General features: G+C 70.3%; 142 protein-coding genes, 1 other RNA gene and 3 pseudogenes. 70 read left to right on the top strand and 76 right to left on the bottom strand.

Annotated features, from left to right (window positions below; translation table 11 throughout):
- Nucleotides 1–505 precede the first annotated feature (505 nt).
- Genes ccmB through E2170_RS07480 form a run of 3 tightly spaced genes read right to left on the bottom strand, consistent with a single transcriptional unit; the run spans nt 506 to nt 2340 of the window.
- Nucleotides 506–1174, bottom strand: a complete 669-nt coding sequence (ccmB, locus tag E2170_RS07490; protein ID WP_133000071.1) for a heme exporter protein CcmB — start codon at nt 1172–1174, stop codon at nt 506–508.
- Nucleotides 1174–1818: a heme ABC exporter ATP-binding protein CcmA gene (gene ccmA / locus E2170_RS07485; RefSeq protein ID WP_132999933.1), complete on the bottom strand. Its 645-nt coding sequence runs from the start codon at nt 1816–1818 to the stop codon at nt 1174–1176. Before ccmA ends, ccmB begins: the two co-directional genes overlap by 1 nt.
- Nucleotides 1819–1854: 36 nt before the next feature.
- A complete protein-coding gene (locus E2170_RS07480) occupies nt 1855–2340 on the bottom strand; it encodes a DUF3293 domain-containing protein (RefSeq protein WP_132999932.1) in 486 nt (161 codons plus the stop codon).
- A gap of 77 nt (nt 2341–2417) precedes the next feature.
- Here E2170_RS07480 and E2170_RS07475 point away from each other — a divergent pair, with 77 nt between their 5' ends.
- Complete coding sequence (locus tag E2170_RS07475; protein ID WP_132999931.1) at nt 2418–3563, top strand: pyridoxal phosphate-dependent aminotransferase; 1146 nt, start codon at nt 2418–2420, stop codon at nt 3561–3563.
- An 87-nt stretch (nt 3564–3650) separates the two neighbouring features.
- The gene (locus tag E2170_RS07470; protein ID WP_132999930.1) at nt 3651–4448 is read left to right on the top strand and encodes an amidohydrolase; all 798 of its coding nucleotides are present in this window, start codon (nt 3651–3653) and stop codon (nt 4446–4448) included.
- A gap of 6 nt (nt 4449–4454) precedes the next feature.
- On the opposite strand, the gene E2170_RS07465 is transcribed toward E2170_RS07470, so the two are convergent.
- The 3 genes and pseudogenes from E2170_RS07465 to E2170_RS07455 all read right to left on the bottom strand — a co-directional run bounded on the left by E2170_RS07465 (nt 4455) and on the right by E2170_RS07455 (nt 7651).
- Nucleotides 4455–5963, bottom strand: coding sequence for a pseudouridine synthase (locus E2170_RS07465; protein WP_132999929.1), 1509 nt, complete (start codon nt 5961–5963; stop codon nt 4455–4457).
- Nucleotides 5964–6043: 80 nt separating this feature from the next.
- A pseudogene (scpB, locus tag E2170_RS07460) lies at nt 6044–6757 on the bottom strand (SMC-Scp complex subunit ScpB); the annotation flags it as partial.
- Between the two features lie 27 nt (nt 6758–6784).
- A complete protein-coding gene (locus tag E2170_RS07455) occupies nt 6785–7651 on the bottom strand; it encodes a segregation and condensation protein A (RefSeq protein ID WP_243708084.1) in 867 nt (288 codons plus the stop codon).
- Nucleotides 7652–8062: 411 nt separating this feature from the next.
- Between E2170_RS07455 and E2170_RS07450 the strand changes: the two genes are divergently transcribed.
- The 9 genes from E2170_RS07450 (at nt 8063) to E2170_RS07410 (ending at nt 21255) form a co-directional block, all read left to right on the top strand.
- Complete coding sequence (locus E2170_RS07450; RefSeq protein ID WP_132999926.1) at nt 8063–8365, top strand: YciI family protein; 303 nt, start codon at nt 8063–8065, stop codon at nt 8363–8365.
- An 85-nt stretch (nt 8366–8450) separates the two neighbouring features.
- On the top strand, nt 8451–9512 hold the full coding sequence (locus tag E2170_RS07445; RefSeq protein ID WP_132999925.1) for a LacI family DNA-binding transcriptional regulator: 1062 nt from the start codon (nt 8451–8453) through the stop codon (nt 9510–9512).
- Nucleotides 9509–12529 carry a TonB-dependent receptor gene (locus E2170_RS07440; RefSeq protein ID WP_132999924.1) on the top strand — a complete coding sequence of 1007 codons (3021 nt, stop codon included), beginning with the start codon at nt 9509–9511 and terminating at the stop codon, nt 12527–12529. The genes E2170_RS07445 and E2170_RS07440 overlap by 4 nt, the downstream gene beginning before the upstream one ends.
- Before the next feature lie 24 nt (nt 12530–12553).
- A complete protein-coding gene (locus E2170_RS07435) occupies nt 12554–14230 on the top strand; it encodes a glucoamylase family protein (protein ID WP_132999923.1) in 1677 nt (558 codons plus the stop codon).
- A gap of 25 nt (nt 14231–14255) precedes the next feature.
- The gene (locus E2170_RS07430) at nt 14256–15536 is read left to right on the top strand and encodes a sugar ABC transporter substrate-binding protein (RefSeq protein WP_425477843.1); all 1281 of its coding nucleotides are present in this window, start codon (nt 14256–14258) and stop codon (nt 15534–15536) included.
- On the top strand, nt 15536–16414 hold the full coding sequence (locus E2170_RS07425; RefSeq protein WP_132999921.1) for a carbohydrate ABC transporter permease: 879 nt from the start codon (nt 15536–15538) through the stop codon (nt 16412–16414). Before E2170_RS07430 ends, E2170_RS07425 begins: the two co-directional genes overlap by 1 nt.
- Complete coding sequence (locus E2170_RS07420; RefSeq protein ID WP_132999920.1) at nt 16411–17247, top strand: carbohydrate ABC transporter permease; 837 nt, start codon at nt 16411–16413, stop codon at nt 17245–17247. Before E2170_RS07425 ends, E2170_RS07420 begins: the two co-directional genes overlap by 4 nt.
- Nucleotides 17248–17378: 131 nt before the next feature.
- Nucleotides 17379–20492 carry a discoidin domain-containing protein gene (locus E2170_RS07415; RefSeq protein ID WP_425477842.1) on the top strand — a complete coding sequence of 1038 codons (3114 nt, stop codon included), beginning with the start codon at nt 17379–17381 and terminating at the stop codon, nt 20490–20492.
- 4 nt (nt 20493–20496) lie between these two features.
- The gene (locus tag E2170_RS07410) at nt 20497–21255 is read left to right on the top strand and encodes a hypothetical protein (protein WP_132999919.1); all 759 of its coding nucleotides are present in this window, start codon (nt 20497–20499) and stop codon (nt 21253–21255) included.
- Here the strand turns inward: E2170_RS07410 and pgl are convergent.
- On the bottom strand, nt 21215–21964 hold the full coding sequence (pgl, locus tag E2170_RS07405; protein ID WP_132999918.1) for a 6-phosphogluconolactonase: 750 nt from the start codon (nt 21962–21964) through the stop codon (nt 21215–21217). The two genes, E2170_RS07410 and pgl, sit on opposite strands and share 41 nt — an antisense overlap.
- 20 nt (nt 21965–21984) lie before the next feature.
- Complete coding sequence (locus E2170_RS07400; protein WP_132999917.1) at nt 21985–23364, bottom strand: GH1 family beta-glucosidase; 1380 nt, start codon at nt 23362–23364, stop codon at nt 21985–21987.
- 112 nt (nt 23365–23476) lie between these two features.
- On the opposite strand from E2170_RS07400, the gene E2170_RS07395 reads away from it, so the two are divergent.
- Nucleotides 23477–24565 carry an ABC transporter ATP-binding protein gene (locus E2170_RS07395; RefSeq protein ID WP_132999916.1) on the top strand — a complete coding sequence of 363 codons (1089 nt, stop codon included), beginning with the start codon at nt 23477–23479 and terminating at the stop codon, nt 24563–24565.
- 41 nt (nt 24566–24606) lie between these two features.
- Here E2170_RS07395 and E2170_RS07390 read toward each other — a convergent pair whose 3' ends face one another.
- Nucleotides 24607–25569: a DNA ligase gene (locus E2170_RS07390; RefSeq protein WP_243708082.1), complete on the bottom strand. Its 963-nt coding sequence runs from the start codon at nt 25567–25569 to the stop codon at nt 24607–24609.
- A 182-nt stretch (nt 25570–25751) separates the two neighbouring features.
- Between E2170_RS07390 and E2170_RS07385 the strand changes: the two genes are divergently transcribed.
- From E2170_RS07385 to mtnA, 7 genes are all read left to right on the top strand, one after another.
- A complete protein-coding gene (locus E2170_RS07385) occupies nt 25752–28058 on the top strand; it encodes a winged helix-turn-helix domain-containing protein (protein WP_165942190.1) in 2307 nt (768 codons plus the stop codon).
- Nucleotides 28059–28162: 104 nt separating this feature from the next.
- Nucleotides 28163–30391 (top strand): LVIVD repeat-containing protein, encoded by a 2229-nt coding sequence (locus E2170_RS07380; protein ID WP_165942189.1) that lies wholly within the window; start codon nt 28163–28165, stop codon nt 30389–30391.
- Between the two features lie 144 nt (nt 30392–30535).
- Nucleotides 30536–34039 carry a chromosome segregation protein SMC gene (smc, locus tag E2170_RS07375; protein ID WP_132999912.1) on the top strand — a complete coding sequence of 1168 codons (3504 nt, stop codon included), beginning with the start codon at nt 30536–30538 and terminating at the stop codon, nt 34037–34039.
- Nucleotides 34040–34070: 31 nt separating this feature from the next.
- Entirely contained in the window at nt 34071–34832 is a 762-nt protein-coding gene (gene zipA / locus E2170_RS07370) for a cell division protein ZipA (RefSeq protein ID WP_132999911.1), read from the top strand.
- 36 nt (nt 34833–34868) lie between these two features.
- Nucleotides 34869–37217 carry an NAD-dependent DNA ligase LigA gene (ligA, locus tag E2170_RS07365; protein WP_132999910.1) on the top strand — a complete coding sequence of 783 codons (2349 nt, stop codon included), beginning with the start codon at nt 34869–34871 and terminating at the stop codon, nt 37215–37217.
- Entirely contained in the window at nt 37214–38215 is a 1002-nt protein-coding gene (gene epmA, locus E2170_RS07360) for an EF-P lysine aminoacylase EpmA (protein ID WP_132999909.1), read from the top strand. The genes ligA and epmA overlap by 4 nt, the downstream gene beginning before the upstream one ends.
- A 64-nt stretch (nt 38216–38279) precedes the next feature.
- Nucleotides 38280–39350: an S-methyl-5-thioribose-1-phosphate isomerase gene (gene mtnA / locus E2170_RS07355; RefSeq protein WP_132999908.1), complete on the top strand. Its 1071-nt coding sequence runs from the start codon at nt 38280–38282 to the stop codon at nt 39348–39350.
- 9 nt (nt 39351–39359) lie between these two features.
- On the opposite strand, the gene E2170_RS07350 is transcribed toward mtnA, so the two are convergent.
- The gene (locus E2170_RS07350; RefSeq protein WP_132999907.1) at nt 39360–40136 is read right to left on the bottom strand and encodes a CPBP family intramembrane glutamic endopeptidase; all 777 of its coding nucleotides are present in this window, start codon (nt 40134–40136) and stop codon (nt 39360–39362) included.
- A gap of 284 nt (nt 40137–40420) precedes the next feature.
- Between E2170_RS07350 and gyrA the strand changes: the two genes are divergently transcribed.
- The 3 genes from gyrA to pbpC all read left to right on the top strand — a co-directional run bounded on the left by gyrA (nt 40421) and on the right by pbpC (nt 50730).
- Nucleotides 40421–43126 carry a DNA gyrase subunit A gene (gene gyrA / locus E2170_RS07345; protein WP_132999906.1) on the top strand — a complete coding sequence of 902 codons (2706 nt, stop codon included), beginning with the start codon at nt 40421–40423 and terminating at the stop codon, nt 43124–43126.
- Between the two features lie 164 nt (nt 43127–43290).
- Nucleotides 43291–48213 carry an alpha-2-macroglobulin family protein gene (locus tag E2170_RS07340; protein ID WP_132999905.1) on the top strand — a complete coding sequence of 1641 codons (4923 nt, stop codon included), beginning with the start codon at nt 43291–43293 and terminating at the stop codon, nt 48211–48213.
- Nucleotides 48214–48309: 96 nt separating this feature from the next.
- Entirely contained in the window at nt 48310–50730 is a 2421-nt protein-coding gene (gene pbpC / locus E2170_RS07335; RefSeq protein WP_132999904.1) for a penicillin-binding protein 1C, read from the top strand.
- Nucleotides 50731–50764: 34 nt separating this feature from the next.
- Here the strand turns inward: pbpC and E2170_RS07330 are convergent, their stop codons facing one another.
- Nucleotides 50765–51241, bottom strand: coding sequence for a peroxiredoxin (locus E2170_RS07330; protein ID WP_132999903.1), 477 nt, complete (start codon nt 51239–51241; stop codon nt 50765–50767).
- A gap of 159 nt (nt 51242–51400) precedes the next feature.
- Here E2170_RS07330 and E2170_RS07325 point away from each other — a divergent pair, with 159 nt between their 5' ends.
- Complete coding sequence (locus E2170_RS07325) at nt 51401–52309, top strand: DnaJ C-terminal domain-containing protein (protein WP_132999902.1); 909 nt, start codon at nt 51401–51403, stop codon at nt 52307–52309.
- Between the two features lie 15 nt (nt 52310–52324).
- On the opposite strand, the gene pilH is transcribed toward E2170_RS07325, so the two are convergent.
- The 9 genes from pilH to purB form a co-directional block, all read right to left on the bottom strand.
- On the bottom strand, nt 52325–52714 hold the full coding sequence (gene pilH / locus E2170_RS07320; RefSeq protein WP_132999901.1) for a twitching motility response regulator PilH: 390 nt from the start codon (nt 52712–52714) through the stop codon (nt 52325–52327).
- A 70-nt stretch (nt 52715–52784) separates the two neighbouring features.
- Nucleotides 52785–53777 carry a YhdH/YhfP family quinone oxidoreductase gene (locus E2170_RS07315; protein ID WP_132999900.1) on the bottom strand — a complete coding sequence of 331 codons (993 nt, stop codon included), beginning with the start codon at nt 53775–53777 and terminating at the stop codon, nt 52785–52787.
- A 62-nt stretch (nt 53778–53839) separates the two neighbouring features.
- Nucleotides 53840–54433, bottom strand: coding sequence for an LOG family protein (locus E2170_RS07310; RefSeq protein WP_132999899.1), 594 nt, complete (start codon nt 54431–54433; stop codon nt 53840–53842).
- A 108-nt stretch (nt 54434–54541) separates the two neighbouring features.
- A complete protein-coding gene (lpdA, locus tag E2170_RS07305) occupies nt 54542–55978 on the bottom strand; it encodes a dihydrolipoyl dehydrogenase (RefSeq protein ID WP_132999898.1) in 1437 nt (478 codons plus the stop codon).
- A 15-nt stretch (nt 55979–55993) separates the two neighbouring features.
- Complete coding sequence (gene sucB / locus E2170_RS07300) at nt 55994–57220, bottom strand: dihydrolipoyllysine-residue succinyltransferase (protein ID WP_132999897.1); 1227 nt, start codon at nt 57218–57220, stop codon at nt 55994–55996.
- Between the two features lie 45 nt (nt 57221–57265).
- Complete coding sequence (locus tag E2170_RS07295) at nt 57266–60136, bottom strand: 2-oxoglutarate dehydrogenase E1 component (protein WP_132999896.1); 2871 nt, start codon at nt 60134–60136, stop codon at nt 57266–57268.
- A gap of 166 nt (nt 60137–60302) precedes the next feature.
- Entirely contained in the window at nt 60303–60803 is a 501-nt protein-coding gene (locus E2170_RS07290; RefSeq protein WP_132999895.1) for a DUF7931 domain-containing protein, read from the bottom strand.
- The gene (locus E2170_RS07285) at nt 60800–62023 is read right to left on the bottom strand and encodes a ribosomal protein uL16 3-hydroxylase (RefSeq protein ID WP_132999894.1); all 1224 of its coding nucleotides are present in this window, start codon (nt 62021–62023) and stop codon (nt 60800–60802) included. The genes E2170_RS07290 and E2170_RS07285 overlap by 4 nt, the downstream gene beginning before the upstream one ends.
- Nucleotides 62024–62049: 26 nt before the next feature.
- Nucleotides 62050–63420: an adenylosuccinate lyase gene (gene purB / locus E2170_RS07280; protein WP_132999893.1), complete on the bottom strand. Its 1371-nt coding sequence runs from the start codon at nt 63418–63420 to the stop codon at nt 62050–62052.
- A gap of 481 nt (nt 63421–63901) precedes the next feature.
- Between purB and E2170_RS07275 the strand changes: the two genes are divergently transcribed.
- A complete protein-coding gene (locus E2170_RS07275; RefSeq protein ID WP_132999892.1) occupies nt 63902–65290 on the top strand; it encodes a class II fumarate hydratase in 1389 nt (462 codons plus the stop codon).
- Between the two features lie 29 nt (nt 65291–65319).
- Here the strand turns inward: E2170_RS07275 and E2170_RS07270 are convergent, their stop codons facing one another.
- The 7 genes from E2170_RS07270 to E2170_RS07240 all read right to left on the bottom strand — a co-directional run bounded on the left by E2170_RS07270 (nt 65320) and on the right by E2170_RS07240 (nt 70500).
- On the bottom strand, nt 65320–66219 hold the full coding sequence (locus tag E2170_RS07270; RefSeq protein ID WP_132999891.1) for a universal stress protein: 900 nt from the start codon (nt 66217–66219) through the stop codon (nt 65320–65322).
- 92 nt (nt 66220–66311) lie between these two features.
- Nucleotides 66312–67160 (bottom strand): GIN domain-containing protein, encoded by an 849-nt coding sequence (locus E2170_RS07265; RefSeq protein WP_165942188.1) that lies wholly within the window; start codon nt 67158–67160, stop codon nt 66312–66314.
- A 57-nt stretch (nt 67161–67217) separates the two neighbouring features.
- Complete coding sequence (locus E2170_RS07260; protein ID WP_132999890.1) at nt 67218–67955, bottom strand: YggN family protein; 738 nt, start codon at nt 67953–67955, stop codon at nt 67218–67220.
- A gap of 29 nt (nt 67956–67984) precedes the next feature.
- The gene (locus E2170_RS07255) at nt 67985–69031 is read right to left on the bottom strand and encodes a hypothetical protein (protein ID WP_243708081.1); all 1047 of its coding nucleotides are present in this window, start codon (nt 69029–69031) and stop codon (nt 67985–67987) included.
- Complete coding sequence (locus tag E2170_RS07250; protein ID WP_132999889.1) at nt 69028–69900, bottom strand: ABC transporter ATP-binding protein; 873 nt, start codon at nt 69898–69900, stop codon at nt 69028–69030. The genes E2170_RS07255 and E2170_RS07250 overlap by 4 nt, the downstream gene beginning before the upstream one ends.
- A complete protein-coding gene (locus tag E2170_RS07245) occupies nt 69897–70259 on the bottom strand; it encodes a GntR family transcriptional regulator (protein ID WP_132999888.1) in 363 nt (120 codons plus the stop codon). The genes E2170_RS07250 and E2170_RS07245 overlap by 4 nt, the downstream gene beginning before the upstream one ends.
- A 4-nt stretch (nt 70260–70263) precedes the next feature.
- The gene (locus E2170_RS07240) at nt 70264–70500 is read right to left on the bottom strand and encodes a hypothetical protein (protein ID WP_132999887.1); all 237 of its coding nucleotides are present in this window, start codon (nt 70498–70500) and stop codon (nt 70264–70266) included.
- 184 nt (nt 70501–70684) lie between these two features.
- Here E2170_RS07240 and E2170_RS07235 point away from each other — a divergent pair, with 184 nt between their 5' ends.
- Genes E2170_RS07235 through E2170_RS07215 form a run of 5 tightly spaced genes read left to right on the top strand, consistent with a single transcriptional unit; the run spans nt 70685 to nt 74650 of the window.
- Nucleotides 70685–71629 carry an FKBP-type peptidyl-prolyl cis-trans isomerase gene (locus tag E2170_RS07235; protein WP_132999886.1) on the top strand — a complete coding sequence of 315 codons (945 nt, stop codon included), beginning with the start codon at nt 70685–70687 and terminating at the stop codon, nt 71627–71629.
- Nucleotides 71630–71664: 35 nt separating this feature from the next.
- Nucleotides 71665–72417: an FKBP-type peptidyl-prolyl cis-trans isomerase N-terminal domain-containing protein gene (locus E2170_RS07230; RefSeq protein WP_132999885.1), complete on the top strand. Its 753-nt coding sequence runs from the start codon at nt 71665–71667 to the stop codon at nt 72415–72417.
- Nucleotides 72418–72422: 5 nt separating this feature from the next.
- On the top strand, nt 72423–73766 hold the full coding sequence (locus E2170_RS07225; protein WP_132999884.1) for a UDP-glucose dehydrogenase family protein: 1344 nt from the start codon (nt 72423–72425) through the stop codon (nt 73764–73766).
- A gap of 2 nt (nt 73767–73768) precedes the next feature.
- A complete protein-coding gene (locus E2170_RS07220; RefSeq protein ID WP_132999883.1) occupies nt 73769–73984 on the top strand; it encodes a SlyX family protein in 216 nt (71 codons plus the stop codon).
- Between the two features lie 6 nt (nt 73985–73990).
- Complete coding sequence (locus E2170_RS07215; protein ID WP_132999882.1) at nt 73991–74650, top strand: DUF2058 domain-containing protein; 660 nt, start codon at nt 73991–73993, stop codon at nt 74648–74650.
- Nucleotides 74651–74820: 170 nt separating this feature from the next.
- Here E2170_RS07215 and E2170_RS07210 read toward each other — a convergent pair whose 3' ends face one another.
- The 4 genes from E2170_RS07210 to E2170_RS07195 all read right to left on the bottom strand — a co-directional run bounded on the left by E2170_RS07210 (nt 74821) and on the right by E2170_RS07195 (nt 81031).
- Nucleotides 74821–76002: an MFS transporter gene (locus E2170_RS07210; RefSeq protein WP_132999881.1), complete on the bottom strand. Its 1182-nt coding sequence runs from the start codon at nt 76000–76002 to the stop codon at nt 74821–74823.
- Nucleotides 76003–76015: 13 nt separating this feature from the next.
- Complete coding sequence (metH, locus tag E2170_RS07205) at nt 76016–78715, bottom strand: methionine synthase (RefSeq protein ID WP_132999880.1); 2700 nt, start codon at nt 78713–78715, stop codon at nt 76016–76018.
- A 316-nt stretch (nt 78716–79031) separates the two neighbouring features.
- Nucleotides 79032–80105, bottom strand: coding sequence for a homocysteine S-methyltransferase family protein (locus E2170_RS07200; RefSeq protein WP_132999879.1), 1074 nt, complete (start codon nt 80103–80105; stop codon nt 79032–79034).
- Complete coding sequence (locus E2170_RS07195; RefSeq protein ID WP_132999878.1) at nt 80102–81031, bottom strand: ArsR/SmtB family transcription factor; 930 nt, start codon at nt 81029–81031, stop codon at nt 80102–80104. Before E2170_RS07195 ends, E2170_RS07200 begins: the two co-directional genes overlap by 4 nt.
- Nucleotides 81032–81230: 199 nt before the next feature.
- Between E2170_RS07195 and E2170_RS07190 the strand changes: the two genes are divergently transcribed.
- The 3 genes from E2170_RS07190 to E2170_RS07180 all read left to right on the top strand — a co-directional run bounded on the left by E2170_RS07190 (nt 81231) and on the right by E2170_RS07180 (nt 88273).
- Nucleotides 81231–82379, top strand: coding sequence for an acyl-CoA dehydrogenase family protein (locus E2170_RS07190; RefSeq protein WP_132999877.1), 1149 nt, complete (start codon nt 81231–81233; stop codon nt 82377–82379).
- A 161-nt stretch (nt 82380–82540) separates the two neighbouring features.
- Nucleotides 82541–87421 (top strand): NAD-glutamate dehydrogenase, encoded by a 4881-nt coding sequence (locus E2170_RS07185; RefSeq protein WP_132999876.1) that lies wholly within the window; start codon nt 82541–82543, stop codon nt 87419–87421.
- 66 nt (nt 87422–87487) lie between these two features.
- Nucleotides 87488–88273 carry an NAD kinase gene (locus E2170_RS07180; RefSeq protein ID WP_132999875.1) on the top strand — a complete coding sequence of 262 codons (786 nt, stop codon included), beginning with the start codon at nt 87488–87490 and terminating at the stop codon, nt 88271–88273.
- Nucleotides 88274–88303: 30 nt separating this feature from the next.
- Here E2170_RS07180 and E2170_RS07175 read toward each other — a convergent pair whose 3' ends face one another.
- Nucleotides 88304–89452, bottom strand: a complete 1149-nt coding sequence (locus E2170_RS07175) for an alpha/beta fold hydrolase (RefSeq protein ID WP_132999874.1) — start codon at nt 89450–89452, stop codon at nt 88304–88306.
- A 125-nt stretch (nt 89453–89577) separates the two neighbouring features.
- On the opposite strand from E2170_RS07175, the gene E2170_RS07170 reads away from it, so the two are divergent.
- Complete coding sequence (locus E2170_RS07170) at nt 89578–90483, top strand: 5'-nucleotidase (protein WP_132999873.1); 906 nt, start codon at nt 89578–89580, stop codon at nt 90481–90483.
- On the opposite strand, the gene E2170_RS07165 is transcribed toward E2170_RS07170, so the two are convergent.
- The 15 genes and pseudogenes from E2170_RS07165 to asnS form a co-directional block, all read right to left on the bottom strand.
- Nucleotides 90480–91031 carry a DUF2939 domain-containing protein gene (locus E2170_RS07165; RefSeq protein WP_132999872.1) on the bottom strand — a complete coding sequence of 184 codons (552 nt, stop codon included), beginning with the start codon at nt 91029–91031 and terminating at the stop codon, nt 90480–90482. The two genes, E2170_RS07170 and E2170_RS07165, sit on opposite strands and share 4 nt — an antisense overlap.
- Before the next feature lie 2 nt (nt 91032–91033).
- Nucleotides 91034–91720, bottom strand: coding sequence for a DUF2461 domain-containing protein (locus E2170_RS07160; RefSeq protein ID WP_132999871.1), 687 nt, complete (start codon nt 91718–91720; stop codon nt 91034–91036).
- A gap of 68 nt (nt 91721–91788) precedes the next feature.
- Nucleotides 91789–93228, bottom strand: a pseudogene (gene sbcB / locus E2170_RS07155) (exodeoxyribonuclease I); the annotation flags it as partial.
- Between the two features lie 91 nt (nt 93229–93319).
- Nucleotides 93320–94729 (bottom strand): FAD-dependent oxidoreductase, encoded by a 1410-nt coding sequence (locus E2170_RS07150; RefSeq protein ID WP_132999869.1) that lies wholly within the window; start codon nt 94727–94729, stop codon nt 93320–93322.
- Nucleotides 94726–96018 (bottom strand): kynureninase, encoded by a 1293-nt coding sequence (gene kynU / locus E2170_RS07145; RefSeq protein ID WP_132999868.1) that lies wholly within the window; start codon nt 96016–96018, stop codon nt 94726–94728. The genes E2170_RS07150 and kynU overlap by 4 nt, the downstream gene beginning before the upstream one ends.
- A gap of 144 nt (nt 96019–96162) precedes the next feature.
- Nucleotides 96163–97188, bottom strand: a complete 1026-nt coding sequence (locus tag E2170_RS07140) for an amidohydrolase family protein (RefSeq protein ID WP_132999867.1) — start codon at nt 97186–97188, stop codon at nt 96163–96165.
- Nucleotides 97189–97201: 13 nt separating this feature from the next.
- Nucleotides 97202–97750, bottom strand: a complete 549-nt coding sequence (locus E2170_RS07135; protein WP_132999866.1) for a 3-hydroxyanthranilate 3,4-dioxygenase — start codon at nt 97748–97750, stop codon at nt 97202–97204.
- Nucleotides 97747–98184 carry a RidA family protein gene (locus E2170_RS07130; protein WP_132999865.1) on the bottom strand — a complete coding sequence of 146 codons (438 nt, stop codon included), beginning with the start codon at nt 98182–98184 and terminating at the stop codon, nt 97747–97749. Before E2170_RS07130 ends, E2170_RS07135 begins: the two co-directional genes overlap by 4 nt.
- Nucleotide 98185: 1 nt before the next feature.
- Complete coding sequence (gene can, locus E2170_RS07125) at nt 98186–98848, bottom strand: carbonate dehydratase (protein WP_132999864.1); 663 nt, start codon at nt 98846–98848, stop codon at nt 98186–98188.
- Nucleotides 98849–98881: 33 nt separating this feature from the next.
- Entirely contained in the window at nt 98882–100306 is a 1425-nt protein-coding gene (locus E2170_RS07120) for an aldehyde dehydrogenase (RefSeq protein ID WP_132999863.1), read from the bottom strand.
- 32 nt (nt 100307–100338) lie between these two features.
- Nucleotides 100339–101157 carry an endonuclease VIII gene (gene nei, locus E2170_RS07115; RefSeq protein WP_132999862.1) on the bottom strand — a complete coding sequence of 273 codons (819 nt, stop codon included), beginning with the start codon at nt 101155–101157 and terminating at the stop codon, nt 100339–100341.
- A 4-nt stretch (nt 101158–101161) separates the two neighbouring features.
- Entirely contained in the window at nt 101162–101947 is a 786-nt protein-coding gene (locus E2170_RS07110; RefSeq protein ID WP_132999861.1) for an SDR family oxidoreductase, read from the bottom strand.
- 25 nt (nt 101948–101972) lie between these two features.
- Nucleotides 101973–102293 carry a hypothetical protein gene (locus tag E2170_RS07105; protein WP_132999860.1) on the bottom strand — a complete coding sequence of 107 codons (321 nt, stop codon included), beginning with the start codon at nt 102291–102293 and terminating at the stop codon, nt 101973–101975.
- Entirely contained in the window at nt 102290–102595 is a 306-nt protein-coding gene (locus tag E2170_RS07100; protein WP_132999859.1) for a hypothetical protein, read from the bottom strand. Before E2170_RS07100 ends, E2170_RS07105 begins: the two co-directional genes overlap by 4 nt.
- Nucleotides 102596–102599: 4 nt before the next feature.
- Nucleotides 102600–104000, bottom strand: coding sequence for an asparagine--tRNA ligase (gene asnS, locus E2170_RS07095; protein ID WP_132999858.1), 1401 nt, complete (start codon nt 103998–104000; stop codon nt 102600–102602).
- 105 nt (nt 104001–104105) lie between these two features.
- Between asnS and E2170_RS07090 the strand changes: the two genes are divergently transcribed.
- The 7 genes from E2170_RS07090 to E2170_RS07060 all read left to right on the top strand — a co-directional run bounded on the left by E2170_RS07090 (nt 104106) and on the right by E2170_RS07060 (nt 109844).
- Nucleotides 104106–104447, top strand: coding sequence for a HesB/IscA family protein (locus E2170_RS07090; protein WP_132999857.1), 342 nt, complete (start codon nt 104106–104108; stop codon nt 104445–104447).
- A 620-nt stretch (nt 104448–105067) separates the two neighbouring features.
- The gene (rpsF, locus tag E2170_RS07085; protein ID WP_132999856.1) at nt 105068–105511 is read left to right on the top strand and encodes a 30S ribosomal protein S6; all 444 of its coding nucleotides are present in this window, start codon (nt 105068–105070) and stop codon (nt 105509–105511) included.
- Between the two features lie 11 nt (nt 105512–105522).
- Nucleotides 105523–105753 (top strand): 30S ribosomal protein S18, encoded by a 231-nt coding sequence (rpsR, locus tag E2170_RS07080; protein ID WP_055247656.1) that lies wholly within the window; start codon nt 105523–105525, stop codon nt 105751–105753.
- Nucleotides 105754–105853: 100 nt separating this feature from the next.
- A complete protein-coding gene (gene rplI / locus E2170_RS07075) occupies nt 105854–106306 on the top strand; it encodes a 50S ribosomal protein L9 (RefSeq protein WP_132999855.1) in 453 nt (150 codons plus the stop codon).
- Between the two features lie 202 nt (nt 106307–106508).
- Complete coding sequence (locus E2170_RS07070) at nt 106509–107924, top strand: replicative DNA helicase (RefSeq protein WP_132999854.1); 1416 nt, start codon at nt 106509–106511, stop codon at nt 107922–107924.
- A 6-nt stretch (nt 107925–107930) separates the two neighbouring features.
- Nucleotides 107931–109070: an alanine racemase gene (gene alr, locus E2170_RS07065; protein WP_132999853.1), complete on the top strand. Its 1140-nt coding sequence runs from the start codon at nt 107931–107933 to the stop codon at nt 109068–109070.
- 96 nt (nt 109071–109166) lie between these two features.
- The gene (locus E2170_RS07060; RefSeq protein WP_132999852.1) at nt 109167–109844 is read left to right on the top strand and encodes a YiaD family glycine zipper/OmpA-like lipoprotein; all 678 of its coding nucleotides are present in this window, start codon (nt 109167–109169) and stop codon (nt 109842–109844) included.
- 311 nt (nt 109845–110155) lie between these two features.
- Here E2170_RS07060 and E2170_RS07055 read toward each other — a convergent pair whose 3' ends face one another.
- The 11 genes and pseudogenes from E2170_RS07055 to E2170_RS07005 all read right to left on the bottom strand — a co-directional run bounded on the left by E2170_RS07055 (nt 110156) and on the right by E2170_RS07005 (nt 125864).
- Nucleotides 110156–111028, bottom strand: a complete 873-nt coding sequence (locus E2170_RS07055; RefSeq protein WP_132999851.1) for a DUF6999 family protein — start codon at nt 111026–111028, stop codon at nt 110156–110158.
- A gap of 7 nt (nt 111029–111035) precedes the next feature.
- Nucleotides 111036–112940: an iron-containing redox enzyme family protein gene (locus E2170_RS07050; RefSeq protein ID WP_132999850.1), complete on the bottom strand. Its 1905-nt coding sequence runs from the start codon at nt 112938–112940 to the stop codon at nt 111036–111038.
- A 27-nt stretch (nt 112941–112967) separates the two neighbouring features.
- On the bottom strand, nt 112968–114851 hold the full coding sequence (locus E2170_RS07045) for a carboxypeptidase regulatory-like domain-containing protein (RefSeq protein ID WP_165942187.1): 1884 nt from the start codon (nt 114849–114851) through the stop codon (nt 112968–112970).
- 2 nt (nt 114852–114853) lie between these two features.
- Nucleotides 114854–117154 carry a hypothetical protein gene (locus E2170_RS07040; protein WP_132999848.1) on the bottom strand — a complete coding sequence of 767 codons (2301 nt, stop codon included), beginning with the start codon at nt 117152–117154 and terminating at the stop codon, nt 114854–114856.
- A gap of 1060 nt (nt 117155–118214) precedes the next feature.
- Nucleotides 118215–118446 (bottom strand): annotated as a pseudogene (locus E2170_RS14230) (BatA domain-containing protein); the annotation flags it as partial.
- Complete coding sequence (locus tag E2170_RS07030; protein ID WP_132999846.1) at nt 118443–119348, bottom strand: DUF58 domain-containing protein; 906 nt, start codon at nt 119346–119348, stop codon at nt 118443–118445. The gene E2170_RS07030 and the pseudogene E2170_RS14230, both read right to left, overlap by 4 nt.
- 13 nt (nt 119349–119361) lie before the next feature.
- On the bottom strand, nt 119362–120360 hold the full coding sequence (locus tag E2170_RS07025) for an AAA family ATPase (protein WP_132999845.1): 999 nt from the start codon (nt 120358–120360) through the stop codon (nt 119362–119364).
- A 34-nt stretch (nt 120361–120394) separates the two neighbouring features.
- A complete protein-coding gene (locus E2170_RS07020) occupies nt 120395–121093 on the bottom strand; it encodes a DUF4159 domain-containing protein (protein WP_132999844.1) in 699 nt (232 codons plus the stop codon).
- Nucleotides 121094–121112: 19 nt separating this feature from the next.
- Entirely contained in the window at nt 121113–122447 is a 1335-nt protein-coding gene (locus E2170_RS07015) for a TldD/PmbA family protein (protein WP_132999843.1), read from the bottom strand.
- 21 nt (nt 122448–122468) lie between these two features.
- A complete protein-coding gene (locus E2170_RS07010; RefSeq protein ID WP_165942185.1) occupies nt 122469–124103 on the bottom strand; it encodes a TldD/PmbA family protein in 1635 nt (544 codons plus the stop codon).
- 132 nt (nt 124104–124235) lie between these two features.
- On the bottom strand, nt 124236–125864 hold the full coding sequence (locus tag E2170_RS07005) for a TldD/PmbA family protein (protein WP_132999842.1): 1629 nt from the start codon (nt 125862–125864) through the stop codon (nt 124236–124238).
- 180 nt (nt 125865–126044) lie between these two features.
- On the opposite strand from E2170_RS07005, the gene E2170_RS07000 reads away from it, so the two are divergent.
- Nucleotides 126045–126770 (top strand): helix-turn-helix domain-containing protein, encoded by a 726-nt coding sequence (locus E2170_RS07000; RefSeq protein ID WP_132999841.1) that lies wholly within the window; start codon nt 126045–126047, stop codon nt 126768–126770.
- A gap of 20 nt (nt 126771–126790) precedes the next feature.
- On the opposite strand, the gene E2170_RS06995 is transcribed toward E2170_RS07000, so the two are convergent.
- Together E2170_RS06995 and E2170_RS06990 are read right to left on the bottom strand one after the other, a co-directional pair.
- Complete coding sequence (locus E2170_RS06995; protein WP_132999840.1) at nt 126791–128791, bottom strand: ATP-binding protein; 2001 nt, start codon at nt 128789–128791, stop codon at nt 126791–126793.
- Entirely contained in the window at nt 128788–129537 is a 750-nt protein-coding gene (locus E2170_RS06990) for a response regulator (RefSeq protein ID WP_243708080.1), read from the bottom strand. The genes E2170_RS06995 and E2170_RS06990 overlap by 4 nt, the downstream gene beginning before the upstream one ends.
- A gap of 95 nt (nt 129538–129632) precedes the next feature.
- Here E2170_RS06990 and fdnG point away from each other — a divergent pair, with 95 nt between their 5' ends.
- From fdnG to fdhE, 4 genes are read left to right on the top strand one after another with little or no spacing between them, the layout of a single operon-like run.
- Nucleotides 129633–132830 carry a formate dehydrogenase-N subunit alpha gene (gene fdnG / locus E2170_RS06980; RefSeq protein ID WP_484496903.1) on the top strand — a complete coding sequence of 1066 codons (3198 nt, stop codon included), beginning with the start codon at nt 129633–129635 and terminating at the stop codon, nt 132828–132830.
- Nucleotides 132827–133828 (top strand): formate dehydrogenase subunit beta, encoded by a 1002-nt coding sequence (fdxH, locus tag E2170_RS06975; RefSeq protein ID WP_132999837.1) that lies wholly within the window; start codon nt 132827–132829, stop codon nt 133826–133828. Before fdnG ends, fdxH begins: the two co-directional genes overlap by 4 nt.
- Nucleotides 133821–134531, top strand: coding sequence for a formate dehydrogenase subunit gamma (locus tag E2170_RS06970; protein WP_132999836.1), 711 nt, complete (start codon nt 133821–133823; stop codon nt 134529–134531). The genes fdxH and E2170_RS06970 overlap by 8 nt, the downstream gene beginning before the upstream one ends.
- Before the next feature lie 3 nt (nt 134532–134534).
- Nucleotides 134535–135461 (top strand): formate dehydrogenase accessory protein FdhE, encoded by a 927-nt coding sequence (gene fdhE / locus E2170_RS06965; RefSeq protein WP_132999835.1) that lies wholly within the window; start codon nt 134535–134537, stop codon nt 135459–135461.
- Here fdhE and E2170_RS06960 read toward each other — a convergent pair.
- The 3 genes from E2170_RS06960 to ssrA all read right to left on the bottom strand — a co-directional run bounded on the left by E2170_RS06960 (nt 135455) and on the right by ssrA (nt 137036).
- Nucleotides 135455–135733 carry a hypothetical protein gene (locus E2170_RS06960; protein ID WP_243708079.1) on the bottom strand — a complete coding sequence of 93 codons (279 nt, stop codon included), beginning with the start codon at nt 135731–135733 and terminating at the stop codon, nt 135455–135457. The genes fdhE and E2170_RS06960 overlap by 7 nt on opposite strands.
- Nucleotides 135730–136557, bottom strand: coding sequence for a formate dehydrogenase accessory sulfurtransferase FdhD (gene fdhD, locus E2170_RS06955; RefSeq protein ID WP_132999834.1), 828 nt, complete (start codon nt 136555–136557; stop codon nt 135730–135732). The genes E2170_RS06960 and fdhD overlap by 4 nt, the downstream gene beginning before the upstream one ends.
- Nucleotides 136558–136683: 126 nt before the next feature.
- Nucleotides 136684–137036: a transfer-messenger RNA gene (gene ssrA / locus E2170_RS06950) on the bottom strand.
- A gap of 169 nt (nt 137037–137205) precedes the next feature.
- On the opposite strand from ssrA, the gene E2170_RS06945 reads away from it, so the two are divergent.
- Nucleotides 137206–139389 (top strand): CHASE domain-containing protein, encoded by a 2184-nt coding sequence (locus E2170_RS06945; protein WP_132999833.1) that lies wholly within the window; start codon nt 137206–137208, stop codon nt 139387–139389.
- A 21-nt stretch (nt 139390–139410) separates the two neighbouring features.
- Here the strand turns inward: E2170_RS06945 and smpB are convergent, their stop codons facing one another.
- Nucleotides 139411–139908: an SsrA-binding protein SmpB gene (gene smpB, locus E2170_RS06940; RefSeq protein WP_132999832.1), complete on the bottom strand. Its 498-nt coding sequence runs from the start codon at nt 139906–139908 to the stop codon at nt 139411–139413.
- A 23-nt stretch (nt 139909–139931) separates the two neighbouring features.
- Here smpB and E2170_RS06935 point away from each other — a divergent pair, with 23 nt between their 5' ends.
- Together E2170_RS06935 and E2170_RS06930 are read left to right on the top strand one after the other, a co-directional pair.
- Nucleotides 139932–140369: a type II toxin-antitoxin system RatA family toxin gene (locus E2170_RS06935; protein WP_132999831.1), complete on the top strand. Its 438-nt coding sequence runs from the start codon at nt 139932–139934 to the stop codon at nt 140367–140369.
- Nucleotides 140326–140631, top strand: a complete 306-nt coding sequence (locus tag E2170_RS06930) for an RnfH family protein (RefSeq protein WP_165942183.1) — start codon at nt 140326–140328, stop codon at nt 140629–140631. The genes E2170_RS06935 and E2170_RS06930 overlap by 44 nt, the downstream gene beginning before the upstream one ends.
- A gap of 8 nt (nt 140632–140639) precedes the next feature.
- On the opposite strand, the gene E2170_RS06925 is transcribed toward E2170_RS06930, so the two are convergent.
- The gene (locus tag E2170_RS06925; protein ID WP_133000064.1) at nt 140640–141035 is read right to left on the bottom strand and encodes an outer membrane protein assembly factor BamE; all 396 of its coding nucleotides are present in this window, start codon (nt 141033–141035) and stop codon (nt 140640–140642) included.
- Between the two features lie 103 nt (nt 141036–141138).
- Here E2170_RS06925 and fur point away from each other — a divergent pair, with 103 nt between their 5' ends.
- Nucleotides 141139–141543 (top strand): ferric iron uptake transcriptional regulator, encoded by a 405-nt coding sequence (fur, locus tag E2170_RS06920; RefSeq protein WP_165942182.1) that lies wholly within the window; start codon nt 141139–141141, stop codon nt 141541–141543.
- Between the two features lie 33 nt (nt 141544–141576).
- Here fur and recN read toward each other — a convergent pair whose 3' ends face one another.
- The gene (gene recN / locus E2170_RS06915) at nt 141577–143256 is read right to left on the bottom strand and encodes a DNA repair protein RecN (RefSeq protein ID WP_132999828.1); all 1680 of its coding nucleotides are present in this window, start codon (nt 143254–143256) and stop codon (nt 141577–141579) included.
- Nucleotides 143257–143346: 90 nt separating this feature from the next.
- Between recN and hrcA the strand changes: the two genes are divergently transcribed.
- The 10 genes from hrcA to recJ all read left to right on the top strand — a co-directional run bounded on the left by hrcA (nt 143347) and on the right by recJ (nt 156740).
- On the top strand, nt 143347–144438 hold the full coding sequence (hrcA, locus tag E2170_RS06910; protein WP_132999827.1) for a heat-inducible transcriptional repressor HrcA: 1092 nt from the start codon (nt 143347–143349) through the stop codon (nt 144436–144438).
- A complete protein-coding gene (gene grpE / locus E2170_RS06905; protein WP_132999826.1) occupies nt 144435–144944 on the top strand; it encodes a nucleotide exchange factor GrpE in 510 nt (169 codons plus the stop codon). The genes hrcA and grpE overlap by 4 nt, the downstream gene beginning before the upstream one ends.
- A 102-nt stretch (nt 144945–145046) precedes the next feature.
- Nucleotides 145047–146975 (top strand): molecular chaperone DnaK, encoded by a 1929-nt coding sequence (gene dnaK, locus E2170_RS06900; RefSeq protein WP_132999825.1) that lies wholly within the window; start codon nt 145047–145049, stop codon nt 146973–146975.
- Nucleotides 146976–147081: 106 nt separating this feature from the next.
- Nucleotides 147082–148212, top strand: coding sequence for a molecular chaperone DnaJ (dnaJ, locus tag E2170_RS06895; protein ID WP_132999824.1), 1131 nt, complete (start codon nt 147082–147084; stop codon nt 148210–148212).
- Between the two features lie 106 nt (nt 148213–148318).
- The gene (gene dapB / locus E2170_RS06890; protein WP_132999823.1) at nt 148319–149029 is read left to right on the top strand and encodes a 4-hydroxy-tetrahydrodipicolinate reductase; all 711 of its coding nucleotides are present in this window, start codon (nt 148319–148321) and stop codon (nt 149027–149029) included.
- A 135-nt stretch (nt 149030–149164) separates the two neighbouring features.
- The gene (carA, locus tag E2170_RS06885; RefSeq protein ID WP_132999822.1) at nt 149165–150289 is read left to right on the top strand and encodes a glutamine-hydrolyzing carbamoyl-phosphate synthase small subunit; all 1125 of its coding nucleotides are present in this window, start codon (nt 149165–149167) and stop codon (nt 150287–150289) included.
- A complete protein-coding gene (gene carB, locus E2170_RS06880; protein WP_132999821.1) occupies nt 150289–153534 on the top strand; it encodes a carbamoyl-phosphate synthase large subunit in 3246 nt (1081 codons plus the stop codon). Before carA ends, carB begins: the two co-directional genes overlap by 1 nt.
- Entirely contained in the window at nt 153531–154004 is a 474-nt protein-coding gene (gene greA / locus E2170_RS06875) for a transcription elongation factor GreA (protein ID WP_132999820.1), read from the top strand. Before carB ends, greA begins: the two co-directional genes overlap by 4 nt.
- A 7-nt stretch (nt 154005–154011) precedes the next feature.
- Nucleotides 154012–154953: a phosphoglycerate mutase gene (locus E2170_RS06870; RefSeq protein WP_243708078.1), complete on the top strand. Its 942-nt coding sequence runs from the start codon at nt 154012–154014 to the stop codon at nt 154951–154953.
- Entirely contained in the window at nt 154950–156740 is a 1791-nt protein-coding gene (recJ, locus tag E2170_RS06865; protein WP_425477830.1) for a single-stranded-DNA-specific exonuclease RecJ, read from the top strand. The genes E2170_RS06870 and recJ overlap by 4 nt, the downstream gene beginning before the upstream one ends.
- Here the strand turns inward: recJ and E2170_RS06860 are convergent.
- A complete protein-coding gene (locus E2170_RS06860; RefSeq protein WP_132999818.1) occupies nt 156737–157726 on the bottom strand; it encodes a phosphatase PAP2 family protein in 990 nt (329 codons plus the stop codon). The genes recJ and E2170_RS06860 overlap by 4 nt on opposite strands.
- A gap of 149 nt (nt 157727–157875) precedes the next feature.
- Between E2170_RS06860 and prfB the strand changes: the two genes are divergently transcribed.
- From prfB to E2170_RS06840, 4 genes are all read left to right on the top strand, one after another.
- A protein-coding gene (gene prfB / locus E2170_RS06855) for a peptide chain release factor 2 (RefSeq protein ID WP_132999817.1) occupies nt 157876–159004 on the top strand; the annotation gives its coding sequence in 2 pieces (ribosomal slippage) (nt 157876–157950 and nt 157952–159004; 1128 coding nt in all).
- 113 nt (nt 159005–159117) lie between these two features.
- On the top strand, nt 159118–160644 hold the full coding sequence (lysS, locus tag E2170_RS06850; RefSeq protein ID WP_132999816.1) for a lysine--tRNA ligase: 1527 nt from the start codon (nt 159118–159120) through the stop codon (nt 160642–160644).
- A gap of 165 nt (nt 160645–160809) precedes the next feature.
- On the top strand, nt 160810–161883 hold the full coding sequence (locus tag E2170_RS06845) for an HD domain-containing phosphohydrolase (RefSeq protein WP_132999815.1): 1074 nt from the start codon (nt 160810–160812) through the stop codon (nt 161881–161883).
- Between the two features lie 7 nt (nt 161884–161890).
- A complete protein-coding gene (locus tag E2170_RS06840; protein ID WP_243708077.1) occupies nt 161891–164026 on the top strand; it encodes an ATP-binding protein in 2136 nt (711 codons plus the stop codon).
- Between the two features lie 9 nt (nt 164027–164035).
- Here E2170_RS06840 and E2170_RS06835 read toward each other — a convergent pair whose 3' ends face one another.
- The gene (locus E2170_RS06835; RefSeq protein ID WP_132999813.1) at nt 164036–164959 is read right to left on the bottom strand and encodes a crotonase/enoyl-CoA hydratase family protein; all 924 of its coding nucleotides are present in this window, start codon (nt 164957–164959) and stop codon (nt 164036–164038) included.
- 180 nt (nt 164960–165139) lie between these two features.
- Nucleotides 165140–166819: a long-chain fatty acid--CoA ligase gene (locus E2170_RS06830; RefSeq protein WP_132999812.1), complete on the bottom strand. Its 1680-nt coding sequence runs from the start codon at nt 166817–166819 to the stop codon at nt 165140–165142.
- Between the two features lie 137 nt (nt 166820–166956).
- On the opposite strand from E2170_RS06830, the gene E2170_RS06825 reads away from it, so the two are divergent.
- On the top strand, nt 166957–167418 hold the full coding sequence (locus E2170_RS06825; RefSeq protein WP_132999811.1) for a nuclear transport factor 2 family protein: 462 nt from the start codon (nt 166957–166959) through the stop codon (nt 167416–167418).
- A gap of 7 nt (nt 167419–167425) precedes the next feature.
- Here the strand turns inward: E2170_RS06825 and acnA are convergent, their stop codons facing one another.
- Nucleotides 167426–170200, bottom strand: a complete 2775-nt coding sequence (gene acnA / locus E2170_RS06820) for an aconitate hydratase AcnA (RefSeq protein ID WP_132999810.1) — start codon at nt 170198–170200, stop codon at nt 167426–167428.
- Nucleotides 170201–170362: 162 nt separating this feature from the next.
- On the opposite strand from acnA, the gene E2170_RS06815 reads away from it, so the two are divergent.
- From E2170_RS06815 to acnB, 3 genes are all read left to right on the top strand, one after another.
- Nucleotides 170363–170656 (top strand): AbrB/MazE/SpoVT family DNA-binding domain-containing protein, encoded by a 294-nt coding sequence (locus E2170_RS06815; protein ID WP_132999809.1) that lies wholly within the window; start codon nt 170363–170365, stop codon nt 170654–170656.
- Nucleotides 170653–171072: a type II toxin-antitoxin system VapC family toxin gene (locus E2170_RS06810; RefSeq protein ID WP_132999808.1), complete on the top strand. Its 420-nt coding sequence runs from the start codon at nt 170653–170655 to the stop codon at nt 171070–171072. Before E2170_RS06815 ends, E2170_RS06810 begins: the two co-directional genes overlap by 4 nt.
- Before the next feature lie 69 nt (nt 171073–171141).
- Nucleotides 171142–173736: a bifunctional aconitate hydratase 2/2-methylisocitrate dehydratase gene (gene acnB / locus E2170_RS06805; RefSeq protein WP_132999807.1), complete on the top strand. Its 2595-nt coding sequence runs from the start codon at nt 171142–171144 to the stop codon at nt 173734–173736.
- 135 nt (nt 173737–173871) lie between these two features.
- Here the strand turns inward: acnB and E2170_RS06800 are convergent, their stop codons facing one another.
- From E2170_RS06800 to E2170_RS06790, 3 genes are read right to left on the bottom strand one after another with little or no spacing between them, the layout of a single operon-like run.
- Nucleotides 173872–174621, bottom strand: coding sequence for a VRR-NUC domain-containing protein (locus E2170_RS06800; RefSeq protein ID WP_132999806.1), 750 nt, complete (start codon nt 174619–174621; stop codon nt 173872–173874).
- A 24-nt stretch (nt 174622–174645) separates the two neighbouring features.
- Entirely contained in the window at nt 174646–175131 is a 486-nt protein-coding gene (locus tag E2170_RS06795) for a DUF4468 domain-containing protein (protein ID WP_132999805.1), read from the bottom strand.
- A 54-nt stretch (nt 175132–175185) separates the two neighbouring features.
- Nucleotides 175186–176103, bottom strand: coding sequence for an AEC family transporter (locus E2170_RS06790; protein ID WP_132999804.1), 918 nt, complete (start codon nt 176101–176103; stop codon nt 175186–175188).
- Nucleotides 176104–176203: 100 nt separating this feature from the next.
- On the opposite strand from E2170_RS06790, the gene E2170_RS06785 reads away from it, so the two are divergent.
- Entirely contained in the window at nt 176204–176551 is a 348-nt protein-coding gene (locus tag E2170_RS06785; RefSeq protein ID WP_207914930.1) for a DUF3817 domain-containing protein, read from the top strand.
- A gap of 102 nt (nt 176552–176653) precedes the next feature.
- Here the strand turns inward: E2170_RS06785 and E2170_RS06780 are convergent, their stop codons facing one another.
- The 3 genes from E2170_RS06780 to E2170_RS06770 are packed head-to-tail and all read right to left on the bottom strand — an operon-like array spanning nt 176654 to nt 178847.
- The gene (locus E2170_RS06780; RefSeq protein ID WP_425477841.1) at nt 176654–177253 is read right to left on the bottom strand and encodes a lysogenization protein HflD; all 600 of its coding nucleotides are present in this window, start codon (nt 177251–177253) and stop codon (nt 176654–176656) included.
- Between the two features lie 5 nt (nt 177254–177258).
- Nucleotides 177259–178368, bottom strand: a complete 1110-nt coding sequence (gene mnmA, locus E2170_RS06775) for a tRNA 2-thiouridine(34) synthase MnmA (protein WP_132999802.1) — start codon at nt 178366–178368, stop codon at nt 177259–177261.
- Nucleotides 178368–178847 (bottom strand): NUDIX hydrolase, encoded by a 480-nt coding sequence (locus tag E2170_RS06770; protein WP_133000061.1) that lies wholly within the window; start codon nt 178845–178847, stop codon nt 178368–178370. Before E2170_RS06770 ends, mnmA begins: the two co-directional genes overlap by 1 nt.
- Before the next feature lie 123 nt (nt 178848–178970).
- On the opposite strand from E2170_RS06770, the gene clpS reads away from it, so the two are divergent.
- Both clpS and clpA read left to right on the top strand, forming a co-directional pair.
- Entirely contained in the window at nt 178971–179291 is a 321-nt protein-coding gene (gene clpS / locus E2170_RS06765; RefSeq protein ID WP_132999801.1) for an ATP-dependent Clp protease adapter ClpS, read from the top strand.
- A gap of 179 nt (nt 179292–179470) precedes the next feature.
- Nucleotides 179471–181753: an ATP-dependent Clp protease ATP-binding subunit ClpA gene (clpA, locus tag E2170_RS06760; protein ID WP_132999800.1), complete on the top strand. Its 2283-nt coding sequence runs from the start codon at nt 179471–179473 to the stop codon at nt 181751–181753.
- The last annotated feature ends 4 nt before the right edge of the window (nt 181754–181757 follow it).

The raw sequence follows: 181757 nt of genomic DNA, 5'->3' as shown, positions 1-181757 counted from the left end.
GGGCTGACGGCTGGCGAAGCGTTTCCTTCGGGAGGTCTGCGCCGCGGGGGGGGGGGGGGGGGGGGGGGGGGGGGGGGCCCCCCCCCCCCCCCCCCCCCCCCCCCCCCCGCGCCCCGCCCCCCCCCCCCCCCCCCCCCCCGCCCCCCCCCCCCCCCCCCCCCCCCCCCCACCACCGTCATGGGCTTCGGGGAGGAGGTCCCGCCCATGTATCTGGCTCAAGTGGCGCGAAAAGACAGCACCTGTCCGGCCGTTGGAAGTGGGTGCGTGGGGCCGCAGGATCGCGAGCCTTTCGAAGCCGAGGCGCCCCAACCCCGCCGGAGCGGGGCGCTGCGGGGTGGGTATGGACAGCGCACAAGGATGTGCGCGGTAGGCGAATCAGCCATGGATGGCTGCTTCGCCGGTCCATACCCACCCCGTAGCGACACGCGTCCCACCCGAAGCCGAGATCCACACCAGGACAAGGCGAGAGCCCAACGCACTGATCAAGTGCACCGGTTCTAGGGATTCAGGACAGCGCGATCCGGATCGCCGCGGCCGCGGCCAGCGGCGCCAGCACCAGCGCAGCCACCAGGCCCGCGGCCAGCAGCAGCAGGCCGCCCACGGCGTCGAAGCCCTGCACCGAGGCGGTCACGGCGCCGGCGCCGAACACCAGCACCGGCACGTACAGCGGCAGCGCCAGCAACGCGACCAGGATCCCGGAGCGGCGCATGCCCACGGTGAGCGCGGCCACCACCGCACCGAGCAGCGCCAGCAGCGGCGTGCCCAGCGCCAGCGAGGCGAACAGCACCGGCCAGTGCGCGCGCGGCAGGGCCATCAGCTCGGCCAGCAGCGGCATCGCCAGCAGCAGGGGCAGGGCGGTGGTCGCCCAGTGCGTGGCCACGCGCACCAGCACCAGCCAGCCCAGCGGCACCGGTGCCAGCAGCCACTGCTCCAGCGAACCGTCCTCGGCGTCGCCGCGGAACAGCGTGTCCAGGGCCAGCAGGCCCGACAGCAGCACCGCCACCCACAGCGCGCCGGGCGCCACCCGCGCGAGCATCGCCGGATCGTTGCCCAGCGCCAGTGCGAACAGCACCAGCACCAGCAGCGCGAACAGCGCCGGCTGCAGCGAATCGCCGCGCCGTCGCCACAGCAGCTGCAGATCGCGGACCACCAATGCGCGCGCGGCCGACCACATCACGATGGCCGCTCCAGCACCAGGAGGCGCGTGCGCACCGGCGGTTCGGCGTAGGCGCCATGCGTGGTGACCATGGCACCGCCGCCTTCGCGCAGGTGCGCCTGGACCATGCGGTTGACCAGTTCGATGCCTTCCAGGTCGAGGTTGGCGTAGGGCTCGTCCATCAGCCACAGCGGTGCCGGCGACAGCCACAGCCGCGCCAGCGACAGGCGCTTGCGCTGGCCGGCCGACATCTGCCGGGTCAGGGCGTCCTCGTAGCCGGCCAGGCCGACGGTGGCCATCGCGCCTTCCAGCGACATGCCTGGACGGCTTCCGTGCAGGCCGCAGAGGAAACGCAGGTTCTCCAGCGCGGTCAGGTCCGCCTTCTGCGCCGGCAGGTGACCGAGGTAGCCGACCACGCGTGCGCGCAGCGCCGGTAGTGCGGCCTGGCCCTGCAGGCGCAGTTCGCCGCCGTCGGCGCGCAGCAGGCCGGCGAGGACTTTCAGGAGGGTGGTCTTGCCGGCGCCGTTGTCGCCCTGGACCAGCAGCGCTTCGCCGGCCGCGACCTCGAAATCGACCGGCCCGAACACGGGCAGGTCGTTGCGCGCGAAGCGCAGGGCCTGTGCGGAAAGCAGCGCGGGAGCGTGACGGTCGGGCTGGGGCATCGTGCGGCACGGGCCGCGACGGCGACCGGACAGCGGCTATTCTAGCCAGTCGACCGGCAGGGGGTGGCGGAACCGCGATGGCTTCGCGGCCTGCATGCGCAGTCGCACCGGCTCGCCGCGCGACCACCACAGGGTGCCCAGCTGGCCGAAACGGCGGCTGAGTTCGTCGAGTTCCCCGGTCCCGATGTCGAAGATCACCCAGCCAGGCTCGCGCCAGCTGCGGTTGGTGGCCGACGAGAACGCCGGAACGCGCGCGAAGCCGCGCTTGTCGAGTTCCGCTTCCAGCGCCTGGTCGGCGACCCGGTTCCCGGCTTCTTCGCGCGGCCGCGAATAGGGATTCCAGGCCGACAGCAGCCCGAAGCTGGCCACTTCGGGGTACAGGAGCTCGAGGGTGGGTGCCGGCTCTCCGATCCGCATGTCATGCCACGCGCCGTCGCAGCCCCAGCGATAGAGCGCCTGCAGGTAGGCGGTGGCCAGGCGCTGGACGTCGGCCTCGGGAATGGCGGGCGGCAGGGACGGCATGCCGGAGATTTAACGCGAAGCGGGCACGCTGCGTAAACTCGGGAACCGCCGGCAGTTGGCCGGCATGGAGGAAACGCATGCCCGGCACCAAGCTTCCCAAGGTCGGTACGACGATCTTCACCGTGATGTCGCAGCTGGCGGCCGAGCACGGCGCGGTCAACCTGGGGCAGGGCTTCCCCGACTTCGACGTGCCCGCGCGCCTGGTGGATGCGCTGGACCGCGCGATGCGCGCCGGCCACAACCAGTACGCGCCGATGACGGGCATCGCCGCGCTGCGCGAGGCGATCGCGGACAAGACCGCCGCGCTGTACGGCCATCGCCCGGACCCGGACGCCGAGGTCACCGTGACCAGCGGTGCCACCGAAGCGATCTTCAACGCCATCCACGCCGTGGTCCGCGCCGGCGACGAGGTGGTGGTGCTGGACCCGGCCTACGACTGCTACGAGCCGGCGATCGACCTGGCCGGCGCGCGCGCGGTGCACGTACCGCTGGATCCCGTGAGCTTCGCCCCCGACTGGGCGCGGGTGCGCGCGGCGATCGGCCCGAAGACGCGCATGCTGATCGTCAACACGCCGCACAACCCTTCGGGCGCGATGCTGTCCGCCGATGACATGGTCGAACTGGCCGCCATCGTCCAGGACACCGGCGTCTGGCTGGTTTCCGACGAGGTCTACGAGCACATCGTCTTCGACGGCGCCCGGCACGAATCCGCGCTGCGTTACCCGGAGCTGCGCGAGCGCGCCTTCGTCGTTTCCAGCTTCGGCAAGACCTACCACTGCACCGGCTGGAAGCTCGGCTATTGCATCGCGCCGCCGGGGCTATCGCTCGAGTTCCGCAAGGTGCACCAGTACAACGTGTTCTGCACCTTCGCGCCGGCGCAGCATGCCTTCGCCGAGATGCTGCGCGAAGAGCCCGGGCACTACCTCGGCCTGGGCGACTTCTACCAGGCCAAGCGCGACGCCTTCCGCGAACAGCTGCTGGGCACCAAGCTGAAGCCGCTGCCTGTGCCGGGCGGGTACTTCCAGCTGGTGGACTACTCGGCGATCAGCGACCTGGTGGACACGGAATTCTGCCGCTGGCTGACCATCGAGCACGGCGTGGCCTCGATCCCGCTGTCGCCGTTCTACGAATCACCGCCGGCCGGCCAGCGCCTGGCGCGGCTGTGCTTCGCCAAGGCGCAGCCGACGCTGGATGCGGCGATCGAGCGGCTGGCGCGGCTCTAACCGCACCCGCGGTGCCGTGGCGGAATCAGTGGCAGCCGCCATGGCGGCGATCGCGGCTGTAGCCGCTCCCACGGGCTAGGATGGGTCATGGACAACCTCCGCATCTCCCTGGTCCAGGGCGACACGCTCTGGCACGACCCCGCCGGCAACCGCGCCTACTACGGCGGACTGATGGCGCCCCTGCACGGCACCACCGACCTGGTGCTGCTGCCCGAAACCTTCACCAGCGGCTTCAGCAACGACGCCATCGACCAGGCCGAAGGCATGGACGGTCCCACCGTGCAGTGGATGCGCGACCAGGCCGCGGCGCTGGGCGCGGTGGTGAGCGGCAGCGTGCAGCTGCGCGATGGCGATGGCATCTACAACCGCATGCTCTGGGCGCGGCCCGACGGCACGCTGGCGCACTACGACAAGCGCCACCTGTTCACCTATGCACGCGAGCAGGAGCGCTACGCCGCCGGCCGCGACCGCCTGGTGGTGGAGCTGAAGGGCTGGCGGGTCAATCCGCTGGTCTGCTATGACCTGCGCTTCCCGGTGTTCGCGCGCAACACGCTCGACTCCGATGGCCGGCCGGCCTTCGACCTGCAGCTGTACGTGGCCAACTGGCCGTCGCCGCGGGCCTATGCCTGGAAGACGCTGTTGCGCGCGCGCGCGATCGAGAACCTGTGCTACGTCGCCGGACTCAACCGCGTGGGACGCGACGGCAACGGCCTGGCGTACTCGGGCGACAGCGCGGTGATCGATTTCCTCGGCGCGCCGCTGAGCGAGTGCGCCGACGAGGAGGTCGTGGTGACCACGACCCTGCTGGCCGCCGAGCTGGCGGCACATCGCGAGCGCTTCCCCGCGCTGCGCGACGGGGATGCGTTCACGATAGACGCGGGCTGAGCGGGCTCAGGCGCCGCGTCGGCCGCCGCCACCGCCGCGCGGGCCTGCGCCCTGCGGGCGACCGCCGCCGGGGCGACCGCCGGGCTTGCCGCCGCCGGGCTTGCCACCACCCGGGCGACCGCCGGGCTTGCCGCCCGGGCGACCCGCGCGCGGGCCCCGCGGCCGGTCATTACCGCCGGGCATGCCGTGGTCGGAGGGGAACACCGGCGCATTGCCGGGGTGCCCGTAAGGATGCGCCGCGCGCGCGGGCTTGCCTGCGCCCGAGCCACCCGGACGCCCCGCGCCGCCCGGCTTGCGGCCGCCGGGCTTGCGCGCGCCGCCGGGGCCGGCGTTGCGGTGGCCGGTCGGGCCGGTGTCCACGCCGTCGGGCACGTACCAGCTGCGAAACGCGGCCGGATTGCCCTCGGGCAGGGCGCGCTTGTCCTTGCGTGCCTTCAGCGGCTTGTGCGACTGGCGCGCGGCGGCTTCGCCGGTGACGGTCAGGCCGCCGGAGGGCTTGCGCTGGCCGCGGCGGCCGCGGTCCTCGCGCACGTGGTCGAAGCGGCGCAGCTCGCGGCCCTCGTCGGCGGTGGTGTGGCCGCCGACGTAGCCGTTGCTGCGGTGCTGGCCGCCCACGTGAACCGTGGATTTCGCGGCGCGGCGCTGGCCGATCACCGGCAGCAGGGTGAGCGCGGCGGGCGCGCCGTCCTCGAGCTGGAGCTGCTTGCGCAGCGCCTGCACCTTGTCGTCGGCCAGCTCCTGCGACTGCCCGCGCAGCAGCGGCTGCGGCAGTTCCACCGAGCCGTAGCGGATGCGCTTGAGGCGGCTCACCTGGCAGCCCTGCGATTCCCACAGGCGGCGCACTTCGCGGTTGCGGCCTTCCTTCAGCAGCACCTGGAACCACTCGTTGGAGTCGGTGCCGCCGATGCGCTTGATCTCGTCGAACTTCGCCGGGCCGTCGTCCAGGGCCACGCCGCGGCGCAGGCGGTCGACGATGTTTTCCGGCACCGTCTCCTCGCCCTCGGGGGCGCGCACGCGGCAGACGTACTCGCGCTCGACCTCGAAGGAGGGGTGCATCATCGCGTTGGCCAGCTCGCCGTCGGTGGTGAGCAGCAGCAGGCCGGTGGTGTTGATGTCGAGGCGGCCGATCGCGATCCAGCGCGCGCCCTTGAGCGCGGGCAGGGCGTCGAAGATGGTCGGCCGGCCCTCGGGATCCTCGCGCGTGGTGACCTCGCCCTCGGGCTTGTTGTACAGCAGCACGCGCGCGGGTTCGGTCAGCGCACTGGCCACGAAGCTGCGGCCGTCGAGCTCGACGCGGTCGCCGCCGCGGATGCTCATGCCGACCTGCGCGACTTCGCCGTTGACCTTCACCAGGCCCTCGGCGATGCGCTGTTCCAGCGCGCGACGCGAACCCAGCCCGGCCTGGGCCAGCACCTTGTGCAGGCGTTCTTCCAGGCGCGGGGCCTCGGTCTCGGTGGTGGCGGCGGGGCCGCGCTTGAGCGACAGCTTGCGGCCGCCAGTCTTGTCTTGCGTCATTCTTCTTCCACTCCGGTGCTGTCGCCTTCGGCGGCGAGGGCATCTTCTTCGTCAATTGCCGCGTGTTGCGGCGGGATGGTTTCGGCGTCCGTGGATTCCACGGTTTCGCCGGTGGTTCCGGCTTCGACTTCGGTTTCGGGGTCGGCGTCGGCATCCGCCGCGATGTCCCCCAGCGGCATCGCGTCCAGGTCGCCCGGATCTGCTTCGGCATCGGCCGCGCCGTCGGCCTTGGCTTCGGGCTCGAACCGCAACTGCGGTTCCAGCTCGCCGAAGTCCTTCAGCTCCGACAGCGGCGGCAGTTCGTCCAGGCGCTTGAGGCCGAAGTAGTCGAGGAAGCCCTTGGTGGTGCCGAGCAGTTCCGGCTTGCCGGGCATGTCGCGGTGGCCGACCACGCGGATCCACTCGCGCTCCTCCAGCGCCTTGATGATGTTGCTGTTGGTGGCCACGCCGCGGACCTGCTCGATCTCGCCGCGGGTGATCGGCTGGCGGTAGGCGATCAGGGCCAGGGTTTCCAGCGTGGCGCGGGTGTACTTCACCTGGCGCTCGGTCCAGAGGCGGGCGACCCAGGCGTGGACGTCGGCCTTGACCTGGTAGCGCCAGCCCGAGGCGACCTCCACCAGCTCCACGCCGCGCTCGGCGCATTCGGCCTGGAGGGCCTCGAGCGCCTGGGCGATGCTGCCTTCGGGCGCGGGTTCGTCCAGCGTGAACAGGCCGTTGAGCTGTACCAGGGTCAGCGGCTGGCTGCTGGCCAGCAGGGCGGCCTCGACGATGCGTTTGATCAGTTGCGGATCCATGCGTGTCCTGTGGCGGGTGGCAGCGCGTCAGCGCGCCGCGTCGTCGTTCGCGGCTTCTTCGATGTCGTCGTCGAACTCGCTGGCGAACTCCAGCGGCGGGCCGTCCTCGCGGGCCACGGCCAGCGACTTGACGTAGATCGGCGCCAGCGGCGCTTCCTGCACGACTTCGAGCAGCTGCTCCTTGGCAAGCTCGAGGATCGACAGGAAGGTCACCACCACGCCCAGCCGGCCCTCGCGGGCCTCGAACAGCTGCTCGAAGCGGTGGAAGGCACCGTCCTCGAGGCGGGCGAGCAGCTCGCCCATGCGCTGGCGCACGCTGAGCGCGTCGCGCTTGATCGCATGCCCGGTGAACAGCTCCGCGCGCTTGAGCACGTCGTGCAGGGCCAGCAGCATCTCGCGCAGATCCACCGGCGGCGGCTCGCGGTGCACGCTGCGCTCGGGCACGAAGGCGGCGGCGGGCGAGGTGTCGCGCTCCATGCGCGGCAGGGCGTCGACGTCCTCGGCGGCCTGCTTGAAGCGCTCGTACTCCTGCAGGCGGCGAACCAGGTCGGCGCGGGGGTCCTCTTCCAGGCCTTCCTCCGACGGCGGCCGCGGCAGCAGCATCCGCGACTTGATCTCGGCCAGGATCGCGGCCATCACCAGGTACTCGGCGGCCAGCTCGAAGCGCAGTTCCTGCATGACGTCGATGTAGGCGACGTACTGGCGGGTGATCTCCGCCACCGGGATGTCGAGGATGTCGAGGTTCTGGCGGCGGATCAGGTACAGCAGCAGGTCGAGCGGACCCTCGAAGGCCTCGAGGATGACTTCGAGTGCGTCCGGCGGGATGTACAGGTCCTGCGGCATCTGCAGCAGGGGCTGGCCGTGCACCGTCGCCAGCGCGATTTCCTGCTGCATCGGATGGCTCCCGGACGCGGATGCGTCGGGCGCGGGAACGGCAGCGGTGTCTGAACCGGCTTGGGTCATCGGTTTCGCGGCCCCCTCCGGGCCACTTCAAGCAAGGAAAGCAGGCGCCGGCCCCGGGCTGGGCGATGGTCGACGCTGTTGCGGCAGGCAGCCGCGGGCATTGCAGCCAGACCACTCCGGCCGGGCGCGACGGCTGCGGCCGTGGCGGCTCGGTGGCAGTGAAGTCGTGGGCGGGCCGGGTGGGACAGGACGGGCGGGCTGCGCCGCCGCTGCGTTCCGGCTCCCGGAACCGTGAATCAGGGTACGGGCAGAGGATGGGCCTTGTCCAGCCTGCCCGCCGCGCGGCTTCATCGCGGGTTGCAGCTAGGATATCGGCCATTGCATCAGGCAGGAGCAGGGTCGATGACGTGGTACGCGATCGAAGGGCGCGACGGCACCGGGGTGCTGGATCGAAGGGCGGCCGCGCGCGGCGAGCACCTCGCGCGCCTGCAGGCGCTGCGCGACGAGGGCCGGCTGCTGGTGGCCGGACCGTGTCCGGCAGTGGATGCGGAGGACCCTGGCCCGGCGGGTTTCAGCGGCAGCATCGTGATCGCCCGCTTCGATTCACTGGAGGACGCCCGTGCCTGGGCGGACGCCGATCCCTATGTCGCGGCCGGCGTCTACGAAAGCGTGGAAGTGCGCCCGTTCCGCAAGGTCCTGCCCTGAAGCCCTGAGCCCACTGCTGCGCTGCAGCGCGCCTGGCGGGATGTAACCGTTTACATTCGACCCGGTCCAGCATTCCGAGGGGTCGATGGCGGTCACCATCAAGGATGTGGCGCGCGAAGCCGGGGTCTCGGTGGCCACCGTCTCGCGGGCGATCAACGGCCAGGGCAGCGTCGCCCCGGCCGTGCGCGAGCGCGTGCTGGACGTGGCCCATCGCCTGGACTACACCCCGCACCAGGCCGCGCGCGCCCTGAGCAGCCGCCGCACCCACACCATCGGCGTGGTCCTGCCCGACCTGCATGGCGAGTTCTTCTCCGAACTGATCCGCGGCATCGGCCAGGTGGCCCGCGGCAGGGGCCTGCACATGCTGCTGTCCAGCGCCCACGGCGACGCCGGCGAGCAGCGCGTGGCGCTGCAGGCCATGCGCGGCCGGGTCGACGGCGTGCTGGTGATGGCCCCGACCGACGAGGGCGCGCGTTCGCTCGCCGGCTGCCTGGCGCCGGCGCTGCCCGCGGTGCTGATCAACACCGTCGATCCGGAAGGCCGCCGGCCCTGGGTGGGCGTGGACGGCTACGGCGGTGCCCGTGCGATGGTGCGACACCTGGTGGCTTCGGGGCATCGCGCGATCGCCTTCGTGTCCGGCCCCGGGGACAACCATGACGCCCGCGAGCGCCTGCGCGGCTACCGCGATGAACTGGCCGCGAGCCTGCCCGGCGTGGCGCCGCGGGTGGAACCAGGCGACTTCGACGAGGATTCCGGGATCCGCGCCGCCACCCGCCTGCTGGACGGCGATGAACCTCCCGACGCGGTCTTCGCCGCGAACGACGCCATGGCCATCGGCTGCCTGCGTGCCTTTGCCGAAGCCGGGCTGGCCGTGCCGGGCGACATCGCCGTGGCCGGTTTCGACGACATTCCCCTGGCCCGGCTCGTCCACCCGGCGCTCACCACGATGCGGGTAGATATCGCGGAGCTCGGGGCATGTGCACTTCGCCTGCTGCTGCAACCCGCCGGAAGCGCCGACGCCGAAGGCGTGGCTCGGACGATCGCGCCGCAGCTGGTGGTGCGCGGAAGCTGCCTTCGAGATCGTTCGCCGCGCCCCCGCGCGGCGCTCCACGCCAGCACGGCGCCCCGGGAGAGAGGCACACCATGAGTACACACCGTCCGCGATCGATCACCGTCCAGCGTTCCCTGCTGGCCGTCGCCCTGGCCACCGGCCTGCTGCTGGGCGCGCCGCCCGCGCTGGCCCAGTCCACCGCCGCCACCCTGCGCGGCCAGGTGATGCAGGATTCGGCGCCGGCCGCGGATGCAGAGGTGACGGCCACCAACCTCGCCACGGGCCTGCGCCGGACGGCGCGCGCCAGCAACGGCAGCTACAGCCTGGCCGGCCTGCCGCCGGGCCGTTATCGCATCGATGTGAGCGCGGGCGGGCAGAGCGATTCGCGGGAAGTGGTGCTTGCGGTGGGCCAGACCGCCACGCTCGACCTCGGCGTGGGCGGCGTGGCCGAGGACGCCACGGCTGGCGAGGCGACCGACATCGATGCGGTGGTCGTCACCGGGCAGTCGATGGTCGAGACCAGGACCTCGGAGATCGCGACCTACGTGACGCAGCGGCAGATCGAGGCCCTGCCGCAGAGTTCGCGCAACTTCCTCGCCTTCGCCGACACCGTTCCGGGCATGCAGTTCATCACTTCGCCCAACGGTTCGGAATCCCAGCTGCGCAGCGGTGCCCAGGGCTCGAACAACATCAACGTGTTCATCGATGGCGTGGGCCAGAAGAACTACGTCACCCCGGGCGGCATCACCGGCCAGGACGACAGCCGCGGCAATCCCTTCCCGCAGTCGGCGATCGGCGAATACAAGGTCATCACCTCGAACTACAAGGCCGAATACGACCAGATCAGCAGCGCCGCGGTGACCGCGGTCACCCGTTCGGGCAGCAACGATTTCGAGGGCAGCTTCTTCTGGGACCGCACCTCCGACGGCTGGCGTTCGAAGACGCCCGCGGAAGAGGAGGGCGGCTACAAGAACGAGGAGGTCACCGAGCAGTACGGCGCGACCTTCGGCGGCCCGATCATCCGCGACATGCTGCACTTCTTCCTGGCGTACGAGGCCAAGGACTACGTCGTGCCGCGCGACGTCAGGCCGCCGGACCAGTTCGATCCCGGCCTGCTGCCGCCCGAGCTGTCCGGTATCTACGGCGGCTACAGCGTGCCGTTCAACCAGGACCTGTACTTCGGCAAGCTCAGCCTGCAGCTTGGCGAGGCCCACCTGGTGGAGCTGTCGCTCCGCTATCGCGAGGAGGATTCGATCTCGCCGGGCAACAACGTGAGCGCGCCGGACTTCTCGACCAACTTCACCAATGACGAGACGCGCGTGGACCTGCGCTACCAGTTCAGCTCGATGGACTGGCTCAACGACGCCCACGTCACCTTCGAGGAGGCGGCCTACAACCCGGTTCCGGTGAACGCGGGGCCGGGCTACCGCTACACCATCATCAACCCCGAGAACCCCAACGAGGACCGCATGGAGGTGCTCAACACCGGCGGCGGCCCGACCTTCCAGGATAAGGGGCAGCGCGGCGTCGGGTTCCAGAACGACCTGACGTACTTCGGCTGGCAGGGCCACACCGTCAAGATGGGCGTGAAGTACAAGCAGGTCGACCTCAACGCCTTCCAGCGCAATCCGCCTTATCCCCAGTACTACTTCGACGTCAACGAGGGCCTGGACCAGCCCTATCGGATCACGTTCACCGCGCCCCTGGAGGGCCGCAATCCCTACGTCGAATCGGAGAACAAGCAGTTCGGCATCTACCTCCAGGACGACTGGGAGGTCAACGACCGCCTGACCCTGAACCTCGGCCTGCGCTGGGACTACGAGGACAACCCGAGCTACACCGACCACGTGCTTGGGCCCGGGGTGGTCGAGGCGCTGCGCAGTTCCCCGAATTTCCAGAACGCCGACTACGACATCGAGGACTACATCAGCAACGGGAGCAACCGCGACAACTTCAAGAGCGCCTGGCAGCCGAGGATCGGCTTCTCCTACGACCTGACCGGCGACGAGCGCCACGTCATCTTCGGCGGCGCCGGGCGCGCGTACGACCGCAACATCTTCGACTACATGGCGCGCGAGTACTACGGCGGTGCCTTCACCAGCTACGAGCTCCGGTTCGACACCCCGCTGCATGGCTGCGACCCCGACGAGGTCTCCAACTGCGTGCCGTTCGATCCGTCGCTGATGACGCCGGAGGGGATCGAGGACTACATCGCCGCCAACCCCATGGGCGGAGGCGAAGTGTACGTGCTGAACAACGACCTCAAGACCCCGTATTCCGACCAGTACAGCATCGGCATCCGCAACCAGTGGCCGGCGTTGGGCCACCAGTGGACGTCCTCGGTGACGCTGTCGCACATCCGCAGCCGCGACGGCATCTACTTCCGCCTCGGCAACCGCTTCGAGGACGGCAGCTTCCGCCGCTTCGAGGGCGTTCCCGACGCGGTATCCGGCGGCGACATGCCCTGGGGTCAGGGCTTCCCCGGCTACAGCAACCTGATCCTTGGCGACAACGGGATCGAGTACAACCTCAATTCGCTGCTGCTCTCCCTGGACAAGGCCTATACCTCGGAGTCGGGCTGGGGCTTCAACGTCGCCTATACCTACAGCGATGCGGAGGAGAACCGCCCCAATGCCTCCAACGGCGAAACCTTCTATTTCGACGGGCCGAACCTGAGTGGCCGCTACTACCTCTCCACCGGCGTGCCCAAGCACCGGCTGGTGATGTCGGGCATCTACGACCTGGGCTGGAACACCACGTTCAGCGGCAAGCTGACGCTCGCCTCGCACACGCCGCGCGATGCGACCAACTGCGTCGCGCAGCCGGCCGAGGGCGACCCCTATTGCTTCTACGATCCCTACGTGCCCAAGGGCACGATCGGCTTCAAGCAGTTCGACATGGCCCTGGAGAAGCGCTGGGACACCGGCAGCAGGTTCGGCCTCAAGGTGCGGGCGGACGTGCTCAACGTGTTCAACTGGCGCAACTGGAACCAGTTCAACGGCCATCGCGGCAACTATGCCGACGGAAGCAATCCTGATTTCAGGAGCCGCAGCGGCAACGAGATCCTGCTGCCGACGCGTACGTTCAAGCTCTCGTTCGGACTCGACTGGTAAGCGGATACAGGGTATGGCGGCCTGATGCGACATCGACAGCTGCGTTCTTCCATTGGCCTGCCGCTGCTGGCCTGCGTGCTCCTGCTCGCCGCCTGCGGGCGGGAGCAGGCGCCCGAGGTGGAACCGCCGCGGCCCGGGCCGATCGAGGAGGTGGTGGTGACCGCGCCGCCGCCGGACGCGGCGACGCACGGGCCGGAGGCGCTGCCGCCGCTGTTTCGGGACATCGAGAAGCGCACCTTCCAGTTCTTCTGGGACACCACCGACGAGCGCAACGGCATGACGCCCGACCGCTTCCCGTCGCGGCCCTTCGCCAGCGTGGCCGCGATCGGCTTCGCGCTGACCGCGTATCCGATCGGGATCGAGAACGGCTGGATCAGCCGGCGCCAGGCGGTGGATCGCACCCTGCTGACCCTTGAGTTCCTGCTGGAATCGCCGCAGGGACCCGCGGAGACGGGCACGATCGGCCATCGCGGCTTCTTCTACCACTTCCTCGACATGCACAGCGGCCACCGCTACGAGCCCTGGGTGGAGCTGTCGAGCGTGGACACCGGGCTGATGATGCTCGGCGTGCTGTTCGCGCAGGCGTACTACGACGGCGACGACCCGCGCGAGCAGCGCATCCGCGAGGTCGCCGACGAGCTCTACCGCCGCATCGAGTGGCCGTGGCTGCAGCAGCGGCCGCCGCTGATCTCGATGGGCTGGTATCCCGAACGCGGCTTCATCGAGCACGACTGGACCGGCTACGACGAGGCCATGCTGGTCTACATCCTGGCCCTGGGCTCGCCCACGCATCCTGTCGAACCCGAGGCCTGGACGGCCTGGACGAAAACCTACGATGACAGCTGGGGCATTTTCCAGGGCCAGGAGTACCTGAGCTTCGCGCCGCACTTCGGGCACCAGTACAGCCACGCCTGGATCGACTTCCGCGGCATCCGCGACGCCTACATGCGCGGGCGCGGCATCGACTATTTCGAGAACTCGCGGCGCGCGACCTACGCCCAGCGCTCCTATGCGATCGAGAACCCGATGGGCTGGAAGGGCTACGACGCCGAGGTCTGGGGCCTGACCGCCAGCGACGGGCCGCAGCGCACCGACCAGGAATACGAAGGCCAGCTGCGCGAGTTCCGCCACTACAGCGCGCGCGGGGCCGGCATCGCGGTGGCCTTCGACGACGGCACCATCGCGCCCACGGCTGCCATCGCATCGCTGCCCTTCGCGCCCGAGCTGGTGATCCCGGCCACGCAGGCGCTGGTGGAGCGGCATGGCGAGTACCTGTATTCCAGCTACGGCTTCCTGGACTCGTTCAACCCGAGCTTCGAGTACGACATCCCGCTCAAGACCGGACGCATCGTGCCCGGCAAGGGCTGGGTGGCCAGCGACTACATCGGCATCGACCAGGGGCCGATCCTGGTCGGCATCGCCAACTACCGCAGCGAATTCGTCTGGAACGTGATGAAGCGCAGCCCCTACATCCGCCGTGGGCTGGAGCGCGCCGGGTTCACGGGCGGCTGGCTGGCGGAGCTGCAGGCGCGTGACCAGGCGGAAGCCGCAGCCGGCGGAGGCGGAGCCGCGGACGCCGCGGATGCAGGCAACACATCCGGCGACGCGGGAGGCGACGCGCCGCCTCGGGGCCCGGCGGGTGGCGACGCTGATGGCACCCCGACGCAGTCGGACGCGGCCGCGCAGCCGCACGGCGACTGAGGGGCTGGTGCCGGTGCCGGGCACCATCCGGGCCGCGCATGCGCTGCTGCTGGCGGGGGTGCTCGTGGCCGGCGTTCTCGTCGCCGCCTGCGCGCGCAAGGCCGACGATGGCACCACCACCATCCGCTTCTGGGCGATGGGCCGCGAGGCGGAAGTGGTCATGGAGCTGCTCCCGGACTTCGAGCGCGAACACCCGGGGCTGCGCGTGGAGGTGCAGGCGATCCCGTGGACGGCCGCGCACGAGAAGCTGCTGACGGCCTATGCCGCCGACGCGATGCCCGACCTGCTCCAGCTCGGCAACACCTGGATCCCCGAGTTCGCCGCCCTTGACGCGCTGCAGCCGCTGCAGCCGCGGATCGACGCCGCGGCCGGCATCGACACCGGCGACTATTTCCCCGGCATCCTGGACACCAACGTCGTCGATGGGCAGCTGCTGGGCCTGCCCTGGTACGTCGACACGCGGCTGCTGTTCTACCGCAAGGACATCCTGCGCGAGGCGGGCGTGGACGCGGTGCCAGGGACCTGGGACGAGTGGGCCGCGGCGATGGCGGCGGTGAAGCGCCACGTCGGCCCGGATCGCTACGCCATCCTGCTGCCGCTCAACGAGTTCGAACCGCAGCTCTCGCTGGCCCTGCAGCAGGACGACGCGCTGCTGCGCGACCGCGACACGCGCGGCAACTTCGACAGCCCCGGTTTCCGCAGCGCGCTCGCGTTCTACGCCCGCATCTTCGAGGAAGACTGGGCGCCGGTGCTGTCGGAAACCCAGGTGTCCAACGTCTGGGACGAGTTCTTCCGCGGCTTCAACGCCTTCTACCTGTCCGGCCCCTGGAACATCCGGGAGTTCCGCCGTCGCGCGCCGGCAGGGCTTGCGGACGAGTGGGGCACGATGCCGCTGCCCGGTCCCGACGGCCCTGGCGCGGGCATCGCCGGCGGCACCAGCCTGGTGCTGCCGCGCGGCGGCGGGCACGCCGATGCCGCCTGGCAACTGGTGGAATACCTGTCGCGCCCGGAGGTGCAGCGGCGCTTCCACGCGCTCAGCGGCAACCTGCCGCCGCGACGCAGCGCCTGGGCGCATCCCGACCTGTCCGGCGACCCGTTGGCGCTGGCTTTCCGCGACCAGCTCGAGCGCGTGCGGCCCACGCCCAAGGTGCTGGAGTGGGAGCGCATCGCGCAGGAGATCCGGCTGGTGAGCGAGCGCGTGGTGCGCGGCGGCCTGTCGCAGGAGCAGGCGGTGCGCGACCTCGATGCCGGCGTCGATGCGATCCTCGCCAAGCGGCGCTGGATCGTCGAAGGGGAAGGCGGGTGATGCGCGCGGGCGTGGCCGGATGGGTGTTCGTGGCGCCGGCGCTGATCGTGCTCGGTCTGTTCTTCGCGCTGCCGGTGGCCTCGGCGCTGCTGCTCAGCCTGACCGACTTCGACCTCTACGCCCTGGCCGATCCCGCGCACCTGCGCTTCGTCGCGCTGGGCAACTACATCGAGCTGCTGCGCACGCCGATCTTCTGGAAGGCGCTGTGGAACACGACGTACTTCGTGGTGGTCGGCGTGCCGCTGTCGATCGCGGTGTCGCTGGGCGCGGCCCTGCTGCTGGACTCGGGGCTGGCGCGGGGCAAGGCCTTCTTCCGCACCGCGCTGTTCGCACCGGTGGTGACCACCCTGGTCGCGGTGGCGGTGATCTGGCGCTACCTCTTCCACACCGGCTACGGCCTGGTGAACTGGGCGCTGGGCCACCTCGGCATTTCGCCGGTCGACTGGCTGGGCGATCCCACCTGGGCGATGCCGACGATCATCGGCTTCGCGGTGTGGAAGAACTTCGGCTACAACATGGTGATCCTGCTCGCCGGCCTGCAGGCGATCCCGCGCGAGCTGTACGAGGCCGCGCGCATCGACGGCGCCTCGACCTGGCGGCAGATCGTCCACATCACCCTGCCGGCGCTGGGGCCGGTGCTGCTGGTGGTGTCGGTGATCACGGTGTCGGGCTATTTCCAGCTCTTCGCCGAACCCTATGTGATGACCCGCGGCGATCCGCTGCAGTCGACGGTGAGCGTGCTGTACTTCATGTTCGAGGAAGGTTTCCGCTGGTGGAACCTGGGGCGCGCCTCGGCGGTGGCCTTCATGCTGTTCCTGGTGATCCTCGGCGCGACCACGCTGCTGCTGCGTGCTGGCCGCCGGAGGGACCTGGTATGAGCCGGCCGGTCGGCGGTTCGCGCCTGGATGCGCTGCTGGTCAATGGCGCGCTGGCGCTGCTGGCCCTGCTGGCGCTGGCGCCGCTGGCGTGGATGGTCTCGGTATCGTTCATGCCGATGGGCGAGGCCAGCCGCTTCCCGCCGCCGCTGCTGCCCGACGCCGTCACCCTGGACAACTACCGTGCGCTGTTCGCGCGCACCGGCATCGGCCGCGCCTTCGCCAACAGCCTGGTGGTGTCGCTGGCGATCACGCTCGGCTCGCTGGTGGTGAACACCGCCGCCGGCTACGCCTTCGCCAAGCTGCGCTTCCGCGGGCGCGACCGCCTGTTCCAGCTGCTGCTGGCGGCGCTGGTGGTGCCGGCCCAGGTGGCGATGCTGCCGCTGTTCCTGCTGATGAAGCAGCTGGGCCTGGTCAACAGCCTGGGCGGGGTGGTGGTGCCGGCGCTGGCCGGTGTGTTCGGCATCTTCCTGGTGCGGCAGTACGCGCGATCGATTCCCGACGCGCTGCTGGAGGCCGCGCGCATCGACGGCGCCGGCGAGCTGCGGATCTTCGTCCAGGTGGTGCTGCCGATGCTGCGCCCGGTGCTGGTGACGCTGGCGATCTTCAGCTTCATGGCGGCGTGGAACGAATTCATGTGGCCGCTGATCGTGCTTGCCGACCAGGGGCAGTACACGCTGCCGGTGGCGCTTGCGGCGCTGTCGCGCGAGCACATCATGGACGTGGAGATGATGATGGCCGGCGCCGTGGTGACGGTGCTGCCGGTGCTGCTGCTGTTCCTGCTGCTGCAGCGCTGGTACATGCAGGGGCTGCTGCTGGGCAGCGTGAAGGGTTGAAGGCGTCGGGAGGAATGCAGGTGCCGGGTTCGATGGCGTGTGGTGGACAGGTACAGGAGCGGGGACCCGCACAAGGGCGCGCGCCGGAGCGCGGCGCCGGGGCGGCGTGGGCGTTCGCGCTGGCGGCGTCGCTGTGCGCGCTGCCCGCGGCCGCGCAGGAGGTGCTGTCCACGCGCCTGCTCGATGATTTTTCGGACCCGAAGCTGTGGCGCGTGGTCGCCTCCGACCAGGTCGACGCGGTGATCCGCGGCATCGAGGGTGCCGAAGGCCGCGCGCTGTGCATGGACTACGACTTCAACGGGGTCTCCGGCCATGCCGGCATCCAGCGCGAGCTGCCGCTGGCCTTTCCAGGCAACTACCGCTTCGACCTGCAGCTGCGCGGTGACGCGCCGGCCAACGACCTGCAGTTCAAGCTCATCGACGCCAGCGGCGACAACGTCTGGTGGGTCAACCGGACCTCGGTCGAGCCGCCGGCGCGCTGGAAGCCGCAGCAGTACAAGGCGCGGCACATCGCCCGGGCCTGGGGCCCGGACCCGGATCCGGCGCTGCGCGCGAGCGCGAAGCTGGAGTTCGTGGTCTACAACCGCGTCGGCGGCCGCGGCTCGGTGTGCTTCGACGAGTTGTCCTTCAGCGAACTGGCGCCGCCCGACGACGGCCCGCTGACCGCGGTGGCGCTGGCCACCGCCGGCGAAGCCGCGGCCGCGGTCGACGGCGACGCCGCCAGCGCCTGGCGTGCGCCCGCGATCGAGGGCGGCCAGCGCCTGGTGCTCGACCTCGGGCGGGTGCGCGAGTTCGGCGGCCTGGTGCTGGACTGGCTGCCGGGCGCACAGGCCTCGCGCTACCGCATCCAGCTGTCGGACGACGGCGTGGCCTGGCGCGATGTGCGAAAGCTGGACGGCGGCGACGGCGGCCGCGACTGGATCGCCTTGCCGGAGTCGGAGGCGCGCTACGTCGCGCTGGACCTGCTGGCAGGGCCGGGCGCGGAGTTCGCGCTGGCCGAAGCCACGGTCAAGCCGCTCGCGTTCAGCGCGCATCCCAACGACTTCGTGCGCGCCGTGGCCGCCGACCAGCCGCGTGGCCACTGGCCGCGCGGCTTCAGCGGCGAACAGCCGTACTGGACGATCGTCGGCCTGGACGGCGGCCTGCAACAGGGGCTGATCGGCGAAGACGGCGCGGTCGAGGTGGCGCGCGGCGGCTTCAGCATCGAGCCCTTCGTGATCGCCGGCGGCCGCCTGGTGTCCTGGGCCGACGTGAATCCCCGGCAGTCGCTGCAGGACGGCTACCTGCCGATCCCGAGCGTGGACTGGCGCCATGACGATTTCTCGCTGCGTGTGACCGCCTTCGCCACCGGGTCGCCGGAGGCTTCGCAGCTGGTGCTGCGCTACCGCCTGGCGAACACCAGCGGGCGCAGGCAGGACCTGAAGCTCGCGCTTGCGGCGCGGCCATTGCAGGTCAATCCGCCGGCGCAGTTCCTCAACACCATCGGCGGCGTCAGCGCGATCAAGGACATCGCCGTTGACGGCGGCATGGTGTCGGTGGCCGGCGTGCCACGGGTGTTCGCCAAGCAGGTGCCCGACGCGTCCTTCGCCTCGGCCTTCGACGCCGGCGACGTGGTCCGGCACCTGGCGTCGGCCAGGCTGCCTGCGACGAGGCGCGTGGCCGGTGATCCGACTGGGCTCGCCTCGGCGGCGCTGGTGTACCGCGCGCGCCTGGCGCCGGGCGAGGTGGAAAGCGTCGAGGTGATGGTGCCGATGACCGGCGGCAGCGCCCCGGCGCGACGCTGGTGGGATGCGGAGGAGCTGCAGCTGCAGGCCGCGGCACAGTGGCGCGGCAAGCTCGACCAGGTCCGCCTGGACCTGCCGCCGCAGGGCCAGGCCCTGGCCGACAGCCTGCGCACCGCGCTCGCGCACATGCTGGTCTCTCGCGTGGGGCCGCGGCTGCAGCCGGGCACGCGTTCCTACTCGCGCAGCTGGATCCGCGATGGCGCCATGATTTCCGAAGGCCTGCTGCGCCTGGGCCGTGCCGACGCGGTGCGCGACTACCTGGACTGGTACGCGCCGTTCCAGTTCGACGACGGCAAGGTGCCGTGCTGCGTCGACGACCGCGGCAGCGATCCGGTGCCGGAGAACGACAGCCACGGCGAGCTGATCTTCAACATCGCCGAGTACTGGCGCCACACCGGTGACGACGCCTTCCTCGAACGCATGTGGCCGCACGTGCTGGCCGCGTACGAGTACATGGAATCGCTGGCGCTGAGCGAGCGCACGGCGGCCAATCGCGCGCTGGATCCGGCGTTCTACGGAATGATGCCGGCCTCGATCAGCCACGAAGGCTATTCGGCCAAGCCGATGCACTCGTACTGGGACAACTTCTGGGCACTGCGTGGCTACAAGGACGCGGTGCAGGTGGCCGAGGCCCTGGGCAGGGTGGAAGACGCCGCGCGCATGGCCGCCTCGCGCGACCGCTTCCGCGCCGACCTGATGGCCTCGCTGGACGCCGCGGCCGCGCGCCACGGCATCGACTACCTGCCCGGCGCCGCCGAGCTTGGGGATTTCGACGCCACCTCGACCACGATCGCGCTGGCGCCGGGCGGAGAGCTCGAGAACCTGCCGCCGGACCGCCTGCGCAACACCTTCGAACGCTACTGGCGCGAGTTCACCGAGCGCCGCGACGGGCTGCGCGAATGGGACGCCTACACGCCCTACGAATGGCGCAACGTCGGCGCCTTCGTGCGCCTGGGTTGGCGCGGGCGCGCCTGGGAGGCGGCGCGCTGGTTCCTCGACGACCGTGCGCCGCCGGCCTGGAACCAGTGGGCCGAGGTGGTGACGCCGACGCCGCGCGTGCCGTTCTTCCTCGGTGACTTGCCGCATGCCTGGGTGGCTTCGGACTTCGTGCGTTCCACCCTGGACATGTTCGCCCACGTGCGCGAGTCCGACGACAGCATCGTGCTGGCGGCCGGCGTGCCGGCGGACTGGATCGGGCAGGGCGTGGGCGTGCGCGGGCTGCGGACGCCGCAGGGCACGCTGTCGTACTCGCTGCGGCAGCGCGAGGGCGCGCTGGTGCTGGAGGTCGAAGAGGGGCTTGAGCTTCCGTCCGGTGGACTGGTCCTGCCCTGGCCCTGGGAGGCCGAAGCCCCCGGCGCGACCACGATCGACGGCGAGCCCGCGGCCTGGGACGACGGCGAACTCCGCATCCGCCAGCGGCCGCCCGTTCGCGTCGAGATCGCGCGCCCCGGCGCGGGGTGACGGCATGGATCGCCAGCGCCGCGACGACGGGCTTCCACTCTGGCCGCTGCCACTGGCCATTGCGCTGCTGCTGGTCGTCGCCGCGCACCTGGCCTGGTGGCTGTCGCTTCGCGCCGGCCACGTGCCGGCCTGCATTCCCTACCTCGAAGGGTGCACCTCGATCAGCCGCGCGGCGCGCCACGGTCTGGGCAACCATCTCTTCCGCCTGATGGTGCTGCCCTGCGCGGCGCTACTGGCGTTGCACTGGTGGACGACGGTGCGCTGGCTGTCGCTGCGCGGCGCGATGCGCGGAGGCGGCTGGCTGCTGGGCCTGGGCATCGCGGCGGCGGTGGCGCTGGCGGTGTACGCAACCTTCCTTGGCACCGAGGGCGTGGCCTATCGCTTCATGCGCCGCTACGGCGTGGTGGTCTATTTCGGCGCCAGCTACCTGGCCCAACTGCTGTTCCTGCGCATGGGCCGGGGCGTCGGCGAGCCACCGACCCGCCTGCGCGCGGCGATGCTGGCGGTGTGCGCGCTGATGCTGGTGCCTGGCCTGGGCAATGTCGCCGCGTCCGCGCTGGTCGCCGACGCGGATGCCCGGGACCGCGTCGAGAACGCCCTGGAGTGGCAGCTCGGCGTGCTGCTGGTGTCGTGGTACCTGCTGCAGGCGCGGCTGTGGTGGCGCGGTGGCTACCGCCTTCGATTCCTGCTGGACGGTCGGGGCGGCGCGCCGTCCGACCGGGTCACGGACACCACAGGATCCGCAGCGTCGCCCCGGGCGTGAGGAAGGCGATCCGCACCGGGAACTCCATCGGATCGTCGCCGGCCAGGACCTGGTCCAGCAGTTCGCGCTTGCGCGCGCCGCGGATCAGCAGCAGCCGGTCTTGCGCCGGCGCCAGGCCCGCGGGCGTCAGGCTGATCCGCCGCGTCCAGGGGCCTGCATCGGCGCAACCGGTGGCATCGACGGCGACATAGGGACGGGGCGAGGCCAGGGCGTCGGCAAGGCCGGTCATGCCCGGGTACAGCGAGCCGACGTGACCGTCCTTGCCCATGCCCAGCACCACGACGCTCGCCGCATGGGCTGCGTGCATGTTGGCGATGGTCACCGCTTCCTCGAAGCTGCGGCCGGGGCAGGTGATGGCTTCGAAGCGTGCGGCGGCGGCGTTCTCGGCCAGCAGGGACTCGCGCACCAGCCGGGCATTGGCGTCCGGATCGTCGGGCAGCAGCCAGCGTTCGTCGACCAGGGCCACGTCGACCCGGTCCCAGTCCAGGGGCGCGCGGGCCAGCGCCGCATAGGCCGGGGCCGGCGTGCGGCCGCCCGACAACAGCAGGCGCACACGCGATTCGGCTTCGAGTGCGCGTCGCAACGCCGCGGACAGGGTGACCGCGGCGGCCCAGGCCCACTGGGTGCTGTCCTGGAAGGCCTGGAATTCGACGCCTTCGCGGAGCGTGATGCCGCCGTGGCTGCCGGTTTGCGACTGGATGTCATGCATGCCGGCGCCGTAGTCCTCTGTCAGTAGGGGAGTGGGTCGGAGAGCGTGCGTCCGTTGCTTGCGATGATCCCGGAGTACCAGCGCGCACTGTCCTTCGGCGTGCGTTCCTGGGTCCCGTAGTCCACGTGCACGATACCAAAGCGCTTCGAATAGCCAAGCGACCATTCAAGATTGTCGAGCAGCGACCAGGCCATGTAGCCGCGCACGTCCACGCCCGCATCGATGGCGTCGCGGATGGCGGTGAGGTGCTTGCGCAGGTAGTCGATGCGCAGCGGGTCGCGCACGCGGCCGCCCTCGGCAACCGGCGGGTCGAAGAAGGCGGCGCCGTTCTCGGTGATGTAGACCGGCAGCGCGCCGTAGGTGTCCTTGAACCAGACCAGGAGATCGGTCAGGCCCTGCGGGAACACTTCCCAGCCGGTCTCGGTGTAGGTGCCCTGCGGCTGGCGCACCACGGCGGTCTTCAGCGGGTAGCTGTCGCCGGCGGCGGTGACGCTGCGGGTGTAATAGTTGATGCCGACGAAATCCAGCGGCTGCCGGATCAGTTCGAAATCTTCCGCCGGCCATTCCGGCCAGGCCTCGCCGAAGATCTCCTTCAGTTCCGGCGGGTAGTGGCCGAGCAGGGCGGGATGCAGGAACTGCTCGTTCATGTAGGCATGCGCGCGGCGCACCGCGGCGGCGTCCTCGGCCGAATCGCTGGCCGGGTACTTGGGCTCGATGTTCACCACCAGGCCGATCTCGTGCCTGCCCTCGGCGCGGTAGGCCTGCACCGCGGCGCCATGCGCGCGCATCAGGTTGTGCGCGGCGATCGGCGCCTCGAAGCGGCTGCGGTGCCCCGGTGCAAGCGCGCCGTGCAGGTAGCCGCCGTCGGTCACCACCCAGGGCTCGTTGATCGTGGCCCACTTCTTCACCCGGCCGTCGAGCGCGCGGTAGAGCGTGCTGCCGTACTCGGCGAACCAGTCGGCGCAGTCGCGGTTGAGCCAACCGCCGCGGTCGTCGAGCGCCGCCGGCAGGTCCCAGTGGTAGAGCGTGGCCAGCGGCTCGATGCCGTTCTCCAGCAGTTCGTCGACCAGGCGCGAATAGAAGTCCAGGCCCGCCTGGTTGACGCGCCCGGTGCCCTCGGGGTGGATGCGCGACCAGGACACGCTGAAGCGGTAGGCGGTCAGCCCCAGCTCGCGCATCAGCGCTACGTCCTGCTTCCAGCGGCGGTAGTGGTCGCAGGCGATGTCGCCGGTGTCGCCGTTGAGCGTCATGCCCGGCGTGTGCGCGAAGCGCGTCCAGATGCTGGGGCCGGCGCCATCGGCCATCGGCGAGCCCTCGATCTGGTGGGCGGCGGTGGCGGCGCCCCAGAGGAAGCCGTCGGGGAAAACGAGGTCCCGCGCGTGAGCGGTGGGATCGGACATGGGCGAGGGGCTCCGGGCTGCGCCGCGCGCAGGAATGCGCTGGAAACGGTTACATTGCGAGGATAACGCACAGCCCCCGCCGGCGCATGACGGGGAAAACCCGGGAGTGGCGATGGCGCAGGTCCGGCTCGAAAACGTCCGCAAGGTCTATCCCGACGGCTTCGTGGCCGTCCACGACGCCAGCTTCGAGGCCGGCGACGGCGAACTGCTGGTGCTGGTCGGGCCCTCGGGCTGCGGCAAGTCCACCCTGCTGCGGATGATCGCCGGCCTGGAGGCCGTGGACGGCGGCAGCCTGTCGATCGGCGGGCGCGTGGTCAACGACGTCGCCCCGCGCGACCGCGACATCGCCATGGTGTTCCAGAACTACGCCCTGTACCCGCACATGACCGTGGCCGGCAACCTGGCCTTCGGCCTGAAGCTGCGCGGCATGGACAAGGCCGCGATCGCCGCGCGCGTGGACGGGGCGGCGAAGACGCTGGGGCTGGAGGACATGCTGCAGCGCAAGCCCGCGGCGCTGTCCGGCGGCCAGCGCCAGCGCGTGGCCCTGGGCCGGGCGCTGGTGCGGCAGCCGCAGGTCTTCCTGCTCGACGAGCCGCTGTCCAACCTCGATGCCCGCCTGCGCGCGGCGATGCGGGTGGAGATCGCGCGCCTGCACCGCAGCCTCGGCACCACCATGGTCTATGTCACCCACGACCAGGTGGAGGCGATGACGCTGGGCCAGCGCATCGTGGTGCTCGACGGCGGCCGCATCCAGCAGATCGATACGCCGATGGCGTTGTACGAGCGCCCGGCGAACCTGTTCGTGGCGACCTTCCTCGGCAGCCCGGCGATGAACGTGCTGCGCGGGCGGCTGGTGTTGGCCGATGGCCCGGCGCTCGTCGGCGAGGGCGGGCTGCGCCTGCCGCTGCCGGGGTTGGGGGTTCCGGATTCGTGGGACGGGCGCGAGCTGGCGCTCGGGCTCAGGCCGGAGCATCTGCTGCGTGCCGACTCCGACCAGGCGGGGGCTTTCGATGCGCCGGTCGAGGTGGTCGAGCCCGTCGGGAGTGAGGTCTTTGTCAACCTGCGCGTGAGCGGATTTCCGCTGGTGGCCCGACTTCCGCCTGGCGACATTCCCCGGGTCGGGGAAGTGTTGATGATGCGCGCTGCGGTGAATCGACTCCATATGTTCGATGTCCAGGACGGACGACGACTGGAATCCTAGGGTGTGGAGTGTTCGTTCAGCCCCGTTGATCGCCCAAGGTTTCATGGACACCTGCTCGCAGTACACGCTTGCTGCGTCGGCTCGCCAAGGCGCACGGCAAGAGGCTGCTGGTCGGACGCGGACTCCCGCAGCCGCAGGTAGCGCGGAAAACGCGGCAACCCGTTCACGGTCAGGCCGTTGTAGCGGTAGGTGACCAGGCTGCCGGGCGGCGGCGGTGCGGCGCGGTCGGCGTCGCTCAGGCCGCTGCCGAGACGGAAGCGGGCGCCATCGTCACGCTCCACCAGCAGGGCGCCGACCTGTCCGGCGTATTTGCCGCGGCCTGGGATGTGCGCGACCACGCGGGCTTCGGCGTCATCGTGGGGCTTCAGTTTGAGCAGTCCGGGGTTGCGGCCGGCGAAGTAGTGCGCGTCGCGGTGGTGGAGCATCAGGCCTTCGCCGCCGACCGCGAACACTGCCGTCAGGCGAGCATGCAGCTGGGCATGGTCGGAGACCCGTGACTGCGCCACGGGCCGGAGCCAGGGCGAGGCATCCGGGCCCGCGAGCGCACGCATGGCTTCCACCCGCTCCCCGAAGCGGCCGCCATGCGCGGGCAGGTCGAAGACCACGAAGCGCATCCCGCGCCAGGCCGCGTCGTCGGCCGGCGGATTGCGCACCATGCTGCTGGTGGCCTCGAAGCGGCCGCGGCCCATCCAGAGTTCGCCGTCCATGGGAAGCGCCGGCCAGCCCGCGGTGAACCAGGCCGGCGCGTCCACAGGCAGGCCGCCTCGCGTCCACAGGCGCCGCCCGTCCCAGCGGCCGCGCACGCCGTCGAGCTTCTCGCTGATCCAGTACTCCTCGATGGGGTGGGGCACGCCGACCGCATCGACGGCCATCGGCGCGGCATGCATCAGCCCCGCCGGCTGCGCGCAGGCGGCTGATGACAGGAATGCCAGCGCGGACGCGCAGGCGCATGCAAGTGTGCTGCGGCGGAGCACGCCTGCCGCGATGGCTGGACGCCTGGTCATGGCTCTCGTCCCACGTTCCGGAAAGACGAGCCAGCCTCGCGCGGCACAGGGATGGCGCGTATCGGGGCCGCGGCCGGTCGGGCGTCGGCATGTTCCGCGTCCGATCGCCGGAACGTGGCGGGAGTTCCGGCGTGATCGCAGCGGATCGGCGATCATCGGCCCGTGCAGATGCGATTGAAGCCATGACCCCCCGCTATCGTTTCGGGCGCTATCAGCTGGACACGGCCACGCGCGAACTGCTGCGCGACGGTGTGCCGGTGGCGCTGCAGGCGCGGGTGTTCGAATGCCTGCTGTGCCTGATCGAGCATCGCGACCGCGCGGTGCCGCGCGACGAGCTGGTCGAGGCGGTGTTCCGTCGTGCCGACGTGTCCGATGCCCAGCTGGGCCAGGTGATGGTGCGCACCCGGCGCGCGGTCGGCGATGACGGCCAGGCCCAGCACACGGTGCGCACGGTGCCGCGCTACGGCTTCCGCTGGGTGGCGCCGGTGGAGGTGGACGAGGATGGTGAAGCCGCGCTGCCGGGCGAGGTCGCCCCTGCGTCGATGCCAATCGGTCCGCCATTGCCGCCAGCCGGGACGCTGTCGCCGGCCGCGCCGCCGTCGCGGCTCGCGGAACCCTGGCCCGATGGCGTACGGCCCTCGTGGCCGGGAAAGCGCGCCGCCATCGCCATCGCGGCCCTGGTGCTCATCCTGCTCGTCGCGGCTGCGGCGTGGTGGAGCGCACGCCAGCATCTGCCGACCGACGCGCCCGATGCCGCGGCGGCCGACGCGGGTGCCGTCGCCGGCCAGGACGCGCTGCTGGTCCTGCCCACCCGCGTGGACGGCGGCGAGGACGTCGCCTGGGTGCGCCTGGGCCTCATGGACTACCTCGGCGACCGCCTGCGGCGCGGCGGGCTGGCGGTCCTGTCCAGCGAGTCGGCCCTGGCCGCGCACGCGCGCGGGGTGGTGGACAGGCCGGAGCTGTTCCGGGGGACCCTGGGGCGCGGCTGGCTGCTGGAAAGCGAGGCCGTGCGCGAGGGCGCTTCCTGGCGCGTGCGCCTGGCGGCGCGCGATGGCGGGGGCGTGGTCCACGCCGCGACCGGCGCGGCCGACGACCTGCTCGAAGCCGCGAGGCTGGCGGCCGACCGGCTTGCGCCCCGCCTGGGCGGGACCGCGCCGGACGGCACCGACGCCCCCGGCCTGGCCGAGCGGCTGCAGCGCGCCCGCGCCGCGATGCTGGCCGATGAGATCGACGCCGCGCGCGCCATCCTGCTGGCTGCGCCGGAGCTGCAGCGTGCGCAGCCGAGGCTGCAGTACCAGCTGGCGCGGGTGGACTTCCGCGCCGGCGACCACGAGCGCGGGCTGGCGCGCCTGGACCGGTTGCTGGACGCGGATGCCGCGTCCGAGCCGGTGTTCCGCGCCCAGGTGCTCAATGCGCGCGGCGCGATGCTGGTCCGGCTGGAGCGGCTGGACGAGGCCGAGGCCACCTACGATGCCGCCGCCGCCGAGGCCGCGGAGCATCCTGCCGAACTGGGGCAAGCACTCAGCGGTCGCGCCGTGGTGCACGCCATGAACGGGCGCTTCGACCCCGCGCTGGCCGACTTCGGCCGTGCCCGGGTGGCGTTGCAGCGCACCGGCGACGCCCTGGCCGTGGCCCGGATCGACGCCAACCTGGGCATCCTGGAGGCCGACCGCGGCCGGCCGGCGCAGGCCCTGCCTTTCCTGGATGAAGCCGAGCAGGCGTTCTCGGCCATGGGGGCGGTGAACGAGCTGGCCACGGTGCTGGTCGCCCGCACCGGCGCGGAACTCCGGCTGCTTCGCGTCGGGCAGGCGCTGGCGGCGGGGGAACGTGCCCTGGCACTGCGCGATCGCGTGGCCGATCCGGCGCAGGCGGCGGCGCTGGTGCAGGCGCGGAGCGGAGCCCTGCGGCTCGCCGGGCGGCTCGAAGAGGCGGCCGCCCTGGCGGAGGTCCGTGGCCCGCCGGGTCCGGGGCTGACACCGCGGCTGGAGGCGGCGGTGGGCGACGCCGCGCTCGCGCTCGCCCGCGACCGGCCGGACGAAGCCCTGGCCGTGGCCGACCGGGCCCTGGCCGAGGTTCCGGCCGGCGTCCAGCCCGAAGCGCGGGCCTGGCTGCTGCTGCGCCGCGAGCAGGCCGCGCTGCGCCTCGACCGGCCGCTGCGCGCGGCGGCGGACGCCGACCTCGGGACCTTCGTGCCCGATCGGCTGCGGCGGGCGCTGCGCCTGCGCCAGGCCGGGCGCCCGGCCGCCGAGGTCGACGCCGCCTTCGCCGATGCGCTGTCGCTGGCCGAGCGCGAAGGCGTTCCGGCGGATATCGCCGAGGTGGTGCTGGCGTATGCCGACTGGTTGCTGCGGGAGGGGCGGCAAGCGGAGGCGGCCGCCCTGGCCGGGCGCGTGGCCGTCTGGTCGCCCGCGGTCCCGGCCCTGGCCGGGCTGCAGGCGCGGGTGGCCGCCGCGGCCGACGGCGATCACGAATCCGACGCAAGTGATTGATTGCAAGCGTGATCGTCATGCAACAGTCATGCATCTGGAGTGTCGCGGGGACAGAGCGGATCCGAAGGTCGGGGAACACACCCCAGCAAGACGAGGATCCGTACGTGAAGTCGAACCTGCTTTTCCGTGGTGCCCTTGCAGCGGCGCTCGCCTGCGGCCTGGGCGCGGGCGCCCAGGCCGCCGAACCACTCACGCTGAACCTGCTGCGGGGCGGCGAAGTGGTCGCCGCGCCCGTGGTCTCCGGCGCGCTCGCCTATGTCCCGACCGGGCGGGTCATCGCCACGTGGGACTACGCCCGGCCCGAACGCCCGCTGCGGCTGGAGACCTCCGACGCCGTCGGCGGCCCCATCAACGGCCTCGTGCGCGTGGGCGACCACCTCTATGCCAGCTGGCGCGCCTACAACGGCCGCAGCGGCATCGCCACCTGGTCGCTGGCCGATCCCAGGGCACCGCGCCTGGTCAGCGACGGGGACTACATCGAAAGCGACCGCACCCTGCGCGCCCTCGGCCTGACCGCGGCCAACGGCCACCTCTACCTGTTCGACGACGGCCATGGCCTGCTGGTGGGCAGCCTCGACGATCCGGAGGCGCCGGCGTTCACCTCCAGCGGCATCGCGAGCCTGCCGGCGCTGTTCAACGACCTGTCGGTCCACGGCGACACCCTCCATGCACGGGGCCGGAACTTCATGGGCAACAGCGTCTACGCCCTTTATGACGTGTCCGAGCCCGGGGCCCCCGCGCTGCTGTCCAGCCGCAGCCTGAACGGCCTCGACACCTTCCGCATCATCAGCGGTCCCGAAACCTCGATCGGCATCGGCAACGACCTGACGGTCTTCGACGTGGCCGCCGGCATGGCCACGCGCGGCGTGATCCAGATTCCGCCGGCGAGTTCCGGCGCCCGCCTGGGCGACCATGTGTACAGCTTCGGCCACGGCGCCGGCATGGGCATCTGGAACGTGGCCGATCCCGATGCGCCCGCGGCGGTGGGGCAGTCGAAGATCGACGGCTTCGGCGGGCGGCACGCGGTGCCGCTGGACGGGCAGGGTCTGCTGCTGCAGACCCGCACCGACCTGATGCACGCGCTCGATGTCAGCCGGCCCGACGATCCGCAGCTGGTCGCGACCGGCTGGCTCCCCGGCGGCACCTACGCCGTGGATGCGGCGATCCACGACGGCATGCCGGTGCTGCTGCAGGCGAACTACGGCCTGACGGTCAACGATCCCGATTCGCTGGCCCCGCTGGCGCGGGTGGAGGCCGACCTGCCGAAGCTGCTGGAGGCCCGCAGCTTCGAAGGCATGGCGCTGTCCGGCGACACCGCCTGGCTGGCGGCCTGGGGCTACGGCCTGGTGGCCGTGGACCTGGCGGCCCAGGGCGGGCCGAAGGAGGTCGGCCAGCTGGAGTACAAGTTCGCCTCGACCATCGCCGTGGACGGCCAGCGCGCCTGGGTGGGCCGCTGGACCAACGGCGGCGGCCTGGCCACGGTGGACATCAGCAACCCCGCGGCCCCGGTCATGGGCGCGCAGATCACGCTTGCCAACCGGCCCTACCGCCTGCATGCCGGCGGCGGCTACCTGTACCTGGCGCACGGCGCCACGACGAATGCCCCGGACCGCGGTGGCATGGTGGTCTACGACGTATCGGGCAACGGCGCGCCGCAGCGGCTGGCCCATGTCGACGACGGCTGCGGTTCGGGCTTCGACCTGGCCGTGGACGACGCCATGGCGCTGGCCTACCTGGCCTGCAAGGACGGCGTGCGCATCATCGACATCGCCGAACCGGGGGCGCCGGAGGTGATCGGCCACTACGCCACCGCGGGCGACGGCGGCGACTACACCCGCGTGGCCCAGTCGGGCGAACTGGCCTGGTTCGCGGATTCCGCGGGCCTGCACGAGCTCGATGTCAGCGATCCCACCAGCCCCGTGCTGCGCAGGCTGACGCCGCTGGGCGGCACCGCGCCGCAGCGCCTGCTGGCCACCGAGGAGCAGCGCCTGCTGGCCCTGGGCGGGACCACCGGCGTGCACGTGCTCGGCCCGGATGCGCGCCTGCTGCGCTCCCGGGAGGCGGTCACCGGCCTGTCCGGCGACGAGGGCGACGCGTTCCTGTTCGCGGTCCGGGTGCCGGCCGGCGTGCGCAACCTGACGGTGCTCACGGCCGGGGGCAGCGGCCAGCTGCGCCTGGAATCGCGGTACCAGGCGGTGCCGGAGGACGGCGTCGCGGACGGCTCGGCGGACGGGCGGGGCCTGCGCATCCAGAGCCCCGAGCCGGGCCTGCACTACATCCGCGCCACCGGCCTGGAAGACTTCAGCGGGGTCAGCCTGCACGCGGTGTTCTAGGGACGCGGAGGGCGGCATCCGGCCCCGCCGGGTGCCGCTATACTGCGGCGATTGCGGCCTCCGGGCCGCATTCCCGCTGCAATCCTCCGTTCACCGACCGCCGCCACGGCCCGCCCGTGCGCCGCCGAGGCCACCGACCGCCGCATGCGCCTGTCCACGATCAAGCTCTCCGGATTCAAGTCCTTCGTCGACCCGACCACCCTGCACCTGCCGACCAACATGACCGGCGTGGTCGGCCCCAACGGCTGCGGCAAGTCGAACATCATCGACGCCGTGCGCTGGGTGATGGGCGAGAGCTCGGCCAGCCGCCTGCGCGGCGATTCGCTGACCGACGTGATCTTCTCCGGCTCGACTGCGCGCAAGCCGGTGTCGCAGGCGACGGTGGAGCTGATCTTCGACAACAGCGACCACACCGTCAGCGGCGAGTTCGCGGCCTTCAACGAGATCTCGGTCAAGCGCCTGGTCTCGCGCGACGGCCAGAGCAGCTACTACCTCAACGGCGCCAAGTGCCGCCGCCGCGACATCACCGACCTGTTCCTGGGCACCGGCCTGGGGCCGCGCAGCTACTCGATCATCGAGCAGGGCATGATCAGCCAGATCATCGAAGCGCGGCCCGAGGAGCTGCGCGTGTACCTGGAGGAGGCCGCCGGCATCTCCAAGTACAAGGAGCGCCGCAAGGAAACCGAGACCCGCATCCGCCACACCCGCGAGAACCTGGACCGCCTCAACGACCTGCGCGAGGAGGTCGGCAAGCAGCTCACCCACCTCGCGCGCCAGGCGCGTCAGGCCGAGCAGTACACCGCCATCCAGGAAGAGCGCCGGGTGCGCGACGCCGAGTGGAAGGCGCTGGAGTACCGCGCACTGGATACGAAGCTGTCGCGGCTGCGCGAGGGGCTTGCGCAGGAAGAAACCCGCCTGCAGCAGCTGATCGCCGAGCAGCGCGAGGCCGAGCGTGCCCTGGAAGAGGGCCGGGTGAAGCGCGAGGAAGCCATGGACGCGCTCAGCCGCGCCCAGGCCGCCGGCTACGAGGTCGGCGGCACCCTGGCCCGCATCGAGCAGCAGATCGCCCACCAGCGCGAGCTCTCGCAGCGCCTGCTGCGTGCCCGCGAGGAGGCCGAGGAGGCCATCGCCGAACTCGCCCGCGACATCGGCAGCGACGAGGAGCGGCTGGCGATCCTGGAGGAGTCGATCGGCGAGGCCGAGCCCGCGCTGGAGGCCCTGCGCGAAAGCGACGAGACCCGCCAGGACGCGCTGCGCGAGGCCGAGGCCGCGCTGGCCGACTGGCAGGAGCGCTGGGACGCGCACAGCCGCGAGGCCGGCGAAGCCGCGCGCGCGGCCGACGTCGAGCGCACCCGCGTGGATTACCTCGACCGCCAGTCGCTGGAAGCCGACCGTCGCCGCGAGGCGCTGGGGGCCGAGCGCTCGGGACTGGACCTGGAGGCGCTGTCCGAGGCCTTCGCCGGCGTCGCCGAGGAGCACGAGACGCAGAAGCTGGCGCTGGACGGGCTCAACGAAGGCCTGGAGGCGCGCAAGCAGGCCGCGCTCGACCTGCAGGACCAGCAGCGCGCCGCGCAGCAGGAGATCTCCGACGTCCGCAAGCAGGCGCAGGAGGCCCGCGGCCGCCTGTCCTCGCTGGAGACGCTGCAGCACGCGGCGCTCGGCCAGGAGCAGGGCGCGGCGATGGCCTGGCTGCGCCAGCGCGGCCTGGATTCGGCGACCCGCGTCGGCGAGGCGCTGGAGGTCGAGGCCGGCTGGGAGAACGCGGTCGAGGGCGCGCTCGGGCAGATGATCGAAGGCGTGCTGGTCGACAGCCCGGAGACGCTGGTGGAGGCGCTGGCCGATCTCGGCGAGGGGCGCATCGCGCTGGTGTCGTCCGAGCGCGGCGAGGCCGGTTTCGCACCGACCTCGCTGGCCGAGCGCGTGCGCGGTCCGCTGGCGATCCGCCGCCTGCTGTCGCGCCTGCACGTGGCCGACTCCCTGGCCGAGGCGCGCGAACTGCAGGCGCGGCTCGCGCCCGGCGATTCCGTCATCACCCGCGACGGCGAGCGCCTGGGCGCCGGCTGGCTGCGGGTGCTGCGCTCCGGTGCCGCGCGCCAGGGCGCGCTGCTGCGCGAGCGCGAGATCCAGGGCCTGCGCGAGTGGATCGAGCAGCTGCAGGCGCGCGAGGGTGAACTGGAAGAAGCGCTGGCCAACGGCCGCGAGCGCCTGCTGGCGGCCGAGCAGGCGCGCGAGGACGCGCAGCGCCAGCTCTACCACGCCCACCGCAGCGTGTCGGAGTTGGCCGGCCGCCTGCAGGGCCAGCAGGGCCGCCTGGATGCCGCCCGCAACCGCATCGAACGCATCGACGCCGAGCTCGCGCAGTTGCGCGAATCCATCACCGGCAGCGGCGAGCAGGCGCGCGAGTCGCGCGGCCGGCTGGAGGAGGCCGTGGCGCGCATGGCCGAGCTGGAGGAGTCGCGCCGGGCGCTGGAAGCCGAGCGCGCGCGCTTCGCCACGGCGCGCGACGAGGCCCGCGCCGCCGCCCGCGAATCGCGCGAGCAGGCGCACGCGCTGGCGCTGCAGCTGGAGACCCAGCGCACCCAGGCCACCGCCCTGCGCCAGGCCCTGCAGCGCATGGGCAGCCAGCGCGGCCAGCTCGACAGCCGCCTGGGCGAGATCAGCACCCAGCTGGCCTCGGGCGACAGCCCGGTGGACGCGCTGGAAGAACAGCGCCAGGCCGCGCTCGCCGAACGCGTGCGCGCCGAACAGGTGCTGGCGCAGGCGCGCAGCGCGCTCGACGGCGTCGACGCCGGCCTGCGCGAGCACGAGCAGGTGCGCCACCAGCGCGACGAGCAGGCGCTGGCCCAGCGCGAGGCCATCGCCCAGCGCCGCCTCGATCAGCAGGCGCTGGCGATCCATGCCGAGCAGCTCACCACGGGCATCACCGAGGCCGGCTTCGTGCTGGACGAGGTCGTCGCCGGCCTGGCGGAGGACGCGAACGCCGAGGCCTGGGGCCGCATGGTCACCGACTTCGACGCCAAGCTGCGCCGGCTGGAGCCGGTCAACCTGGCCGCGATCCAGGAACATGCCGAGGCCGCGCAGCGCAAGGAGTACCTGGACAGCCAGGACGCCGACCTCAACGCCGCGTTGGAGACCCTGGAAGACGCCATCCGCAAGATCGACCGCGAGACCCGCGGCCGCTTCAAGGACACCTTCGACCGGGTCAACTCCGGCGTGCAGGAGATCTATCCGCGCCTGTTCGGCGGCGGCCACGCCTACCTGGAGCTCACCGGCGAGGACCTGCTCGACACCGGCGTCGCGATCATGGCGCGCCCGCCGGGCAAGCGCGTGTCCAACATCTCGCTGCTGTCGGGCGGCGAGAAGGCGATGACCGCGGTGGCGCTGGTGTTCGCGATCTTCCAGCTCAATCCCGCGCCGTTCTGCCTGCTCGACGAGGTCGACGCGCCGCTGGACGAGGCCAACGTCGGCCGCTTCAGCGCGATGGTCACCGAGATGAGCGAGAAGGTGCAGTTCCTGTTCGTCACCCACAACAAGGCGACGATGGAGGCCGCGAAGCAGCTTTCGGGCGTTACCATGCGCGAGCCCGGCGTGAGCCGGCTGGTGTCGGTCGACCTTGCGGAAGCCGCGCGCCTGGCCGGCGCCGCCTGAACCCTGCGAACCCTTTCAGACGGAGAGCACGATGAGCGACACCTGGCTGCTGCGGATCGGAATCCTGGTCGTGGGCGCGCTGCTGTTCGCGGCCATCTGGTATTTCGGCACCCGCCCGCGCAGCCCGCAGGGCCGCCGCGTGCCGGCGAAGTCGGCGTCGCCCGCGCGCGAGGAGCGCATGGAGCCCACCCTGGGCGCGCAGCTCGAGCGCGAACTGGGCGAAGGCGAGGGCGGTGAGTCTGCCGGCGAAGAGGCCGTGCAGGCGGAGATGGAGCTGCTCGACGGCGCCGTGGGCGGCACCGCCGGCGCCACCGTCAGCCAGTACGGGCAGCGCGTCAGCGACGAGTTCGACAAGATCGTGACCCTGTACATCGCCGCGCGCGCCGGCAACGTGCTGCGCGGCCCCGACATCGTGGTCGCCGCCGAGAAGGCCGGCCTGACCTACGGCCACCTCAACGTATTCCACCGCCTGGTCAACGGCCATCCCGAGCGCGGCCCGGTGTTCAGCGTGGCCAACATCCGCAAGCCGGGCAGCTTCGACATGGCCGAAATCCAGTCGCTGGAAACCCCGGCGATCGCCTTCTTCCTGACCCTGCCGGCGCCGGTGCCGGCGCTCGAGGCCTGGGACGCGATGCTGCCCACCGCCGAGCGCATGGCCGACCTGCTCGAGGGCGTGCTGCTCGACGAGCACCGCAATGCGCTCGGCCGCCAGCGCATCGCCCACCTGCGCGAAGAGCTGCGCACCTACGACCGCGAGCGCGACGTACCGATCACCCGCAGCCCGAGCTGGTAAGCCAGCTCCCGCGGGAGCTGGCCCTACAATCCACCGATGCCCCAGACCGCCCCGCAGCGCGCCGCCGAACTGCGCCGCCTGATCGACGACGCCAACCACCGCTACCACGTGCTCGACGAGCCGGCGATCCCGGACGCCGAGTACGACCGGCTGCTGCGCGAGCTCGCGGCGCTGGAAGCCGCCGATCCGTCCCTGTTGACCCCGGATTCGCCGACGCTGCGCGTGGGCGACGCGCCCTCGGGCAAGTTCGCCGCCGTGCAGCACGCGGTGCCGATGCTGTCGCTGGGCAACGCCTTCAGCGACGAAGAGGTCGCCGAGTTCGTCGCCCGCATCGTGCGCGAGACCGGCGAGGACGCGCCGGTGTTCTCGGTCGAGCCCAAGTTCGACGGCCTGGCGATCAGCCTGCGCTACGAGGACGGCCTGTTCGTGCGCGGCGCGACCCGCGGCGACGGCGCCACCGGCGAAGACGTCACCGCCAACCTGCGCACGGTGAAGGCGATCCCGCTGCGCCTGCGCGACCCCGACGGCGCCGGCGTGCCCGCGGTGCTCGAGGTCCGCGGCGAGGTCTACATGCCGCGCGCGGGCTTCGAGGCGTACAACGCCTGGGCGCTGGCGCACGGCGCCAAGCCCATGGCCAACCCGCGCAACGGCGCGGCCGGCTCGCTGCGCCAGCTCGATCCCGCGGTCACCGCGAAGCGGCCGCTGGCCTTCTTCGCCTATTCGCTGGGCGAAGTCGTGGGCGCGCGCCTGCCCGCGACGCATTCCGAGGCGCTGGCCTGGCTGCGCAGCCTGGGCCTGCCGGTGTCGCCGCTGGTGGAATGCGCGACCGGCCTCGACGGCGTGCTCGATTACTACCGCCGCATCGGCGCCGCCCGCGACGCGCTGCCCTACGACATCGACGGCGTGGTCTACAAGCTCGACAGCCACGAGCTGCAGGCCGACCTCGGCTTCGTCTCGCGCGCGCCGCGCTGGGCGATCGCGCACAAGTTCCCGGCGCAGGAAGAGGCCACGGTCGTCGAGTCGATCGAGGTCAACGTCGGCCGCACCGGTGCCGTGACCCCGTGGGTGCTGATGCAGCCGGTGCACGTGGGCGGCGTGACCGTCACCCGCGCCACCCTGCACAACGCCGACCAGGTCGCGCGTCTGGACGTGCGCGTGGGGGACTCGGTCATCGTGCGCCGCGCCGGCGACGTGATCCCGGAGGTGGTGCGGGTGATCCCCGAACGCCGCCCCGAAGGCACCACGCCGTGGCGGATGCCGGAGCGCTGCCCGGCCTGCGGCTCCGAGATCGTGCGCGAGGCCGGCGAGGTGGTGGCGCGCTGCAGCGGCGAACTGGTCTGCCCGGCGCAGCGCGTGCAGGGCCTGTTCCACTTCGCCTCGCGCCGCGCCATGGACATCGAGGGCCTGGGCGAGCGCCTGATCCAGGCCCTGGTCGATTTCGGCCAGGTGCAGAGCATCGCCGACCTGTACCGGCTGGGCGTGGACGACTTCGTCGAGATGAAGCGCCGCGCCGACGAACGCGACGGCACTACGCCGGAAACGGTCAAGGCCGGCAAGGTCGCGACGAAATGGGCGGAGAACCTGGTGGCGGCGATCGAGCGCAGCCGCGAGGCCACGCTCGAGCGCTTCCTGTTCGCGCTCGGCATCGAGCACGTGGGCGAAAGCACGGCCAAGGCGCTGGCGGCGTGGTTCGGCGACCTCGACCGCATCCGTCGCGCGCCCTGGCCGCTGTTCAAGCGCGTGCCCGACATCGGCGACGAGGTGGCGCGGGCGCTGGGCCACTTCCTCGACCAGCCGGGCAACCAGGCGGTGATCGACGCGCTGCTGGCTGCAGGCGTGCGCATCACCGATGCGCATCCGCCGTCGCCGAAGCTCCGGGAAGGACTGACGCTGGCGCAGTTGCTGGCCGACCTCGGCATCCCGAAGCTGACGCCGCTGCGCGCGAAGCAGCTGGCGGACGCCTTTCCCGACGCCGCGACCCTGCTCGACCAGGAGCCCCACAACTTCGTGATCGCGGGGCTGCCGGACGAAGCTGCCGCGTCGATCGCCGGATGGCTGTCGGACGACGCCAACGCGCGCCTGCTGCTGGCCGCTGCGACGATGCAGGCCGAACTGCTGGCCGCGCTGCCCGAAGGCGAGGCCGCCGCGGGGCCGCTCGACGGCGTCACCGTGGTCATCACCGGCACCCTGGAATCGATGGGCCGCGACGAGGCGAAGGCGAAGCTCGAAGCCCTGGGCGCCAAGGTCTCCGGCAGCGTGTCGAAGAAGACCGGCTTCCTGGTCGCAGGTGCCGAGGCCGGCTCCAAGCTCGCGAAGGCCACCGAACTCGGCATCGAAGTCTGGGACGAGGCGCGGCTGCTGGCTTTTCTCGAGGCGCAGTCGTGACCGCCGCGCGCGAAGGCGCGGGACAGGGCGCCAGGGGCCAGGCTGCTGGCCGCTTGGCGGCGCTGCGGCTCCGCGCGCGCCTCAACCGCCTGGTGCGCGACTTCTTCGACGCCCGCGGCGTGCTCGAGGTCGAGACTCCGGTGATGTCGCGCGCCGGCAACACCGAGCCCAACATCGCCTCCTTCACGGTCGAGTTCGGCGGCCGCTGCGAGGGCGCGCCGCGCACGCGCTGGCTGCGCACCTCGGCCGAGTACCCGATGAAGCGCCTGCTCGCCGAAGGCATCGGCGACTGCTATGAACTGGGTCGCGTCTTCCGCGACGGCGAGGCCGGCGGCCGCCACAACCCCGAATTCACCATGCTCGAGTGGTACCGCGTCGATTGGACGCTGGAACCGCTGGTCGACGAGACCGCGGAGCTGGTGCGTGCCGCGCTGGCCATGGTCGGCCGCGACGCGACGCTGCGCAAGGCCAGCTACCGCGAGGTCTACCGCGAGGCCCTGGGCCTCGATCCGCACACCGCGCCCATCGCCGAGCTGCAGGCCGCCTTCGCCGGAGACATCGATCCCGAAGGCCTGACCCGCGACGACTGGCTGGACCTGCTGATGACCCACCGCATCCAGCCGGCCTTCCCGCCGGACCAGCTGCTGGCGATGCGCGACTATCCCGCCACCCAGTGCGCACTGGCGAAGCTGGCGCGCCGCGGCGACATCGACGTGGCCGAGCGCTTCGAGCTCTACCTCGGTCCGCTGGAGCTGGCCAACGGCTACCACGAGCTGACCGATGCCGCCGAGCAGCGCGCTCGCTTCCAGCGCGACCACGCGCTGCGCCGCGGGCGTGCCAGCGTCCTGCCTCCGATCGACGAAGCGCTGCTGGACGCGCTCGCCGCCGGCATGCCGGATTGTGCCGGGGTCGCGCTCGGCATCGACCGCCTGCTGATGGCGATGCTCGGCACCGGCGCGATCGCCGATGTGCTCGCCTACGACTTCGACCGCGCCTGAACCCATCGCAGGCGCCGGCAGCCTCCCGCATGGACCCCCATCCCGCCCTGCCTGGAATCGACGCATGACCGACACCATCGACTACGCCCGCTACGACCGCGTCCGCCCCATCCGCTGGACAGGCGACGCGCTCGAACTGCTGGACCAGCGCAAGCTGCCCTTCGCCACCGAGTACGTCACCTGCAGCGACAGCGACGCCGTCGCCGGGGCGATCCACGCGCTCGCGGTGCGTGGCGCCCCGGCCATCGGCATCGCCGCGGCCTGGGGTGCGGTGCTGGCCGCGCGTGACATCGATGCCGAGGATGCGGCGCAGGCCGCCGGACTGATCGAGCCGGCGCTGCAGCGCCTCAACGCCGCGCGCCCCACCGCCGTGAACCTGGCCTGGGCGCTGGCACGGATGCGTGCGGCGCTGCTGCGTGCGCAGGCGGGCGAGGGCAGCGACTGGCGCGCCGCGCTCGAGGCCGAGGCGCGCGCGATCGAAACCGAGGATCTTGCCGCCAACCACGCCATGGGCGTGCTCGGCGCTTCGCTGATCGAAGCGGGCAGCGGCGTGCTGACCCACTGCAATACCGGCTCGCTGGCCACCGCCGGCTTCGGCACCGCGCTGGGTGTGATCCGCGCGGGCGTGGCGCAGGGCCGCGTCGACCGCGTCTACGCCGGCGAGACCCGGCCCTGGAACCAGGGCGCCCGGCTCACCGTGTGGGAGCTGCAGGAAGACGGCATCGACACCACCCTGATCGCCGACGCTGCCGCCTCGCACCTGATGAAGGGCGGCAAGGTCCAGTGGGTGGTGGTCGGCGCCGACCGCATCTGCGCCAACGGCGACGTGGCCAACAAGATCGGCACCTACCAGCTGGCCATCGCCGCGCGCCACCACGGTGTGAGGTTCATGGTCGTGGCGCCGTCGTCGACGGTCGACATGGGCACCGCCTCGGGCGAGCTGATCGAGATCGAGGAGCGCGATCCCGCCGAGCTGCTGGCCAGTGGCGGCAGCCGCACGGTGGCCGAGGGCGTGCAGGCCTGGAACCCGGTGTTCGATGTCACGCCGGCGGGACTGATCGACGCGATCGTGACCGAGAAGGGCATCGTCGAGCATCCGGATGCCGCGTCGATGCGGGTGCTGTTCGGCGGCTGAGATCGCGGTTCAGGCCAGCGCCGCCCGCTGCCATCTGAAGTCCGGATGCAGCACGCCGAGCATTGCGCCGATCGTGGCCGAGGGCAGCAGCGCGAAGGCCAGGAATTGCAGTGCCTGCAGGCCGTCCACCGCCAGGTGCGCCGACAGCAGCTGGGCCGTCGTCATCCAGGCCGTGTGCACGCCCATGCAGGCCCAGACATTGCCGGTCAGTGCGCGTACGTAGCCCAGGATCAGCCCGAGGCAGGGGATGAACATCCACTGCTGCGCGGAGTCGAGCGCTCCGACGGTCCACGCGAAGCCGGTGAACAGCGCCGCCTGCAGCAGCAGGGCGATCCACTGCGCGGCCCGGCGCGCGACCAGGCCCTGCACATAGCCGCGCAGCGCCAGCTCTTCCGGAAAGGCCTCGAGCAGGAATACCCCGAGCACCAGCGGCGGGATCGCCGTCAGCATCGCGCCGGGCGATGAAAGCAGGCTGATCGAACTCCATCCCAGCAGGACGCAGACCGCGGCACCGGCCAGCGCCGGCAGCAACCAGAGCGTTGCGCCGAGGAGGAAGGCGCGGAGGTTGGCGACGAAGGCGTGGTGCCCGGCGTCGCTCCAGCGCAGCCGGTCGCAGCGGAGCAGCAGTGCGACCACGGCAAGCACCGCGGCGGAGATGAGGGCGCCCTGCAGGAGGTGCGTCGCCGGGTTGTGGGCGGCGCCGAAGAGCAGGAGGGTGCCGCGCCAGATGCCGAAGAGGGCGGCCATGGCGATGGCCAGGCGCAGGGCAAGCGTGCTCCAGGACATGCGGTGGCTCCGTGAGGTCGGGGATGGCTCGATTGTGCTGGAGGCGGCTGCGGATTCGTAGCGGCAGGCGTCATGGATCCGCTGGTGACCGGCCGCTGGCCATGGCTGCGCGTGCTGGCCCCGCGCGGCCCGTTTGTTCGAGGTTCCGACATCGCGCAAACCATTGATTTCCTGCGGAAACGGGCGGGAAATCAACGGCTGTTTGTGATAGAATCCCCGGGTTCTGCCGAGGTGCGCGCGCAGCGTGCCGGAGCAGTGTCCCGAACCACTTCGAAAGGGTCGCAATGGCCGAGCTCGCCAAGGAAATCATCCCGGTCAACCTCGAGGACGAGATGCGCCGCAGCTACCTCGATTACGCCATGAGCGTGATCGTGGGGCGCGCGCTCCCCGACGTCCGCGACGGACTCAAGCCGGTGCACCGTCGCGTCCTGTTCGCGATGAACGAGCTCGGCGCGCACAGCAACAAGCCCTATTACAAGTCGGCGCGCATCGTCGGTGACGTGATCGGTAAGTACCATCCGCACGGCGACCAGTCGGTGTACGACACGCTGGTCCGCATGGCGCAGCCGTTCTCGCTGCGCTACATGCTGGTCGACGGCCAGGGCAACTTCGGCTCCATCGACGGCGACTCCGCGGCGGCCATGCGTTACACCGAGGCGCGCATGTCGCGCCTCAGCCACGAGCTGATGGCCGACATCGACAAGGAAACCGTCGATTTCCAGCCCAATTACGACGAGAAGGAACTGGAGCCGACGGTCATGCCGACCCGGTTCCCGAACCTGCTGGTCAATGGTTCCGCCGGCATCGCGGTCGGCATGGCCACCAACATCCCGCCGCACAACCTGGGCGAGGTGGTCGATGCGCTGATCGCGCTGATCGACAACCCCGACATCGACATCGATGGCCTGATGGAATACATCCCGGGCCCGGATTTCCCCACCGGCGGCATCATCAACGGCGTCGGCGGCATCCACCTCGGCTACCGCACCGGCCGCGGCCGCGTGCGCATGCGCGCGAAGGCCGACATCGAGATCGCGGACAACGGCCGCGAGTCGATCATCGTCACCGAGATCCCCTACCAGGTGAACAAGGCGCGGATGATCGAGAAGATCGCCGAGCTGGTGAAGGAGAAGAAGCTCGAGGGCATCAGCGAGCTGCGCGACGAGTCCGACAAGGACGGCATGCGCATCTACATCGAGGTCAAGCGCGGCGACTCCGCCGAGGTGGTGCTGAACAACCTCTACCAGCAGACCCAGATGGAGTCGGTGTTCGGCATCAACATGGTGGCCCTGGTCGACGGCCGCCCGAAGCTGCTGAACCTCAAGGACTTCCTGGAAGCCTTCGTGCGCCACCGCCGCGAGGTGGTCACGCGCAGGACGATCTTCGAGCTGCGCAAGGCGCGCAACCGCGCCCACATCCTGGAAGGCCTGACGGTCGCTCTCGCCAACATCGACGAGATGATCGAGCTGATCAAGACCTCCGAGAACCCGCAGGAAGCCAAGGAGCGCATGCTCGCGCGCACCTGGCAGCCGGGCCTGGTCGGCGCGCTGCTGGGCGCGGCCGGCGCCGAGGCCTCGCGCCCCGAAGACCTGCCCGCGGGCGTCGGCCTGCTCGCCGACGGCTACCAGCTCACCGAAGTCCAGGCCCAGCAGATCCTGGAAATGCGCCTGCACCGCCTGACTGGCCTGGAGCAGGAGAAGCTGACCGAGGAATACAAGCTGCTGCTGGACACCATCCGCGGCCTGATCGAGATCCTGGAGGATCCCGAAGTGCTGCTGGAGGTGATCCGCACCGAGCTGCGCAACGTAAAGGACGAGTTCGGCGACGCGCGCCGCAGCGAGATCCGGGCCAGCGAGGAAGACCTCGACATCCTCGACCTGATCGAGCCCGAGGACGTGGTGGTGACCGTGTCCCAGGCCGGCTACGCCAAGCGCCAGCCGGTCAGCGCCTACCGCGCGCAGAAGCGCGGCGGCCGCGGGCGTAATGCCGCCGCCACCCGCGACGAGGACTTCATCGCGCACCTGTGGCTGGTCAATACGCACGACACGCTGCTGGCCTTCACCAGTCGTGGCCGCGTGTTCTGGCTGCCGGTGCACCAGTTGCCCGAAGCCGGCGCCAACGCGCGCGGCCGCCCGCTGGTGAACTGGATGCCGCTGGAGGAGGGCGAGAAGGTCCAGGCCGTGCAACCGGTGCGCGAGTACCGCGAGGACCAGTACGTGTTCTTCGCCACCCGCCGCGGCACGGTCAAGAAAACCCCGCTGACCGAATTCGCCTATCGCCTGGCGCGCGGCAAGATCGCGATCAACCTGGAAGAGGGCGATGCCCTGGTCGGCGCCGAGCTGACCGACGGCAGCCGCGACATCATGCTCTTCGCCAGCAACGGCAAGGCCGTGCGCTTCGACGAGTCGGCGGTGCGCGCCATGGGCCGCACGGCGACCGGCGTGCGCGGCATCCGCCTGGCCAGCGGCGAATCGGTGGTCAGCCTGATCGTGGCCGAACCCGCCGCCAGCGCCGAGGAGTTCGAGGGCGACGACGAGGCCATGCCCGCGTCCGCCGAGGGCGTCGAGCAGGGCGAACGCGACGGCGAACCGGACGCCTACGTCCTGACCGCCACCGCCAACGGCTACGGCAAGCGCACGCGCCTGGCGGAGTACCCGCGCAAGGGCCGCGGCACCCAGGGCGTGATCGGCATCCAGACCACCGAGCGCAACGGCGCCCTGGTGGCCGCAGTGCTGCTCAGCCGCGAGGACGAGGTGCTGCTGATCTCCGACGGCGGCACCCTGGTGCGGACCCGCGCCGCCGAGGTCTCGGTGGTGAGCCGCAACACCCAGGGCGTGACCCTGATCCGGCTGGGCGAAGGCGAGCGACTGCAGGCGATCGAGCGCGTCGACGGTTCGATCGGCAACGGTGACGAGGGCGAAGGCCAGGACGATGGCGCGGACTCCGCCGCCAATGGCGACGCCGCTCCGGGCGAAGCCACGACCGACTGAGCCCGGCATGCGGCCGGCGTCCATTGACGCCGGCCGGTTCGCACCCGCAGGCCTGCCACCGCGAAACGGCGCGGCATCCGCCGACCCCGTTCCGCGTCGTCGCGCGTTGTCGTCCAGGCTGCCGGCGCTCCTATACTGCCGGCTACTCCTGAGGGGCACCGGCAATGAAGGGAATCGACCGATCGATCGGGCTGCGGCTGCTTGCCGTGGGCGTCATGCTCGTGGCCGCGCTGCTGGCGGGCTGCAAGCGCAACGAGGGCGGGCAGCTGCCGACGCCCGGGGGCGAGGCCATCGTCGCCGAACGCGCGACCGTGGAAGGCTTCGGCCTGGTCCGCGCCTGGCCCGACCAGAGTGAGGGTTCGCTGTCGGTGGCGGTCGAGTTCTCGCAGCCGCTGGTGGGCACCCAGGACTTCGACCGGCTGCTGACCTTCGCCGAGCCGGTGGGCGAGGACAGCAGCTGGAGCCTGGATGACGAGGGGAAGGTGCTGCGCTTCCCCTTCGCCGAGGCCGACCGCGAGTACACGCTGCGCATTTCCGCCGCGCTCACCGCCGCCGACGGCAGCACCCTGGGCCGCGACATCGAGCAGAAGGTCTACACCGGCGAACTGAAGCCCGCCGCGGGCTTCGCCTCCCAGGGCAGCGTGCTGCCGGCGCGGGAGTCGCGCGGGCTGCCGGTGGTCTCGGTGAACGTGGCCGAAGTCGACGTCGAGTTCCTGCGCGTGCGCGAATCCGATCTGCCGCGCTTCTTCACCGAGTACCAGCGCGGCGGGCGCCGCAGCAGCTGGGAGCTGGACAACGACTATCGCCAGAGCCGCAGCATCACGCGCATGGCCGAACCGGTCTACGTGAACCGCTTCGTGCTCGGCGGCGAGCGCAACGAGCGTGCGGTCACCTACCTGCCGCTGCAGGACATCGCCGAGCTGCAGCAGCCGGGCCTGTACTTCGCCACGATGAAACGCGCCGGCAGCTTCGACGGCATGTACGACACCGCGTTCTTCAGCGTCAGCGACATCGGCCTGCACGTGCGCGCCTATGCCGACCAGCTGTTCGTGCACACGGCCTCGCTGCAGGGCGGCGGGGCGCTGGGCGGGGTCGAACTGAAGGTGCTGGGCAAGGACGGCGCGCCGGTGTTCAAGGCCCAAACCGACGGCAACGGCAATGCCGTGCTCAACCACAGGCTGGACGCTGCGCAGGTGCTGGTCGCCACCCGCGGCAGCGATGTCTCGCTGCTGCCGTTCAACCAGCCCGCGCTGGACCTGTCCGAGTTCGCGGTGGCGGGGCGCAGGCAGGCCTGGTTCGAGGTTTTCGCGTGGTCGGGACGCGACCTGTATCGCCCGGGCGAGACGGTCCGGGTCTCGGCCCTGCTGCGCGACGCCGACGGCAGGCCGGTGCCGGCCGCGGCCGACGGCAAGGCGCAGCCGCTGTTCGCGCGCCTGAAGCAGCCCGACGGCAAGGTGTTCGTGGAATCGCGCCTGGAAGCGGGCGCGCAGGGCTACTACCGCTTCGAGAAGGAGATCCCGGCCGAAGCACCGACCGGCCGCTGGCAGGTCGAGTTCCGCACCGACCCGGCCAGCAAGGACGTGGTCCAGGGCATGGACCTGCGCATCGAGGAGTTCCTGCCCGAGCGCATGAAGCTCGAGCTGGAAAGCCCGCAGGCGCGCCTGGCCAAGGGCGACCAGCTGCGTATGGACGTCACCGGTGCCTACCTCTACGGCGCGCCGGCCGCGGGCAACCGCTTCACCGCGCGCCTGGCGGTGGCGGTGGAGCAGCATCCGCTGGAGTCGCTGCCGGGCTGGTTCTTCGGCGACCCGACGGTGCAGCTGCCGCGCGAAGCGAAGGACGTGGTCGATACCGTGCTGGATGACGCCGGCAAGCTCGCGCAGACGCTGCCGCTGCCCGCCGAAGTGCGCGGCGACACGCCGGTGTCGGTGGTGGTGGCCGGCAGCCTGTACGAAAGCGGCGGCCGCACCGTCAACCGCAGCCTGAAGCGCGTGCTGTGGCCGGCCGATGCCCTGGTCGGCGTGCGCCCGCTGTTCGACGACAAGGAGGGCAGCGACGCGAACGCCCGGGCGGGCTTCGAGATCCTGCGCGTGGATGCGGACGGCAAGCCGCGGCCACTGGCGGGGCTCGAGCTCAAGCTGGTGCGCGAGCGCCGTGACTACCATTGGAATTTCGACGAGGACGGCGGCTGGAGCTACAGCCACACCAGCCGGTTCGAGGTGGTCGAGACCCGCAGCCTGGACGCCGGGGCGTCGGCCGCCCGCGTCGATTTCCCGGTGGAGTGGGGCGGCTACCGGCTGGAGGTGCGCGATCCGGACACCGGCCTGGTCACCCGCTATCCCTTCAATGCCGGCTGGAGCTGGGACGACGACAACCGCGGCCTCGACGCCCGCCCCGACAAGGTCAAGCTGGCGCTCGACCGCACCGGCTACCGCGCCGGCGACACCCTGGAAGTGACGGTCACGCCGCCGCACGCGGGCAAGGGCCTGCTGCTGGTGGAAAGCGACAGGCTGCTCCATGTGCAGGCGATCGACGCGCGCGCCGGCAGCACGTTCAAGGTGCCGGTGACCGAAGACTGGGAGCGCCACGACGTCTACGTGACCGCCCTGGTGTTCCGCGGTGGCAGCGCCACCAGCAAGGTGACCCCGGCGCGCGCGGTCGGCGTGGCCCACGTGCCGATGGCGCGCGGCGACCGCCGCGTGGCGGTCGGCCTGTCGCTGCCGAAGCAGGCGAAGCCCGACGAGACCCTGCGGGTGACGCTTGCCGTGCCGGCGCTGGCCGGGAAGACCGCGCACGCGACCGTGTCCGCGGTGGACGTCGGCATCCTCAACATCACCCGCTATCCGGTGCCCGACGCCAACCGCCACTTCTTCGCGCAGCGGCGCCTGGGCGTGGACGCCTATGACGTCTATGGCCGGGTGATCGAGAGCCTGGATGGCGGCACCGCGCGCCTGCGTTTCGGCGGCGACCAGGGTCTGGAAGCACTGCCGCAGGCGCGGCGCCCGACCGCGCGCGTGCAGACCGTCGACCTGTTCTCGGGCCCGGTGAAGCTCGACGCGAAGGGCAATGCCACGGTCGAGTTCACGCTGCCCGATTTCAACGGCACCCTGCGCGTGTCCGCCCTGGTGTTCGGCGACGAGGCCTATGGCAACCGCGACAGCGAACTGCTGGTGCGCGCGCCGCTGGTGGCCGAGGCCAGCATGCCGCGGGTGATGGCGCCGGGCGACCGCGCCACGGTCACGCTCGACCTGTCCAACTTCACCGGCAAGGCCGGCGACTTCCGCGTGCGCGTGGAGGGCGTCGGGCCGCTGCGGGTGGAGGAGGGCACGCGCGAGGCGAAGCTGGCCGTCGACGGCCGCTCGACCCTGTCCTTCCCGCTGCGCGCGCTGGATGGCCACGACGTCGGCAAGGTGCGCGTGCGCGTCGATGGCCCGGGCGTTGCGGTCGATCGCAGCTACGAGCTGCCGGTGCGCGCACCCTGGCCGCAGGTGCTGCGCTCGCGCAGCCAGGTGCTCGATCCGCTGGCGCCGGTGGTGCTTGATCCGGCGCTGGCCGAGGGCCTGCTGCCGGGATCGGTGAACGCACGCCTGGGCCTGAGCGCGACGCCGCCGATCGCCTTCGCCGCCGCGCTCGAGGGCGCGCTGCGCTATCCCTACGGCTGCGCGGAACAGACCGCCAGCAAGGGCTATGCGGCGCTGGTGCTCGACGCGCCGACTGCAGCGTCCTGGGGCATGACGCCGCTGCCTGGCGACAGCCGCCAGCGGCGCATGGAGGGCGCGCTGGGCAGGCTGGCCGCGCTGCAGGCCAGCTCGGGCCACTTCAGCATGTGGGGCGGCAGCGGCGGCACCGAGCCGACCCTCACCCCGTACATCGCCGAGTTCATGCTCGACGCGCGCGAGGCCGGCTTCGACGTGTCCGAGGCGATGCTGCAGCGGACGCTGTCGCGCCTGTCCGAGGATCTGCTGTCCGACGGCCAGCAGTTCTACGGCCGCGACAATCGCAGCCACCTGCGCGTGGCCTACAAGGCCCATGCCGGCTACGTGCTGGCGCGCGTGAACCGCGCGCCGCTGGGCACCCTGCGCGCGCTGTACGACAACGATCGTGGCGCCGCGCGCAGCGCCATGCCCCTGGCCCACCTTGGGCTTGCGCTGTCGCTGCAGGGCGACGCCACGCGCGGCAACAAGGCCCTGGACGAAGCCTTCGCCTGGAAGGGCGACCGCCCCGGCTGGCTGGGCGACTACGGCACGCCGCTGCGCGACGCCGCGCTGATGCAGGCCCTGGCGCGCAAGCATGACCTGGCCACGCCGCAGCGCACGGCGGGGCTGCGCGGGGTCGGCGCCGAGCTGGACGCCCGTCGCAAGGCGCGCTGGTTCTACCTGAGCACGCAGGAACAGGCAGCGATCGCGCGTCTGGGCCGCGAGCTGGGCGGAACCGCCGGCAAGACCTTCACCGGCAGCCTGACCGAGGCCGGCGTGCAGGAAACGCTGGAGCCGATGCGCCGCTTCTCGCGCAGCTATGGCCACGCGGCGATGGCGGCCGGCGTCCGCCTGGTGCCGCAGGGCGAGGCGCCGCTGTACGCGAGCATGGACGTGGCCGGCATCCCGCGCACGGCGCCCGCGCCCGACGACAGCGTGCTGCGCGTCGAGCGCCGCTGGTACACCACCGACGGCAAGGCCTGGACGCCGCGCCCGCTGCGCGAGGGCGAGGCGCTGGTGGCGCGGGTCACCCTGACCGCCGACCGTGCCATGCCCGACGCCCTGCTCACCGAACTGCTGCCGGCGGGGCTGGAGGTCGAGAACATGAACCTCGGTGATGCCTCGGCCTGGGCCGACGTGGTGGTCGGCGGTATCCGCCTGAGCGACCGCGGCAACGCGGCCGAGCTGCTGCACGAGGAATTCCGCGACGACCGCTACGTCGCCGCGATCAAGCTCGACGCGGGCCGCGCGGCCGACGTGTTCTACCTGGTGCGCGCGGTGACGCCTGGCGAGTACACGGTGCCGCCGCCGCTGGCCGAGGACATGTACCGTCCCGAGCTGCGCGGCGTCGGCCGCGCGGTGCCGGAGCGCCTGACGGTGGTGCAGCCGTGACCATTCCAGCAGGAGCGGCGGTGGCCGCGCTGACGTCCCGGCGGACCGCTGCCGCCGGCCGTCCTCCGCGGCTGGCTTGTGGAGGACACCGCACTGATGGTCCGGGGCGCTCCCGTCGCTGAACCGGCCGGCGCCGCGACCGTACTTCCGGCCGACGGCGCCGCTCGCAACGGGTGGCTGCGTCGGCGTGCTCCGGCGCTCCTGCGCTGGAGCACGGTGGCGCTGCTGCTGTCACTGCTTGCGCTCGACCTGGTGTTCCCGCCGCCCCTGCCGGAAGCCCGCGACCACGCCACCCTGGTCACCGCCCGCGACGGCACCCCGCTGCGCGCCTTCGCCGATGCCGATGGCGTGTGGCGCTATCCGGCGTCCGAGGCCTCGGTCTCACCGCTCTACGTCGAAGCCCTCCTGGCCTACGAAGACCGTTGGTTCCGCCGCCATCCCGGCGTGAACCCCGTGGCCCTGCTGCGCGCCGCGCGGCAGGCGGCCACGAGCGGTCGCATCGTCTCCGGCGGATCGACCCTGACCATGCAGGTCGCGCGCATCCTCGAGCCGCATCCGCGCACCTTGCCGGGGAAGCTGCGCCAGATGCTGCGCGCGATCCAGCTCGAGGCGCACCTGTCCAAGGACGAAATCCTGACGCTCTACCTCGAGCGCGCGCCCTTCGGCGGCACCATCGAGGGCGTCGAGGCGGCGAGCTGGGCCTACCTCGGCAAGCCGGCGGCGCGGCTTTCGCACGCCGAGGCCGCGCTGCTGGCGGTGCTGCCGCAGGCACCGACGCGCCTGCGCCCCGACCGCGAGCCCGAGGCCGCGAGGCGCGCGCGCGACAAGGTGCTCGAACGCATGGTCGCGAGCGGCCGCTGGAGCCGCGCCGACGTCGACGACGCGCTGATCGAGCCCGTGGTCGCGCGCGCCCTGCAGCCGCCGCTGTCGGCCGCGCTCCTCGCCCAACGCCTGCGCGCGCGCGATCCGCACGCCGAGCGCATCGAATCCACCATCGACGCCGCCCTGCAGCGCACCCTTGAAGAGCGCCTGACGGCCTACGTCAGCCAGCTGCCGGAACGCACCTCGGCCGCGCTGCTGGTGGTCGACAACGAGCGCATGGAGGCGCGCGCCTACCTCGGCACCGCGGCCTTCGGCGACGCCGCGCGCCTGGGCCACGTAGACATGGTGCGCGCCTGGCGCTCGCCGGGCTCCACGCTCAAGCCCTTTGTCTACGGCATGGCGCTCGATGATGGCCTGGTGCATTCGCAGAGCCTGCTGCTGGATGCGCCGCAGTCCTTCGGTGGCTACCGCCCGGGCAACTTCGATGCGGCATTCAACGGCCCGGTGTCGGTGGCCGATGCGCTGCGCCTGTCGCTCAACGTGCCCGCGGTCGACCTGCTGGACCGGGTCGGCCCGGCACGCTTCGCGGCGCGCCTGGATCATGCCGGCATCGGCCTGCGCTTCCCGCGCGGCACCCGGCCCAACCTCACTTTGATCCTGGGCGGCACCGGCGCGCGCCTGGAAGACCTGGTCGGCGCCCACGCGGCGCTGTCGCGCGGCGGCATCGCGGGTCGCGTGCGCTACGCGGCGGATGATCCAGTGGTCGACCGCCGCCTGCTGTCGCCGGGTTCGGCCTGGGTCGTGCACGAGATCCTGGCCGCCAATCCGCGCCCGGGCGAGCGCGCCGACACCTTCGACACCGGCCGCCGCCAGCGCGTGGCCTGGAAGACCGGCACCAGCTACGGCTATCGCGACGCCTGGGCGCTGGGCACCACGCGGCGCTACACGGTGGGGGTGTGGGTGGGGCGTCCCGACGGCACGCCGCTGCCGGGCCAGTACGGGGCGGTGACCGCGCTGCCGCTGCTGTTCGAGGTCTTCGACAGCCTGCCGCAGCGCGCCGGTGACGGCGCGCGCCTGCCGCAGCCGGCGAGCGTGTCGGGGCGCACGGTGTGCTGGCCGCTGGGAACGGCGCTGGAAGACCAGCCGGAGGACGCCTGCCGGCGGCGGATGGACGCCTGGGTGCTCGACGGCGCGGTGCCGCCCACGCTGCCCGAGCGCGAGGCCCGCAGCTGGAGCGCGGGCCTGGAGCGGATCGAAGTGGACGCGACCAGCGGCCGCCGGCTTTCCGCCGACTGTTCGGCCGCGCATGAGCGCGAGCCGCGCCACATCGCACGCTGGCCGGCGCTGGCCTCGCCCTGGCTGGGAGCCGCCGACCGTGCCGCCGCGCGCCTGCCGCCGCTGGCGCCGGACTGCGCCGACGACGGCCGCGGCGCCGCCCTGGCCCTGCGCATCGAGGGCGTCAACGATGGCGCGCTGCTGCTGCGCGCACCCGGATCTGCAAAACCGCCGCGGCTGGCCCTGCGCGCGGTCGGCGCCGAGGGCGAGGTGCAGTGGCTGCTCAACGGCCGCCTGGTCGGGCGCACCCGCGGTGGCCAGCCGCTGTGGCGCGAATTTCCCGAGGCTGGCCGCCAGCAGTTGACGGCCCTGGCCGAGGGCGGCGCCTGGGCCAGCCTGGCCTTCGACGTCGCCCCCTGAGTGGCCGGCGGGAGACCCGTCGGCCGGAGAAACCTCAGATCGCGCCGAGCACGTGCTCGGCCGACGACACCTTGAATTCGCCCGGCGCCTCGACGAACAGCTGCTTGACCACGCCGTCCTCGGCGTAGAGCGCGAAGCGCTTGCTGCGCAGGCCCATGCCGAAGGCGGCGGCATCCATCTCCAGGCCGAGCGCGCGGGCGAAATCGCCGTTGCCGTCGGAGAGCATGCGCAGGCCCTCGGGAACGTGCTGGCTCTCGCCCCAGGCCTGCATCACGAAGGGATCGTTGACCGCCATGCAGGCGACTTCGATGCCGCGTTCGCGGAACTCGTCGAAGCGCTCGACGAAGCCGGGCAGGTGGCGCTCGGAACAGGTGGGCGTGAACGCGCCGGGCACCGCGAACAGCACCACGTTCTTGTGCGCGAACAGGGTCGGGGTGTCGATGGTCTGCACGCCGTCGTCGATGTACTTCAGGGTCACTTCGGGAATGGCGTCGCCGGTCTGGATGGGCATGGGGGCTCCGTGTGGTCGGGGGCGGCCGGGATCGACCACCGCAGGCGCATGGTGCCACGCCGCGGTGGTGGGGGCTTGCCTTGCGCCGCATCGCCCCGATATTGCTAACCTGCCGCGGCCGGCGCTCCGCCCCCGCCGCGCGACGCGAGTGGAGAACGCATGCAGTTCAAGGACTACTACGCCATCCTGGGCGTCGAGCCCAGCGCCGGCGACGCCGAGATCAAGACCGCCTACCGGCGACTGGCGCGCAAGTACCATCCCGACGTCAGCAAGGAGTCCGACGCCGAGGACCGTTTCAAGGCCGTGAACGAGGCCTACGAGGCGCTGCGCGACCCCGAGCGCCGCAAGGCCTACGACCAGCTGCGCAACCGGGGCTACCGTCCCGGCGACGACATCCATCCGCCGCCGGGTGGCTTCGGCGGCAACGGTGCCGGCCCGGGCTTCGACTTCGAGGAGGTCTTCGGCGGCGGCAACGGCGGTGGCGGCGGCTTCAGCGACTTCTTCGAAAGCCTGTTCCGGCGCCAGGCGCAGCAGCGCGGTGGCCCGGGCTTCGGCACGCCGCCGCGCGGCGACACCCGCGCGCGCCTGGTGGTGCCGCTGGACACGGTGCACAAAGGCGGCGCCATGCGCATCGCGGTCAGCGGCCGCACGCTGGAGGTGAAGGTGCCGCGCGGGATCCGCCCGGGGCAGGTGATACGTCTGGCGGGGCAGGGCGAAGCCGGCGGCAACCTGCTGCTCGAAGTCGAGTACGCCACCGACGCGCGCTTCGAGGTCGACGGCCGCAACATCCTGTACGCGCTCGAGGTGGCGCCCTGGGAGGCGGCGCTGGGCGCCAGCGTCAGCGTGCCGACGCTGGGCGGCACGGTGGAGCTGAAGGTGCCGGCCGGCTCCGAGGCCGGTCGCCGGCTGCGCCTGCGCGGCCGCGGCCTGCCGGGCAGCGGCGGCCAGGCCGATGGCGACCAGATCGTGGAGCTGGAGGTGCAGGCCCCGGCGCCGCGCGACGACGCGCAGAAGGCCGCCTACGAGGCCCTGCGCGATGCGTTTTCCGGGGAGTGGCGGCGGCGCTGAGGCGCCGCGCAGGGCTCAGGCCGCGGTCGGCGGCGAGGGTTCGCCGGCGATCGCCTTGCTGATCGTTTCCGACAGTTCGACGTCGCTGAACGGCTTGGTGATGTAGGCGCGCGCGCCCTGGCGCATGCCCCAGACCTTGTCGGTCTCCTGGTCCTTGGTGGTCACCAGGATCACCGGGATGTGCTTGGTGCTGGGATCGCGGGTGATCGAGCGCGTGGCCTGGAAGCCGTTGAGGTTCGGCATCACCACGTCCATCAGGATGAGGTCCGGCAGCTCGCGCTTGGCGGCCTCGACGCCGGCGGCGCCGTCTTCGGCGATCAGCGCCTCGTGGCCCAGGCTCTCCACGATGCGGCGGATGCCCATCAGCTGCGACGGCGAATCGTCGACGATCAGGATGCGCGCCATGTTGTCCCCCATTCAAGTCGGGCTGATTGTAACGGGCGTGGACGGCCCTGCAAACGGGCGCCCGACGTCGTCACAGCGTGACCAGCGTACGCCCCAGCGAGCCGCCTGCAAGCATGCTTTCGAAGACCCCTGGCAGCCCTTCCAGGTCGACTTCGCGGGTGCAGATGCGGTCGAGGTGGCGCGGCTTCCAGTCGGTCGCCAGGCGCCGCCAGACCTCGTCGCGGATGTCGCGCGCGGTGCCGGCCGAGGCCACGCCCAGCAGTGACACGCCGCGGATGATGAAGGGCATCACGGTGGCGGGCAGGTCGTGACTGGCCGCCAGCCCGGCGCTGGCGACGTTGCCGTAGGGCGTGGTCTGCGCCAGCAGGCTGGCCAGCATTGCGCCGCCGACGTTGTCGAGGCCGCCGCCGAAGCGCGCGGACTCCATCGGGCGGGTGGTGGCGAGCGCGTCGCGGCCGATGACTTCGCTTGCGCCGATGCCTTTCAGGTAATCGGCCTGTTCGGGCTTGCCGCTGACCGCGTGCACCTCGTAGCCGGCGCTGGAGAAGATGTCGACGGCCAGCGAGCCGACGCCGCCGGTGGCACCGGTGACTGCCAGCGGTCCGAGTCCCGGGTGCTGGCGGTTCTCGACCATGCGCAGCAAAGCGAGCGCCGCGGTGAAGCCGGCGGTGCCGAGGATCATCGACTCGCGCAGCGACAGCCCGGCGGGCAGCTTCACCGCCCACTTCGATTCCACGCGTGCGTATTCGGAATAGCCGCCGTCGCGGGTTTCGCTGAGGCCGGAGCCGGTGACCAGCACTTCGTCGCCTTCCCTGAAGGCAGGGTCGGTCGACGCAACCACGTGACCTGCGACGTCGATGCCGCCGACCAGTGGGAAGCGGCGCAGGATCTTGCCCTTGCCGGTGCCGGCCAGCGCGTCCTTGAAGTTGACCGAGGAGTACGCGGTGCGCAGCACCACTTCGCCCGGTGCCAGGTCGTCGATGCCGAGCTCCTCGAGGCCGGCGCGGTAGCCGGCGTCGTCGCTGTGGATGCGGAATGCGCGGAACGCGTGGGGGATGCTCATGCCGTTTCTCCATTGACCGCCTTGGTCGCGGTCCGCTGATTATCGGTGATACCGATTGCGATTCACCGCAGCTCGCGTCCGCGCTTCTCGTCGAGCCACTTCGAGGCCTGGGCGGGCTCGTAGCCGCGCATCCACTCGAGCATGGCGCCGATGTCCCGGCCCGTCCACAGGTCGTCGCGCTGGCCGGGGTGCAGGAAGCGCTCCTCGACCATGCGGTCCATCATCGCGACCAGCGGCTGGTAATAGCCCTCGACGTCGAGGATGGCGCAGGGCTTGGTGCCGATGCCGAGCTGGCGCCAGGTCAGCATCTCGACGATCTCCTCCAGCGTGCCGAAGCCGCCGGGCAGGGCCACGAAGCCGTCGGCGAGGTCGAACATGCGCGACTTGCGCTCGTGCATCGAGCCGACGACTTCGAGCTCGGTCAGGCCCAGGTGCGCCACTTCCATGTCCACCAGCTGCTTCGGGATCACCCCGGTCACCTCGCCTCCGGCGGCGAGCACGGCGTCGGCCACGGTGCCCATCAGGCCGATGTTGCCGCCGCCGTAGACCAGGCGGATGCCGTCGCGGGCCATGCGCGTGCCCAGGTCGATCGCCTGCGCCGCATAGGCGGGGTTGGCGCCGCTGTTGGAACCGCAGTAGACGCAGAGGCTCTTCATTATCGGGGCACCTCGATCATGGATCCGGAAAGGACGACGCCGGGCAGTGCCCGGCGCCGGTGTCTGTTGCTGGCGGAGTGGGGAGGCAGGGCGAACCCCACGCCGCCCTCAGTTCGCCTTGTGGATCGAGCGCTTGTCGACCGCCATCGCCGCGTCGTGCACGACCTCCGAGAGACTCGGGTGGGCGTGGCAGATGCGGGCGAGGTCGTCGGCGGAGCCCTTGAACTCCATCGTCAGCACGCCCTCGTGCACCAGCTCGGAGACGTTGGCGCCGACCAGGTGCATGCCGAGCACGCGATCGGTTTCCGCATGCGCCAGCACCTTCACGAAGCCCGCCGGCTCGACCATGGCCACCGCGCGGCCGTTGGCGGCGAAGGGGAAGCTGCCGGCCTTGTACGGGATGCCTTCTTCCTTGAGCTGCTGCTCGGTCTTGCCGACCCAGGCCAGCTCCGGCTCGGTGTAGATCACCCACGGGATGGTGTCGAAGTTGACGTGGCCCGGCAGGCCCGCGATCAGCTCGGCCACGGCGATGCCTTCCTCGAAGCCCTTGTGCGCCAGCATCGGGCCTCTGACGCAGTCGCCCACGGCCCAGACGCCGTCGACGCCGGTGTGGCAGTGCTCGTCGACCTCGATCTGGCCGCGCTCGGTGAGCTTCACGCCGCTGCCCTCGGCCAGCAGGCCCTTGGACGCGGCCTTGCGGCCCACGGCGACCAGCAGCTTGTCGACGGTGATCGTCTCCTCGCCCTTCTTGTCGGCGAAGGTGACCTGCACTTCCTTCTTCTTGCCCTTGCCCGTGACCTCGGCCTTCGAGACCTTGGCGCCCAGGCGGATGTCGAGGCCCTGCTTCTTGAACTCGCGTGCGGCGACCTTCGAGACCTCGGCGTCGGCCGCGGCCAGGAAGTCCGGCATCGCCTCGAGGATCACGACCTCGGCGCCGAGGCGCTTCCACACGCTGCCGAGCTCCAGGCCGATCACGCCGGCGCCGATCACGGCCAGGCGCTTGGGCACTTCGGTGAAATCGAGCGCGCCGACGTTGTCGACGATGGTCTCGCCGTCGAATTTCGCGAACGGCAGCTCGATCGAATCCGAGCCCGCGGCGATGATCACGTTGGTGCCGGTGAGCTCGACCTCGCTGCCGTCGTGCTGCTTCACCTTCACCAGGCGGTCGGCGTGCAGGGTGGCGAAGCCGTAGTAGGGCGTGACCTTGTTGGCCTTGAACAGCTGCGCGATGCCGCCGGTGAACTGCTTCACGATGGCGTCCTTGCGGCCGACCATCTTCTCGACGTCGATCTTCGGGTTGCTGGCGGTGATGCCGTGCTCGCCGAAGATGTGCTGCAGGTTGTGGAACTGGCGCGAGGAATCCAGCAGCGCCTTGGACGGGATGCAGCCCACGCGCAGGCAGGTGCCGCCGAGCGCCGGCTTGCCGTCCTTGCCCAGGGCGGCGTCGATGCAGGCGGTCTTCATGCCCAGCTGGGCGGCGCGGATCGCGGCGTGGTAGCCGGCGGGGCCGGCACCGATCACGACAACGTCAAACTGTTCAGCCATTTCGGTTCCTTGTCCTTACATGCCCAGGAGCATGCGGTGGGGGTTCTCGAGCTGGTCCTTGATGTCGACCAGGAACTGCACCGCGTCCTTGCCGTCGATGATGCGGTGGTCGTAGCTGAGCGCGATGTACATCATCGGCGCCGCCACGATCTGGCCGTTCTCGACGATCGGGCGCTCCTTGATGGTGTGCATGCCCAGGATCGCGGACTGCGGCGGGTTCACGATGGGGGTCGACATCAGCGAGCCGAAGGTGCCGCCGTTGGTGATGGTGAAGGTGCCGCCCTGGAGGTCGTCCAGGCCGAGCTTGCCGTCGCGGGCCTTGACCGCGTAGTCGCCGATCGCCTTCTCGACGTCGGCAAAGCCCATGCGCTCGACGTTGCGCAGCACCGGGGTCACCAGGCCGCGGTCGGTGGAGACCGCGATCGAGATGTCGGCATAGCCGTGGTAGATGATGTCGTCGCCGTCGACCGAGGCATTGATCACCGGGAACTTCTGCAGCGAGTTGGCCGCGGCCTTGGCGAAGAAGCTCATGAAGCCGAGCTTGACGCCGTGCTGCTTCTGGAAGGACTCGCCCAGCTCCTTGCGCATGGCCATGACCTTGCCCAGGTTGACCTCGTTGAACGAGGTCAGCATGGCGATCGATTCCTTCGACTGCATCAGGCGCTCGGCGATGCGCTTGCGGATGCGGGTCATCGGCACGCGCTCTTCCGGACGGTGGCCGCCGGAGACGCCGGCGGTCTTGCCGGAGGCGTAGTTGACCAGGTCCTCCTTGGTCACCGCGCCGCGGCGACCGGTGCCTTCGACCTGCGAGGGATCGATGCCCTGGGTGACGGCGGTGAAGCGCGCGCCCGGGGGCAGGTCGGCGGCACCGCCGGACACCGGGGCCGGGCGGGTGGACGACGGCGCCTTGGCTTCGGCCTTGGCGGCCTCGGCCTTCGGCTGCACTTCCTGCGCGCCGGCGGCCGGCTCGGCCTTCGGGGCCTCGGCGGACTTCGCCGGGGCGGCGCCTTCCTCGATGACCGCGAGCACCTGCTGGCTGGTGACGGTGTCGCCCTCGGCGAACTTCAGCTCCTTGATCACGCCCTCGACGGTGGAGGGCACCTCGAGCACCACCTTGTCGGTCTCGAGGTCGACGATGTTCTCGTCGCGCGCGACGGAATCACCGACCTGCTTGTGCCAGGTGGCGATGGTGGCGTCGGAAACGGATTCGGGAAGTACCGGTACCTTGATCTCGGTGGCCATGGTCTTGATGCGTCCTGGGTCGTGGCTGTCAGCAGGTTTCGGGAATCAGTCGGCGTCGAAGACGCTGCCGACCGGGGAGGTGAGGGCATCGGCGACCAGCTTCTGCTGCTCGGCGACATGTTCGGCGAAGTGGCCGACGGCGGGCGAGGGCGAGCGCTGGCGGCCGGCGTAGTGCAGCTCCAGCCCGTCGGGCACGCAGTACTGCAGGTGGTGGCGGATCTGGTACCAGGCACCCTGGTTCAGCGGCTCTTCCTGGCACCAGACGACCGAGGCGGCCTTCGGGTACTTGCCGAGCTCGGCGACCAGCGCCTCGCGAGGGAAGGGATACAGCTGCTCGACGCGCACGATGGCGGCGTCGTCCTGGCCGCGCTTCTCGCGGTCCTCGAGCAGGTCGTAGTAGACCTTGCCCGAGCACAGCACCACGCGCTTGACCTTCTTCGGATCCGCCGACGCGTCCCCGATCAGGTGCTGGAATTCGCCCTTGGCCAGCTCGTCCAGGCTCGACACGGCGAGCTTGTGGCGCAGCAGCGACTTCGGGCTCATCACCACCAGCGGCTTGCGGGTGGTCATGCGCATCTGCCGGCGCAGCATGTGGAAGGCCTGGGCGGGGGTGGACGGCACGCAGACCAGCATGTTGTCCAGCGCGCACAGCTGCAGGAAACGCTCCAGGCGCGCCGAGCTGTGCTCGGGGCCCTGGCCTTCGTAGCCGTGCGGCAGCAGCAGGGTCAGGCCGCTGATGCGGCCCCACTTGGCCTCGCCCGAGGCGATGAACTGGTCGATCACGACCTGGGCGCCGTTGGCGAAGTCGCCGAACTGGCCCTCCCAGATGCACATCGTGTTCGGGTCGGTGGTGGAGAAGCCGTACTCGTAGGCCATCACCGCTTCCTCGCTGAGCAGCGAGTCGATGACCGTCGCGCGCAGGGGATCGTCCACCAGCTGGCGCAGCGGCAGGTAATAGCTGTCGGTCTTCTGGTCGTGGAGGATGGCGTGGCGGTGCGTGAACGTGCCGCGGCCGACGTCCTGGCCCACCAGGCGCAGGCCGAAGCCCTCGTCGAGCAGAGTGGCGTAGGCGAGGTTCTCGGCGAAGCCCCAGTCGGCCGGGATCTCGCCCGCCGCCATCTTCCGGCGGTCGTCGTAGACCTTGGCCACGCGCGAGTGCAGCTTCACGTCCTCTGGGATCGTGGTGATCGCCCTGGCGAGCTCCTTGAGCTTGGCCGGCTTGACCGAGGTGCTGGCCTTGTCGGAGAGCTTGCCGGCGACCAGGCTGCCCCAGTCGACGAACAGGCGGCTTTCCGGCGGCGTCTTCTCGACTTCGGCGAGCTCGGTGGTGACCTCACCCGAGTCGAGCTTGTCGCGGTAGCGGTCGACCAGGGCCTGGCCGCCGCCGGCGTCCAGAACGCCCGCCGACTCGAGCTGCGCGGCGTAGAGCTCGCGGGTGGTCTTGTGCTTGCGGATGACCTGGTACATCACCGGCTGGGTGATCGCCGGCTCGTCGGCCTCGTTGTGGCCGTGGCGGCGGTAGCACACCAGGTCGATCACGACGTCCTTCTTGAATTCCTGGCGGAAGTCGTAGGCCAGGCGCGCGGCGAAGGCGACGGCCTCCGGGTCGTCGGCGTTCACGTGCAGCACCGGGGCGCCGATCATCTTCGCCACGTCGGTGCAGTACAGGGTGGAGCGGGCGTCCTCGCGGGCGCTGGTGGTGAAGCCCACCTGGTTGTTGACCACCACGTGCACGGTGCCGCCGACGGCGAAACCGCGCGCCTGCGACATCTGGAACAGCTCCATCACCACACCCTGGCCGGCGAAGGCGGCGTCGCCGTGGATCAGGATCGGCATCACCTGGCGGCGGGCCTCGTCCTGGCGGCGCTCCTGGCGCGAACGCACCGAACCCACGACCACCGGGTCGACGATTTCCAGGTGCGAGGGGTTGAAGGCCAGGGCCAGGTGCACCGGGCCGCCGTCGGTGGCGACGTCGGCGGAGAAGCCCATGTGGTACTTCACGTCGCCGGCGTGGGCCAGCTCGTGGTGCTCGAACTTGCCCTCGAACTCGTCGAACAGCTTGCGCGGGTTCTTGCCCAGGGTGTTGACCAGCACGTTCAGGCGGCCGCGGTGGGCCATGCCGATCACGATGTCCTTGACGCCGTCCTTGCCGGCGCCCCGGATCACGGTGTCGAGCAGCGGGATCAGGGAGTCGCCGCCTTCCAGCGAGAAGCGCTTCTGGCCGACGTACTTGGTGTGCAGGTAGCGCTCCAGGCCTTCGGCCGCGGTCAGGCGCTCGAGGATCCGGCGCTGCTCGTCGGCGGTCAGGCTGTAGCGGCCGCCGGCCTGCTCCATGCGCTCGTACATCCAGCGGCGCTGCTCGGCCTGCGGGATGTGCATGAACTCGGCGCCGATGGGGCCGGCATAGGTGGCGCGCAGCAGCGCGAGCAGGTCGCGCAGGCGCATGCGCGGGGCGCCGCCGAAGGTGCTGGTGCCGCCGCCCGGGCCGGTGGCGAACTCGGTGTCGAGGTCGGCGTCGGACAGGCCGTGGAAGGGCAGGTCGAGATCGGGGGCGTCGATCTTCCCGGCCATGGCCAGTGGATCGGTGTCCGCCTGCAGGTGGCCGCGCGAGCGGTAGGCGGTGATCAGCTTGAGCACCGAGCCCTGCTTGCGCTGGGCTTCCAGGTCGCCGCCGCCGCTGGCGCCGGATACCACCACCCCGGCCTTGGCCTCGCGGCCGGCGCGGGCGACCGCGTCCATGACCACCGAGTGCGGGATGTCGCCGGCCTCGCGGCCCTTGAACCCGTCGAACCAGGCCTTCCACTTGTCGCCGACGCTGTCGGGGTCCACGAGATACTGCTCGTACAGGTCCTCGATGAAGGCGGCATTGGCGCCGAGCTGGGAGGACTGCGCAAACTGCTTCAGTAGACTGTCCACGTCTGTCTGGTCGGGCTCTTCTAGGGTTGGCGCGCGCCAGTCCCGCAATCCATGAATGCGGCCGCGGCGCGTGGGCGGGGGAAAGCGCAATTATAGCCGGAGGCTTTGCCGCGGCGCATCACGCCGGGTCACGGTCCGTTCCGTTTGCGGGGTGCCGGAGCGCCCCTCAGAGCCCGAGCGCGCGCAGCTCGCTGCACGGACGCGACCGCTCCCACACCGGATCGAAGGCTTCGCAGAGCTGGCGCGCGCGGCCGGCACCGGCCAGCAGGGCCTCGCCGTCGAAGCGGTGGCCGAATTCGCGGTGGTAGCAGCCGCCGGCGTCGGTGGCGAGGAAGGCGTCGGCGCGGGCGCGATCGACCGGGTCGGACAGCTCGCGGAACTGGAACACGCTGGGCAGGCGCTGGGCGAGGCCCAGCAGCGGGGCGTGGGCGCGCTGGATGGCGGTGGCGTCGAGCACGAGCAGCCGCACTTCCGCGTCGGTGGTCGAGGTGGCGAAGCCGCGCAGGGCTTCGAGCACGGCCGGATCGTCGTACAGGCCGGGGTCGAGCACGCGACTGAGAATGCGGATCCGGCGGCGGGCGCCCGCGACCAGGGCGATGGTGGCCTGCACCGCGCTTTCGCGGTCGCCGATGGTGAGGGTGTCGGATCCGGTGCGGGGCGTGCTCATGGCGTGTCCTCGTCGGGGGCCTCCAGCCGGTAGTGGCCTTCGGCCAGCAGGCCTGCCACGCAGTCGCGGCCGGCGTCGGAGAGGGTGTCCCAGGTCTCGGCGTCCAGTCTCGCGGCCAGCGCCAGCTGTTTCGCGTCGGTGACCGGCATGCACAGGGCCAGGCCCGCCACGTACAGCCGCGCGCCCTTCTTCGCCCGGCGCCAGGCCACGCGTGTCCAGGGATGGCGCTGCAGTACCAGGCCACCGCCCAGGGCGCGCGCCAGCTCGTCGGGGGCCAGCGGCTGGCCCTCGCCCAGGCCCGGCCCGGCCGCGGCGCGGTAGACGGTGATGAAGCGGCCGAACCAGTCGCCCAGGGCGTCGGCGTCGGCCATGCGCACGGCGTTGAGCGCCTCGACCACGCGCGCCATCGCGGTGGCGTCGATCTCGTGCGGGTCCTTCGCCGGCTCGAGGTCGGCGTCGGCGTAGCGCAGGGACTCCTCGGCCTCGGCGGCCAGGGTGTCGATGTAATCGCCCATCAGCTCGGCCACCGAAGGCGCGCGCATGCCCAGCGAGAAGGTCAGGCAGGGGTCCTCGGCTACGCCGTGGTGGGGCACCTCGGGCGGCAGGTAGAGCATGTCGCCGGGTTCCAGCACCCAGTCGTGGCTGGGCGTGAACTCGCGCAGCAGCTTGATCTCGGCGTCGTCGCGGAAATCCAGCGGCGGCCTGCCGCGGCCCATCGCGGCCGAGGCGTCGATCTGCCAGCGGCGGCGGCCCATGGCCTGGAGCAGGAAGACGTCGTACTGGTCGACGTGGGCACCGACCGAACCGCCGGTGGCGGCGAAGCTCACCATGACGTCGTCCACCCGCCAGCGCGGCAGGAAATCGAAGGCCGGCAGCAGGGCGGCGATGTCCGGGTCCCACTTGTCCATGTCCTGGACCAGCAGGGTCCAGTCGCGGTCGCCCAGGGCGGGGAAGAGGTCCTCGGGGAAGGGGCCGCTGCGCACGGTCCAGCCGTCGCGGGCGCGGTCGTGCTGGATCAGGCGGGCGAGCACGCCGTCCTCGCAGGCCAGGCCGGCGAGGTCCTCGGGTTCGATGGGCGAGACATAGCCGGGGAAGGCGCCGCGGATCAGTAGCGGGCGCTTCTGCCAGTAGTCGCGCAGGAAGGCGCGCGGCGCCATGCCGAGCGGCTGGCCGACGCGGGCCTGGACCTCGAAGGGAAGGGCGGCGGGGCGCTTGGCCATGTCGGGGTCCTGTGCTCTGGTGCGGGTCAGACGGCGCGGGCCTGGGCTTCGGCCAGTCCGGTGTAGCCGCCGGGGGTGAGTTCGAGCAGGCGCTGGCGCTCGGCCTCGGGCAGGTCCAGGCCGGCGATGAACTCGCGCATCGATCCGGCATTGATGCCCTGTCCGCGGGTCAGGGCCTTGAGCTGCTCGTAGGGGCTGGGCAGGCCGTAGCGGCGCATCACGGTCTGCACGGCCTCGGCCAGGACTTCCCAGGCGGCGTCGAGGTCGGCGGCCAGGCGCTCGGGACTGGCGCTGAGCTTGCCCAGGCCGCGGCCGAGGGCATCGAAGCCGATCAGCGCATGGCCGAAGGCGGTGCCGAGCGCGCGCAGCGCGGTGGAGTCGGTGAGGTCGCGCTGCCAGCGGCTGACCGGGAGCTTGGTGGCGAAGTGTTCGAACAGCGCGACGGCGATGCCGAAGTTGCCCTCGGCGTTCTCGAAGTCGATCGGGTTGACCTTGTGCGGCATGGTCGAGCTGCCGACTTCGCCGGCCTTCACCGCCTGCTTGAAATAGCCCAGCGAGATGTAGCCCCAGACGTCGCGGCAGAGGTCGATGAGGATGGTGGCGATGCGCTTCTGCACGTCGGCGATCTCGGCGACGCAGTCGTGCGGTTCGATCTGGGTGGTGTACGGGTTGAAGTCCAGGCCGAGCGATTCGACGAAGCGCTGCGAGAACGCCGGCCAGTCGACCTCGGGATAGGCGGCGACATGGGCGTTGTAGTTGCCGACGGCGCCGTTGGCCTTGCCGGTCAGCGACACGGCGACGAGCTGGGCGCGCTGGCGCTCCAGGCGTGCGACCACGTTGGCGATCTCCTTGCCGACGGTGGTCGGCGAGGCGGTCTGACCGTGGGTGCGCGAGAGCATCGGCAGGGCGGCCAGTTCGTGGGCCATGCCGCGCAGGGTGGCGGTGACCTTGTCCAGCGCGGGCAGCATGACGTCGCGGCGGGTGGCGTCGAGCATCAGGCCGTAAGAGAGGTTGTTGATGTCTTCGCTGGTGCAGGCGAAGTGGACGAATTCCAGCGCGGGGCCGAGTTCGGCGTCGTCGGCCAGGCGCTCCTTGATGAAGTACTCGACGGCCTTGACGTCGTGGTTGGTGGTGCGTTCGATGTCCTTCACGCGGGCGGCGTCGGCGGGGCTGAAGCCGTCAGCCAGCGCGCGCAGGCGGGCGGTGGCGGCGTCCTTGAAGGGTGCCAGTTCGGGAATCCCGGGCTCGGCGGCCAGGGCCAGCAGCCACTCGATCTCGACGCGCACGCGGGCGTGGATCAGGCCGAACTCGGAGAACACCGGCCGCAGGGCCTCCACCTTGCCGGCGTAGCGGCCGTCGAGCGGGGAGAGGGCGAGCAGCGGGTCGAGGGCGGGCATGGGCGCGATTCTGGCGTTGCGGGCCGGCCATTCTAACCGTTGGAGGGCTTTGGCTTCGTGGCCGTGGGGTCGCTGAGTGGGCTTCGTGGGGGACGCGTGCCACTACGCGGTGGGTATGGACCGGCGAAGCAGCCCGGTCCGCTATGCGGCCCGGTCCGGCCCGGCGCAGCGCGCCGGGCGCTCGCGCGGGCTGCGCGGCAGTGCCGCGCAAGCAGCCCGCGCTCACCCATGGCTGATTCGCCTGCCGCGCACATCCTTGTGCACTGTCCATACCCACCGCGCAGTGTCCCGCTCGCGCGGGCGTGTGGTTTCCCGGCTTCGGGGATGAGGGGGAACCGCCGCTTTTCGCTTGGGTGTGCCAGGAAGGTGGTGCAGGAGGCGGCTGGCGGGGCGGAGCACTCCCCCCGCCAGCCGCCTCCTGCGGCGCGCACCCTCATGAGGGCGAGGCGTATCCTCCCGACGTTACTGACTGGAGGACGACATGGCAGGCAAGGGTTTCCGGATCGAACACGACAGCATGGGCGAGCTGCAGGTGCCAGTCGATGCGCTCTGGGGGGCATCGACCCAGCGCGCAGTGGAGAACTTCCCCGTCAGCGGGCGGCCGATGCCGCGCGGCTTCATTCGCGCACTGGGTTTGATCAAGGCCGCCGCGGCCGAGGCCAATGCCGGGTTCGGGCTGCTGCCGAAGGGAGTGGCAGCATCGATCCGGAAGGCGGCCAACGAGGTCGCGGCCGGTGAGCACGATGCGCACTTCCCGGTGGACGTCTACCAGACCGGCTCCGGCACCTCCTCGAACATGAATGCCAACGAGGTGATCGCGACCCTGGCGTCGCGGGCCGGGAAGAAGGCCGTGCATCCGAACGACCACGTCAACCTCGGCCAGAGCTCCAACGACGTCGTGCCGACCGTGATCCGCGTGTCGGCGCAGCTGGTGGTGGTCGAGGAACTGCTGCCGGCACTGAAGCACCTGCGCAAGAGCATCGACCGCAAGGGCCGATCGCTGCGCAAGGTGGTGAAGACCGGGCGCACGCACCTGATGGATGCGATGCCGCTGAGCTTCGCCCAGGAGTTCGGAGCCTGGTCGTCGCAGCTGGCCTCGGCCGAGGCCCGGCTCGGCGACGCGCTCAAGCGGCTGCGGCGCCTGCCCATCGGCGGCACCGCGATCGGTACCGGCATCAATGCCGATCCGCGCTTCGGCAAGGCGGTGGCGAAGGCGCTGTCGGCGGCCACGGGCACCCGCTTCGAGTCGGCCGAGGACAAGTTCGAAGGCATCGCCTCCCAGGACGACGCGGTGGAGCTGTCGGGCCACCTCAGCGCGCTGGCGGTGGCGCTGACCAAGATCGCCAACGACCTGCGCTGGATGAACTCCGGGCCGCTGGCGGGCCTGGGCGAGGTGGAGCTGCCGGCGCTGCAGCCGGGCAGTTCGATCATGCCCGGCAAGGTCAATCCGGTGATCCCCGAGGCGACGGTGATGGCCTGCGCCCAGGTCATGGGCCACCACGTGGCGATCACCGTGGCCGGGCAGACCGGCAACTTCCAGCTCAACGTGGCGCTGCCGCTGATCGCGAACAACCTGCTGGAGTCGGTGGGGCTGCTGTCGGCGGTGTCGCGGCTGCTCGCGGACAAGGTGATCGACGGCCTGGAGGTGCGGCGCGACGTGGTCGGGGCGGCGCTGGCGCGCAACCCGATCCTGGTCACCGCGCTCAATCCCGTGATCGGCTACGAAAAGGCGGCGGCGATCGCCAAGCAGGCCTACCGTGAGGGCAGGCCGGTGCTGGAGGTCGCGGTCGAGGCCACGGGCATGCCGGAGGCGAAGCTGCGGGCGCTGCTCGATCCGCTGGCGCTGACCCGTGGCGGCATCCAGGGCTGAAAGCCCCCGCATGCGGGCCGTTGCGGGACTCAGCCTGCCGCGGCCTCGCGTGCTCTCGGTTCCGGCACCAGCAAGGTGTCGCAGGGGCTGGCGTCGAGAATCTCGCGCGCCACGCTGCCGATCACCAGATGGAACAGGGCGCTGCGGCCATGAGTGGCCACGGCCACGAGGTCGGCGCCGGTATCGGTGGCGTGTTCGGCCAGTCGCGCGGCGGCGTCGCCATGGGCGGCCACCATCGGCAGGCCTTCATGGCCGCGTTCGCACAGGAAATCGCGCGCGGCCTGCAGGGTGGCCTCGTGGACCTGGCCGATGCTGCCTTCGCGGTCGCCGTCGCGCAGGCCCAGATAGGGCACTTCGAAGGCGCTGAACAGCGTCGCATCCACGTCAGGGAACAGTGCGCGGGCCACGTCCAGCGCCCGCGCCGAGGAGTCGGAGAAGTCGCTCGCCACCAGCATCCGTGCATAGGGCGCATGCACGCGGTTGCGCACGACCAGCAGCGGCAGGCGGCCGTGGCGCGCCAGCCAGGACACGGTCGAGCCCAGCAGGTGACGGCCGAAGAACGCGTCATGGGCGACGCCGGTGACCACCAGGCTGCAGCCGGTGTCGCGGGCGACGGCTTCGATGCAGTCGCCGACCTTGCCCTCGCGCACCAGCAGTTCCAGGGCAAGGCCTTCGGCGGCCGGCCCGACGTCGCGGCGCAGGCGCGCGGCGGCGCGCAGCGCGGCCGGGCTGGCCTGTACCTCGGGCACCTCGCCGATGCGCGGCGGCGGCGCGGGCGGCGGTTCGACCACGGTCAGCACCACCAGCTTCGCCTGCCACTCACGGGCCAGCGCCACTGCACGGTCCAGGGCGCGGTCGCAGCGGCCGTCGAGGTCGGTGGCGAGCAGGATGGCGCGCGGCGCGCCGGGCTTCCAGACGATGTCCTGCATGGGATCCTCGGCATCGATGCCACGCCGCGGATTGCGGCGTGGCTCCTGCCGAGTCTAGCCTCGCCGGGCCGCGCGTGCCCGGTGGCGGGTGCTCAGCGCTTGCGCGGCAGGTCGACGCGCCCGGCGACGCCGCTGTGGTCGACCGAGCCGCTGCCCACTGCGCGCACGCGCAGGTCGCCGCCCACGCCGTCGATGTCGATGTCGCCGGAGCCGACCGAGCCGACTTCGACGCTGCCCTTGATGCGCTCCAGGTCGGCATCGCCCGAACCCACCGAGCCGATGTCGACGTTGCCGCCGACATCGCGCAGCTCCAGGTCGCCGGAGCCGATGCTGCCGATGCGCGCGTTGCCACCCACGCCGCGTGCCTTGAGGTCGCCCGAGCCGATCGAGTCGACGTCCAGGCTGCCGAGGTCGGCCAGCTCGATGTCGCCGGAGCCCACGCGCGCATCGACCTTGCCGTGGATGCGCCGGCCTTCGGCGTCGCCCGAACCCACGGTCAGGCCGAGTTCGGACAGGTCGTTGGCCCAGGCGTCACCGGAGCCCACCGACACCTCGATGCGCATGCCGTCAGGCACGCTGCCGGCGAGGTCGAAATACGCATAGCGGTTGCCGAAGCTCCAGCCGCTGCGCTCTTCGCGCGCCAGGCGGACGACCAGGGTGTCGCCTTCGCGCTTCTGCTCAAGGCGCAGGCGGGCGAGGTCGTCGGCGCTGGAAGCGCAGGCGCGGCCCTGCAGGCTGCCGGCCTTGCCGGGCTTGCCGTCCAGGCGCAGCTTGCTGTTGCCGACGTGGAACTCGATGCTGCGGGCATCGCCGATGTCCAGGGTCAGCGACTGCGGGGCGCTGTGCTTGCAGGCGCGGTCGTCGTCGGCGTGCGCGGCCGGGGCAGCGGCCACGGCGAGCGCCAGCAGGGAAAGGGAAAGGGCGGTGGCATGGATTCGCATGGCGGGTTCTCGTTCCGTTCGGGATGGTGTGGAGTGGCGCGCACAAGTGCGCGCGGATCAGGCCTTGATGGCGTCTTCGGGCGCGCGTGCTTCTTCCGCTTCGATGCCTTCCTTGCAGTCTTCGACGTCCTCGGGCGTCATCGTCGCGTAGGGGGCGAAGTCGGGCAGCAGCGTCGCCAGCGACTGCTGGCTGTCGTAAAGGTCCGGCAGCAGGGCGCAGAGCTTGTAGGCCTCCTGCTTGATTTTTTCCGCTTCGGCCTCGATCCGCGCCTCGTAGGTCCTGCGGCCTTCCTCGCCGCCGAACAGCGCCTGTCCGATGCCGGTCAGCGCCGTCCCGGCGACGTCGGCGCCCTGCGCGCCGATGGTCATGCCGGAAAGGGCCAGGCCTTCCAGGTTGCGGCGGTAGGCGAGCAGGGCTTCGCGCTGCGCGGGCGTGGCAGGCACCGCGTTGCCATCGACCAGCAGCTCGCCGTCGGGCGTGATCTCCGCCTTCGGCAGTCCCTTGTCGGCGGCGCGCGAGCCGTAGCTGCGGCCGTTGATGGTGATCCGGCTTTCCTGGCCGATGCGGATGTTCTCCGTCTTCAGTTCCTGGCCCGCCTTGTCGATCGCGGCGGCGACCTTGCGTCCGATGAAGCTCTGGCCAGCATCGGCGTCCGCGGTGGTGCCGGCGTCGGCCTGCGGGTCCGGGGCCTGGTCGCAGCCGCTGGCGAGGAGGCAGGCCAGGACGACGGGGATGGCGGCGGCGAAGCGCGCTCCAGTGAGGCGTGCTCCAGTGAGGCGTGCTCTGGTCGTCATGTCGAATCCTCCCGGGTGGGTCGCGTGGGTCAGCCTTCGTCGCGCCAGCGGCGCAGGCGGGTGGCCAGCACCAGCATGGCCACGCCGGCGGCGGCGCCGATCCACAGCTCGGGCTGGAGCAGGTTGGAGTACACGCCGGCCGGCTCGATCAGCTGCAGCACGCCGCCGTGTTCGATGTCCACGCCGTCCATGCGCGCGATGTCGTGATGCGTCAGCGGTATCGCGCCGAGCAGCATCCTGGCCACGATGTTGCTCCAGAACCACTCGCCATCGACGTTGAACAGGCGCAACACGCCGAACATGGTCACGAAGCCGCCGCCGAGAACCGGCACCAGCAGCGCCCAGAGGAAGGGCACGCTGCGCGCCCAGGCCGAGCACAGCATCAGCCAGCCCACGGTGGGCAGCGCCCAGATCGCGTAGACCGGGATCGCGGCGAGCGAGTAGGCGGCGATCGCCAGCGGGTTGCCTGGGCCCCAGATCAGCTCCCAGGCGTTGCCGCCATGGATCATCACCATCACGCTCAGCATCACCAGGAACACCAGCATCGTGACGATCGCGACCAGGGTCGCCAACAGGGGCACGACCAGGGACGCGCTGACCGCCTTCGACAGCACCGTCTCGCCGTCGGACACCGGCAGCGACTTCCAGAACAGCACGCTGCGGTCCTTGCGCTCGTCGTACAGCGCGCCCAGGCAATAGAAGAACATCACGAACATCATCACGATGTAGGGCCAGGCCGACGAAAGCAGCATGGTCATGTCGATGCCGCTGGCGAGCTGGGCCTTGTCGGACGCGCTCATCTGGTCGGCGAGGATGCCCAGGTCCAGGCCGTTGATGGACATCCGGGTGCCGTCTTCGAGGACGAAGTCGGCATCCGCGTCGGCGTTGCGCATGCCGACCGCAGCCACCACGAGGAGGATCGCGGTGAGCAGCAGCGAGATCGCGCCCGCGATCGCCGGCGCCCAGAGGAAGCCGCCGCGGTGCTCCCAGTACTCGCGCCTGAGCAGCAGGGCGAAGCGGTGGGTCTTGTGCGCGGGGGCCTTGGCCACCGGCAGGGTTTCGGCTGTGGCGTTCATGCGTAGGTTCCCTTCATGGTGGCGACGAAGAGGTCGGCGAGGCCCGGGGTGCGGGTTTCGCCGAAGGCGGCCAGCGCGCTGCGTTCGACGCCGTCGAACAGCATCACGGTCTTGCCGAAGGGCAGGCTGCGCTCGTCGATCGGCGACAGGGCACGGGCGGCATCGGCCTGGCCGGCATCGACCAGTACTTCGGTGAAGCGCTGCGCCAGGTCTTCCATCGGCGCGTCCAGGACGATCCTGCCATCGCGGATGAACAGCGCATCGGTGAGGATGTGCTCGACCTCCTCGACCTGGTGGGTGGTGATGACGATGGTCTTCTCGTCATCGAAGTAGTCCTCCAGCAGGCGCTGGTAGAACTCCTTGCGGTAAAGCACGTCGAGGCCGAGCGTGGGCTCGTCGAGCACCAGCAGGCGGGCGTCGATCGCCATCACCAGCGCCAGGTGCAGCTGCACGATCATGCCCTTGGACATCTCGCGCACCCGCATCTTGGGGGTCAGCTTGGTGTTGGCCAGGAAGCGCTCGCAGCGGGCGCGATCGAAGCGCGGGTGCACCCCCTCGACGAAGGCGATCGCCTCGCGCACCCGCATCCAGCGCGGCAGCACGGCGACGTCGGCGATGAAGCAGACATCGTTCATCAGATCGTTGCGCTGGCTGCGCGGGTCGCGGCCGAGCACCGAAAGATCGCCCTGGAAGGGGATCAGGCCGAGGACGGCCTTGAGCGCGGTGGTCTTGCCGGCGCCGTTGGGGCCGACCAGGCCGACAATGCGGCCGGGCTCGATGCGGAAGCTGGCGGCGTCCAGCGCCGGCTTGCCCTTGTAGGCCTTGCGGAGGCCGCGGGCGTCGATGACGGCGGTGTCGTGCGTGTTCATGCGGAATCCCCTTCGCGCAGCAGTTCTTCGGGCGTGAGGCCCAGCAGGCGGATGCGTTCGAGCACCTGCGGCCATTCTTCGGTCAGGAAGCGCTCGCGTTCGTTGCCGAGCAGCTTCCTGGACGCTTCTTCAGTGACATACATGCCAAGGCCCCTGCGCTTTTCGACGAGCGCCTCGTCAGCCAGCTCCTGGTAGGCGCGCGACACGGTGATGGGATTGAGCTGGTATTCGGCCGCGACCTGGCGCACCGAAGGCAGTGCGTCGCCGGGCTTGAGCTGGCCATCGAGCATCATCGCGATGACCCGCTCCTTCAGCTGGCGGTAGATGGGAGCGCCATCGCTCCACTGGATGCCGGACATGGCTTCAGCCTCCGATGCGGCGCACGCCGCGGGCGAACGAGAAATAGGGCAGGGCCAGTCCCCGGCGATCCACCCGGGGGCGGTAGGCTTCCTGGTCGTCGGCGTCAACGGCCGTGCCCGCCAGCGGAGCCGCCGTGGGGCGGACATGCTCGACGACGGGGCCGCCGGCCAGGATGGCGGCAACCAGGGCCAGTCCGCTGGCGGACAGGGCGATCAGGCAGTTCTTGAGCTTGCGGTTCATGGCGTCCGTCCTGCTCTGGGTGACTGGTGTTGTATGCAACTATAACACCACCACACGTCGGGTCAAGCGGGGACACACCCAACTGATGGCAGGGATCGCCGGACATTGCCCGGGACGCCGCCGGTCGCGACAATAGGGGTTCGCCGCCGCGCCGGACGCGGCCAGAGTCCAGGAGCCTTCCCTGATGAAATCTTCGCTGCGCGGCCTCGCCGCGCTGTCCCTCGCCGCGGCCCTGTCGCTGGCCCCCGTTGTTGCCCAGGAGAACCCCGTGCCGTCCACCGAGCGCGAGAAGAACAGCTACATGGTCGGCGTCGACGTCGGCCGTTCGATCGAGATGGTCGGCCCGGACCTCGACCGCGAGGCTTTCCTGCGCGCCGTCGGCCATGCCCTCGAAGGCGGGGAACCGCTGATCTCGGAGGCCGAGGCCGCCGAGGTCGGGCCCGCGCTGATGCAGCGCGTGGCCGTGCGTTCCGGCCAGACCATCGCCGGGATGGCTCCCGGCAGCGAGCCGCCGCCGGTCGCGGCCGACAAGGTCGGCCTGCTGGTGGGTGCCGACGTGGGCCGTTCGCTGGCGCCGGTGAAGGACGAGATCGACCTCCCTGTGTTCGCGCGGGGCGTCGCCACCGTGCTCGACGGCAGCCAGCCGCTGCTCGACGATGCCGCCCTCGCTTCGGTCCGGGAGGCCTTCACCGCCCGCATCCAGCAGCGCATGCGCAAGGAAAGCGAAGCCGCGGCCAGCACCAATGCCGCCGCCGGCGCCGAGTTCCTGGCCGGCAACAAGACGGCCAAGGGCGTGGTCACCACCGGCTCCGGCCTGCAGTACATGGTGCTGCGCCAGGGCTCGGGCCCGCGTCCGCCGCATGCCTCGGCACAGGTCCGCGTGCACTACGAGGGCCGCTTGCTCGACGGCACCGTGTTCGACAGCTCGTATGCCCGCAACGACCCTGCCACCTTCGGCCTCAGCCAGGTGATCGCCGGCTGGACCGAGGGCCTGCAGCTGATGCCGGTGGGTGCGAAGTACCGCTTCTGGATCCCGTCGGAGCTGGCCTACGGCCGCAACGGCTCGCCGGGTGGCATCCCCCCGAACGCCACCCTTGTTTTCGACGTCGAGCTGCTGCAGCTGCCCTGAGCGCGACCCCTCTCCAATTCCCCTGAGGTAACCCCATGAACAAGCTCGCCCGAGCCGCCGCGACCAGCGTGCTGGCCGCATCGATCGTCCTCGCCCTGGGCGCCTGCAAGAAGATCGAGCCCGGTGCCGGCAAGGGCACCGCGGGCGCCACGCCGGCCGCGCTCGAGATTGCCGGCCTGCCGACCGAAGAGCAGCAGGCGGGCTACGCCATCGGCCTGCAGATCGGCGGCACGCTTGCCGAGATCAAGGACGATGTCGACGTCGATTCCCTGATCAAGGCGATGCGCACCTCGATGAACGGCGAGGAGCCGCTCATGAACGAGGAACAGGCGCGCCAGGTGTTCGAGGCCTTCGGCCAGCGCATGCAGGCCAAGATGGCCGCGGGCAACCGCGAGGCCGGCGAGGCGTTCCTGGCCGCCAACGCGAAGGAAGAGGGCGTGCAGGTCACCGATTCCGGGCTGCAGTACAAGGTGCTGGAGCAGGGCAGCGGCCCGACGCCTGGTACCGACAGCCGGGTGAGTGTCCACTACCGGGGCTCGCTGGTCGACGGCACCGTGTTCGACAGCTCCTACGAGCGTGGCGAACCGGCGACCTTCACGCTGTCGAGCGTGGTCCCGGGCTGGCAGGAAGGCCTGCAGCTGATGCCGGTGGGCAGCAAGTACATGCTCTGGCTGCCGAGCGAACTGGGCTATGGCGACGTGGGCACCCCCGGTGGTCCGATCGCCCCGGGCAGCGTCCTGGTATTCGAGGTCGAGCTGATCGACATCCTGGACGAAGCAACGGAGTAAAGCCCATGCGCGTCAGTATCTTCGGTACCGGCTACGTGGGACTGGTCACCGGCACCTGCCTGGCCGAGGTCGGTCACGACGTGGTCTGCGTCGATGTCGACGCAGGCAAGGTCGAGCGCCTGCAGCAGGGCGTCATCCCGATCTACGAGCCCGGCCTGGAGCCGATGGTCAAGGCCAACCACGCCGCCGGCCGGCTGGACTTCACCACAGACGCCGCACGTGCGGTCGCGCACGGTGAGGTGGTGTTCATCGCCGTGGGCACGCCGCCCGACGAGGACGGCAGCGCCGACCTGCAGTACGTGCTGGCGGTGGCGCGCACCATCGGCGAGCACCTAGAGCGGCCGGCGATCGTGGTCGACAAGTCCACGGTGCCGGTGGGCACGGCCGACCGCGTGCGCGCGGCCATCGCCGAAGCCCTGGCCGCGCGCGGCGCCGATGTCGCGTTCGACGTGGTGTCCAATCCCGAGTTCCTGAAGGAGGGCGCGGCGGTCGAGGACTGCATGCGCCCGGACCGCATCGTGCTGGGCGTGGACAGTCCGAAGGCTGCGGAGAAGCTCAAGCGCCTGTACGCGCCCTTCAACCGCAACCACGACCGCTTCGTGGTCATGGACGTGCGATCGGCGGAGCTGACCAAGTACGCGGCCAACGCCATGCTCGCGACCAAGATCAGTTTCATGAACGAGATCTCGAACATCGCCGAGAAGGTCGGCGCCGACGTCGAGATGGTGCGCAAAGGCATTGGCTCGGACCCGCGCATCGGCTGGCACTTCATCTATCCCGGCGCTGGCTACGGCGGCTCCTGCTTCCCCAAGGACGTGCAGGCGCTGGCGCGCACCGCGCAGCAGGTGGGCCACCAGCCGCTGCTGCTCGACGCCGTGGAGGCGGTGAACGAGCGCCAGAAGGGTCACCTGCATGAACTGGTGCAGCGCCACTACGGCGATGCCGGCATCAGTGGCAAGACCTTCGCGGTCTGGGGCCTGGCCTTCAAGCCCGACACCGACGATATGCGCGAGGCCTCCAGCCGCCGCCTGCTGGCGCAGCTCTGGGACTCGGGCGCGCGCGTGCGGGCCTACGACCCGGAAGCGACCGACGAGGCGCGCAGGATCTTCGGCGAGCGCGACGACCTGGTGCTCTGTGGTTCCGCCCACGAAGCGCTCGAGGGCGCGGACGCGCTGGTGGTGGTGACCGAGTGGAAGCAGTTCCGCAGCGCCGACCTGGCGCAGATCCGGGCGAAGCTGGCCGACGCGGTGGTCTTCGACGGCCGCAACATCTACCGCCCCGAGGACGCCGAGGAGGCCGGCCTGGCCTACTACGGCATCGGCCGCGGCCGCTCGGTGCAGGCCCCCTGAGCATGTCCACCGGGCTGGAAGCGCGGGTGGACGAGCTGGAGACCCGTCTGGCGTTCCAGGAGCAGGCGCTGGCCGAGCTCAGCGACGCCCTGGCCGATGCCCGCATGGAGCTGTCGCGCAACGACGTCCTGCTGCGGCGCGCGCTCGAGGAGCTGCGCGCCAACCGCCCCGGCATTACCGGCGACCCCGCCGACGAACCGCCCCCGCCGCATTACTGAACGACCATGAGCGATTCGCTGCGAGACCAGCTGCTGGGCCTAGGCTTCAAGCCGGCGCCGGTGGCCGACAAGCCCAAGGGGCCGCGCCGCAAGGACGGCCCGGGCGGCAAGGGTCGGACCGACGCGCGCGGCAAAGGCCCCGGCCCTGCCGATGCGGGATCGCGCCGGGGCGGGCAGGGCGCGAAGGGGCAGGGGCCGAAGGGCGCCCGCGGCCCCGGCGGCCGCGGTCCCCGACCCGACGGCGACATCGATCTCGCCAAGGCCTATGCCATCCGCGCCCAGCGCGAGAAGGACGAGCGCATCCGCGTCGAGCGCGAAAAGCAGGAAGCGGCCCGCCTGCGCCGCGAAGCCCAGGCGAAACTGGCCACCCTGCTGGAAGGCAAGGGCCTGAACGCCGCCGACGCCGAGCACGTGCGCCACTTCGAGTATGGCGGCAAGATCAAGCGCATCCACGTCACCGAAGAGCAGCTGCGCGCGCTCAACGCCGGCGAACTCGGCGTGGTCCAGCGCAACGGCCGCTACCTCCTGGTCACCGCCGCGACCCTGGCCGAAGCCGAAGCCATCTTCCCCGCCGCCGTCGCCCTCAGGGTCGACCCGAACGCCCCGGCCGAAGACGACCCCTACGCCGACCCGAAGTACCAGGTTCCGGATGATCTCGTCTGGTAGGGCGAAGAGCTTTTGCCACGGATTTACGCGGATTACGCGGATCTGGTTGAGGCCAGTGCCTGCATCACGCCCTGCACCTGCTCTTCTTTCAGATGGCTTTCTGACGTCAATCTCGCCTCGGCCAGATCCGCGTAATCCGTGTGAATCCGTGGCAAGAATCTTTTCGCTTTTCAGGCATCTCGCCGCGTCCTCGGCACGACCCAGATCCAGGTGATCACGCAGCCGAGCAGGGCGAAGCAGCCGGCGGCGAGGAAGGCGACGTGGCCGTCGCCCCAGGGCCAGAGCTGGCCGGCGACCAGGGCGCCGAGGACGCCGCCCAGGCCGGAGGAGAAGCCGTAGAACAGGCCCTGGGCATGGCCGTTCAGGGGGCCGGGGAAGTGCTTCGCGAGCAGCTGCATGGCGGCGGCGAAGAAGGCGGCGAAGCTCAGGGCGTGGGTGGCCTGGGCGACCAGCATCACCGGCATGCTTTCCGGCCACAGCGCGGTGGCCCACCAGCGCAGCACCGCGCTGGCCATCGAGCCCAGCAGCAGCCAGCTCGCGTCCCAGCGGCGGAAGAAGCCGGCGATGGTGAAGAACACCGCGACCTCGAACACCACGCCCACGGTCCACATCAGCCCGAGCGTCGAGGTCGCATAGCCCAGGCCGTCCATGTAGACGGAGAAGAAGGTGTAGTAGGGGCCGAAGGAGAGCTGTTCCAGGAACGCGGCGACCAGGAAGGCCGCGACCCGCGGCTGGCGCACGATCTTCCAGAAGCCGGCGCCCGCGGGGCCGCGCGGCCCGACGTGGCCGGCATCGCGGTTGGCGAAGGCGCTCGCCGCCATCAGCACGAACAGCGGCAGCATCGCCCAGGGCAGGATGCCGGCGCCGTGGCGCTCGATCAGCCAGCCGAAGCCGGTGGTCACCAGGATGAAGCCGATCGAACCCCAGACCCGGATCGCGCCGTAGCGGTGGGCGTTGGCGCCGAGGTGGCCGAGCGTGATCGCCTCGAACTGCGGCATCACCGCGTTGTAGAAGAAGCAGAACGCGACCATGGCCGCGAACAGCGTCCACTCGGGCTGTCCGGGCAGGAAGCAGGCGAAGCTTGCCACCGTCAGCACGCAGCCGATGCGCAGCCAGCGGATCGGCTTCGGCGAGGTGGCCGCGAGCGTCGCCCAGGCCGTGGGCGCGACCACGCGGGTGGCGTACCACAGGCTCATCATCACGCTGATCGCGGCGATGCCCATGCCGCGCGACTGCAGGTGCATCGCCCAGTAGGGCGTGAACGCGCCCAGGGCCGCGTAGTAGGTGAAATAGAAGCTCGACAGGCGCACCACCGGTGCCGCCGCCGCTGCGGTGCGCTTGTCCCCGGTCATGGTGTCTGCGCGGCTATTCCGGGTCGTAGTCCAGGTTCGATGCCAGCCAGCGTTCGGCCTGGGCCAGCGGCACGCCGCGGCGCTTCGCGTAGTCGGCGAGCTGGTCCTTGCCCAGCCGCCCGACCACGAAGTACTGGCTCTTCGGGTGGCTGAAATAGTAGCCGGACACCGCTGCGGTGGGCAGCATCGCGAAGCCGTCGGTCAGCTCCATGCCGGCGTTTCCGGTGGCGTCTAGCAGCCGGAACAGCTGGCCCTTGGGGCTGTGGTCGGGGCAGGCCGGATAGCCGGGCGCCGGGCGGATGCCGCGATAGGCCTCGGCGATCAGGGCGTCGTTGTCCAGCGCCTCGCCGGCGGCGTAGCCCCAGAACTCCGTGCGCACGCGGCGATGCAGGTGCTCGGCCAGGGCTTCGGCCAGGCGGTCGGCCAGTGCCTTGAGCAGGATGCCGCGGTAGTCGTCGTGGTCGGCGCGGAAGCGCTCCAGGTGCGGCTCGATGCCGATGCCGGCGGTGACCGCGAACATCCCCATCCAGTCCTCCAGCCCGGTGTCCTTCGGCGCGATGAAGTCGGCCAGGCAGAAGTCGGGGCGTTCGACGGGCTTGTCCACCTGCTGGCGGAGGAAGGGAACCACGAGGGTCTCCGCCGCCCCGTCCGCGGCCGCGACCTGCAGTTCGACGTCATCGCCGACGGCGTTGGCGGGGAACAGTCCGAACACCGCCTTCGCGGTCAGCCACTTCTCCTCGATGATGGTGTCGAGCATCGCGCGCGCATCGCGGTAGAGCTCGCTGGCGGATTCGCCCACGACCTCGTCGGTGAGGATCGCGGGGTAGCGGCCGGCCAGCTCCCAGGCCTGGAAGAAGGGCGTCCAGTCGATGGTCTCGACCAGGTCGGCCAGCGGGTAATCGTCGAAGACGGTGATGCCGGGCTTCGCCGGCCTTGGCGGGACATAGTCGCCCCAGCCGCCGTCGAAGCGCTGGCCGCGCGCCTTCTCCAGCGGCACCAGGCGCTTGGCGTCGCCGCGGTTGCGGTGGCGCTGGCGGATCTCGGCGTAGTCGGATTCGTTGGCGGCGACGAAGGGCGCGCGCAGCTCGGCGGAAACCAGCGACTGCGCCACGCCGACCGCGCGCGAGGCGTCCTTCACCCAGATCGTGGGTGACTTGTAGAAGGGGTCGATCTTCAGCGCCGTGTGCGCGCGCGAGGTGGTGGCACCGCCGATCATCAGCGGGATGGTCAGCCCCTGGCGCTCCATCTCGCGGGCGACGTGGCCCATCTCCTCCAGCGAGGGCGTGATCAGGCCGGAGACGCCGATGATGTCGGCGTTCTCGGCCACCGCGGTGTCGATGATCTTCTGCGCCGGCACCATCACGCCCAGGTCGATGACCTCGAAGTTGTTGCAGGCCAGCACCACGCCGACGATGTTCTTGCCGATGTCGTGGACGTCGCCCTTGACGGTCGCCATCACGATCCGGCCGTTGTTCTTGCCGGCGTCGCCGGTGCGCAGCTTCTCGGCCTCGATGAAGGGCAGCAGGTAGGCGACCGCCTTCTTCATCACCCGCGCCGACTTCACCACCTGCGGCAGGAACATCTTGCCGGCGCCGAACAGGTCGCCGACCACGTTCATGCCGTCCATCAGCGGGCCTTCGATCACGTCCAGCGGCCGCGCGGACAGCAGGCGCGCCTCTTCGGTATCGGACTCGACGTACTGGTCGATGCCATGCACCAGCGCATGGCTCAGGCGCGCCTTCACGTCCTTCCGGCGCCAGCCGAGGTCCTCTTCCTTCTTCTTCCCCTTGCTGCCCTTGTAGCGCTCGGCCAGCGCCAGCAGTCGCTCGGTGGCGTCGGGGCGGCGGTTGAGGATCACGTCCTCGACGTGGTCGCGCAACTCGGCGTCGAGGTCGTCGTAGATCGGCATCGCGCCGGCGTTGACGATGCCCATGTCCATGCCGGCGGCGATGGCGTGGTACAGGAACACCGAATGGATCGCCGCGCGCACGGTCTCGTTGCCGCGGAAGGAGAACGAGACGTTGGAGACGCCACCGGACACATGGCAGTGCGGCAGCGTGGCCTTGATGACCCGGGTGGCCTCGATGAAGTCGACGGCGTAGTTGTCGTGCTCCTCCAGGCCGGTGGCGACGGCGAAGATGTTGGGGTCGAAGATGATGTCCTCGGGCGGGAACCCGACCTCGTCGACCAGGATGCGGTAGGCGCGCGTGCAGATCTCGACCTTGCGCTGCGCGGTATCGGCCTGGCCGTCCTCGTCGAAGGCCATGACCACCGCCGCGGCGCCGTAGCGCAGCACCTTGCGCGCGTGCTCGACGAAGGCGTCCCTGCCTTCCTTGAGCGAGATCGAGTTGACCACGCCCTTGCCCTGCAGGCACTTCAGCCCGGCCTCGATCACCTCCCACTTCGAGGAATCGACCATCACCGGGATGCGCGCGATGTCGGGTTCCGAGGCGATCAGCGTGAGGAAGCGCGTCATCGCCTTCGCCGAATCGATCAGCCCCTCGTCCATGTTGACGTCAAGGACCTGCGCCCCGTTCGCCACCTGCTGCCGCGCGACCTCGACCGCCTCCTCGAAGCGCTCCTCCTTGATGAGCTTCCGGAACTGCGCACTGCCGGTGACATTCGTCCGCTCGCCCACATTGACGAACAACAGCTCCGGCGTGATGACCAGCGGCTCCAGCCCCGACAGCCGCGTGTAGCGTGGCGTGCTCATCGGGGCGCCTCGCCGGTTTTTTGCCACGGATTAGCGCGGATGCGCCGCGGATCTACACGGATGGAGCGGGAGAGGCAGAAAGAGCGAAGAGCTTTTTTTGCCACGGATCTGCGCGGATCACGCGGATCAGGCTGAATCCCTGGAAGTGGGTGCGTACCAATCCGGCAACGACGCGCAGGAGCCATGATCAAGAAGATCTTCGAGTCTTGCCTCGGCCAAATCCGCGTAATCCGCGCAGATCCGTGGCTAGAAAAAGCTTTTGCTCCATCCGTGAAAATCCGCGGCGCATCTGCGCAAATCCGTGGCAAGAACACCCTCACGCCGCAGCCTCCAGCGAAGCCAGCGACCGCGGGGGTAGGCCGCGGACGGCGTCGGCGATGGCGCGGATGTGGGCCGGGGTGGTGCCGCAGCAGCCGCCGACCAGGTTGAGGAGGCCGGAGGTGGCGAATTCGTGGAGCATGCCGGCCATTTCTTCCGGGGTCTCGTCGTATTCGGCGAAGGCATTCGGCAAGCCGGCGTTGGGATGGGCGCTGACGAAGCAGCCGGCGACGCGGGCCAGGGTCTCGACGTGCGGGCGCAGCTCCTTCGCGCCCAGCGCGCAGTTCAGGCCGACCGACAGCGGGCGCGCGTGCGCGACCGAGATCCAGAAGGCCTCGGCGGTCTGGCCCGACAGCGTGCGGCCGGAGGCGTCGGTGATGGTGCCGGAAATCATCACCGGCAGGCGGCCGCCGCGGGCGTCGAAGGCTTCCTCGATGGCGTAGAGCGCGGCCTTGGCGTTGAGGGTGTCGAAGATGGTCTCGACCATCAGGATGTCGGCGCCGCCGTCGATGAGGCCGTCGATGGCCACGCGGTAGTCCTCGCGCAGGGCGTCGAAGCTGGTGTTGCGGAAGCCCGGGTCGTTGACGTCGGGGCTGATCGAAGCGGTGCGGCTGGTCGGGCCGATCACGCCGGCGACGAAGCGCGGGCGGTCGGGCGTGGCCGCCTCGGCGGCGTTGCAGGCGGCACGGGCCAGGCGCGCGCCTTCGAAGTTCAGTTCGCGAACGAGGTGGGGCAGGTGGTAGTCGGCCTGGCTGACCGCGGTGGAATTGAAGGTATTGGTTTCGAGGATGTCGGCGCCGGCCTCGAGGTAGGCGTCGTGGATGGCGGCGATCACCTCGGGGCGGGTCAGGCTCAGCAGGTCGTTGTTGCCCTTGAGGTCATGGCCCGTGCCGACGCCTGGATGCAGGCTGTCGAAGCCCGCGGCGAAGCGCTCGCCCCGGTACTCGGCTTCTTCCAGCCGGTGCTGCTGGATCATCGTGCCCATGGCGCCGTCGATGACCAGGATGCGGGTGGCCAGCGCGGCTTCGAGCCGCGCGACGCGGTCGGGGTCGAGCCAGGCCAGGGCGCTCACGGCCTGCCTGCGATCAGGGAGATGACTTCGAAGTGCGGCGGACGCTTCTCGCGCGTGACCGTCTCGCAGGACTGCAGCGCCAGGCCGGCCTTGTCGACGAAGCGGCGCAGCTCCTTCTCGGTGAAGCCGAGGTTGATGTGGCCGAAGGCTTCGACCGCGCTCTGGTGGCCGTGGCGCGCCAGGCTGACCAGCAGCAGGCGGCCGCCGGGGCGCAGCACGCGGGCGGCCTCGGCCACGGCGGCCGCGGGCTTGCCGGCATAGGTCAGCGCGTGCATCAGCACCACCAGGTCGAAGCTGGCGTCGTCGAAGGGCAGGGCATGCATGTCGGCCTCGCGCACTTCCACGTTGCGGTAGCGCTTCAGGCGCTCCTGGGCGGCGGCGACCACGCGTGGACTGGTATCGATGCAGACGTAGCGCTGTGCATGCGGTGCCAGGAGCTCGGCCAGTACGCCGTCGCCGGACGCGATGTCGAGCACGTCGCCGGTCTCGAGCAGGGGCAGGGCGGAGCGCGCCATCGCTTCCCAGGTGCGGCCGGGGGAGTAATGGCGCTCCATGTCGCCGGCCACCGAATCGGCCCAGTTCTGGTCGGCGGCGCGCATCGCCAGCACGCCGGCCACGCGCTCGGCATCCTGGCGGAGCAGGGGATCGTCGCTGCCCTCGCGCAGCGTCTGCCACAATGCGCGCTGCGCCGGGTCCAGGCGGTCCTCGTCGAAGCGGTAGTAGGCCGAGACGCCGGCGCGGCGGTCGCGCACCAGGCCCGCCTCCTTGAGGCGCGCGAGATGGGTGGAGACGCGGGGTTGGGCGAGGCGGGTGATCGCCGAGAGCTCGGCGACCGTCAGCTCCTCGCCGTCCAGCAGGGCCAGCAGCCGGACCCGGGTGGCATCCGCCAGCACCTTGAGGTGGCTGGACCAGGCTTCGAGATCCATATATATCTTCCTATCGCGATATAGCGATGCATTGTCGAACGGGTTTGGCGTCGGGTCAAGGCCAGCGAAGGATGCGGCGCGGTGCCGCGGCGGGCCGCGTTCCGCCGGGTGGCCTGTCGATACGCGGCGGCCGGCGGGCTAGAATGGCGGTCTTGACCCGAGCAGCCGCGCATGGGCGCGGCGCGACCAGGAGCAGCGCGTGGATTTCAGCTTCACCGAAGAGCAGTTGATGATCCAGGACGTGGCCCGCCGCATCGCGCAGGAGAAGATCGCGCCGAGCGCCGAGCACCACGACCGGACCGGCGAATTCCCCCTCGAGAACATCCGCCTGCTGGGTGAGAACGGCCTGATGGGCATCGAGGTTCCGGCTGAATACGGCGGCGCCGACATGGACCCGGTGGCCTACGTGCTGGCCATGGTCGAAGTCGCCGCGGCCGACGCCGCGCACTCGACCATCATGTCGGTCAACAACTCGCTGTTCTGCAACGGCATCCTGACCCACGGCACCGAGGCGCAGAAGAAGCTCTACGTCGCCGCGATTGCCGAAGGGCGCGAGATCGGCGCCTTCGCGCTGACCGAACCGCAGTCGGGCTCCGACGCCACCGCCATGCGCTGCCGCGCCGTGAAGCAGGCCGACGGCAGCTTCGTGGTCAACGGCAAGAAGAGCTGGATCACCTCGGGCCCGGTGGCGAAGTACATCGTGCTGTTCGCGATGACCGACCCGGACAAGGGCGCCCGCGGCATCACCGCCTTCATCATCGACACCGCCCGCGACGGCTTCGGCCGCGGCAAGACCGAGCCCAAGCTCGGCATCCGCGCCTCGGCCACCTGCGAGATCGAGTTCAACGACTACGTGGTCCAGGCCGACGAGGTGCTGGGCGAGGAAGGCCAGGGCTTCAAGATCGCGATGGGCGTGCTTGACGCGGGCCGCATCGGCATCGCTTCGCAGGCCATCGGCCTCGCGCGCGCGGCCTACGAGGCCACGATCGAGTACGCGAAGGAGCGCAAGGCCTTCGGCGCGCCGATCGGCACCTTCCAGATGACCCAGGCCAAGATCGCCGACATGAAGTGCAAGCTCGACGCGGCGCTGCTGCTGACGCTGCGCGCGGCGTGGCTGAAGGGCCAGGGCCAGCGCTTCAGCAACGAGGCCGCGATCGCCAAGCTCACCGCGTCCGAGGCCGCCATGTGGATCACCCACCAGGCGCTGCAGATCCACGGCGGCATGGGCTATTCCAAGGAAATGCCGATCGAGCGCTATTTCCGCGACGCCAAGATCACCGAGATCTACGAGGGCACCAGCGAGATCCAGAGGCTCGTGATCGCCCGGCATGAGACCGGGCTGCGCTGACGTTCCCACGACCGTGCAGCCCGTGCCGTCCACCTGCCATTGCCCGCGTCCCGCGCCGATCCCGATCCCGGAAGACGGCACGACCGCGGTTCCCTGTTCCTGAAGACAACGACCCCTTGGCCCGTGCCTGTGCGCGGGCCTCATTGCATCCGGAAACCGACATGAGTACTGCTCGCAAGAAGGCGCCTGCCCGCACGACCACCGCCAATACCGCCAAGGAGGTCGCCAAGGCCGGCGAACGCCGCGTCGCCGCGCGCGACAGCAAGCTGCTGGACCCGGTCCTGGCCGCGGTCCGCAAGCGCGTGGGCAAGGCGGGTGGCGACGATGCCACCGCCTTCGCCGCCGCCTTCTACCAGCGCATGGGCGACGACGAGGTCGGCCTGCACGAGGCCGACGGCTGGGCCGCGCTGGCGGCTGACTTCCTGGCCTTCATCGGCAAGCGCAAGCCGGGTTCGGCCAGCGTACGCCTGTTCAATCCGACGCGCGCCAGCCACGGCTGGGAGACCCAGCACACGGTGCTGCAGATCGCCAACGACGACATGCCGTTCCTGGTCGACTCGGTGACGATGGCGCTGGCCGAGCTCGGGGTCGGCGTGCACGTGCTCGGCCATCCGGTGGTGGCACTCGACCGCGACCGCGCGGGCAAGCTGACGGGCGTGGGTAGCGGCAGTCCCGAATCGCTGATGCACCTGGAGATCGACCGCCAGTCGCCGGAAGGCTGCGCGCGGGTCGAGGCGGCCGTGCGCGGCGTGCTCGAGGACGTGCGCGCGATCGTGGAGGACTGGAAGGAGATGCGCACGCGCATGGAGCAGGTGGCCGACGGCCTCGGCAGCGGTCCGCTGCCGGTCTCCGACGACGAGCGTGCCGAAATCCAGGCCTTCCTGCGCTGGGCCGCCGACAACCATTTCACCTTCTTCGGCTACCGCGAATACGAGGTGGTGAAGAAGGGCCGCGACGAAGTCCTGCAGGCCGTCGATGGCAGCGGCCTGGGCCTGCTCCGCGGCCGTGACGTCGGCAAGCCGCGCCTGTTGAGCACGGTGGGCGCGCAGCGCGCCGAGCGTGGCATCGAGCCGCTGATCCTGACCAAGACCAACGCCCGCTCCTCGATCCACCGCCCGGGCTACATGGACTACATCGGCGTGCTCGGCTTCGACCGGGCCGGCGCCAAGGCGATCAGCGAGAAGCGCTTCCTCGGCCTCTACACCTCCGGCGCCTACAACCGCCGCCCCTGGGATATCCCGATCGTGCGCGAGCGCCACGAACAGGTGATGGGCGCTTCGGGCCTGGCCGACACCGGCCACAGTGGCAAGGCGCTCAAGCACATCCTCGAGACCCTGCCGCGCGACGAGCTGTTCCAGGCGTCCAGCAGTGAGCTCCAGCGCGTGGCCAGCGGTATCCTCGGCCTGCAGGAGCGCGTGCGCAGCCGCCTGTTCCTGCGCCCCGACCACTACGGCCGCTTCTATTCGGTGCTGGCCTACGTCCCGCGCGACCGCTACAACACCGAGGTCCGCCTGCGCGTGGAGGCGATGCTCAAGGAGGCGCTGGGCGCCGACCACGTCGACACCAACGTCACCCTGGGCGAATCGCCGCTGGCGCAGCTGCACATGCTGGTGCGTCCGCGCACCGGCGAGGCGGTCGAGGTCGACGAGGGCTCGCTGCAGGCCGAACTCGCCGCCATCGTGCGCAACTGGCAGGACGACCTGCGCGAGGCCCTGATCGCCACCCACGGCGAGGCCCGCGGCCTGGCCCTGGCCTCCGGCTGGGGCCGCGCCCTGCCGGTGCAGTACATCGAACGCGCGACGCCGGCCGTGGCTGCAGGCGATGTCGAGCACCTCGACGCGCTGGCCGGTGCCGACGACCTGCGCCTGAACCTGCAACGCGCCGCGCTCGACCAGCCTGGCGAGGGCGCGCTGCGCCTGAAGCTGTACCGCGTGGACCATGACGTGCCGCTTTCGGACGTGCTGCCGATGATGGAGAACATGGGCCTGCGCGTGATCGCCGAGCATCCGCACCGCCTGGTCGGGCAGGGTGCGTCCGGCTCACGCGTCGCCTACATCCAGGACTTCGAGGTCGAGGTGGGCGGAGGCATCGAGCCCGACGCCGCGAAGTTCGAGGAGGCCTTCGCGCGCATCTGGCACGGCGACGCCGAGAACGACGGCTTCAACCGCCTGGTGGCCGTCGCCGGCCTGGGCTGGCGCCAGGTGGCGATGCTGCGCGGCTACTGTAAGTACCTGCTCCAGGTCGGCGTGCCGTTTTCGCAGAGCTACGTCGAGGAAACCCTGGTTCGCAACCCGGCGCTGGCCGCCAAGCTGGTCGAACTGTTCGAGGCGCGCTTCGACCCTGCCGCCGACAAGGGCAGGGAGGCGGCGATCCGCGCCGCCCACGCCGCGATCAAGGACATGCTGGAAGGCGTCGCCAGCCTCGACGAGGACCGCATCCTGCGCAGCTACGTCGACGTGATGGACGCCACCCTGCGCACCAACTTCTACCAGGTCGACGCCGCGGGCGCGGCCAAGGACTATATCGCCTTCAAGTTCGACTCCGCGGCGGTGCCGGACCTGCCCAAGCCGCGTCCCTATCGCGAGATCTTCGTCTACGGCCCGCGCGTGGAAGGCATCCACCTGCGCTTCGGCCCGGTGGCGCGCGGCGGCCTGCGCTGGTCCGACCGCCGCGAGGACTTCCGCACCGAGGTGCTGGGCCTGGTCAAGGCGCAGATGGTGAAGAACACGGTGATCGTGCCGGTTGGTTCCAAGGGCGGCTTCATCGTCAAGCGCCCGCCGGTGGGCGGCGACCGCGACGCGGTCCAGGCCGAGGGCGTGGCCTGCTACAAGCGCTTCATCAGCGGCCTGCTCGACGTCACCGACAACCTGACGGTGGACGGCAAGGTGCTGCCGCCGGCGAACGTCGTGCGCCACGATGATCCCGATCCCTACATGGTGGTGGCCGCCGACAAAGGCACCGCGACCTTCTCCGACATCGCCAACGGCATCGCCCGCGACTACGGCTACTGGCTCGACGACGCCTTCGCCTCCGGCGGCTCGGTCGGCTACGACCACAAGGGCATGGGCATCACCGCGCGCGGCGCCTGGGAGTCGGTCAAGCGCCACTTCCGCGCGCTCGGCCATGACAGCCAGACGCAGGACTTCACCGCGGTCGGCGTCGGCGACATGTCCGGCGACGTCTTCGGCAACGGCATGCTGCTGTCGAAGCACATCCGCCTGGTCGCGGCCATGGACCACCGCCACATCTTCGTCGACCCGAACCCGGATTCGGCGCGCTCGTACAAGGAGCGCGAGCGCATGTTCAAGCTCCCGCGCTCGAGCTGGGACGACTACGACAAGTCGCTGATCAGCAAGGGTGGCGGCGTGTTCCCGCGCAGCGCGAAGTCGATCCCGGTGTCGCCGGAGATGCGCGAGGCACTGGGCATCGCCGACGGCGTCACCGCGATGAGCCCGAACGAGCTGATGACCGCGGTGCTGAAGGCTCCGGTCGACCTGCTCTGGAACGGCGGCATCGGCACCTACGTCAAGGGCGCGGGCGAAACCCACGCCGACGTCGGCGACCGTGCCAACAACGCCATCCGCATCAACGGCGGCGAACTGCGCTGCCGCGTGGTGGGCGAGGGCGGCAACCTGGGCATGACCCAGCGGGGCCGCATCGAGGCCGCCCAGGCCGGCGTCCTGCTCAACACCGACTTCATCGACAACTCGGCCGGCGTGGACACCTCCGACCACGAGGTGAACATCAAGATCCTGCTCAATTCGCAGGTGCAGGCGGGCAAGCTGAAGCTGGCCGACCGCAACAAGCTGCTCAAGGCGATGACCGACGAGGTCGCAGGCCTGGTGCTCAACGACAACTACCGCCAGAACCAGGCGCTGAGCCTGATGGAGCGGATGAGCGTGCCGCGCCTGGGCTCGAAACAGCACTTCATCCGCACCCTGGAATCGCAGGGCCTGCTCGACCGCCAGATCGAGTTCCTGCCCAGCGACGCGGAGATCGCCGAGCGCAAGTCGCGCAACCAGGGCCTGACCCGGCCCGAGCTGTCGGTGCTGCTGTCGTACTCCAAGCTGGTGGCCTTCGAGCAGCTGCTCAACTCCGACATCCCGGAGGATCCGTACCTCTCGCGCGAGCTGCAGCGCTACTTCCCGCAGCCGCTGCAGGCGAAGTACGCCAAGGCCATGGAGCAGCACCGCCTGAAGCGCGAGATCATCGCCACGGCGGTAACCAATTCGACCATCAACCGCATGGGCGCGACCTTCCTGCTGCGCATGCAGGAAGACAGCGGGCGCACGCCGGCCGAGGTCGCCAAGGCGTTCACGGTGACCCGCGAGACCATCGAGGCGCGTTCGCTGTGGGCGCAGATCGACGCACTCGACGGCAAGGTGGCCGAGTCGGTGCAGATCGACGCCCTGCAGGTGATCTGGGCGCTGCAGCGTTCCTTCACCCGCTGGCTGCTGGCGCGTCCGGGTGCGCTGCCCACCATCACCAGCGCGGTCGAGCGCTACCACGACGGCTTCCAGGCGGTGTACGCGGGCGAGGACATCCTCACCGCGGCGCAGCGCCCGGCCTACGAGCAGTCGCTGGCCGACTGGCGCGCCAAGGGCGTGCCGGCCGGGCTCGCCGGCCAGCTGGCCGCGTTGCCCTACCTGGAGCCCAGCCCCGACATCATCGAGCTGTCGCGCGAGCGCAAGCGCAAGCCGGTCGAGGTGGCGCGCGTGTACTTCCGCCTGGCCGACGCGCTCAACCTGCCGTGGCTGGTCCAGCAGATCGACGCGCTGACCGTCGACGGCCGCTGGCACGCCGTTGCCCACGGCGCGCTGCGCGACGAACTCGCCACCCAGCACCGCGCCCTGGTCGCCCAGGTGCTGTCGATGCCGGGTCGCGACGCAGATGCCAAGGTCGCGCAGTGGATCGGTCGTGACGATCCGGCGCTGAAGTTCACCCTGGGCATGCTGGCGGAACTGGCCGCGCAGAAGACGCTCGACTACCCGACCGCGTCGGTGGCGGTGCGTCGCCTGGCGCAGCTGGCGAGCGCCGGCTGAGGAAAAAGCCCGCGGCCAGTACCGACGCCCGCCCCCCGCAAGGCGGGGGAGGGTATGCTGCGATCCATGACCGGATCGCCGCGCATCGCCTTCCTTGCCAGTCCCGCCGCCGATGCACAGGCGGCGCTGGAGCAGTTCACCGCCCGCCACGGCCAGTGCCCGCCGGACGAGGCGGACATCATCTGCGCGCTCGGCGGCGACGGTTTCATGCTGCAGACCCTGCATCGCCACGGTGCCCTGGGCAAGCCGGTGTACGGCCTGAAGATGGGCACCGTGGGCTTCCTGATGAACCACTACCAGGGCGAGGGCGGCACGCTGCCCGACCTGATGCAGCGCCTGGAGGGGGCCGAACCCGCGGTGCTGCGTCCGCTGGAAATGGTCGCGGCCACCGAATCCGGCGCCAGCGTCGGCTCGCTGGCCTACAACGAGGTCTCGCTGCTGCGCCAGACGCGCCAGGCCGCCCACGTCTCGATCGAGCTCAACGGCCAGGTGCGCCTGGACGAGCTGGTCTGCGACGGCGTGATGCTGGCCACGCCCGCCGGCAGCACCGCCTACAACTACTCCGCCCACGGCCCGATCCTGCCGCTGGGCTCCAGCGTCGTCGCCTTGACCCCGATCGCCGCCTTCCGGCCGCGGCGCTGGCGCGGGGCGCTGCTCAAGGCCGATACGGTGGTGCGCTTCCGCGTGCTCGATCCCTACAAGCGCCCGGTCAGCGCCACCGCCGACTCGCACGAGGTCCGCGACGTGGTCGAGGTCACCATCCAGGAGTCGCGCGACCGCACCGTGACCCTGCTGTTCGACCCCGAGCACAACCTCGAGGAGCGGATCCTCAGCGAGCAGTTCGAGGCCTGATCCCCGCGCGCCGCCGCTCCCGCGGATGCTTCAGCGCGCCGGGGCACCGTCGCCGGCGGCGACCGCGAACGGCCGCACCCGATTGACCAGGGCCATGAGCACGCGGCCGGGCTCCTCCAGCGGCGCGAGATGCGCCGAGTGCTCGAACCACACCGCATCCTTGGCCGGCGCTTCGACCCGGGCCACCCAGTCGGCCGCCTGCTGCGAGGGCGTGGTGTAGTCGTGCCGGCCCATGAACATCACCACCGGCGCGCCGACCTCGTGCACGCCGCGGAAGTCGACGATGTTCCATTCGGCCAGGATCCGGTCGAGGGTCAGCAGGCTGCCTTCGTGGATCGCCTGGCGGTCGGCCTCGCTGTAGTCAGGCGACAGGCGCTGCGAGGCGAAGTACTGGTTGGCGTTGTCGCGGTAGCTGCTGAGGCCGCCGAAGTGGATGCTCCATTTCCGCTGCGTACCGATGCGGTCGCGGTGCAGCGCTTCGGGGCCGGGGTAGGGCGCCAGCGCCTCGAGCTCGGCGATCGCCTCGCGGTGGCCTTCGGCCCGCGCGCGGCGCAGGGCGTACTCGTAGCCGAGGGTTTCGTTCTCCTCGACACTGATGACCTGCCCCAGGCCGACGTAGGCGTGCAGCCACTCGGGCCGCTGCAGCAGTACTTCCATGCCGACGATCGTGCCCCAGCTGTGGCCGAGCACCACGACCTTGTCCTTGCCGAAGCGCTCGCGCAGCAGGGCGATGAGTTCGAGCGCATCGTCGACATAGCGTTCGATCCTGATCGTGTCCGCGACTTCGACGGGATCGGACGCCCGATAGGTCTTGCCGCTCGCGCGCTGATCCCACTGCACCACGGTGAAGTAGTCCTCCCAGGCGCGCTGGAAGGTCCAGCTCGCCGGCATCATCGGCTGCGCCGGCCCGCCGTGCAGGTAGAGCAGCACCGGGTTGTCGCGATCCGCACCGCGGATCGATATCCACTGTTCGATGCCGCCCAGGCGCACCTTTTCCAGTGACTGCACGCCGTTCGGAGTGACCACCCGCTGGAGGTCGCCGAGGATGCGTTTGGTTTCGGCGTGGGGTTCACCGGTGTCGGCCGGCGTTGCGCCGGATGCGGTCGCGAGCATGGGCATGGCGAGCAGGGCGGCAAGCAGGATGGCGGCGCGCGACAGTTTTCGGGTGCGGGATTCCATGGTCGAACTTCGTTGTGGCCGGTGCAGACAGCGTCCCGGACGTGATCCGCGTGCGGCAGTGCCTGCAGTCACGTCTCCGGCAGGGCATCTCGCGTCCTGCGACCGCCATCACGCATACTTGCGCCATGCCGTCCGATGTCCTGCCGCCGCTGATCGTCGCGATCTCCTCTCGGGCCCTGTTCGACCTCGAGGACAGCCATTCGCTGTTCGAGAGCGCCGGCATCGAGGCCTATGCCGAGCACCAGCGGGCCAAGGAGGACGAGGTGTTGGAGCCCGGTATCGCCTTCCCGCTGGTGCGCAAGCTGCTCGCGCTCAACGAAGGCGCCGCGGCTGACGCCCCGCGCGTGGAGGTGATCCTGCTGTCGCGCAACTCCGCCGACACCGGGCTGCGCATCTTCAACTCCATCCAGCACCACGGCCTTTCGATCGCGCGCGCGACCTTCACCTCGGGCGAGCCGACCTGGCCCTACATCCGGCCCTTCGGCGCCCAGCTGTTCCTGTCGGCCAATCCCGATTCCGTGCGCGCTGCGCTGGAGAACGGCGTGGCCGCGGCCACCATCCTGCCGGCCAAGGCGCCGGCGCACCGCCATGACCAGCTGCGCATCGCCTTCGACGGCGATGCGGTGATCTTCGGCGACGAGGGCGAGCGGGTGTCGCGGGAAGCCGGGATCGAGGCCTTCCATCGCCACGAGATCGAGCGTGCGCGCGAGCCGCTGTCGGGCGGGCCGTTCCGCGGCTTCCTCGACGCGCTGCACCACCTGCAGGCGGCGTATCCGCCGGGCGACGCCTCGCCGATCCGCACTGCCCTGGTCACCGCGCGTTCGGCGCCCGCGCATGAGCGCGTGATCCGCACCCTGCGCGAGTGGGGCGTGCGCCTGGACGAGGCCCTGTTCCTGGGCGGCCGGCCGAAGGGGCCGTTCCTGGACGTGTTCGGCGCCGACATCTTCTTCGACGACTCGCAGCACAACATCGACTCCGCCCGCGAACACGTGGCCACCGGCCACGTGCCGCACGGCATCTCGAACTCCTAGTCCGGCAGCCGGATTTCGGCCAGGCGCCAGCGCGTGCCGTTGCGGGTCAGCACCAGCACCAGTTCGCTGCCATCGTCCATCGTGACCGTGGCCGACGCGCGCGAGAAGGATTCGAAGCGCAGCCGTGGCTCGGGGATCGGCTCCGGCTGTGCGCTGGTATCGCTGCGCGTCGGCGGCGGGACCCCGCCCACCCGGTTCCAGACCTTGCGTCCCTCCATCATCGCGCCGAGGCCGACGGGGGTGACCATCGCATCCACCAGGCCACCCGCAAGCCCCGCGGCCACGGTCACGCCGAAGGCGCTGAAGGGCCCGGAGTGCGCGTCCACGCCGGCGGCGCGGATGACGCGGTCCTGTACCTGCGGCCTCAGGCTGGCGCGCAGCGCCGGGAAATCGACGTGACGCGAGAGCGCACGCGCGTCCTCGGTCTTCACTGCCTGGCGGATGCCTTCGATCGCGCGCCAAGGACCGCTCGCGGTCCAGGCCAGCAGGGCGACCAGCACCACGGCGGCGATCCAGGCCAGGCGGCGCAGCTTGCGGGCATCGACCATGCTCAGAACTCCAGGTCCAGCGCGGCGCAGAGGTAGTCGACGAAGGGCGCGAGCTCGCGCAGGTCCTTCGCCAGCACCTGGCGCAGCTTCGGGCCGGTGACGGTGGCGTCGTCGAGCGCGCGCCAGGCCACGAAGCTGCGGTGGCGCAGGTCGTCGATGAAGGCGAAGTCGGCGGGAAAGCCACGCGGCGGGCGCACCAGTATGTCCTCGTCATCGAGTGCGTAGCGGCGGCGGAAGGCGGGCGCGTGCGCGGCGGCCTTCCAGCCGGCGGGATTGTCGACGATGAACTGGCGGATCCGGCGCAGCGTCGGCGATTCGGGACGCCAGATGCCGGCGCCGACGAAACAGCCGCCGGGCTCGATGTGCAGGTAGTACAGCGGTGAGGCCAGCTCCCTGCGCCGGGCGTGGAACAAGCGCGCGCCCTGCCAGGTCTTGTAGGGTCGCTTGTCGTTGGCGAAGCGGGTGTCGCGCTGGATGCGGTACAGCGAGCCGCCGACTGTGCGCGGGTCGGCGCGGAAGTGCAGGCTTACTTCGGCGAGGTCGGGCTGCAGGTCCGTGACCAGCCGCTGCAGCGGGTCGCGCACGTGCGCTTCGTAGTCGTGCTTGTGGGCGTGGAACCAGACGCGCTCGTTGTGGCGCGCGAGCGCGCGCAGGAAGCGGAAGGTCTTCTCGCTGAAGTAGGTGCTCATGGGTCTGCAGGCAGGCTGTCGGATGCCCTGGTGGGGCCACCGGAGGCGGTGGACGCGCCGGCCGGAGCGAGCCCGGCGGCAAGTTCGCGGCCCCATGCGTCCAGGCGGTCGAGGAGGTCGAGGCGGTCACCGCTGTCGGCATGCTCGCCGCGCAGGCGCGCGATGTCGGCGAAGTAGGCGTCGAAGCCCAGTTCGGAGAGGCCGCTGTCGCCTGCCAGACGGTGCTGGCGGTACGCGTCCCAGCGCGCGCGCTCGGCGCCGTCGAGGGTTTCGGGCCAGTTGCGTGCGCGGTAGCGGAACAGCAGCTCGGGCAGGCGCGGATCCTGGAAGCCGAAGTCGTGCGCGCCCAACTGTGCAGGCGGCGTCGCCCGCACGCGGGCCAGCCGGGCCTTGTCGCCGGCCTCGATGAATCCGTCGTAGAGCGCGGCGTCGACGTCGGCGGGTCCGTGTTCGTCGCGCTCGCGGGCGAAGACGCGGCGGACCTTTTCCGCGATCGCGGGACCGTGCTCGCGGATGCGCGCCGCGCGCGCCTCGACCTGTGCCGGGTCGATGCCCAGGCGCTCGAAGTCCGCCGGGCGCAGGTGGCTCCACTGCACCAGGGCCGGGCTGCGGTTGGTGTGCACTTCCTTCAGCGGGACGCGCGAAAGCCCCTCGGGCAGATCGTCCCTGCGCACGAAGACGCGGCCGGCGATCTCTTCGGCGGACAGCGCCAGCAGATCGTCGGGCTCGGTGTCGAGGTCGCAGACGATGACCCGGTTGCCGATCTGCGGGTGTGTCGCCACCGGCACCACGGCCGCGGCGCACAGGCGCGAGGCCGGATAGCGCTGCGAGACGTGCAGCACCGGCTGCATCGCGATCGGGTCGAGCAGGCCGGCGACGTGGCGCTTGTCGCGCAGCGCGAGCGCGTACTGCCACAGCCGCGGCTGCGCCTCGCGGAACAGGCGCGCCAGGCCGATAAGCGCGCGTACGTCCGACAGCGCCTCGTGGGCATCGCCGGTGCGCACGCCGTTGGCTTCGGCCAGGTGTTCGAGCTTGAAGGACGTCGCGCCGTCCTCGCGCCGTGGCCAGGCGATGCCCTCGGGCCGCAGCGCATGCGCCAGGCGCATCACGTCGAGCAGGTCCCAGCGGCTGTTGCCGTTGCGCCACTCGCGCTCGTAGGGATCGTGGAAGTTGCGGAACAGGCCGTGGCGGACGAATTCGTCGTCGAAGCGCAGCGAGTTGTAGCCGAGCGTGCAGGTACCCGGTTGCGACATCTCGTCGGCGATGCGGGCGAAGGCCTCGGCCTCTATCACGCCGTCGCGCTGGGCGTCCTGCGGCGCCAGCCCGGTGACCATCGACGCGCCCGGCGAGGGCAGCAGGTCGTCGGCGGGGCGGACCATGAACTCGATGGGATCACCAAGCTCGCGCAGCTCCGCGTCGGTGCGGATGGCGGCGAACTGCGCGATCCGAGTGCGCCTCGGGTCGGTGCCCCAGGTTTCGAGGTCGTAGAACAGGAAGCTGTTGCTCACGCCACCACCAGGCCTGCGGCGGCACTCGCGCTCCCGCGTTGCTCATCGCGTCCGCTGCCACGGAAAGGGCCTGTGGCGGATGCGCGGGCGCTCATGGGCTGTCCTCCAGCGGCGGCAGGGCGGCTTCGATCACGGGATCGAGCGCGTCGATGTCGACCTCGTCCAGCGACGACAGGCCGCGAGTGGCGTCTTCCAGGATCACCCGCTGCACCTCGCTGCGCTCCAGCGCCAGCGAATAGGGGATGCGCATGAAGGTGACCATGGCGTAGTGCGGGATGAAACGGGTGGGGTGGCGCGCCTGCAGCGCCAGCTCCAGCTCGCGTTGCAGCAGGAAGCCGGGATCGTCGACCAGGTCGCGCATCTCGATGTAGTTGTCGAGCGCCATCTTCTGGATCGCGGCGGCGTCAGGCCGGCGTTGCGCCGCAAACGCGGCATAGGCCGTGGCAAGGTCGTCGTTCGCGTCCAGGTGCTTCGCAAGAGCGACGCAGTCCTCGAAGGCGCAGTTCATGCCCTGGCCGTGGAAGGGCACCATCGCGTGCGCGGCGTCGCCGATCAGCACCGCGTCGCCATCCAGGTGCCAGCGGTCTAGGTAGAGCGTGCCGAGCGTGCCGACCGGGTTGGCCTCGAAGTCGTGGTCGAGCTCCGGGATCAGCGGCAGCGCGTCCGGGAAGTCACGCTCGAACAGCGCGCGTGCCGCCCTGGCGTCGGGCACGGTCTCGAAGCTGGGATCACCGTGGCCTTCGTCCTCCATCGCCATGAACAGGGTGACGGTGAAGGTGCGTTCGTCGTTGGGCAGGGCGATGCACATGTAGCGGCCGCGCGGCCAGATGTGCAGGGCATTGGGCTCGATGCGGAAGTCGCCATCGGCGGCGGGCGGGATCTCCAGCTCCTTATAGCCATGTTCGAGCCACTCGGTGCGCTCGCCGAGGTCGCCGTGCTGCTGCATCTGCGCACGCAGGGTGGAGCCGGCGCCGTCGCAGCCGATCAGGGTGCGGAAGCCGACACGGTGGAGTTCGCCGCCGCCGCGGTAGAACGCGCGCCGCGCGGTGAAATCCACGGATTCCAGGCGGCGGTCGAAGTGGAGCCTGGCGCCCGCGGCCTCGGCGGCATCGATCAGGGTGATGTTGAGTTCACCGCGGCTGACCGACCAGATCACCTCGCTGTCGTCGCGGCCGTAGCGCTGCAGCTGCGGTGCGCCTTCAAGAGGGTGGACCATGCGCCCGCGCATCATCACCGCTTGCGCCAGCACATCGCGGTCGGCGTCGGCGGCGCGCAGCGCGTGCAGGCCACGTTCGGCCAGGGCGAGGTTGATCGAGCGTCCGCCGGCGAAGCCGTGCAGACGCGGATCGCCGCGGCTCTCGTAGACCTCGACCTTCCAGCCGCGCTGGGCGAGCAGGGTGGCCATCAGCGCGCCGGCAAGTCCGGCGCCGACGATGGTGACCTCGCGCGGCGTTGCGCCGCGGGCTCCGGCGGCGCCGGTGGCGGCGGACGCCGCGCTCATGCGCGGCCCTCGCGCCAGGCCTCGGTGGCGCGCACGAAGCGCAGCACGTCGGCGTGGCTGTTGTACATCGGCGCGGGCGAAATCCGGATCACGTCGGGCTCGCGCCAGTCGCCGAGCACGCCCTGCGCACCCAGCGATTCGAACAGCGAACGCCCGGCCTCGCGCCCGCGCAGGCCGCGGCCTTCCAGCACCCGCAGCGAAAGCTGGGCGCCGCGCTGCGCCGGGTCGCGGGGCGTGGCGATGCGCAGGGTGTCGGACAGGCGCTGGTCGATCAGTGTTTCCAGGTAGCCGGTGAGCGAGCGCGACTTCGCGCGCAGCGCCTCCATGCCGACGCGGTCGAACAGCTCGAGCGAACCGCGCAGCGGCGCCAGGCCCAGGATCGGCGGATTGCTGAGCTGCCAGCCCTCGGCGCCCGGCGTCGGGTCGAAATCGGGGCCCATGCGGAAGCGCGTGGCCTCGTCGTGGCCCCACCAGCCGGCGAAGCGCGGGCGGTCGGTACGCGCGTGGCGCGCATGCACGAAGCAGCCGGCCACCGCGCCCGGCCCGGAGTTCAGGTACTTGTAGTGGCACCAGACCGCGAAGTCGGGGCCGTCGTCATGCAGCCTCAGCGCCAGGTTGCCGGCGGCGTGGGCGAGGTCGAAGCCGACCACCGCGCCCGCGGCGTGCCCCAGGCGCGTGATCTCCGCGACGTCGAAGGCCTGGCCGCTGCGGTACTGCACGCCGGGCCAGAGCACCAGCGCCAGCCGCGGGCCGTGTTCTTCGATGGCGCGCGCGATGGCCTCCATCGAAAACGTGCCTTCGGGCAGGTCCGGTTCCAGCTCGATCAGGTCGGTTGCCGGGTCGAAGCCATGGAAGCGGACCTGCGACTCCAGCGCATAGCGGTCGGAAGGAAACGCCCCGGCCTCCATCAGGATCGCCGGCCGCTCGCGCGTAGGCCGGTAGAAACTGACCATCATGAAGTGCAGGTTGGCGGTGAGCGAGTTCATCGCCACCACCTCCCCGGGCTCGGCGCCCACCACCCGCGCCAGCGGCTCGCGCAGCAGCGCGTGGTAGGGCATCCACTGCGTGGTGCCCGTGAAATGCGCTTCCACCGCCTCGGCGGCCCACTTGTCGAGCACGTCCTCCACATGCGCCCGCGCCGACTTCGGCTGCAGCCCCAGCGAATTGCCCACGAAATAGGCCTGCTCGCCATCCCCGTGCCGCGGCACGTGGTACTCGCCGCGCAGGCTGCGGAGGGGATCGGCCTCGTCGAGGGCTGCGGCGTACTGGTCGGTGTATGGCTCGGTCATTTCAGAAGCCTTTTTGCCACGGATTACGCGGATAAGAGCAGATTGAAAAGTATGTGCCGGCGGCAGCGCGCATTTCCATGCCAATGGAGGATTGATCCGCGTGAATCCGCGTTATCCGCGAGATCCGTGGCAAAGAAGGCTTTCTCACACGAACCTGGACACCGGCAGCCCCAGCCATTCCAGGGCGGTGCCGTGGTAGAGGCGGGCCTGCCCGGCGGGATCCAGGGCGAGGGCGTCGATGCCCGCGCCGGGCTGCTGTTCGCCCAGTGGGAAGGGGTAGTCGGTGCCCAGCATCACGCGGTCGATGCCGCAGGTGTCGAGCAGGTAGCGCAGGGCACGGTCGTCGGCGACCCAGGAATCGAAATAGAGCTTCGACAGGTACTCGCGCGGGTTGCGCGGGTTGTCGGTGGCGACCAGGTCCGGGCGCATGTTGAAGCCGTGCTCGATGCGGCCGATGGTGTAGGGGAAGCTGCCGCCGCCGTGGGCCATGCAGACCTTCAGCTTCGGCAGCCGCTCCAGCACCCCGCCGAACACCAGCGAACAGGCCGCGCGCGACTGCTCGGCCGGCATGCCCACCAGCCAGGGCAACCAGTACTTGGGCATGGTGTCGGTGCCCATCATGTCCCAGGGGTGGACCAGGATCGCCGCGCCCAGGTCGGCCGCGGCCTCGAAGAACGGGAACAGCTCCGGCGCGTCGAGGTTCCAGTGGGTGCCGTCGGCCAGCTGGATGTGCGAGCCGATCTGCACGCCCTGCAGGCCAAGCTGGTCCATGCAGCGCTCCAGCTCCTGCACCGCCAGCCGCGGCGACTGCAGCGGCACCGTGCCGATGCCGGCGTAGTGGCGCGGATGCGCGCGGCAGGTTTCGGCCATGTGGTCGTTGAGCGCCTGGTGCAGCTCCAGCGCCTGGTTGGGCTTCGCCCAGTAGCTGAACATCACCGGCACGGTGCTGATCACCTGCACCTGCACGCCGAAGCGGGCATAGTCGTCGATGCGCTCCTGCGCGTCCCAGGTCTTGGACCAGATCTCGCGGAAGAAGCGCCCGTCCTTGTAGATGCGGTGGCGGCCGTCCTCGGTGTGGTGGATGACCGGGAACCGTTCGTCGCCGTATTTGCGCGCCAGGTCGGGCCAGTCGCGGGGCAGGTAGTGGGCGTGGATGTCGATTTTCAGCATCGTGTGCGCAGCCTCAGGTGATGTCCGCCTGCGAATCCGCCTGCATCTCGTATCTTGTCGGCCGCGGGTTGAGATGGCCGCAGGCCTTGCAGGTGCGCAGTTCGTCGCTGCGATAGAAGGTCTCGAACACGCGGAAGAAGTCCTGCTCGATGTCCTCGAGGTGGAAGAACTCCTCGTAGACCTTCTCGTTGCAGTTCTCGCAGAACCACATCAGGCCGTCGTCCTCGTGCGGCAGGCGCCTGCGCTCGATCACCAGCCCGATCGAACCCTCGGCGCGCTGCGGCGAATGCGGCACGCGCGAGGGCAGCAGGAAGGTCTCGCCGGCACGGATCGGCACGTCGCGGACCTTCCCGTCCTCCTGGATGCGCAGCACCATCTCGCCTTCGAGCTGGTAGAACCACTCCGGGCCTTCCTCGAAGTGGTAGTCGGTGCGCGCGTTCGGGCCGCCGACCACCATCACGATGAAATCGCCGTCGTAGATGCACTTGTTGCCCACCGGGGGCTTGAGCAGGTGGCGGTTGTCCTCGATCCACTTCTGGAAGTTCAGCGGCGGCGGAATCATGGCGTGTCTCCCTGGATGGCGGCGACGCACTTGAGTTCGATCGCGATCGGCGTCGGCAGCGCGGTGATGCCCAGCGTGGTGCGGCAGGGCGCGGTGGCGGGATCGGGGAAGTGCTCGGCCCAGACCGCGTTGTAGGCCTTGAAGTCACGCGCCATGTCGGTGAGGTAGACGGTCACGTCGACCAGGTCTTCCCAGCGCGCGCCGCTGGCTTCGAGCACGGCGCGGACGTTGGCGAACACGGCGCGGGTTTGCGCCGCGATGTCGTAGGCGCGCACGCGCCCATCGGCGAAGTAGTCGTTGCCGGGGATCGAGTCGCTGGCAGGGTCGCGCGGGCCGATGCCCGACAGGAACAGCAGGTCGCCGACGCGCCGCGCGTGCGGATAGGCGCCGACCGGCTTGGGCGCGGTGCTGGCCTGGACCACGGTGCCGGTCATCTCAGCGGTCCTCGCGGTCTTCGCTGATGCGCTGCAGCGCCGGCCCGTACTGCTCGGGCAGGGCTGTCGGCGAATCGATCGACAGGCCGAGGTCATGTACGCGGCCGTCGCGCAGCGAGTACACCCAGGCGTGCACCGCGAGCGTCTGCCCGCGCGCCCAGGCTTCGCGCACCACCGTGGTCTCGCAGACGTTGATCATTTGCTCCAGGGCATTGAGCTCGCACAGGCGGTCGTGGCGGAGCTCGTCGCTGTCGATGGCCTCGATGATTGCGCGGTGCTTGTGCTTGACGTCCTTGACGTGGCGGATCCAGTTGTCGGCCAGGCCCACGCGCTGGCTGGTGAGCGCCGCGCCCACGCCGCCGCAGCCGTAGTGGCCGACCACCAGGATGTGCTCGACCTTGAGCACGTCGATCGCGTACTGGATCACCGACAGGCAGTTGAGGTCGGTGTGCACCACGACGTTGGCGATGTTGCGGTGGACGAAGACCTCGCCCGGGTTCATGTCGATGATCTGGTTGGCCGGCACGCGCGAGTCGGAGCAGCCGATCCACAGGTACTTCGGGTGCTGCAGTCCGGACAGGCGGCTGAAGAAACCCGGGTCCTCCGCGCGGGCGCGTTCGGCCCAGATGCGGTTGCGTTCGAGCAGGTCGTGCATTCGGTACATGGGGGTTCCGTGTCGTGCGAAAGGGATGCGGGCTCAGGTCGCGATGCAGACGTTGCGCGGTTCGGTGAAGAAGCGCATCGCCTCCAGCCCGCCTTCGCGGCCGAGGCCGGACTGGCCCATGCCGCCGAAGGGCGTGCGCAGGTCGCGCATCAGCCAGGTGTTGATCCAGACGATGCCGCAGCGCAGCTGCGCGCCGAAGCGGTGCGCGCGCGCCAGGTCGCGCGTCCACACCGAAGCGGCCAGGCCGTAGTCGCCGGCGTTGGCGAGGGCCAGCGCCTGCTCGTCGTCGTCAAAGGCCTGCAGGGTCGCCACCGGCCCGAAGATCTCCTCCTGGTTGCTGGCGCAGTCAGGGCCCAGGCCTTCGATCACGGTGGGCGCCACGAACCAGCCGGGGCGGTCTAGCGCGCTGCCGCCGCAGAGCACCTCGCCGCCCTCGTCGCGGGCGCGTGCGATCGCGGCGACCACCTTGTCGAAGTGCGCCTGCGAGACCAGCGGGCCGAGTTTGGCGTCGCGATCCATCGGGTCGCCGGGGCGCAGCGCCAGCGCGCGCGCCACGAAGGCGTCGCGGAATTCCGCGTACACCGCGCGCTCGACCAGGATGCGCGAGCCGCAGAGGCAGATCTGGCCGCTGTTCTGGAAGGCGGAGCGGACGAGCGTGTCGAGGTGGTCGCGCCAGTCGCTGTCGGCGAACACCAGGGTCGGGTTCTTGCCGCCCAGTTCCAGCGAGACCTTCTTCAGCAGCGGCCCGGCGATGCCGGCGATGCGCCGGCCGACCACGGTGCTGCCGGTGAACGACACCGCCTTGACCGCGCCGTCGCGGACGATGGCCTCGCCGACCTCCGGGCCGCCGCCGTGGACGACGTTGAGCACCCCGGCCGGAAGCCCCGCTTCCAGCGCCAGTTCGCCCAGCATGGTCGCGGTGGCCGGGGTCACCTCGGACGGCTTCGCCACCACGGTGTTGCCGGCCGCCAGCGCCGGCGCGATCTTCCAGGTGAACAGGTACAGCGGCAGGTTCCACGGCGAGATCGTGCCGACCACGCCCAGCGGCTGGCGCAGGGTGTAGTTGATGCCGGCCTCGCCGTGGTGGGATTCGCTGCCGAACTGGGTCGCGGCGTGGGCGAAGAAGCGCAGGTTCGACACCGCGCGCGGGATCTCCGCGTCGCGCGCCAGCGCGTAGGGCTTGCCGCCGTCGCGGGCTTCGGCGTGGGCGAAGTCGTCGATGCGCGATTCCAGCGCATCCGCCAACCGCTCCAGATGGCGCGAGCGCTCGCTGTTGCGCAGGCCGGACCAGGCAGGGAAGGCTTCACGCGCCGCGGCCACTGCCGCCTCGACATCCGCGCCATCGCCATCCGCGACCTCGGCATAGGCCTGGCCGGTGGCCGGCTCGAACACCTCGCGCCAGCGACCGCTGGCGGCGTCGCGGGGACCGCTGCCGATGACGTGTGGATAGCGTCGCATCCCGCAAGCTTACCCGTGGCGGACCCGGGGCGTCAGGACTGGCAGGCCGGGCACAGGTAGAGCCGGCGCGATCCCGCGTCCATGCGTTCGATCGCGGTGCCGCAGCCGGGGCAGGGCTGGCCGTCGCGACCGAAGACCTGGAAGCGGAACGCGTGGGCGCCGGGCGCGTCCGCGAGATAGTCCCCGCGCATGCGGTCGGCCGGTGCGATGCCGCGGGTGGCGTAGCTGTGGCGCGGGATGTCGAGCAGGGCCTGCGCCAACCGCGCGGTGGTCGCGGGATCAAGGTCCTTCGGCCGCCGCTCCGGCCGCAGCCCGGCGGCGAACAGGACTTCCGCGCGCAGGTAGTTGCCCATGCCGGCCAGGAAGCCCTGGTCGAGCAGCAGGCCGCCCAGCGCGCGGCCGCGGAAGGGCGGTGACTGCAGGCGCGCGGCCACGGCCGAGGCATCGAGCGCGGGGTCGAGCACGTCCGGCCCCAGCCGCTGCAGGAAGGGATGCGACTCGACCTCGTCGCTGCGCCACATCGACACGTCGGACGCCGAATACAGCAGGATCGCGCCGCGCGCGGTTTCCAGCGCCACCCGCAGCGAGCGCGTCGTTTCCGGCCGTTCGCCGGGCGCGGCCACTTTCCACACCCCGTACAGCTGGTTGTGGCTGTACATCGTCCAGCCGTGGTCGAAGCGGGTGAGCAGGGCCTTGCCGCGCGGCGTGATCGATTCGATGCGGTGGCCGGGCAGGGCGGCCTCGAAGCGCTTCAGGGCCGGGAACGCGAACCAGGCGCGGACCAGCGGTTCGCCCACCACCGCCTCGGCCAGGCGATCGGCGGCGCGACGGATTTCCGGGCCTTCGGGCACGGCCTCAGATCGAGGCCATGCGCCCGCCGTCCACCGCCAGGCTGACGCCGTTGACGTAGCCGGCCGCCGGCGAGCACAGGAAGGCGATCACGCCACCGGTCTCCTCCGGGCGCGCGAAGCGGCCCGCGGGCACCGAGGCGCACATCGCGGCACGCACCTGGTCGGCGGATTCGCCGGTCTTCGCGACCCGGTCGGCGACGATCTGCTCGATGCGCCCGGTCTCGGTGAAGCCGGGCAGCACGTTGTTGACGGTGATGCCGTCGCCGCCCAGCTCGCGTGCCAGCGTCTTGGCCCAGCTCGCCACCGCGCCGCGCACCGTGTTGGACACGCCCAGGCCGGGAATCGGCTCGCGCACCGAGGTCGAGACCACGTTGACGATGCGGCCCCAGCGCACCTCGCGCATGCCCGGCAGCACCGCCTGCAGCAGCACCTGGTTGGCGAGCAGGTGGCGGCGGAAGGCCTCCTCGAACGCGGCCAACGGCGCGTTGGCGGCGGGACCGCCCGGCGGGCCGCCGGTGTTGTTGACCAGGATGTGGACCGGGCGCCTCGCGACCACGGCGTCGACCGCGGCGCGCAGGCCGTCGGTGTCGGCACTGTCGGCCACCGCCACCGCATGGCCGCGCGAATCGCCGCCCGCCAGGCCCGCGACGACGTCGCGCAACGCATCTTCGCGGCGCGAGAGCACGGTCACGCTGGCGCCCAGCGCCGCAAGTTCTTCCGCGGTCGCGCGGCCGATGCCTTCGGACGCACCACAGACCAGGGCGTGGCGTCCGTCGAGGTCGAGATCCATGGCTGCAGCTCCTGTGTGGGTGGGATCAGGCCTGGCCGCCGAAGTTCTGCACCATGCCGGCCTGCAGCACGGTGTCGTCGTCGCCCTGCGGCGGCGCGAGCTCGCCGGGCAGGAAGCCGCGCTCGGCGAGGTCGGCCTCGTCCATGCCCTCGAAGGCCACGAACTCGGCGTCGAGCAGCATCGAGCGCGCGGTGTCCTCGCTGTCGTAGACCAGGGTGTTGCCGTCGCTGTCGAGCACCTCGGCGGTGCCGGCCTCGCGCACGCGCAGGCGCGCCCAGACCACGGTGCGTCCCAGCGTGGCCAGCCACCATTCGGTGCGCGGGGAATCCAGGTGGATGTCGTTCATGCCAGAGCCACCGACCACAGCCACAGGATGCCGGCGCCGGCCAGGCCGAAGATCACCACCGACAGCGCGATCCGCGCCGGCGTCGCCAGCCCGGTGAAGGTCGGGTCGCGGGTTTCGCGGTAGTCGCCGCCGAGCAGCCACCACATCGCCGCCGGCTTCAGGAAGGCGGCTTCGCCCAGGCGCGCGCGCACCTCCGGGTGGCGGTCGCGCAGGTGCACCAGCGACAGCGGCCAGAAGATCACGTAGGCGGTGGCGCCCGCGATGGCCACGCCGACGAAGCACAGGGCGAAGAACAGCAGCATAGCCTCAGTACTCCGCCGTGCCGGGCGCGCGCGGGTAGGGGATGGCGTCGCGGATGTTGGACAGGCCGCAGACGTAGACCACCAGGCGTTCGAAGCCGAGGCCGAAGCCTGCGTGCGGCACCGTGCCGTAGCGTCGGAAGTCGCGGTACCAGCCGTAGTGTTCGCGGTCCAGACCGAACTGGTCCATGCGCGCATCGAGCACGTCCAGCCGCTCCTCGCGCTGCGAGCCGCCGATGATCTCGCCGATGCCCGGGGCCAGCACGTCCATCGCCGCGACCGTCTTCCCGTCGTCGTTCAGGCGCATGTAGAAGGCCTTGATGTGCTCGGGGTAGTTGGTCACCACCACCGGGCGGCCCACGTGCTGCTCGGTCAGCCAGCGCTCGTGCTCGGTCTGCAGGTCCAGGCCCCATTCGACCGGGAAGTCGAACTTGTGGCCTGACTTCTGCAGCAGCTCCACGGCATCGGTGTACTCGATGCGCTCGAAGGGCGCGTTGATGAACGACTCCAGCCGCGTGACCGCGTCCTTCTGCACGCGCTCGGCGATGAAGGCCATGTCGTCCGCGCGCTCGTCCAGCACCGCCTTGAACAGGTACTTGAGGAATTCCTCGGAGATCCGGGCGGTTTCAGCCAGGTCGGCGAAGGCGATCTCCGGCTCGATCATCCAGAACTCGGCCAGGTGGCGCGTGGTGTGGCTGTTCTCGGCGCGGAAGGTCGGGCCGAAGGTGTAGACCTTGCTCATCGCCAGCGCGAAGGCCTCGACGTTGAGCTGGCCGGACACGGTCAGGAAGGTTTCCTTGCCGAAGAAGTCGCGGTCGAAGTCCACGTTGCCGTCCTTGCCGCGCGGCAGGTTGGCGAGGTCGAGCGTGGACACCCGGAACATCTGCCCGGCGCCCTCGGCGTCGGAGGTGGTGATGATCGGGGTGTTGATCCAGTAGTAGCCGTTCTCGTGGAACCAGCGGTGCGCCGCCTGCGCCAGGCAGTGGCGGATGCGGGTGACCGCGCCGAACAGGTTGGTGCGCGGGCGCAGGTGGGCGACTTCGCGCAGGAATTCCAGCGAATGGGCCTTGGGCTGGATCGGATACGTCTCCGGATCGTCCACCCAGCCCACGACCTCGATCGACGAAGCCTGGATCTCGAAGCTCTGGCCCTGGCCCTGCGAGGCCACCAGGGTGCCGGTGGCGATGACGGAGCAGCCGGCGGTGAGCCGCTTCACTTCGTCGTCGTAGTTGGACAGGCTGCTGGGCGCGACGACCTGGATCGGCGCGAAGCAGGAGCCGTCGCTGACGTTGACGAAGCTCAGGCCCGCCTTGGAGTCGCGTCGGGTGCGCACCCAGCCGCGGACCGTGACTTCGCCGCCTGCCGGGACCCTGCCCGCGAGCGCGTGTTCGACGCTGACCACCGTCATGCCTTGAATCCTTGGGGAAGGGACAGATACAGACGACCAGTTTACCGGACGCACCGTCCGACCGGTCGCCCGGTCCGGCCGTTCCCCACGGAGTAGAATGACGCCATGGCCATCACCCTTGCTCCCGCCGCCCTCGAACGCGTGAAGGGCTTCCTCGCCGCCGATCCCTCCGCCCTGGGCCTGCGCTTCGGCGTGCGCCGCACCGGCTGCTCGGGCTGGGGCTACGCGGTCGACCTCGCTCGCGCCGAAGCGCCGGACGACACGGTCTTCGAGCAGGACGGCGTGCGCATCTTCGTCGACGCCGACAGCCTGGAGCTGGTGGACGGCACCGAGATGGACTTCCAGAAGCAGGGCCTGAGCGAGCAGTTCACGTTCAGGAACCCCAAGGCGGCCGCCGAGTGCGGCTGCGGCGAGAGCTTCACGACCGACGCCGACAAGGTGGCCTGAGATTCGTCGTACCGCCTGGTGATGATGCGCGCCGCAGGAGGCGGCTGGCGGGGGGAGTGCTGCGCCCCGCCGTCAGCCATCCATGGCTGAAGCGGGGCCGTGGGCCATCCATGGCCCACTCTCCGCACTCCCCCCGCCAGCCACCTCCTGCACCACCTTTCTGGCACCGCTGGGCGAAAAGCGACGGACGCACCCTCATCTCCGAAGCCGGAAAACCACACGCCCGCGCGAGCGGGACACTGCGCGGTGGGTATGGACAGCGCACAGGGATGTGCGCGGTAGGCGAATCAGCCATGGGTGAGCGCGGGCTGCTTGCGCGGCACTGCCGCGCAGCCCGCGCGAACGCCCGGCGCGCTGCGCCGGGCCGGACCGGGCCGCATAGCGGACCGGGCTGCTTCGCCAGTCCATACCCACCGCGTAGTGGCACGCGTCCCCACGAGGCCCGAGCACCCCAACCAGCCCCCTGAAAACAACAATTTGCGCGAAACCCAAGCCGGCTGCCATAATGTGCGGCTCCCAGTCCACCGGGAGACCCTTGCCCCACGGCGTCCGCCAGGATCGTCCGGGGGCTATCCGGGCCCGCGGCACGCCGCCTCGGCCGATATCCACAAGGAAACAACATGCGTCACTACGAGATCGTGTTCCTGGTCCACCCGGACCAGAGCGAGCAGGTGCCGGCCATGGTCGAGCGCTACAAGACCCTGATCGAAGGCGCCGAAGGCAAGATCCACCGCCTGGAAGACTGGGGCCGCCGCCAGCTGGCCTATCCCATCGACAACCTCGTCAAGGCCCACTACGTCCTGATGAACATCGAAGCCGGCCAGTCCGTGCTCGATGAACTGGTCGAAGGCTTCCGCTTCAACGACGCCGTCCTCCGCCACATCGTGATCCGTCGCGAAGAGGCCGAGACCGAGCAGTCGCTGATCATGAAGAACAAGGACGAGAAGCCGGAGAAGTCCGACCGTCCCGAGCGCGGCGAACGCCGCCGCCGTGACGACGAAGAAGGCGAGGGCGACAAGCCCGCCACCGACGCCGACGCCGACGACAACTCCGAAGCCGCCTGAGGATCACCCACATGTCCAAGTTCTTCCGCCGCCGCAAGTTCTGCAAGTTCACCGCCGAGGGCGTCAAGGAGATCGATTACAAGGATCTCAACACCCTGCGCCAGAACCTGACCGAGAACGGCAAGATCGTTCCCAGCCGCATCACCGGCACCAAGTCGAAGTACCAGCGCCAGCTCGCCACCGCCGTCAAGCGCGCGCGTTTCCTGGCCCTGATCCCGTACACCGACAACCACAACGTCTGATTCCGCGCCGCCCCCACCGGGGCGGCCCGGCCACCGTCCGTTCGGACAGCAACAGTTGCGACGCGCGCCTGCGCGTCGCTAACGAATACGGAGAAACACCATGGATCTGATCCTTCTCGAGAAGGTCGTGAACCTCGGCAACCTTGGCGACAAGGTCAGCGTGAAGCCCGGCTACGGCCGCAACTTCCTCGTGCCGCAGGGCAAGGCCGTTCCGGCCACCGCCGCCAACCTGGCCGAGTTCGAGGCGCGCCGCGCCGAGTACGAAGCCAAGGCCCAGTCGAGCCTGGACGAAGCCAACCAGCGCGCCGCCGCGCTCGAGGACGCCAGCGTCACGATCTACGCCAACGCCTCTACCGAGGGCAAGCTGTACGGTTCGGTCGGCCCGCGCGACATCGCCGAAGCCCTGACCAAGGCCGGTACCCCGGTCGAGAAGTCGGAAGTGGTGATGGGCGAGGGCGCGTTCCGCACCATCGGCGAGTACGAGGTCATCGTGCACCTGCACGCCGACGTCGAGACCACCGTCAAGGTCGTGGTCGAGCCCGAAGCCGCCTGAGCCACATCCAGGCAGGTTTCACCGACGGGCGCCGCAGGGCGCCCGTCTTCGTTTCCGGTGGCGCGCAGTCTCAGCGCCTGAGATGCCCACCGGTTATCCACAGGGTTGTCTGCAACGCTTCCCGGCAGGGGTCAGTAGCATGTCAGTCCGACACAGGATCAGGAGCCGCGGCAAGGGCTCCGCACGGGGAGTTCCGATACCGATGAGCGCAAGACCGGGCTTCAAGCAGGATGGCCGCGATTTCCAGGGGCGCGGCGATGCCCGGATCGAACAGCTGCGCGTGCCGCCGCAGTCGGTGGAGGCCGAACAGGCGGTGCTGGGCGGCCTGATGCTGTCGCCCGAGTCCTACGACCGCGTCGGCGACCAGCTCGACGAGCACGACTTCTACCGCCGCGACCACCAGCTGATCTTCCGCGCGATCAAGGAGCTGGCCGAGCGCAACCGCCCCTTCGACGCGGTGACGCTGGGCGAGTGGTTCGAATCCCAGGGCCAGTCCGAACTCGTCGCCGGCGGCGCCTATCTGGTCGAACTGGCCAGCACCACGCCTTCGGCCGCCAACATCGTCGCCTACGCGGAAATCGTCCGCGACAAGGCCGTGCTGCGGCAACTGATCGAGGTTGGCACCGGCATCGTCAACGACGGCTTCCAGCCCGAGGGCCGCGACAGCGCCGAGATCCTGGCCAAGGCCGAGCAGGACGTGTTCGCGATCGCCGAGGCGGGCAGCCGTGGCCGCAGCGACTTCACCGCGGTCAACCAGGCCATGGCCGAGGCCTTCGACGTGCTGCAGACCCGCTATGCCAGCGGCGGCGGCATCACCGGTCTGCCGACGGGCTACACCGAGTTCGACGAGATGACCGCCGGTCTGCAGCCGACCGACCTGCTGATCCTCGCCGCGCGCCCGGCGATGGGCAAGACCACGCTGGCGCTCAACATGGCCGAGTACGCGGCCATGAAGACCAAGAAGCCGGTGGCCGTGTTCTCGATGGAAATGTCGGCCAGCCAGCTGGCGCTGCGCCTGATCTCCTCGGTCGGCCGGGTCAACGCCGCCCGGCTGCGCACCGGCCAGCTGGAGGACGAGGACTGGAGCCGCATTTCCAGCGCCATCCGCCTGCTGAAGGAAACGAAGATCTTCATCGACGACACCCCGGCGCTGTCGCCCGACGTGCTGCGCGCCAAGGCGCGCCGGCTCAAGCGCGAGCACGGCCTGGGCCTGATCGTGATCGACTACCTGCAGCTGATGGCGGTGCCCGGCAACAGCGAGAACCGCGCCACCGAGATCTCGGAGATCTCGCGTTCGCTCAAGGGCCTGGCCAAGGAGCTCAACGTGCCGGTGATCGCGCTGTCGCAGCTCAACCGCTCGCTGGAGCAGCGCCAGGACAAGCGCCCGGTGATGGCCGACCTGCGCGAATCCGGCGCCATCGAGCAGGATGCCGACGTCATCGTCTTCATCTACCGCGACGAGTACTACAACAAGGAAAATTCGCCGGACAAGGGCCTGGCCGAGGTCATCATCGGCAAGCAGCGTAACGGTCCCACGGGCTCGGTGAAGCTGAAGTTCTTCGGCGAGTACACCCGCTTCGACAACCTGGCCCACGATTCGGTGGGCAGCTTCGAGTAGCCGCGCGTGAGCCTGCACGCCGCCGAGCGCCCGACGCGCATCCTGGTCGACCTCGACCGCATCGCCGGCAACCTGCGCGCGATCCGCGCCCACGCCGGCGTGCCGGTGATGGCCATCGTCAAGGCCAATGCCTACGGCCACGGCCTGGTGCCGGTGGCGCGGCACCTGCAGGCGGTGGGGGTGGAGCACCTGGGCGTGGCCTTCCCGGAGGAGGGCGTGGCCCTGCGCCGCGCGGGAATCACGGTGCCGATCCTGGTGCTGGGCGGCATCTTCGGGCCGCAGGTGGCGCAGTACCTCGCCCATGACCTGCAGGTCACCGTGTCCTCGCTGGACAAGCTGCGCCAGGTCGAGGCCGCGGCCCAGGCCCTGGGGCGCCGCGCCACGGTGCACCTCAAGGTCGATACCGGCATGGAGCGCATCGGCGTGCACGCCTGGACGGCGGGACCCTTCATCGAGGCCGCGGTGGCCTCGCGCTGGATCGATCTGGCCGGCATCTATTCGCACCTGGCCTGTTCCGACGAACCCGATTCGCCGATGACCGCGCTGCAGCTGGAGCGCTTCGACGAGGCCTGCGCGCACTTCGGCCGGATCGGCGTGCCGGTGCCGCCGCGGCACATCGCGAACTCCGGCGGCGTGTTGCACTTCCCGCAGGCGCGGCTGGACATGGTGCGTCCCGGCATCCTGCTCTACGGCGTGCTGCCCGGACCGGAATCGCGGCCGACGGTGGCGGTGGCGCCCGCGCTGTCGCTGGTTTCGCGGGTGGTCTATTTCAAGGTGGTCGAGGCCGGGCACAGCGTCAGCTACGGCGGCACCTGGACGCCGGCGGCCGACACCCGCGTGGTCACCGTGCCCATCGGTTATGGCGACGGCTATCCGCGGGCGTTGTCGTCGCGCGGCTCGGTGCTGGTCCGCGGGCGCGAGTACCCGATCGTGGGGCGCGTGTGCATGGACCAGTTCATGGTCGACATCGGCCGCGACAGCGCCTGGAACGAGGACGAGGTGGTGCTCATCGGCCGCCAGGGCGATTCGGAGCTCGGCGTGGAGCAGGTGGCCGCCGCCGCGGGCATGATTCCCTACGAGGTGCTGGTCGGGCTCAACGACCGCATCCCGCGGGTCCATCGCGGTGCCTATCCGGACGCTGAATAGGGCGAAGCGCCATCACTCCGCGGGGACGCGGCGCCGGGTAGCTTGGCCCTGTTCATTCCATTGGGCGCTACGCCGCCCGCCAAAGGAGCCCCCACGATGCGTACTTCGCCCCGAATCCTGTTCGCCTCCCTGGCCGCCGGCGCGGTCATGCTGACCAGCTGCGCCAGCTACACCGGCCAGACCAGCGATCCCAACGATCCCAACCGCACGCGCACCGGCGCCCTGGTCGGCGCCGGCATCGGCGCGGTGGCCGGCCTGCTCAGCGGTTCGGACGCCACCGAGCGCCGCCAGCGCGCCCTGGTCGGCGCCGGCGTGGGCGGCCTGGCCGGTGGCGCGATCGGCGCCTACCAGGATCGCCAGGAAGCCGAACTGCGCCGCCAGACCGCGGGCACCGGCATCGTCGTCGACCGCGAGGGTGACGTCATCAAGCTCAACCTGCCCGACGGCGTGACCTTCGACTTCAACAAGACCGAGCTCAAGCCGCAGTTCTACCCGGCGCTCAACAACGTCGCCGCCACCCTGGCCGAGTACAACCAGACCATCGTGGAAGTGGCCGGCCACACCGACAACGTCGGTGGCGACGCGGTCAACCAGCGCATCTCCGAGCAGCGCGCCTCCTCCGTGGCCAACTACCTGATCGGCCAGGGCCTGGTGCGCGAGCGCTTCGAGGTCGTGGGCTTCGGCAAGACCATGCCGATTGCCGACAACTCGACCGAACAGGGCCGCGCCGCCAACCGTCGCGTCGAGATCCGCGTGGTGCCGCTGCAGGGCTGATCGCCGGCAGCACGCGATGTGACTGGAAGGGCCGCAGCGATGCGGCCCTTCTTCTTTGCCACGGGTCTATGCGGCTGGGACAAAAGCTTTTTTGCCACGGATTTACGCGGATTACGCGGATTTGTACGGATTGAGCAAGAGCCTTTTGCCAATGGGTTTCGCGTCGGCTGCACCAACGAAGCAGACTCATGCTGCTGCCGGCAACCCCTTCTAGAAAAGAAAGCAGTTTCAGTGCGTGCTGTCGGCGCTGGCCTCGGCCAGATCCGCGTAAATCCGCGTAATCCGCGTAAATCCGTGGCAAAAAAAGCTCTTCAACCCGAAGCGACAGCCTTGGCCCGGCTCAGCAGGGCGTGGAGCATTTCGGTGCTGAGGCCATGGAGCACCAGGCGGAAGCCGGCGCGCAGGGTGGTCAGGGGCACCAGGGGGTGCTTGTTGTTGAGGAAAACCAGGTAGTCGGGGCGGCCGAGGAGGGTGGCGCAATAGATGCCGATCACCTCGTCCAGCTGCAGCGAGTTGGTCGCGCGCCAGAAGTCGTTGTCGGTCAGGAACAGCTGGTAGACCGGGGTGTAGACCTCGATCGCGGTCTGCAGGTCGATGACGTTGGTCCAGCGCCTGGGCATGTCCTCGATGCGCAGGTCCGGCTGCCGGATCATCGAGAAGTCGAGTTTGGCAGGCGCTTCGATCGCGCGGCCGCCCAGCGCCTTGTTGAGGTTGATGACGAAGTTGAAGAGGTTCAGGTCGTGCTGCAGGAACACGTCGTCCTTCAGCGCATCGATGTCGGGCGGCGACAGCGGGTGCAAGGGCAGTTCCTGGCCGGGCACGGCGTTGCGGGCGATGAAGGCCAGCACCTGGGAGCCGAGGTGGAAGTGGCGCAGGATCAGCCAGTTCGCCTCGGGGCTGACGAAGGTCTTCATGCCCCAGGCGATCATCCGGTGCAGGATGCGCGACGAGGTCCAGGAGCGCGGGGTCACGATTTTCAGCAGCTGGATCAGCACGATCGACAGCCGCGCCAGCGGCCGCACCACCGGCAGCAGGAATTGGCGCGAGCGGGTGGAGGCGTCGCTCAGCCAAGCGCGCTTGACCTCGTCGGCCAGCGGGCCGCTGGCGTCGAGGTAGAGCGCCAACCACGGGTTCGGGTCGCGCGGGTCGTGCGCGCCGTCCAGCCATTCGCTGCTCTTTCCCATCAGGACGTCACCGGATCATCTCGAGCTGTCGCGCGTACAGTACCGCGACGTGGCGCGCGTCTTCGAGGATTTCCGCCGCCGCCTCGCGCCCGCCGATGGCCAGCACCGCCTCCAGCGCCTGCAGCCAGCGCTCCAGGTGCGCCGCGTCGTTCTCGCCGTGGTAGGCGAGGAAGCGGAAGCTGCGGCCCAGCCAGCCCAGGCGCGCGCGCAGCAGCGGCAGCAGGGCCGGGACGATGCGCTGGCCTGTGCCCTCGATGATGTACATCGCGCCGAGCAACCCGATCGCGTCGGGCTGTGTCGCGCGCGCATGCAGGTAGGCGTTGAGCGCCTCGCCGCCGGGGTTGCGCTGCAGCTCGTCCAGCGAGGCGACGGTACCGCCGGCCGTGCGGTAGTCCTCGAACAGCACGTTGTAGTCGTATTGCTCGTCGTCGGCGTGGTGGTGCACGGTCTCGCGCAGCGGGGCATAGCGCGGGGTGAGGTGGTCGGCGGCCTTGCGCATCCACAGACTCCCCTGGCGGACCTGCGGCACCCACTGCTCCATCCAGCCGACGTAGTCGGCACGGTCGACGCTGCCGTCGAGGATCTTCGTCACCAGCGGGGTGCGCCAGACGCGGCTGCGGTAGTCGTGCCAGACGCCGGCGAGTTCGCGCAGCAGGCGGGCGGTTTCGGGAAGCTGGGTGGCGTCGTCCGGTGCGTGTGGCGGTTCGGGCAGGGCAACCGCCGCGCTGCCCACAGCCCCGATAGGCGTCGAATTCCCGGCTTCAAGGCGCGTGCCGGTGCCGCCAGTGTCGTCGTCGGCAGCCTCGGGCCCCACCACCTCCAGCACGGCGAACGCCACGCTGAAGCGCCCGGACTCGGGCACGAACAGCAGCACCTGCTCGCCAGGCGAGGGCCTGCGCTCGCGCATGAAGTCGTCGAGCATGCTGAAGATCGAGGCCGCGCCCATGTTGCCGCGCACGGTGAGGTTCGAGTACCAGCGCTCCTCCGGGATCTCCAGCTGCGCCATGCGCAGGCAGTCGCGGACCACGGGCGCGAAGCGCTGCGAGGAGTAGTGGCAGAGGAAGTGGTCGACCCGCGAAGGGTTGATGACGCCGTTGCGGGCAAGCGCGACGTACTCATGCGTGGCCACGTCGAACAGCTGCGGCAACAGGCGGATGTCCTGGCGCAGGAGCATCGCGCCGGCGGCGTCGGCGGTGGTGAAGTCCGGGTAGTCGCCCCAGTGTCGGCCTTCGGGCGAGAGCCCGGCCTGCATGCACAGCGGCAACTCGCCGGAGAACGAGCGCAGGTGCAGGGCGCGCAGGCGCAGCGAGACGCCGCTGGCGGCGGGCCGCGACGACAGCCGCCACGCGCCGGCGCCGTCGGACAGCATCCAGCGCAGGAAGTGGGCGTCGAAGTCGGCGTTGTAGCCCACCGGGCCGAAGCGCGAGCGCTTGAACAGGCGCGAGACGAACTCTGCCGCGACCACGACGGCATCGCCTTCCACGGCGCCATGCTCCACCGCCAGCGCCGCGTGCTGCAGCGCGCCCATGCCCGAGGCGCAGACGCCGTGGTGGCTGGCGACCGTCATCGACGGCGCACGCAGCTCGGCCTGCACCTGGTTGCCGAAGCCGGGAAGGATCAGGTCGCCGGCCGAGGTGGCCGCGGCCAGCAGGCCGATGCCGTCGAAGCCCGCTTCGCCGATGCAGGCACGCACGGCCTCGGCGGCGAGCCGGGCGCAGCCGGCACGGGTCTCCCCGTGTTCGTCGATGGCGTAGTGCCGGGTGAGGATGCCGTTCTCGCCGAGGATGCGGCGGCGGATGCGCGGCGACAGCGCGTTGAGCGGTTCGATGTAGCGGTCGATGTGGTCGTTGTCGATCGCGGGGCCGGGGTAGTGGGCGCCGGTGGCGGTGATGAATACGCGGTCGAAAGGCATGCGGTGTCCTGTCCTTGGCTGTGCTTCTTATACCCGAGCCGGTGTGTCGCCGATGCGTCGGCCGCCGCGTTCCAGCCACCACAGCAGGCCGGAGGCGAGCAGCCAGGCGATGAACCAGGGCCAGCGCGGAGCGGTCCGGGCGGCGACGTCGTTGATCGGCGCGGCGTCCGCGACCGGAAGTGGCGCGATGCCGTCCGCGCCTTCGCTGCGGCGTTCCGTGCTGCCGGCGGAAAGTCGCAGCGTGGCGTCGCGACGTTCCCGCGCGACGAGGCCCGGCAGCGCGTCGGCCGGACGCACGTAAAGCATGGGCGCGCCTTCACCGTCGCCCAGGCGATGCCAGCCATTGCGCGCGGGCCAGACGGCTGCGCACCCTGTTGCTGCGGGATCGGCTAGCGGATGCAGGCGCGTGCCGTCCGCGGCGACAAGAGGCGTCCCGGGCACGAAGTCGCACAGCACCGCCCGCTGGCCATGGCGTGCGATGCCGTCGAAGCGCGGCTGCGCGGCAGCACGCGGGCGGGCCAGGGTTCCGGTGGCATCGGCCCACAGGCGGGCGTGCCGCTGGCCGTGGCCGCCCAGGACCAGGCGGAAGCTCTGGTCGATGTTCCATACCGCGATGCGGCCGAGTCCGGACGGGCGCCAGCGTGCAAGCACCGCGCCCGAGGCGTCCGTGAGCAGTGGCAGCGAATCAGGTGCGAGGATCGGATGTGGCTGGCGCGCGAGCGGGGGCGTCGGGCTTGCGTCAGCGTCAGCTTCGGCGGATGCGGATACGGCGGCTTCCGCAGGTGCGGCGCTTCGGTCAACGGTGGCGACCGCATCCAGGATCACGTTCCTGTCGAGTGCCGGATCGGCGTCGCCGAGGCGGAAGCCGAGCTGCCGCATCGCCTCGCGCGTGGCGGCATCCGGCTTTCCGCTGATCCGCAGCATCAGGCCGAGGCCGTCGTCGACGGCGGCGAGCAGGGCGCTGCGCGCGTTAGCACCGAGGTCGGCCCAGGCGCGCTCGTCGACGATGGCGAGGTCGAAGTCCGACAGCGTCTTCGGATCGAATGCGACCGCGCCGTCCCCCAGGCTGACGCCGCCCCCCAGCGCCATGTGGCTGTGCAGCGAAAGACCGGCGTCACTGGCCCAGCGGCGCAGGTACTTGATCTCCGGGTTGGGTGCGCCGGCGAGCAGCAGCAGGCGCGTGCCGGCGCCGGGCCCGGCATCGACAGGAACCTCGACTCCGGATCCTGCATCTCCAGCCACACGCAGCCGGTAGATGGCGGGGCCGGATGCGCGCACGGGCGCCTGCAGCAGGAAGCGGCCTTCGTTGTCGAGGCTGGCGCGATCCTGGACGTTGCCGGCGGGATCGAGCAGCTCCACGCGGCCGTCGGCGACGTCGTTCATGCGGCCGGAGACGCGGAGCATGCCGCCGCTGACCACGCGCGGCGGTGCCTGCAGTTCGACGAGCCCGTTCGGCAGCGGCGGCGGCCTGAATTCGATGGACAGGTCCTGTGCAGCACCGAGGTCTCGCGCTTCCAGTCCGGCGCCGAGCACCTGCAGGCTGCGGGCCTGCGGATGCATGCGCAGCGCGGTGGCGAGGTCGGGCATGCGTCGGGCTTCGGCGTCGCGCACTGCTGTGGCGTCGGCTTCCGGCAAGGCGACCAGGATCGCATTGCCGCCTCCGGCTGCGCGTGCCCCGGCAGCGTCGGTGCCGGCGGTCATGACCACCATCCGGGCCGGATCGATCGAAGCCGCCGGTGGGAACAGGGTCATGTACAGGAGCGCCGCGCCGGCGAACTGCAGCACGAGCATGCATGCCATGCGCCACGAGGCCGGTCGTGCCTGCGCAGGCATGCGTCGCCAGCGCAGGATCTGGCGCAGCGAGCCCGCCAGCACCGCCAGCGCCAGGAGGGTCGCGACAGTGACGGCCATGCTCATTCGCCGGCCTCCCCGCGCAGGGCGTCGAGATAGGCCCTGCCTGCCGCGTCGGACTCCGGGCGCAGGCGCGGTGCCGCGGGCGGCGGCGTGGCCAGCGGCCAGAGCAGGGCACGCAGGCGCCTGCGGCAGGCCTCGCAGCCGGGGTCGCGCTGGACGGCATCGACCGCGGCCATCACCGCCAGCGGGTCGCTGCTGCGGTCGTCGTTGGCCGCCAGCCACGATTGCAGCACGGCCAGATCGATGTCTTCGCTGTCCGGCGCGGCCAGCGCGCGCCAGAGCGCGGCGGGGACGTCTTCGTCGAGTTCGCCCGGTGCGACCGGGGCGCGCCGGCTGGCGATGCCTTCGCGCTTGCCGCCCAGGCGGCGGCTGAAGTCCACCGGCGGCAGGTCCGAACCGGTGCGCGCGAGGTGGATGCGGTCGGCCTGCTGGATCTCCTTGACCAGGGCCAGGGCGCGGTTGGCGGGCGGCAAGGCGTCCTGCGGGCGCGCCTGGCGCAGGGCGAGTTCGGATTGCCACATTTCGCCCAGCGCGCGGCGCAGTAGGGTGCGCGTCCTGGGGTCGAGCAGGGTCGCGGCCTCGGGGATGTCGTGGACGTGGCCGAATTCTTCCAGCACGTTGCCGGCGTTGCCGAAGCCGCTGCGGCCGGGCTCTTCGGCATCGCTGGCCGAGTGCTCGTGTGCTTCATGCGTCGAAGCGTCGCCGGCAGGACGGCCGGGCCCGTGGCTGTCGTCGTTGTCGTCGTCGACGTGTTCATGCCCGTCGTGCTGTTGGACGGCCACCATGTCGCGCCAGGCCTCGGCCTCGTCCTCGGCGTCGTTGGTCGGCAGCAGGATGGGGGGCGGAGGCAGGTCGTCGGCATCGCTGTGCCTCGCGACCGGGAGCGACGGTGCACCCTCGCTTTCCTCGCCCAGGAACTGTCCATAGCGAAGGCGCAGCAGGCGCTGGTCCACGCCGATCGCGTCCGAGCGCGTGGCGAAGGTTTCCTCCTGCAGCCGCGAGCGTTCGGCGATCAGCGCCTCGGCGTCGATGATGATCTGGCGCTGGCTGCTGAAGTAAGCCGGCAGCACCTTCTGCAGCACGCCGTCCATGCCGCTGTCTTCGCGCGCCTGTGGTGGTGGCCAGCGCAGGATGTGGCTGGCGCTGCGCGTGGACTGCGCGCCGCCGGCGCGGTTGTCGCGGACCACGAAGTGCACGATCAGGTCGTCGCCTTCGGACAGGCCGAGTCCATCGAGGTCGAGTGGGTAGGCGAAACGCTTCGTGCGCCGGTCGCCCTTGCCGCTGATGTGGCGGACCTCGTCGCGGAAGCCGATGTTCTCGCCGCTGCCCTCGGTCATGGTCAGGTGCATCTCGGCGGTCGCACTGATGCCGTGGTCGTCCTCGGCCTCGAAGGCCAGCGCCCAGCGCCGCTGCCCGGGCGTGCGCAGGCTGAGGTTCTGCGCCGGCGCGGTGACCCGGATCGAAGGCGGGCGGTCGCGGACGACGTCGATGCGGCGCAGGGCGTCGTCCCGCCAGGGCAGGGCGGCATCGACGGCGATGCGGTACAGGCCGGAAGCCTTGGCCACGTCTGAGGCGCGCCACTGCGCGCCATCGCGCTGCAGTTCGATCCGCCGGCCGTCGATGAACTCCAGGGCCACGGCATCGGGTGCGGGGTCGAAGCGCAGCGTCCAGGCGAGCTTCGCGCCTTCGGGAACCTTCGCGTCCAGGGCCTCGTCGCTGCGGGCGGGCAGGCCGGTGTAGGCGGGCGGGGTGATCGTGAGGCTGCGTTCGACGAGTTGGATGGCGTCGGCGGCGGCCGTGCCTGCGGGCGCGCCGTCGCGCTCGTCCGCGGCCGGCGTCGTGGATGGCGCGGCAGGCCAGAGCAGCGCCGTCGCGACGGCCACGGCGGCGGCCGTGGCGCAGGCCGCGATGGCCGCGCGTGGCCAGGGCGCGCGCACGCCGGAGGCATCCGGCAAAGGCAGGCGCTGCAGCACGCGCTCGCGCTGCAGGCGCACCAGCGGCGGCAGCCCGGACGGCTCGGCGGCGAGCAGGGCGCTGCTGTCTTCGAGCTGCGGATGGCGGGCGTCGAGGTGACGCTGCAGCCAGCCGCGGTCGAGCCTGCGCGTGGCCAGCCAGGCCATTGCGAGGGCGGCGACAACCGCCATGATCGCAACGCCCGCGGCGGCGACCGTGCTTCCGCCGCCCGCGCGCCATGCAGTCACGGCCAGGGCCACGACCCAGGGCAGTGCCAGCGCCAGCGTGAGCGCGACGCGCCGGTGCCGTGCGGCCAGCAGCAGGCGCTCGAAGGGATCGCGGCTCATGGCGCGCGCTCCCTGCGCGGGCCGGCTGCGAGCCAGCGCTCGACGAGGAACAGCAGGGCGATGGCCAGCGCCAGCCAGGGGGACAGTTCGCGCAGCGACTGTGGCCAGGGGCCGACGTTCCCGACCTGCGGGACATGTGCGTCCGCCTGCACGCGTGCGGGCGATGGTGGCGGCTGCAGCACGGCGAGCAGGCGTCGGGGAAAGTCGGCTTCCAGCAGGACCGGCATGGCTTCCGGGTCCAGGGGCCGGGTCCACTGCAGCACCCGGCCGCCACCCAGCGCGGTGCCGCGTAGCAGCGGTCGTCCTTCGTCGTCGCTCCAGAGGACAGGCGCGGCTTCCACTGCGGGCAGGCGAACGTCGTGGGCGAGCAGGGCGGTGCCGCCGGCTTCGATCCAGGCCAGCGCTTCGGGCGGCAGTTGCCCCGCCGTCAGCCAACTGCGTACTTCCAGTGCGCCGGTCGCAGGGCTCTCGGCCGCGCTCGCCTGCGCGGCGGAGCTCGCGTCGCCACTGCCATCCTCATCTTCGTCCACGGCCGCAGTCCGCCACGCGGCCGAGAGGGCGCGCAGGTAGCGCGCGCCGGCCTCCTGTCCGGCGTCCTCGATGACCAGGTGTGGGGGAGGCAAAGCGGAATCGCGGGCGGTGACTCCCGCTGCCGCGGTGGCGTCACTGCCACCGCCGCCGGCAGGCGAAGCCGGGCTCGCGTCGAGCACCCGCCACTCCACGGGCCGCGACAGTTGCGGGCGTTCGGCGTCGACGCCGTCGAGCACCGGTGGCACCAGCACCACCAGCGGTGTGCCCGCGGGCAGGCGCATGTCGAGTTCGCGCAGGAGGCTGATGGCCGGCTGCGGAGCGGTGGGCGGCGGCGCTTCGCCCAGCGACGGGAAGTCCGCGGTGAGCCAGCGCCGTTCGACCACATCGCTCTCCGAATCAAGCGTGTGGCCACCCGCTACGGCTGCGCCGGCGTCGCCGGCTGCGGGCCAGGCGGCTTCGCGCAACGCCTCCGCACCGACCGCGGGCATCGCCACGATCCACGGCTTGCCGTCCTTCTCGACAGGCAGCACCGGTCGCGCCAGCAGCAGCGCCAGCAGAGTGATGAGCAGCAGGCGCAGCGCCAGCAGCAGCCATTCCTCGAAGCGCACGCTGCGCCGCGGCCGCGCCCGCGGCGACAGCCAGCGCAGTGCGGCGAAGTCGACCGGCCGGCGATCTTCGCGCCGCGCGAGGTGCAGCAGCAGCGGCAATGCCAGCGCAGCGAGCGCGACGAGTCCCGCGGGCAGCAGCAGCGTCGGGATCACGGCGCACCGGCCTCCGCGCGCGGATCGGTGGCGAACAGGCGCCGCAGCGGCAGGTCGAGCGATTCGTCGAGCACGTATTCGACCTGGCGGATGCCGGCCGCGGCCAGGCGCGCGGCCTGTGCGCGTCGCGCGGCACCGAAGCGCTCCAGAAAGCCGTCGCGCATCGCCGCGCCGTCGCCGCGAAGCTCGATATCGCCCTCGATGTCGCGGAAAAGATGACCGCCTTCGAAGGGGAAATCACGCTCCTCCACGGTGAGGATGCGGATCGCCAGCACTTCGCGGCGCGCAGCGGCCAGGCGCTCGGCCAGGCGCAGCGGGGTCTCGTCGAAGCCATCGCCGAGCAGCAGTACGAGGTCGAGCGGGGCGATGCGCTCGTGCAGCGGCGCAAGCGCGGTTTCGGTCGGCCAGCCGCCCCGGGCGCGCACGCCGTCGAGCGCGAGCAGGCAGCGGTCGCGATGGCGTGGTCCCGCCGAAGCGGCCTGCAGCGACAGGCCGTCGCCGTTCACCACCGCCAGGCCGAAGCGGTCGCCCTGGCGCAACAGCACCTCGATCGTCGCCGCCGCCAGCCTGCGCGCCGCGTCCAGGCGTGACCAGTCGGGCCGCGCACCGTCGGCCTGCGCCATCGAGACGCTGGCATCGACCACGATCCAGGCGGTCAGCGGACTGTCTCGCTCGGCCTCGCGGACGTAGTAGCGGTCCGATCGCGCGTAGAGCTTCCAGTCGACCTGGCGCAGTTCGTCGCCGGGCTCATAGGGCCGGTACTGCGCGAACTCCATGCCGGCGCCGCGGCTGCGGCTGGCATGCAGGCCGAAGCCGCGGTCGCCGCTGGCCAGGCGCGGCACCAGCGCGATCCGGCGCAGCCTCGCGCGGACCTCGGCCGGCAGGAATCCGGGGGCGGACATCGCGCCGCGGCGCTCAGGCGGCGGGTGCGGGCACGGCGCGCAGCAGGGCGGCGACTACGTCGTCGGCGTCCTTCTGCTCGGCTTCGGCGGCGAACGACAGCAGCAGGCGGTGGCGCATCACCGGTGCGGCCAGGGCGTGCACGTCCTCGCGGGTGGCGGCATAGCGGCCGTGCAGCAGCGCGCGCGCCTTCGCCGCCAGCACCAGCGACTGTCCGGCGCGCGGACCTGCGCCCCAGCGCACCCAGTCGCGCACCGCCTGCGGCGCATCGGGGCCGGGGCGGCTGGCCCGCACCAGGCGCGTGATCCAGGCCAGCAGGTCCTCGCCCAGGTGCACCTCGCGCACCAGCGCCTGCAGCGCCAGCACTTCGTCGCCGTCCATCACCTTCGGGACTTCGGCGGTGCCGCTGCCGGTGGTCTGCAGCAGGATCTCGCGCTCCTCGGCCTCGTCCGGGTACTCCACCCGCACGTGCAGCAGGAAGCGGTCGAGCTGGGCCTCCGGCAGCGGGTAGGTGCCGGCCTGCTCCAGCGGGTTCTGGGTGGCGAGCACGAAGAACGGCGAGGGCAGGGCATGGGTCGTGCCGGCGTAGCTCACGGTGCGTTCCTGCATCGCCTCCAGCAGCGCCGCCTGGGTGCGCGGCGGCGTGCGGTTGAGTTCGTCGGCCAGCAGCAGGTGGGTGAACACCGGGCCGCGCTGGAACTTGAAGCTGCGACGGCCGGTGCCGTGGTCCTCCTCCAGGATCTCGGTGCCGAGGATGTCGCTGGGCATCAGGTCGGGCGTGAACTGGATGCGGCGGAAGCCGAGGTCCAGCGCCTGCCCGAGCGATCGCACCAGCAGGGTCTTGCCGAGTCCGGGCACGCCCTCGAGCAGGCAGTGGCCGCCGGCAAGCAGGGCGACGAGCATCTGCTCGACCACGGCCTCCTGCCCGACCACGGCGCGGGCGATGGCGGCGCGCAGGGCACCAAGGCGGTCGAGCTGGTCGCGGATGCGGGATTCGTCGGGCGTCGGGTTCATGGGGATGCGATGCGGGAGGGAAGGGGGATAGGCGTCACGAGCTCAGGGCGTAGACCACGATGTTGACCGCGAACTTCGTGTTGTCCTCGGCCAGGAAGCGCTTGTTGCGCCAGTCGTAGTCCCATTCGCAGCCGTAGTCCTTGTTGCTGTAGAGCACGCCCAGGCGGCCGTCGATCTCGATGCCCTTGAGGTAGTCGTGGACCAGGTCGTCGCCCCAGCCGTTGAGCTCGTAGCTGGTCGCGGGCGGGCCGTCGGGGAAGCGGAAGAAGCTGGAGTACAGCGGGTGGCTGTTGGGCAGTTTGCGCATCGCGCTGGCGCCGAAGATGTCGGCCATCTGCCGTTCGAAGGACTTCGCGAACAGTCCGTCGATGTCGTGGTTGCAGTCGTCGACGAAGACGAAGCCGCCGTTGCGCACGTAGCGCTCGAAATTGCGGCGCTCGTCGGGGTTGAACTCCACCAGCTTGTGGCCGGCGAGGTAGCAGAACGGCGCCAGCAGCATCTTCGGGTCGGCCAGCGCGACCACGTGCTCCTTCGGATCCACCCGCATGCCGGTGTAGTCGACCAGCGCCGTGGCCAGGTTGGCCGGCATGCGCTGGTCGACGTCCCAGTCGCCGGAGTCGTATTTCAACCGCGTGAACCAGAAGTCGTAGCCCGGATTCGCACGCGCGGCCGCCGGCAGCGCGGCGGCCGCGAGCCCGGCGGCGAACAGGCGCAGGGCGCCGCGGCGGTCCACGTCGCCCCGTGCCCCGCCCTCAGACCGCGTCCGAGAGCGAGGTGAAGGTGAAGTCGCGCAGGCGCATCGGCGGGATCATCATGCTGAAGCGGGATTCGTCACCGCTGACGCGGATCGGCTTGCCCAGTTCGTCGATGTTGTTGAGCATGATCACCGGCGACTCGTTGAAGCGGAAGTTCTTCAGCGGGTACTTGATCTCGCCGTCTTCGATGTAGAAGGTGCCGTCGCGGGTCAGGCCGGTCAGCAGCACGGTCTGCGGGTCGACCATGCGGATGTACCAGGTGCGGGTGACCAGGATGCCGCGCTCGGTGCCGCGCACCAGGTCCGAGGTGGACGCCTCGCCGCCGGACATGATCAGGTTGCCCGGGCGCGCGACTTCCTTGCGGCCCTGCTGCTGCGCCCAGTAGCGCGAGTAGAGCAGGTTGGCGACCTTGCCCTGGTCGATGATCGGCATGCGGGTTCGCGGCAGGCCCTCGCCGTCCCAGGGCACCACCGGGGCCTCGGCATCCCAGGGATCGGCCCAGACGCTCACGCGCGGATCGAACACCTGTTCGCCCAGCTTGTTGCCGCCGCCCTTCTTCGACAGGAAGCTGCGGCCCTCGTCGGCCTGGCGGGCGTCGAAGAAGTTCATCATGAAGGAGATCAGGCCGGCAGCCGCGTGCGGCTCCAGGATCACCGTGTACTTGCCCGGCTCCAGCGCGCGCGCATTGGCCGAGGCGCTGGCCTTGCGGATGGCGGTGCGCACGTCGCGGCCGGCATCGAAGGCGCCGATGCCGGTGACGTTGCGGCCCACCCAGCCCGAGCCGCTGCCGTCCTCGGTGCGCACGGTGCAGGTGTAGTCGGCGCTGGCCGAGGTCTGGTAGCCGAAGTTGCCGTTGCTGTTGGCGAAGGCCACGAAGCCGCGGCTGTCCTCGAGGAAGCCTGCCGCGACCAGCTTGTCGGCCCGGCAGGGCGTGATCGAGTCGGCGGCGACCTGGGCGCGGTACTCCGGGGTGATCGCCGCGGTGGCGTCGTCCCAGGTATTGCTGGCGCGGTATTCCTGCCTGCCGATGGCCGGCATGAACTCGGGGTTCTCGGGCGCCAGCCGGGCGAGGTCCTCGGCGCGACGCACCACGCGCTCGAGCGAGGCGTCGTCGAACTCGTTGATGCTCGCGGTGCCGACACGCTTGCCGAAGGCGACCTCGACGGCCAGTTCGGTGTTGTCGACGATGCCGCTGGTGGAGACGTTGTTGAGCGCGAAGCGGATGTTGCCGTTGGTGGAGCCGGCCAGGGTCGCGGTGCACTGGTCGGCCTTCGACAGCGCGACGACCTTGTCGAGGATCGCCTTGGCCTGGGCTTCGGTGAGGATGGGCATGGTTCGAATCTCCTGGTCCGGTCAGCCGAGGTTGCGGGCGGTGTTGATGACGTTGATGCCGTTGAAGCGCGCGGTGCTGGAGCCGTGCGAAACGGCCGACACCTGCGAGGGCTGGCCCTTGCCGTCGAAGAAGGAACCGCCGAGGCGGTAGTCGGATTCGTCGCAGACCGCCACGCAGGCGTTCCAGAACTCCGGCGTGCGGATCTGGTAGGCCACGTCCTCGATCATGCCGGTGATGGCGCCGTTCTTGATCTCGTAGAACAGTTGCCCGCCGAACTGGGCGTTGTAGCGCTGCTGGTCGATCGAGAACGAACCGTCGCCGACGATGTAGATGCCGTCCTCGACGTCCTTGACCATGTCGGCCACCGACAGCTTCGACGTGCCGGCCGCCAGCGACACGTTGGGCATGCGCTGGAACTGCACGGTCGACCAGGAGTCGGCGTAGCAGCAGCCGTCGGACTCGGTCTTTCCGAGGATGTGGGCCTGGTCGCGGATGGTCTGGTAGTCGACCAGGATGCCGTCGCGGATCAGGTCCCAGCGCTTGCACTTCACGCCTTCGTCGTCGTAGGCCACGGCGCCGAGGCTGCCGGGCTGGGTCTTGTCGGCGAAGATCGTGACCTCGTCGCTGCCGTAGCGGAAGCCGGATTCGCGCTTGTCGAGCGTGGCGAAGCTGGTGCCGGCGTAGTTCGCCTCGTAGCCGAGCACGCGGTCGAGCTCCAGCGGATGGCCGACCGATTCATGGATGGTCAGCCAGGTGTGCGAGGGATCGAGCACCAGGTCGTAGCGGCCGGGCTTGACCGAGGGCGCGGTGAGCTTCTCGCGCGCCTGCTTCGCCGCGGCCACGGCGTCCTCGACCATGTCGTAGGAGTGACCGTAGTTGATCACGCCGTTGGGCGACACGTACTTCTGCGCCGGGTCGCCGTCGAAGTACTCGTAACCCAGGCCCATCGGCGAGGACAGCCCCGAGCGCGAGCGGAACTTGCCGCTGGCCTTGTCGATGGCGGTGACCGTCATCGGGGCCCAGATGCGGTGCACGTCCTGGTCGATATAGGAGCCGTCGGTGGAGGCGAAGTACTTCTGTTCGTTGACCGCGAACAGGGTGGAGTTCACGAAGTTGGCGCCGGCGTTGATCGCCGCGGCGTTGACGCCCAGCAGCAGTTCGACCTTGTCCTTCACCGGCACGTCCATCGCGTTGCGGCGGATCGGCGTGCGCCAGGACACCTCGCCGTGGCCGGGCGCGGCCGCGAACCGCACCGGCGCGGTCTGCATCTTCGCGTTGGCGCGGGCGATCGCCGCCGCCTGGCGGGCGGCACCGGCCACGGCGTCGGGCATCAGGCTGTTGGTGGCCGCGAAGCCCCAGGCGCCGCCGGCGATCACGCGCACGCCCACGCCGGTGGATTCGGTGTTGACCACGTTCTGCACCTTGTCCTCGCGGGTGACCACGAACTGGCGCAGGTAGCGGCCGATGCGCACGTCGGCATAGGTGGCGCCGGATTCGCGCGCGGCCGCCAGCGCGGCGTCGGCGAGCATCTTCTTGCGTCCGACGTCGATGGTGGTGGCGAGTTCCTCCGCGGCGATGGCGCGGGTGAACAGGGAGGGCAGCATCAGGCCACCGAGGCCGATGCCGCTGCATGCAAGGAAGTCACGTCTGTCCAAGGCGGTGTCCCCGGGGTTGTGCGCGTGGATTGGATGCTCCGGCAGGCCGGTGCATCCATGCCGCCGGGGCTCCCCGATTCTTGACGTGGCGTTCGCGGGGGGTCAACCAACCAATGGCACGGTCGCGGCGCCTCAGCCAAGGTTTCGTGCGGTGTTGATCACATTCACGCCATCGAAGCGCGTCGTGCTCGAGCCGTGCGACACCGCCGAGACCTGCGAGGGCTGGCCCTTGCCGTCGAAGAACGAGCCGCCGTGGCGGAAGTCGCGGGCGTCGCAGATCGCGCTGCAGGCGTTCCAGAACTCCGGCGTGCGGATCTGGTAGGCCACGTCCTCGACCATGCCGGCCAGCTTGCCGTCCTTGATCGCGTAGTAGAGCTGGCCGCCGAACTGCGCGTTGTAGCGCTGCTGGTCGATGGAGTAGGAGCCGCGGCCGTGGATCCAGATGCCGTCCTCGACGCCGGCGATCATTTCTTCCACCGACAGTGGCGCGGTCCCGGGCTGCAGCGAGACGTTGGGCATGCGCTGGAACTGCACGCTGGACCAGGAATCCGCGTAGCAGCAGCCGTGTGAAGCCTCCCTGCCGAGGATGTGCGCCTGGTCGCGCGTGGCCTGGTAGTCGACCAGGATGCCGTCGCGCACCAGGTCCCAGCGCCCGGCCGGCACGCCCTCGTCGTCGTAGCCCACCGCGCCCAGGGTCCCGGGCGTGGTGCGTTCGGCCACGAAGTTCACGCGCTCGCTGCCCCAGCGGTAGCCGGCGTCGCGCTTGTCGAGCGTGGCGAAGCTGGTGCCGGCGTAGTTGGCCTCGTAGCCGAGCACGCGGTCGAGCTCCAGCGGGTGGCCGACGTTCTCGTGGATGGTCAGGAACAGGTTGGAGGGGTCGAGCACCAGGTCGTAGCGGCCGGGCTTCACCGAAGGCGCGGTCAGTTTCCCGCGGGCCTGTTTCGCCGCGGCCACCGCGTCCTCGACCATGTCGTAGGAGTCGCGGTACTGGACCAGGCCATCGGGCAGGGCGATCTTCCCCGAAGCGTCGCCGTCGAGGTACTCGTAGCCCATGCCCGCGGGCGCGCCCAGGCCCTGGCGGGTGCGGAAGCGGCCGCTGGCCTTGTCCACCGCGGTGACGGTGAATGGCGCCCAGATGCGGTGCACGTCCTGGTCGATGTACGAGCCGTCGGTGGAGGCGAAGTACTTCTGTTCGTTGATCAGGAACAGGTTGGATTCGACGAAGTCGGCGCCCGCGGCCATGGCCGCCGCGTTCACCCCCAGCAGCAGCTCGACCTTGTCCTGCACCGGCACCTCCATGCCGTTGCGGCGCAGCGGGGTGCGCCAGCTGCGTTCGCCCAGGGCCGGTGCCGGCGCCAGGCGTACCGGCACGTCCTGGATGCCGGCGTTGGCGCGGGCGACCGCCGCCGCCTGGCGCGCAGCTGATGCGACCGCGTCGGGCGCCAGCGCGTTGGTCGCGGCGAAGCCCCAGGCGCCGTGGGCGAGCACGCGGATGCCCACGCCGGTGGATTCGCCGTTGACCACGTTCTGCACGCGCGACTCGCGGGTGGAGATCGACTGCCTGAGGTAGCGCCCGATGCGCACGTCGCAGTAGCTCGCGCCGGCGTCGCGCGCGGCCTGCAGGGCGGCATCGGCGAGGTTGCGCTTGAGCGCGTGATCCAGGGTCGAGGCCAGTTCGGCGGCGGCGATGGCACGGCCATGGGGGAGGGCGAGCGCCAGTGCGCTGGTTCCGGCAAGGACGAGGAAGTCGCGACGCTGCATCGTGTGCTCCGGTGGCTGTCCGCCTTCCAGCTTGACCCGCGCGGCGCCGGGTGTCACCCAACCTTCGGCCCGTGCGCGGCGGGCGTCGTTACATTCCGTTACCAACGGTTACCGGCCGCTGCCCGTCCACGCGCGGCCGCTGAATAGAGTGGTCGGCATCGCAAGCGCCGGAGTCGAACCATGTTGCACAACGCCCTGTCCAGCCACGCCGCGTCGCGCGGTGAAGCCGGTGACTGGACGTCCGGCCGGACGAGGCATGCCGCGCCGGAACTCGAATCGCTGCTGCTGCGCTGGCCGCCGCGGGTGCATCGCCTGGAAGCCCGCCAGGCCCTGTTCCATGCCGGCCAGCCGCGGCATTCGCTGTTCTACGTCCGTTCGGGCTGCTTCAGGACCAGCGTGCTCAGCGAGGACGGGCGCGAGAAGATCACCGGCTTCCGCATGCGCGGCGATCTCCTGGGCCTGGACTCCGTGGACATGCCCGCGCACGCCTGCGATGCGGTGGCGCTGGATGCCGCGGAAGTCTGGGAACTGCCCTGCGCCCACCTGGGCGACATGCTGCCGGAAGTGCAGGAGCGCGTGACCGCGATGCTGGCCGGCGAGATCCGCCGCGACTGGCGCTGGATGCTGGCCCTGGGCACGCTCGGCGCAGACCAGCGCGTGGTCGCCTTCCTGCTCGACCTGTCGGCGCGCTTCGCGGCGATGGGCCTGGATCCGGAGCTGCTGCAGCTGCGCATGACCCGCGCCGAACTGGGCAATTTCCTGGCGCTGACCCTGGAGACGGTGACCCGGGCGCTGTCGCGCATGCAGGCGCGCGGGATGATCGAGGTCAACGGCCGCCGCATCCGTATCCTTGATGAAGCCGGCCTCCGCCGCGTGCTTGCCGGCGAAGGCGAGCGCTGGCACTGAAGTCCACTCCCGCGGCGAAGTCAGCTACGCCGTGCCAGTTCCCGCCGCACCGCCTGGACCAGGTCCTCGCGCCGCCACGGCTTGCGCAGCAGGGGCAGCCCCGGCGCATCGCCGGTGTCGCCCACATGTTCCTCGTCGCCCGAGGTCAGCAGCACCGGCAGGTCGGGGTGCAGCATCCGCGCGCTGCGCCCGAGGGTCTTGCCGTCCATGCCCGGGCCCAGCATCACGTCGCTGAAGAGCAGGGCGTAGCCGTCGTCGTCCTGCAGGCGCTCCAGCGCGGCTTCGGCGTTGTCCACCGCGTCCACCGTGTAGCCGGCCGCGCGCAGGAAGGCCACGGCGATCGCACGCACGGCCCCGTCGTCCTCGACCACCAGCAGGCGTTCGCCGTGCCCCGTGGTGTCGGCCGCGTCCAGTGTGGCCGGTCTCGCCCCCGTTCCCGGCGCGTCCGTCGCCACCGGCAGGTAGAGGCGGACCTCGGTGCCGGCCCCCGGCGCGCTGTCGATCTCGAGGGTGCCGCCGCTCTGGCGCGCGAAGCCGTAGACCATGCTCAGGCCCAGGCCGTTGCCGCGGTCGCGGCCCTTGGTGGTGAAGAAGGGCTCCATGGCGCGTGCAAGCACTTCCGGCGACATGCCGCGGCCGTTGTCGCGCACGCTCAGGCGCAGGTAGCTGCCGGCCGCGAGCCCGGCGCGCTCGCGGGCGAGGGTCTCCAGGTTCGCCGCGACCACGATTTCGCCGCCGTGGAGGAGGGCATCGCGGGCGTTGAGCACCAGGTTGAGCAGCGCGGCCTCCAGCTGGCCGGCGTCGACATAGGCAGCGGGCAGGTCCGGCGCGACCTCGGTGCGCAGGCGCACCGCGTCGCCCAGGGTGCGCTGCAGCACCAGCTCGACGTCGCGCAGCAGCGCCGGCACTTCGATCTCGCGGGGCAGCAGGCGCTGGCGGCGGGCGAAGGCCAGCAGTTTTGCGGTCAGTTCGGCGCCGCGGCCCACCGAGCGCAGGGCGCTGGCCAGAAGTTCGCGGCCGGCCTCGGTGTCGACTTCGGTCTCCAGCAGTTGCAGGCTGCCCGACATCACCGTCAGCAGGTTGTTGAAGTCGTGGGCGACGCCGCCGGTCAGCTGGCCGATCGCGTCCAGGCGGTGGGCGTGCGCCAGCTGCTCCTCGGCGCGCCGCTGCTGCATGAAGGCCGACAGCGTGGCTGCGGCGGACTGCAGCAGGTGGCGGGCATCATGGTCGAAGCGCCGCGGCTCGCGCGCCACCGCCAGCAGTGCGCCGTGCACCTGGTGGCGCTCCAGCAGCGGCACCATCACCGCGCTGCCCACGTGCGGCAGAGGCAATGGGAACAGCGCCGCGACCGAGGGATCGGCGGCGATGTCGTCGATCGTCCAGGGCTCGCGGTGCTGGCCGGCGAAGGGGCGGGGCGGGGTGCTGCCGGCCTGCCAGGTGCTGCCGTGGGCGGCGCGCACGTCGGCGCGTTGCTGGCCATGGGGCGCGCCGAGGATCGCCACCGATTCCACGCCCAGGGTGTCGGCCAGCAGTGGTGGCAACGCGTCCAGCAGGTCGGCCTCGGCGGTGGCCTCGAGCGCAAGCTGGCCGATGCGCGCCGCGATCGCGTCGTAGCGCGCCCGCACCAGCGCCTGGCGCACGCGCTGGGTGCCGGAGATGTCGCGGATGGAGGCGAGGAACAGCGGGCCGCCGTCGGATTCCAGCGGGCTCAGGCCGATCTCTATCGGGAATTCGCTGCCATCGCTGCGCAAGCCGACCAGGGTCTGCCCGGTGGCTCCCATCGGCCGCACGTGCGGCTGCTTCGTGTAACGGTCGCGGTAGCCACGGTGGCGCGCGCGCGCCGACGGCGGCACCAGGTCCTCGATCTCCAGACCGACGAGGCCGCCGCGGGGATGACCGAACAGCACTTCGGCGTGTGCATTGGCGTGGGTGATGCGACCAGCGGGGTCGATCACCACCAGGGCGTCGGGGACGGCCTCGAACAGACCGGGAAGCTGCGGGATCGCGTCCTGGGTGCTCACGCCGGCCGCACCTCGGCGGCCAGTAGATAGCCGGCGCCGCGTACCGAGCGGATCAGGTCCGGCGCCGAGGGCTCGCGCTCGACCTTGCGGCGCAGGCGCGCCACGCCGACGTCGATGGCGCGGTCGAAGGGACCGGCCTCGCGGCCGTACAGGGCGTTCATGAGTTCGTCGCGGCTGCGCACTTCATTGGGACGGTCGAGCAGGGCGCGCAGCAGCTCGAATTCACCGGTGGTGAGGATGATCTCGTTGCCGTCGGCATCGTGCAGCCGGCGCGAGCCCAGGTCGAGGACCAGGTGTGCGAAGGCCAGCCGCCGCGCCGGCGCGGGCGCGGCCGGCGCCTCCACCGGTGCCGCGCGGCGCAGCAGCGAGCGGATCCGCGCCAGCAGCTCGCGGAAGTCGAACGGCTTGGCCACGTAGTCGTCGGCGCCCAGCTCCAGCCCGACCACGCGCTCCACCGCCTCGCCGCGGCCGCTGACCACGATCACCGGGCCCTGCCAGTGCGTGCGCAGGTGCTGGAGCAGGGACAGGCCGTCGATGTCGGGCAGTCCGAGGTCGAGAAGGACCATGTCGGGATGGCGCTCGGACAGCGCCGCGTGCATGCCCGCGCCGCTGTGTGCGGCGCGGACATCGAAACCGTGCGCACCGAGGTAGCGTTCGATCAGGGCGACGATCTCGGTGTCGTCGTCGACCACCAGTACGTCGGGGCGCGGCGCGGCCGCGTTGGGTGGCATCAGGGAAGGGGGCATCGGGTGTTCCGTGGCGGGTCGCGGCCGGGGAACCGGTTCGCGATGGCTGGAGCAGGCGGCAGTGTCCGTCCTGGGCATGGCACGGGCAAGCCGCGATGAGGGGCTTCGACCAAAGCCGCATGCCCGCGACCTTGACTGCCGTACAGCGGCGGCCGAGGATGCGGTGTGTACCCATCCATCGACAGGCACGCAAGCAGGAGTTCTCAATGAACGTCGATATCTCCCGCCGCAGCTTCCTGAAGCTGACAGGCACGGGGGCGGCGGCGACCACCCTGGGGGCCATGGGCTTCGGTACGGCCGAAGCCGCCACCGCCGCCCACGTCCGCGCCTTCAAGCTCGCCACCACCACCGAAACCCGCAACATCTGCACCTATTGTTCGGTGGCCTGCGGAATCATCATGTATTCCCGCGGCGACCTGGCCGCCGGTGAGAAGGCCGAGCTCCTGCACATCGAAGGCGACGCCGACCACCCGACCAACCGCGGGACGCTCTGTCCCAAGGGCTCGGCGCTGAAGGACTACGTCAAGGCGACGACGCGCCTGACCCGTCCGCGCATCCGCCGCCCGGGTTCGGACCGCTTCGAGGACATTTCCTGGGACGAGGCGCTCGACCGGATCGCGCGCGCCGTCAAGGACGACCGCGACGCCAACCTCATCGAGAAAAACGAAGCCGGGACCACGGTCAACCGCTGGACCACCACCGGCTATCTCGCCGCATCGGCGACCACCAACGAGACCGCATGGCTGACCTACAAGACCGTGCGCTCGATGGGAATCGTCGGATTCGACAACCAAGCGAGGGTTTGACACGGCCCCACGGTGTCCAGTCTGGGCCCGACGTTTGGCCGTGGTGCGATGACCAACTCCTGGACGGACATCGCCAATACCGACCTCGTAATCATCATGGGCGGCAACGCAGCCGAGGCCCATCCCTGCGGTTTCAAATGGGTGACCGAAGCCAAGCACCATCGCGGTGCCAAGCTGATCGTGGTCGACCCGCGCTTCAACCGCTCCGCCGCGGTCTCGGACTACTATGCCCCGATCCGCCCGGGTTCGGACATCGCCTTCCTGATGGGCGTGATCCGCTGGTGCATCGAGAACGACAAGGTCCAGTGGGACTACGTGCGCCACTACACCAACGCCTCCTACCTGGTGCGCGACGACTTCGGCTGGCAGGACGGCCTGTTCAGCGGCTATGACGAGGAAAGCCGCAGCTACGACCAGGAAAGCTGGGAGTACCAGATGGGTGAAGACGGCTATGTCCGCGTCGATCCCACCCTGGAGAACCCCCGCTGCGTGTGGAACCTGCTCAGGCAGCACGTGGACGTCTACACGCCCGAGTTCGTCGAAAACACCTGCGGCACGCCGAAGGACCGCTTCCTGAAGATCTGCGAAATGATCGGGGAGACCTCGGCCCGGGACAAGGTGATGACCTCGATGTATGCGCTCGGCTGGACCCAGCATTCCAAGGGCGCGCAGAACATCCGTGGCATGGCCATGCTGCAGCTGCTGCTGGGAAACATCGGCATGCCCGGCGGCGGCATGAACGCGCTGCGTGGCCACTCGAACATCCAGGGCCTGACCGACATCGGCCTGATGTCCAATCTGATCCCCGGCTACCTGGCGATCCCGAAGGAGAGCGAGCCCGACTTCGAAACCTACATGGCGAGCCGCGCCAACAAGCCCTCGCGCCCCAACCAGATGAGCTACTGGCAGAACTACCGGAAGTTCATGGTCAGCTTCATGAAGTCGATGTGGGGCGACAAGGCGACCGCGGAGAACGGCTGGGGCTACGACTGGCTTCCCAAGCTCGACGTGCCCGAATACGACGCGATGCGCATGTTCGACATGGCGAACAACGGCAACATCAACATCTACTTCTTCCAGGGCTTCAACCCGCTGATGGCGTTCCCCAACCGCCGGAAGCTGACGGAAGCCTTCTCGAAGGTGAAGCTGATCGTCGTCATGGACCCGCTGGAGACCGAGACCGCGTCCTTCTGGGAGAACCACGGCATCTACAACGACGTGGATCCTGCGTCGATCCAGACCGAAGTGCTGGAGCTGCCGACCACCTGTTTCGCCGAGGACGAGGGCGCGACGGTGAGTTCGGGGCGGGTACTGCAGTGGCACTGGGCCGGCGTGACGCCGCCCGGCGACGCGAAGACCGATATCTGGATCATGTCCAACATCTTCCTGCGCGTGCGCAAGCTGTACCAGGAGGAAGGGGGCGTGTGCCCCGAGCCCATCCTCAACCTGACCTGGGACTACGCCGACCCGCTGCATCCCACGTCCGCCGAACTGGCCATGGAGCTCAACGGCCGCGCCCTGGAGGACCTGCGTGATCCGTCCGACGCATCGAAGGTAGTGGTGGCCAGGGGCGAGCAGCTGTCCAGCTTCGGGCAGATGCGCGACGACGGCTCGACCAACGGTGCCTGCTGGATCTACACGGGCTGCTTCACTCCGGCCGGCAACATGATGGCGCGCCGCGACAACAGCGACCCGGGCGGCATGGGCGTGTTCCAGAACTGGGCGTTCGCCTGGCCGGCCAACCGCCGCGTGCTCTACAACCGTGCCTCCTGCGACCTGGAGGGCAAGCCCTGGGATCCTTCGCGGATGCTCGTGGAATGGGACGGCAAGGGCTGGGTGGGCAACGACGTGCCCGACATCGCGCTCAACGCGAAGCCCGGCGACGTGGGTCCGTTCATCATGAACCCTGAAGGCGTCAGCCGCTTCTTCTCCCGCAAGCTGATGCGCGACGGTCCCTTCCCAACGCACATGGAGCCGTTCGAAAGCCCGATCGAGAATCCGCTCAACCGCAGGATGCGGGGCAACCCGGTCGCGCGCATCTTCGCCGACGACCTTGCCGGCCTCGGCAGCAGCGACGAGTTCCCATGCGTGGCCACCTCGTACCGGCTGACCGAGCACTTCCATTACTGGACCAAGCACAACCGCGTCAACGCGGTGAACCAGCCGGAGTTCTTCGTCGAAATCAGCGAGGAGCTCGCGGCCGAGCGCGGCATCAGCCGTGGCGACCGCGTGCGCGTGTGGTCGTCGCGCAACCAGATCTGGGCCAAGGCGGTGGTCACCAAGCGCATCCGGCCGCTGGTCTGCGACGGCAAGACCGTGCACGTGGTCGGAATCCCCATTCACTGGGGCTTCAAGGGCGCGGCGCGCAAGGGCTTCGGCCCCAATTCGCTGGGTCCGTTTGTTGGTGACGCCAACATCAACACGCCGGAGTTCAAGGCCTTCCTGGTCAACATCGAACGCGCGGCGGAGCAGGAGGTGCCGGCATGAGCAACCAACGCGCCCCCCAACCGACGACGGCGGCGGCCAATCCGCCGGTGCAGCCGCTGGCCTCGAACCTGCTGCCCGGCGACGTGGTCAGGGCCTCGGCCACCGCGCACGTGCCGCAGCCCGAGCGCCAGCTCACGAAGGTCGCCAAGCTGATCGACGTGTCCAAGTGCATCGGCTGCAAGGCCTGCCAGACCGCCTGCGTCGAGTGGAACGACACCCAGCCGGACATCGAAGAGAACGTCGGCGTCTACGAGAACCCGCACGACCTGACGCCGGACATGTACACGCTGATGCGCTTCAGCGAGTACGAGAACCCGGACACCGGCGACCTGGAGTGGCTGATCCGCAAGGACGGCTGCATGCACTGCGAGGATCCCGGTTGCCTGAAGGCCTGCCCGGCGCCGGGCGCGATCGTGCAGTACTCCAACGGCATCGTCGATTTCATTTCCGACAACTGCATCGGCTGCGGCTACTGCGTGGCCGGCTGTCCCTTCGACATCCCGCGGATCTCGAAGAAGACGCACGTCAGCAAGAAGTGCACCCTGTGCTCGGACCGCGTCGCGGTCGGGCAGGGGCCGGCCTGCGCCAAGGTCTGCCCGACCCAGTGCATCACCTTCGGCCCCAAGGAGGAGATGGTCGCGCTGGCCGAGGAGCGGATCACCGACCTCAAGTCGCGTGGCTACGACCAGGCCGGGCTCTACGATCCCCAGGGCGTCGGCGGCACCCACGTGATGTATGTGCTCCACCATGCCGACAAGCCGTCGCTCTACGCCGGCCTGCCGGACGACCCGAAGATCTCGCCGACGGTCGAGGCCTGGAAGGGCCCGGCGAAGGTCGTCGGCCTGGCCGCGGCGGGCGTCGCGCTCGCCGGTGCGGCGCTGCACGGGCTGTTCGCACGTGCGAACCGGGTCAGCGAGGAGGAAGAGCGCGAGGCGCAGGCGCTGGTCGAAGGCCACGGCGTCGATGCCGATGAAGGGGAGGGCGGCCGCCATGACTGAGTCCCGCGTCCATTCCGCGCCCGGCGACCACATCGTCTCGACCCGGCCGGTGGTGGTCAGCCGCTATCGCGGCTTCACCCGCGTCAACCACTGGATCACCGCGGCCTGCATGATCGTGCTGCTGCTGTCCGGCTTCGCCTTCTTCCACCCTTCGCTGTACGGACTCACCGTGCTGTTCGGGGGTGGCCAGACCGCGCGCTGGCTGCATCCCATCGTCGGCCTGGTGCTGGTGCTGAGCTTCTTCGGCCTGTTCGTGCAGATGTGGCGGCTTAACCTGCCACGACGCGAGGACGCCGAGTGGAGCAGGAAGATCGGCGACCTGATCCAGGGCAACGAGGAGAACCTGCCGGAGCTGGGCAAGTACAACCTCGGCCAGAAGCTGGTGTTCTGGGGCATGGCCGGGCTGATCCTGGTGCTGGTCGTCACCGGCGTGATGATCTGGGAGGAGTACTTCCCCGGCCTGGTGTCGATCCCGGTGCGGCGGGTCGCGCTGGCGGTGCACGCCATCGCCGCCGTGCTCACGGTGCTGGTCTTCATCCTGCACGTCTATGCCGCCATCTGGACCCGCGGCACCCTGCGCGCGATGACCCGCGGCACGGTCACCGGCGGCTGGGCTTTCCGCCACCATCGCAAGTGGCTGCGCGAGCTGGCCGCCCGCGACGTCGGTCCACGCGAAGGCGCGCCACCGCGGGACATCCGCTGAGCCATGTCCGACGACGAAGCACAAAGCGGGCTGCAGCCCGATCCGTCCGCCATTGGCGGCGTCGCCAAGCCGCCGATGGCGCTGCTGCCCGATCCTGTGATCCTGTTCCAGGGCCGTGCCCGGCGCTTCGCATTCCTTGCGGAGAGCAACGAACTGGCGCCGTACCTGCAGTTCCTGGCGGAGCTGTCGCGGCTGCAGGCCAGGCTCGCCGCGACGCTGCCGCCGGTTGAAGCGGTACAGGCGGAGTCCGTGGCGCGTGCGGCACAGTCGAGGATGCCGCCGATCGATCGTCGCGCCCTGGCCGCCGATGACGCCCTGGCCGCAACCCTGCAGGCACTGCTCGACGGGGCCGTCGGGCTGGAGATGCCCGACGCCGCCCGGGTCGCGCTGGACGCCGTGCGCTCCGCGGGCACCGGCGACCGGCGCTGGCTGCTCGGCAACGTGCTGGCCGACGACATTCCCGCCGACAGCAGCGCGCCACACCTGTTCACAGCGGCGGCGGTGCAGGTGCATCTCGCTCGGCTTGCCGCCGGGCTCGATGCCGAGTCGCTGGTACCGGTCGCGACGGGTGTCTGCCCGGTCTGCGGCGGCCGCCCCGTGACGTCTTCCGTGCTCGGGCTGAAGGACATCGAGAACGTGCGCTACGCCTGCTGTGCCGGCTGCGCCACGCAGTGGAACGAAGTGCGGGTGAAGTGCCTGTGCTGCGGTTCGACCAAGGGCCTCAGCTACCGCTCGGTCGACACCGTCGATGCCACGGTGAAGGCCGAGAACTGCGGCGAATGCGGGGCCTGGGTGAAGATCCTCTACCACGTGAAGAATCCCAGCCTGGACCCGGTCGCCGACGACGTCGGCAGCCTGGGCCTGGACATCCTGATGCGCGACGCCGGCGTGCGCCGCGGCGGATTGAACCCCTTCCTCGTCGGCTACTGAGCCAGCGCCCGGCCTGCATCGGTCAGGTGGACCAGGGTGCGCGTCCCGTCCTCGACGGTGCGCACCCAGCCCGGCCCCCGGTGCCCGCCGATCGCGTCCCCGCCGATCCAGGCCAGGGTCCGCATCAGCACGCTCATGCGCAGCCGCAGGCGCTTGCACAGGCGCGCGGTCGACACCCCGTCGGGATGGGCCGCCAGTTCGGCCAGCAGCGCCTGCAGCAGCGCGCGGTCGATCGGCAGGTCGTGCAGCGCGTGCTCCGCTTCGCCACTCATCCGGCCACCAACCGTCGTCCGTGCGCGTACACCGCCTGGCCGTCGTCGCGCGCGAAGCCGACCAGGGTCAGGTTCGCCCGGTCCGCCAGCGAGATCGCCAGCGCGGTGGGTGCCGAGATCGCCGCCATGAAGGGAATGCCCACGCTGGCCGCCTTCATCGCCATCTCGTAGCTGGCGCGGCTGGTGACGACCAGGAAACCGGCCGCCGGATCGTGGCCGGCGGCGTGCATCGCGCCGATCAGCTTGTCGAGCGCGTTGTGCCGGCCCACGTCCTCGCGCACCAGCAGCAGACTGCCATCCGGCGCGGCCCAGCCGGCCGCGTGTGCCGCGCCGGTGGCCGCGGTGATCGCCTGTGCCGCGCGCAGTCCGTCCAGCGCACGCCGCAACGATGTCTCCGTCACCCGTATATCGCCGGAAACCGGCGCGGGGTAGCGCAGCGCCGCCTCCAGCAGCTCGCTGCCGCAGACCCCGCAGCCGCTGCGCCCGCTCATGCTGCGCCGGCGCAGGGCCAGTGCCTCCGCGCGCCCGGCCGGGATCCGCAGGCGGATTTCGATGCCTTCGATGAACTCCTCGATGCGCTCCACCGCCACGTCCGCGGCCTGTTCCACGATGCCTTCGCTGAGCGCGAAGCCGACGGCGAAGTCGTGCAGGTCGGCCGGCGTGGCCATCATCACGGCGAAGGGTTCGTCGTTGTAGACGAAGGCCACCGGCACTTCCTCGGCGACGTGGTCGTCGAGCAGGCTGCGGGTGCCGTGACGCCAGCGTTCGACGGGGCGGAGGACGGCGCCGGAGGTCGGCGCGGCCGGGGAGTCGGATGTGGACATTTCGCTAGGATGGCCGCGCCCGCTCGCAGGGGCAATCGCGAAGAGCACAACTCACGATGTCGGAAAACACACAAAGAAAAGGCCGTAAATACTTGTTTATACAAGATATTTACGGCCTGTTTCAGGTGGTGGAGGTGGGCGGAATCGAACCGCCGTCCGAAGGAGCTCCATCCCCGGCACTACATGCTTAGCCCACCGTTGGTTCTCGTTCCCCGGCAGCACGGTGTGCGAAGCGCACCAGGAAACCAGCCTGTGAGTTCAACCGTGGCAGACAGGCGGCCACCACGGCTGGTTCCCGTGATAATGACCCTACATCCACGAGCACGGGCACAAGTGGGTTCGGGGCTTACGCCTTAAGCGGCGAGAGCGTAGTTGTCGTCGTTGGCAACTAGATGTTTGCCGCTGGATTTACGAGGAAAGCTGCCCCCTCGGCATGCGCCAGGCGATTTCGCGACCCCCGTCGAAGCCAGTGCACCCCCGTGATCCGGGAACATGGCGCCTGCCGGGTGGCAGTGAATGCGCGTTGACCCCTGCAGTATAGGGGCGGCGAGCCCCCCTGCAAGGCATCGGGCGTTCGGCGGGCGCAAGAGGTTCAGCCTGGCCGGCATGCTCCAGGCTGCACACCCGTAGAAGGTATGCTCGACGCCCATGGCCAAGCCCCACGACATGCCCCCGGGCGAACCCATGCCGGCCCGCCAGGGCTACCTGCTGGCGGTCCTGGTGCTGGTCGCATCGTTGATCCTGGTGGCGGTGTATGCGACCGGCGCGGGTACGCGCGAGCGCGCCCTGGCCGAGGCGCGGCTGGCGGCGGAGGCCGAGCAGATCGTCGCCCGCCTGCGCCAGCAACTGCTCACCTATGAGCTGATCACCCGCGGGGGTGTTTCCCTGCTGGCCGCCATCGACCGTCCCAGCGCGCGCCAGTGGCGCAACTATGCCGATGGCCTGGAGCTGTCGCGGCGGTTCCCGGCGATGCTGGGCCTTTGCTACGCGGCGCAGATGTCGCCGGCGCAGCTGCAGGAATTCCAGCTCGAAGAGCGCGATGCCACGCGCACCCTGTTCAGCGTCGATCCGCCCGGTGCCCGCCCGCGCTACGGGCCGATCGTGCTGCTTGAACCGCAGACCCTGGCCAACGTCGAGGCGAAAGGCTTCGACATGTTGACCGAACCGGTGCAGGCAGCAGCCATGGAGGCCGCGCGCGCCAGCGCCAGCGCGCGCATCACCGCGCCGCTGACTTCGGTGCAGGACGGCGCTGGAGCGGGACTGGTGATCTATGCCCCGGTGTACCGGAACGGGATCGTGCCGACCAACCCGCAGGTGCGCGACGCGGCGCTGGCCGGCTGGGTGTGCGCGCCGTTCCGCATCGACATGTTCGTTGCCGCAGCGGTGCCGTCTGATCGCGAAGGGCTGTCGCTGCGCATCGTCGACATCGGCGAAGGCGACGATGCGACCGACGACCAGCCGGTGTTCCCGACGGGAGAGGGCGGCTTCCCGGACGAGCGCGTCTCAGGCGTCCGCCACAGCGTGGTCGAGCAGGTCTACGGCCGACGCTGGCGGCTGGACTTCCACCAGGCCGATACCGGTGGCGGCGCCGGCCTGCTGGGGCCGACCGGCACGATCCTGGTGGGGGTGCTGGCCTCGCTGCTGCTGTTCGCGCTGGCGATGATCCTGGCCCGCACCCAGTCGCGGGCCCAGCGCATCGCAGCCCGGATGACTGATTCCTTCCGGCGCAGCGAGCTGCGCTTCCGCAACGCGATCCGCTTTTCGGCGATCGGCAAGGCGCTGCTCGACCACGATGGGCGCATCATCGACGCCAACCTGTCGCTTGCCGACATCCTGCGCTCCTCGCCCGAGGAGCTGATGGGGCAGCGCCTGGATGCCCTGTTCAGTAGCGTCGACTCCGAGGCCGAAAGCCGGGTCCGCGAGGCCTCGGCCGGCGTGTATCGCGTCACCCGTGAACTCCGCCGCGACGATGGTGATCTCCGCCACCTGCAACTGACCTTTGCCCAGGTGCCGGGCGACGAGGACCAGGACTTCGCCAGCCTGGTCCAGGTCGAGGACATCACCGGTCGACTGCGCGCGGAAGCCCAGGTGCTGGCGCTCAATCGCACCCTCGAGGCCCGGGTGGCCCATCGCACGCGCGAGCTCACGCGTGCGAACGAAGAGCTGGAGTCCTTCGCCTACACCATCTCCCACGACCTGCGGGCGCCGCTGCGTGCGATCGACGGCTTCAGCCGCATGGTCGCCGAGCGCCACGCCGCCGCCTTCGATGATGTGGGCCAGGGCTACCTGGCGCGGGTGCGGGCGGCCACCGCGCGCATGGGTGAGCTGATCGACGCGATCCTGAAGATGTCGCGCGTCTCGCGCACCGAACTGCGGCGGGAGCCGCTGGACCTGTCTGCGATGGTGGCGGACATCGTCGCCGAGCTTGCCCAGGGCGAGCCGGAGCGCCGCGTCGATGTCACGATCGAGCCGGGGCTGCGTGCGTCCGGCGACAGCGCGCTGGTGCGCAACCTGCTCGGCAATCTGATCGGCAACGCCTGGAAGTTCACCCGCGACAGCGATCCGGCCCGGATCGGCTTCAGCCGTGTGCACGAGGGAGACGAGGAGTGGTTCGAGATCGCCGACAACGGCATCGGCTTCGACCAGGCCTATGCGAACAAGCTGTTCCGACCTTTCCAGCGCCTGCACGCTGCCGCCGAGTTCGCCGGCGAGGGGGTGGGCCTGGCTTCGGTGAAACGCATCATCGAGCGCCACGGCGGGACGATCATCGGCCGGGGCCGGCCGGGTGAGGGCGCGAGCTTCAGATTCACGCTGCCCGACGAGCCCGGTTGAACGGCGGCCTCGAGCCGCCGCTCAGGCTTCGCGGTTGTGCTGCCGCATCAGCCTCTGCTTGTCGCGCTGCCAGTCGCGGTCCTTGGCCGCATCGCGCTTGTCGTGCGCCTGCTTGCCCTTGGCCAGGGCCAGTTCGGCCTTGACCTTGTTGCCCTTCCAGTAGAGCGCGGTGGGCACGACGGTGTAGCCGTCGCGCTGCACCAGGCCGACCAGCTTGTCGATCTCGTGGCGGTGCAGCAGCAGCTTGCGGGTGCGCCGCTCCTCGGCGACGACGTGGCTGGAGGCCTGGATCAGCGGGGTGATCTGGGCGCCGAACAGGAACAGTTCGCCGCCGCGCACGACGGCGTAGCTCTCGCCGATGTTGGCGCGGCCGGCACGGATCGACTTCAGCTCCCAGCCCTGCAGGGTCAGGCCGGCCTCGTAGCGGTCGCCGAGCTGGTATTCGTGGCGCGCGCGCTTGTTGAGCGCGATCGTGCCCCCGGCCTTGGCCTTTCCCTTATCCTTTGCGTTCTTGCCCATCGCGCCATTCTCCCACACCGCCCATGCCCACGATCACCCGGTCCGCACTGGTCGAGCATTCCGCCGCGCGGATGTTCTCGCTAGTCAACGACGTCGCCGCCTACCCGCGGCGCTTCGCCTGGTGCAGCGGCGCGGAGGTGATCGAGTCCGATGACAGCCGCATGCTCGCCAGGCTCGAACTCGGCATCGGCGGGGTCAGCACCTGGTTCACCACCGAGAACCGGCTCTCGCCGCCGCACCACATCGACATGGAGTTGCGCGATGGGCCGTTCCGCAAGCTGCAGGGGCGCTGGGAGTTCCATGCCCTGGACGAATCGGCCTGCAAGGTGACCCTGGCCCTGGACTTCGAGCCGCGCAGCCGGCTGCTGGTACCGGCGATGAAGCTGGGGCTGCAGGGCCTGGCCGACCGCATGGTCGATGACTTCGTGCGCGTTGCCGATACGGCCGACAAGGCGGACTGAAGCCGTGCGCGTGGAGGTGGTGCTGGCGCTGCCGCGCGACCACCGGACGGTGGTGGTGGAGCTGGCCGGCACGGCGACGGTGGCCGACGCGGTCGCCGCCAGCGGCCTGCCGCTGCAGGGCATCGACGGCTACGCCGTGTTCGGGGTGCGTGCGTCCGAAGCCGCGGCGCTGCGTGATGGCGACCGGGTGGAACTGCTGCGCCCGCTGCAGCTGGATCCGAAGGAGGCGCGCCGGCGCCGGGCCGCGCGCGCGTCGCGCTGAGCTGGGGCTCAGCGACGCTGGCGCTGGTTCGAGGGACGCGCCAGGTTGGGACCGAACTGCTTGCGGACGTTGCCGATCAGTTCCTTGTTGCGCTCGGGGAAGTAGTCGCCTTCCCAGCGCGCCAGCGAATCGCCTTCGAAGTGCAGCACCAGGTTGTGCACCGTGGTCTTGCCGACGCGACCCACGCGCTCGGTGGCCGTGTAGTCCCAGCGGTCGTGGTGGAAGGGATCCTGGATCGAAGGCGTGCCGAGCAGGGCGGAGACCTGCTGGCGGTTCATCCCCACCTGCAGCTGTTCCACGTTGGCCGGATTGACCAGGTTGCCCTGGTAGACGGGTTGCCGGTAGACGATGCCGCAGCCGGTGGCGAGGCAGGCGACGAGGGCGGTAACGATCAGCTTGTGCATCTGTGGCCAGGTCGGGACGGTCATGTCGCGATGATACACTCGCCGGGCCGCCGCAACCGCTCGAAGGCCGCTGGCGCCCCAACCGCCAATGAACGGAACACGCATGGAAACCAACGATCTGCGCAAGGCGGGCCTGAAGGTCACCCATCCCCGCATGCGCATCCTTCAGCTGCTGGAACAGAAGACCGCCCAGCACCACATGACGGCAGAGGACATCTACCGCCAGCTGCTGGAGGGCGGGGACGAGATCGGCTTGGCCACGGTCTACCGGGTGCTGACCCAGTTCGAGGCCGCCGGCCTGGTGCTCAAGCACAACTTCGAGGGCGGTACCGCCGTCTACGAGATCGACCGCGGCGGCCACCACGACCACATGGTCGACGTCGACACCGGCAAGATCGTCGAGTTCGAGAGCCCGGAGATCGAGGCGCTGCAGCACCAGATCGCCGAGAAGCACGGCTACATCCTGGAAGAGCACTCGCTGGTGCTCTACGTGCGCAAGAAGCGCTGAAGGAAGGAGTGAAGCCGCGCCCGGGCGCCGGGCTCAGGCCGCCGGCGCCTCGTCGGCCTCGCGCAGCAGCCGCTTCGCCGCCGCCCGTGCCTCGCGGCTGACCTCGATCCCGCCCAGCATCCGCGCCAGTTCCTCTTGGCGCCCGGCATCGTCGAGCAGGCGCACCGCGCTCTGGGTCATGCCCTCGCTCTCGGCCTTGCTGACCCGGTAGTGGGCGTGGCCCTGGGCCGCGACCTGGGGCAGGTGGGTCACGCACAGCACCTGCCGGCGGCTGCCAAGGTCGCGCAGCTTGCGGCCGACGATGCCGGCGACGTTGCCGCCGATGCCCGAGTCGACTTCGTCGAAGACCATGGTCTGGACCGCGTCCAGGCCCAGTGCGGCGACCTCGATCGCCAGCGAGATGCGCGACAGCTCGCCGCCCGAGGCCACCTTGCGCAGCGGCCGCGGTGGCTGGCCGGCGTTGGCGGTGACCAGGAACTCGGTGCGCTCGGCGCCCTGGGCGTCCGGGGCATCGCCGGTGGTGGGTTCCAGCGCCACTTCGAAGCGGCCGCCGCCCATGCCCAGCTCGGCGATCAGGGCCGTGGTGGCCTGGCCCAGGGCCTTGGCCGCCTTGCCGCGGGCCTTGCCCAGGCGGGCGGCGGCGCTGCGCCAGGCGGTGGCCGCGGCCTCGATCTCGCCGTCCAGGCCCTCCAGGCGCTTTGCCGAGGTGGCCAGGGTCTCCAGTTCCAGCGCCATCGCGTCGCGATGCGCCGCCAGTTCGTCCAGCGGCACGCGGTGCTTGCGCGACAGTTCGTGCAGGCGCGACAGGCGGGCGTCGTGCGCCTGCATCTGCTCGGGATCGATGTCGAGGTCGGCGCGGATGCGGTCGAGCAGGACCGCGGCCTCGTCCAGCTGGATGGCGGCGCCCTCCAGCAGGGAGTCGACTTCGCCCAGTCGCGGCTCGTGCGCCTGCATCCGTGCGAGCTGGCTGCGCAACTGCTGGACGGCTGCGGGCAGGGCATCGCCATCGCCGCCCAGGCGTTCGAGCGCGGCGTCGCAGGCCTCGACCAGCTCGGCGCCGTGGGCCTGGCGGCGGTGCGCGGCCACCAGCTCGGTAATGGCATCCGGCTCCAGAGCCTCGCGCTCCAGCTCGCCCAGCTGATGACCGAGGAAATCGATGCGGTCGGAGACGTCGCCGGCGGCGTTGAGGCGGTCGCGCTCGCGCAGCAGCGAGGACCAGGCGCGGGCGGCTTCGCCCACTGCGGCAAGCTCGGCCTCGTGCCGGCCGAAGGCATCGAGCAGGGCCAGCTGGCTGCCGCGTGACAGCAGCGCCTGGTGCTCGTGCTGGCCGTGGATCTCGACCAGCAGCGCGGCCAGCGCGCCCAACTGCGACAGGGTGGCCGGGCGGCCGTTGATCCAGGCCCGCGAGCCGCCGTCGGCGCGCAGGGTGCGGCGCAGCTGGCAGGCCTGGCCGTCGTCGAACTCCTGCTCGCGCAGCCAGTCCAGGGCCGCGGGGGAGTCGTCGAGCGCGAACTCGGCGTCGAGTTCGGCGCGCTGGGCGCCGTGGCGGACCATGCCGCTGTCCGCGCGCAGCCCGGACAGGAAGCCCAGGGCATCGACGATCAGCGACTTGCCGGCACCGGTTTCGCCCGAAACCACGGTGAGCCCCGGCCCGAACTCGAGTTCGGTGGCGGAGACGACGGCGAAATCCTTGATCGACAGGCGCTTCAACATGGCGTGCGAATTGTGCCGCGGTGGCGCGCAGCCTGCCATCGGCGATTCTCGCCGCTTGCGACGGGCGGCGCGCGGACGTATACCCGCGGCATGTCCCGACGCCGCACCGATCCGCTCGACGCCCGTGCCCGCCAGCTGCTGCGCACTCTGGTCGCCCGCCACATCCGCGACGGCGAGCCGGTGGGATCGCAGACCCTGGCCCGCCACGCCGGCCTCGACGTCAGTCCGGCGACGATCCGCAACATCCTGTCCGACCTGGAGGAAGTGGGCCTGCTGGCGGCCCCGCACACCTCGGCCGGCCGCGTCCCCACCGCGCGCGGCTACCGGGTGTTCGTGGACTCGCTGCTGCAGCTCAGCCCGCTGGGCGAGGGCGAGTTCGAGAACCTGCGTGGCGGCCTGGCGACCGGCGGCGGAACCCAGTCGCTGCTGGGCAGCGCCTCGGAGCTGGTGTCGGCGATGACCCGTTTCGTGGGCGTGGTCAGCGTGCCGGGGCGCGAGCAGTTCGCCTTCCGCCAGATCGACTTCCTGCCGCTGGACGGGCAGCGGGTGATGGCGATCGTGGTCTTCGCCGACAACGAGGTCCAGAACCGCATCGTCCAGACCCGGCGCGCCTACGATTCCGCCGAGCTGGAGCGGGTGGCCAACTACCTCAATGCCCATTTCGCCGGTCAGCCGCTGGCGGGCATCCGAGCCACCCTGCTGCGCGAGCTCAGGAACGCCCGCAGCGAGATGGAAGGCCTGCTGCGCGCCACCACCGAGATCACCGAACAGGTGCTGGTCCCTGGCGGCGAGGACATGGTCGTGGCCGGCCAGGCCCGCCTGCTGGGCCTGCAGGACCTGTCGGACCTGGACCGCCTGCGCGAGCTGTTCGAGGCCTTTTCAGAGAAGCGCGAGATCCTGCAGCTGCTCGAGCGCACAGTGAAGGCCCAGGGCGTGCGGGTGTTCTTCGGCGAGGAAACCGGGGTCGCGCCGCTGGCCGGGATGTCCCTGGTGACCGCGCCCTACGGCGCCGGCGGCCGGGTGCTGGGCGTGCTGGGCGTGATCGGGCCGACCCGGATGGCCTATGACCGGGTGATCCCGGTGGTGCAGGCCACGGCCGAGGTGCTCGGGGCCGCCTTGAATCCCGACACGGCATCCCCACTGAGTCCGGACCGCGACATTCCGGACCCAAGAGAGCGATGACCACCGACCAGACGCCCGACGCCGCCGCCGAGGCGCCCGTAGAAGACCTTCCCCTGGAAGACGTGATCGAAACCCTCCGCGCCGAGCTGGAACAGGTGCGCGCACAGTCGCTCATCGACCGTGCCGACCTCGAGAACCAGCGCCGTCGGATGGAGCGCGACGTCCAGAACGCCTGCCGCTTCGCCAACAAGCAGATCCTGGGCGACCTGCTGCCGGTGTTCGACAGCCTGGACGCGGCACTCGCCGTCGCCGGCGAGTCCGGCCCCCTGCGCGAGGGCATCGAGCTGACCCTGCGCGAGCTGCGCCGGGTGACGGCGAACCAGGGCCTGCTCCAGATCGCTCCCGCCGCCGGCGATGCCTTCGACCCCGAGTCCCACCAGGCGATGAGCGTGGTCGAGGCCGAGGGCGTGGCCCCGGGCGCCGTGGCCCAGGTGTTCCAGAAGGGCTACCGGCTCAACGAGCAGCTGCTGCGCCCGGCGATGGTCGCCGTGGCGAAGGCGGACTGAATCCGCGGGTCGCGGGCGCTTGAAGGCGCCGCGGCCATCCCCAGATAACAGGCATCGGCGGCGCGACCGCCCCCAAGACACAGTTCCAAGAGGCAGACACCCATGGCAAAGATCATCGGCATCGACCTGGGCACGACCAATTCGTGCGTGGCGATCATGGACGGCGGCAAGGCCCGCGTCATCGAGAACAGCGAAGGCGACCGCACGACCCCGTCCGTCGTCGCCTACACCAAGGACGGCGAAGTGCTGGTCGGTGCATCCGCCAAGCGCCAGGCCGTCACCAACCCGAAGAACACCTTCTATGCGGTGAAGCGCCTGATCGGCCGCAAGTTCACCGATGCCGAGGTCAAGAAGGACCTGGGCCTGGTGCCGTACGCCATCGTCGAGCACGACAACGGCGATGCCTGGGTCGAGACCAGCGAGGGCAAGAAGCTGTCCGCGCAGGAGGTCTCCGCGCGCATCCTCGAAAAGATGAAGAAGACCGCCGAGGACTACCTGGGCGAGAAGGTGACCGAGGCCGTGATCACGGTGCCGGCCTACTTCAACGACTCCCAGCGCCAGGCGACCAAGGACGCCGGTCGCATCGCCGGCCTCGACGTCAAGCGCATCATCAACGAGCCGACCGCGGCCGCGCTGGCCTATGGCCTGGACAAGGACGGCGGCGACCGCAAGATCGCCGTGTACGACCTCGGCGGCGGCACCTTCGACATGTCGATCATCGAGATCGCGGAAGTCGACGGCGAGAAGCAGTTCGAGGTGCTGGCCACCAGCGGCGACACCTTCCTCGGCGGCGAGGACTTCGACAAGCGCGTCATCGACTACCTGGTGGAAGAGTTCCAGAAGGACCAGGGCATCGACCTGCGCAAGGACCCGCTGGCCCTGCAGCGCCTGAAGGACGCGGCCGAGCGCGCCAAGATCGAGCTGTCCAGCGCCCAGCAGACCGAAGTGAACCTGCCGTACGTGACCGCCGACGCCTCGGGCCCGAAGCACCTCAACATCAAGCTGACCCGGGCCAAGCTCGAGGCACTGGTGGAGGACCTGGTCAAGAAGACCATCGAGCCCTGCCGCACCGCGCTCAACGACGCCGGCCTGCGCGCCAGCGACGTCAACGAGGTGATCCTGGTCGGCGGCCAGACCCGCATGCCCAAGGTCCAGCAGGCCGTGGCCGAGTTCTTCGGCAAGGAGCCGCGCAAGGACGTGAACCCGGACGAGGCGGTCGCCATCGGCGCCGCGGTGCAGGGCGGCGTGCTGGCCGGCGACGTCAAGGACGTGCTGCTGCTGGACGTGACCCCGCTGAGCCTGGGCATCGAGACCCTGGGCGGCGTGTTCACCAAGATCATCGAGAAGAACACCACCATTCCGACCAAGGCCTCGCAGACCTTCTCCACCGCCGAGGACAACCAGTCCGCGGTGACGGTGCACGTGCTGCAGGGCGAGCGCGAGCAGGCCCGCTACAACAAGTCGCTGGCCAAGTTCGACCTGTCGGGCATCGATCCGGCGCCGCGCGGCATGCCGCAGGTGGAGGTGTCGTTCGACATCGACGCCAACGGCATCGTCCACGTCACCGCCAAGGACAAGAAGACCGGCAAGGAGCAGAAGGTCGAGATCAAGGCCGGCTCGGGCCTGTCGGACGACGAGATCCAGCGGATGGTCGCCGACGCCGAGGCGCACCGCGACGAGGACCGCAAGTTCCAGGAGCTGGTCGGCGCCCGCAACCAGGCCGATGCCCTGGTCCACGGCACTCGCAGCGCGATCAAGGACAACGGCGACAAGGTCCCCGGCGACGTCATCGGTCGCGTCGAGGCCGCCATCGCCGAGGTCGAGACCGCGATGAAGGGCGATGACAAGGGCCAGATCGAGGCCAAGACCAAGGCGCTCGAGGAGACCGCGCAGGCGCTGTTCGCGGCGGCCGCGGCCGCGGGCCAGGGCGGTGGCGATGCCGGCGACGCGGGCCAGGCCGATGCCGGCCAGGCCGACGACGTGGTCGACGCCGAGTTCACCGAGGTCAAGGACGAAGACAAGAAGGCCTGACCGCCCGCAGTCTCCGCGGCGGGAACCGTGGGGCACGCCTCCCGGTTCCCGTCGCGCGTTGCGGACCATGCACCGTCTGGTCCGCCAGGCATCCCGGACCTGATCGATGAGCAAGCGTGACTATTACGAAGTCCTCGGCGTCGGCCGCAACGCCACCGAGGACGAGCTGAAGAAGGCCTATCGCCGCTGCGCGATGAAGCATCACCCCGACCGCAACCCCGGCGATGCCGCCGCGGAAGCTGCGTTCAAGGAATGCAAGGAGGCCTACGAGGTACTGTCCGACGGCGGCAAGCGCCGCATGTACGACCAGCACGGCCATGCCGCCTTCGAGCATGGCATGGGCGGGGGCAACGCCGGCCCGGGCTTCGGCGGCGCCGACATGGGCGACATCTTCGGCGACATCTTCGGCAACATCTTCGGTGGTGGTGGCCCGCGCGGCCCGCGTCGCGGCGCCGACATCGGCTATGTGATGGAGCTCGACCTCGAGGAGGCCGTGGCCGGCGTCGAGCGCCGGATCGAACTGCCGACGCTGGTGGAGTGCGAACCCTGCAAGGGCAGCGGCTCCGAGGACGGCACGCTCGAGACCTGCGACACCTGCCAGGGCCATGGCCAGGTGCGCTTCCAGCGCGGCATCTTCTCGATGCAGCAGCCCTGTCCCTCGTGCCACGGCCGCGGCAAGACTTTCAGGACCCCGTGCCCGGCCTGCCGCGGCAACGGCCGCGTCGAGGAGGAGAAGGTGCTGCAAGTGAAGGTGCCCGCGGGCGTCGACACCGGCGACCGCATCCGCCTGTCCGGTGAGGGCGAGGCCGGTCCCTCCGGCACCCAGCCCGGCGACCTCTACGTCGAGGTCCGCGTGCGCGAGCACGCCATCTTCCAGCGCGACGGCGACGACCTGCACTGCGAGGTGCCGATCCGCATCTCCCAGGCCGCGCTGGGCGACACCGTGCGCGTGCCCACCCTGGGCGGCGAGGCCGAGATCCGCATCCCGGCCGAGACCCAGACCGGCAAGGTCTTCCGGCTGCGCGACAAGGGCGTGAAGTCGGTGCGCAGCCGCGCCCCCGGCGACCTGTACTGCAAGGTGGTGGTGGAGACGCCGGTCAACCTCACCGCCGAGCAGCGCGAGCTCCTGGACAGGTTCGAGGCCACCTTCGTCGGTGACGGCGCGCGCCGCCATTCGCCGAAGTCGAGCACCTTCGTCGACGGCGTGAAGGGGTTCTGGGAGCGGATGACCTCCTGAGGCCGCGCCGCGGACCATGCCCGCCTGCGCCCGGAAGCGCAGGCTCGGGCATCGGGTGGGCACGGACGTGCTTGTGGCCGCGCTGCCGCCTCGCTAGCCTTCCCGGATGGTTGATCCAGTCAGGTTCCTGATCCACGGTGCCAGCGGCCGCATGGGCCAGGCGTTGCTGCGCCTGTGCACCGAGCGTGCGGTGGAATGCATCGTGGTCGCGGCGGTTTCGCGCAAGCCGGTGCAGCGGGTGGTCGATGGCGTACCCCAGTTCGCGGCCAGCGAGCTGGCGGGCGTGCCGGCATTCGACGTGGCCATCGACTTCAGCCTGCCCGAGGGCTTCGATCCGCTGCTGGCCCTGTGCCGGCAGCGTGGCGCGGCCCTCGTCTCGGGCACGACCGGGCTCTCGGACTCCCAGCGCCAGGCCCTCACCGACGCCGCCGCCGATATCCCGGTGCTGTGGGCCGCCAACTTCAGCCTCGGCGTGGCCGTGCTGGAGGAGCTGGTCGAACGCGCCGCCGCGGCCCTGGCCGGCTGGGACTGCGACATCGTCGAGACCCACCACGTACACAAGAAGGACGCGCCCTCGGGCACCGCGCTGGCCCTGGGGACTGCAGTGGGGTGGGGCGGGGCGACGGCGCGCTACGCCAGCCTGCGCGCCGGTGACGTGGTCGGCGAGCACCTGGTCCAGTTCACGGGCATCGGCGAACGCATCGAGCTCGTGCACCGTGCCACCAGCCGCGATGTGTTCGCGCGGGGAGCGCTGCATGCGGCTTCGCGCCTGAAGGGCCGAGAAGCCGGCATATGGCGGCTCCGCGACCTGCTCTGAGCCACCGGGGTTCATCTTTCACGCTGGCGCGTCCGGCCGCGCGCCGGTAACATTCCCGCTCGCCTGAACCACTCGCCTCCGGGCCGGCCAATGCCGGGCCGGCGGTGTCTTGCAACCCCACGTAGGCGAACGCCAGTGACCCCACCCGCAATCCTCGCGCTCGAAGACGGTACGGTCTTCGAAGGCGTTTCCGTAGGCGCGCCCGGCCTGTCCGTCGGCGAAGTCGTGTTCAACACCGCCATGACCGGCTACCAGGAGGTCCTTACCGACCCCTCCTACGCCCGCCAGATCGTCACCCTGACCTATCCCCACATCGGCAACACCGGCTGTACCGGCCAGGACGACGAGTCCGGCCAGGTCTGGTCGGCGGGCCTGATCGTGCGCGACGTGCCGCGCCGGCCGAGCAGCTGGCGCAGCCGCGCCGCGCTCCCGGAGTGGCTGGCCGACCGCGGCGTGGTCGCGATCGCCGGCATCGACACCCGCCGCCTGACCCGCCTGCTGCGCGAGCGCGGCGCCCAGAACGGCGCGGTGATGGCCGGCGACATCGACGTCGACAAGGCGGTCGAGGCCGCGCGCAAGTTCCCGGGTCTCAAGGGCATGGACCTGGCCCAGGTCGTGAGCACCGGCAGCCGCTACGCATGGAACGAGGGCAGCCTGGACCTGGACCGCGACGAGTGGGTGGCCGCGAAGCCGCGCTTCCGCGTGGTGGCCTGGGACTTCGGGGTCAAGCGCAACATCCTGCGCATGCTGGCCGAGCGCGGCTGCGAGGTCACCGTGGTGCCGGCGCGGACCAGCGCCGCCGAGGCACTGGCGCTCAAGCCCGACGGCGTGTTCCTGTCCAACGGCCCCGGCGACCCGGAGCCCTGCGACTACGCGATCGAGGCGATCCGCGAGGTGGTGGCCGCTCGCGTCCCGACCTTCGGCATCTGCCTGGGCCACCAGCTGCTGGGCCTGGCCGTGGGCGCGCGCACGATGAAGATGGCCAACGGCCACCACGGCGCCAACCACCCGGTACAGGACCTGGAGACCGGCCGCGTGATGATCACTTCGCAGAACCACGGCTTCGCCATCGACGAGGCCACGCTGCCGGCCAGCGTCCGCGTCACCCACCGCTCGCTGTTCGACGGCACCAACCAGGGCATCGCCCTGGTCGACGCCCCGGCCTTCAGCTTCCAGGGCCATCCCGAGGCCGCTCCCGGCCCGCACGACGTCGCCCACCTGTTCGACCGCTTCATCGCGCTGATGGAGGCGCAGCACTGATGCCCAGGCGCACCGACCTCAAGACCATCCTCATCATCGGCGCCGGCCCGATCGTCATCGGCCAGGCCTGCGAGTTCGACTACTCCGGCGCGCAGGCGTGCAAGGCGCTGCGCGAGGAGGGCTACCGCGTGGTGCTGGTGAACTCCAACCCGGCCACGATCATGACCGACCCCGACACGGCGGACGCGGTGTACATCGAGCCGATCAACTGGCAGACGGTCGAGAAGATCATCGAGAAGGAGCGCCCCGACGCGCTGCTGCCGACCATGGGCGGGCAGACCGCGCTCAACTGCGCGCTCGACCTCGCCGACCACGGCGTGCTGGAGAAGTACGGCGTCGAGCTGATCGGCGCGAAGCGCGAGGCCATCCGCATGGCCGAGGACCGCGAGCTGTTCCGCGTGGCGATGCAGGAGATCGGCCTGGAGTGCCCGAAGGCGGAGGTCGCGAAGAGCTTCGAGCAGGCGGTCGACATCCAGTCGCGGGTCGGCTACCCCACGATCATCCGGCCCAGCTTCACCCTCGGTGGCAGCGGCGGCGGCATCGCCTACAACAAGGAGGAGTTCGAGGAGATCGCCCGGCGCGGCCTCGAGCTGTCGCCGGTGGGCGAGATCCTGGTCGAGGAGTCGGTGCTGGGCTGGAAGGAATTCGAGATGGAAGTGGTCCGCGACACCGCGGACAACTGCATCATCGTGTGTTCCATCGAGAACCTCGACCCGATGGGCGTGCATACCGGCGACAGCATCACCGTCGCGCCGGCGCAGACCCTGACCGACAAGGAATACCAGCGCTTGCGCCAGGCCTCGATCGACGTGCTGCGCAAGATCGGCGTCGACACCGGCGGTTCCAACGTCCAGTTCGGCATCAACGCCGAGACCGGGCGCGTGGTGGTGATCGAGATGAACCCGCGCGTGTCGCGCTCGTCCGCGCTGGCGTCCAAGGCCACCGGTTTCCCGATCGCCAAGATCGCGGCCAAGCTGGCGGTGGGCTACACGCTTGACGAGCTGAAGAACGAGATCACCGGCGGCCTGACCCCGGCCTCGTTCGAGCCGACGATCGACTACGTGGTCACCAAGATCCCGCGCTTCGCGTTCGAGAAGTTCCCGCAGGCCGATTCGCGCCTGACCACGCAGATGAAGTCGGTGGGCGAGGTGATGGCCATCGGCCGGACCTTCCAGGAGTCGCTGCAGAAAGCGCTGCGCGGGCTGGAAACGGGCAAGGTCGGCCTCGACCCCACCGGCCTGGACCTGGCTTCGGACGAAGGGCAATCGGCGCTGCGACGCGAGCTGCGCGAGCCCGGCCCCGAGCGCCTGTTCCACATTGCCGACGCCTTCCGCGCCGGCATGACGGTGGACGAGGTCTATGCCCTGTCCTGGGTGGACCCCTGGTTCCTCGACCAGATCGAGGACATCATCGCCGCCGAGCGCGAAATCGCGGCCGATGGCGTGGACGCACTGGATGCTTCGCGGCTACGCGAGTTGAAGCGCATGGGCTTCTCCGACGCGCGCCTGTCGCAGCTGGTCGGGGTCGAGGAGAAGGCCGTGCGCGCCCTGCGCCGCGCCTTCGGCATCAAGCCGGTCTACAAGCGCGTGGACTCCTGCGCCGCCGAGTTCGCCACCACCACCGCCTACCTGTATTCGACCTACGAGGACGAGTGCGAAGCCGAGCCTACCGGCCGCGACAAGATCATGGTGCTGGGCGGCGGCCCCAACCGCATCGGCCAGGGCATCGAGTTCGACTACTGCTGCGTGCACGCGGCCCTCGCCCTGCGCGAGGACGGGTACGAGACCATCATGGTCAACTGCAACCCGGAGACGGTCTCGACCGACTACGACACCTCCGACCGCCTGTACTTCGAGCCGGTGACGCTGGAGGACGTGCTGGAGATCGTCGAGCTGGAGAAGCCCAAGGGCGTGATCGTGCACTACGGCGGCCAGACCCCGCTCAAGCTCGCGCGTGCGCTCGAGGCCAACGGCGTGCCGATCATCGGCACCTCGCCGGATTCGATCGACCTGGCCGAGGACCGCGAGCGCTTCCAGAAGCTGGTCGACGGCCTGGGCCTGAAGCAGCCGCCCAACCGCACCGCGCGCAGCGCCGAGCAGGCGCTGGTGCTGGCGCGCGAGGTCGGCTACCCGCTGGTGGTGCGCCCGAGCTACGTGCTCGGCGGCCGCGCCATGGAAGTGGTGCACGCCGACGCCGACCTCGAGCGCTACATGCGCGAGGCGGTGAAGGTGTCCAACGATTCGCCGGTGCTGCTGGACCGCTTCCTCGACAACGCGATCGAGGTCGACATCGACGTCATCGCCGATGCCGAGGGCCGGGTGCTGATCGGCGGCCTGATGGAGCACATCGAGGAAGCCGGCGTGCATTCCGGCGATTCGTCCTGCTCGCTGCCGCCGTATTCGCTGTCCGAGGCGACCCGCGCCAGCCTGCGCGAGCAGGTCGCGGCGCTCGCGCGCAAGCTCGACGTGGTCGGGCTGATGAACACCCAGTTCGCGGTGCAGACCGGCGACGAGGGCGAGGACACGATCTACCTGCTGGAAGTGAACCCGCGTGCCTCGCGCACGGTGCCCTTCGTGTCCAAGGCCACCGGCGTGCCGCTGGCCAAGATCGCGGCGCGCTGCATGGCGGGCCGCACGCTGGCGGAGCAGGGCGCCACCGAGGAGGTGGTGCCCGGGTACTACTCGGTGAAGGAAGCGATCTTCCCCTTCGCCAAGTTCCAGGGCGTGGATCCGATCCTCGGGCCGGAGATGCGCTCGACCGGCGAGGTCATGGGCGTGGGCCGCGATTTCGGCGCCGCCTTCGCGCGCGCGCAGGAAGCGGCCGGCATCCGGGCGCCTGAAGCGGGCAAGGCCTTCGTCTCGGTACGCGATCCAGACAAGAAGCGGGTGCTGCCGGTGGCCCGGGCCCTGGTCGAGCGCGGCTTCGCCCTGGTCGCCACCTCGGGCACCGCGGCCTGGCTGCGCGACAATGGCTTCGACTGCGAACAGGTCAACAAGGTCGCCGAGGGCCGGCCGCACATCGTCGACCTGATCAAGAACGGCGAAATCGCCTACATCGTCAACACCACCGAAGGGCGCCAGGCGATCGCGGATTCGTTCTCGATCCGCCGCGAGGCGCTGCAGCAGCGGGTGACCTATTCGACCACCATTGCCGGTGCGAAGGCCCTGCTGCATTCTCTGGACTATCGCGGCAGCGGCCCGGTGTGGGCGCTGCACGAACTGCACGAGGAGTTGAAGCGGACATGAGACCACCGATCACGGCACAGGGAGCGCAGCGCCTGCGCGCGGAGCTGGAAGAACTCAAGGGCGTCCAGCGGCCTGCCGTCATCAACGCGATCGCCGAGGCGCGTGCCCACGGCGACCTGAAGGAGAACGCGGAGTACCACGCCGCGCGCGAGCAGCAGGGCTTCATCGAGGGCCGCATCAAGCAGCTCGAGAGCGAGCTGTCGCACGCCCAGGTGATCGACGTGTCCTCGCTCGACGTCGGCGACAAGGTCGTGTTCGGCGCCACCGTGGTGCTGTCCCCGGAGGACGGCGGCGACGAGAAGCGCTACCAGATCGTCGGCGACCTCGAGGCCGACATCAAGCAGGGCCAGATCGCGATTTCCTCGCCTGTGGCGCGTGCGCTGATCGGCAAGCACGAGGGCGACGTCGTGACCATCGAGGCGCCCGGCGGCACCAGTGAGTACGAGATCGTCGAGGTCAGCTACGGCTGACCCGGCGATGCCGGTTTCCGACACCCTCACCCTGCTGCTCCCGGCCGCGTCGCGGCTCGGGCGGCAGCGCCTGTCCGCGGCGGCGGCGAAAGCGCTCGGTCGTGGCGACCGCCTGGCCGATGGCGACGCCGGTCGGCGGGCGCAGCTGCTGCGGCATTTCCCGCTGCGCGGCGAGGGCTGGCCGATCGCGGCGCTGTCGCGCCAGGCCGAGGTCGGTGATGCCGCTGGCGCGTGCTGGCTGCGCGCCGACCCGGTGTGGCTGCGGCCCGACATCAACGGCGTGCGCCTGCTCGCGCACGGCGAGGCGCTGTCGCTGACCCGGGCCGACTGCGACGAACTGCTGCCGGCGCTGCGCCCGCTGTTCGGGGATGCAGGCTTCGAACTCGACGCGCCGCATCCGGCGCGCTGGTACCTGCGCCTGCCGAAGGAAGCGAAGGTGCCCGTGTTCTCCGACCCCGGCGATGCGCTGGGCGAGGACGTCTTCGACCACCTCGACACCAGTCCGGAAGGCCGGCGCTGGCGCACGCTCGCCAGCGAGGCCCAGATCACCCTGCACAACCACCCGCTCAACGCGCGCCGCGTGGCCCGCGGCCTGGCACCGGTGAACGCGCTGTGGTTCTGGGGAGGCGGGCGACTGCCCGCGGCAACGGCGGGCGATGGCCCGGCCGGCTACAGCGGCGACGACACCGCGCGCGCGCTGGCTTCGGCCGGCGGGCGTGGCGAGGAGCTTCCGGCGGCATTCACCGGCGAACCCGGCGTCTATGACCTGGAAGGCACGCGCGACCTCGCGTGGATCGAGAACGAATGGCTGGCGCCCGCGCTGGAGGCCCTGCGCACGGGCCGGATCGCGGCCCTGCGCCTGGACGACGGCGACGGCTGGCGCCTGGAACTCCGGCGCCGCCACGCGCTGCGCGTCTGGCGCCGTCCGCAGGGATGGCCGGCACCGTGACGCCCCGGCGCAGCATCCGCCGCCGTCCGCCCGTGGAGGCCGGGCAGGCCGCCGACTGGCCGGCCGACATCCCGCCGCTGCTGCGCCGCATCTACGCCGCCCGCGGCGCGACCGACGTCGAGGCCGCGCGTCCGCGCCTGGCCGGGCTGCTGCCGCCGCATGGCCTGCTTGATCTCGATCGCGCGGTCGGACTGCTGTCCACGGCGATCCGCGAGCGCCGCCGCATCCTGGTCGTCGGTGACTTCGACTGCGACGGCGCCACCGCCTGCGCGCTCGCCGTGCGCGGCCTGCGCATGTTCGGCGCGCACGACGTGCTGCACGCGGTGCCGAACCGGATCGTCCACGGCTACGGCCTCTCGCCCGCGCTGGTGGATGAACTGTCGCCGCTGCGTCCCGACCTGCTGGTGACCGTGGACCACGGCATCGCCTGCCATGCCGGGATCGAGGCCGCCAAGGCCCTGGGCTGGCAGGTGCTGGTCACCGACCACCATCTCCCCGGCGAGCGGCTGCCGGCGGCCGACGCCATCGTCAATCCGAACCGCGAGGGCGACGACTTCGGCAGCAAGGTGCTGGCCGGCGTGGGCGTCATGTTCTACGTGCTGCTGGCCCTGCGCGCGAGCCTGCGCGACGAGGGCCGGCTGGAAGGCAAGGGGCCGGACCTCGCGCAGCTGCTGGACCTGGTCGCCGTCGGCACCGTGGCCGACCTGGTGCCGCTGGACGCGAACAACCGCGCCCTGGTCGCGGCCGGCCTGCGCCGCCTGCGCGCGGGGCAGGGCTGCGCCGGGCTCAAGGCGCTGGTGGAGGTGTCCGGCCGCCGCGCGGAGCTGCTGTCCGCCGCTGACATCGGCTTCGCCGTCGGTCCGCGGCTTAACGCCGCCGGGCGCCTGGAGGACATGGCACTCGGCATCGAATGCCTGCTCTGCGACGATCCGGCACGGGCGCAGGAACTGGCGCGGCAGCTCGACGCGATCAACCGCGAACGCCGCAACGTGCAGCAGGCGATGCTGGACGAAGCCGAGCGCGCGCTCACGGCGCAGTCGCTCGACGCGCTGGTGCAGGGCGATGCGGGCATGGCCGCGGTCTGCGCCTTCGAACCCGGCTGGCATCCGGGCGTGGTCGGTCTGGTGGCTTCGAAGCTCAAGGAGCGGCTGCACCGGCCGGTGGTCGCGTTCGCGCCGTCCGAACCCGGCAGCGCCAGCCTGCGCGGCTCGGCGCGCTCGATCCCGGGCTTCCACGTGCGCGATGCCCTGGCGGCGATCGACGCGCGCCATCCGGGGCTGATCGAACGCTTCGGCGGTCACGCGATGGCGGCGGGGCTGACCCTGGACGTTTCGCGGCTGGACACGTTCCAGGCCGCGTTCCAGGCCCACGCCGCGGACACCCTCGACGCCGCCACCCTGCAGGCGACCCTCGACAGCGACGGTGCACTGGCAGCGCACGAGTTCGACCGCGTGCATGCCGAGGCGCTGCGCGACGGCGGTCCTTGGGGCCAGGGCTTCCCGGAACCGCTGTTCGACGGTGAGTTCGAGGTCGTCGACTGGCGCGTGGTCGGCGAACGCCATCTCAAGCTTGGCCTGCGCTGCGAAGGTGTGCGGACGCAGCTGCCTGCGATCCACTTCGGTGCCTGGCACGGCGAACCGCCACCCTCGCGGCTGCATGTCGCCTACCGGCTGGCGCCAGACGACTACCGCGGTGGCGACGCGATCCAGCTGGTCGTGGAGGATGCCGTGCCGGCCGTGGGCCGTCGCGCTGCGGATCGGGTCGAAGCGACCGGATCCGGCAGCTAGGCGCGCGCCGCGGCGGGCGAGGGCCGGTACAGGCCCAGCCAGCGGGCGACGAACACGGCGCCCAGCAGGGCGATCACGAAACCGGCGGCCGAGAAGAAGAACGCCGCGGCGTGCCGCTCCGGCCAGCCGGCTGCTGCATAGGCGGCTTCGAGCAGCGAGGTCGCGCCATAGCCGACCACCAGTGCGCAGGCCACGCGCGCCCCGCGACGGGCCAGGCCGGTGGCGTCGTCCGGCCAGCCGAACCGCATCAATCCTCCGATGCACAGCAGGGTGCCGGCGACTTCACCGGCCTGGCCGGGATCGATCCAGGGCACGGCCCACGCGGCCGCCGCCAGCATGCATGTCGCAACCAGCGCGATCGTCCAGCTTCGCCAGGCACGTGCCCCTGACGCCTGCAAGCGGCCCATGAACGCCCACGCAAGGACCGCTACGGCCGTGCCCACCACCAGCCCGCCGATCACGTCGGCCAGGAAGTGCCGGCCGAGGTACATCCGCGACAGCCCCATCAGCAGCGGCCAGGCCACCACCAGGCCCCAGATCCACGCCGCCCGCGCGCGGAAGAACAGGGCAAGTGCGAGCACGAACGCCAGCGCCGCGCTGGTGTGGCCGCTGACGAAACCGTAGCTGGGGTCGCGGGTCTCGCGCTTCGCCGTGATCGCTTCCTCGGAGGGCAGGCCCCAGAAGTGGTCCGCCGCGCCGTCCGCGACCAGGTGTCGACCACTCTTGCCCTCGTACAGCACCCGCGCGTCGACCTCGCTCGGCCGCGGCAGGCCGAAGCCCTGCTTGAAGCCCTCGGTCACAAAGGCCGTCAGCACCAGCGCCAGCAGCACGCCCATGCCCGGACGCAGGCGGATTCCGAACAGCAGCACCAGTATCGCCGGCATGTAGAACCAGGCTTCCCCGATCCAGCTCATGAAGCGCATCAAGGCGTCGAACCAGGGAGCCTGGAACTGCTGCAGCCAGAGGATGGGGTCGACTTCGAACATGCGGGACGTCCTTGATGGTTACGGGGGCATTCAGCAGCAGGTGGCCGGTGATGGTACCCAGTGGTCCGCCTGGCGAGGTCGGCCAGCGCGGCCCGGCGGGTCCCCGGAATTGCTAGAATCCGCCTCTTTCCAAGCGGATACACCGGCAGATGATGGAGCTCAATCCCGTCCGCCAGCGCATCGCCGACCTCAAGGGCCGGCTGGATGCGCTGAGGGGGTTTCTTTGACTACGACACCAAGCGCGAGCGCCTCGAGGAAGTAGAGCGCGAACTCGAGAACCCGGACATCTGGAACGATCCCGAGCGCGCGCAGGCGCTGGGGCGCGAGCGTGCGACGCTCGACAAGACCGTCAACGGCATCCGCGACCTGACCGAGGGCCTGGTCGGCGCGGCCGAACTGCTGGACCTGGCCGAGGCCGAAGGCGACGAGGAAACCGCACAGGCGGTGGTCGCCGACGTCGAGAACTACAATGGCCAGGTCGAGAAGCTGGAATTCCAGCGCATGTTCTCCGGCAAGATGGATTCGACCAATGCCTACGTCGACATCCAGGCCGGCGCCGGCGGCACCGAGGCCCAGGACTGGGCCGAGATCCTGCTGCGCATGTACCTGCGCTGGGCCGAGAGCCGCGGCTGGAAGACCGAGCTGATGGAGGCCAGCGGCGGCGACGTCGCCGGCATCAAGTCGGCCACGGTGCGCATCGAGGGCGACTTCGCCTACGGCTGGCTGAAGACCGAAACCGGCGTCCATCGCCTGGTGCGCAAGTCGCCGTTCGACTCCGACAACCGCCGCCACACCAGTTTCACCTCGGTGTTCGTGTCGCCGGAAGTCGACGACAGCATCGACATCCAGATCAACCCGGCCGACCTCAAGACCGACGTCTATCGTTCGTCCGGCGCCGGCGGCCAGCACGTCAACAAGACCGAGTCGGCGGTGCGCATCACCCACGTGCCCACCGGCATCGTGGTCGCCTGCCAGACCGGCCGCAGCCAGCACTCCAACCGCGACACCGCGATGAAGATGCTGGCGGCCAAGCTGTACGAGCTCGAGATCCAGAAGCGCAACGCCGAGCGCGACGCGGTGGAAGCCACCAAGTCCGACATCGGCTGGGGCAGCCAGATCCGCAATTACGTGCTCGACCAGAGCCGGATCAAGGACCTGCGCACCGGCGTCGAGCGCTCGGACACGCAGAACGTGCTCGACGGCGACCTCGACGAGTTCATCGAGGCCAGCCTGAAGTCGGGGCTAGAGGCTGGCGCCAAACGCGCCGACGCTGTCTGATCGCAGGATTGCGGTGGCACTGCCACCGCTCCTGCAGCAGCGGCGCCGACCGCCTAGCACGCCGCCGGCCCGCCGGTGCCCCCCCAAGCCACACCCGTTTCCCGAGAGAATCCATGACCACGCCCGCACAGCCCCAGCCCGCCGCCGACGATAACAGCCTCATCGCCGAGCGTCGCGGCAAACTGGCCGCGCTGCGCGGGCAGGGCGTCGCGTTCCCGAACGACTTCCGCCGCGGCGACCACGCAGGCGACCTGCAGGACGAGTACGCGGACGTGGACGCCTGGAACGCCGAGGCGCTCGAGGCCACCGGCCGCCGCGTCGCCGTGGCCGGGCGCCTGCTGGCCAAGCGCGTGATGGGCAAGGCCGCCTTCGCCCAGGTCCAGGACGTCAGCGGCCGCATCCAGCTGTTCCTGCAGGCCAACGCCCTGGGCGAGGCCTACGAGGCCTTCAAGGGCTGGGACGTGGGCGACATCATCGCCGCCGAGGGCGGGCTCACCCGCACGCGCACCGGCGAACTGTCGGTGAAGGCGGACGCGCTGCGCCTGCTGACGAAGTCGCTCCGCCCGCTGCCGGACAAGTGGCACGGCCTGGCCGACGTCGAGCAGCGCTACCGCCAGCGCTACGTCGACCTGATCGTGAACCCCGACGCACGCGAGGTGTTCGTGGTGCGCTCGAAGGTGGTCGCGGCGATGCGCCGCTGGCTGGACGCGCGCCGCTTCCTGGAAGTGGAGACGCCGATGATGCATTACATCGCCGGCGGCGCCACCGCGCGCCCGTTCACCACCCACCACAACGCGCTCGACCTCGAGCTTTACCTGCGCGTGGCGCCGGAGCTGTACCTCAAGCGCCTGGTGGTCGGCGGCTTCGAGCGCGTGTACGAGATCAACCGCAACTTCCGCAACGAGGGCGTGAGCACCCGCCACAACCCCGAGTTCACGATGCTCGAACTGTACGAGGCCTATGCCACGTACACCGAAGTCATGGACCTGACCGAGCAGATGATCCGCGACGTCGCGCTGGAAGCGGCCGGCGGCAGCCGCTTCGCATGGGACGGCCACGACATCGACCTCGCGCCGGCCTTCCGCCGCTGGAAGATGGAAGACGCGGTGCGCGAACTCAACCCGGAGATCAGCGCCGTCGACTGCCGCGACCGCGAGGCGCTGGCCGCGCACTGCGCCCGTCTGGGAATCAAGGCCAGGCCGTCCTGGGGCTGGGGCAAGCTGCTGCTGGAGATCTTCGAGGCCACGGTCGAGGGCGGGCTGGTGCAGCCGACCTTCATCACCCACTACCCGGTGGAGGTCTCGCCGCTGGCGCGCGAGTCGGACACCGAGCCCGGCATCACCGACCGCTTCGAACTGTTCATCGGCGGCAAGGAGATGGCCAACGGCTTCTCCGAACTCAACGACCCCGAGGACCAGGCCGCGCGCTTCCGCGCCCAGGTCGAGGCCAAGGCCGGCGGCGACGACGAGGCCATGCACTACGACGCCGACTACATCCGCGCGCTCGAGGTCGGCATGCCGCCCACCGGCGGCCTGGGCGTGGGCATCGACCGGCTGGTGATGCTGCTGACCGGCTCGTCCTCGATCCGCGACGTGCTGCTGTTCCCCTACATGCGCCCCCTGGGCGTATCCCAGGAGTGACGCGATTGGGCCGCAAGTGCCCGATTCACGTGGCAACTGACGTATCCTCGGGACGGAGGGGCCCCGTAAGGGCCCTCCGGGCGGGCACGATGCCTGCTTGCATTCGATTCGTCGGCTCGCCGGTACAGGCGGAGCCGCGTCCACCGGGCCGAGGAAGGTGATCAGGTGAACATCGTCATCGTCGACGACCAGACCTCCGCCCGCACCATGATGCGGCACATACTCGAGGACATCAGTCCCGAGCTGGAAGTGCTCGACTTCAGCGAGCCGCAGGAAGCCCTGCGCTGGTGCGAGGACAATCGCCCGGACCTGCTGCTGCTCGACTACCGGATGCCGGTGATGGACGGCCTGGAGTTCGCGCGCCGCTTCCGGCGCCCGATGCTGCACCGCGACGTCCCGATCGTACTGGTGACCGTGGTGGGCGATGAGCCCATCCGCCAGGCGGCGCTCGATGCCGGGGTGATCGACTTCCTGGTGAAGCCGGTGCGTCCGCGCGAGCTGCGCGCGCGATGCCGCAACCTGCTGCAGCTCCGCCAGCAGGCGGAGTCGGTCAAGCAGCGCGCGCTGTCGCTGGAGCAGCGCCTGCTGTCGAGCATGCACGAGGTCGAGGAGCGCGAGCGCGAGACCCTGACCCGGCTGGCCCGCGCCATCGCCTACCGGGATGCCGGCACCAGCGCCAACCTGGCGCGGCTGGCGGCGGTGGCCGGCATCGTTGCCGAGGGCCTCGGGCTCAGCGAGGACGAGGTCCGCACCATCGAGCTGGCCGCGCCCCTGCACGACATCGGCAAGATCGCCATTCCCGACGCGGTGCTGCTCAAGCCCGGCCCGCTGACCGAGGAGGAGCTGGCGGTGATGCGGCGCCACCCGGAAATCGGCCACGAGCTGCTGAAGGACAGCCAGAACCGCTTCGTGCAGATGGGGGCGACCATCGCCCTGCGCCACCAGGAGCGCTACGACGGCAGCGGCTATCCGGGCGGCCTGGCCGGCGAGTCCATCCCGCTGGAGGCGCGGGTGGTGGCGGTGGCCGATGTCTTTGACGCGCTGCTTTCCGAGCGCCCCTACAAGAAAGCATGGACCATGGACGAGACCCTGGACTACATCGCCCGGGAGAGCGGGCGCCTCTTCGATCCGCGCTGCGTAGATGCGCTGCTGGCCAACCGTGCGCGCGTCGAGGACGCCTGCGCGCGCCATGCCGCCGAAAGCGCGGTGGTTGCGGCTGCCGGGGCCGGGCAGGCCTGAGCCGATGATGCCTGTCCTGCGATGGGCCAGGCAGCGCCTGGCCAACCGACCCGACAGCGAGCACGGGCAGGCGCTGGTGCGCCTGACGATGCTGGTGGTGGTGGTGGCCTACCTGCAGCTGGTGGTCAGTGGTCGGCCCGAGGTCGCGCAGGCGCTGCGGCTGTCGCAGCAGCTGCTGACGGTGGAGTTCGCGGTCGCCTTCCTGATCCTGGGGTGGCTGCTGGCGCGCCCGGGCGTCTCGTATCCCCGCCGCGTGCTGGGCATGGTTGCCGACTACAGCCTGATGGGCGTCGGCATGTACCTGCTCGGGGACCTGCTGGCCTGGATGTACGTGGTGATCATGTGGGTCACCGTCGGCAACGGCCTGCGCTACGGACCGCGCTGGCTGTACCTGGCGATCGGCTTCGCCGCGGTGTCGTTCGGCGCCGTGCTCGCGACCACGCCCTACTGGCAGCAGAACCTGTGGCTGGGCGGTGGCCTGTTGATCGGCCTGGCCGCAGTGCCGCTCTACCTCAGTTCGCTGCTGCGCCAGCTGGTGCAGGCCAAGGAAGCCGCGCAGGCGGCCAACCGCGCCAAGAGCCGCTTCCTGGCCAACATCAGCCACGAGCTGCGCACGCCGCTCAACGGCATCCTCGGCATGTCCGAACTGCTGGTCTCGACCCCGTTGACCGCCGAGCAGCGCGACAGCGCCGAGGTCATCCGCACCTCGGCGCGCGCCCTGCAGATGCTGGTGGACGAAGTGCTGGACCTGTCCAGCCTGGAGGCGGGAAAGTTCAGGCGCAGCGACGCCGATTTCTCGCTTGCTGAACTGGTCCGCGGGATCCAGCTGATGCTCGAACCCGGCGCACACGCGAAGGGCCTGGTGTTCGAATCGAAGCTGGGCGGGGACGTACCCGACCAGCTGCACGGGGACGGCAACCACCTTCGCCACGTGCTGGTGAACCTGTTGTCGAACGCGATCAAGTTCACCGATTCCGGAAGCGTGTCGCTCCACGTGGAGCGGCTGCCGGCCGAGGACGGCTTCGCCTGGCTGCGCTTCTCGGTCCGCGACACCGGCATCGGCATCCCGGCGGCGGCGCAGGGCCGGATTTTCGAGGCCTTCGAACAGGCCGACAACGGTCTTGCCCGCCGATTCGGCGGCTCCGGCCTGGGGACCACCATCGCCAAGGCGCTCGCCGAGCAGCTCGGCGGCAGCATCTGCCTGGAGAGCGAGCCGGGCAAGGGCTCGCACTTCTGGGTCGACCTGCCGTTCGTGGCGATCGAGCCGTCGGCGGTCCGGGATGGCGGCAACATCATCCCGTTCAGCGACCCCTTCGTGCGGCACCGTGCGCGCGTGCGGCCGATGCGCGTGCTGGTGGCCGACGACCAGGGGGCCAACCTGATGGTCATGCGCAGGCTGCTCGAGAAGGCGGGGCACCGGCCGCAGGTCGTGGACGACGGCGAGGACGTGCTCGACGCGCTGGAGGCGCAGTCCTTCGACGCGGTCATCATCGACCTGCACATGCCCGGGGGCAGCGGCTTGGAGGTATTGAAGCAGGCCCGCTTCATGGAGGCCGGCCGCAAGCGCACGCCCTTCATCGTGCTCACCGCCGATGCCACGCCCGAAGCACGCCTGGAATGCGAGCGCGCCGGCGCCTATGCCTTCATGACCAAGCCGGTGGTGGTCGACCGCCTGCTGGAGCGGCTGGCGGCAATCGCGGATGGCGAGGCGCCGGAGCTGGCCGGTCCGCAGCAGGCTGCGGCGGACGCGGGGCAGGGCGACGGCAGCGTGATCTCCCAGCACATCCTCGACGAGCTCCGCGAGATGGGCCTGGGCGACGAGTTCGTACAGCGTTTCCTGGGCGAATGCGCGCGGGACGCGCGCAAGTGCGTGGCCGAGCTTGAGTCCGCCGGCCTGGCCGCGAACTGGGGCGGTTTCCGCGACGCCTGCCATGCGCTCAAGGGCGCGGCGGGCAACATGGGCGCGGTGCGCCTGTCGGACGAGGCCTCGCACGGGATGCGCATGTCCACCGACGAGCTGGTCCGCGAGTGGCCGGGCATGGTGCGGGTGCTGCGCCAGCAGCTGGAGCAGGCCTTGTCAGCGCTGCGCGCGCGCGGTGACCTGGCCCGGGGCGATGCCGCCACCGGGCCGGACAGTGCCTGAGGCGCGGGATCAGCCGCCGCGGACGGCCGAACTGCCCTTGGCCGCCGAAGCCGGTCGCTGCAACTGGGCACGCACCAGCCGCTCCATCATCCGCAGCTGGCGATCACCGAGCTGCAGGGCGGTGTCCACCCAGATGTGCGTGATCTTCATGAGTTCCTCGTGCGTGACCGGGTCGACCGCGTCGCGCACGCGGTGGAGCGCGAGACGGGCGGCGGCGATGCGGCGGTTGTGGCGGATCAGCTCGTTGACCTCGCGCACGCCTTCGCCCGGCTCGGCCAGCACGTCGACGATGCCCATTTCGTGCAGCTGTTCGCTGCTGTACATCACGCCGTCGAGCATCATCTCTTCGGCACGCCTGGGGCCGACACGGCGCGAGAGCAGCGAGTACGCGCCCATGCCCGGGAACAGGCCGAACAGCACCTCCGGGAAGCCCATCTGCACGCCGCGTTCGGCGACGATGGTCTGGCAGGCGAGCGCCAGCTCGAAGCCGCCGCCCAGGGCGTCACCCTGGACCAGGGCCACGGTGTGGGCGTCGGGGTGCAGGCGGGTGTGGAGCAGGTGGATGCTGTCCACGCATTCAGTGGCGTAGCGGAGCAGGCCTCCGCGGTCTCGCTCCCGGATCAGGCGCGCGAAGAGATCCAGGTCGCCGCCCAGGTTGAATACGTGCGCGTCGGAGCCGATGACGATGTGCGAAAGGGCCGGTGCGGGTCCTTCGGCCGCGGCTGCGCTGGCCTCGCAGCCCTCGATCGCCTCTCGCGCGAACAGTCGCAGTTCACGAAGCAGCCGCGGAGAGAAGCAGGGCCGGTACGAGGCGTCGCTGAAGGCCTGCCTGGCGTGCATGTGGCACCAGTGCGAGGCATTGGACGGATCGTGGGTGATGCGGATGGTGGCCAGGTCCGTGGCGGTGTTGCCGTGAAGCAGTTCGACGTTCATGTGGAGGTCCCCTGTCGCGCAGGACGCCTCCAGCCGGGCCCGCCGGTGGCGTCCTGGAAATAAGATGAATGCCCGTTGCGGGCCATCTATGCGCCGTTTCCCCCGCTTCGGCAAGCGAGGAAGGGCTTCCGGGAGCCGGTATGACTCCCGTCAGGGTAAAAATGTGAACTGAGTCACAAATCAGGCGGAGACTTCGTCGCGCAGTTCCCGGCGGAGGATCTTGCCGACGTTGGTCTTGGGCAGCTCGTCGCGGAACTCGATGTAGCGCGGCTGCTTGTAGCCGGTCAGCTCGTTGCGGGCATGCGCCTTCACCTGTTCTGCGGTGAGCGAGGGATCCTTCTTCACGATCACCAGCTTGACCGCCTCGCCGGACTTCTCGTCGGGCACGCCCACGGCGGCGACCTCAAGCACGCCCGGCATCATCGCGATCACGTCCTCGATCTCGTTGGGATACACGTTGAAGCCCGAGACCAGGATCATGTCCTTCTTGCGGTCGACGATGTAGAAGAAACCACCCTCGTCCATGCGCGCCATGTCACCGGTGTGCAACCAGCCGTCGGCATCGATCGCCGTGGCGGTGTCCTCCGGGCGCTGCCAGTAGCCGCGCATCACCTGCGGGCCCTTGATGCAGAGCTCGCCGACTTCGCCGACCGGCAGGATGCGGCCTTCCTCGTCCTTGATGCAGGCATCGGTGGAGGGCACGGGCAGGCCGATGGCGCCGTTGTACTCGGCCAGGTCCATCGGATTGATGCAGGCCGCGGGCGAGGTCTCGGTCAGGCCGTAGGCCTCGACCAGGGTCACGCCGGTGACCTTTTTCCAGCGCTCGGCGACCGAACGCTGCACGGCCATGCCGCCGCCAAGCGTCAGGCGCAGCTGCGAGAAGTCGACGTCCTCGAAGCCGGGTGTGTTGAGCAGACCGTTGAACAGGGTGTTGACGCCGGTGATCGCGGTGAAGGGCTCGCGCTTGAGCTCCTTGACGAAGCCGGGCATGTCGCGCGGGTTGGTGATCAGGATGTTCTTGGCGCCGAACTTGGTGAATACCAGGCCGTTCGCCGTCAGCGCGAAGATGTGGTACAGCGGCAGCGCCGTGACAATCACTTCCTGGCCGGGCTTGGCCTGCTTGCTGACCCAGGCCGAGGCCTGCTGCATGTTCGCCACCAGGTTGCGGTGGGTGAGCATCGCGCCCTTGGCCACGCCGGTGGTGCCGCCGGTGTACTGCAGGAAGGCGATGTCCTCGCGGTCGATGTCGACCTTCGGCAACGCGTGGGCGCTGCCGGCCTTGAGCGCGTCGCGGAAGCGGATCGTGCCCTGGATCGAGTAGTCCGGCACCATTTTCTTGATGTGCCTGACCACGAAGTTGACGATCGCGCTCTTGGGAAAGCCGAGCATGTCGCCCAGGCCGGTGGTGATGACCTTCTCGACCTTGCTGTCGGCCAGCACCTTCTGCACCACGTGGCCGAAGTTGTCGAGCACCAGGATCGCGCGCGCCCCCGAGTCGACCAGCTGGTGGCGCAGCTCGCGCGCGGTGTACATCGGGTTGGTGTTGACCACCGCGAGCCCGGCGCGCAGCGCGCCGAAGGTCGCGATCGGGTACTGCAGGCAGTTGGGCATCATGATCGCGATGCGATCGCCCTTCTTCAGCTTCAGCTCGCCCAGCAGGTAGGCCGCGAACTGGTTGCTCAATGTGTCGAGTTCACCGTAGGTGATCGCCACGCCCATGTTGGAGAACGCGGGCTGGTCGCGGTACTTCTCGATCGCCTCCTGCAGCAGCGCGGGGATGGAGGGGTATTCGTCGGCGTCGATGTCCGCCGGGATGCCTTGCGGATAGTTCGCCAGCCACGGCCGTTCAGTGCTGCTCATTCAATCCCCCTCGGGCGGTTTGCCGCCAAGCTCCATGCCTTGGCGTATCGTCTGGATTGGATCACAGGCCTCCGCGATGCGGCAAGGCGCAGTGCAGCTATGCTGGCGCGAGGTTGACGCTGCGAAGGGGTTCAAGCATGGAAAACGGCAGGCTGCGGGTCAGGCACGCCGCATCGGCATGGTTCGTGGCCGCGCTGCTGTGCGCGTTGCTGGCCGCCTGTTCACGCACGCCGCCGGAGCAGGCGCTGCGCGAAGCGATGGAAGGCATGCACGCGGCGATCGAAGCGCGGGACGCCGGCGATCTGGTGGACTTCCTGGCCGAGGACTTCATCGGCCCCGGGGGCCTGGACCGGGACGGTGCGCGGCGGCTGGCCGCACTGCATTTCATGCAGCACGGCACCGTGGGCATGATGCCTGGACCGCTCGAAATCGAACTGCAGGACAGCCACGCCCGCGTCCGCTTCAGCGCCGTGCTGTCGGGCGGCAGCGGGCGCCTGCTCCCCGACAGCGCCCAGGCCTGGCAGGTCGATACCGGCTGGCGCCTGGTCGACGGCGACTGGCGGATGACCAGCGCCGACTGGACGCCAGTCATGCGCTGAGGGGTGGCTACGCGGCCGCCTTGCCCGCCAGCTCGCGCAGGACGTAGTGCAGCAGGCCGCCGTTGCGGAAGTATTCGACCTCCTTGGGCGTGAGCAGCATCACCGCCGCCTCGAAGTCCTTGCTGCTGCCGTCCGCGGCGGTGGCGGTGACCTTCGCGCGCTTCGCGGCGCCGTCGCGCAGGCCGGTGATGGCATAGGTTTCGGTGCCGTCCAGGCCCAGGGATTCCGCGCTCTGCCCGTCGACGAAGGTCAGCGGCAGCACGCCCATGCCCACCAGGTTGGAGCGGTGGATGCGCTCGAAGCTCTCCGCGATCACCGCCTTCACGCCCAGCAGGTTGGTGCCCTTGGCCGCCCAGTCGCGCGAGGAGCCGGTGCCGTACTCCTTGCCGGCGATCACCACCAGCGGCGTGCCGTCGGCCTTGTACTTCATCGCCGCGTCGTAGATCGCCAGCTGTTCGCCTTCGCCGCCGTCCTTGCCGAAGTAGCGGGTGAAGCCGCCCTCCACGCCGTCGAGCATCCGGTTGCGGATGCGGATGTTGGCGAAGGTGCCGCGCACCATCACGTCGTCGTTGCCGCGGCGCGAGCCGTAGCTGTTGAAGTCCGCCGGCTGCACGCCGCGCGACTGCAGGAACAGGCCCGCGGGCGAGTCCTTCTTGATCGAGCCGGCGGGCGAGATGTGGTCGGTGGTGATCGAGTCGCCGAACAGGCCCAGCACGCGCGCGCCGTGGATGTCGTCGATGCTGCCGACCTCCATCGTCATGCCGTCGAAGTAGGGCGGGTTCTTGATGTAGGTCGAGGCCTCGTCCCAGGGGTAGAGCTCGCTTTCCGGCGAGGCCATCGCGTTCCAGCGCGCATCGCCCTTGAACACGTCGGCGTAGTTCTGCGCGAACAGTTCCGGGCCGACGGTCGCGGCGATCATGTCGCCGATCTCCTTGTTGCTCGGCCAGATGTCGCGCAGGTAGACGTCCTTGCCGTCGGCATCCTGGCCCAGCGGCTCGCGGGTCAGGTCGATGTCGACGGTACCGGCGATGGCATAGGCCACCACCAGCGGCGGCGAGGCGAGGTAGTTCATCTTCACCTCGGCGTGGATGCGGCCTTCGAAGTTGCGGTTGCCCGAGAGCACCGAGGCCACGGCGAGGTCGTTCTCGGCGATGCCCTTCGACACCGCTTCCGGCAGCGGGCCGGAGTTGCCGATGCAGGTGGTGCAGCCGTAGCCGACCACGTAGAAACCGAGCTTCTCCAAGTCGTCCATCACCCCGGCCTTCTTCAGATAGTCGGTGACCACCAGCGAGCCCGGGCCGAGCGAGGTCTTCACCCAGGGCGCGGCCTTGAGGCCCTTCGCCACGGCGTTGCGCGCCAGCAGGCCGGCGCCGAGCATCACAGCCGGGTTGGAGGTGTTGGTGCAGGAGGTGATCGCCGCGATCACCACCGAGCCGTCGCAAAGCTGGTGTTCGCCGTCATCGATGGTGATTTTCGACACCGGCTTGGCTGCCAGGCGTTCGGCCTGGGGCTGGTCGCCGCCTTCGGCCGCCAGTTCCTGCACAGCGCAGCCGACCTTGCGGTTGGCGACCAGGCCTCCGACGTTCTCGTTGAAGTTCGCCTTCATGTCCTCCAGCAGCACCCGGTCCTGCGGGCGCTTGGGGCCGGCCAGCGAGGGCTTGACGGTGCCCATGTCCAGCTCGAGCACGGAGGAGTAGGTGGCCTCGGCCTGGCCGGGTTCGTGCCACAGACCCTGGGCTTTGGCGTAGGCCTCGACCAGCGCGATCTGCTCGTCGCTGCGACCCGACAGGCGCAGGTAGCGGATCGCTTCGGCGTCGACCGGGAAGATGCCGCAGGTGGCGCCGTACTCGGGCGACATGTTGCCGATGGTGGCGCGGTCGGCCAGCGGCAGGTGCTGCAGGCCGTCGCCGAAGAACTCGACGAACTTCCCGACCACGCCATGCGCGCGCAGCATCTGGGTGACGGTGAGCACCAGGTCGGTGGCGGTGGCGCCCTCGGGCAGCTTGCCGGTGAGCTTGAAGCCGACCACCTGCGGGATCAGCATCGACGAGGGCTGGCCGAGCATCGCGGCCTCGGCCTCGATGCCACCCACGCCCCAGCCGAGCACGCCGATGCCGTTGATCATCGTGGTGTGGCTGTCGGTGCCGAACACGGTGTCCGGGAAGGCCCAGGTCTCGCCGTCGCCGCTCTCGTTGGGGATGCTGCGCTCCATCACCACGCGCGCCAGATGCTCCAGGTTCACCTGATGGACGATGCCGGTGTTGGGCGGCACCACCTTGAAGTCCTGGAAGGCGTTCTGGCCCCAGCGCAGGAAGCCGTAGCGCTCCTTGTTGCGGTCGAACTCGATCCGGCCGTTGAGGTCCAGCGCGTCCGGGCGGCCGAAGACATCGACCTGCACCGAGTGGTCGATCACCAGCTCCGACGGGATCAGCGGGTTGATCTGTTCGGGGCGGCCGCCCAGGCGGGCCACGGCATCGCGCATCGCGGCCAGGTCGACCACGCAGGGCACGCCGGTGAAGTCCTGCAGCACCACGCGTGCAGGCATGAAGGCGATCTCGGTGTCGGGCTCGGCCTTCGCGTCCCATCGCGCCACGGCCTCGATGTGCTCCTTGCCCACGGTCACGCCGCCGTCCTCGTGCCGGAGCAGGTTCTCCAGCAGGATCTTCATGGAATAGGGCAGGCGGGCGAGGTCGAAGCGTTCGCCGAGCTTCGCCAGGCTGGCGTAGGTGTAGGACTTGCCGTTGACCTCGAGGCGGTCACGGGTGGAGAAGGAATCGGCCATGGCTGGGCTCCCTGTTCGGATGGCGTGGCGGGCTGGCAGACCGCCAGTGTACGGATGAATGCGTTACCGTCGCGTTCTGGTATGTGGGCTTGGGTATGTATTCCAAGGTATGTATAATTGGCGCATACCGTTCCAGCCATGCCCGTCCGGGCAGGAGGTCCCATGGAAGCCACCGTTGCCGAACGCGGCCAGATCACCCTGCCCAAGGCGGTGCGTGATGCCCTGGGACTGACCAAGGGCACCACCCTGAAGGTCGAACTGGAAGGCGGGCGCATCATCCTGCGGAAGAACGTCGATGACGCCGTATCGCGGGCCCGTGGCCGGTTCAAGCTGCCGCCCGGCGTCACCACCGACGACATCATGCGCGAGCTGCGCGGACGTGCGCCGGGTGATCCGCTCGAACCCTTCGAGGTGCTGCGCGATCCGGCCGATGCCGGCCAGGCGGGCGATGAATGATCGCCGTCGATACCAACGTGCTGATCGACCTGCTCGGCGAGGACGCACGGGCCGGTGCGGCCGAAGGCTGCGTCCGCGATGCCCTGATGCTGGGGCCGGTCGTGGTCTGCGACGTGGTGGTGAGCGAAATCACCGCGGGCCTGGGCCACGGCGCGGACATCATGGACGTGGTCGAGGACATGGGTCTGAGCTACCTGCCCGTTGATCGCAGGGCGGCCATCCGCGCTGGTGAAATGCAGCGCCGCTTCAACCAGCGGCGCAGATCGTCGCGTCACAAGGAAGCACCGCGCACCGTGCCGGATTTCCTCGTCGGCGCCCACGCCATGCTCCAGTGCAATGCCTTGATCACCCGCGACGACGGCTTTTTCCGCGACTACTTCAAGGGCCTGAAGCTGATCGTGCCAAAGGCCACCTGAGAACAGCGTCCCCGCCGTGGCGGGAACGAAGCGACATCCACCACCTGTTTTTTCCCGGAGTCCCCCACCATGTTGGAAGCCTATCGCCACCACGTGGCCGAACGCGCAGCGCTCGGCATCCCCGCGCTGCCGCTGACCGCGCAGCAGACCGCCGAGGTCATCGAACTTCTGAAGAACCCGCCGGCGGGCGAGGGCGAGTTCCTGCTCGACCTGCTCACCCATCGCGTTCCGGCCGGCGTGGACGACGCCGCCAAGGTCAAGGCCAGCTACCTGGCCGCGCTGGCCTTCGGCAGCGAGAGCAATGCACTGATCAGCCGCGAGCGCGCCACCGAGCTTCTGGGCACCATGCTGGGCGGCTACAACGTCGCGCCGCTGGTCGAGCTGCTGGACGACGCGGCGCTGGGCCCGGTCGCCGCCGACGCGCTGAAGAACACCCTGCTGGTGTTCGACGCCTTCCACGACGTGGAAGAGAAGGCCAAGGCCGGTAACGCCAACGCCAAGGCCGTGCTGCAGAGCTGGGCCGATGCCGAATGGTTCACCTCCAAGCCGGAAGTGCCGGAGTCGCTGACCATCACCGTGTTCAAGGTGCCGGGCGAGACCAACACCGACGACCTGTCGCCGGCGCCCGACGCCACCACACGCCCCGACATCCCGATGCACGCGCTGGCGATGCTGAAGAACAAGCGCCCCGACGCGCCCTTCGTGCCGGAGGACGACGGCAAGCGCGGCCCGATCCAGGAGATCCTGTCGCTGAAGGACAAGGGGCACCTGGTCGCCTACGTCGGCGACGTGGTCGGCACCGGCTCCAGCCGCAAGTCGGCCACCAACTCGGTGCTGTGGTGGACGGGCGACGACATTCCCTACATCCCGAACAAGCGCGCCGGCGGCGTCTGCCTGGGCGGCAAGATCGCGCCGATCTTCTACAACACCATGGAAGACGCCGGCGCGCTGCCGATCGAGCTGGACGTGTCGAAGATGGATCACGGCGACGTGGTCGAGCTGCGTCCCTACGACGGCAAGGCGCTGAAGGGCGGCGAAGTGATCGCCGAGTTCGAGGTCAAGAGCGAAGTGCTGTTCGACGAGGTGCGCGCCGGCGGCCGCATCCCGCTGATCATCGGCCGCGGCCTGACCGCCAAGGCGCGCGAATCGCTGGGCCTGCCGGCCACCGACCTGTTCCGCCAGCCGGCCGCGCCGGCCGACACCGGCAAGGGCTTCACGCTGGCGCAGAAGATGGTCGGCCGCGCCTGCGGCCTGCCGGAGGGGCAGGGCGTGCGCCCGGGCACCTACTGCGAACCGAAGATGACCACCGTGGGCTCGCAGGACACCACCGGCCCGATGACCCGCGACGAGCTGAAGGACCTGGCCTGCCTGGGCTTCTCGTCCGACCTGGTGATGCAGTCGTTCTGCCACACCGCGGCCTATCCGAAGCCGGTGGACGTGAAGACCCACCACACCCTGCCGGAGTTCATCTCCACCCGAGGCGGCGTCTCGCTGCGCCCGGGCGACGGCATCATCCACAGCTGGCTCAACCGCATGCTGCTTCCCGACACCGTCGGCACCGGCGGCGACAGCCACACCCGCTTCCCGATCGGCATCTCCTTCCCGGCGGGCTCCGGCCTGGTGGCCTTCGCCGCCGCCACCGGCGTCATGCCGCTGGACATGCCCGAGTCGGTGCTGGTGCGCTTCAAGGGCCAGCTGCAGCCGGGCGTGACCCTGCGTGACCTGGTGCACGCGATCCCGCTGTACGCGATCAAGGCGGGCCTGCTGACGGTCGCAAAGCAGGGCAAGAAGAACATCTTCTCCGGCCGCATCCTCGAGATCGAGGGCCTGCCGGAGCTGAAGATCGAGCAGGCTTTCGAACTGGCCGACGCCTCGGCCGAGCGCTCCGCCGCCGGCTGCACCGTGCGCCTGGACAAGGCGCCGATCATCGAATACCTCAACAGCAACATCGTGCTGCTGAAGTGGATGATCGCCGAAGGCTACGCCGACGCCCGCACCCTGCAGCGCCGCATCGACAAGATGCAGCAGTGGCTGGCCGACCCGCAGCTGCTCGAGCCCGACGCCGACGCCGAGTACGCCGCGGTGATCGAAATCGACCTGGCCGAGATCGTGGAGCCGATCGTGTGCTGCCCGAACGATCCGGACGACGCGAAGACCCTGTCCGACGTCGCCGGCAACACCATCGACGAGGTGTTCATCGGCTCGTGCATGACCAACATCGGCCACTTCCGTGCGGCTGCGAAGCTGCTGGAAGGCAAGCGCGACATCCCGACGCGCCTCTGGGTCGCCCCGCCGACCAAGATGGACGCCAGCGAGCTGACCAAGGAAGGCCACTACGGCACCTTCGGCGCCGCCGGCGCGCGCATGGAGATGCCGGGCTGCTCGCTGTGCATGGGCAACCAGGCGCAGATCCGCGAAGGCGCCACCGCGATGTCGACCTCGACCCGCAACTTCCCCAACCGCCTGGGGCGCAACACCAACGTCTACCTGGGCTCGGCGGAGCTTGCCGCGATCTGCTCGCGCCTGGGCCGCATCCCGACGCGCGAGGAGTACATGGAGGGCGTCGGCGTGATCAGCGGCAAGGGTGCGGAGATCTACCGCTACATGAACTTCGATCAGATCGAGGAGTACCGGGAGGTGGCGGAAGGGGCGTCGGCGGCCTGACCGGACACGCGTGCCGTCAGTATGGGAACGCCCGGCAATGCCGGGCGTTTTCGTATCCAGGATACGTCTCACGACCACGTCTATTATTTCGCATTGAAGTAGACCCGTTCGGGTGTGCGTCGATCGAGTGATCGATCAGAACTTGGGGCACACCCGCACATCTACGATTGAGAACTCCAGCGCCAAGGGAATGGCGAAGTGCTGGGCGATGGTCCTCTGGCTTTTGCCGAGGCTGTCGCCTGGTGCTTTGACTTCCACGAACCGCAGCTGGCCATCCTTCCAGATCGTCAGGTCTGGCCAACCGCGTCGAAACTCGTAAGGATCCGTGGAGAAGATGGTGGCGATCCGGTGCAGTAGGTCGACGCCGGCCACCTCCATAAGCTCCACCAGCATCCAGGTCTCCAAGCCTGGGAACCAGTCCAGGATCGAAGGTGCTTTGACCGGCACGCTGGCCTTGGGGCGCTTGAATAGCGAGCTCACGCTTTTCCGGAGCGGCGGGGGAGCGCTCATCATCATTTCGAAATTGCGCTTCACCTGATCAGGGGTGGCCCGTTTCAGGTTGGCCAGGAGCGTAGCCTTCGTGAAGTAATCCTCCTTGAAGGCCACGTTCTGGGCATACAGCGCTTCGATGTAGGTCATCCGGTGCCGCGGGGAGATTTCCGGAAAGGACATGCACTTGATCAGGTTGAGGATCAAGCCGCCTTCCCGGTGGTAGCCGCGCCAGCCATCGGCCTCGTACTGCGACAGCACGGCGCGCTCCACGGTCATGATCGTGCCCTTGGTCGGGCACAGCCACTGCTTGGGCCTCTTGCCGCGTCTGAGCGGCAGCGTGGAGTATTTGAAGCCGGCCTTCTCGGCGTTGCGCTGGCGTGGTGTCGTGGTCATCGGCGTGCGATGGTCAAACTGACCCTACCAGTCGCTGTTTGCCCTGGCATTGGCCAAGTAGGTCTGCAGGTCGGTGGCGAACTTGTCCAGGACCTTCACGGCCATCGGTTCGATCCGATAGCGGTTGGCGCTTTCGATCTCGCCCCACGCAGCCTTCACCCCCTTGGAGTCGGTGGCCACGATGTTGTGCATCTGGATCCGAATGCGCCCATCCTTCGCGTCAATGATCAGCCGGCCACGGATGCCGTGGAAGGCATGCAGCAACTTGGCATCCTCATTCATGAGGATCACGGTGCCCACCAGCTTGCCGAGATCAGGATCGTTGAGCTCGACCACTTCCTTGCCCGAGCCGAACTTCTCGGCGATGTAGGCGTTGGAATAGGTAATGATCTCCCGTTGGGTCAGATCCACGGTCTGGATCTTTTCCCACACATAGGGCTCCTTGTCCTTGGCCAGCGCCGGGAGCGCGGTCAGTGCAGCCAGCAGCAGCGCGGCAACGATGCGGGTCATGACGTCTCCTGATGATTTCCCCAGGCCCTATCATGCCAGCGCAGGCGCGAGCTTCTACAAGGAAACGTGCTGCAACACCACACGCCACAACGGCAACGTCACCAGCGACAGCACGATCCCATACCCCACCACCGTCGCCGCCAGCCTCGGCGCCAGCCCGTGCGCGATCGCCAGCGCGGCCGCGGTGATCATCGGCGGCATCGCGGTTTCCAGCACGCCGACCTGCAGCACTTCGCCGCGCATGCCGAGCAGCCACGCCAGCGGCAGCGAAACCGCCGGCAGCAACACCAGCTTCAGCACCAGCCCGGTCGCCAGCGGCGCGATTTCGTCGCGCGGCAGGCGCAGCTGGATGCCGAGGCCCACGGCGAGCATCACCAGCATCACCAGCACTCCGGCCAGGCGCTCCAGCGCCAGGGCGATCCACTGCGGCGGTTGCTCAGGCATCAGGGTCAGACCGAAGGCCAGCGCCCAGGTCGGCGGGAACAGCAGGATGCGTCGCACGATGGCCTTCGCCGAAGGCGCGCTGTCGCCGCTGCCGCGCGCCAGCACGAGCAGGCCGACGGTCGACAGCAGCAGGAAGGTGCCGAACTGGTCGTAAACCACGGCGTAGGGCAGGGCCTGGCCGCCAAGCAGGGCCTCGATCATCGGGAAGCCGACGTAGCTGGTATTGCCGAGCATCGTCAGCAGCACCAGCACCACGGTCTCGTCGCGGCGGAACTTCAGCCAGCGCGACGCAAGTGTCACCAGCGCCCACGACGCGGCCGCGATCAGCCACGGCAGCGCCGCCAGCGCGAGCAGGGAGACGTCGAAGCGCAGCTTCGGCACGTTGAGCAGGATCGCCGCCGGCAGGCAGACATAGAGCACCAGCAGGTTCAACGTTTCGCCGGCGTTGTCCGGCAGCACGCGCAGCCGCGCGAACAGCATGCCGAGCGCCAGCATCGCCAGCATCAGCGCGAAAGCATCGAAGGCCATGGGCCACCGGTGACGGAGCGGGAGCCGAAGTTTACAGCGCGCGCCGGGCCCGCCCGTCGCGTCGGCTATCCTTCACGCCCCGATCCGATGGCCCCGAAGCATGCAAGCAGCGTCGCAGCCCCTGTCACCCGCCGGCAGGCTCTTCTCGATCGTCGCCCTGCTCGAAGCCTTCACTTGGGCGGGCCTGCTGCTGGGCATGTACCTAAAGTACGGCAGCGGCACGACCGACCTGGGCGTATGGTTCTTCGGACGCCTGCACGGCGCCGCCTTCCTGCTGTACGTCGCGGTCGCCTTCTACGCCGGCGCCCGCCTGCGCTGGCCCATGTGGACCCTGCTGCTCGCCGTCCTCGCCGCGATCCCGCCGCTCGTGACCCTGCCGCTTGAAATCTGGTACCGCCGCCGCGGCTTCCTCGCGAACCAGGCATCTCCCGCCCCATCCAGCGCCTGATCCCAAGAACAGGCCAGAAACCACCTCAGAGCGCTTCTGCCTTATCCGCGTAAATCCGCTCAAATCCGCGTAAATCCGTGGCAAAAAAACTTCCGCCGCGCCTCACCCCAGCAGATCCTCCACCGCCCGCGCCATAGCCCCGCGCTGGAACAGGAAGTCCCAGGGGCTGCCGCCGGACTGCCGCCACAGCACCGCCGAGCGCAGCGCCGCCAGCAGCATCGCCCGGATCTCGGCCACGATCGCGGCCTGGCCCAAGTAGTGAGGGTTGCCCTGCACCAGCACGCGCGGGCGCAGGTGGCTGACGGTGTCGGCGTACAGGCTGCCGAGCTTCGACAGCACGTCCGGATGCGCGGTGCCCCGGCGCTCGGCGTCGTGTCGGGCGGCCAGGATGCCTTCGTGCACGCGGCTGGCCACGTCGTCGTCCTGCACGAAGCGGCGTTCGAGCTGGGTCACCGCCAGCGCCAGCTTCGGCAGCAGCGGGTCCTGGCCCTTGTTGGCCAGGTAGTCGCGCAGCAGCATCAGCCCGGGGCGCACGTTGGGCACGCCGCCGTAGACCTCGGCGGCGGAGCCGGCGTCGATGCGGAACACGCTGCCCAGCGCGGTCTCAAGCACGGTGCCCTCGGCCTGGCCGGTCTCGGCCACGCGGCGCACCTGGCGCAGGGCCTGGGCCAGGCCGGCCAGGGCCAGCACGCGGTCATGCATGTCGCTCATGCCGACGCTCCCGCGGCGACGGGCGCATCGGTGGAGGCGATCACGGCGCCGCCCAGGCAGGCCTCGCCGTCGTACAGCACCACGGACTGGCCGGGGGTCACGGCGCGCTGGGGGCGCTGGAAGGCGACCCGCAGGGTCCCGGTATCGTCAACGATCACTTCGCATGGCTCCTCTGGCTGCCGGTAGCGGGTCTGCGCCGTGCAGCTGAAACGGGTGGATGGCGGGGCGCCGGCGATCCAGTGTGCGGTTTCGCTGCGCAGGCTCCGTGACATCAGGTAGGGGCTGTCATGGCCCTGGTCAACCGTGAGCACATTGCCCGCGACGTCCTTGCCGACGACGTACCAGGGCTTGTCGTCGAAGCCGCGGCGCCCACCGATGTTGAGGCCTTCACGCTGGCCCAGGGTGTAGTAGAACACGCCGGAGTGTTCGCCCACTGACTGGCCGTCGGGCGTGCGGATGTCGCCCGGGCGCGCGGGCAGGTACTGGCCGAGGAATTCGCGGAAGTCGCGTTCGCCGACGAAGCAGATCCCGGTGGAATCCTTCTTCGCGGCGGTCGGCAGCCCGGCGGCCGAGGCCATCGCCCGCACCTCGTCCTTCGCCAGCGCACCCAGCGGGAACAGGGTCGCCGCCAGCTGCGCCTGGCCCAGCTGGTGCAGGAAGTAGCTCTGGTCCTTGCCGCGGTCGGCCGCGCGCAGCAGGCGCCAGCGACCACCCGCGAAGTCGATGCGGGCGTAGTGCCCGGTGGCGATGCGCGCCGCGCCCAGCTCTCGGGCGGCGTCGAGGAAGTGCTTGAACTTGATCTCGCGGTTGCACAGCACGTCCGGGTTCGGCGTGCGCCCGGCGGCGTACTCGGCCAGGAAATGCTCGAACACGCCCGCCCAGTACTCGCCCGAGAAGTCGCGGAAGTGGATCGGGATGCCAAGCCGGCCGCAGACCGCGACCGCGTCGCGGCGGTCCTCGTCGGCGCGGCAGTGGCCGCTGCCGTCGTCGGCCCAGTTGTCCATGAACAGGCCGGCGATGGACTCGCCGGCGTCGCGCAGCAGCAGAGCGGCGACCGATGAGTCCACGCCGCCGGACATGCCGACGATGATCCCCGGCGCCGCCATCAGCGCACCGAACGCAGCAGCGACAGCGGCTGTCGGCTTCCGGCCAGATGGTCGGCGACGACCTGCCAGACCAGGGGGCTGCGGTGGCGTTCTGCCTGGGCCTGGAGCTCGCCAGGCGTCAGCCACAGAGCGCGCACGATGCCTTCGTCCAGCTCGCGCGCCGGGTCGTGCGACAGCGGCCGCGCGGCGAAGGCGAAGCGCAGGTAGTGCCGACCGGGCGTACCGTCCGCCAAGGTGGGCGACGTCCACTGGTAGGCGCCGATGAAGGCCGTGGGCTCGACGGTCCAGCCCGATTCCTCCAGGGTCTCGCGCACCGCGGCCTCGACCAGGTCCTCGTCCGGCTCAAGGTGGCCGGCGGGCTGGTTGAGCACGATCCGGCCACCCGAGCGCTCCTCGACGCAAAGCACCCGGCCGCCGTCGACCACCACGGCGGCGACGGTCACGTCGGGTTGCCAGAACCGCCCCTGCCGGTAGGTCATGGTCGGCATCGGCGCTTGGGCGGCGTGGAGGGGGCAGGACGCATGCGGAAACCAGTCGGGAATGGGCCATTCTCGCGCGGTGGAATGGGGCCGTCCACCGGGCGCGCCGGTATAATCACGGCCATGAGCAGCAACGCAGGACACGAGCGCGACCACGGCGTCGCCGTCGAGGTCGGCCGCCCCGAGCTGGCGCGGCCGCCAATGTATTCCGTCCTCCTCCTGAACGACGACTACACGCCCATGGATTTCGTGGTCGAGGTGCTGGTCCGCTTCTTCGGCATGGACATCGAGCGCGCCACCCAGGTCATGCTCCACGTCCACACCCGCGGCCGCGGCGTGTGCGGCCTGTTCTCGCGCGACGTGGCCGAATCCAAGGTGGCCCAGGTCAACGAGTACTCGCGCCTGAACCAGCATCCGCTGCTGGCGACGGTCGAGAAGGCCTGAGCCGCACTCCACGGGTGCGCCTGCACGCCACGATGACGCGCGTCGCCGGGATACTGCGGCGCACTGACGGCGCTTGCCAACGACGCGGGCGAAGGCCTACAAGGGATCCGTCGCCGGATGGAAAAGCCCCGCGGGCGCCCCCATCTGGTTTTGCAGTGAATCCAGGAGGCACACGCCCCATGTTCAGCAAGGATCTCGAATACAGCATCGGCCAGTGCTACAAGCGCGCCCGCGAGGCGCGCGACGAGTACATGACGGTCGAGCACCTGCTGCTGGCGCTGCTCGACAACCCGTCCGCGGAGACCGTCCTCAAGGCCTGCGGCGCCGATTTCCACCGCCTGCGCTCCGACCTGGAGCAGGCCATCGCCAGCTCCGTCTCGCGGCTGGCCGACGACGACGGTCGCGACACCCAGCCCACGCTGGGCTTCCAGCGCGTGCTGCAGCGCGCGGTCTACCACGTGCAGTCCTCGGGCAAGAAGGAGGTCAGTGGCGCCAACGTGCTGGTGGCCATCTTCGGCGAGAAGGACTCGCACGCCGTCTATTTCCTCAACCAGCAGGACGTCACCCGGCTGGACGTGGTGAACTACCTGTCGCACGGCATCGCGCGCACCGGCGAGGAGCCGCAGCCCGACTCCGGCGGCGACGCCGAGGCCAAGGCCGAGGGTGCCGAAGGCGAGGGCAAGGCCGACGCGCTGGAGGAATTCGCCAGCGACCTCAACGCAATGGCGCGCCAGGGCCGGATCGACCCGCTGGTGGGTCGTGCCGACGAGATCGAGCGCACCATCCAGGTGCTCTGCCGCCGCCGCAAGAACAACCCGCTGTACGTGGGCGAGGCCGGTGTCGGCAAGACGGCGATCGCCGAGGGCCTGGCCAAGCGCATCGTCGACGGCGAGGTGCCCGAAGTGCTGGCCAACGCCACCATCTATTCGCTCGACCTGGGCGCGCTGGTGGCCGGTACCAAGTACCGCGGCGACTTCGAGAAGCGCCTTAAGGCGGTGCTGGCCGCGATCGGCAAGCACGAGGGCGCGATCCTGTTCATCGACGAGATCCACACCATCATCGGCGCCGGTTCGGCCTCGGGCGGCACCATGGACGCGTCGAACCTGATCAAGCCGGCCCTGGCCTCGGGCGAGCTGCGCTGCATCGGTTCGACCACGTTCCAGGAATACCGCGGCATCTTCGAGAAGGACCGGGCGCTGGCGCGGCGCTTCCAGAAGATCGACATCGTCGAGCCCACCGTCGGCGAGACCTACGAGATCCTGCAGGGCCTGAAGCCGAAGTACGAGGCCCACCACGACGTGACCTATGCCGACGAGGCGCTGCAGGCCGCCGTGGACCTGTCGGTCAAGCACATCGGCGACCGCCTGCTGCCGGACAAGGCCATCGACGTCATCGACGAGGCCGGCGCCCGCCAGCGCCTGCTGCCGGAGAACGTGCGCAAGTCGCTGATCGACGTCGAGGAGGTCGAGACCATCGTCGCGCGGATGGCGCGGATCCCGGCCAAGCAGGTCAGCGCCTCCGACAAGGACGTGCTGCAGCACCTGGACCGCAACCTGAAGATGGTGATCTTCGGCCAGGATCCGGCGATCGACACCCTGACCAGCGCGATCAAGCTCGCGCGCTCGGGCCTGGGCAACCCGGACAAGCCGATCGGCAACTTCCTGTTCGCCGGCCCCACCGGCGTCGGCAAGACCGAAGTCACCCGCCAGCTCGCGCTGCAGCTGGGCATCGAACTGGTGCGCTTCGACATGTCCGAGTACATGGAGCCGCATTCGGTCAGCCGCCTGATCGGCGCCCCCCCGGGCTACGTCGGCTTCGACCAGGGCGGCCTGCTGACCGAGAAGATCGTCAAGACCCCGCACTGCGTGCTGCTGCTCGACGAGGTGGAGAAGGCGCATCCGGACATCTTCAACATCCTGCTGCAGGTGATGGACCGCGGCATCCTGACCGACACCAACGGGCGCGAGGCCAACTTCCGCAACGTGGTGCTGGTGATGACCACGAACGCGGGTGCGGCCCAGGCCGCGCGGCGCACGATCGGCTTCACCCAGCAGGACCACAGCACGGATGCGATGGAGGTGATCCGCAAGGGCTTCACCCCGGAGTTCCGCAACCGCTTGGATGCCATCGTGCAGTTCCAGCCTCTGGGCCTGGAGCACATCCTGCGCGTGGTCGACAAGTTCATCATCGAACTCGAGGAGCAGCTGCACGAGAAGGGCGTGAGCCTGGCGGCGACGCCGGCCGCGCGCGAGTGGCTGGCTCAGCACGGCTTCGACCCGCTGATGGGCGCGCGGCCGATGGCGCGCGTCATCCAGGACAAGGTGAAGCGGCCGCTGGCCGATGAACTGCTGTTCGGAAAGCTGCTGGGCGGTGGCCGGGTCTCGATCGACGTGGTCGATGGCGAGCTGGTGCTCGACGTGCAGGCCGAGCCGGAGAAGCTGCTGCCGGCTACCGTCGACTGACGGC

The sequence above is a fragment of the Luteimonas arsenica genome (genome assembly GCF_004352825.1).
GTDB classification, from domain to species: domain Bacteria; phylum Pseudomonadota; class Gammaproteobacteria; order Xanthomonadales; family Xanthomonadaceae; genus Luteimonas; species Luteimonas arsenica.
Note: the sequence above shows the minus strand (reverse complement) of the source record. Positions and strands in the feature narration are given on the sequence as shown.

Coding starts and splice junctions, on each gene's coding strand:
- acnA (WP_132999810.1), bottom strand. CDS start 170,200: ATGGCCGATTCCTTCTCCACCCGTGACCGCCTCGAGGTCAACGGCAAG.
- E2170_RS07170 (WP_132999873.1), top strand. CDS start 89,578: ATGCCGTCCGATGTCCTGCCGCCGCTGATCGTCGCGATCTCCTCTCGG.
- dnaJ (WP_132999824.1), top strand. CDS start 147,082: ATGAGCAAGCGTGACTATTACGAAGTCCTCGGCGTCGGCCGCAACGCC.
- E2170_RS07290 (WP_132999895.1), bottom strand. CDS start 60,803: ATGAGCACGCCCCGCACCGGATCCGACACCCTCACCATCGGCGACCGC.
- E2170_RS07480 (WP_132999932.1), bottom strand. CDS start 2,340: ATGCCGTCCCTGCCGCCCGCCATTCCCGAGGCCGACGTCCAGCGCCTG.
- zipA (WP_132999911.1), top strand. CDS start 34,071: ATGAGCGACACCTGGCTGCTGCGGATCGGAATCCTGGTCGTGGGCGCG.
- kynU (WP_132999868.1), bottom strand. CDS start 96,018: ATGACCGAGCCATACACCGACCAGTACGCCGCAGCCCTCGACGAGGCC.
- can (WP_132999864.1), bottom strand. CDS start 98,848: ATGTACCGAATGCACGACCTGCTCGAACGCAACCGCATCTGGGCCGAA.
- pgl (WP_132999918.1), bottom strand. CDS start 21,964: ATGCATGACATCCAGTCGCAAACCGGCAGCCACGGCGGCATCACGCTC.
- rpsF (WP_132999856.1), top strand. CDS start 105,068: ATGCGTCACTACGAGATCGTGTTCCTGGTCCACCCGGACCAGAGCGAG.
- E2170_RS07260 (WP_132999890.1), bottom strand. CDS start 67,955: ATGACGACCAGAGCACGCCTCACTGGAGCACGCCTCACTGGAGCGCGC.
- recN (WP_132999828.1), bottom strand. CDS start 143,256: ATGTTGAAGCGCCTGTCGATCAAGGATTTCGCCGTCGTCTCCGCCACC.
- E2170_RS07475 (WP_132999931.1), top strand. CDS start 2,418: ATGCCCGGCACCAAGCTTCCCAAGGTCGGTACGACGATCTTCACCGTG.
- E2170_RS06925 (WP_133000064.1), bottom strand. CDS start 141,035: ATGCACAAGCTGATCGTTACCGCCCTCGTCGCCTGCCTCGCCACCGGC.
- mnmA (WP_132999802.1), bottom strand. CDS start 178,368: ATGGCGGCGCCGGGGATCATCGTCGGCATGTCCGGCGGCGTGGACTCA.
- E2170_RS06785 (WP_207914930.1), top strand. CDS start 176,204: ATGCAAGCAGCGTCGCAGCCCCTGTCACCCGCCGGCAGGCTCTTCTCG.
- E2170_RS07235 (WP_132999886.1), top strand. CDS start 70,685: ATGAAATCTTCGCTGCGCGGCCTCGCCGCGCTGTCCCTCGCCGCGGCC.
- dnaK (WP_132999825.1), top strand. CDS start 145,047: ATGGCAAAGATCATCGGCATCGACCTGGGCACGACCAATTCGTGCGTG.
- E2170_RS07090 (WP_132999857.1), top strand. CDS start 104,106: ATGGCCATCACCCTTGCTCCCGCCGCCCTCGAACGCGTGAAGGGCTTC.
- E2170_RS07450 (WP_132999926.1), top strand. CDS start 8,063: ATGACGTGGTACGCGATCGAAGGGCGCGACGGCACCGGGGTGCTGGAT.
- E2170_RS07070 (WP_132999854.1), top strand. CDS start 106,509: ATGAGCGCAAGACCGGGCTTCAAGCAGGATGGCCGCGATTTCCAGGGG.
- E2170_RS06830 (WP_132999812.1), bottom strand. CDS start 166,819: ATGAGCAGCACTGAACGGCCGTGGCTGGCGAACTATCCGCAAGGCATC.
- E2170_RS07330 (WP_132999903.1), bottom strand. CDS start 51,241: ATGCCCATCCAGACCGGCGACGCCATTCCCGAAGTGACCCTGAAGTAC.
- rplI (WP_132999855.1), top strand. CDS start 105,854: ATGGATCTGATCCTTCTCGAGAAGGTCGTGAACCTCGGCAACCTTGGC.
- E2170_RS07165 (WP_132999872.1), bottom strand. CDS start 91,031: ATGGTCGATGCCCGCAAGCTGCGCCGCCTGGCCTGGATCGCCGCCGTG.
- E2170_RS07440 (WP_132999924.1), top strand. CDS start 9,509: ATGAGTACACACCGTCCGCGATCGATCACCGTCCAGCGTTCCCTGCTG.
- E2170_RS07150 (WP_132999869.1), bottom strand. CDS start 94,729: ATGAGCGCGGCGTCCGCCGCCACCGGCGCCGCCGGAGCCCGCGGCGCA.
- dapB (WP_132999823.1), top strand. CDS start 148,319: ATGGTTGATCCAGTCAGGTTCCTGATCCACGGTGCCAGCGGCCGCATG.
- E2170_RS07400 (WP_132999917.1), bottom strand. CDS start 23,364: ATGTCCGATCCCACCGCTCACGCGCGGGACCTCGTTTTCCCCGACGGC.
- E2170_RS06795 (WP_132999805.1), bottom strand. CDS start 175,131: ATGACCCGCATCGTTGCCGCGCTGCTGCTGGCTGCACTGACCGCGCTC.
- E2170_RS07030 (WP_132999846.1), bottom strand. CDS start 119,348: ATGTCCGCCCCCGGATTCCTGCCGGCCGAGGTCCGCGCGAGGCTGCGC.
- smc (WP_132999912.1), top strand. CDS start 30,536: ATGCGCCTGTCCACGATCAAGCTCTCCGGATTCAAGTCCTTCGTCGAC.
- E2170_RS06770 (WP_133000061.1), bottom strand. CDS start 178,847: ATGACCTACCGGCAGGGGCGGTTCTGGCAACCCGACGTGACCGTCGCC.
- E2170_RS06945 (WP_132999833.1), top strand. CDS start 137,206: ATGGCCAAGCCCCACGACATGCCCCCGGGCGAACCCATGCCGGCCCGC.
- E2170_RS06780 (WP_425477841.1), bottom strand. CDS start 177,253: ATGCATGACCGCGTGCTGGCCCTGGCCGGCCTGGCCCAGGCCCTGCGC.
- E2170_RS07270 (WP_132999891.1), bottom strand. CDS start 66,219: ATGCAGGACATCGTCTGGAAGCCCGGCGCGCCGCGCGCCATCCTGCTC.
- clpA (WP_132999800.1), top strand. CDS start 179,471: ATGTTCAGCAAGGATCTCGAATACAGCATCGGCCAGTGCTACAAGCGC.
- fdxH (WP_132999837.1), top strand. CDS start 132,827: ATGAGCAACCAACGCGCCCCCCAACCGACGACGGCGGCGGCCAATCCG.
- E2170_RS06970 (WP_132999836.1), top strand. CDS start 133,821: ATGACTGAGTCCCGCGTCCATTCCGCGCCCGGCGACCACATCGTCTCG.
- ligA (WP_132999910.1), top strand. CDS start 34,869: ATGCCCCAGACCGCCCCGCAGCGCGCCGCCGAACTGCGCCGCCTGATC.
- rpsR (WP_055247656.1), top strand. CDS start 105,523: ATGTCCAAGTTCTTCCGCCGCCGCAAGTTCTGCAAGTTCACCGCCGAG.
- E2170_RS06930 (WP_165942183.1), top strand. CDS start 140,326: ATGACTTCGTGCGCGTTGCCGATACGGCCGACAAGGCGGACTGAAGCC.
- E2170_RS07025 (WP_132999845.1), bottom strand. CDS start 120,360: ATGAACCCGACGCCCGACGAATCCCGCATCCGCGACCAGCTCGACCGC.
- E2170_RS07130 (WP_132999865.1), bottom strand. CDS start 98,184: ATGACCGGCACCGTGGTCCAGGCCAGCACCGCGCCCAAGCCGGTCGGC.
- metH (WP_132999880.1), bottom strand. CDS start 78,715: ATGAGCACGCCACGCTACACGCGGCTGTCGGGGCTGGAGCCGCTGGTC.
- fdhD (WP_132999834.1), bottom strand. CDS start 136,557: ATGTCCACATCCGACTCCCCGGCCGCGCCGACCTCCGGCGCCGTCCTC.
- E2170_RS07220 (WP_132999883.1), top strand. CDS start 73,769: ATGTCCACCGGGCTGGAAGCGCGGGTGGACGAGCTGGAGACCCGTCTG.
- E2170_RS07135 (WP_132999866.1), bottom strand. CDS start 97,750: ATGATTCCGCCGCCGCTGAACTTCCAGAAGTGGATCGAGGACAACCGC.
- E2170_RS06800 (WP_132999806.1), bottom strand. CDS start 174,621: ATGACCACGACACCACGCCAGCGCAACGCCGAGAAGGCCGGCTTCAAA.
- E2170_RS07120 (WP_132999863.1), bottom strand. CDS start 100,306: ATGCGACGCTATCCACACGTCATCGGCAGCGGTCCCCGCGACGCCGCC.
- E2170_RS07325 (WP_132999902.1), top strand. CDS start 51,401: ATGCAGTTCAAGGACTACTACGCCATCCTGGGCGTCGAGCCCAGCGCC.
- E2170_RS06990 (WP_243708080.1), bottom strand. CDS start 129,537: ATGCCCCCTTCCCTGATGCCACCCAACGCGGCCGCGCCGCGCCCCGAC.
- E2170_RS07340 (WP_132999905.1), top strand. CDS start 43,291: ATGAAGGGAATCGACCGATCGATCGGGCTGCGGCTGCTTGCCGTGGGC.
- E2170_RS07185 (WP_132999876.1), top strand. CDS start 82,541: ATGAGTACTGCTCGCAAGAAGGCGCCTGCCCGCACGACCACCGCCAAT.
- E2170_RS06825 (WP_132999811.1), top strand. CDS start 166,957: ATGGAAAACGGCAGGCTGCGGGTCAGGCACGCCGCATCGGCATGGTTC.
- E2170_RS07045 (WP_165942187.1), bottom strand. CDS start 114,851: ATGGCCGTCACTGTCGCGACCCTCCTGGCGCTGGCGGTGCTGGCGGGC.
- clpS (WP_132999801.1), top strand. CDS start 178,971: ATGAGCAGCAACGCAGGACACGAGCGCGACCACGGCGTCGCCGTCGAG.
- lysS (WP_132999816.1), top strand. CDS start 159,118: ATGACCACGCCCGCACAGCCCCAGCCCGCCGCCGACGATAACAGCCTC.
- E2170_RS07230 (WP_132999885.1), top strand. CDS start 71,665: ATGAACAAGCTCGCCCGAGCCGCCGCGACCAGCGTGCTGGCCGCATCG.
- E2170_RS07435 (WP_132999923.1), top strand. CDS start 12,554: ATGCGACATCGACAGCTGCGTTCTTCCATTGGCCTGCCGCTGCTGGCC.
- E2170_RS06835 (WP_132999813.1), bottom strand. CDS start 164,959: ATGAACGTCGAACTGCTTCACGGCAACACCGCCACGGACCTGGCCACC.
- carB (WP_132999821.1), top strand. CDS start 150,289: ATGCCCAGGCGCACCGACCTCAAGACCATCCTCATCATCGGCGCCGGC.
- E2170_RS07455 (WP_243708084.1), bottom strand. CDS start 7,651: ATGCAGCAGGAAATCGCGCTGGCGACGGTGCACGGCCAGCCCCTGCTG.
- E2170_RS07055 (WP_132999851.1), bottom strand. CDS start 111,028: ATGGGAAAGAGCAGCGAATGGCTGGACGGCGCGCACGACCCGCGCGAC.
- E2170_RS06870 (WP_243708078.1), top strand. CDS start 154,012: ATGCCGGTTTCCGACACCCTCACCCTGCTGCTCCCGGCCGCGTCGCGG.
- E2170_RS07315 (WP_132999900.1), bottom strand. CDS start 53,777: ATGAGCATCCCCCACGCGTTCCGCGCATTCCGCATCCACAGCGACGAC.
- E2170_RS07225 (WP_132999884.1), top strand. CDS start 72,423: ATGCGCGTCAGTATCTTCGGTACCGGCTACGTGGGACTGGTCACCGGC.
- E2170_RS07040 (WP_132999848.1), bottom strand. CDS start 117,154: ATGAGCCGCGATCCCTTCGAGCGCCTGCTGCTGGCCGCACGGCACCGG.
- E2170_RS07425 (WP_132999921.1), top strand. CDS start 15,536: ATGCGCGCGGGCGTGGCCGGATGGGTGTTCGTGGCGCCGGCGCTGATC.
- E2170_RS07470 (WP_132999930.1), top strand. CDS start 3,651: ATGGACAACCTCCGCATCTCCCTGGTCCAGGGCGACACGCTCTGGCAC.
- E2170_RS07210 (WP_132999881.1), bottom strand. CDS start 76,002: ATGACCGGGGACAAGCGCACCGCAGCGGCGGCGGCACCGGTGGTGCGC.
- sucB (WP_132999897.1), bottom strand. CDS start 57,220: ATGGCCACCGAGATCAAGGTACCGGTACTTCCCGAATCCGTTTCCGAC.
- E2170_RS06935 (WP_132999831.1), top strand. CDS start 139,932: ATGCCCACGATCACCCGGTCCGCACTGGTCGAGCATTCCGCCGCGCGG.
- ccmB (WP_133000071.1), bottom strand. CDS start 1,174: ATGTGGTCGGCCGCGCGCGCATTGGTGGTCCGCGATCTGCAGCTGCTG.
- E2170_RS07285 (WP_132999894.1), bottom strand. CDS start 62,023: ATGGCCAAGCGCCCCGCCGCCCTTCCCTTCGAGGTCCAGGCCCGCGTC.
- E2170_RS06860 (WP_132999818.1), bottom strand. CDS start 157,726: ATGTTCGAAGTCGACCCCATCCTCTGGCTGCAGCAGTTCCAGGCTCCC.
- E2170_RS07465 (WP_132999929.1), bottom strand. CDS start 5,963: ATGACGCAAGACAAGACTGGCGGCCGCAAGCTGTCGCTCAAGCGCGGC.
- grpE (WP_132999826.1), top strand. CDS start 144,435: ATGACCACCGACCAGACGCCCGACGCCGCCGCCGAGGCGCCCGTAGAA.
- asnS (WP_132999858.1), bottom strand. CDS start 104,000: ATGACGGTGGTCAGCGTCGAACACGCGCTCGCGGGCAGGGTCCCGGCA.
- E2170_RS07275 (WP_132999892.1), top strand. CDS start 63,902: ATGGCAGGCAAGGGTTTCCGGATCGAACACGACAGCATGGGCGAGCTG.
- E2170_RS07350 (WP_132999907.1), bottom strand. CDS start 40,136: ATGTCCTGGAGCACGCTTGCCCTGCGCCTGGCCATCGCCATGGCCGCC.
- lpdA (WP_132999898.1), bottom strand. CDS start 55,978: ATGGCTGAACAGTTTGACGTTGTCGTGATCGGTGCCGGCCCCGCCGGC.
- fur (WP_165942182.1), top strand. CDS start 141,139: ATGGAAACCAACGATCTGCGCAAGGCGGGCCTGAAGGTCACCCATCCC.
- E2170_RS07240 (WP_132999887.1), bottom strand. CDS start 70,500: ATGAACCGCAAGCTCAAGAACTGCCTGATCGCCCTGTCCGCCAGCGGA.
- E2170_RS07420 (WP_132999920.1), top strand. CDS start 16,411: ATGAGCCGGCCGGTCGGCGGTTCGCGCCTGGATGCGCTGCTGGTCAAT.
- E2170_RS07175 (WP_132999874.1), bottom strand. CDS start 89,452: ATGGAATCCCGCACCCGAAAACTGTCGCGCGCCGCCATCCTGCTTGCC.
- E2170_RS07395 (WP_132999916.1), top strand. CDS start 23,477: ATGGCGCAGGTCCGGCTCGAAAACGTCCGCAAGGTCTATCCCGACGGC.
- mtnA (WP_132999908.1), top strand. CDS start 38,280: ATGACCGACACCATCGACTACGCCCGCTACGACCGCGTCCGCCCCATC.
- greA (WP_132999820.1), top strand. CDS start 153,531: ATGAGACCACCGATCACGGCACAGGGAGCGCAGCGCCTGCGCGCGGAG.
- E2170_RS07410 (WP_132999919.1), top strand. CDS start 20,497: ATGGATCGCCAGCGCCGCGACGACGGGCTTCCACTCTGGCCGCTGCCA.
- ccmA (WP_132999933.1), bottom strand. CDS start 1,818: ATGCCCCAGCCCGACCGTCACGCTCCCGCGCTGCTTTCCGCACAGGCC.
- E2170_RS07250 (WP_132999889.1), bottom strand. CDS start 69,900: ATGAACACGCACGACACCGCCGTCATCGACGCCCGCGGCCTCCGCAAG.
- E2170_RS07060 (WP_132999852.1), top strand. CDS start 109,167: ATGCGTACTTCGCCCCGAATCCTGTTCGCCTCCCTGGCCGCCGGCGCG.
- E2170_RS07000 (WP_132999841.1), top strand. CDS start 126,045: ATGTTGCACAACGCCCTGTCCAGCCACGCCGCGTCGCGCGGTGAAGCC.
- E2170_RS07005 (WP_132999842.1), bottom strand. CDS start 125,864: ATGCAGCGTCGCGACTTCCTCGTCCTTGCCGGAACCAGCGCACTGGCG.
- E2170_RS07105 (WP_132999860.1), bottom strand. CDS start 102,293: ATGAACGACATCCACCTGGATTCCCCGCGCACCGAATGGTGGCTGGCC.
- E2170_RS06840 (WP_243708077.1), top strand. CDS start 161,891: ATGCCTGTCCTGCGATGGGCCAGGCAGCGCCTGGCCAACCGACCCGAC.
- E2170_RS07385 (WP_165942190.1), top strand. CDS start 25,752: ATGACCCCCCGCTATCGTTTCGGGCGCTATCAGCTGGACACGGCCACG.
- E2170_RS07100 (WP_132999859.1), bottom strand. CDS start 102,595: ATGCTGCTGTTCTTCGCCCTGTGCTTCGTCGGCGTGGCCATCGCGGGC.
- fdhE (WP_132999835.1), top strand. CDS start 134,535: ATGTCCGACGACGAAGCACAAAGCGGGCTGCAGCCCGATCCGTCCGCC.
- E2170_RS07445 (WP_132999925.1), top strand. CDS start 8,451: ATGGCGGTCACCATCAAGGATGTGGCGCGCGAAGCCGGGGTCTCGGTG.
- E2170_RS06790 (WP_132999804.1), bottom strand. CDS start 176,103: ATGGCCTTCGATGCTTTCGCGCTGATGCTGGCGATGCTGGCGCTCGGC.
- E2170_RS07195 (WP_132999878.1), bottom strand. CDS start 81,031: ATGGATCTCGAAGCCTGGTCCAGCCACCTCAAGGTGCTGGCGGATGCC.
- E2170_RS07265 (WP_165942188.1), bottom strand. CDS start 67,160: ATGCGAATCCATGCCACCGCCCTTTCCCTTTCCCTGCTGGCGCTCGCC.
- acnB (WP_132999807.1), top strand. CDS start 171,142: ATGTTGGAAGCCTATCGCCACCACGTGGCCGAACGCGCAGCGCTCGGC.
- E2170_RS07245 (WP_132999888.1), bottom strand. CDS start 70,259: ATGTCCGGCATCCAGTGGAGCGATGGCGCTCCCATCTACCGCCAGCTG.
- smpB (WP_132999832.1), bottom strand. CDS start 139,908: ATGGGCAAGAACGCAAAGGATAAGGGAAAGGCCAAGGCCGGGGGCACG.
- pilH (WP_132999901.1), bottom strand. CDS start 52,714: ATGGCGCGCATCCTGATCGTCGACGATTCGCCGTCGCAGCTGATGGGC.
- hrcA (WP_132999827.1), top strand. CDS start 143,347: ATGTCCCGACGCCGCACCGATCCGCTCGACGCCCGTGCCCGCCAGCTG.
- E2170_RS07310 (WP_132999899.1), bottom strand. CDS start 54,433: ATGAAGAGCCTCTGCGTCTACTGCGGTTCCAACAGCGGCGCCAACCCC.
- E2170_RS06960 (WP_243708079.1), bottom strand. CDS start 135,733: ATGAGTGGCGAAGCGGAGCACGCGCTGCACGACCTGCCGATCGACCGC.
- gyrA (WP_132999906.1), top strand. CDS start 40,421: ATGGCCGAGCTCGCCAAGGAAATCATCCCGGTCAACCTCGAGGACGAG.
- E2170_RS07215 (WP_132999882.1), top strand. CDS start 73,991: ATGAGCGATTCGCTGCGAGACCAGCTGCTGGGCCTAGGCTTCAAGCCG.
- E2170_RS07110 (WP_132999861.1), bottom strand. CDS start 101,947: ATGGATCTCGACCTCGACGGACGCCACGCCCTGGTCTGTGGTGCGTCC.
- E2170_RS06810 (WP_132999808.1), top strand. CDS start 170,653: ATGATCGCCGTCGATACCAACGTGCTGATCGACCTGCTCGGCGAGGAC.
- E2170_RS07140 (WP_132999867.1), bottom strand. CDS start 97,188: ATGCTGAAAATCGACATCCACGCCCACTACCTGCCCCGCGACTGGCCC.
- E2170_RS06815 (WP_132999809.1), top strand. CDS start 170,363: ATGGAAGCCACCGTTGCCGAACGCGGCCAGATCACCCTGCCCAAGGCG.
- pbpC (WP_132999904.1), top strand. CDS start 48,310: ATGGTCCGGGGCGCTCCCGTCGCTGAACCGGCCGGCGCCGCGACCGTA.
- E2170_RS07390 (WP_243708082.1), bottom strand. CDS start 25,569: ATGACCAGGCGTCCAGCCATCGCGGCAGGCGTGCTCCGCCGCAGCACA.
- E2170_RS07050 (WP_132999850.1), bottom strand. CDS start 112,940: ATGCCTTTCGACCGCGTATTCATCACCGCCACCGGCGCCCACTACCCC.
- E2170_RS07160 (WP_132999871.1), bottom strand. CDS start 91,720: ATGAGCACCTACTTCAGCGAGAAGACCTTCCGCTTCCTGCGCGCGCTC.
- E2170_RS07015 (WP_132999843.1), bottom strand. CDS start 122,447: ATGCCCATCCTCACCGAAGCCCAGGCCAAGGCGATCCTCGACAAGGTC.
- E2170_RS07255 (WP_243708081.1), bottom strand. CDS start 69,031: ATGAACGCCACAGCCGAAACCCTGCCGGTGGCCAAGGCCCCCGCGCAC.
- E2170_RS07180 (WP_132999875.1), top strand. CDS start 87,488: ATGACCGGATCGCCGCGCATCGCCTTCCTTGCCAGTCCCGCCGCCGAT.
- purB (WP_132999893.1), bottom strand. CDS start 63,420: ATGCCCGCCCTCGACCCGCTGCTCGCCCTCTCCCCGCTCGACGGCCGC.